Raw genomic sequence first — 223,142 nt, forward strand, 5'->3', positions numbered from 1 at the left:
TGAGCCTGCACAGTTCGCACACATGTTATGCCTGTACATGTTCGACGAACGGTGTTTTGGGAGAATCGGGACCGGTACTTCTGGAGATCAACTGGTCATGCGCGCGGGACGAGTTCGCCGTCCTTCTCGTCGTACCGTTCGCCGGTCTCGGGGCACTCCCAGCAGCCCGGCTCGCCCTCCCGCTCCACCAGCCGGACGCCGGCCCGGCCGACCCAGCCGATCCGGCGTGCGGGCACGCCCGCCACGAGTGCGAAGTCCGGCACGTCCCTGGTCACCACGGCACCCGCCGCGACCAGGGCCCACCGGCCGACGTGCACCGGCGCCACACACACCGACCGGGCCCCCAGCGACGCCCCCTCGTCCACCACCACGGCCACGGCCTCCCAGTCGCCACCGCGCTTCAGCCGGCCCGCCGGGTCCACGGAACGGGGGAAGTGGTCGTTGGTGAGCACCGCCGCCGGGCCGACGAACACCCCGTCGCCGAGCACCGCCGGTTCGTATACCAGGGCGTGGTTCTGGAGCTTCACGTGGTCGCCGATCCGCACCCCGGGGCCGACGTACGCCCCCCGGCCCACGATGCACCCGCTGCCCAGCCGGGCGTCCTCCCGGATCTGGGCCAGATCCCAGACCGTCGTGCCGTCTCCGATCGCGGCCGTCTCGTCGACCTGCGCGGTGGGCTGGATCCTGGTGTTCACCGGGTACGTCTCCTCTTGTCGTCGGTGCGGCCGGCACGGCCGGTCCCCGGGATGCCGGTCGTCATGACGAGATCTGCACCTTGCTGTGGTCGCCGAGGACGAAACGGTGGGCGGCGGGCTTGCGGGGGGAGGGGGTCACCTCGACGTTGCGGCCGATGAGCGAGGCCTCCACCCGCCGGACGCCGCTCACCGAGGAGTCGCGCAGCACGATGGAGTACTCGATCTCGCTGTCCTCGATCCGGCAGTCGCCGGCGATCGAGGTGAAGGGGCCGATGTAGGAGTCGGTGATCACGGTGTTGGCGCCGACGGCCACCGGGCCCACGATCCGGCTGCCGGTCACCTTCGCCCCGGGCTCGATCCGCACCCGCCCGATGATCTCGCTGTCGTCGTCGACGGTGCCGTCGATCCGGCGCTCCAGCGTCTCCAGCACGGAGCGGTTGACCTCGAGCATGTCGGTGACGTTCCCGGTGTCCTTCCAGTACCCGGAGATCGTCGTGGAGCGCACGTCACGTCCGGCGTCGATCAGCCACTGGATGGCGTGCGTGATCTCCAGTTCGCCGCGCCCGGAGGGCTTGATGGAGCGCACGGCCTCATGGATCGCCGGGGTGAACAGATACACGCCCACCAGGGCCAGTTCGCTCTTGGGATGCTCCGGCTTCTCCTCCAGGCCGATCACCCGCCCCGCGGCGTCGAGTTCGGCCACGCCGAACGCGGTCGGGTCCGGTACCCGCGTCAGCAGGATCTGGGCCTGGGGCCGCTCGGTGCGGAAGGCGTCCACGAGATCCGTGATGCCGCCGACGACGAAGTTGTCGCCGAGGTACATCACGAAGTCGTCGTCGCCCAGGAACTCACGGGCGATCAGCACCGCGTGGGCCAGGCCCAGCGGGGCCTCCTGCGGGATGTAGGTGACGGCGAGCCCGAACGCGGAACCGTCGCCGACCGCCTCCCGGATCTCCTCCGCCGTGTCCCCGACGATGATCCCGACCTCGGTGATGCCGGCCCCGGCGATCGCCTCCAGGCCGTAGAACAGCACCGGTTTGTTCGCGACGGGCACGAGCTGCTTCGCCGAGGTATGGGTTATGGGGCGCAAACGGGTACCTGAGCCACCAGACAACAAAAGTGCCTTCATGCATATCAGCCTACTTACAGCGGACTTGCTGACGGAGGGATTCCGGTACGGAGGATCCCGTCCGGGGTGGCTGGGCGGTCGTGCGCCGGGCGTCTCAGCCGGGCGGTCTCGACAGGTGGACCAGGATGCCGCACACCTCGTCCACGATCTCCCCGGCCTCCGTCTCGTCCCCGCAGTCGCCCAGTTCGCGTGCCGCGCCTCCGATGACGGTGGTCAGCACGCTCACCCGGACCCGGCCGGCGCGTTGCCGCTCGTCCACTTCCAGCAGCCGGGCGTTGCGCCGTACCCACGCCCGGTCCCACTGGCGGCGCAGCGTGTCGAAACCCGCCGGGCCGTCGTCCTCCGCGAAGAGCCTGCCGAGCCGCCGATTGTCCCAGGCACCCTCCAGGTAGGCCCTGGCTCCCGCCACGAAGAGGGCGACGGGGTCATCCACACCACGGCCGCGCCCGACGCTCAGCGTGGCCGCGGTCCGGCGCTCCAGTTCCTCCCGGAACTCCTCCCACAGGGCGAGGTAGAGTCCCTGTTTCCCGCCGTAGTGCTGGAAGAGGCTGCCCACCGGGATGCCGGAGCGCGCCGCGATCTCGGTCAGCCCGGCGTCGGTGTAACCGCGCTCGGTGAACACCTCGAGCGCGGCGTCCAGCAACACGCGCCGAAGCGTTCGGTCCTGCCCGGCGGACCCCTCCGGCAGCCGGTCCGCCGCGGAGGTCCCGGCGGATTCCACGATGCCGCTCACAGGCGATCTTCCCCTTCCACGGCCCCGTCGCGGATGGCGAGGGCGACCAGCAGTTCCAGGAGGTCGGCGATCCGGCGCGGATTGCGGCCGGTGCGTTCCTCGATCCGGCGCAACCGGTAGTGGGCCGTGTTGTGGTGCACTCGCAACCGTTCGGCCGCCAGCCGCAGATTCAGATCCGCCTCCGCGAAGGCCCGTATGGTGGCGGCCAGTGTGTCACCGCGTCTGCGGTCCTCCTCCAGCAGCACCCGCACGCGCGGATCGACGAGCTGGCGGGCGAGATCGTCGGCGCGCAGCGCCAGGTAGTCGAACGGGGACAGCCGCGGCAGTGCCGCCACCCCGCCCCCGTCCGGCACCAGGTCGAGTGCCGCCCGCGCCTCCTCGTATGCGCGCGGCAGCTCGGACGCGCCCCGGGCGACCGTGCTGATACCCATGGCGAGCATGGTGCCCTCCCGGGCGAGCCGTCGCTGCACGGCCTCGAAGTGGTCGCATATGTCCTGCGCGTTCATGCCGGCCCGGACCACGGGCACGGCCACCACCTCGCCGTGGCGCACGACGACCAGGGTCCGCCCCGCCCAGGGCCCGGCGACGCTGATCGACGCGCTGGTGGCATAGCCGTTCTCCGCCGACGTGAGGTCCCCGGAGCGCGTGTCGCCCACGCACACCGCCACGACCGCCATCATCGGCGAGCGTGGTCCGATGCCGTACGCCTGCGCGGCGGCGAACAGCCCGCCACGCGTCGGCGACACCCCGGCCAGCAGCTGCTCCAGGAGGTCCCGGCGCTCCCGGTCCGCGTCCGCCACCATGTGCTGCTGGTACTCGACGTACGCCTGCGCCGCATGGGTGCTGGCGAAGTCGACGTACCGCATCAGCGGGGTGACCAGGGACAGTGCGGCCTGCTGGGCCGCGGCGGACGTGCCCGCGCAGTCCAGCAGCGCGTCCCACATCACCTGCCGGCCGACCCGGAAGGCACTGATCCAGTCCTCCAGGGCGAACCCGGCGCGTGCCCGGCGCATCGCCGCCGCGCGACTGAAGACCAGGTCCTCGGGAGCGATGTCACGGTCGCCGGCCAGCGCGGCCAGCTGCATCCGGTAGTGCTCGAGCACCTGGGTCCGTACGTCCTCGAAGAACCGCTCGTCCTGCAACGCGTACGACGGGATCTCCGCGCGCATCACCTCGACGGCGGTCTCCGCCACCTCCTCGACCCGGTCGTGGACGGCGTGCAGGATCCGCCCCCGCTCCCGGCGGAGCGGTTCGGAGGGCGCGGGCTTGCCCAGGGCTGGACCGTGAGGCATGGCGCAGATGCTCGCCGTCCGGCTCGTGCTCCGTCAACAGGCGCGGCGTGAGACATCTTCCGGAACCTGTGCGCGGCGCACAGTCCGATGACGGGGAAGTTGGGTGCTCGCACCCAATGTGCGCCTGGAACGCCCCCACCTACTGTGACGCTCGCCCACCCCCCAGCACGTCGGAAGGGGCGTCACTCATGCTCGCGGTCGACGGTATCACCGTGCGCTTCGGCGGGATCACGGCACTGGACGGTGTCGCGTTCACCGTCGAGCCGGGCACCGCCGTGGGTCTCATCGGTCCGAACGGAGCCGGCAAGACCACCTTGTTCAACTGTCTCACCCGGCGCTGCGCCCCGGACGGCGGTGAGGTGCGGTTCGAGGGCGAGGACCTGCTCGCCGTCCCGCCGCACGCCGTGGCCGGCCACGGCATCGCCCGCACCTTCCAGAACCTGGGCCTGTTCACGCGGCTCACGGTCCGGGAGAACGTCATGGTCGGCGCCCACAGCCGGGGGCGCACCCGACACCTCGCCGCGGCGCTCCGGCTGCCCCGCGTCCGGCGGGAGGAGAGGGAACTGCGTGAGCAGGCGGACGACTTGCTACGGCGGCTCGGTCTGGCGGACGTCGCCGACCACCCCGCCTCCGGACTGCCGTTCGGCACACTCAAACGCGTCGAACTCGCCCGGGCGCTGGCGGCGCGGCCCCGGCTGCTGCTGCTCGACGAACCCGTCAACGGGCTCAGCCACGGCGAGGTCGGCCAATTCGCGGATCTGGTCCGGTCGGTGCGCCGGGACTTCGACCTCACGCTCGTGGTGGTCGAACACCACATGGGCTTCGTGATGGACCTCTGCGACAAGATCGTCTGCCTCGACTTCGGCCGCAGGATCGCCGAGGGCACGCCGGAGGAGATCCAGCGCGACCCGGCGGTCGTCGAGGCGTACCTGGGGGTGGCCGCATGAGCGAGCCCACCACCGACCACACCGGGACCTCGGCGGGTACGCAGCCGCACTTCCTGAGGGTCACCGGCCTGCACGCCGGATACGGCCAGGCCCGGGTGCTCCAGGGACTCGACCTCTCCGTCGCCCGCGGTGAGGTGTGCGCCATCCTCGGACCCAACGGCGCGGGCAAGACCACGACGCTGCGCGCGCTGTGCGGCATGGTCCGCGGCCGGGGCTCGGTCACCCTGAACGGCACGGAGCTGCTGGGCCGTTCGCCCGAGCAGGCCGCCCGGCTCGGCGTGGCGCACGTGCCCGAGGGCCGGGGCACCTTCAACGACCTGACCGTCGAGGAGAACCTGCGCATCGGCGCCCACCTGCGCAGCGGCCCCCGACGGGGCCGCGCCGGGCGTGCGGCCGCGGCGGCCGACCTGGAGCAGACCTACGACCGTTTCCCCAGGCTGCGCCAGCGGTCGGGTCAGGCCGCCGGCAGCCTGAGCGGCGGCGAGCAGCAGATGCTCGCGATCGGCAGGGCGCTGATGCTGCGGCCCTCGCTGCTGCTCCTGGACGAGCCGTCCCTGGGGCTCGCACCACTGGTCACGCGCGAGCTGTTCGAGATCGTCCGTGCCGTCAACGAGGAGGAGCGCACCACCGTGATCGTCGTCGAGCAGAACGCCCGGCTCGCACTGGACATCGCGCACCGCGCGCACGTCCTGGAGGCCGGCCGCCTGGTGCTGTCCGGGCCGGCCGAACGGATCCGCGAGGACGGGCAGGTCGCCGAGGTGTACCTCGGTGTCTCCGTCCACGCCCGGAAGGCCGGGTGAGCACCTTGATCGAGTTTCTCCAGCAAGTGGTGGAAGGGCTGGGCTCCGGCGCGGTGTACGCCAGCCTGGCGCTGGCCCTGGTGCTGATCCACCGGTTCACCGGAATCGTCAACTTCGCCCAGGGGGAGCTGGCCATGCTCTCGGCGTACGTCGCCTGGCAACTGGTGTCCTCCGGTACGCCGTTCTGGCTGGCGCTGCCGGTCACGCTCGCGGTGTCCTTCGCCGGCGGCATGCTGGTCGAACGGCTCGTCATCCGCCCCGTGCGGGGAGCGCCCGAGCTGACGGTGGTCATCGTCACGGTCGGCCTCTTCATCTTCGTCAACGCGCTGGCGGGCCTGATCTGGTCGTTCACCGTGAAGGACTTCCCGCAGCCCTTCCCGGACGGCGGCCCCGACCTGGCCGGCGTGCGCGTGGACTGGTCGACGCTCGGGATCATCGGTGTGGTCGCCGTCGTGATGGGCCTGCTGTACCTGTTGTTCCAGCACACCTCCGTCGGCCTGGTGATGCGGGCGGTCGCCTGCAACCCGGCCTCTGCCCGGCTGTCGGGCATCCGGGTGGGCCGGGTGCTGATGCTCGGCTGGGGGCTGGCCGCGACGGTCGGCGCGGTGTCGGGCGTGCTCGTCGCACCGGTGCTGTTCCTGGAGCCCAACATGATGGGCGCGGTGCTGATCTACGCGTTCGCCGCGGCCACCCTCGGTGGCTTCGACAGCCCCGTCGGTGCGGTCGTCGGAGGCCTGTTCGTGGGCCTGGCCGAGACGCTGACCGGGGCGTACGTGGACGTGATCGGTGAGGACCTGAAGGTGGGCGTACCACTGGTGATCATTCTGGCCGTGCTGCTGGTACGGCCACAGGGACTGTTCGGACGGGCGGCGGTGGAACGCGCATGAGCACCGTCACAGCGGCACTCGCCACCGACCCGGCCCGGCGGCTGCGGGCCGCGCTCGCCGTGCTGCTCGCGGCGGCGGCCGCCGCCGGCGCACCCTTCTACTTCGCCCCCTTCCAGGTCTTCCAGCTGACCATGGTGCTCCTGTACGCCGTGGCGCTGGCCGGGCTCAACCTGCTGGTCGGCTTCGGCGGCCAGATCTCGCTCGGGCACGGCGCCTTCTTCGCGGCGGGCGCCTACACGGCGGCGGTCATGCTCGACCGGTGGGACACCGGCCACCTGGCCACCCTGCCGGCCGCGGCCGCCGGATCCTTTCTGCTGGGCCTCGGGTTCGGAGTGCCCGCCCTGCGGCTGCGCGGGCTGTACCTGGCCCTGGTCACCCTCTCGTTCGCGGTGTTCCTGCCGCCGCTGCTCAAGCGGCTCGAACCGGTGACGGGCGGCTCCATGGGCCTGACCGTGGAGAAGCTGCAGCCGCCCGCGTGGAGCGGGCTGGCCGAGGACCAGTGGATGTACTTCGTCGTCCTCGCCGTCACCGCGGCCGCCCTGCTGCTCGCCCGCAACCTGCTGCGCTCGCGCGTCGGCCGGGCGCTGCTCGCAGTGCGCGACAACGAGAGCGCCGCCGAGGTCATGGGCGTGCGGCTGTCGCTGCACAAGACGCTCGCCTTCGCCTGGAGCGCGATGTTCGCGGGTGTCGCCGGGTGTCTGTACACCTGGGTGATCGGCTTCGTCTCGCCCGACTCCTTCGGCTTCGTGCTGTCCATCACCCTGCTGGCCGGCCTGGTGGTCGGCGGGCTCGGCTCGCTGTACGGACCCCTGCTGGGGGCGGCGTTCGTGATGTACGTGCCGAGCGTGTCCCAGGACCTGAGCGAGGCGGCGCCGGGGGTGGTGTTCGGCCTGCTGATCATCGCGGTGATGTTCGTGGCCCCGACAGGACTGGCCGGTCTGCCGAGCCGTGTCCGCGGCGCGGTCGTCCGTCGCCCGATCCGCACCCCCGCCGTCCTCGACCGACCGCACGAGCCAGGCTCCGCGCCCGACGTGGAGCCGAAGTCGCAGGCCGGACACGGGTCTTCCGCGCCCCTCACCTCCGCGGACCCAGCAGATGCCGACGTCGAACCCGTGGGCGCACCGCCCCGCACGGAAAAGGAATGAACACATGCGCATGACGACCGCTCTGCGGGCGGCCGCGGCCGCTGCCGCCGCCCTGCTCACCGCCACCGCCTGCAGCACCCAGCGAGGGCAGGACGCGCAGGACACCGCCGCCGGCGGTGCCTGCAAGGGCCAGCAGACCACCGGCATCACGGACAGCACCATCAAGCTGGGCGGGATCTACCCGCTGTCGGGACCGGCCTCCGCGTACGGCACGATCAGCAAGGGCGTGGCCGCCTACTTCAAGTACGTCAACGACAAGGGCGGCATAGACGGCCGCGAGGTGCGGTTCATCGTCCGCGACGACGGCTACCAGCCGCCCAAGGCGGTCGAGGAGGCCCGCAGACTCGTCGAGCAGGAAAAGGTCTTCGCCGTGTTCCAGACCCTGGGCACCCCGTCCACGGCGGCCGTGTGGGACTACCTCGGCAAGCAGAAGGTGCCGCAGCCCTTCGTCGCCACCGGCGCCTCCCTCTGGGGCACGGACCGCGAACATCCCTGGACCATCGGATGGCAGCCCAACTACGTGGCCGAGGCGCGGGTGTACGCCAAGTACCTCAAGGACACCAGGCCCAGGGCGAAGGTCGCGGTCCTCTACCAGAACGACGACTTCGGCAAGGACCTGCTCGGCGGCTTCGAGAAGGCCGTCGCGGGCAGCGGTGTCAAGGTGGTCGCCGAGAAGAGCTACGAGGTCACCGACCCCTCCGTGTCGGCACAGATGGCGAGCCTCGCCCGCTCGAAGGCCGACGTGCTGCTGAACGTCACCACCCCGAAGTTCGGCAGCCAGGCCCTCGCCGCCGACGCCAGGAACACCAAGTGGAACCCGCTGCACATCGTGAACAACGTGGCCTCGTCGGCCGCCGTGCTCAAGCCCGTCGGGTTCGGGAACGTCCAGGGTGTGGTCTCGGCGACGTACTTCAAGGACCCCGCCGACCCGCAGTGGGCGAACGACCCCGAGATCAGGACCTACAAGAAGGCCCTGCACGAGTACGCACCGGACGCCGACCCCGCCAACCAGTTCAACGCCTACGGCTGGGCCGTCGCCTCCAGCCTGCACAAGGCCCTGGACGCGATGAAGTGCCCGACCAGAGAAGGGCTGCGGGACGCGGTGCGCAACCTGAAGCACGTGCGGGTGGGCATGCTGCTGCCCGGGGTCACCATGTCCACGGGCCCCGGCGACGCCTTCCCGATCGAGACGATGCAGCTGATGCGGTTCAAGGGCGAGCGGTGGCAGCTGTCCGGCAAGCCGGTGGACACCCGCGAGGAGTTCGGCCCGCCGGCGAAGTGAGCCGGCGGGGGCGGTCCCGGTCGCTGCCCCGGCCTGCCGGGACCGTCTCCGCCCGCCGGCAGCCTTTCGGGGCCCGGGAGATCGAAGCAGGCCTCGGCGCGTCGTCGGTGTGGGGAACCTCACAGCCGCCGCCGTACCTACTGGTCGGTATGGTCACGGGCAAGCCGTGACAACAGGAGGCGTGATGTCCGCGACCAACCGCCAGATCCGTCTGGCAGCCCGCCCCGTGGGCGAAGTGAAACCCGAGGACTGGGAGCACTGTTCCGCTCCGCTCGCGGAACCGGGTCCGGGCCGGTTCGCGGGCCGGACGCGGGCCATCTCCCTGGACCCGGCGATGCGGGGCTGGCTGGACGACCGTCCGTCCTACCTTCCTCCGGTGGGAATCGGAGAGGTGATGCGCGCGGGATCGGTCATCGAGGTCACCGCGTCCAGCCACCCCGACTTCCAGCCCGGCGACCACGTGACAGGCGCGTTCGGCGTCCAGGAGTACGTGGTCTCCGACGGCCGGGGCGCCACGAAGATCGACACCTCTCTCGCCCCGCCCTCGACGTATCTCGGGGCGCTGGGCATGCCCGGCATGACCGCCTACTTCGGCCTGCTGGACGTGGGTGCGCTGAAGGACGGCGAGACCGTCGTGGTGTCGGGAGCGGCCGGCGCCGTCGGCAGCGTCGCGGGACAGATCGCGAAGGCCAAGGGCTGCCGGGTCGTGGGCATCGCCGGCGGGCCGGAGAAGTGCGCGCTGCTCACCGAGGAGCTGGGATTCGACGCGGCGATCGACTACCGCGCCGACGACGTCAGGAAGGCTCTGCGCGAGCACGCCCCCGACGGCATCGACGTCTACTTCGACAACGTCGGAGGGGACATCCTCGACATCGCCCTGACCCGGCTGGCGATGCACGCACGCGTCGTGATCTGCGGTGCCATCAGCCAGTACAACAACGCCACGCCGGCCAAGGGCCCCTCCAACTACCTCTCGCTCCTGGTGCGCCGAGCCCGTATGGAGGGCTTCGTCGTCTTCGACTACGCCAAGCGCTACGCGCAGGCCGCCGAGGAGATCTCCGCCTGGATCGGCGCCGGCCGCATCAAGGTCAAGGAACACGTGGTGAGGGGGACTGTGGACGACTTCCCCGAGACGCTGCAGATGCTGTTCCGCGGTGAGAACGTCGGCAAGCTCGTGCTGGAGCTGGCGTGACCGCCGCCGAGAGCGGGGCCGCCGCCCCGCAGGAGGGGCACAGCCGAGTCTCGTTGCAGGGCAAGGTGGCCATCGTCACCGGCGGTGCGAGCGGACTGGGCCGGGCCTCGGCCCTGGCACTGGCGAAGGCGGGTGCGCGCGTGGTCGTCGCCGACCTCGACGCGCAGGGCGGCCAGGAGGTGGCCGACATGATCGACGGTCACTTCCGCGCCTGTGACGTCTCCGACCTCGACGCCAACCGCGCCCTGGTGCGGTTCGCCCAGGAGCGGTACGGCGGTGTCGACATCGCCCTGCTCAACGCCGGGGTGGTGACAGGATGCGGCGTAGGCGAGGACTTCGACCCGGCGCGCTACCGCCGGGCGATGGGCGCCAACCTCGACGGCGTGGTCTTCGGCACGCACGCCGTGCTGCCCGCCCTGCGGGCCCGCGGCGGCGGATCGATCGTGGCGACGGCGTCCCTGGCGGGCCTGGCGTCGGTGCCGCTCGATCCGCTGTACGCGGCCAACAAGCACGCGGTCGTGGGACTCGCCCGCTCCCTGGGACCGGCGCTCGCGCCGGAGAACGTGCGCTTCAACGCGGTCTGCCCGGGGTTCGCCGAGTCCCACATCATCGACCATCTGCGCGGCATGCTGGCTGAGCAGGAGGTGCCGGTCATCCCGGCCGGGACCGTCGCGGACACGGTGCTGAGGATCGTCACCGGTGACGGCACGGGGGAGTGCTGGCTCGTCCAGGCCGGCCGCGACCCGGAGCCGTTCCGCTTCCGCAACGTCCCTGCCCCGGCCAAGCCCGCCGGCGTGTGAGCCGCACCCGGGGGAGGGCCCTGCGAGCGGCCGGGCCCACCCCCGTCGTGCGGACCTGAGCCGGCGGTCTCCGGTGACTGGGGGCAGTCATGAAAGCCGCGTTTCTCCACAAACTTGACTGACTCCAAAGAACGCGTACGGTCGAACCGAGAGAAGACGACCGTCCCCGAAAGAGTGCCCGCATGACCCGCACCATCGCCCGGGACCCCCGCTCGGGTGGAACCGTCCCCGACGCGGCTGCCCCCGGTTCGGAGGAGTCCGGGTCCTGGTCTCTGCCGTGGTCGCCGACCGCGTGCGGTGAGGCGAGGACCGCCGTGCGCGACGTACTGACCCGATGGAATCTCGGTGAGCTCGTGCCGGTCGCCGAACTGCTGGTGAGCGAGCTGGTGTGCAACGCGCTGCGGCACGGCGCCGGTCCGCTGCACCTCACCCTCGAGCGGGTCCCGGACCTGCGCTGTTCTGTCCGTGACGGTTCTGCCCGGCCTCCGCGGCCCACTGACGCCGGCCCCGAGGACGAGGGCGGCCGCGGACTGGCGCTTGTGGACATGCTGGCCGCGCGGTGGGGCCATGAGCGGGGACTTCCCTCAGGGAAGACCGTGTGGTTCGAGCTCTCGGCGGAGGCGGACACGCCCCGCCCGGAGGGAAGGGAAACCCCGGACGAGCGGAACTCGGTGTGGAGCGACGAGAGCGTCACGAGCGGTCCCGTCGTGCGGGGGGACGACTCGGAGGACGAGGCCGCATGACATCCGGGACGACCGGCGAGGAACCGATGGTGCTGGCCGCGACGCGGCTGCGCACCGCGGGCATGCGGGTGACCGCCCAGCGGATGGCTGTGCTGACGGCGATCTCCGAGTCCGCCGGCCACCTCGACGCCGACGCCCTGCGCGAGCGCGCCCAACGGGTCACGGGCGGGCTCTCCCTGCAGGCCACCTACAACGTGCTGCGTGCGCTCACGGACGCCGGTCTGGTGCGGTGCACCCAGATCCCCGGTCACGCGGCCCGCTACGAGATCGAGCACCACGACAATCACCACCACTTCGTGTGCCTCGGCTGCGCCGCCATCCGTGACGTCGAGTGCACGGTGGGCGCGGCGCCCTGCCTGGAACCACGGCTGCCGAAGGGGTACGACATCCGCGAGGCCGCCGTGACCTTCTGGGGGCTGTGCCCCGACTGCCGGGCCGCCACCCCGGCGCCCTGACGGCACCGCCCGCCTCCGGCTCGGCCGGACTGCTCGGGACTGGTCGCGGCCGGTGGCCGCGACGGGGTTCGAGGTGCGGCCAGGGCGCGGGCGGAAGCGCGTCACGTCGCCGGAGTCCGCTTCGAGCGGATCGAGCGCGGTGTCAGTACGCGCCACGGTCGGCAGTCGCCCGGCTGCGTGAACGAGCCGGGGCTCGTCCGCGGCCCCCGGCTCCAACGGCACGGCACAGGGGGCGACGAGACGGCCGGCGGTCGCCGAGCCCTCCGGGACGGGACGAGACCGGTCAGCCCATGGCGGAACGCCGGTGGAAGGTCGCAGCCCGGGCGGTGCCGTGGCATGGGCCGGCCAGACGCCGTCCGCTGGGCCGACCGGGGCACTCCTGGGCGGCGCCGCTGGGCCGCCTCGGCCCTCCCGCGAAGCCGTGCGGCCACGGGCCGTTCTCCGGGGCCGTAGGGACCGGTGGTCCCTCGCACCGCGGCCGGGATCAGGCTCAGCATGGAGCGTGATCCGGTCCACCAGGCGAAAGACGGGCTGTCCGATGTACCCGACCGATGGTTTCCGCGAGCTCGGCCGTCACGAGTGCATGTGCCTGCCGGCCACGGTACCCGTCGGCCGGCTCGTGCACACGCGCCAGGCCCTGCCCGCCGTCGTGCCGGTGAACTTCGGCCTCGACGACGACGGGGCGGTGCTGCTGCGCACCTCGGCGGCCTCGGAGATGGCCCGCGCGGTCGACGGCTCCGTCGTGGCCTTCGAGGCCGACGCGGTCGACGCGGACAAGCGGTCCGGGTGGAGCGTCGTCGTCACCGGACGGGCCGGGGTGGTCACGGACCCGGCCGAGGCGGAGCGCCTGGACCGGACCGGCCCGCGCTCCTGGGCGCCCTCGCCCGAGGAGATCCTCGTGCGCATCGAGCCGGAGCTGGTCACCGGCCGGGAGCTGGTCGGCGGCCGCACGATGTACGGCGTCCATCTTCCCGCCTGACGCGCGCCACACGGGCCGTGACCGCTCCCGTCCGGCACGTGGCCGGCCGCCCGTCATGGGCGTCCGGCCGTACGCCCATGACGGTGCCGGGCACCGGCCCGGGACCGGCAATCGCACGGCGTCGCGCACACCAGGGCCGTTCGGCCCTGGCTGTCCGGCCCGGACGGGGCAAGGATCCGGTGAGGGAAGCCGCCGGCACCCACGGGCGGCCACGGAGCGTGCAAAACAAACAAGGAGCGGTCAATGGCGGACGGCGAGCAGGGCAGCCCGATCCGGGTCTTCCTGCTGGACGACCACGAGGTGGTCCGGCGCGGTGTACGCGACCTGCTGAACGACGAGCCGGACATCGAGGTGATCGGCGAGGCCGGCACCGTGGAGCAGGCGCTGGTGCGGGTCCCCGCGCTGCGCCCGCAGGTGGCGGTGCTGGACATCCGGCTGCCCGACGGCGACGGCGTGAGAGTGTGCCGGGAGCTGCGCTCGCGCATGCCAGAGCTGGCCTGCCTCATGCTGACCTCGTTCGACGACGAGGAGGCGCTGCTCGACTCGATCATGGCGGGCGCCTCAGGCTACGTCCTCAAGCAGATCCAGGGCTCGGACCTGGTGTCCGCCGTGCGCACCGTGGCGGGCGGTCAGTCGCTGCTCGACCCGAGTGCCACCACCAAGCTGATGGCGCGGCTGCGCGGAGGCCCGCCGCAGCATGAGGAACCCGACGAGCTGCCCGGCCTGACCGACCGCGAACGGGAGATCCTGGCCCTCATCGGCGAGGGATTGACGAACCGTCAGATCGGCCAGCGGCTGTACCTCGCCGAGAAGACGGTGAAGAACCACATCTCGCGGCTGCTCGCCAAGCTCGGTGTGGAGCGCCGCATCCAGGCCGCCGTCATCGCCACCCAGATCCAGGACAGGCGGGGGCGGGAGGGGCGCTGAGCGCACAACGTCGGGACAGCCGGCCGAGCTGAGCCACGCCGACGCCCTGGACGAGGCCCTGCGGCCCTGGCGGCAGAAGCACCCCGGCGTCGAGGTCGTCACGGAGTCCCGCTGGATCAGTCCCTCGCTGCTGCTGCTGGAAGCCTCCCGCGACGCCTCCCTCGTCGTGGTCGGCCGGCGCGTCCGCCGCTCTGCGGTCGGCGCCCACATCGGCACCGTCGCCCACGCCGTGCTGCACCACGCCGCCGCGCCTGTCGCCGTCGTGGCGCACGACTGACGCGCGGCTCCGCCCACCGGCCGCCGCCGCACCCCCGCGAGGGTGCGGCGGCGGCCGTCGTGCCGGGTGGAGCGCCGCTCAGAGGCCGGCGGCGTGGTCGGGCACGTAGGTCTGCAGATCGCGCGGCGGACGCTCGTAGCCGGTCGACGGCGGCCTCGACGGCAGCCGCAGCACCTGCGGCGGCACCTCGCGGTAAGGAACGGACTCGAGCAGGTGGGCGATCATGTTCAGCCGCGCCCGCCGCTTGTCGTCGCTCTCCACGACGAACCACGGCGCCTCGACGATGTCCGTGTGGACCAGCATCTGGTCCTTGGCCCGGGAGTAGGCCTCCCAGCGCGTGATCGACTCCAGGTCCATCGGGGACAGCTTCCACTGCCGCAGCGGATCCTCCAGCCGGCGCCGGAAGCGCTCCTGCTGCTCGGTGTCGCTCACCGAGAACCAGTACTTGCGCAGCAGGATCCCGTCCTCCACCAGCATCCGCTCGAAGATCGGGCACTGGCGCAGGAAGAGCTGGTGCTCCTCCTTGGTGCAGAAGCCCATCACGTGCTCGACCCCGGCCCGGTTGTACCAGGACCGGTCGAACAGCACGATCTCCCCGGCGGCCGGCAGATGCTCCACGTACCGCTGGAAGTACCACTGCGTGCGCTCGCGCTCGGTCGGCTTCGGCAGCGCCGCGATCCGGGCGACCCGGGGATTGAGATGCTCGGCGACCCGCTTGATGGTGCCGCCCTTGCCCGCCGCGTCCCGGCCCTCGAAGACCACGACCAGGCGGGCGCCCTCGGCCCGCACCCACTCCTGCAGCTTCACCAACTCGGTCTGCAGGCGCAGCAGTTCCCGCTCGTACGCCTTGCGCGGCAGCTTCGCCGCCTTCTTACCGGCCATGCCGCCTCCACCACGCCCGCCGGCCCACCCGGACGCTCACGCCAGGGGCCGGACACCAGGACGCCACCGTACTTTCCGCTGGAGACCGTCCGCCACCGCTCACCGCTCCCCGGCGGCCGTCCGTCGGCGTTCGCCGTTCTCCGGCGCCCTCGCCGCCGACCGGGCCTGTGCCCGGCCCGCCCCGGATACCGGGCCCTGCTGGCCCAGGCCAGGGACCGGGTGCTCGGCCTCGCGGAGTGCGACACGGCGGGGCGGAAGGACACGGCCGAGATCTCGATCGCCGTCGGCGACACGCTGCACCACCTCGGTGTGGGCACCCTGCTCGTGGAGCACCTGGTCTCGGCGGCCCGCGCCGACGGCGTCACCGTCTTCCACGCCGACGCGCTCAGCGAGAGCCGGGAGGTGCTCCGGCTCTTCTCCGACCTGGGCCTGCGCGTCGGTGGCCTACGGTTCGACGAACGGATCAACGGCGCGGATCGCCGAGACCGTCGCCGGGGTGCTGCGCGAGGCGGGGCTCGCGGCCGAGGCACGGCCCGCCGGGTCGGTGCCGGGCGTCACCCCGTACGACGCGGTGGCGGTCGGCGGCGCACTGTACGCCGGGCGCTGGCAGAAGGACGCGCGCCGGTTCGTGCGCCGTCACCGCCGGGACCTGGCCGGGCGCCCGGTGTGGTTCTTCAGCAGCGGGCCGCTCGACCCCTCCGCCTCGGAGCGCGACATCCCGCCCGAGGCCGGGGTGCGGCGCGCCATGGACCGGGTCGACGCCAGGGAGCACATCACGTTCGGCGGCTGCCTGGAGGAGGGCGCCAAGGGCAGGATCGCCCGGATGATCCTCCGCGGCGGCAAGGGCGGCGACTTCCGGGACTTCCCCGCGGTCGAGTCGTGGGCGGCCGGGGTCGCGGCCGAGCTGACGGCCCACTGACCAACGACGGGGCACCGTGGCAGGCATGGTGACGCGGTGTCCGGGGACCATGGGCCCCGCCTCCGGCCCGGTCGGCCCTCTCGTCCGGGGCGGCCCCGTCCTACGGTGGAGGGGTGATCGCCGGATCCGACCGAGGAGAACACGTGGAGATCGTTGCGTATGGCGTCCTCGCCGACGAGGAGCCGCTGCTGGGGGAGGCGTTCGCCGGCGCGTTCGCCGGCCGTCACGAGCTGCGCTGTCTGCGGCTGTTCCTGGACCGGGTCACGGCGCCGGCCGCCATGGGCCACGAGATCGTGCTCAGCAGCGTCAACGACACCTTGGACGCCGAGGTGCTGCGCTCCCTCGCCGAGGGCGGCACCCGGATGATCGCCCAGCGCTCCACCGGGTACAACAACATCGACCTGACCGCGGCGAAGGAACTCGGGCTGACCGTGGCCCGGGTCTCGTACTACTCGCCCTACTCGGTCGCCGAGTTCGCCTGGACCCTGGCCCTGGCGGTCGACCGCCGGATCGTCCGGGCCGCCCAGCGCACCCGGGACTTCGACTTCCGGCTCGACGGACTCATGGGCCGCGACCTGCGCGGCCGCACGGCCGGGGTGGTGGGCACCGGGAAGATCGGCGCCGCGTTCGCCCGGATCGCCCACGGATTCGGCATGCGGCTGCTCGGCTGGGACATCGCCGAGAACCCCGACTGCCTCGCCCTCGGCATGGAGTACGTCTCGCGCGAGCGGCTGTTCACCGAGGCGGACCTGGTCAGCCTGCACGTCCCGCTGCTGCCCGACACGCACCACCTCGTCGACGCCAAGTCCCTGGACCTGATGAAGGACGACGCCGTCCTGGTCAACTCAAGCCGTGGCGGCCTGGTAGACACCGACGCCCTGCTGGCGACACTGCGCGCGGGTCGGCTGAACGGTGTCGGCCTCGACGTGTACGAGGAGGAGGCCGGCGTGTTCTTCCTGGACAAGTCGCTGGAGGTGATGACCGACGAGCGCCTGGCGAGGCTGATGACCTTCAGCAACGTCCTGGTCACCTCCCACCAGGCGTACTTCACCCGGGACGCCGTCGGCCAGATCGCCCGGACCACCGTGACCAACATCGAGGACTACGTCGCCGGCCGCTCCGGGGAGAACGTGCTCGTCCGTCCCGGTACGGCCTGAGACGCACCCGGCGCCGCGGGGCCCGCGACGCCGTCAGGGTCACGCCGACCGCAGCCCGGCCGATCACGCCCTGCGGGCCGGCATCCGGCGTCTGGTGGGCCAACTGCCGGACGCGCGTGCGGACTTCCGGTACGAGCGGGACGCGCGGACGGAGCCCGGGGCGCGCCCGGGCCTCATGGACCTCGACGGTCTCGGCCTGCAAGCCGACGCCGAGGTCCACCCGTGCGGCTCGCTCCCCTTCATGCGCGCGCGCCCAGCTGCTCGGCGCCGGCGTCGCCGCCCGCCGTGCCCGCTACGAGGTCTTCGGCCCCGACCTGTGGCTGGCCGACGCGGAGGACCGAGCCCCGGCGGCACGCCGCCGGTTCCGGCCCGCCTCAGTGGGCGTCGGGGCTGCCCGTCAGCTCCCGGCCGGTGACCAGCTCGGCCTCGATGCGCACGAAGACCCCGTCGTGCGTGACCACCCAGGAGCGCGGACCGGTGCTTGACAGCCGTTCGTGCTCGGCGGGCCCGGTCACCACCGTCGCGCGGCCCGTGACGACCACGCTCCACCCGGACCGGGCCCCGGCGTCGAAGTCGTCGGCCTCGAAGGCCACCACGACCCCGTCGATCGCCCGGACGAGGTCCGAGGCCGCCGAGGTGCGCAGCACGACGGCGGAGTCCGTGTCCACGGAGAAGTTGACCGGCAGCGCCGTGGGCAGCGCCCGTCGGGTGTACACGACACGGCCGACCGGCACCTCGGCCAGGAGGCGCAGGCACTCCTGCCGGTCGAGTACGCGGAAGCCGTCGGTGGGGAACATCCGTCCATGGTCCCTCCCACGGGCCGGACATCGTTAGGGCCGGACGGCCCTTGACGACGTGCCCCCGGGCCCGGACGGCGCGCGCGGCAGGGGACCGACGGGCCGGGCGCAGGGGCCGTTCGGCCCCCTGCCCCGGGGGGCCCGCACGCGGACAGTGGGATCAGATCGCCGGCGCGCACCACGCGGCCGAAGGACCCGTGGCCCGTGCCGACCACCGGCCGCACGACTGCCCGGACGAAGGGGGGGACGGCATGCTTCAGCCGGCGAGGAAGCGGAGCGAGCGGCCGGGACGGAGCGCGTCCGTGTCCGGCAGGGCGTGGCCGATGCTGGCACTGGCCGTCTACCTGCCCACCTCTCTGAGGACCGGCTACGGCCTGACCCAGGCGGACGCGGCCAACCGGGTGGCGGGGTTCGTGCTGCCGGCGGTCGCGACGCGCCCGGTGGGCGGCCGGCTGTCGGACCGCGTCGGCCCGGTGCGGGTGCTGGCCGGGGCGCCGGCCGTGGTGTTCGCCGGAGCGCTCGCCCAGTCGTTCACCCCGGCCCTGGCGCCGGCCGGCACGATCGCCTTCCTCACGCTGGCCGCGCTCGGCGCGGCCAGCGGCGCCGTGCTCGCCCTGGTCGCACTGCCGGCCACGACAAGGCCATGTACGTCTCGCTCGCCGGACCATCGTGCTGGGCCTGTCCGCCACCGTCGACGCCAACCTCGTCGGCGGGGGCTACAACTACCGCGAGACCATCTCCGTCTGGTTCCGCTCGGTCTTCTACCTGGCACCGGACGGCGACCTCATGGCCGGCGCGCCCCTGCGGTACCGACTGCGCACGACCAGCGCGCTGCCGCTGTTCGCGTTCTGGCCCTTCACCCGCCTGGTCCACTTGGCTCACCGCGCCGGTCGGCTATCTCACCCGCCCCTACATCGTCCACCGCAGCCGCGTCACCCGCCTCGGCACCCGTGCACCCCGCCGCCGCTGGGAACGCATCGACTGAGGACCCATCCCGAGGACCCAGGCCCCTGGCCCGGTACGGAAAGGAACCCCGATGTCCGTCGACACCCAGCAGGCGCCCGACCGCCTCACACAGGAGGAGCTGCGGTCACTGGACGCCCACTGGCGCGCCGCGAACTACCTGTCCGCAGGCCAGATCTACCTCATGGCCAACCCGCTGCTGTCCGAGCCGCTGCGCCCGGAGCACATCAAGCCGCGGCTGCTCGGCCACTGGGGTACCTCACCCGGCCTCAACCTGGTGCACACCCACCTCAACCGCGTCATCAAGGCCCGCGACCTGAACGCCCTGTGCGTCTGGGGCCCGGGTCACGGCGGGCCGGCCGTGCTGGCCAACTCCTGGCTGGAGGGCTCCTACTCCGAGACGTACCCCGACGTCACCCGCGACGCGGCCGGCATGGCGCGGCTCTTCAAGCAGTTCTCGTTCCCCGGCGGGGTGCCCAGCCACGTGGCCCCGGAGACACCCGGCTCGATCCACGAGGGCGGCGAACTCGGCTACGCGCTCTCCCACGCCTACGGCGCCGCGCTCGACAACCCGGACCTCGTCGTCGCCTGTGTCATCGGCGACGGCGAGGCGGAGACCGGACCACTGGCCGCCTCCTGGCACTCCAACAAGTTCCTCGACCCGGTCCACGACGGCGCCGTCCTGCCGATCCTGCACCTCAACGGCTACAAGATCGCCAACCCGACCGTGCTCGCCCGGCTCCCCGAGACCGAACTCGACGACCTGCTCAAGGGCTACGGCCACGACCCGATCCACGTCACCGGCGACGACCCGGCCGTCGTGCACCGCGCCATGGCCGCCGCCATGGACACCGCCCTGGACCGGATCGCCACCGCCCAGCGCGCCGCCCGCGAGGACGGCGCCACCGAAAGGCCCCGCTGGCCGGTGATCGTGCTGCGCACACCGAAGGGCTGGACCGGCCCGGCCGAGGTCGACGGAGTGCCCGTGGAGGGCACCTGGCGCGCCCACCAGGTCCCGCTGGCCGCCGTCCGGGACAACGCCGAGCACCTGCGGCAACTGGAGCGGTGGCTGCGCTCGTACCGGCCCGAGGAGCTCTTCGACGAGCGGGGCGCCCCGCGGCCGGAGGTCCTGGCCTGCGTGCCCGGGGGCCCCCGCCGGCTCGGCGCCACCCCGCACGCCAACGGCGGCCTGCTGGCACGCGAACTGCCGCTGCCGCCGCTGGAACGGTACGCCGTCGGCGTCGACAAGCCCGGCGCCACCCTGCACGAACCGACCCGCGTCCTCGGCGACCTGCTCGAGGACGTCATGCGGGCCACCACCGAGCGCCGCGACTTCCGCCTCGTCGGCCCTGACGAGACCGCCTCCAACCGCCTGCAGGCGGTGTACGCGGCCAGCGGCAAGGCGTGGCAGGCCGAGACCCTCGACGTGGACGAACACCTCGACCGGCACGGCCGGGTGATGGAGATCCTGTCCGAACACACCTGCCAGGGCTGGCTGGAGGGCTACCTCCTCACCGGCCGGCACGGACTGTTCTCCTGCTACGAGGCCTTCGTCCACATCGTCGACTCGATGGTCAACCAGCACATCAAGTGGCTGCGCACCGCCCGACGGCTGCCCTGGCGGGCCCCCATCGCCTCCCTCAACTACCTGCTGACCTCGCACGTGTGGCGCCAGGACCACAACGGGTTCTCGCACCAGGACCCCGGATTCGTCGACCACATCCTCAACAAGAGCCCCGAGGCGGTCCGGGTCTACTTCCCGCCGGACGCCAACACCCTGCTGTCCGTGGCCGACCACGCCCTGCGCAGCCGCGACTACGTCAACGTCATCGTCGCCGGCAAGCAGCCCTGTTTCGACTGGCTGCCGATGGAGCAGGCGAGCGTGCACTGCGCGCGCGGCGCCGGCATCTGGCAGTGGGCGGGCACCGAGGACGGATCACGGGACCCGGACGTGGTGCTGGGCTGCGCCGGCGACGTGCCGACCCAGGAGGTGCTGGCCGCCGCCCAGTTGCTGCGCCGGCACCTGCCCGAGCTGGCCGTGCGCGTGGTCAACGTGGTGGACATCGCCCGGCTGCTGCCGAAGGAGGAACACCCGCACGGGATGACCGACTTCGAGTACGACGGCCTGTTCACCCCCGACAAGCCGGTCATCTTCGCCTACCACGGTTACCCGTGGCTGATCCACCGCCTGGCCTACCGGCGCACCGGTCACCGCAACCTGCACGTGCGCGGCTACAAGGAGATCGGCACCACGACCACGCCGTTCGACATGGTGGTCGGCAACGACCTCGACCGCTACCGCCTGGTCATGGACGTCATCGACCGCGTCCCCGGACTCGCGGTGCGCGCGGCGGCCGTACGCCAGCACATGGAGGACGCCCGCCAGCGCCACCACGTGTGGGTCCGCGAGCACGGGACGGACATGCCCGAGGTGGCCGACTGGACCTGGGACGGCTGAGCGGGCCTGGCGGTCAGGGAGCCGGCGGCACGGTCCACTCGACGACCGTGCCGCTCGGCTCGTTCGCGGACAGGGTGAACGTGCCGTCCATCTCCTCCGCGCGTCGGCGCAGATTGGCCAGCCCGCTGCGCCGGGTGACCGCCGGATCGATGCCGCGGCCGTTGTCGGCCACCCGCAGCCGCAGGGCGGCGTCCGTGACCTCGACCCCGACGTCGACCGACGTGGCGTGCGCGTGCCGGGCCGCGTTGGACAGCGCCTCGCCCAGCACGGCGAGCAACTGCTCGCCCTGCTCGGCGGAGACGACGGTGTCCAGCAGCCCGGTCATGCGCAGCGCCGGGGCGAAGCCGAGCGACTCGGTGGCCCGTTCGGTGGCCGCGACGAGCTGGGCGCGCAGTCCGCTGCCGCGCCGGGCCTGGTCGCGCTCGCGCAGGGCGTAGATGGTGGAACGGATGATCTTGATGGTGTCGTCCAGGTCGTCCACCACCCGCTGGATCCGCTCACTCGCCTGCGGCCGGTCGGAGACCCGGCCCAGGGTCGACTGCAGCGAAAGCGCCCCCGCGAACAGCCGCTGGATGACCAGGTCGTGAAGGTCGCGGGCGATCCGGTCGCGGTCGTCGAGCACCACCATCCGCTCGGCGTCCCGCCGGTGCTCCGCGACGTCCAGGGCCAGCGCCGCCTGATTGCCGAACCCGGTGACCATGTCGCTCACGGCGTCGGCCAGGAAAGCGCCGCCGGGCAGGTTCGCCACCTGCAGCACCCCGCGGACGTGCTCCGGGGTGCCGAGCGGCACGAAGAAGGCGGGCCCCAGCTCCACCACCGAGGCGCTGCCGCCCTCCGCGCGCGGGTCGGCGCTCAGGGCGTCGCTGGTGATCGTCTCACCCGAGGTGAAGACCTTGGCGGCCAGTGCCGAAGGGGGCAGCACCAGGCCGCGGACCTGCTCGGCCCCCGCCCCCGAGGCCGCCTCGATGACCAGCTCACCGCGATCGCCGACCGGCACCGCGAGGGTGACCAGGGCCGCGCCGGCCACCTCCCGCACCTTCGCGGTGAAGGACTCCAGCACCGCCCCCGGTTCGGCGCCCGACAGCAGGCTGCGGGTCAGGTCGTTGCTGGCCGCCAGCCACCGCTGCCGGCGCTGCGCGTCCTCGTAGAGCCGGGCGTTGTCGATCGCCACGCCGGCCGCCGCCGCCAGGGTGCGCAGCACCGCTTCGTCGTCGCTGTCGAACTCCGCCCTGCCGCGTTTGTTCGTCAGGTACAGGTTGCCGAAGACCTGCTCGCGGATCCGGACGGGGGCACCGAGGAAGCTGCTCATCGGCGGGTGCCCGGCCGGGAAGCCCACGGACGCCGCGTGCCGGTGCAGGTCCGCGAGGCGCAGCGGCTCCGGGTGACGGATGAGCGGGCCCAGAATGCCCTCGCCGCGCGGATAGTGCCCGATCCGCGCGATGGTGTCCTCGTCCATGCCGACCGTGACGAACTGCTTGATCGTGCCCTCGTCGCCCAGCACACCGAGCGCGCCGTACTGGGCGTCGACCAGGGTGACCGCCGACTCCACGATGCGGTGCAGCACCACTTCCAGGTCCAGGTCCGAACCGACGGCCAGGACGGCCTCGAGCAGCGTGTGCACCCGGTCCCGGGCCCCCCGCACCTGCGGCACCTGGGTCTGGAGATCGTCCAGCGGCGCGTCCAGACGCAACTGCGGGGACATCCCTGACGCCTCCGTCTCACGCCCGTCCTGCGCGCGCTCGTCCACCACGGGCTCCCCTCACCGTTTCGCCGACTCACCCCCAGGATGCCCGACGGGCCGGGGCCGTTCCATGGCAGCCCGGGGCCCCGGCGGGCGGCCGCCGCGCTCAACCGAACAGGCTCGGTACGCGGATCGTCCGGACGTGCCGCCACGTGCCGCCGGGCAGCAGCATCCACTCGCCCGCTCCGCCCCGGGGAGCCCGGGTGACGCGACCGTCCTTGGCGCGCACGGCGTCGGAGCGCGCGGTCGCGCGGGACGGCAGCCGGGCGCCGCAGCGCTCGGACTCGATCCGCGGCAGGGTTCGGACACGCTTGCTCACTGTTCCTCCCGGGGTGTGTGCGGCGGACCGTGTCACCCGCCCGCGCTCCTTCGCGGGCCGCTGTGCCGTGCCGGCCGGCGGGACATCGGGGACCGCCCCCGCCTCCGGCCCCGTACGCCCCCGGGTCACACCGGCGGCGACGGAACCACCAGGACGGGGCAGCGGGCGTGGCGCAGCAGACCCTGACTGACCGAGCCCAGCATCATGCCCGTGAAACCGCCGTGCCCCCGGGTACCCACCACCAGACCCAGCGCGTGCGCCGAGGCGTCGGCGAGCGCCCGCACGGGATGCCCGGTCAGCAACTCGTGGCGCAGATCCACCTCCGGATAGCGGGCCCGGCGGCCGGCCACCGTCTCGGACAGCAACCGCCGGCACTCCTGTTGCGCCGCGTAATCGTCGAAGATCCGCAGCGGCCCCGGCTGCCAGACGTACAGTGCCCGCAACTGGGCTCCGCGCAGCGCGGCCTCCTCGAACGCCAGGTCGACGGCGACGGCGGAACGCTCGCTGCCGTCGACGCCGACGACGAAGTACGCGGGCTCCTGTGTCACGTGCTCCGGCTCGGGCACGACGACCACCGGGCAGTGCGCGTGGGCCGCCACCGGCAGGGCGACGGCCGCCGAGCCGAACACCTCCTGCGTCCGGTCCAGATGCCGCGAGCCCAGGACCACCGCCGTGGCCTCGCGGCTCTGTTCGCGCAGCACCCACACCGGGTCGCCCTCCGCGAGCAGCGGATCGACGACGGCGTCCGGGCAGCGCGCGACGACGAAGTCCACGGCGTCGTCGAGCACCTTCTTGCCGGCCCGGTGCAGGGTGTCGTTCCACTGCTCCCAGGACGACGGGACATCCGGCGCCCGGGTGCCCCTGGTCGGCACGCCCTCGACGTGCACCGGGCGCAGCGGGACCCGCCGCCGGACCGCCTCGTCGGCCGCCCAGGCCAGGGCCATCCGCCGGCCCGGGTCGGGATCGACGCCCACCACGACCGGCCGGCGGTCAGCGGCGCCCGCCATGGCGGCCTCCCGCGTCCGCGAAAGCCGGGACCGGGGGCCGGGGCAGCACGTCCATCGTCCTCGCCTCCTCGCCGCGGTGGCACGGGGGAGCACCACCGCTCCTTCCATGGAAGTCCCGGTACGGCCGGACTGCCAGTGCCAGGAGTCCCCGGTTCGCGGCGCCGGCCGCGGAAAGGGCGCCGTGCCGGAACTGTGTGGCCATCGCCGTGACCTCCTCGCGGTCGTCGGGTCTGCCGACACCATCAGTGCAGCGCGTGCGGGCCCGTCGCGCGTAAGCCGAACAGCCCTTCTTGCCGGCCCCTGGGTCATGAAGCCGCAGCGTGACGCTGCCGCGCGGCGCCGCCGAGGACGACGTCACGGCCGACTGCACCGACGGCGTGCTGGGACGTCACGCCGCTCCACCAGGGCCGTTCGGCTCTAGGCGGCGAGCACCGGAGCGCGGTGACATGGGAACCGCAGGCAACCCGACGGAGCGAGGAGGCCACCGTGAACAGGCACGAGAACTTCTCCTCGGGAGCGGAGGCCCGGCGGACCCAGCCCGGCCGTTCCCGGAGCCCCGGTGAGAGCGCCCGGCAGGACATGCTCGTCCGCTACCTGGGCGCCGTGGCCACCGCCGCGGCCCGGCACGCCGGCACCGAGGAGGCCCCGCCGGGCGAGATCTCCCAGCCGGCCTCCCGGGCCGCACCGCCCACGCCGCCCTCCGCGCCGGAGCACGGCGCCGGTCCGGCGCTGGTGCGGGACATGATGGAAGTGCCCGCCGCGTCGCTGCGGGACGACCTGCCCTACCGGGAGATCGCCCGGCTGCTCGCGCGCGAGCAGGTCGGCGCCCTCCCGGTCGTGGACGTGGAGGACCGTGTGCTGGGCGTCGTCTCGGAGTCGGATCTGCTGGCCAAGGTCGCGTTCGAGGCCTCCGGCCACCGCCCCGGACCCATCGGCGGGCTCCGCGAACGGCGCCTGCACGGCAAGGCCCGGGGCGAGACGGCCGCCGACCTGATGACCAGCCCCGCGATCACCGTGCTGCCGGGCACCACCGTCGCCGAGGCCGCCTGGCTCGCCGCGCTGTCCCGGCTGAAGCGGCTGCCGGTCGCCGACCACGAGGGCCGGCTGGTCGGCGCCGTGGGCCGGGACGCCCTGCTGCAGACCCTGATCAGGGACGACGCCGGTATCCAGACCGAGGTGGAGACGAGGATCCGGGCCGTCTGCTCCCCGCACGACCGCGGGGCGGTGGACGTGACCGTCCACGACGGCACCGTCGAACTGGCGGGACAGGTGCCACCGGCGACCGGGGCCCGGCTGCTGGCCGAGGTCGAGCGGATCGCCGACGTGGTCGAGGTGAAGAACCTCCTCCGCGCGGACTGACACCGCGCGGCGGTCACGGGCGACGGACACCGGACGCCCGGGCCCACCGGTCCGGCGGCGGGACGCACGCCCCCGAATCGGCATCCCGCGCGAACCGCCCGCTCCCCGTCCCCGGAGGTGGAGACCATGACCCGAACCATCACCGCGGGCCTCGACGGCTCGCCGGAGAGCCGGGCCGCCGTCGAGTGGGCGGCCCGCGAAGCCGCGCTGCGCCGGCTGCCGCTGAAGATCGTCAACGTCCGCCGGCCCGGCCCCGCCGAAGGCACCGACGGCATCCCGCGCGAGGCCGCCGAGGGCGTCCGGCTGCGCCACCCGGGCGTCGAGGTGGTCACCGACCAGTTCACAGCGGATCCGGCCGAGGCCCTCACCGAGGCGGCGGACGCCGCCGAGCTGATGGTGCTGGGCTCGCACGGGATCGGCACGGTCGGCGGGTTCCTGCTCGGCTCGGTCAGCCTGACCGTCATCGCCCGCGCCGAGCGCCCGGTGGTGCTGGTCCGGGCCGGTGAGCAGGCCGCCGACGAGCACCGGCCGGACCCGGCGGGCGTACCGTCGGCCGGCGCGCCCTTCCGGCCCGTCGTCCTCGGCCTCGACATCGCCGGGCCGGACGACACACTGCTGGAGTTCGCCTTCGACGCCGCAGCGTGCCGGGACACCGCCCTGCGGGTCGTGCACGGCTGGAACGAGCCGCACGGCTCCGTTCACCCCCTCCAGGGCGACGCCGGAGCGCACGCCTCGCACGCGCGCGGGCAGGCCACCGTCCTCACCGAGCTGATGCGTCCCTGGCGGCAGAAGTTCCCTGACGTCCAGGTGATCGAGGCGAGCCGGTGCGGCAGCGCCGCGCGGGTCCTCGTCGGCGCCGCCCGCGACGCCGCCCTGGTCGTCGTCGGCCGCCGGGTCCGCACCGGCCCTCTCGGCACCCGCATCGGCCACGTCACGCACGCCGTGCTGCACCACGTCGAGGCCCCCGTGGCCGTCGTCCCGCACACCTGACCCTTCACACCTGACCCTTCAGTTGAGGAGAGCCCGATGGACCTTCCGATCGTCGTCGGCGTGGACGGATCCGGGCCGAGCCTGCGGGCCGTCGACTGGGGGGCCGACGAGGCCGCCCTGCGCGGCGTGCCGCTGCGCCTGGTGTACGCCTCGCTCTGGGACCGCTACGAGGGCGCCCTGCTCGCCCAGGAGCTGGACAGACCGAAGGAGGAGGTCATGGCGCAGGACGTCGTCGGCACCGCCCGGCTGCGCGCCGAGCGCCGGCGGCCCGAAGTACCGGTCGGCACCGACGTGCTGGCCGAGGAACCGGAGGACGGGCTGGTGCGGGAGAGCACCACCGCCCTCGCGGTGGTGCTGGGCTGCCGCGGCCACGGCGGCGTGACCGAGGCGCTCCTGGGCTCCGTGAGCCTCACGGTGGCCGGGCGGGCGCACTGCCCGGTGATCGTGCTGCGCGGCAGCCACGACAACCGGGCCGGCTCGGCGCCGCGCGGCCCCGTCGTCCTCGGTGTCGGGGAGAAGCCGACGGTCTCGGCCGCCGCGCGCTTCGCGGCCGAGGAGGCGGCACTGCGCCGGATGCCCCTCGAGGCCGTACGGGCGTGGCGGCACCCCGCGCACACGGCCCCCCGGCACCCGCTGCTCGTCGGCGAACCCGCCCATTTCGAGGAGCAGCGGGCCGCCGAGTCGGTGGAGGAGGCGCTCGCGGACGTTCCGGCCGGTCTCGAAGTGACCCGCCGGGCCGCGGAGGGCCACGCCCGGGACGTCCTGGTCGCCGCCTCCCACGAGGCCGGCCTGCTCGTCGTCGGCGCCCGGCGCCGGCACAGCCCCTTCGGGCTCCATCTCGGCCGGGTCGTGCACGGCGTCCTGCACCACGCCGCCTGCCCGGTGGCCGTCGTACCCGAAGCCTCTTCTGGGCCCTGATCATCGCCCCTGGGCGTGCTGCTGCACCGCGCCCTGGCCCGGCCGGGCGGGGGCGGTGCCCCCACCGGAACCCGGCCCATGGGGCCCGCGGCCGAGCATCTCGCGCAGGACGGAGAGCCGGCGACGGTACTCCTCCTCGTCGATCTCACCGCGGGCGAAGCGCTCGGCGAGCGTCCACTCCGACGACGACCGGCTTCGTCATGACACCCCTCCGGGTAGCCGGGTGTTCCTCCCGGCACTGCCCCGGCATGCGTGGAGCCGGGGGCCGCCCGCTTCTCGCGGGCCCTGATCGCACGGTGCGCGGTTTCGCTCCGCTTCACCGTGTCTCCTTGTGGCCCTCGGCTCAACTCCAGGACACCGCCTCCCGGCCCCGATCGCCAGGGCCGCAGGTCCCCTGCCCGGAGACCGGCCGGCGGCCCCCTCGCCGGTCGCGTGGCGGCCGCCCCCGTCCCGTACGAAGCTGGAGACCCGGCCGACCGGGTCCGCCGGCCTGCACGGGCCGGACGCGGCCGGGCCGAGAGGAGACGACGTCGGTGACGATTCCCCTGGTGGTCGGCCTCGACGGCTCCGAGGCGAGTCTGGCGGCGGTGGACTGGGCCGCGGGTGAGGCGGTCCGGCACGGCGTGCCGCTGCACCTGGTGCACGTGACGACGGGGGACCGGGACGCCTCCGCCCTGATCGCCGCCGCCACCCAGCGGGTCCGGCAGTGCGCCCCCACGGTGCCGCTGACCAGCGAGGTGCTGCACGCCGACCCGGCCGGCGCCCTGGTCGGCAAGGGACACGACGCCTTCGCGCTGGTTCTCGGCTCCAGGGGACTGGGGGACCTCGACGCGATGCTCCTGGGATCGGTCGGCCTGGGCGTGGCGGCCCGGGCGCAGTGCCCGGTGGTCGTGGTGCGCGGCGCGGCCGAACACCGCCGGGCCGGGTTCGGCAGCGTCGTCGTCGGCGTCGAGAACGGGGAGGGCAGCGGCACGGCGGTGGCCTTCGCCTTCCGCGAGGCCCAGGTGCGGCACTGCGGGCTGGTGGTGGTGCACGCCTGGACCGCCCCGCTCGTCGCGCACGCCACGGCGCAGGCCCCCTCGTGGGCCCTGGAGGCCCACCGGCGCCCGCCCGCGCAGGTGCTCGACGACGCCCTGCGCGGACTGACGGAGCGCTACGGCGACGTGCCGGTGAGCCGCAGGGTGATCGAGGGGCCGGCCCGCCGGGCACTGCTCGACGCCGCGTCCGGCGCGGACCTGCTGATCGTCGGCGCTCCCCGGCGGCACGGGCACCCGGGCCTTCAACTGGGTCTGATCGGCCACGCGATGCTCCATCACGCACCGTGCCCGGTCGCGGTCGTACCCCGGACCTGACCGGGGCCGGACAGCTGAGGCGGCAGGGCCGTTCGGCCCTGTGAGCGAGGCCCGCCGCAGTCCGATCGTGGGAGGACAGGGGGAGCCGAGGAGGCGACGCCGACGTCGGAGGCGACGACCACCGACCTCTACGAGGTCACCACCCGGCGGCACCCCGCTGCTGGAGACCGTGATGGCCGGCGGGCGGCGCACCGGCGGGCGGGCCACGCTCGACGACGGCCGGGCGCGCTTCGCCGCGGATCTGGACGGGCTGCCGCCCGCCGCCCGCCGCGTCCGCGCCCCGCGCGACGGTGTCCGGGCGGCTAGCCGCACTCGCCGCCGATGTCAGGCGGCGCATCGAGGAGCGGATGTCCGCCGCCGGCCCGACGTGGGACCCACCGCCCACGGGCCACTTCGGCCGGCGGCCCACCGACCGGTATCCAGGTGAGGAGAGAAACGATGTCGCACACGGCTGACTGGAAGGTCCGCCTCCACCTCTTCGAGGACGACGAGGGGACGACGAAGGCCCATGTGGTGCTGGACACCGGCACCACGGCGCTCACCGGCGAAGGGGCGGCGCACTGCCACCCGGCGGACACGAACGTACCGGAGATCGGTGACGAACTGGCGGCGGGCCGGGCGATGGTCGACCTCGCCAAGCAGCTGCTGACCACCGCCGAACGGGACATCCAGGGTGTGGGGACACCCGGGCCGGGCCCAGGGACCCGGAAGCCGGCAGCAATCTGAGGAGAGGGCGGCGACCATGCGAGCTCACCTCGGCGACCAGCTCGTCGTCGAAAGCCCGGCGACCGGCATCGCGCGGCGCGACGGCGAGATCGTCGGCCTCCACCACGAGGACGGCACACCGCCCTACGACGTGCGCTGGTCGGACACGGAACGGGTGTCGCTGGTGTTCCCCGGGCCGGACGCGCACATCCGCCACATCGCACACGCCACGCCCCCGTCCGGGCACGAGGCCTCGGTGGTGGCCGCGGCCGCCCCGGCGTTCGCAGCCCCGGGAGCCGGCGACATCGGCCGGCGCGTGGCGGTGGAACGCCGGCGGCGGGGGCTCACCCGTGAGGAGACGGCAGGCCGCGCCCGCATGTCCCCCGACTACCTGGCCTACCTGGAGGAACATCCCGCCGACCCGACGCTCGCCACCCTCGTCAGGCTGGCCGACGCGCTCGGCACCACCGTCGCCGCGCTGCGCGGCGGGGGCGCCGACCTGCCACCCGGCCGGGGCCACGCGCTGCTCCACCCGCAACTGCGGGACCTCGGCCCGGAGGAGTGCCGTGCCCTGCTGTCCACCCACGGCGTCGGCCGTGTCGCGGTGACGGCGCCCGACGGCGGGCCCGCGGTGGTCCCGGTCACCTACGAGATCGTCGACGACGCGATCGCCTTCCGGACCACGCCGGGCTCGGTGCCCGCCGCGGCCGTGGGCACGGACGTCGCCTTCGAGGTGGACCACCTGGACGAGGCGCTCAGCCAGGGCTGGAGCGTGCTCGCCGTGGGTCCCGCGCGTGCCGTCACGGACCCGGACGCCGCACGGCGTCTCACCGGGGGCGCGTCCGGCGAGCCGTGGGCGGGCGGTGAACGGGAGATGTGGGTGTCGATCCGGCCCACCCGCCTCACCGGCCGCCGTATCAGCCCCGGCCCCTGAACGGGGATCGCGGTGGCCGGCCGACGGCGCGTGACGGCAGGGGGGGTCGCGGCAACCGGACGGAGAAGGCGATGGCGACGATGGAACTCCCGCTGGTCGTGGGCGTCGACGGCTCGGACTGCAGTCTGCTCGCGGTCGACTGGGCGGCGGCCGAGGCGGCGCGGCACGGGCTGCCGCTGCGGCTGGTCCACGCGTCCCTGTGGGAGCGCTACGAGGGCGCCCGGCCGTCCTTCGGCACCGGCCGTCCAGCCGAGGAGATCATGGCGCAGCACATCGTCGCCTCCGGCGCGGAGCGCGTACGGGCACGCGATCCGGAGGTGAAGGTGTCCGGCGAGGTGCTGCCCGCCGATCCGGTGTCCGTGCTCCTGGCGGCGGCGCCCACGGCCTCGGCCCTGGTCACCGGCGTCCGCGGGCGGGGCGAGATCGCCGGTCTGCTGCTGGGCTCGGTGAGCCTCGCGGTGGCGGCGCGCGCCGTGTGCCCGGTCGTCGTGGCCCGGGGAGCGGAACGGAACACCGCGGGGTCCCTGGGCCGGATCGTGGCCGGAGTGGCCGATTCGGCCGGCAGCGCCGGCGCTCTGCGGTTCGCCGCCCGTGAGGCGGCGGCGCGCGGCTGTGCCCTCACGGCCGTACGGGCCTGGCGCACCCCGGCCCAGCAGCCCGTGGACCACATGCTGATCGCCGACGACGCCGCCCGGTCCCGTGAGGATCGGGCCCTGGCCGGCCTCGACGAGGCGTTGCGCGACACCGAACGGGAGCATCCGGAGCTGGAGATCGAGCGCCGGCCGGCCGAGGGCCCCGCCCGGCGGGTGCTGCTGGAGGCGTCGGCCGAGGCCGATCTGATCGTCGTCGGCGCCGTGCGGCGCCAGGGTCATCTCGGTCTGCAGCTCGGCAGGATCGCCCACACCCTGCTGCACCACGCGCGGTGCCCGGTCGCCGTCGTCCCGCACAGCGTCTGAGGTCCGCCGCGAGCATCGTCCCGGTCTCCCGGGGCGAGTTCCGACGGCATGACGTGACGAGGGGGAGCCTCCCCGGTGCACGACGTCGTGGTGCCCGGCCCCCGCCGGGGACCACGACCTCATGGCGTCTCAGTCCTCGGTCCACCCGTGGTTCCTGCCGAACCGCAGCAGCCCGAGCCGGACCTGAAGGATCTGCTCCCCGGTCAGGGACGGCGCGGCGGCCAGCAGAATCTCGGTGACCTCGTGGAGGTACTCGTCCGGTGTGAGCACGTCGCACAGCGAGTCGTCGCCGTCCGGTTGCCTCGCGGCGGCCGGGAAGGGCACCGCGGCCCCGCCCCTGACCAGCGCCGGCGGCCGGCCGGCGGACGCCGCGGCCAGCTTCACCGACGAGGCCTTCAGCCCCCGGTCGCCCTCCTCGACCTCGAACTCCACCGCGAGCCCCGGACGCAACTGCTGCTCGGGAATGAGCAGATCGTTCACGTGCAGGAAGACGTCCTCGGTGCCGTCCTCCGGAGCGATGAACCCATACCCCCGGGAACCGTCGAACCGCACCACCCGACCAGCGACCATGCCACCAACCCCCAAAGAACCGGCCCCATTGCCCGGGCCGTCACCAGCGCAGAGACTAGGCCACCGCAAGCCACCGGGGCGAGCCGCGTCCGAACCCGCCCGCCCGTGCGGCCGCCGCACATGCCACCACTCATGCCGCCGTACGCACCGGGATGCGATGATCACGACGCCTCGCCCGGCTCAGGGCCCTCGCCGACGGAAGGACGACCCATGGTGGCCGAAGCGGCTCCGCACCCGGCCGACCCCGACCACGCGCGCATCCCCGTCACACCGGCAGGGGGCACGGTCGTCCTGCTCAACGGCACGTCCAGCTCGGGCAAGTCGAGCATCGCCCGGGCACTCCTGGAGGTGCTCGACGGCACCTGGTTCCACATGCCCGTCGACACCTTCCACGCCATGCGCGGCGGCCGGCCGGTCGCCGGCGCGGACCTACCGGCCGAGATCGACCGCACCGTCAAGGGCTTCCACCGCGCCGTCGCCGGGATGGCGGCGGGCGGCAACAACCTCGTCGTGGACCATCCGCTCAGCCGCCGCTGGCGGTTGCTCGACCTGCTCGGCCTCCTGGTGCCCGGCGACACCGTCCTGGTCGCGGTCCGCTGCCCCCTGCCCGAGCTGGAGCGCCGGGAACGCGATCGGGGCGACCGGCAACCGGGGCTGGCCGCCCTGCAGTACGAGCACGTCCACGCGCACGGGCCGCACGACGTCGAGGTGGACACCAGCGTCCTGTCCCCACGTGAATGCGCCCTGCGCATCGCCGGCTTCCTGCGGGACCGGCCACGTCCCACCGCCTTCGAGAGGCTCCGGGCGGCATCGCGCGACGGGGAGTGAGCGCGGACGGCGCCTAGGCGTACCGCGACGGCCGACGGGTCTCAGGCGATGGCGCGGAGCCGGCCGAGGGCCTCCTCCGTCGCCTCGTCGGCGGGCAGGAGGACGACCAGTTGCTGTGCGTCCGCCTCGAGTTCGAGCGTCTCGCGCAGCAGCCGCGGTTCGCGGCCGGCCGGGTGGCGCAGCCGCAGGACGCCGCGCGTGGTGGCACGACATGACGGTTCGCGCTGCGGACGGCCCAGGAGACGGTCCCGTACCCGGCCTGACACGCGGCGCGGGCCACCCCCCCCGGCCGGGCCGTCCGGGGGCGGCACGCCACACGGCGGCCGGAGCAAAGGGCCCGGCCGCCGCGCGCCTTTGACCGGCGGCGAATTCCTCCTGATTCCTCTCGTCATGGGATCCGGTGCGCGCGGGTACTCGGAGACGTCCGCACAGGCACGCGACAGGCGTGGAGGCATCGGAATGACCGAGCAGACCCCCTCGCAGGCCGAGGGCGAGCGGGACGACGACGTGACGACGGACGACCCGCCGCGCACCACTCCCTCGCAGGCCGAGGGCGAGCGGGACGACGACGACCGCGACGGCTCCGACGGCGGGGGGTGACGACAAGCAGGACTCGCCGGACGAGCAGCACTCACCCATGAGCGGAACCGCCGACGAGCGGAACCGGCCGAAGCGGAACCCGGATCGAGCGGAGGAGACCTGAAGGAGGAGACCCCATGGCACGCACCAGCGTCCCCGATGTGCTCGCCGCGATCAGGGGCGTCGACTTCCCCGCCGGGAAGGACCGGCTGGTGACGGCGGCCCGTGACGCGAGCGCGCCGGAAGAGGTGGTCGAGGCCCTGCGCGGCATGCCGCGCGAGCGGTACGCCGACCGCGAGGAGGTCGCAAGGTCGGTGCGGGTGGACCCCGCCCCGGACCTGGACCCCGACACCGCACAGCGGGTCGCACGGGCACGCGAGGGCGGCAGGCCCGGACTGTCCCAGCATCTGCGCGAGGAGCCGAGGACAACGATCCAGGAGGAGTTCGGCCGCTGAGCCGCGCCCCGGCCCAGCCCCGTACGCGCGCGCCGGGGCCCTTTCGTGGGCGTCCCGCCCCCGTCCGGCGGCCCCCGCCGCTCCCGTCCCGCCGGCCCTCACCGGTCGGCCGCCGCTCCTCCCCGGAATCCGCACGCATGGCCCGAATCCGAACCGGGTACGCGAGGCGGGAGCACGCCCGGGCCCGCCCCGGCCGTGTGCCCGTACCGCCGCTACCTGGGGATCTGCCATGGAGACACCCGCGCACGACGACCAACTGCCCACGCCGGCCCAGCAGGCGCTCGACGCGCTGGCCGTGAACGCCGAGGATCAGATCGCCCTGGACACCCTCGCCCACAGCGAGGTGCTCGTCCCGGTGCCGGACGAGGCGGTGGACGGGGAGGGCGCCGACGCCTCGACCGTCGCACTGCCCATCCTCGAACAGGCCGACGGTGATCCGGTCGTCCCGGTCTTCACCTCGGAGGGGATGATGGCCGAGCTGCTGCCGTTCATCTCCCGCTACCGCCTGATACCGCTCGGCGCCCTGGCCTCCCAGTGGCCCGAGGAGGACCTCTCCCTCGCCATCGACGGCAGCTCCGCCCACGGGCTGACGCTGACCTCACAGGGCGTACGCACCCTGCTGGCCCGCTGAGCGGCCCGTACACACGACGGATCCGCGGGGCACACGACGGTGCCCCGCGGTCCGCGTGGGATCATCCGGCCCGTTCGGCCAGCATCCGCTCCAGCACGGCCCGCTGGAGCGGCAGCACCTCGGCGTGCAGATCGCGGCCCCTGCTGGTCAGCGCGACCCACACCCCGCGCCGGTCCTCCGCGCACACCGAGCGCTCGACCAGGCCGTCCTTCTCCAGCCGGCCGATCAGCCGGGACAGCGCGCTCTGGCTGAGATGGACCCGTCCGACCAGGTTCTGCACCCGGCACTGGTCGCCCTGCGCGGGCGACTCGGCGGCCAGGATGTCCAGCACCTCGAAGTCGCTGGCCCCGAGCCCGTGCGGATGCAGGGCGCGGTCGATCTCGCACATCGTGCGCGCGTGCACGGTGAGGATGTCCCGCCACCGTTCCTCGAGCCGGGCATCGGCCGTCTTGACTGCCATACCCGCACCGTAGCACCGTTCCGGCCAATCGTTGAGTGTGCAACTAGTGCGGTCGCCGAGGGCCGGCGGCGGCTCAGGCGGCCGGGTCCTGAAGCAGTCCCACCAGGTTGCCGTCGGCGTCCCTGACGGACGCGATCAGCCGGCCGCCGCCGACGTCCTGCGCGTCCTGCAGCAGCTCGGCGCCGGCCGCCACCAGGGCGGCCAGCCGTTCCCGCAGATCGGTGACGTGCCAGTAGGGGACCGGCCCGGTCATGCCCTTGGCGTGCCCGTTCGGATCGAGACCGACGTCCTGCCCGGCGGCCTTGAAGCCGACGTAGTACGGCTCGTCCGCGTACGGCTCGACACCCAGCAGCGCCGCGAACAGCGGCTTGGCCTTCTCCAGGTCCTTGACGGGGTAGATGATCGTCTGCACGCCGGCGGTCATGGAACTCACTCCTCGGAGGTGACGGTGGTGGCTGTCCCGGCGGCTCCCCGCCGGTGACTCCCACGCTAGGGCGGGCGGGCCCGTCGCCGCTTCTTCGATCCTGACCGCCTGCGCCGGCGTACGGCCGGGCCCCGCCCCTTGTCCGTGCGATCCCATCGCGGCAACGGCCGTTCGGTACCGGTCAAGGGCCGACGAGTCCCGTATGGGACGTGTCCGGCTGCGCCAGAGTGGGAACATCGCGCACGAGGAGGCCGGGGACGGAGGCGGGACGGATGACGGGAACTCCCTCGGGCCGCATACGGCAGACCATCCTTGAGTGGCTCAAGGACCCGGCGGCGCACTTCCCGGCGGGGCGCCGGCCCGGCGACCGGGCCGAGACGGGCGTCACCGCGCGGGCCGTGGCCGCCAAGCTGGGCGTGCCCCGCCGGACCGCCGCCGCCCACCTCGACCTCCTGACCCGCCTGGGCCTGCTCCGTACCCGGCGGATCCGGTGCCGCACCCACTACCGGCGTGACGAGTTCCGCATAGCCGAGGTGGCCCGCATGTTCGAGAAGGGCTGGTGAAGGCGTATGACCACGGCGCTCGTCCCACTGCACTACGTCGGGCTCGGCGGCCGCGGCCCCGAGGACGTGGTGACCGACGCCGAGGGCCACGTCCTTACCGGTACGGCGGACGGCCGCGTCCTGCGGATCCGCCACCTCGCCGACCCGGGCGCGGCCCGGGTCGAGACCCTGGCCGACACCGGCGGCCGCCCGCTCGGTCTGGAGCCGCTCGCCGACGGCGGCCTGCTGGTGTGCGACGCGGAACGAGGCCTGCTCCGGGTCGACCCCGACGGCGCCGTGCGGGTCCTGGCGGACTCGGTGGCGGGGGAGCGGCTGCGGGTGTGCAGCAACGCCGTCGCGCTGGACGACGGCAGCGTGTGCTTCACCGTCTCCAGCCGCCGCTACCCCCTCGACCAGTGGATCGGCGACATCGTGGAGCACACCGGCACCGGCCGGCTGCTCCGCCTTCCGCCCGGCGGCGGCACCCCCGAGGTACTGCTGGACGGCCTCCAGTTCGCCAACGGCCTCGCCGTGAGCGGTGACGGCACCTTCCTGGTGATCGCCGAGACCGGCGCCTGCCGGCTCACCCGCTACCACCTCACCGGACCGCGCGCCGGCCGGTCCGAACACTTCGCGGACCTGCCGGGCATGCCCGACAACATGTGGCGCGAGAGCCCGGACGGCCCGGTCTGGGTGGCCCTGGCCGGGCCCCGCGTCCCGCCGCTCGATCTGCTGCATCGCACCCCGCCGGGCGCCCGCCGCGCCGCCGCCCGGGCCGCCGTTCGCGCCCCGTTCCGCCCGGGCGGCACGATCGGCGTGGTGGCGGTCGACGACCACGGCCGCACCGTGCACCACCTGAGCCGTAACCGCTCCCGCTTCCGCATGGTCACCAGCGTCTGTGTGACCGGCGGTCTGCTGGTCCTGGGCAGCTTCTGGGAGCCGGGCGTCGCCGTCTGCGCGGCTCCGGCCGCCGGGTGACCCGGCGGTACCCTGATGCCCGGCCGTGATCACCCGCCGTGGTCCGGCCGAACAGGAGATCCACGAGCATGACAGCCCCGGAAGCCGAGAGCCTCCGCGCCCGCCCCGCGCCGCGGCGGCGGTCCGAGTGGCGCACCCAGGCCCCCGTCGTGGCGGTGGTCGCCGCCGGCGGCGCCCTCGGGGCGACGGCCCGCTACGCGCTCACCCTCGCCTGGCCCACCCCACCCGGCGGTTTCCCCTGGGCGACCTTCTGGACCAACGTCACCGGCTGCGCCGTGATCGGCGTATTCATGGTGCTGGTCACCGACGTGGGGGCCGCCCACCGCCTGGTGCGCCCGTTCTTCGGCACCGGTGTGCTCGGCGGCTACACCACCTTCTCCACCTACGCCGTCGACATCCAGCGGCTGGCCGACGGCGGGCACCCGCGCACCGCTCTCGCCTGTCTCGCCGTCACCCTGTTCGCGGCCCTCGCGGCGGTGTGGGCGGCCTCGGCCGCCGCCCGTGCCCTGCTCACCAGGAGGCAGCGATGACACCCCTCACCGGGCGGGCCCTGCGGCTGACCGTGTACATCGGCGAGGACGACACATGGCGCCACAGGCCCCTCTACTCCGAGATCGTGCACCGCGCGCACGCCGCCGGGCTCGCCGGAGCCAGCGTCTTCCGGGGGGTCGAGGGTTTCGGCGCGTCCTCGCGCATCCACACCTCCCGGCTGCTGTCGCTGAGCGAGGACCTGCCCGTCGCGATCGTCGTCGTGGACACCGAGCAGCGGATCCGGGCGTTCCTGCCGCAGCTCGACGAACTGGTCGGTGAAGGGCTGGTGACCTTGGAGGACTGCGAGGTCATCCGGTACGTGGGGCGGGGCGCGGAGCCGGACGAAACGGACCCGAAGGGTAAGAGGTCGTTGTGAACTGGCTGCTGGTCGTGCTGGGGGCCATGGTCGGCGCCCCCCTGCGCTACCTCACCGACCGGGCCGTCCAGGCGAGGCACGACTCGCTCTTCCCCTGGGGCACCTTCGTGGTGAACGTCACCGGCTGTCTGGTCCTGGGTCTGCTCACCGGCGCGGCGTCCGCGGGAGCCGCAGGTCAGCACCTTCAGTTGCTGCTCGGCACCGGCCTGTGCGGGGCCCTGACGACGTACTCGACCTTCTCCTACGAGACGCTCAGGCTGACCGAGGCCGGTGCGGCCCTCTACGCTGCGGCCAACGCCACGGTGAGCGTGGTGGCCGGTCTGGCGGCGGCCTTCGCCGGGGTATGGCTCGCCGGCGCCCTGTGGGCGTAGCGACCGGTCCGCCGGACCGGGCATAGTAGGAACGTCTACAGCACTGTCGACCAACTCTTCTCAGAACTGGATCCCATGAGCGCCATCTCCGTCGGTCAGGCCGTCGTCCTCGGAGTCGTCGAGGGGGTGACCGAATTCCTCCCCGTGTCGTCGACCGGCCACCTCAAGATCGCCGAAGGGCTCATGGACATCCCCGTGGACGACAAGTCCGTCGTCGGGTTCTCCGCCGTCATCCAGGTCGGCGCCATCGCGGCCGTGCTCGTGTACTTCTTCAAGGACATCAAGCGGATCGTCTCCGCCTGGTTCCGCGGTCTGACCAAGCCCGAGGAGCGCTACCACCACGACTACAAGTTCGCCTGGTGGGTGATCGCCGCGACCATCCCGATCGTCGCGGTGGGTCTGGCCGCGAAGCCGCTGATCGAGGGCCCGCTCGCCTCGCTCTGGGTGGTCGCCGGCTCCCTGATCGTCGGGTCCGGTGTGATGTGGGCGGCCGACCAGATGGGCCGGCACAAGCGCGGTGAGGACGACACCTCCTTCAAGGACGCGATGCTGGTCGGCTGCTCGCAGATCCTCGCGCTGCTCTTCCCCGGCTTCTCCCGCTCCGGTGCCACCATGTCCACCGCGCTCATCCTCGACCTGGACCGGGTCGCGGCCACCCGGCTGTCCTTCTTCCTCGGTATCCCCGCCCTGACCGGCGCCGGCATCTACGAACTGAAGGACGCCCTCGGCGCGGGCGTGGGCGCGGCCCCGCTGGTCGTCGGCACGATCGTGTCCTTCGTGGTCGCCTACGCCTCCATCGCCTGGCTGCTGAAGTTCGTCGCCAAGCACTCCTTCAACGCCTTCGTGATCTACCGGATCGTGATCGGCGTGGCTCTCCTCGGCCTCCTCGCCACCGGCACGCTCAGCAGCTGAGCGGAGCCACCGGCCACCCCACGGGGGCGGCAGCCCGGCCCGGGCGCCGCACCCCGTGCCCGTTTCCCGGGGTCGGTCCGCCTTGACAGCGCCGTCCCGCAGGCCGCAGGATCGCTCCGTGAACCTGTCAGACAGCCAGACAGGTGGTCCCGGTCCGCGGCGCGTCAGCGCCATGGAGGCGGTCCTCGGCCACCTTCGCGGCGCCATCGAAGGCGGCAAGTACGCCGTGGGCGACAAGCTGCCCTCCGAGGCCGAGCTGTGCCGCACGCTCGAGGTCTCCCGGCCCGTGCTCCGCGAGGCGCTGCGCGCGCTGCAGACGATGGGCCTGACGGTCTCCCGGACCGGCAAGGGCACCTTCGTCGTCGCGAACTCCGTCGACGAGCCCACCTTCGGCGACTACACGGCCGGCCACCTGCTCGAGGTGCGCCGCCACATCGAGATCCCGGTCGCCGGCTACGCGGCGGCCCGCCGCACCCCGGAGAACCTGGACCGGCTCGGCCGTCTCCTCGACCGCATGGAGCGGGAGACGGACACCACCGCGTGGGTCGCGATGGACAGCCTCTTCCACCTCGCCGTGGCCGAGGCCGCGCAGAACCCGGTCTTCCGCCGGGTCATCGAGGAGATCCGCGACGCGCTGGCGCGCCAGTCGGCCTTCCTCAACGAACTGGGCGGGCGCCGCGAGCAGTCCGACCGGGAGCACCGGGTGATCCTCGAGGCGCTGGTGGACGGCAGCGAGCACGACGCCGTCCAGGCCATGAGCCACCACCTCGACCGCGTCGAGACGACCCTCACCGACATCGTGCGCGCCGGACGCCCGGACACGCCCACCGACGGCGGACCCGGCGCGTGACCCGCGGCCGGTCCCGGCCCGCCTCACCGCTCTTCGCGCCCGCCCCGCCCTTCCCGCTCCTCGCACCCGTCCCGCCCCGACCACCGATTCAGGCAGTGATGTACAGCAGTTCTCCCGCCACCGCGTCCGCGCCCGTCGTCCGTGAACCCCAGCACGTCCCCGTCGCCCACCTCGTGCGCGGCGGGGTCGTCGAGGGCGTCCACTACGGCTCGGTCGTCGTCCTCGGCGCCGACGGCCGGGTCCAGCTCCAGCTCGGCGACATCGAGGCCGCGTTCTACCCCCGCTCGGCCCTCAAACCCCTCCAGGCCGTGGCCATGCTGCGCGCCGGGCTCCCGCTGGACGGCGCGCTGCTCTCGCTCGCCGCCGCGAGCCACTCCGGCGAGCAGCGCCACCTGGACGGCACCCGGCGGATCCTGGAACTCGCCGGCCTCGCCGAGGACGACCTGCGCAACGTGCCCGACATGCCGTACGGCCCGGCCGTCCGGGACGCCTGGGTCCGCGAGGGCCACAAGCCCTCCCGCCTCGCCCAGAACTGCTCCGGCAAGCACGCGGCGATGCTGTGGACCGCGAAGCTCAACGGCTGGTCCCTGCCTGACTACCTCGACCCGGCCCACCCGCTCCAGCGGGCCGTCGCGGACACGGTCGAGGAGCTCACCGGCCAGCCGATCGCCCGGGTGACCGTGGACGGCTGCGGCGCGCCCCTGTTCTCCGTCTCGCTGCACGGCCTCGCCCGCGCCGCCGCCCGCCTGACCACCGCCGCGCCCGGCACCCCCGGGGCCCGGGTGGCCGACGCGATGCGCGAGCACGCCGAGATGGCCTCCGGCGCCGGCCGGGACGTGGCCGAGCTGATGCGGGCCGTGCCGGGCCTGCTCGCCAAGGACGGCTTCGAGGGCGTCCAGGTCGCCGCGCTCCCGGACGGCCGCGCCGTCGCCGTCAAGATCGCCGACGGTGCGAACCGGGCGCGCATACCGGTGGCCGCGGCGGCCCTGGCCCGGGCCGGCGTCGACCCCGCCCCGCTCGCCGCGTTCGCGGGCGAGCCGCTGCTCGGCGGAGGGGAGCCGGTCGGCCGGGTGCGGCCGGTACCGGCACTGGACCCGGTCCCGCTGTCCACCTGCGCCTGACCCCCCCACCCCCACCCCGTACCTCCGAAAGAGGCCGCACCCCCGATGACCGCCGCCACCCGAAGCGAGCACGACCTGCTCGGCGACCGCGACGTACCCGCCGACGCGTACTGGGGCATCCACACCCTGCGCGCGACGGAGAACTTCCCCATCACCGGCACCCCGATCTCCGCCTACCCGCACCTGATCGACGCCCTGGCCGCCGTCAAGGAGGCCGCCGCCCTCGCCAACGAGGAACTCGGCCTGCTGGAGCCCCGGAAGGCGGCCGCGATCGTCGCCGCCTGTCGGGAGATACGCGCCGGCGAACTGCACGACCAGTTCGTCGTGGACGTCATCCAGGGCGGCGCCGGCACGTCCACCAACATGAACGCCAACGAGGTCGTGGCCAACCGCGCCCTGGAACTGCTCGGCCACGGCAAGGGCCGGTACGAGCACCTGCACCCCAACGAGGACGTCAACCTCGGCCAGTCCACCAACGACGTCTACCCCACCGCCGTCAAGATCGCGACGGTGTTCGCGGTGCGCGGCCTGCTCAAGGCCATGGCCGTCCTGCAGGACGCCTTCGCGGGGAAGGCCTTCGAGTTCCGCGACGTGCTGAAGATGGGCCGCACCCAGCTCCAGGACGCCGTGCCGATGACCCTCGGCCAGGAGTTCTCGGCGTTCGCCGTGATGCTCGACGAGGACCGCAGCCGGCTCGCCGAGGCCGTGGAACTGATCCACGAGATCAACCTCGGCGCCACCGCCATCGGCACCGGCCTCAACGCCCCGGCCGGCTACGCCGAGGCCGCCCGCCGGCACCTCGCCGCCATCACCGGACTGCCCCTGGTCACCGCGGCCAACCTGGTCGAGGCCACCCAGGACTGCGGCGCCTTCGTGCAGATGTCCGGCGTGCTGAAGCGGATCGCGGTCAAGCTCTCCAAGAGCTGCAACGACCTGCGTCTGCTGTCCTCCGGCCCCCGCGCGGGCCTCGGCGAGATCAACCTGCCGCCGGTGCAGGCCGGTTCGTCGATCATGCCGGGCAAGGTCAACCCGGTCATCCCCGAGGTCGTCAACCAGGTCGCCTTCGAGGTCATCGGCAACGACGTCGCCATCACCATGGCCGCCGAGGCGGGACAGCTCCAGCTCAACGCCTTCGAGCCGCTCATCCTGCACTCCCTGTCCGAGAGCATCACCCACCTGCGCAGCGCCTGCCTGACGCTGGCCGAGCGGTGCGTCACCGGCATCACCGCCAACACCGAGCGGCTGCGCGCGGCCGTGGAGAACTCCATCGGGCTGGTCACCGCGCTCAACCCGTACATCGGCTACACGGCCGCCACCGACATCGCCAAGGAAGCCCTCGCCACCGGCCGGGGCGTGGCCGAACTCGTCCTGGAAAAGGGGCTGTTGCCCGCAGACCGGCTGGCCCGCCTGCTGCGCCCCGAGATCGTCGCGGGCAGCGGGGCGCCCGCCGCCTGACCCGAGCGGACACGCACGAAGCGCCCGGACCGGCCCGGAGGCACAATGGCGATCATGACAACGACGTCGTCCCCCGCCTTCCTGCCGGTCCTGGAGCGCATCGCGCAGGAGCTGGGCCGCACGCCCGGCCGCGGGCGCCCCGCCGACTACATCCCGGCGCTCGCGGCCTGTGATCCGCGCAGCTTCGGCATGGCCGTCGCCGAACTGGACGGCACGGTCTACGGGGTGGGGGAGTGGCGGCAGCCGTTCTCCACGCAGTCCATCACCAAGGTGTTCACCCTCGCCCTGGACCTGGCCCGCGAGGGCGACGAACTCTGGGAGCACGTCGGCCGCGAGCCCTCCGGCAACCCGTTCAACTCCCTGGTGCAGCTCGAGTACGAGAACGGCATCCCGCGCAACCCCTTCATCAACGCGGGCGCGCTGGTCGTCACCGACCGCCTGCAGACCCGTACCGGTGACGCCTCCGGCGAACTGCTCGCCTTCCTGCGCACCGAGAGCGGCAATCCCGGCCTGGACTTCGACCTGGAGGTCGCCGCCTCGGAGACCGCGCACGGCGACCGCAACGCGGCCCTCGCCCACTTCATGGCGTCGTACCACAACATCGACAACGACGTACCGGTGCTGCTCGACCAGTACTTCCGGCAGTGCTCCGTCGCCGCCTCCTGCGCCGACCTCGCCCTCGCCACCGGCTTCCTGGCCCGGCACGGCATCCGCGCCGACGGCACCCGGCTGCTCACCCGCAGCCAGGCCAAGCAGGTCAACGCGGTGATGCTCACCTGCGGTACGTACGACGCGGCCGGCGACTTCGCCTACCGGGTGGGGCTGCCCGGCAAGAGCGGTGTCGGCGGCGGGATCATCGCGGTGGTCCCGGGCCGCTGCACCCTGTGCGTGTGGAGCCCGGGGCTCGACGAGCGGGGCAACTCGGTGGCGGGGGTGGCGGCCCTGGACCGGTTCACCACGCTCACCGGTCTCTCCGTGTTCTGACCCGGACCGGCCCGCTCCGCACACGCCGGTCACGTACGGGCCGCCCGCCGGTGTGGAGAGCGTCGTCTTCCGGCCACCCGGCATTGCCACGCTGACCCGGTGCCGGCCATGCCCTTTCCCCTCGATCTCCGCCGCTGCCGGGTACTCGGCCTGGCCGGCAGCGCCTTTCTCGCGCTGGGCGGGGAGACGGCCGGTGCCCTGCCGGTGCGGGACCTGCTCGCCCCCGCCTCCGCACGGGCCGCGCTCGGCCTGGTCGGGGTCTACTGCGGGGTCGTGCTGCTCACCGCGGCCTGGGCGCTGCTCGGCCGTCTCGTACGCGGCCCGCGACCGCCCGGCGAGCGCTCCCTGCTGCTGGTGCTCGCGGTCTGGGCGGCCCCGCTGCTGCTGGCGCCCCCGCTCTTCAGCCGGGACGTCTACAGCTATCTCGCGCAGGGCGCCATGGTCGACGCCCACATGGACGTGTACGCCCACGGCCCCGCCCGGCTCGGCGGCCCGCTGGCCGAGGAGGTGGCCCCGGTGTGGCAGCACACGGCCGCCCCCTACGGCCCGGCGTTCCTCGCCCTGGCCTCCGCACTGTCCGCCCTGACCCGTGGCGAGCTGCCCGCCGGCCTGCTCGGCATGCGCCTGGTCGCCGTGCTCGGCGTGGCCCTCATGGCGGCGGCGCTGCCCCGCCTGGCCCGGCACAGCGGCGCCGACCCGGCCGCCGCGCTGTGGCTCGGCGCTCTGAACCCGCTGGTCCTGCTGCACCTGGTCGCGGGCGCCCACAACGACGCGCTCATGCTCGGCCTGCTGGGACTCGGCCTGGTCGCGGCCCTCGGCCGGTGGCCGCTCCTCGGCACGGTGCTCATCACCCTGGCCGCCCTGGTCAAGGCGCCCGCCGCGCTCGGCCTGCCCGCGGCGCTGATGCTCCAGCTCCACGCCGGCCGCGGCCCGCTGCGGGCCACGGTGACGACCGTGGCCGGCGCCGCCGCGACCACGGTCCTCGCCACCGCCGTCGCCGGCACGGGGTACGGCTGGATCGGCGCTCTGGACACCCCCGTCTCCGCCCACAACTGGGCCCTGACCAGCCTGCTCGGCCGGGCCACCGGCGCCCTGCTGGAACACCTCGGCAGCGGCCTGGCCCCGCTCGCCGTGCCCGCCTGGCATCTGCTGGGCCTGGTGGCCACCGCCGTCGCCGTGACGCTGATCTGGCTCCGGCTGCGCCCGCTGCCGGTGTACGCCCTCGGACTGAGCCTGCTCGCGGTCGCCGTGCTGGGCCCGGCCATCCGGCCCTGGTACGTGCTGTGGGGCCTGTTCCTCATAGCGGCGGCCGCGCCCAGCACCTCGGTGCGGCACCGGGGGGCCGCCCTGGCCGGTGTGCTGGCGCTCGCCGTGCTGCCGAGCGGCGGCCCGCCCGGCCCCGGCCAGCTCGCCCTCGCGGTCTGCGGCGGCGCGCTGGGCCTGGTCGTGCTGTGGCAGGCCCGGCTGGCCGCCCAGGCGCCGGCGGCGGGGCGCACGGCATGACGGGCCCCTCACTGCCGCGCACCGGCCGCGGCCGCCTGCTGCTGGTGGCGGCCCTGGCCGCCGCGGTGACGGTGTTCACGGCCACCGTGCCGCTGCTGCGGGACTTCTTCGACCTGCGGGTCTACTACGGGACCGTGCACACCTGGGCAGGGCACGGCGGCCGGATCTACGACTACCGGGTGCCGGGGACTCCGTACGGCTTCACCTATCCGCCGTTCGCCGCGCTGCTCATGCTGCCCCTCGCCGCGATGGGCCTGCACACTGCGATCGCCGCGTCCCTGCTGGTGAACCTGGCCGCGCTGGCGGTGGTCCTGGGTGTCCTGGCAGGGCCCGGCGGGCGGCGGCACGGCTGGTTCCGGTGGTCGCTGGCGCTGTGCCTGCTCGCGCTGTTCGAGCCGCTGCGGGACACCTTCAGCTTCGGGCAGGTGAACCTGGTGCTGCTGGCCCTGGTGCTCGGCGACGCCTGGCTGCTGCGGACCGGTCGGGGCCGCTGGGCGGGCGCCGGGATCGGGCTGGCCGCCGCGGTGAAGCTCACGCCCGCCCTGTTCATCGCCCTGCTGCTGCTCGCCCGGCGGTGGCGGGCGGCCGCGGTGGCGAGCTGCGTGGCCCTCGCGGCGACCGGACTGGCCGCCTCGGCGGACCCGGGCGCGTCCCGTTTCTACTGGACCGGGGCGCTGTGGGACACGAGGCGCGTCGGACGGCTCGACTACGTCTCCAACCAGTCGCTGCAGGGTGTTCTGGCCCGTCTCGGCGAGCCGGACCGCGCCCTGTGGGCCGGTACGGTGCTGCTGGTGCTGTGCGGTTGGGCGTGGCGCGCCCGCCGGGCGGTGGCGGCCGGCGACTGGCCGACGGCCTTCGCGCTCACCGGCGCGGCGGCCTGCCTGGTCAGCCCGGTCACCTGGGTGCACCACCTGGTGTGGCTGCTGCCGTCCCTCGCGGTGCTGGTGCGCGCCGGGTACCCGCGGCTCGCGGGCGCCCTGTACGCGCTGCTGTGCACCAGCGTGGTGTGGCTCTGGGTGGGGGACGCCTCCGGCCTCGGTGGTTTCCTCGGCGGCAACGCCTACACCTGGGCCACGCTGGGTCTGCTGCTGGGCCTGCCGGCCGGTCAGCCGCGGGTGTCCCGGCCGTTCTTGGCCCGCAGCGCCAGCGCCACCGCCGCCGCGCCGAGCCCGGTGAAGCCCACGACGGCCGCGGTGGGCGACCAGTCCGAGTCGTCGTCCGGCGCGGGGGCGGGCGTCGCCGCGGCGGGTGCGGCGGCCGCGGCCGCGGTGCCTCCGGGGCGCAGTGCGTCCAGCGACCCCACCGGGTCCACCCGCCCGGCCGCGGCGAAGCCCCAGTCGAGCAGCTGGCGGGCCTCCTCGTACACGGCGAAGCCGCCGCCCTCCTGAGGATTCATCACGGTCACCACGAGGGTGCGGCCGTCCCGGCGCGCCGCGGCGACGAGGGTGTTGCCCGCGTTGCTGGTGTAGCCGTTCTTGATCCCGATCAGCCCGGGGTACGGAGCCACGCCGTCCTCACCGGTCAGCAGCCGGTTGGTGTTCTCGATCTGGTACGGCCATCCGTCGCCCGGGAACTGGGACCGGGCGGTGGAGCAGTACCGGGCGAAGTCGGGGTTGCGCAGCCCGGCCCGCCCGAAGACGGCCAGGTCGTACGCCGAGGACACCTGGCCGTCGGCGTCGTAGCCGTCGGGGGAGACGACGTGGGTGTCGAGGGCGCCCAGCGAGCGTGCCTTGGCCTGCATCTTCCTGGCCGTGGCCTGCCAGCCGCCGCCCAGTGAGGCGAGCACGTGCACGGCGTCGTTGCCCGAGCTGAGGAAGACCCCGCGCCACAGGTCGGCCACCTGGTAGCTGTGCCCCTCCTCGACACCGACCAGGCTGCTGCCCTCGCCCACGTCCTCCAGTTCCCGGTAGTCGACGGTGTGCCGCATGCCGGAGGGCAGACCGGGCAGCACGGTGAGGGCGAACAGCGTCTTCATGGTGCTCGCGGGCGGCAGCTCGCGGTGCGCGTCGGCGGCGGCCAGCACCTCGCCGCTGTCGGCGTCGGCGACCAGCCAGGACAGCGCGGAGACGTCCGGGACCTCGGGGGCACCCCGGCGGAGCCTGACCTGCGTGCCGGAACGCTGGAGCAGGGACGGCTTCGGCACCGAGGCGCGTGGCCCGGGCGGTGCGGGATCCCCCGCACGGTGTGCGGTGGAGGCGGCGGCCGGTGCGAGGGCGAGGGTGCCCGCCACACACAGGGAGCAGGCCGTGACGGCGACCCGACGAGAGAATCCGGTGATCATAAGATCAACGTAGGAAGCCGGGGCGGGTCCGGCGCGCTGTCCGGGCCGGACGGCCTATGGGAGCAACCCGGATGTAGCACCCGCGGGCGCCCCGGAGCGGCTCGGCCGCGGCAGTCACGGGCGGCCCGGAGCCGTTCAGCCGGCGGGCAGGGTCGGCTGGACGCGGCGCAGGAAGGTGGCGTTGTCGGGGGTGTCCCGCATGCGCTCGAGCAGCGTCTCGAGGGCGGCCGGTCCGCCCTCGCGGGAGCGCAGGGCCCGGCGCAGGCCTCGGGTGGCCGTCAACTCCGCGGGAGTGAGCAGCAGTTCCTCGCGGCGGGTGCCGGTGGTGTCGATGTCCACGGCCGGGAAGACCCGGCGGGCGGCGGGTTCCCGGTCCAGCCGGAGCTCCATGTTGCCGGTGCTCTTCAGCTCCTCGAAGAAGTAGCCGTCGGCACGCGAGCCGGTGTCCACCAGGACGGTGGCGAGGATGGTGAGCGAGCCGCCCTCCTCGGCCTGCCGGGCGGCTCCGAAGAACCGCTTGGGGCCGAGCAGCGCGCCCGCGTCGACACCGCCGCTCAGGGTCCGGCCGCCGGCGGCGGAGGCGTTGTTGTGGGCCCGGCACAGCCGGGTCAGCGAGTCCAGCAGGACCACGACGTCCTCACCGGCCTCGACCAGCCGCTTGGCCCGCTCGACGACCAGTTCCGCCAGGGCGATGTGCTCCCTGGCCGCCCGGTCGAAGGTGGAGGCGTACACCTCGCCGTGCACCGAGCGACGCATCTCGGTGACCTCCTCGGGCCGCTCGTCCAGCAGCAGCACCATCAGCCGGCAGTCGGGGTGGTTGCCGGCGACGGCGGCGGCGAGCTGCTGCAGCAGCACGGTCTTGCCGCTCTTCGGCGGGGCCACGATCAGCCCGCGCTGCCCCTTGCCGACCGGCGCGAACAGGTCGGTGACCCGCCCGGCCAGTCCGGACGCCGGGTGCTCCAGGCGAAGCCGCTCATGGGGGTGCAGCGGAGTGAGCTCGTGGAAGTGCCGGCGGGAGCGGAGTTCTGCAGGGGCGTGCCCGTCGACCAGCGTGATGCCGGTCAGGTCGCGCTGCCCCGTGCTCTCGCCGTCCACGAGGGCGCCCTTGCGCAGGCCGTGACGGCGGATCAGCGCGGGGGAGACCTGCGGGTCGCCGGGGGAGGGCAGCAGGTTGGCGGCCCTCAGGTGCCCCTTACCGCGCGCGTCGATGTCCAGGACACCGGTGACGGGGCGGGCGACCGGGGGCTGCTGTGCGACAGGGGGGTGTTCGAGTGTGGTGGTCATGGCGGGAAGGTCCTTTCACGGACGAAGGCAGCAGAGAGGAAGGGAGAGAGGCCGCGAGCGGGAGGCGGGGCACACGAGTGCCTCCGGGCGGCGGGAACGGCACCTCGGGTACGGCACGGAAGGCCTGTTCACGAGGTGATGCCGGGAAGCCGAAGCGCCGGAGCCGGAGACCGGCGAGCTGGTCGGCGCGATGAGGGAGAACTGGCACCGGCGTCCGCGAGGGGACGAGCACGAGTGCTGTCGGCACAGTACCACCCGGCGGAGCGGTATGTCCGTGACCACGACAACACGCCTTCGCCGCGGAACATTCCCCGTGGCGCGATACCCCAGGCCAAGCCGGTCCGGTGAGCCTACGATCGTCGGCGTCACCCTCGTCGTACGACCGTCAGGAGCTGCCGGTGGAGACCACGCCCGCCATGCCCTCGCACCGTCTGGACCCCGCCGGCGGCTGCCCGCACGCCGACAACGCGCGACTGCTGGCCCGCGGTGCCGTGACCCCGGTCGAACTGCCCGGTGGCATCGAGGGCGCGGCCGTCCTCGGGCACGAGGCGCTCCGGGAGTTCCTGCAGCATCCCGGCGTGGCCAAGAACGCGCGTCATTTCACGGCGCTGCGCGAGGGTCTGATAGCCGAGGGATGGCCGTTGCTCACCTTCGCGACCGTACCGGGCATGACCACCGCGGACGGCGAGGACCACCGGCGGCTGCGCGCCCTGGTCAGTCGTGCCTTCACCCCCCGACGCACCGAGGAACTCCGGCCACGCGTCGAGCAGTTGACCGAGTCGCTGTTGGACGGACTGGCGGCGGCCGCCGTGGCGGGCGGGGGCGTCGCGGATCTGCGCCGGCGCTTCGCGCTCCCGCTGCCCATGGGCGTGATCAGCGAACTCCTCGGAGTGGACGCCGAGTTCCGGGACCGGCTGCACCACCTCAGCAGCCGGATCGTGGCCACCGACACCGAGCCCGCCGAGGCCGTCGCCGCCAACCGTGAACTCCTCGCCGTCCTCGGGGAGATCGCCGCCGCGAAGGCCACCGCCCCCGGGGACGACCTGACCAGCGCGCTCATCGCGGCCCGGGACGAGGGCGGCGACCGGCTCAGCCAGCAGGAGCTGATCGGCACGCTCGTCCTGATGATCATCGCCGGGCACGAGACCACGCTCAACCTGATCACCAACGCCGTACGCGCCCTGTGCGGCCACCGCGACCAGCTCGACCTGGTGCGCGCGGGCGGGGCGAGCTGGGCCGACGTCGTGGAGGAGACCCTGCGCTGGGACGCGCCGGTCAGCTACTTCCCGTTCCGCTACCCGGTGCGCGACCTCACCGTCGACGGCACGGTCATACCCGCCGGCATCCCGGTCCTGGCCGGCTACTCCGCCGCGGGCCGCGACCGGGCGGCGCACGGCCCGGACGCCGACCGCTTCGACGTCACCCGGCCCGCCCGTCCCGACGCCGTACGCCATCTCTCCCTCGGGCACGGCGCGCACTACTGCCTCGGCGCCCCGCTGGCCCGCCTGGAGGCGACCGTCGCCCTGGAGCGGCTGTTCACCCGCTTCCCCGGACTCGAACTCGCCGTCCCCGAGGCGGAACTGGCCCCGCACGCCGGCTTCGTCGGCAACAGCGTGCGCGCCCTTCCGGTGCGCCCGGCGCCCTGAATCACGGGACCGTCGCGCCCCCCGCCCGGTAGGGCCGGGCCGCCGGTCACCGATCCGTGCCAGATGTCCCCACACCATAACGATCCCGGACGTCGGGGGACTTGACCGCCAACCCCGCACTATCGTCACGACATGTCCACGCCCCCGCAGCCCCCGCAGCCGGCCGACCGCCCCGCGCCGCAGCCCGGACAGCCGGCCCCGCAGCCCATGGTGCCTTCGCAGCCGACGGCCTACCCCTACCCGAGCCCGCAGTCTCCAGCGCCGGGACAATTCCACGCGCAGCCCACCCTGGTGGGCGGGCCGGTCCAGCCCCAGCCGCAGCCAGGTCATCCGTACGCACAGCCACCGCAGTACGCGCCCGTGCCCGTCCCGCCGGCCGGTGGTGGCGGTGCCGGGCGGGCCGTGCTGTGGGCGGCCCTCGGAGCGGTCGTCGCCTCAGCGGCCTGGGCGGCCGGTGTGTTCCTCGTCGGAGGCACGGGCGACGACGCGGACCTGCGGGGCTACTCGGCACCCGCGAACATGTGCTCCGGCGCGGACTACTCCTCCTTCAAGGACGAGTACCCGCAGAACGACGCGTCGCCCACGCACAACTCGCTCAAGGACGATGCCCTGGACGAGAGTTACTGCAGCCTGGGCCTGAAGAAGACCGGGTCGAGCTACTCGGACGCCTACCTCACCATGCAGGTGGACCTGCACCGGAGGACCGACCCGGCGCCCGAGTTCACCGCCACGTGGAGCAACTACGGCGACAGCCACACCGGTTACGACGTCAGTCCGGTGAAGGGCATCGGCGACGAGGCCTACCTCGTCAGCCAGGACACCACCAGCGGCTCCAGCGGCTCCCGCTACGCCACGCTCGCCGTGCGCGACGGCTGGGTGACGTACACGATGAGTTACAGCGCCTATCTCAGTTCCTACGACCAGGACAAGGACCCGCCCGGGCTCACCGATGTGTCCGACTGGCTGAAGACGGACACCAGGGCGACGCTGGGGCAGCTCAAGGAGTGACGCCGGGCACCGGTCCGGGCCGCGCCGCTCACGCGGACCGGGCCTCCGCCTCACGTGCGATCGAGTCGAACCGGGCGCCCATGGCCGCGGCGAGCGCCTGGGCGCCCGAGAGCGGGCGCACCATCACCATGAGCTCGTCGATCAGCCCGTCGTCGTCGAGGTGTATGAAGTCGCAGCCGCTCAGCTCCCGGTCGCCCACCCGCGCCCGGAAGACCAGCGCGTGGTCGCGGCCGTTGGCGCCGCCGAGTTCCCGCTCGTACCGGAAGTCCTCGAAGACCTGGAAGACCCCGCGCAGGATCGCCGCGGTGATCGCCTTGCCCGGGTACGGCTTGAAGACGACGGGGCTGGTGAAGACGACGTCATCGGCCAGCAGCGCCTCGACGGCGTCCAGGTCGCCTGCCTCGACCGCCTCGCGGAACGCGCGCATCCGATCACCTCTCATAGTCAATTAATTGAATAGGTGCGGATGAGGGTAATCACCGGCTGCTAGCGTGTCCACATGTCGCTCAAGTACGCCGTCCTGGCCGCCCTGCTGGAGGGGGAGGCCTCGGGTTACGAGCTGTCGAAGGTGTTCGACGTCTCGCTCGCGAACTTCTGGCCCGCCACCCCCCAGCAGCTCTACCGGGAGCTGGAGCGCCTCGCGCAGGAGGGGCTGGTCGAGGCCCGGACGGTGCCGCAGGAACGCCGCCCCACCAAGCGGATGTTCACCCTGACCGAGACCGGCCGGAGCCGGCTGCGCGCCTTCGCCGACGAGCCGCCGAAACGGCCCACGGCCGTCCGCGACGAACTCCTCATCAAGATCCAGGCCATGGACGGCGGCGACCCCGCGGTGGCCCGGGCGCTCGTCGAGGAGCGCGGAGGCTGGGCCCGCGGCAAACTCGACCGCTACGAGCGGGTGCGCACCCGTCTCCTCGACGGGCGGACCGAGGAGGAGTACCTGCGCACGGCCGAGCGGATCGGCCCGTACCTCACCCTCATGGCGGGCATCGCCTTCGAGGAGGAGAACCTGCGCTGGTGCGAGCGCGTGCTGCGCGTCCTCGACCAGCGAGTGTCCTCGTCGTCGAGCGGCGAGTACGCCTAGGCTGAGACGATGTTCAGCCCCGAAGGCCCCAGCCCGCGTGAGCTCGCCGTACAGGCGCTGTCGTCCGTCGAGCACGGCTACGACCTGCTGGCCCCGAAGTTCGACCACACGCCGTTCCGCACACCCGACTCGGTGCTGGAACCGGTCGCCAAGGCGCTGGGGCCGCTCGGGCCGTTCGAGGACGGCCTCGACCTGTGCTGCGGCACCGGAGCCGGCACGCAACTGCTGGCGGGACTGTGCGGCCGGAGCGTCACCGGTGTCGACTTCAGTGCCGGCATGCTCGACGTCGCCCGCCGCCGCGTGCCCTCCGGCGGCCCGGACGTCGCCTGGGTGCGCGGCGACGCCCGGGCCCTGCCGTTCGGACCCGCCTTCGATCTGGTGGTCAGCTTCGGCGCGTTCGGCCACTTCCTGCCCCGCGAACTGCCGGGGCTGTTCGCCCAGGTCCACGCGGTGCTGCGGCCGGGCGGCAGCTTCGCCTTCCCCGTCTTCGCCCCACCCCGCCTCTCCAGCCCCGCGTTCTGGACGCTGCTCGGCTTCGACGTGGCGATACGGGTGCGCAACGCCCTGTGGCGGCCGCCGTTCGTCATGTACTACCGGACCTTCAGGTTCGGTCACGTCATGAGCGGGCTGACCCGCGCCGGCTTCGCGGTAGGGCTGCGGCCGCTGCCCGAGTTCGGGCGGCGCGGCGACGGCAGCCCCCGGGCCCGTCTCCTCGTGGCCCGGGCTCAGCCGGCCGCCGGCAGGGTGAACTCGTAGACCAGCGCGTCCCGTTCGGAGTCGACCACCAGGTCGGTGATCTCCAGCGGGCGCGCGTACTGGTCGTGCACCCGGCGCGTCACCCGGACCGACGAGGCGTCGCCGACCTGGGTGATGGAGTCCCGGTGGTGCAGGGTCAGCCCGGCCTTGCGCATCCAGTCGTACGCCCGGCGCAGCTGTGCCGGGGTGGCCCCGTCCGCCCGGTCGCGGTAGCGGCCCAGCTCGGCGACCTCGCTCAGCGCCACCGCCGAGAACGTCGTCACCGCCGTGCGCAGCGAGTGGCCGTCGGGCGCGGCCGACCGGTAGCGGTGCACCAGCGTGGGCCGGTGCGGGGCCAGCCCGAGTGCCTGCGCGTGTTCCGGCGACGGTGCCTCCCAGGTCACCGTCGCCCGGTCCACCGCACACGGGTCCGCGGGCCGGGCGCCGACGGGGAAGGTGAGCGAGACCGGGTCCTCGACCGGGCGGCCGGGCAGCGTGGCGTGGCTGCCCCGCCGGTCGGTGGCGACCAGGCCACCGCGGCGCAGCACCTCCAGCGCCTGCCGTACGGTCTCCCGGCTGACACCGAAGTGCCGGGCCAGGTGCCGCTCGCTGGGCAGCCGGTCACCGGGCGGGACGGTGCCGTCGTGCAGTTCGTCGAGGAGCTGCGACGCGACCCGCCAGTACAGGGGCCGGTCGTCGGTCTGCGGGGGTTCGAGCGGGGTGGTGCGGGCCATGCCGCGCCTCCTGTGGTGACAAGACGTAGCCGAACGGGCTCATTGCGCGACCACATCTAGCATTGGTCTAAACCACAAGGGAAGAGCGGTCCGGTGGTTCGGCCGAAACCCACCCGCGCGACCGGGCCTCACAGGGCGCTGTAGACCGCGTTCACCAGGGCCGTCTTCCGCGGGTCGTCCGCGATGCGCGGCCCCATCCGGTTCATCGCGTACCCGAGCGAGACCTCCGCCTCCGGATCCGCGAACCCGCAGGAACCCCCGAACCCGTCGTGTCCGAAAGCCCGCGGGTTCGGTCCGTAGGAGCCCTGCGGGCCGCTGAGCCACAGCCCGAGCCCGATCTCCGTCTCACCCTCGAATCCCGCGCCCAGCACCAGATCGCGGCAACTGCCCTGTCCCTCGCGCACCTGCTCGACCGCTCGCGGTGAGAGGATCCGCCGGCCGCCGTAGGAGCCCCGGCCGGCGAAGACGCCGTACAGGGCGGCGACCGAGCGCGCGGTACCGTGCCCGTTGGCCGCCGGGATCTCCGCCGCCCGCCACGCGGCGGTGTTCGCCTGTGCCGCGCCCACCGGCGGATTGGCGAGGGCGGCGATCGCGGCCGGCGGCAACTGGCCGAAAGCGGCGGCTCGTTCGCCGTCGTCCCGGGACCGTGCGTGGACCAGCTCGGCCGCCCGGCCGGCCTCCTTCTCCGGCAGGCCGATCGTGAAGTCCAGCCCGAGCGGCCCGGTCACCTCCTGCTCCAGGAACGCCCCGGGCCGCAGCCCCGACACCCGCCGCACCACCTCGCCGACCAGGAAGCCCCAGGTCAGCGCGTGATATCCGGACCGGGTGCCCGGCTCCCACCAGGGCTCGGTGGCCGCCAGCCGCGCGGTCGTCAGCTCCCAGTCGTAGAGCTGCTCCACGGAGTGCGGCTCCCGCAGGCCGGACAGCCCGGCGCGGTGCGACAGCAGATCCCGTACGCGTACGTCCCGCTTGCCCGCCGCCGCGAATTCCGGCCAGTACGCGGCCACCGGCCGGTCGAAGTCGAGCAGGCCCCGGTCGGCGAGCAGATGCGCGCAGAGGGCCACCGGCCCCTTGGTGGTGGACCACACGTTGACCAGCGTGTCCCGCTCCCAGGGCCGGGTACGGGCCCCGTCCGCCCAGCCGCCCCACAGGTCGGCCACCGTCTCGCCGCCGACGGTCACCGCCACGGCGGCGCCCAGTTCGCCGCGCTCCCGGAAGTTCTCCTCGAACGCCTCCCGCACCGCGGTGAAGCGCGGATCGCAGTGGCCCTGAACCTGTGCCTCGTGCGCGGACATCCAGCCTCCGTCGTCGCAGGGAACCCGGGCCGCGGCAGCACGGCCCGGCGCGCCCCCGAACGTACCGACTGGTCGGACTGGTGGGAAGAAGGCGGACAGGACCGGGCCGGCCCACCCGGGCACGCGCCCCTGTCCCGGCCCCTCCGGTCAGGCGTACGCGCGCAGCCAGCGCAGCTTGCGCTCCTCCTGGAACGGGCCGCCGCCCTCGTGGTCGTTGAAGTCGTACACCTCGATCGCCTTGTCCTCGTGCGCCCAGGCGTTGAACGCCGCGAACACGGTCGACGGCGGGCACGTCTGGTCCTCCAGGGCGGCCGAGAAGAGCGCCGGGGCCCGGCCACGGGCCGCGAAGTGCACGCCGTCGAAGTAGGAGAGCGTGCGCAGCGCGTCCTCCGCGCGGCCTCGGTGCGTCTTGAGGAACAGGCCGATCTCCCGGTAGGGGTGACGGTCCGTCAGTGTCGTCGCCCGCGGGAAGTCGCACAGGAACGGCACGTCGGGGGCGACCGCGACCAGATCGGGCAGCAGACCGCCCACGGCGAGGGAGATGCCGCCGCCCTGGCTCTCACCGATCACCACGGTCCGCGCCGGGTCGGTGAGCGGATGCGAACGGGCCGCCTCCACGGCACGCACGGCATCCGTGAACACCCGGCGGTAGTAGTAGTTCTCGGGCGCGTCGATGCCCCGCGTCATGTACCCGGGGAAGGCGGGGGCCGCGCCGACCGGGTCCGCCGTACCGCCACCGCCGCCCCAGGCGCTGCCCTGGCCGCGCGTGTCCATCACGAAGTGCGCCCGGCCCGTCGACGCCCACAGCAGGTCCTCGTGCGCCAGCCCGCGCCCGCCGCCGTAGCCGATGAACTCCACCACCAGCGGCAGCGGTTCCGAGGCGCCCGCGGGCAGCCGCAGCCAGCCCTTGACGGGATGGCCCCCGAAACCGGCGAACGTCACGTCGTACACCTGGACCGTGGACAGCCCGGTGTCCACCGGCTCGAACCGGGCGCCCAGCTCGTGCAGGCGGGCCTCCTGGAGGGTCTTGTCCCAGAAGGCGTCGAAGTCCTCCGGCGCGGTGGAGGCGCCGCGGTACTCGCGGAGTTCGTCGAGAGGGAGGTCGAACAGGGCCATCGGCAACCGCCTTTGTGAACGGAAGGACTGCGTCGGCTCACGGTACGTGGGTGGTCGGACGACTCGCCAGGCCCGCTCGGGGCACGGTCTCCGCCCGTCGACGAGGCGCGCGATCATCACGCTGGTCACCGGGGGGAAAGTGTCTGCCGCACCGGCCCGGCGAAGAGGAGCGGACGGTCCGGCTATCCATGGTGGTCGGGTCACTCACCCCGTCAGGCCCGCGGCTGGGTCCACCTCGGGCCCGTGCGCGCCCACTCCCGTTCCCACTCCTCCATCCGGTGGCGCACCGCGGCCCGGCGCTGCACGGCGTACCCGAGGAGGATCACGGCCACCGAGCCGCCGGCCGCGCACAGGCCCACCGTGACCGTGTGCTGCCAGACCGCCACGTCGTTGGGCGGCGGGGCGACGGCACGGCCCCGGGCGTCGAACCACACGGTCACCACGTCACCGGCGCGGCTCCCGGCGGGAACGCGGGCCACGGCGGTACGAGTTCCGGCGCCCGGCTCGGTCCAGCGGACCTTGGCCTGATACGGGTGCGCGCGGTCGCCCCGCACGGGGCGAGGCCGGGCGGACTCGTCGCCGATCACCGAGGCGCGCACCTGGTGCCGCTCGGTCCGCAGCGTCGCGGCGCGCGACCGCGCCTGGTCATGGGCGTACAGACCGGCCGCCACCCCGGCCAGCGGTGTGACGACGAACAGCAGGACGGCGGCGACCAGCACCGTCCAGGCCTCCATGACGTCCGACCGGCGCCGCAGCGGATTCTGCCGCCAGCGCCAGCCGCGCACCCGGGTACGCATGCCCACCTCCTCGCCGCAGCCGGAGCCGGAGGACGGCCGGGCCGGTGCCCTGGCCCGGCCGTCCTCCGTCGCCTCGCACGAAGCGTCCGCACCCGTCTGGTACCCCGTACGGCGCGCCTCGCGCACGCCGCCCACCGCGAGTTCAAGCCCTCCTGGAGCCCGGCGCACGGCACGCGCCCAGCCCGCCGCGCGAGCGCCCGGGGGGCTCAGCCGAAGCGCTCGATGCGGATCCGCTCGACCGGCTGCCCCGCCTCGACCAGCAGGCGCGAGGCGTGTTCGGCGAACCCGTTGGAGCCGCACACATAGGCCTCCCAGCCCCCTGGAGGCTGCTCGGCCAGGAGCGGCGCCACATGTGCGGCCGCCATACGACCCACCGGCATCCCCCTGGGGGCGCTCCGCGTGAACACGGCCGCCGTCTCCGCGCCCAGCTCCCCGGCGTAGATCAGCTCCTCGGGGCTGCGCGCCGACACCAGCATCCGCAGCGGCACACCCAGGCCCAGCGCCCGGTGGTGCCGGACCATCGACATCAGCGGTACGACACCGGAACCGGCCCCGAGCAGCAGCGCGGGCCGGTCGCCCGGCCAGGCGAAGAAGCCGCTCAGCGGGCCGCGCAGCTCGACCGTGTCACCGGGCCGGGCCGTGGTGTGGAACCAGCCAGAGACCTCGCCGTCCCGCACATGGTCCAGGGTCAGCTCGATGTGGCCCGAGTCGTCGGGGGCGGACGCGATCGAATAGTGGCGCTGGGCCACGTAGCCGTCGGGCGCGGTCAGCCGCAGCAGCAGGTGCTGGCCGGGCAGATGCCCCGCCCAGTCGGGCACCGCGAACCGGAAGGTGGCCGCGCGCGGCGTCTCGCGGCGGATCCCGGTCAGCGTGGCGGTCTGCCACACCGCCGCGGCCTGCTCGCTCACGGCGATGCGCCCGGGCACGGCGAAACGCGTCGCGGGAACGCGGGCCGGGGTCACTGTCTCAGTCACCGGAATACCGCTGCTCCTCCCAGGGGTTGCCCCGCTCGTGGTAGCCGTTCCCCTCCCAGAAACCGGGCTCGTCGTGGTCGAGGAGCGTGATGCCGGCGATCCACTTGGCGCTCTTCCAGAAGTAGAGGTGCGGCACAAGCAGCCGCGCCGGGCCGCCGTGCTCGGGCGCGAGCGGCTCACCGTCGTACTCCCAGGCGATCCAGGCCCGGCCGCCGGTCAGGTCGGCGAGCGGCAGGTTCGTGGAGTAGCCGGTGTGCGAGTAGGCGACCGCGTGGGTGGCGGTAGCGGCCGGCCGCACCACGTCGAGGAACGTGTCCAGCGAGACACCCCCGAAGCGCACCCCGAACTTCGACCAGCCGGTCACGCAGTGGATGTCACCCTCGTACGCCGACGCGGGCAGCGCCCGGGCCCGCTCCCAGTCCCAGGTGTGCGGCCGCTCCACCAGCCCGTCGATGCGGAAGGACCAGTCGGCGGGAGCGAGGTCCGGGGTGACCTCGGCGGACAGGACGGGCCACTCGTCGCGCGCGTCGTACTGCCCCGGTGGCAGCCCTGGATCGGTGACACGGGGGCGACCCGTGAAGCCTCGGGTGACGTTCATGCTTTCCACCGTACGCTGTCCCCGCGCGTGCTCCGTCCCAGGTCAGTGCGCCGTTTGTGACAGCCGTACGAACTCGTTGCGGCCGTGCGAACTCTTCGCGGAGCCGGGAATAGCCCTCGGCCGCTCCTCCTTGCCGCTGAGTGCCGGCCGGTGGGCCGGTGACGGTGTGACGGAAGCGAGGAAAGAGGATGTCCAAGGCGTACGTCTTCACGCGGTACGGCGGCCCGGATACCGAGGCCCTGACCGACGTGGACCGGCCGAGTCCCGGCCCGGGGCAGCTCCTGGTCGCGGTCCGCTCGGCCGGGGTTAACCCCGTCGACTGGAAACTGCGCGAGGGCCTGCGCCGCCCCGGCGACCCCGCCGAGCGCGTCTTCCCCGCGGTGTTCGGCAGCGAGGCAGCCGGCGTCGTCGAGGCGGCCGGGCCCGGAGTGACCGGGTTCGCCGTCGGCGACCCGGTGTTCGGCAACACCGTCGACGGCGGGTACGCCGAGTACGCCCTGCTGAGTGCCGGGGTGACCGCGCACAAGCCGGACGGGCTGTCGTTCACCGACGCCGCGACCCTGCCGGTCGCCGCGGCCACCGCCTACGACGGCGTCCGCCAGCTCGGCCTGCCCGAGGGCGCGACGCTGGTGGTGACCGGCGCGGGCGGCGGGGTCGGAGCCGCCGCCCTGCAGATCGCCCGCGTCTTCGGGGTGCGGGTGGTGGGCGTGGCGAGCGAGGCCAAGAAGGACTTCGTCGAGTCGCTGGGCGCCGTGCACGTGCCGAGCGGCCCGGACCTGGCCGAACGGGTGCGCGCCGCCGCACCCGACGGCGTGGACGCGGTGTACGACCTGGTGGGCGGCGAGACGCTCACCGAGGCGGCCGCCCTGCTCGTCGACCGGACGAGACTGATCACGGCCGGCGCCCCGCCCGGCACCGTCGCCGCGCTGGGCGGCTCCCGGGTCGCCCGGGCCCGCACCGCGGCCGTGCTGGACAAGGTGGCGGCGCTCGTGCTGCGCGGCGCCCTGGATCCGCACGTCACCCGCACCTTCCCGCTCGAGCGCGCGGGGGAGGCCCTGCGCGCCGTGGAGGACGGCCACGCCCGGGGGAAGGTCGTCATCGAGGTGGCTGGATGAGCGCCGAGGCCTTCGCCCGCGTCCAGGCGCCCGTCGTCGCGCACGTCCTCGACAACCCCGCCCTGGCCTCCCTGACCGGCCCGCACGCGCACTTCGCCGAGCGGCGCGGCCGGGTGCTGCGCTACCCCCTCGACGTGTCCCCGTGGCTGGCGCTGCCCGACGATCCGGACGCGGACGACTGGGCGGACCTCGCGGCGCTGGCCGGCCCCGGGGCCGAGGTGCCCCTGTCGGGTTACGTCGGGGAGGTCCCGGACGGCTGGGAGGTGACCTTCCGGTCGGAGGGCGTGCAGCTCGTGGACGACGGGCTCGCCGCCGCACCGGACCCGGAGGCGGTCCGGCTCGGCCCGCGCGACGTGCCGGAGATGCTCGACCTGGTGCGCCGCACCCGGCCGGGCCCCTTCCTGGCCCGCACCGTCGAGCTGGGCACCTACCTCGGCATCCGCCGCGAGGGCGCCCTCGTCGCGATGGCGGGGGAGCGGCTGCGCCCGCCCGGCTGGACCGAGGTCAGCGCGGTCTGCACCGACCCCGACCACCGCGGCGAGGGCCTGGCCGGCCGGCTGATCCGCGCCGTGGCGCACGGCGTGCGCGAGCGTGGCGAGACCCCGTTCCTGCACGCCAGTGCCCGCAACACGAGCGCCCTCCGGCTCTACGAGTCCCTCGGCTTCCGGCTGCGCCGCCGCACGGCGTTCCTCGCGGCCCGCGCGCCGGAGCGGCCGGCGGTTCAGGTGTCCTAGGTCCCGTCGGGGCCGGCCGTCGGGGCCGGCCCCGCGTTGTACCGCTCCAGGTACCGGGCGAAGCGGGCCAGGTCCTCCTCCGGCCACGCGGCGAGCCGCTCCCGGAAGGCCGCCCGGCGGCTGCGCGTGACCTGGGCGAGGATCTCCCGGCCGGCCTCCGTCAGGTCCAGCACCTGGACGCGGTGGTCCTCCGGGTCGGTGCGCCGCTCGATGAGGCCGGCCCGCTCCAGCGCGGTCACCTGGCGGCTCACCGTGGACTTGTCCAGGGCGTAGTGAGCGGCCAGATCGGTGGCCCGGCAGCCGCCGCTCTCCTCCAGATGCCCGAGCAACGTGTACGACACCAGTGACAGCTCGGGGTGCATGCGCCCGGCCGAGGCCCTGGCCCGGCGGGCGAAGATCGTCATCTCGCGCTGGATGGTCTCGACGGCCGTGTCCGCTGCCGCTGTCACGGAATACCTCCTCCGACGGTCTAGTTGTATAGTACAACTTGAATGGAAGTTGTATAAGCCAACCATCGAACTTGGAGGCCGCCCGCGATGAGGTCACCGGCACTGCGTCATGTGCTCACCCACCTGATCACCCCGCTGCTGATGTGCCTGGGCATGGGGCTCGCATACATGGGCGCCTTCGTCACGCCGGAGCCGAACCACCTGCCCGTCGCCGTCGTCGGCGCCGGCCCCGGGGCGAAGGTGTTCGCCCAGACCGTCAAGGACAGCGCGGGGGACCGGCTCGACGTCCGCACCGTCGCCACCCGCGCCGACGCCGAGCGCCTGCTCCGGTCCCGGGACGTCACCGCCGCCTACGTACCGGCCGCGAGGACACCCGAGCTGCTGGTCGCCACCGCCGCGTCGGACATGGGCGCGACGGCCGCCGAGAAGGTCTTCACTCCCGTCGCCGCCGAGCGGGGCGCGCCGCTGAAGGTCACCGACGTGGCCGCCCCGGTCGGCGACGACCCCACCGGGCAGGGCCTGTTCTTCCTGCTGATCGCGGTCAGCATCGGCTCCTACGCCTCGGTCGCCGCCCTGGGCGCGGCGGGCGCCGCCCTCCCCATGCGGGTGCGGGCCCTGCTCGCGCTCGGTGTCTCCGCGGTGGTCGCCGGCATCGGCGCCCTGCTCGCCGGACCGGTGTTCCACCTCGCGCACCACGATCTCGCCGGCGTGTGGGGGATGGCGTGGCTCTACTCCGCGGGCATCCTGCTCATCGGCGTCGGCCTGCACACCTTCCTCAAGCGGTGGACCACGCTGACCATGATGGTGCTGTTCGTGATGCTCAACTTCACCAGCTCGGGCGGTCTGTTCCGGCCCGAGCTCCAGAACGGCTTCTTCGGCGCCCTGCACTCCTTCTGGAACGGCGCCGGCTTCGTCGAAGGCGTCCGCAGCCTCCTCTATTTCGGCGACGACGGCCTCGGCCGCACCGTGTGGACCCTGCTGATCTGGCTGCTCGCCGGCCTCGCGGTGACCGCGCTCGCCGCCGCCTTCGAACACTCCCGGGCCCCCGAGGCGGCGATGACACCTCCCGCGGCCACACCGGCCGTTGGCCGGTCCGAGCGTGACACGGAGCGGGAGAACCAGGCTGCCGAGGAGGAGGTGGAGGAGACGGTGGGGGTGTGAGTGACGGTCATACGGCCACCGTCCGGCACGGTGGCCGTGTGCGGCGCGGCGGGTCCGGGGCGCTGGGGTAAGGTGACCGTCCGGTCGCGGAGTGTCCTCGGCCGCACTGCCATGGAGGAGGTGGGACCCATTACCGCTGTGTCAGCCCGGGTGCTCTCTCCTCGTGACAGCTTGCTGTGAGCGTGGGAGCGCCCTTCGGCTCCGGTTCTCCGAAAGGCTCTCGGCCCGCATGTCCTCCGTGCCCTCCCTGCCCCCGCTCTCTGCCTCCGCCGTCGTCTCCGCTTTGCGTGCCGCCGGGTGCGTCTTCGCCGAGGACGAGGCGGAGTTGATCCTCGGCACCGCCCGCACCCCCGCCGAACTGGCCGCGATGGTGGACCGGCGGGCCGCCGGGCTGCCACTCGAACACGTCCTCGGCTGGGCGCGGTTCCACGGTCTGCGCATCGCCGTGGATCCGGGTGTCTTCGTGCCGCGCCGCCGTACCGAGTTCCTGGTCGACCAGGCCCTGGCCCAGGCCCCGGACGCCACGGTCGTGGTCGACCTGTGCTGCGGCTCCGGCGCGCTCGGCGCGGCCCTGGCCGCCGTGCTCGGCCCCGTCGAGGTGCACGCCGCCGACATCGACCCGGCCGCCGTGCGCTGCGCCCGCCGCAACCTCGCCCCGTACGACGGCCGATCCCACGTGGGCGACCTGTTCGACGCGCTGCCGCCGGCGCTGCGGGGCCGGGTCGGCATCCTCACCGCCAACGTGCCCTACGTACCGAGCGCCGAGGTGGCGCTCCTTCCCGCGGAGGCACGCGACCACGAACCGCCGGCCGCGCTCGACGGCGGCGCGGACGGACTCGACGTCCTGCGCCGTGTCGCCGCCGGCGCCCCGGGCTGGCTGGCGCCCGGCGGCGTACTGCTGACCGAGACCAGCGAGCGGCAGGCCCCGGCGGCGCTACAGGCCTTCACCGACGCCGGCCTGACGGCCCGTACGGCCGTGTCCGAGGAGCTGTACGCGCACGTGGTGATCGGCGTACGGGAACGGTGACGCGCCCTATGGCAGCTCCTGCGCCCGGGCGATGAGCAGCGCCACGTCGTCGTGGTTGTCCGGGTGGTGCAGCGTGCGCAGGAGCAGATCGCAGGCGTCCTCCAGCGGGCGGGCCGGGTCGTCCAGCAGGGACAGCAGGAAGTCCAGGCGCTCGTCCAGCGAGTGGCACCGGGTCTCGACCAGCCCGTCGGTGTAGAACACCAGCACGTCGCCCGGCTCGAAGTCGACGGTGACGGTCGAGAACTCCACCCCGCCCACCCCCAGCGGCACCCCGGTGGGCAGGTCGAGCAGCTCCGGCGGGCGCCCCGGGCGGACCCGGGCCGGGGGCAGATGCCCGGCGTTGGCGATCCGGCACTGGCGCAGATGCGGATCGTGGACGGCGTAGACGCACGTGGCGATGGAGTGGTCCAGGGCCGAGGTCGTCTTGTCCAGGTGCTCCAGCAGCAGTGCCGGGTCGAGGCCGAGCGCCGCCAGCGTGGTGGTCGCCGTGCGCAGCCGGCCCATGGTCGCGGCCGCGCTGATGCCGCTGCCCATCACATCGCCGACCACGAGCGCGGTGCTGCCGCCGTCCAGCGGGATGACGTCGAACCAGTCGCCGCCGACCTCGCTGGTGGCGCCAGCCGGCTGGTACCGGGAGGCCACCTCCAGGCCGGTCGTCACCGGCGGCCGGCTCGGCAGCAGGCTGCGCTGCAGGGTGAGCGCGGTGTTGCGGGCGTCCTGGTACCAACGGGCGTTGTCGATGTGCACGGCGGCCCGGGCCGCCAGCTCCCGGGCCAGCACGACGTCGTCCTCGTCGAAGGGCGCCGGATTGCGGGTCCGCTTGAGATCGAGGGCGCCGAGCACCTCGCCGCGCGCGATCAGCGGCACGGCCAGATAGGAGTGCAGGCCCGCCCGGCCCAGCAGGGCGGCCGCCTCCTCCGAGCGGGCGATCCGCGGCAGGTCCTCGTCCTTCACCCGGGCCACGAGCACCACCTCGCCCGTGCGCACGCACTCGGTGACCAGCCGGTCCGGCCCGTACCGGGCGACCTGGCCGGGCGGGTCGGCGGCGCACACGCCGTCCGAACTGTCCGCCGGGCGCACCGCGAGGGCCCGGATCACCGCCCCCTCCGACGGGGCCAGCGTGCTGGACCGGCCCTCCACCACCGCGTCCAGCAGATCCACGGCGGCGATGTCGGCCAGCGCCGGCACCGAGACCTCGGCCAGCTCGCAGGCGGTGCGCTCCAGCTCCAGCGTGGTGCCGATCCGTACGGAGGCGTCGGCGATGATCGCGAGCCGGCGCCGGGCCGTCTCCGCCTCCTGCGAGGCCCGGTGCTGCTCGGTGATGTCGACCAGCGAGACGGCGACCCCGAGGACGTTGCCCATCGCGTCCTCGAGGCGGTACAGCGACTGCGACCAGGTGCGGTCCCGGTCCGGGTCGGCCGGGGTCCGGCCGACCAGCGGTGCGTCGATGAGCGGGACGCCGGTCTCCAGGACCCGGCGGGTCGCGGCCTCCAGGGCGCCGGTGTCCAGCATCGGCAGCACGTCGCGCAGCCTGCGCCCCATGTGCTCCTCGGCCGGCACCCCGTTGTTCCTGGCCAGGGCGGGGTTCACGGTGACGAACCGCAGCTCGGTGTCGAGCACGGCGAGCCCGATCGGCGACTGCTGCACCATCCGCTCGGACAGTGCCACGTCCTGCTCCAGGCGCCGCACGGTCGACTGGTCGGCGGCGAGCCCCAGCGCGTACACGTCCCCCCGGTCGTCCAGCAGCCGCATGTTGCGGAACTCCACCAGGCGGGTGCTGCCGTCCTTGCGGCGGATCGGGAAGCCGCCGGCCCAGCTCTGGCCGGTGCGCATCACGTCGGCGAACAGCTTGCCGACGAGCTGGATGTGCCGCTCGTCCACCATCAGCCGGGCGGCGTACTCGCCGAGGGCCTCCTGCGCCGAGTAGCCGAACAGCTCCTCGGCCTGCGGGCTCCACAGCACGATGCGGCCGCTGTCGTCCAGCACCACCGACGCCACGCGCAGCACGTCGAGCAGTCCGCCGGCCCGCACCGGTCCGCGCACCGGCTCGTTGCCGTCCGCCACCGGAGCCCCGGCTGCACTCATGCCTCGCACCGCCTTCGCCCGATCGCACGGTACGCCGTCCCCCGTGCCGACTCCCCTTGTTCTACCGCGCTCACACCCGACTCTCCGCGCCGTCGCACCTATCTCCACCATCTCTCAACCGGGCGGCCGACGTACGCCGAAATCACCGGGCCGCGGCGCCTGCGCAGGGGCCGTGGCCCGCGGTGGCCGAGCGGGACGGTGCCCGCGGCCGTGAGAGTTCACGCCCATGTTGCTCCATTGGCCTGTACATGACCACTCCGTCGGGCCAGACTGTCCGCCGACCGAGTGCACCCACCCCCCTCCTCCGAGGAGCCGGCCATGCCCGCGTCCCCCTCCGTCAGGCAACGTTGTCACGCAGTCCTCACCGGACTCGTCATCCTGGCCACCGCCGCAGTCGTGTCCCTTGCCGCACCCGCGCCGGCCCACGCGGCCGACACCTGGACCGAGACCGGTTCCGACCGGGCCGATCCGCTGACCGAGAGCCAGGGCCTGACCTCGGTGGAGGTCCCGGCGAACAACCCCAACCGGTACACCGGCATCGGCACCATCCCGATCGGGGTCTCCAGCCGCGGCTGGAACCACGTGGGCGACCCCGACGCCTCGTACGACGGCCACTACATCGAGCCCTACCAGCGCGACTCGGGCAACTCGAAGATGTACCGCGTGCAGGCCCCCGGCGGCGGCTGGTCGGAGTACGTCCACACGCTGAGCGCCGGCGAGGCCCTGAACAACTCCTGGGCGGCGATCTCGCCCGACGGCCAGTGGATGCTGTCGGGCGAGTGGGGAACCATGAACCGCCTGCTCGTCTTCCCGACCCCCGGCGTGAACCCGGCCACCTCGCCCTCGGCGAACCTCCCGCAGGCCTCCACCGTCAACCTCGACCACGCCGTGCGTGACGTCCAGGGCTGCGACTTCTCCGGTCCCACCACCCTGCTCTGCTCCTCCGACGACCCGGAGGGTTCCCTCTTCGGCCTCACCAAGCCGCTGCTGCGGATCGACCTGTCCGCGGCGCCGAACGGCACGGCGGACGTCACCGGCCATGTCACCGCCCTGCGCCAGTTGCCGCTGCGCAGCTCCTGCTCGGGCGGCTTCGAGGCGGAGGGCATCGACTACGACCGCCGTACCGGGGTGCTGCGCGTCATCGTCGTGTCGCCCGGCTTCTGCGTCCTCACCGACAGCAAGACGTACAAGTTCACCCGCGGCTGAGACCTGCGGGTCCTCCCGCGGCTGAGGTGTGCTCGCCCGTCCGTGGTGATTTGCTGGGGATGGACGCGGTTCGGCGGGGTACCCCGTTCCACCGCAGCGCGGCCAGGAAAGGAGCGATCATGGAGAACAAGGACCGGTCGCACCAGGAGACCGTCTCGGTGGAGATCAGCGGCTCCAAGGAGGACGCCCGTCTCGTATTCGATGCGCTGAACAGTTGTTTCGCGTCGGACCGGACCTCCGAGGAGGTTCCGAGGCAGTTCCACGAGGTCCGTCCGATGGTGTGGCTGGGCACGTACGACGTCGCGGACGCCCGTGGGCCCGGCTGTCCGCCGGTCCACCTCGACGCCTCCGTCCTCGCGGACGTCCAGGGCGGCTACTGGGCCGTGGACCGGTTCCGCACGACGCTGGACGCGATGTTCACCGTCGAGGAGACCTGCACGGCCTCCGGTGACCAGGAGCGGGACCTGCACCTGCGGCTGGAGAGCCGCTGACGGGGTCCGGCGGGACCCGACGGCGCGACACCGCGCGGCGCCCCGGACGGCGAAGAGCCGGCCGGGGCGCCGTGGTGTCCGGGTGAAGTGGCCGGGCTCACCTCTCCTCGTTTATGCAACTAGTTGCACAACGGGATGCGCTTCCTCTACAACAAGAGGCGACCGCATCCTGCACGGAGGGCCCCATGAGCCGTTACCCGCACCTGATGTCCCCGCTCGACCTGGGCTTCACCACCCTGCCCAACCGCGTGCTCATGGGCTCCATGCACGTCGGCCTGGAGGAGGCCGAGCGCGGCTTCGAGCGGATGGCGGCGTTCTACGCGGCCCGCGCCTGCGGCGGCGTGGGCCTCATCGTCACCGGCGGCATCGCGCCCAACGACGAGGGCCGGCCCTACGAGGGCGGCGCCAGGCTCACCACCGAGGCGGAGGCCGAGGAGCACCGGACCGTCACCGAGGCCGTGCACCGCGAGGGCGGCCGGATCGCCATGCAGATCCTGCACTTCGGCCGGTACGCCTATCACCGGGACCTGGTGGCCCCGAGCCCGGTGCAGGCGCCCATCAGCCCCTTCGTGCCGCGCGAGCTCAGCGACGCCGAGGTCGAGCGGACCATCGAGGACTACGCACGCGCCGCCCGCCTCGCCCGGCGGGCCGGCTACGACGGCGTCGAGATCATGGGCTCCGAGGGCTATCTGATCAACGAGTTCATCGCGGCACAGACCAACCACCGCACCGACCGCTGGGGCGGCTCGTACGAGAACCGGATGCGCTTCCCGGTCGAGATCGTCAAGCGGGTGCGCGAGGCCGTCGGCGAGGACTTCATCATCATCTACCGGCTGTCCATGCTGGACCTGGTCCCGGGCGGCTCCTCCCTCGAGGAGGTCGTCACCCTCGCCAGGGCCGTCGAGGCCGCCGGGGCGACGATCATCAACACCGGCATCGGCTGGCACGAGGCCCGCATCCCCACCATCGCCACCTCCGTGCCGCGCGGAGCCTACACCTGGGTCACCCGGAAGCTGATGGGTGAGGTGTCCGTCCCGCTGGTGACCACCAACCGCATCAACACCCCCGAGCTGGCGGAGGAGTTGCTCGCCGGCGGCTGCGCGGACATGGTCTCCGTTGCCCGCCCGATGCTCGCCGACCCCGACTTCGTCGCGAAGGCCGCCGCCGGGAAGCCGGAGGCCATCAACACCTGCATCGGCTGCAACCAGGCCTGCCTCGACCACACCTTCAGCGGGCAGATCACCTCCTGCCTGGTCAACCCGCGCGCCTGCCACGAGACCGAGCTGGTGCTCTCCCCGACCCGGCTGGCCAAGCGGGTCGCGGTCGTCGGCGCCGGACCGGCCGGACTGGCCTGCGCCGTCAGCGCCGCCGAACGCGGCCACACCGTCACCCTGTTCGACGCCGCGAGCGAGATCGGCGGCCAGCTCAACGTGGCCCGCAAGGTCCCCGGCAAGCAGGAGTTCGACGAGACGCTGCGCTACTTCCGCCACCAGCTCGACGAGCACGGCGTGGACGTACGGCTCGGCGCCTGGGTCACCTCGGCGGACCTCGACGCCTACGACGAGGTCGTGGTCGCCACCGGCGTCACCCCGCGCGTCCCCGACATCCCCGGTGCCGACCACCCCCGCGTCCTCGGCTACCTCGACGTGCTGCGGGACGGCGCCCCCGTAGGCGACCGGGTGGCCGTGCTCGGCGCCGGCGGCATCGGCTTCGACGTCGCCGAGTACCTCACCGACGGCGGCGACAAGGCGAGCGAGGACCCGAGCACGTACTTCCGCAACTGGGGCGTCGACATGGACTACCAGGCGCCCGGCGGTCTCACCGCCCCGCGGCGGCCCGCCCCGCCCCGCACCGTCCACCTCCTGCAGCGCAAGACCACCAAGGTCGGCGCCGGACTGGGCAAGACCACCGGCTGGATCCACCGCACCGAACTGAAGCACCGGGGCGTGACCATGGTCCCGGGCGTGCGCTACGACCGGATCGACGACGCCGGACTGCACATCACCGTCGGCGAGGAGAGCACGGTCCTGGAGGTCGACACGGTGGTGCTGTGCACCGGCCAGGAGCCGCGCCGCGACCTGTACGAGGAGCTGGTCGCCGCCGGCCGCAGCGCCCACCTGATAGGCGGCGCCGACGTCGCGGCCGAGCTGGACGCCAAGCGGGCCATCAAGCAGGGCACCGAGCTGGCGGCGGCGCTGTAGGGGCCCCGGCGCACGTCCCTAGGATGAGCCCATGTCACTCCCGCACGCCATCCTCACCGCCCTGCTGGAGAAGCCGTCGTCGGGCCTGGAGCTGACCCGTCGCTTCGACCGGTCGATCGGCTACTTCTGGTCCGCGACGCACCAGCAGATCTACCGCGAGCTGGGGAAGCTGGAGGGGGAGGGGTTCATCCGCGCGCTGCCGGCCGAGCAGCCGGTCCGCGGGCAGAAGAAGAGCTACGAGGTCCTGCCCGCGGGCCGCGCCGAACTGGCCCGCTGGACCGCCGAGTCCCAGGACCCCAGGCCGCACCGCGACGCCCTGTTCCTCCGGCTGCGGGCGGCCGCGGTCGTCGGAACGGTGGGCCTCGAGGCCGAGCTGGGCCGCCATCTGGATCTGCACAGGCGGCAGTTGGCCGAGTACGAGGAGATCGAGGGGCGCGACTTCCCGCCGGGCCGGGACACCCCCGAGGACCGGCTGCGCCACCTGGTCCTGCGGGCCGGCATCGACCTGGAGACCTTCTGGACCCAGTGGCTCACCCGGGCGCTGAAGGAGTTCGGCGAACTCCCCGGATCCACGGGGGAGAACGGCACGGAACCGGCGGACGGCACGCCCGCCTGAGGGGCGCGGGACCGCCGGACCGGTGCCGGTACCGCCGGGGCGCCGGACCGCCGGCTCAGAGCCGGTACGGCTTCGAACGGCGGCGCAGGAACCAGACCGTGGCGGCCACGGCGGCCGTCACCAGGGTCGCGCCGATACCCAGGGTGAGCGGGCCGTAGTCACGGGAGGCGCCGCCGACGCCGCCCTTCACCCCGCGCGAGGGTGCGGGCGTGTACGTCGACGAGATCGTGGGGGCGCTGGACGCGCTCGGCGCGGAGACGATCACGGACTGGGTGCCGGCGGTCGTGCCGTTGGAGCACATCACGACCACCGTGTACGTACCCGGGCTCACCCCCGACCAGGCCGCGGACTGGCTGACGGTGGTGCCGGAAAGGGCGACCTGCCGCCCCTGGGAGAAGTTCCCCTGGCGGCTGCTGATGAGGGAGGCGTTGCCCCAGCTGCCGTTGCTCTGGGTGCACGCACTGGTGACGACCGAGACCGTGGAACCGGTGGTGCTCACCGATATTCCGGTCGCCGCGGCCGACGGCCCGGCGAGTGAGGCCGGAAGCGCGGCGGCGGCCGCCAGGGTCAGACCGGAGCGGAGGAGAAGTCGGGAGTTGCGCATTGGCTGGCCCTCCGGCGGCACGGTTGGCGGTACGTCCCATGCGCCGCCGAGGGTCGGGAAACGTCCGTGCTGCCTCAACGGCAGCAAACGCGGCGCCGGACCCGGCCGCACCCGGACCGCGACCAGTCGGGTGACCCGTACCCCGTCCGGCGTGCCCCGGCGCGCGCTCCGGGCCGCGGCCCCCTTCCGCCCGTCAGCCGCCCGCGTTCTCGCCGAGGGTCACCGTCCGTTCGGCCGAGAAGCCGCCCCAGGTGCCGTCCGGCAGCCGCGCCCCGAGCCGCACCCGGTGCGCCTCGCCCGCCTCGCGCCCGGCGAAGAAGCTGTAGCGGGCCCGGCCACGCGGTGGATCCCCGCCCCACACCAGCGAGGTGGCCGTGGCGCCGTCGAGCTGGATCCGGTACTCGGTGACCACCCCGTCCACGGCCGGCGGATCCCAGGACAGGTCGATGTAGTACGCCCCGTCGGACCGGTGGCTGGAGGCGGTGAAGGCGGCCGGCGCGGTGTCCCGGCCGTCGTCGGTGCCCGGCGTGGTGACGCGGACCGGCGCGCTCGCGGGGGAGAGGTTGTCGGCCGCGTCCCGGGCCCGCACGGTGAAGATGTAGTGGGTGCCCGGGCGCAGCCCGGTGACCACGGTCGCGCGCTGCCCGCCGCCGACGCTGTGGATCTTCGCGCCGCCCTGCTGTATCTCGTACGACACCACGCCCCGGTCGTCCCGGGAGGCGGACCAGGACAACTGGACCGCGCGGCTGCCCACCGCCCGTCCGGCGGGCCCGTCCGGGCGGGTCGGCGCCGAGCGGTCGGCCGCCACCGCGGCCGGCGTCCGCGCCCGCACCGCCCGGCTCGGAGGCCCGAGGCGGCCGCCCGAGTCCCGGGCCCGCACGGTGAAGGCATACATGGTGGACGGCCTGAGCCTGGTGACGTCCACCATGTGCTGTGAGCCCGGCACTTCGCTGACCTTCGTATGGCCGCGATATACCTCGTAAACGCGGACCGCGGCGCCCCCCGCCACCGCGTTCCACATCACGTGCACGCTCGTGGCGCTGCCGGCCGCGGCGGTGACCCCCGTCGGAGCGCCAGGCGCCCGGCCGCCGTCGCCCTCGGCCGCCCCGCCCCAGCCGCAGGAGGCGACCAGTACGAGGACGGCGGGGACCAGCAGGAGCGGAAGAGGAACGCGTCGCACGGCTCTGCCCCCCGGGGACGGCGTCGCGGCAAAGGTCCGGACCAATATGGGCCCCGTGGGCGTGGGCTGACAAGAGGGCCGAACCGGTGGCGGCCCAAGCCCCACGCCTTTTGGCTGCTCATCAGACGAACGCGTCAACGTGCTGCTCCATCCGGACCCAAAGGAGTGTCGCACTCGCCGATTGATGCGGTTTTGGGCATGGTGTCCGGAATGTTCCCGAGGAGAGGGTCCCTCAGAGTGCGTGTCCAGACGCTGACGCTGGCCGCGGCCGGTGCCGCCCTGCTCGCCCCCACGACGCCGCCCGCGGTGGCCGTCCCGACCCGGGAGAGACCACCGGCCGCGCACGGCGAGGGCGCCGTGACCGCCGCCGACCTGCTGGGCCGGGTGCGCTCCTGCGACCGGGTCTCCCGGGGCGGATACCGCACCGACGACGCCTCGTCCGCGAAGGTGTCCGTGTGCGGCACCCGCGGAGCGGTGTTCTGGAAGGCCGATCTCGACATCGACTGCGACGGACGGCCCACCGCCCGCTGCAACCGCCGCACCGATCCGCTGTTCTCGGCCGCCACCGCCTACCAGCAGTCCGACGGCCGCCATCTCAATGCCGCGTCCCTGCCCTACATCGTGCTGCCGATCCCGAGCCGCATCTGGGACCACCGCGACTACGGCATCCGGGGCGGCTCCGTGGCGGCCGTGATCTACCGGGACCGGGTCCAGTACGCGGTCGTCGGCGACGCGGGCCCGCGCGACATGATCGGCGAGGCCTCGTACGCCACCGCCCGCGGCCTGGGCATCCTCCCCGACCCGATCCGCGGCGGCGCCGCCTCCGGCGTCACGTACATCGTCTTCAAGGACTCCCGCATCACCCCGATCGAGAGCCACCGGGCCGCGGTGGAGGCCGGCGAGCGGCTGGCCCGCCGCTTCGTCGCGCCCCACTGAGCGCGGCCCCGCCGCGCCCTGGAGCAGGGTTCCGTCCGCCGGCGGTTACCAGGGTGATCGTCCCGTGGCCCGCCGCCGGACCCGGATCTCACTCCTTCCGGTAGCTGTACGCCTCGGCCGCCGCCGCCTCGACCGCGTCCAGGTCGGCGCCCGTGGCCGCCGTGACCACCGCGGCGACCGCGCCCTCGACGAACGGGGCGTCCACCAGGCGCGCGCCGTCCGGGAGTTCGTCGCCCTCGGCGAGCAGCGCCTTCACGGTGAGCACCGCGCTGCCGAGGTCCATGAGTACGGCGACACCCGCGCCCCGGTCCACCGCGGCGGCCGCGGCCGAGATCAGCTCGGCGCTGGTGCCGAGCCCGCCGCCCTCGGTGCCGCCCGCCGGGGCGACCGGCACCGCCGTGGCCCCGCCCGCCAGACCCTTCGCCAGCTCGGCGACGGAGGCCGCGACCTCCGCGCTGTGCGACACCAGCACGATCCCCACCAGCTTCTCGTCACTCACCGCGGGCCTCCTCACCGGCCGCTTCCTCGAGCCCGGCGATCAGCAGGGCCGAGGACGTGGCGCCCGGGTCCTGGTGGCCGATGCTGCGCTCGCCGAGGTAACTGGCCCGGCCCTTGCGGGCCTGCAGCGGGGTGGTGGCCACCGCGCCCTCCTCGGCGGCCGCGCGCGCCGCGGCGAACCCGTCGCCGAGCGCGTCCACCGCCGGGACCAGCGCGTCGATCATGGTCTTGTCGCCGGGGGTCGCCTTGCCGAGCGCCATCACCCCGTCCACGCCCGCCCGGAGCGCCTCGGCCAGCTGCTCCTCGCTCACCTCGGCCGCGTCCCCGAGCGCCTTGCCGGTCCGGCGCAGCAGAGTGCCGTAGAGCGGTCCCGACGCCCCGCCGACCGTCGAGATCAGCAGCCGCCCGGCCAGGGTCAGCACGGCGCCGGGAGTGTCCGGCGTCTCCTTCTCCAGAGCGGTCATGACCGCGGTGAACCCTCGGTGCATGTTGCTGCCGTGGTCGGCGTCGCCGATGGCCGAGTCGAGGGCGGTGAGCCGGTCCGCCTCCCGGTCGACCGACGCGGCGGTCACGGTCATCCAACGGCGGAAGAAATCGGCGTCGAGCACTGGATCTCCTTGCATGGTAGGGGGGTTGGCCGCTTTGTCCGCCTCGTCACATCCCCCAGCGCAGCCCGGGGGTCTTCACCGGCGCGTCCCACAGCCGCAGCAGTTCCTCGTCGACCTGGCACAGGGTGACCGAGGCGCCCGCCATGTCGAGGGAGGTGACGTAGTTGCCGACGAGGGTGCGGGCCACGGTCACGCCCCGTTCGGTCAGCACCCGCTGCACCTCGGCGTTGAAGCCGTACAGCTCCAGCAGCGGAGTGGCGCCCATGCCGTTGACCAGGACCAGCACGGGGTTGTGCGGGGGCATGTCCTCCAGGATGGCGTGCACCGCGAAGTCGGCGATCTCCCCGGAGGTCATCATCGCCCGTCGCTCCCGGCCCGGCTCGCCGTGGATGCCGATGCCCAACTCCAGTTCGCCGTCCGGCAGATCGAAGGTGGGGCTGCCCTTGGAAGGGGTCGTACAGGCGCTGAGCGCCACTCCGAAGCTGCGCGCGTTCTCGTTCACCTGGCGCCCGATGGCCTCCACCCGCTCCAGGGGCTGCCCCTCGGCCGCGGCCGCGCCCGCGATCTTCTCCACGAACAGGGTGGCGCCGGTGCCGCGCCGCCCGGCCGTGTACAGGCTGTCCGTCACCGCCACGTCATCGTTGACCAGCACCTTCGCGACCTGGATGCCCTCGTCCTCGGCGAGCTCCGCGGCCATGTCGAAGTTGAGCACGTCACCGGTGTAGTTCTTCACGATGAACAGCACGCCGGCCCCGCTGTCGACGGCCGCCGCGGCGCGCGCCATCTGGTCGGGCACCGGCGAGGTGAACACCTCTCCCGGGCAGGCCGCCGAGAGCATGCCCGGACCGACGAAGCCGCCGTGCAGCGGCTCGTGCCCCGACCCGCCACCCGAGACGAGTGCGACCTGGCCGGCCACGGGGGCGTCCCGGCGCACGACCACCCGGTTCTCCACGTCCACGGTCAGCTCCGGATGAGCGGCAGCCATACCCCGCAGCGCATCCGCCACGACGGTCTCGGGGACGTTGATCAGCATCCTCATGGGTGCCTCCTGGCAAGCCTGGCGGGGGGCTGTCGGCCCGGTACCCGCTGGTCGTTTAGGGCGATGTGAGAGGGCTGGAGACCTTGCTACTGGAAGTATCGGCCCTTCTGCGCGGAAGGTCACGTGCGCGCACTCGCGTGCGGCGGCGCCCCTCCCGGTGGCGGCGGGGCCCGCCGCGGCGGGCGCTTCGGGACGGCCGCACGGGGAACTCGGCCTTGCGCAAGAGCCCGGAATAGGGGGCACGCCGGCCGGCGGCCGGTGCGAGGAGGTGCCGTTTCCGTGGACGACTGGGAGACCCCCGAGGACGTACGTCTCTCGCCGCGCGAGCGGCTCGCACTGCTGCAGATCGAGGCGAACCTCCGGCAGGACCGCCGGTTCGCCCACCGCATGCAGGCCGGCGCCCACCGGAGCACCCGGAGCCGGCAGGGCGTGTGGCTCCCGCTCTCCGTCCTGCTGCTGCTCACGGCGTCCGCGTTCGCGGCCGTCACGGGGGTGCGCACCTCCGCACCCGCTCCGCTGTGGTGCTTCGCCCTGCTGGGGCCGCTCACCCTGCTCCAGTCCTTCCGGCTGCTGTGCCGCGTCACCCGCCGGGCGCGGCCCGGCCGGCGGCTCACCCGGTGGCTCTGAGCATCCGCGGAGGGCCCGGGGCCCGTTACCGGGATCCACCGGAACGGCGCGGCTCCCGGAGCCCGCCGCACGGCAGACCTTGCGGCGCCGCCGCACGGCAGACCTCCCGGTGCCCGCGCTGCCCCTGGGGGACGGCGGGCACCGGGAGGTCCCGACCTGGTCGGCTGCCGTGCGGTTCTTCAGCTCTCCTTGCCCCGCCCCGACATCGCGTCCCGCAGCCGGTCCACCATGCCGGCGCCGGGCGCCAGCAGCTTGTTGGCCGGGGGCTTGTCCGGGGCCATCGGGTGCGGGCGGGTCGGCGCGGTCTTCTTCGCCTTGCGCACCTTCTCGCCGAGCTCGTCCAGCGCCTCCGGTGTACAGGCAGCCTGAAGCCGCGGGAAGAGGTTCTGCTCCTCGTCGGCCAGATGCGAGCGGATCTCGCTCATCAGCCGGGTCATGAGCGGGTCGAACCGCGCGTCGTCCGCGTCGAGGCCCTCCAGGTCCTTCATGATCTGCTCGGCCTGGGCGTGGTCCTCGAGCTCCTTGTCGGCGAGGGCGTCCCCGCCCTCGATGTGCTTGCGCACCGCCGGGTAGAGATAGGCCTCCTCGGCCACCGAGTGACGGACCAGTTCGATGGTGGCCTGGTCGGCCAGTGTCTTTCGTTCCCCGGAACCGGGGGGCAACGCCTCGATCCGGCCGAAGATCTCCTCGACCTCCCGGTGATCGGTCGTCAGTTCCTGGATGACGTTCCCGCCGTGACCCATGTCGCTACCTCCTCGGATACGCGGGGGAACCGTGCGCGGCCCGCCGCTCGTCGCCGCGCCGAGTGCCCCGCCCCGGACCCGCTACACGGCCGGCTCCCGCCGCTCAGCCCTTCGAGTGGCGCCGTGCCGCCGTCCGGCCCGCCCCGGACAGCGCCCAGGCCCACCAGTGGTCCAGGATGCGCGCGGACAGCGCACCCGCCTCGATCACCGCCGGCCACCCCAGCGCCTGTGCCTGGGCGCTCACCTTCTCGCCGCCCGCCACCGGGTCCACGGCGATCGCCGGGGTGCCGGTGCGCAGGGCGAGCACCAGGCCGTGCAGCCGGGTGGTGACCACCAGGTCGAGCCGGGAGACAGGGCCAGGAACTGCTCGGCCGTGGCGCACAGCCGCCAGTCGTCCCCGGCCAGCCGGGTGTCGGCCGGCAACCGCACGCAGTCCTTGGCGGCGAGCCGGCCGGTGAGACGCTCGTTCACACGCTCGTGCCTGCGGCGCCCGCCGTACTCGCCCTGGCCGTGTCTGAGCACCAGCCCGGCCACCGGCGGCAGCGGGCCCACCGGAGCCGTGGCGGCCAGGTCACGCCGGGCGGGCGCCGGGGTGCCGTGCCGGGGCACGATCTCGGGGAACCGGTGACCGCCGGATCCGCCGGGTCGATCGCGCTGACGTCGGCCGCCAGCCGTCGGCAGTGTGCGAACCCACGACGCAGGGCGACGACTTGCGGGCCGTGTACCGGGCCGCAGACGAAGAGGAGCGTGTCGTACGCGCGCGGGTCCGCCGTCTCCAGGGACAGCGCGCCGGCTGGAAGCCGGGGCTCCTCCACGCGGTATCGTGCCGGACGCCGGCCCGGTCCAGCGCCGCCGACGCCAGGACGTCACCGGCCGTCGCCTCGCCGTCCAGGGAACTGAACCAGCCGGTGACAAGCAGCCGCCGGGGCGGATGCCCGGGCCGCCGCAGCAGGCGCAGCAGGGCGTCGGGGCCCTCGTCGTCCATGGGCGTCTCCCCGGGCGGGCGATCATCCTGAGTCGCGAGTGCCCGTCATTCCGGACATCATGGATTTAAGGTGTGAAGCCAACTGGTACGGGAACACCGATGCCAGTGCCGTCCAGCCAGCGGCGGCCGACGAGGGCGGTCCTCCGGATCAGCGGGGACCGGGCCCCTTCCGTCTTCCATCACAGTCCCGCTCGACGAGCCGGCGACGAGGCCGGCCGGGCCGCACACACACGCGCCGAACGCCTGCTTCCACGCGGCGTTCCGGGCGCCCCGGCGAGCCGGCGACGCGGATGACGTGGACTAAGGACGAGCCCATGACTGGTGAGACCCTCGCGGTGCCCTGGCGCCGTGCCGTCGTGACCGGCGGCGCCGGCTTCCTCGGTTCCCATCTGTGCGAACGGCTGCTGGATTCGGGAGCCGAAGTCGACTGCGCCGACAACCTGGTCTGCGGCCGGCGGGCGAACGTCGCCCACCTGGAGGGCCGGCCCGGGTTCCGCTACGTGCGCTGCGACGTCAGCGCCCCCGACTGCCCCCGGCTGCTGCCGGGTCCGTACGACCTGGTCCTGCACTTCGCCTGTCCGGCGTCGCCCGCCGACTACCTCCGGCTGCCGCTGGAGACCCTGGACGCGGGCAGCCTCGGCACCCGCAACGCCCTGACGATCGCCGAGCGTGACGGCGCCCGCTTCCTGCTCGCCTCCACGTCCGAGGTGTACGGTGACCCGCTCGTGCATCCCCAGCACGAGGGCTACTGGGGCAACGTCAACCCGGTCGGCCCGCGCAGCGTGTACGACGAGTCCAAACGGTTCGCCGAGGCGCTCGTCACCGCGCACGCCGGCACCGTCGGCGCCGACGCCGGGATCGTCCGGCTGTTCAACACGTACGGACCGCGCATGCGCGCACACGACGGACGCGCCGTGCCCACCTTCATCAGCCAGGCCCTGGCCGGCGAACCGCTCACGGTGACCGGCGACGGCAGCCAGACCCGCTCGCTGTGCTACGTCGACGACACCGTCGACGGGGTGCTGCGGGTGGCGGCCAGCCGGTCGGTGCGGCCCGTCAACATCGGCGGCGCCGACGAGATCACCATGGGCGACCTCGCCCGCCGCGTGGTGGCGCTGACCGGCTCCCGCTCGCCGATCGCGTTCGTCGACCGGCCCGTCGACGACCCCGGCCGGCGCCGCCCCGACACCGCGCTCGCCCGCGAGCTGCTCGGCTGGGCCCCGCAGGTGCCCTGGGAGGAGGGCCTGAAGCAGACGATCGCCTACTTCACCGCCCTGTCCCCGGAGGAGCGCACCCTGCCTCCGCGGGAGCCCGTCCGGTCCCCGGACGGACGGACACCATCTCCGGACGAGGAGCCGGCCGCACGGACCTGACCACTCGACCGCCCCGCCCGCCGCCCAGGAGACAGCGCATGCACGTCCTTGGTATCAACGCACTCTTCCACGACCCCGCCGCCGCCCTCATGACGGACGGCAAGGTCGTGGCGGCGGCGGAGGAGGAACGGTTCTCCCGTCGCAAGCACGGCAAGCGGCCCGTCCCCTTCTCCGCCTGGGAACTGCCCGAACTCTCGGCCCGCTGGTGCCTCGAACAGGCCGGCCTGACCCCGTCCGACCTGGACGCCGTCGCCTACTCCTACGACCCCTCGCTGGCCCGCCCGGCCGAGCGGATGGGCCTGCACGACCCCTGGGACCACCTGCGCCAGGAGTACGCGCGCCGGGCTCCCTCTTTCCTCGCCGAGGCACTGCCGGGTCTGGACCCGGCCAAGGTCCGCTTCGTCCCGCACCACATCGCGCACGCGGCCTCCGCCGGACCCCTTTCGCCCTACCCGGACTGCGCCGTCCTCGTCCTGGACGGCCGCGGCGAGTGCGGCTCCCACCTGGCCGGCCGGTACACCAACCGCGAGCTGACCGTCCTCGGCACCCAGGAACTGCCAGACTCCCTGGGCCTGTTCTACGAGGACCTCACCCATCACCTCGGATTCCTGCGCAGCAGCGACGAGTTCAAGGTGATGGCACTGGCCTCCTACGGCACCCCGCGCTTCGCCGGCCGGCTGCGCGAGTACGTCGGGGCCGACGACCGGGGCGGCTTCCGGGCCCGCCCGGTGCCCTGGGCCTTGCTCGTCCCGCCGCGCGAGGCGGGTGGAGCCTGGAGCCAGGACCACGCCGACCTCGCGGCCAGCGCACAGCTCTGCCTGGAGGAGACCGTGCTCGCCCTGGCCCGCCGGCTGCGCGAGCGCACCGGCGAGGACGCCCTCGCCATGGCCGGCGGCGTCGCTCTCAACTGCGTCGCCAACACCCGGATCTGGCGGGAGAGCGGCTTCCGCCACGTGTGGGTGCAGCCCGCCGCCGGGGACGCCGGCACTGCCCTCGGCGCGGCCGCCCACGTGGCCGGCGAGAAGGACACCGTGGAGCCGATGCCGACCGCCGCCCTCGGCCGCGGCTGGAGCGACACCGAACTACGCGACTGGCTCGAGCGGGCGGCGGTGCCCTACGAGGAGCCCGCCGACATCGCCGAGACGACCGCCGGGACGCTCGCCGCCGACGGCATCGTCGCCTGGTTCCAGGGCCGCAGCGAGTACGGGCCGCGCGCCCTCGGCCACCGCTCACTGCTCGCGCACCCCGGGCACGCCGCCAACCTGGAACGGCTCAACGCCGTCAAGGGACGCGAGGAGTTCCGGCCGGTCGCGCCCATCGTCCTCGCCGAGCGCGCGGCGGAACTGTTCGACGGCCCGCTGCCCAGCCCGCACATGCTCTTCGTGCACGACGTTGCGGAAGCCTGGAAGGACCGCGTCCCGGCCGTGGTGCACGTCGACGGCACCGCCCGCATCCAGACCGTGGACCGCGCGCTGGAGCCGCTGATGGCCCGCGTGATCGACGGGTTCGAGCGGCGCACCGGCCTGCCCGTCGTGGTCAACACCAGCCTCAACACCGCCGGCCGGCCCATGGTGGACGACCCCCGGGACGCCCTGGAGTGCTTCGGCTCCGCCCCCGTCGACCTGCTGGTCCTCGGCCCGTTCGCCGTCCGCCGCGGAAAGGCCTTCGCATGAGCGCCGCTCCCGCCTACACCGTCGTCGTACCGACGATCGGCCGTCCCTGCCTCGCCGAGTGCCTGCGCGCGCTGGCCGCGGCCCAGGGCCACCCGCCGCACGAGGTGATCGTCGTCGACGACCGGCCCGCCACCGACCCCGACACCGGCCTGCCGCTGGAGGCCGCGGGCCAGCTCCTCGACCGGGTGAGGGCCCTGCACACCGGCGGAAAGGGCCCGGCCGCCGCCCGCAACGCCGGGTGGCGGACCGTCCGTACGCCCTGGACCGTCTTCCTCGACGACGACGTCCAGGTGCTGCCGGACTGGTCCCGCAGACTCGCCGACGACCTGAGGGCGGCAGGCGAGCACGTCGGCGGCATCCAGGGACGGCTGCGTGTCCCCCTGCCCCTGCACCGCCGGCCCACCGACTGGGAGCGCACCACCAAGGGCCTGGAGAACGCCGCCTGGGCCACCGCCGACATGGCGTACCGCACCGCCGCGCTCATCCAGGTCGGCGGCTTCGACGAGCGCTTCCCGCGGGCCTTCCGGGAGGACGCCGACCTCGCCCTGCGCATGGAGCGGGCCGGCTGGACCCTGCACCGCGGCACCCGCCTCACCCGGCACCCGGTCCGCCCGTCCCAGTGGTGGGCCTCGCTGCCCGCGCAGCGCGGCAACGCCGACGACGCCCTGATGAGCCGGCTGCACGGCCGAGACTGGTGGGCCCGCGCCCAGGCCCCCCGGGGACGGCTGCCGGGGCATGTCGCGGTGACCGGCGCCGCGCTCGCCTCCGCCGTCTGCGCGCTCACCGGCCGCCGCCGTACCGCCGCGCTCTGCGCGGCGCTGTGGACGCTCGGCACGGCCGAGTTCGCCCTCGCCCGGATCCGGCCCGGCCCCCGCACCGCCCGCGAGATCGCCGGGATGCTGGGCACCAGCGTGCTCATACCGCCGCTCGCGGTACGGCACTGGCTGCGCGGAGCCGTCCGTCACCGGGGTGCCGTACCTCTGGGAGGCGCCGCGTGAGCACGGACCGGCCGCCCCTCCGCGCCGTCCTGTTCGACCGCGACGGCACCCTGCTCGCGGACGTCCCGTACAACGGCGACCCCGACCGCGTCCGCCCGCTGCCCGGTGCCGTCGAGGCCGTGGCACTGGCCCGCCGTGCGGGGCTCGCCACCGCCGTGGTCAGCAACCAGTCGGGCATCGGCCGCGGACTGCTCACCCCCGGCCAGGTCCACGCCGTCAACGAGCGGGCGGACAGGCTCCTCGGCGGTGTCGGGACCTGGGTCTTCTGCCCGCACACCCCGGACGACGGCTGCGCCTGCCGCAAGCCCCGCCCGGGTCTCGTCCTCATGGCCGCCGCCCGCCTGGGTGTCCGCCCCGACCGGTGCCTGGTGATCGGCGACATCGCCGCGGACCTGCTGGCCGCCCGGGCGGCGGGCGCCCGGGGCGTCCTCGTCCCCAACGCGGCCACCGCGCCCGCCGAGGTGCGGCGCTTCGCCGCCCAGAGCGCCCCCGACGTCCTCACAGCGGTGCGCACGGCACTGGGCACCCGGGCACGCGAACAGGGTGTCCACGGCGGGAGGCGGTCCCCGTGAAGGCGCTCGTCGTCCGGCTCGACAGCTTCGGTGACGTGCTGCTCGCCGGACCCGCCGTCCGTGCCGTCGCCGCGCACCGCTCGCACGTCGCCATGCTGTGCGGCCCGCGCGGCGCCGAGGCCGCCCGGCTGCTGCCCGGCGTCGACGAGGTGCTGGTGTGGGAGGCGCCCTGGGAGGGCTTCGACCCGCCTCCGGTCGACGCCGCCGACGTGCACGCGCTGGCCGGGCGGCTGCGCGCCGCCGCCTTCGACTCCGCCCTGATCCTCACCTCCTTCCACCAGAGCCCCCTGCCGGCCGCGCTCGTGCTGCGCCTCGCGGGGATCGGGCACATCGGCGCCGACAGCGTCGACCACGCCGGCCGGCTGCTGGACGTCCGCCACCGGCGGCTGCCGGGCCGGCACGAGATCGAGGCGGCCCTGGACACCGCCGCCGCGATGGGCTTCCCGCTCCCGCCCGGCGACGACGGCCGCCCGCGGGTGCTGCCGCCGCCCGACACCGCCGCCCTGACCGGTCACGGCCCCTACGTGGTGCTGCACCCCGGCGCCACCGCCCCCGCCCGTGCCTGGAGCCCCCACCGGTGCGAGGAGGCGGTCGCGCTGCTGGCCGACGCCGGGCACCGCGTGGTCGTCACCGGCGGGCCGGACGAGACCGCGCTCACCCGCCGGGCGAGCGCGGACCTGGCCGTGGACCTCGGTGGCCGCACCACCCCACGCACCCTCGCCGGCGTGCTGCGCGCAGCCGACGTCGTGGTGAGCGCCAACACCGGCCCGGCCCACCTGGCGGCAGCGGTCGGCACCCCCGTCGTGTCGCTGTTCGCGCCCGTCGTCCCGGCCGGCCGCTGGGCGCCCTACGGCGTCCCCGTCATCCTTCTCGGCGACCAGTCGGCGCCGTGCGCGGACACCAGGGCCCTCGTCTGCCCGGTGCCCGGCCACCCCTGCCTGGACGAGGTCACCGGACAGGACGTGGTGCGCGCGGTGCACAAGCTCATCCAGGAGCGGCAGTCATGAACATCCTCGTCTGGCACGTGCACGGATCCTGGCTCACGGCCTTCGTGCGTGGCCCCCACACCTACCTGCTCCCGGTCACCGAGGACCGCGGACCCGACGGCCTGGGCCGCGCGGTGACATGGGACTGGCCCGCGACGGTGCTCGAACGGACCACCGGACAATTGCGCGACACCGACATCGACCTGATGGTGCTGCAGCGTCCGCACGAGCTCGGCCTCGCCCGGCGCTGGACCGGCCGTGTGCCGGGCGTGGACGTGCCCGCCGTGTACGTCGAGCACAACAGCCCGGACGTGTCCCCGGAACGGCAACTCCATCCGCTCGCCGGGCAGACGGAGATCCCCGTCGTCCATGTCACCCACTTCAACCGGCTGATGTGGGACAGCGGCAGGGCACCGGCCGAGGTCGTGGAGCACGGCATCGTCGACCCCGGCCACCGCTGGACCGGCACCGAGCGCCGCGCCGCCGTCGTGGTCAACGAGCCGGTGCGCAGGGGCCGCACCACCGGAACGGATTTGCTGCCCCGGTTCGCCCGCTCGGCGCCCCTGGACGTCTTCGGGATGCGCACCGAGGGCCTCGCCGGACACCTCGGCCTGTCCGCCGAGCGCTGCCGCGCCCGGGACCTGCCCCAGCACGAACTGCACCGCGCGATGGCCCGCTGCCGGCTGTACCTGCACCCGGTGCGCTGGACCTCGCTCGGCCTGTCCCTGCTGGAGGCGATGTTCCTGGGCATGCCGGTGGTGGCCCTGGACACCACCGAGGTCCGCGAGGCGGTCCCCCCGGGCGCAGGCGTGGTCTCCAACCGGCTCGACGTCCTCGAGGACGCCGTACGGACGTTCCTCGCCGAACCGGACCACGCCCGCCGCACGGGGCAGGCGGCCCGCGCCGCGGCCCTGGCCCGCTACGGAGAGCGACGCTTCCTCGACGACTGGGAGCGCCTGATCAAGGAGGTCACCCGATGAGCCGCATTCTGCCCCCGGCCGGGCGCGTCGCCATGGTCTCCGAGCACGCCAGCCCGTTGGCCGCGCTCGGCGGACCGGACGCCGGCGGCCAGAACGTGTACGTGGCGCAGGTGGCCCGGCAACTGGCCCGCAAGGGGTACCGGGTCACGGTGTACACCCGGCGGGACTCCACCGGCCTGCCGGACCGGATGACCCTCATCGACGGGGTCCAGGTGGTGCATGTGCCCGCCGGGCCGCCCGCACCCGTACCCAAGGACGAACTGCTGCCCCATATGGCCGCGTTCGGCGCATTCCTGGCCCGGCAGTGGGCCGCCGACCCACCCGACGTGGTGCACGCCCACTTCTGGATGTCGGGCCTCGCCGCCCTGACCGGAACCCGGGGCCTGGGTATCCCGGTCGTGCAGACCTACCACGCCCTCGGCACCGTCAAGAAGCGCTACCAGGGCGCCGACGACACCAGCCCGCCCGAGCGCGTCGCGATCGAGGAGGCCGTCGGCCACGAGTGCGCGCGGATCATCGCCACCTGCTCCGACGAGGTGGCCGAACTGCGGTCCATGGGCCTGCCGGAGGACCGCGTCACGGTCGTCCCCTGCGGGGTCGACCCCGACCAGTTCGCGCCGTCCGGCCGCCCCGGGATGCTGCCCGGCGTCCGCAGGCGGCTGCTCGCCGTCGGTCGGCTCGTGCCCCGCAAGGGCTTCGACCGCACCATCCGCGCCCTCGCCGGGATACCCGACGCCGAACTCCTCGTCGCCGGCGGCCCCGAGGCGGAGCTGCTGGGCACCGAGCCGGAGGCCCGGCGGCTGCACGCCATCGCCGGCGAGTACGGCGTCACCGACCGGGTGACCCTGCTCGGCGGGGTCGGCCGGACCCGGATGCCGCGCCTGATGGCGGGCGCCGACCTCGTGCTGTCCCTGCCTCGCTACGAGCCCTTCGGCATCGTCCCGCTCGAGGCCATGGCCTGCGCCACCCCGGTCGTCGCCACCGCCGTGGGCGGCCAGCTCGACACGGTCGTGGACGGCACCACTGGCGTCCACGTCCCGGCCGACGACGACCACCACCACCTCGGCGAAGTCGTCCGCGAACTCCTCGACGACCCCGACCGGCTCGCCCGCCTCGGCGCCGCCGGCCGCGAACGGGTGCTGGCCCACTACACCTGGGACCGCGTGGCCGACGGCGTGGCCGGGGTGTACGACGCCGTGTCCTCGACGCCCTCGCTCTCGGAAGTCGTCCGATGAAGGGAGCCGCCCGATGAAGACCGTCACCGACACCGCGCACTGCGACGACCTGATGAGAGCCCTGGAGACGTTCCGCGACCAGGGCGCCCTCATCGAACGCTGGGGCGCCGAACTCGCTCGGCGGCTGGGCTCAGGAGGCCGGCTGCTGGTCGCCGGCAACGGCGGCAGCGCCGCCCAGGCGCAGCACCTCACCGCCGAACTCGTGGGCCGCTACCGGGACGACCGGGCGCCGTTCTCCGCGCTCGCCCTGCACGCCGACACCTCCTCCACCACCGCGATCGCCAACGACTACGGCGTCCAGGAGGTGTTCGCCCGCCAGACCGCCGCACACGGCCGCCCCGGCGACGTGCTGATGCTGCTGTCCACCAGCGGTGCCAGCGCCAACCTGCTGGCCGCGGCCGACCGCGCCCACCGGCTCGGCATGACCGTCTGGGCGCTGACCGGCCGGGCCCCCAACCCCCTGCACCTGGCCGCCGACGACGCGCTGTGCGTTTACGCGCCGGTGGCCGCCACCGTGCAGGAACTGCACCTGGTCGCCGTGCACATGCTCTGCGAGTCGTTCGACCGGGCCGTCGAACGGGGCGAGGCGGGCGGAGGCACGGCGGACGGTCGAGGTGACGGCCGGCCCGGTGTCGACGGCCGATCGGACAGCCAAGCGCGGGGCCGGATGGACGGCGCCCGGCCGGACGGCCACGGCCGCACCGCGGGCACCCGGGCGCGGCGCGGGGAAGGAGACGCATGAACACCCCCCGTACCCCCCTGGTCGTCGTCGGGGACGCGCTGCTCGACCACGACCTGTGCGGCCGGGCCGAGCGGCTGGCCCCCGACGCGCCCGTGCCGGTGGTGCACGGCACCCGGCGCAGCTCCCGTCCGGGCGGCGCCGCCCTCGCCGCCTGCCTGGCCGCCTCCGACGGCCGCCCGGTCACCCTCGTCACCGCCCTCGGCGACGACGCGACCAGCGGCATTTTGCGGGACCTGCTGGCCGGCCGCGTCGACCTGGTCGAGGTGCCGCTGGACGGCGAACTCGGCAGCAAGACCCGCGTACTCGCCGGAGACCGGCCACTGCTCCGCCTCGACGACGGCGAGGGACGCGCCCGCGAGGCGAGCCGGGCCGCCCTGGCCGCGGTCCGCGCGGCGGACGCCGTCCTGGTCGCCGACTACGGCCGGGGCACCGCCGACGTCCTCCGGGAGGCGCTGGCCGCCGCCGCCGCGCGGGCGCCCGTGGTGTGGGACCCGCATGTGCGGGGCGGCCCGCCGGTCCCCGGCGTACGGCTGGCCACCCCCTCCGCGCAGGAGGCCCGCCTCCTCGCCCGGCGGCCGGCCGGGGACCCGGGCACCGCGCCCGGCGACGGAGGTGTACTGCGCACGGCCGCCCAGGACGCCGGCGCGCTCGCCCGGGCCTGGCGCGCGCACGCCGTCGCGGTCACCCTGGGCGAACGCGGCGCGCTGCTCTCGTACGGCGAGACCCCCCTGCTGGTGCCGGCCCCGGTTACCGCGGCGGGCGACCCCTGCGGGGCCGGGGACCGGTTCGCGGCGGCCGCCGCCGGGCTGCTCGCCGACGGCGCCTTCACCGAGGCGGCCGTCCAGGGTGCCGTGCACGCCGCCACCCGGTACGTCGCCGAGGGCGGCGCCCGCGCCGTCGCCGTGTCCGAGGCGCCCGACACCCCACCGGAGCGGCCGGCCGGCGAGGACTGCGCTGCCGCCGCCCGGCGCACCGCCGCCCGGGTACGGGCCGCGGGCGGCACCGTGGTCGCCGCGGGCGGCTGCTTCGACCTGCTGCACGCCGGCCATGTCGCCCTGCTGCAGGCCGCGCGCCGGGCCGGCGACTGCCTGATCGTCTGTGTCAACTCCGACGACTCGGTGCGCAGGCGCAAGGGCGGCGGCCGGCCCCTGGTCCCGGCGGCCGACCGGGTACGCGTGCTCAGCGCGCTGGAGTGCGTCGACGCGGTCGCCGTCTTCGCCGAGGACACACCGGAACGCGTCCTCGGCGAACTGCGCCCCCACATCTGGGCCAAGGGCGGCGACTACGCCCGCACCCGGCTGCCCGAGCAGCCGCTCGTCGAGAGCTGGGGAGGCCAGGTCCTCCTGCTGCCCTACCTCGACGGCCGCTCCACCACCGGCCTCGCCCGCCGCGCGGCCCTGGCACCCGCCCGTACCGGAGGACCCGTCCAGTGACCCGCTTCCCACACCCGCCACCCTCGGGGCCGGTCCGGTGACATCCGACTCGCGTCCCCCGACCGTACTGGTGCTGCGTGCCCTGGGACTCGGCGACCTGCTCGCCGGGGTGCCCGCGCTGCGCGCGGTCCGACGGGGCTTCCCGGGGCACCGGGTGGTCCTCGCCCTGCCGCCCGCGCTGACCGGCATCGCCCTGTCCACCGGGGCGGTCGACGAAGTCCTCCCGGCCGAGGCGCCGGGCCGGGCCGTGCCGTCCCTCGCGTACTGGCCGGGGCCGCCGCCGGACGTGGCGATCGACCTGCACGGCAACGGTCCCGAGAGCCGCGAGGCGCTGGCCGCCCTGAACCCGCGCCGGCTGCTCGCCCACGCCCTGCCGGACGGTCCGCCCTGGCAGCCGCACGTCCACGAACGGGACCGCTGGTGCGCCTTCCTGCGCGCCCACGGCATTCCGGCCGACCCCCTCGATCTGCGCCTGCCGGCCCCGTCCACGCCGTCACCGGCGCCCGGTGCGGTCGTGGTGCACCCCGGGGCCGCGTCGGGCTCGCGCCGCTGGCCGGGGGAGCGGTTCGCCGCCGTCGTACGGTGTCTGCGCGCGGCCGGACACCGGGTGGTGCTGACCGGCGGCCCCGGGGAGGACGCCCTCGTTCGGTCCGTCGCCGAGCGCGGCGGCCGGCCTGCGTCGGACGTGTTCAGCGGGGGCGTGCCCCTGGACGAGCTGTCGGCGCTGGTGGCCGGGGCGTCGCTGGTGCTCAGCGGTGACACCGGCATCGCCCACCTCGCGGTGGCCCACGGCACCCGGTCGGTCACCCTGTTCGGCCCCGTCTCCCCGAGACTGTGGGGACCACCGCCCGGCCACCGCCACCTGGCCCTGTGGAAGCCCGGCCCGCCCGGGGACCCGCACGGCCGCAACCCGGACGCCCGGCTGCTGCGCGTCCACACCAGCGAGGTCGCCGCTGCCTGCCTGCTGCAGCTCCGGGGCCGGCAGGTCCGCGCCGGAGCGTCCGGGACCCCCGGATGGGGGGTGGCGGCGCGTGTCCACTGACCGGTCCCCAGGACCCACCCGCCGGCCCGCCGCCGGACCGGACCGGAGGATCACGGTCGCCGTCATCACCCGCGACCGGCCCGGCAGTCTGCTGCGCACCCTCGACGCCCTGGCCGCGCTGCCCGAACGGCCGCCCGTGATCGTCGTCGACAACTCCCGCCACGACACCACCCGGGAGGCGGTGCACGGTCACCCGGCGGTCACCCGTCTGCTGCGGCCCGCCACCAACACCGGCGCCGTCGGCCGCAACCTGGCCGTCCGGCAAGCCAGCACCCCCTATGTCGCCTTCAGCGACGACGACTCCTGGTGGACCCCGGGCTCCCTGCGCCACGCGGCCGACCTGCTCGACGGGCACCCACGGCTCGGGCTGCTCGCAGCCCGCACCCTGGTCGGTGAGCGGGGCACCGAGGACCCGCTGAACGCCGTGCTCGCCGCCTCACCCCTGCCCAGCGAACCGGACCTGCCCGGCCGCCCGGTGCTCGGCTTCCTCGGCTGCGCCTGCGTCGTGCGCCGGGAGGCGTTCCTGGGCGCCGGCGGCTACCACCCGCTGCTCTTCTTCGGCGGGGAGGAGACGCTCCTCGCCTACGACCTCGCGGCCCGCGGCTGGGGCCTGGCCTACGAGCCCTCCCTGTGCGCCCGCCACCACCCCCAGACCGACGGCCGCGCCGGTCGCTCCAGCCTGGTCAGGCGCAACCATGTGCTCACCACCTGCCTGCGCCGGCCCTGGCCCCTCGCCCTGCGCGCCGGTGCCGACCTCACCCTGGCCGCAGTCACCGCCCGGCCCGGCGCCCGCCGCGCACTGCGCGAGACCCTCGTACGGCTGCCCGCCGCCGTCGCCGGGCGCCGGCCGCTGCCCCCGCACGTCGAACACGCCGCACGCCTGCTCGACCGGCAGCCCGCCGGAGGCGCCCGATGAGCCGGACACACCCGCAGGGGCACCCGGACGGCCGTACGACCGTGGTCCTGATCACCCACGACCGCCGCGACGAACTCCTGCGCACCCTCACCCGCCTCAGGCGGCTCCCCGAGCGGCCCGGGTGATCGTCACCGACAACGCCTCGGCAGACGGCACCGCCGAAGCCGTCGCCCGGCACTTCCCGGAGATGACCCTGCTGTGCCCCGGCCGCAACCTCGGGGCCGTCGGCCGCAACCTGGCGGTACGCCACGTCCGCACGCCTATGTCGCCTTCTGCGACGACGACTCCTGGTGGGAGCCGGGCAGCCTGCGCCGGGCCGTCGGCTGGAGGCCCGGGGACGGGGCGCCGGGCAGCACGGGAGCCCGCGACCCGGCCCCTCGGCGACACGCCCGGAGACACGTCGTTGCTTCGGGCACCGGGGGGCGGCACAGTGGTCCCCTCCCCGGTCAAGAAGCGGCTGGCCGAGCCCTCCCTCCCAGGAAGTGCCCCGCCCATGGAAAAAGGCCTGCTTCCCGCTGCCCCGCTGCTGCTCCGAGCCGTACGGGAGAGCCGCTCCGAGTCCTGCCGCGTCACTCTTCTCAAGGCGCGTGGCACGGTCGACGCGTCCAACGCCGCGGAGTTCTCCGAGGCCCTGGCGGAGCATCTGCGCCAGTCCGACCGGGCCGGCGAGCACCTCGTACTGGACATGACCGAGGTGTACCTGGCCAGTGCCGTCGCGGTGCGCTCGCTGGACCGGGCCACCGGCGGACTCGCCCTGACCGGCCGCTGCCTGCCGATCGTCCAGCCCCGGCCGCATGTGCGCGAGGCGCTGCGGCTCGCCGGTCTGCCGGGCGTCCGGGTGCACCCCACCACGGCGTCCGCCCTGGACTCCCTGCCGGCGGGCGAACCGGCGCGGCCCGGCGGCCTTCACTGACACGAATCGCCGACGGGGCCCCGCGCGGTGCGGTTGAGGGCCGGGCGGCGAGCGTGCAAGGTGGTGGTCCAAGGTCAGAAAGAGGCCTTTTGCGGATATTCGAGGCTTTGTGACGTCCTGGTGTGGTGATGCCGTGAAATCCTCCTCCGCCCGCCCGGGCGCACCGGCCCCTCTCGTCATCGAGTCGTCCGTGGTGGAGGGCCTGCCCGCCGAGGGCGCCCTGCTCCTGCGCATGTCCGGCAGTCTGAGCCCGGACGGCGCCGCGGTCTGGTCGGACGAGCTGCGCGGTCATCTGGAAGAGGCCGACCGCGCCGGACTGCGGCCGGTTCTCGACATGGCCCATGTCCAACTGGGCGGCGCCGCCGTCCTGCACGCGCTGAGCGAGACCACCCGGGTCCGCGCCGGCCGCCCCGATCTGATCATCATCCGGGCCCGCCCCGGTGTACGCGAGGCCGTGCATCTCGCCCGCCTCGACGGCGTGCTGCTGTACGCGACCCTCGACGAGGCGCTGCGGGAGCTGGCGCGGGCCACGGCCCCGGTGGAGGACCTGCCGGCCTGGCGCTCGCAGATGGCCGACCTGTGGCGTCCGTCTTACGAGGACCTGCACAAGGAGGTCCGGGCCCTGCGGGCCCGGGTGCGCACCGCCCCGGTGATCGGCATGGCGCAGGGCACGCTGATGGCCCGCTACGGCCTGCCCGACTCCGGCAGCGCCTTCCGGGTGCTGCGCGAGGCCTCGCAGCGGTTCAACGTGCCGCTGCGCGTCCTGGTGTCCGCCGTCGTGGTGGCCCGGCCCCCGGACGGCGAGGTCTGGTTCCCCGGCCGTCGCTCCCTGCCCGTGCCGCAGCTGCGGATCCTGGCCCGGGAAGGCCGGGACCCGCGCTGCCGGCGCCAGATGATCGACGCGGTGCTGCACGAAGCACTGGCCGTCGGCCGGGCCACCGCGGGGTACGTGCGGTTCGTGGACCCGGCGGTGAACGCACTGACGCTGGAGACGCACTACGGCTGTGACGAAAGGTTTCTGGACCACCTCGTCCGGGTCCTGGACGAGGGCATGGCCGACGCGATCGCCCGGATCAGGGGCCGCCGGGTGAGCGTGCCCGACGTGGCGGCGGAGCCGCTGCTGTCCGACGAGACGAGGCGCGCCCTGCTGGCCACGGACACCCGCGCCCTGCACAGCGTCCCCATCGTCTCCGCCGCCGGGTCCTGCACCGGGGTGATCACCCTGCACTGGCCCGAGACCGGTCACCTGCCGGCGGGCGCCCGGAGCGAGACCCTCGACGTGCTGGCCGCCGACACGGCGGCCTGGCTGAGCTGGTACCACCGCTCGGTGCTCCTGGACGCGCTGGAGCACCTGCACAGGCTCCTGACCCGCCGCGCGCCCTGAGGCCGAGGCGGCCCGGCGGCGCGGATCGCGGACCGCCGTCACGGGCCGCCGGGCCGCCTCGGCCGGAGTGGGCCGCGGCCACGATGTGCCTCACCCGTGGCCGCCGGTGTCACCTGATGCCTCCGGGACCGCTCACCGGCCGGACCGGAGTCCGTCGGTCCGGGACCTGTCGGGCCGGAATCCGGCGGATCGGGGACCCGTCGGGCCGGGACCCGTGGGCCGGCAACCGTTAGGCTCCGGAGCATGCGGATCTCCGTCTCCTCCGACATGGACGAACCCGTGGCCCGGTACCTCGTCGAGGAGCTGCGCCGGCGCGGCCACGAGGTGCGTGAGCACGGCGCGCTGCGTCCCGGCGCCGACCCGCAGTGGGCTGTCTGCTCCGAGGCCGCCGCCCGGGACGTCGCCGACGGCGCGGCCGATCAGGCGGTCGTGTGCTGCTGGACCGGCACCGGCGCCTCCATCGCGGCGAACAAGGTGCCGGGCGTCCGCGCGGCCCTGTGCACGGACGCCGGTACGGCGGAGGGGGCGCGGCGCTGGAACGACGCCAACGTCCTGGCGCTCGGACTGCGGCTCACCTCCGCGCCGGTGCTGCGGGAGATCCTCGACGCGTGGTTCGCGGCCGAACCCAGCCAGGACCCCGAGGACCTGCGCAACGTGGCCCGCGTCGGCCGCCTGGACGCCGCCGGGAACGGCGCCTGACGACGTGCGACGGCCCGGCGCGGGCCGGATGCGAGCAGCTCTCGTCGGGAATCGGGTGCCGGGTCGGGAATCGGGTGCCGGGCCGGGGTTCGGGGTCAGTGGGCGCCCAGCCCTCCACCGCCGAACGAGCCGCTCGATCCCTTGCTCCAGCGCGGGCGGTCCTGCGAGTCGCTGGGCCTGGAGTCGAGGTTGGTCAGCTCGTACGGTGTGAGCGGGCGACCGCCCTTGGGAGTGACGGGGACATCCTGGGATTCCCGGTTCTCCCGGATCTCGTGCACCGCGCCCTCCGGTGGCAGGTGCGGCTGCTCCTCGGGACGCGGTCGGGGAGGCTCGCGGTACTTCTCCCGGGAGTTCAACCAGAAGCCGCCGGCGAGCAGCGCCAGCACGGCGACGGCTATGACGAAGAACACGAGGCCCATCAGGCCGCTTGCCGCGGCCAGCTGCATCTGTGCGGTACTCATAGCTCAGGAATACCCCACCCAGAATGGGACGAACCGGACACCTTGCGTGGCCGTCCGTAGCGGTCGGCGACCTGTCTCCGGTTGCGCCGCCCTCCTTCGTGGCCTATGCGTTTGCCCGGCCGGGACCCGGCTACCCGCCGGGTGTGTCATCGCCTACGCAGCAGCAGCTCTACCGGTTCCTCGAGGACCGGTTCACGTGCGCCCAGGCATGCGCGGAGTGCGCCAGGGCCTGCGCGGTGCGCGCGAGCCTCCTGGACCCGGACGGCACGGAGCAGCAGGAGCGCGTACGCCGGCTGGGGATCATGTGCGCCGAAGTGTGCGACGCGACGTGCCGCACGCTCTCCGAGCAGAACGGTCAGGACGAGGACGGGATCAGAGTGCAGCTCGAATGGTGCCGCTCGGTCTGCCTCGACTGCGCCCACGCCTTCGACGAGCACCCCGGCGCAGAGTCCGCCGCTGCGGTGTGCCGTGCCTGCGCCGTGGCGTGCACGGACTTCATGGTGACGCTCGACTGAGTCGGTCCGAGCGGACTGACCCGCTCCACCGCGCGAAGCCGACGCCGACGGCCTTGCCGTGCCCGGCGCTCGCCGCGCGCGCGGTCCTCGAACTCGACATCGCGCTCAGGCACCTCGCGGCGAAACAGTGACGGCCTTTCGCGGCCGCGCCCACCGGCGCCGACGAGGACGTGGTTCTCCTGGTGGATGACCCGTACCGGCGTCAGCCCGGGGTGCTTCTGGCGGGATGACGATTCATCCGTATATGCGCACCAGGGAGTGGTCCTGAGCCGTCCCAGCAGCACCGTGGTGCCACGCCAACCGCGCACGCCTCTGGCCCGTCTTGATCATCACGTGTTACGAAGGACCATGCCTGCCAACGAGGGAACCCGGACCTACGACGCCGTCATCGTCGGCGGTGGTCACAACGGACTGGTCGCCGCCGCCTACCTGGCGCGGGCCGGGCGGTCCGTGCTGGTGCTGGAGCGGCTCGGCCACACCGGTGGGGCCGCCGTCTCGACGCGTCCGTTCGCCGGGGTGGAGGCCCGGCTGTCGCGCTACTCGTACCTGGTCAGCCTGCTGCCGCGGAAGATCGTGCGCGACCTCGGGCTCCGGTTCCAGGTGCGTGGGCGCACCATCTCCTCGTACACGCCCACCGAACGCGGCGGGCGGGCCACCGGGCTGCTCGTCGGCGGCGGGGAACGGCGCACCCGGGAGGCGTTCGCCCGGCTTACCGGCGGCGAGCAGGAGTACGCGGCCTGGCAGCGCTTCTACGGCATGACGAGCCGGGTGGCCGAGCGGGTGTTCCCCACACTCACCGAACCGCTGCCCGGCCGGGACGAACTGCGTCGGCGCGTCGACGACGAGACCGCCTGGCGGGCGCTGTTCGAGGAGCCGATCGGGGTCGCCGTCGAGGAGAACTTCACCGACGACCTGGTGCGGGGCGTGGTCCTCACCGACGCGCTCATCGGCACCTTCGCCGACGCCCACGACCCCTCACTCGCCCAGAACCGCTGCTTCCTCTACCACGTCATCGGCGGCGGCACCGGCGCCTGGGACGTGCCCGTCGGCGGCATGGGCGCCCTCACCGACGCGCTGGCGGCCGCGGCGCGCACGGCCGGCGTGGAGATCGCGACCGGACACGAGGCGGTCCGCGTCGAAAGCGACGGGAAGACCGCCGAGGTCACCTACCGCACGGCCGACGGCGAGGGGGTCGCCGTCGCCCGGCACGTCCTGGTCAACGCCTCGCCGCAGGAGCTGGCCGCACTCATGGGTGACCCGGCCCCGGAGCCGGCCGAGGGCGCCCAGCTCAAGGTCAACATGCTGCTCACCCGGCTGCCCAGGCTCCGCGACGACTCGGTCGACCCCCGTGAGGCCTTCGCCGGCACCTTCCACATCGCCGAGGGCTACCGGCAACTGGCCACCGCCCACGCCCAGGCGGCCGCCGGAGAACTCCCCGCGGCGCCGCCCTCGGAGATCTACTGCCACTCGCTGACCGACCCCAGCATCCTCGGCCCCGACCTCGCCGCACGCGGCTACCAGACCCTCACCCTCTTCGGACTGCACACCCCCGCCCGGCTGTTCGACCGGGACAACGACGCCGTCCGCGAGGAGCTGCTGAAGTCAACCCTGGCGCAGCTCGACGCCCATCTCGCCGAACCCCTCGCCGACTGCCTCGCCACCGACGCCGACGGCCGCCCCTGCATCGAGGCGAAGACCCCGCTCGACCTCGAACGGGACCTGCGCCTGCCCGGCGGCAACATCTTCCACCGCGCCCTGTCCTGGCCGTACGCCCAGGAGGGCACCGGGCGCTGGGGCGTGGAGACCGCGCACCCGGGCGTGCTGCTGTGCGGCGCCGGCGCGGTGCGCGGGGGAGGGGTGAGCGGAGTGCCGGGGCACAACGCGGCCATGGCGGTGCTGGAGTCGTAGCGCGCGAGCAGCCACGGGTTCTTGACCAGCCCGTCCGGCGGGCCGAGGATCGGCTGTCATGACGCAGGGACACGGCAGCACGGTCGACGGGGTGCTGCGGCGCAGCGCCCGGCGCACCCCGGCACGCATCGCACTGGAGTACGGCGAACGCGGCTGGACCTACGAGGAACTGGACGACGCGGTCACGCGCGCGGCGGGGCTGCTGCGCGCGGAGGGCCTGGCCCAGGGAGACCGGGTCGCCGCCTACGGGCACAACTCCGACGCCTACCTGATCGCCTTCCTGGCCTGCGCCCGCGCCGGCCTGGTCCATGTGCCGGTCAACCAGAACCTGACCGGCGACGACCTGGCGTACATCGTCGGCCAGTCGGGCAGCACCCTGGTGCTCGCCGACCCGGATCTCGCCGGCCGGCTCCCGGACGGCGTACGGGCGCTGCCCCTGCGGGACGCCAACGGCTCCCTGCTCGCCCGGCTGGCGGACGCACCGCCGTACGACGGGCCGGAGCCGCGCGCCGAGGACCTGGTGCAACTGCTGTACACCTCCGGCACCACCGCCGCGCCCAAGGGCGCGATGATGACGCACCGCGCGCTGGTGCACGAGTACCTGAGCGCGATCACCGCCCTCGACCTGAGCGCCGGCGACCGGCCCGCCCACGCGCTGCCGCTCTACCACTCGGCGCAGATGCACGTGTTCCTGCTGCCGTACCTCGCGGTCGGCGCGACCAGCGTGCTGCTGGACGCCCCGGACGGGGACCGGCTCTTCGACCTGATCGAACAGGGCCGGGTGGACAGCCTGTTCGCGCCACCGACCGTGTGGATCGGCCTGGCCAACCGGCCCGACTTCGCCACCCGTGACCTCGACGGACTGCGCAAGGCCTACTACGGCGCCTCGATCATGCCCGTCCCGGTGCTCCAGCGGCTGCGCGAACGCCTGCCGAAGCTCGCCGTCTACAACTGCTTCGGGCAGAGCGAGATCGGCCCGCTCGCCACCGTGCTGGCCCCCGACGAGCACGACGGCCGGCCCGACTCCTGCGGCCGGCCGGTGCTGTTCGTGGACGCGCGCGTGGTGGACGAACGGGGCGAGGACGTGCCCGACGGCACGCCCGGTGAGATCGTCTACCGCTCACCGCAGCTGTGCGAGGGCTACTGGGACCGGCCCGAGGAGACCGCCGAGGCCTTCCGGGACGGCTGGTTCCACTCCGGCGACCTGGCGGTGCGCGACGCGGAGGGGTACTACACGATCGTCGACCGGGTGAAGGACGTCATCAACTCCGGTGGCGTGCTGGTCGCCTCCCGTCAGGTGGAGGACGCGCTCTACACCCACGAGGCCGTTGCCGAGGCCGCGGTCGTCGGCCTGCCCGACGAACGGTGGATCGAGGCCGTCACCGCCGTCGTCGTCCCGCGCGGTGACGTGACGGAGGAGCAACTCGTCGCGCACGTACGGCAGAAGCTCGCCCCCTTCAAGGCGCCCAAACGGGTGCTGTTCGTGGACGAGCTGCCCCGCAACGCCAGCGGCAAGATCCTCAAGCGTGAACTGCGCGACCGGTTCGGCGGCGGCTCCTAGCCCTGGTGGGCCCTAGCGCGGGCGCAGGTCGACGATCCGGCGGATCTTGCCCACCGACCGCTCCAGCGAGTCCGGCTCCACGATCTCCACCCCCACGGACACACCGACCCCGTCCTTCACGGCCGCGACGATGGACCGGGCCGCCGCCTCCCGCGCCTCGGGCGTGGCGCCGGGCCGGGCCTCGGCGCGCACCGTGAGCGCGTCGAGGCGGCCCTCTCGCGTGAGGCGCAACTGGAAGTGCGGCGCCACACCGGGGGTGCGCAGCACGATCTCCTCGATCTGGGTGGGGAACAGGTTCACCCCGCGCAGGATCACCATGTCGTCGCTGCGCCCGGTGACCTTCTCCATCCGCCGGAACACCCGGGCGGTACCGGGCAGCAGCCGGGTCAGGTCCCGGGTCCGGTACCGGACGATCGGCATGGCCTCCTTGGTGAGCGAGGTGAACACGAGCTCGCCCCGCTCGCCCTCCGGCAGCACCTCGCCAGTGATCGGGTCGACGACCTCCGGATAGAACTGGTCCTCCCACACATGGAGGCCGTCCTTGGTCTCGACGCACTCCTGCGCGACCCCCGGACCCATCACCTCGGACAGCCCGTAGATGTCGACGGCGTCGATCGCGAACCGCTCCTCGATCTCCTGCCGCATCCGCTCCGTCCAGGGCTCCGCGCCGAAGACACCCACCCGCAGCGAGGTGCCGCGCGGATCCACGCCCTGCCGCTCGAACTCGTCCAGCAGCGTCAGCATGTAGGACGGGGTGACCATGATGACGCCGGGTTCCAGGTCCCGGATGAGCTGGACCTGGCGAGCCGTCATGCCGCCCGACGCCGGGATCACCGTGCAGCCCAGGCGCTCGGCACCGTAGTGGGCGCCCAGGCCGCCGGTGAACAGCCCGTACCCGTAGGCGACGTGCACGGTGTCACCGGGGCGCGCGCCCGCGGCCCGGAGGGAACGCGCGACCATGTCGGACCACACCGAGAGGTCGTTGTCCGTGTAGCCGACCACCGTGGGCAGCCCCGTGGTGCCGCTGGAGGCGTGCAGCCGGCGGACGCGCTCGCGGGGCACGGCGAACATGCCGAAGGGGTACTGCTCGCGCAGATCGGCCTTGGTGGTGAAGGGGAAGTGCGCCAGGTCGGCGAGCGAACGGCAGTCCTCCGGGCGGACGCCGGCCTTGTCGAAGGACTCGCGGTAGAACGGCACGTTCTCGTAGGCGTGCCGCAGCGAGGCGCGCAGCCGCTCGAGCTGGAGCGCGCGCAGCTCCTCGGGACCGAGCTTCTCGCCCGCGTCGAGCAGGTCCGTCGCATCCGCCATCGGGACTTCTCCCTCACCAGCCAGCCACACATTCCGGGCGACCGATCATTCGGTCGATTCGGTCGAGGCCAGTAATTCAGGCCGTCCGGCCGGCAGGCAAGAGGTGGGCCCGAATTTTTCCGGGCGGGGCCGCGCGGGGCTTGAGCACCCCGTCCGGGCAAAGGCGTTGCGGCCGGGCGGGGCGGGCCTGAATGATCACCGCATGCCGACCTTCACCGCCGCCGACGGGACCGTGCTCGCCTACCACCTCAGGGGCGAGGGCGCGCCTCTCGCCGTCCTGCCCGGCGGGCCCATGCGCGCCTCCGCCTACCTCGGCGACCTGGGCGGCCTCACCGCGCACCGAAGGCTGGCCCTGCTCGACCTGCGCGGCACCGGCGACTCCCGGGCACCGGCCGATCCGGCGACCTACCGCTGCGACCGCATGGTCGACGACGTGGAGCGGTGGCGGGCCCACCTGGGCCTGGAGCGGATGGACCTGCTCGCCCACTCGGCGGCGGGCAGCCTCGCCCTGCTGTACGCGGCCCGCCACCCCCACCGGATCCGGCGGCTGGCGCTGATCACCCCCAACCCCTCCGCCCTCGGCATGCGGGCCGCGCCCGCCGACCGGCTCGCCGCCGCCCGGCTGCGGGCGGACGAGCCGTGGTTCGGCCGGGCCTTCCCCGCCTACCAGGCATGGCTCGCGGGGGACGCCGACTTCGACGAGGTGTTCCTGCCGTTCTTCTACGGCCGCTGGGACGACACGGCCCGGGCGCACGCGGAGCCCGAGGAGGCACAGACCAACGACGCGGCGGCTGAGCACTACTTCGCCGAGGGCGCCTTCACCCCGGACGCCACCCGGGCCGCGCTCGCCGCCCTCACCGCCCCGGTCCTGATCCACGCGGGCGAGTACGACGGCGGGCCCCGCCCCGCCCTGGCCCGCCGGCTCGCCGAGGCCCTGCCCGGCGCCGAGGTGAGCGTCCAGCCCGGCGCCGGTCACTACCCCTGGCTGGACGACCCCGGGCACTTCGTCCGCCGCCTCCTCGCGTTCCTCGGGGAAGACGGTGTGCCGTCCCGGTGAGGCGACCCGAAAGTCCTCCTCACGTGGCCTGTCCGCCCAGGGAACCGGTCGCTAGGCTGGCCCGCGGACGACGAACCGGGAGGAGCAGGGACGTGGCCGAGACCATCACCCAGCAGCAGCCGCTCGTGGGCTGGGACAAGCCGGAGCTGGACCTCAGCGGGGCCGAGTGGCAGTCCAGCAGCCGAGGACTGGGCGATGTGCAGATCGCCTTCGTCGAGGGATTCATCGCGATGCGCAACAGCGACCGCCCGGAGAGCCCGTCCCTGATCTTCACGCCCGCGGAATGGGGCGCCTTCGTCTCCGGCGCGCGCGAGGGGGAGTTCGACCTCACCTGAGCCCGTCACCCACCGGGCCCGTCACCCACCGCACGCCGATCCGGGGGTGTTCCCCGCCGAATTCCGGACACGCGACCCGCAGCGCCCTGCCGGGGCCGCGGCCTACGCGAGGCTTGGCCCCAGCACGGGAAAGGTCGCGTTCCGGAGGTGGGCAAGGATGAGCACTGCGCCGGTGATCGCCGCGGTCGACGGCTCCGACGACAGCGGGCGGGCCCTGGAGTGGGCCGTGGACGCCGCACGGCGCCGCGCCGCACCGCTGCGGGTGGTGCACGTCCGGCAGTACGCCGCCTGGGGACAGGCCGACGTCCTCGTCGCCGGGCCGCCCGACGCGGAGGGCGACCCGGTGCTCGACGAGGTGCGCGCCCGGTTGCGGGACGGCAAGGACGCCCCGGCCGCCGAGTACGTCGCCGTGGAGGGCGTGCCCGGCGCGGTGCTGCCCGAACTCGGCGTCGACGCACAGCTGTTGGTGCTGGGCTCACGGGGCCGGGGCGGCTTCGCCAGCCTGCTGCTCGGCTCCAACTCGCTCGCCGCCGCACGCGACGCCGACTGCCCTGTGGTCATCGTGCCCCGGCCCGGCCGCGAGATCCCCGAAGGCGGCCCCGCCGGCCCCGGCACCCGGGTGGTCTTCGGCCTGCACGCCGACAGCCCCGACGCGGCCGGCCTGGAGTTCGCCTTCACCGAGGCCGCTCTGCTCCGGGCCCGCGTCCAGGTGATCGCCGCCTACCCGTGGCCGGCGCAGACCTGGTCCGCGCCCGGCCAGACGGTGCCGCCCCCGGTCGGCCAGGCCGCCGTCGAGCAGGAGACCCGCTCCCTCGTCGAGGGCTTCCTCGCCCCGCACCGCGAGCGGCACCCCGGCGTCGACACCGAGGTCCGGGTCCTGCCCGGTGACGCCGCCGGCCATCTCGTCACCGCGTCCGGGGACGCCGCCCTGGTCGTCGTCGGCCGCCACCGGCGGCGCCTGCTCGCGCCCGCGCGCATGATGGGCTCGGTCACCCAGGCCGTCCTGCTGCACGCGGCGTGCCCGATCGCGGTCGTCCCGCCGGCACCACCGAAGGAGTGACGCCCCCGCTGCCGCGAGCCGCCCGGTCGGTACGAAAGATCCAGGCCGGCCGGGGGAATCCGGGTCCTGTCGTGCGGGCGCCCGCACGGCGGCGGACGCGCGCGTGCACGTACCATTGCCGCATGTCGTTCCTCCGCCGCCGCAGCGCCACTCCCGCCGGACCCGAATTCGACGTGCTGGCCATGGACCCGGGCGACTGGCCGGGCAACCTCGGCGCGGGCCTGCTGCCCGCCCCCGACGGGTCCTGCCAGGGCGTCTTCCTGCGCTACGACCTCTTCGGCGGCCGCGGCCCCGCCATGATCATCGGCAATCTCCCCGAGGGCTCGCCGGCCCGCGAGGTGACCGAGGGCGAGATCCCCTTCGAGGTGGCCCAGCTGCTGCTGGCGCTGGAGAACGACGAGGAGGTCACCGTCGTCGGTACCGAGGACACCCCGGTCCTCCAGGGCGACAACCTGCTGATCGTGCGGCGCCTGAAGCTCTCCGAAGGCCGGATCTCCTGCGTTCAGTTCGACCGCAGCGACGGCGTCCTGGTGACCATCGCCGCCTGGGACCGCCCCATCACCGACGACCTGTACGCCCTGCTGAAGCCGCTCCCGGCGGAGCTTTTCCAGCAGGGCTGACGGCAGGCCCTAGCGGGTCGCCCCCGCCACGGTGACGTCCGCCGCGCGCACGAACGCCACCCGGTGCCCGTACTGGATCTCGTAGTACAGGTCCTTGCCGGTCACGACCCGGTGCGAGTCGGGGGTGAAGGTGACCGCGTAGTAGTACTCGCCGGGCACCAGGTCACCGACCGCGTACTTCTGCCCGGCCGGGATCGTGTACTTCAGCGGCACCACCGACTGCGCGGGCACCCCCGCCGGGTAGGCCTCCTTCTCCGGGTACGCCCTGCCGTACACCGGGATGCTCGCCGAGCCGTCCTTCGGGGTGACCACGAGACCCGCGGCGCGCACCGCCGTGGGCTGCTTGCGCGGGTTGTGGAACCAGGCCTTCTGCCCGAGGTACCAGATCGCCGTCCAGTCGCCCCAGCGGTCGGCGACGGCGAACCGCTGACCGGTCGAGACCCGGGACGACAGGTCGTTGACCCCGTCGGTCGGCGTCGTGCCGAGGCCGATGTCCTGGATCAGCGGGGCGCTCTCGTCGTGGTCCGAGTAGAGCCGCACCTCGCTGGAGCCGTGCGCCGCGCAGGGCTCGCCCTTGGTGGCGCAGCCGGTGTAGACTGGCTGGTTGGCGTCGTAGTCCGGGAGGATCGTCACCAGCGAGGAGTGCTTGCCGCCGGTGCGCTTGAACGGGTGGCCGAGGAGCTGGAAGTAGTGCCGCCAGTCCCAGTACGGGCCCGGGTCGGTGTGCATGCCGGGGACCGTGGCGGCCGTCGGGCCGGGCACGTTGTCGTGGCCCAGGACGTGCTGCCGGTCCAGCGGGATGCCGTAGCTGCGGGACAGGTACTTCACCAGCCGCGCCGAGGACCGGTACATCGCCTCCGTGTACCAGGCGTCCGGCGAGGTCAGGAAGCCCTCGTGCTCGATCCCGACGGACCGGGCGTTGATGTCCCAGTTGCCCGCGTGCCAGGCCACGTCCTTCGCCTTCACGTGCTGGGCGATCAGACCGTCGGTGGAGCGGATGGTGTAGTTCCAGGACACGTAGGTGGGGTCCTGGATCAGCTTCATGACCCCGTCCCAGGAGCCCTCGGTGTCATGGATGACGATGTACTTGACGCGCTGCGACGGCGGACGGTCGCCCAGGTCGTGGTTGCCGTAGTCGTTGTCGCCGAACTCCTCGTACGGCGCCGGGACCGACTCGCAGGACACCGACTTCGGGCACTCGACGTCGTCCGCCGGGGCCGTGCGCAACCCGGCCCGCTGCAACTGCTCCGTGTCCGGCTTCAGTTCGGGCTGAGCGGCGAGTGCCACCCGCAGGCCCTGGTCCGTGACGCGTTCCTCGCCGGTGCGCAGCACGTCGTAGACGTCGTTCGCGTACGCCGCAGCGGTCGCCGTGTCGTCGGCGCCGGAGAAGCGGGCCACCGCGCCGTACCAGCCGGCCGGGTCGGCGCCGAGCGGCTCGCCCAGTTCCTTCTGCGCGGCGGCGAGCAGTGCGGCACCGCCGGCGATGTTCGCCGCCGGGTCGGTGCGCAGCTCGGCCGCCGGCAGGCCGGTCAGCTCGGCGGCCCGGGGCAGCGTCCTGAGACGGGCCGGCAGTGCGGAGCCCGCGGGCACCTGGACGTCCGGGTGCAGAGCGGGGCGGGCACCGTCGCCACGCGCGTCCTCGGAGCCCTCGGCGAAGTGCTCGGCCGTGGCGAGCGCGGTGCGCGCGTCGGTGAGGTGCATGGGACCGTAACCGCCGGTCACGCTGGGCGCCCCGGCGTGCGTGTCCCAGCGGGACTGGAGGTAGGAGACCGCCAGCAGGACGCTCTGCGGTACGTGGTACTCGGCGGCCGCGGTGGCGAACGCGCTCCGCAGCTCGCCGGCGGAGGACTCGGGGGCGCTCTGGGCCGGACCCACGCCGAGCAACGGCAGCAGCAGAGCCGCGGAGGCCAGGGTGACGGCCGTGCGCCGGGGATGTCTCCGGCCGGGTGTGGACGTGGGGTCGGTGGCGGATCCTCGCAATGCGGACTCCTGTGACAGGCGGGTCATGGCGGGGCGTGCGGGGCCGAGCTTGGTCAGTGGTACCGGCTTGCCGACGATCCGTCAATGATGCCTTCGCGGAGATGATTTCCCATGTCACGGAGGTATTCGGCGAGTTTCGCCGCAGCGGTGCACGGGCCTGCGGGGCGTCAGTGGCGTACACCAGTGGGAGTGTCCGGCGGGGCGGGGACCGCGGAGTGGAAAGGCTCCGGGCGAAGGCCGTATACACGGAGGTCCGCGGTGCGCCGCCGCTTCGGGCGCCCCGCGGACCTCCGTCCCGCGTCAGCGAGTGCCGACCGCCGCGCGCACGGCCCGGCGGGCCAGCTGGCAGTCGTCGTGCAGCCGCCTGAGCAGCAGCCGCTGTTCCTCGCCGGTCGGCGCGGCGCCCGGAAGGGCCGTGCCCGGTGCCGCCGGGGGCGCCTCGTGCATCGAACGCTGCACGGCCGTCTCGTAGGTGCGGATCTCACGGGTCAGCAGGAGCATCAGGTTCACCAGGAACGCGTCCCGGGAAGCCGGCCCCGCCGACTGGGCGATCTGGCTGATCTGACGCCGTGCCACCGGTGCGTCCCCGAGCACCAGCCACAGCGTCGCCAGGTCGTACCCCGGCAGGTACCAGCCCGCGTGCTCCCAGTCCACCAGCACTGGACCGGCCGGTGAGAGAAGGATGTTGGAGAGTAACGCGTCGCCGTGGCAGAACTGGCCCATCCCCTGGCGGCCCGCCGCGTGCGCGATGCCGTGCAGCAGCTTCTGCAGATCGCCCAGATCCCGGTCGGTCAGCAGACCCAGCTCGTGGTACCGGGCCATGCGCGCCGCGTAGTCCAGCGGGGCGTCGAAGGTGCCCGCCGGGGGCCGCCAGGCGTTCAGCCGGCAGATCGCGCCGAGCGCGGCCCGGATGTCCGGCCGGGGCGGGGCCTCCACCGGATGCCGCTGGAGCGCGGCCACCCGGCCCGGCATGCGCTCGATCACCAGGGTGCCGTTGTCCGGATCCGCCGCGATCAGCCTCGGCACGCGCACGGGCGGGCGGTGCCGGACGAACGAGCGGTATGCCGCTATCTCGTGGCGGAACCGCTCTGCCCAGGCCGGTGACTGGTCCAGCAGACACTTGGCCACGGCCGTGCTGCGTCCCGTCGTCCCGACCAGGAGGACCGAGCGTCCGCTGCGGCGCAGCACCTGCACCGGGGCGAACTCCGGGCAGATCCGGTGCACCGAGGACAGCGCGGTGCGCAGTTGCGCGCCCTGCGGGCCGGAGAGGTCGAGTCTGCCGCTGAGCGGCTGGGAGCCGGGCTGCCCGGGAACGCGCCGCGGCCGGCCCGCGCCCAGTACCGGAGCCGCCGGCCGGGCCGCCGGGTCGAGGTAGGGTCCGCCGCCCGCCGGGCGGGGTCGCAGCGGCCGGGGCGGAGCGGACACGGAGGATGATGCTGCGTACATGGGAGATACAGATCCCTTCGTGTGCCTGCGGTGCCTGCCTGTACATCCGCGCTGTGTGTGCGCCCACCCGGCCCGGCCGCCCGGGCACACCCTGGGGAGTGGGCCCGCTCTGGATGGTGACGGCCGGGGCGGGGTGGCGCGTTCCTACTCGACACCCGATGCCCAGTGGCACACCATCTGGCGCACCCTGGCGAAGCCTGGCGAATAGTCGCCCGGCAACCTGCACGGGGCTACTGTCAAGTCAGCCGAGAACCTGGGGGCTTGACGTGAGCGGACAACCCAACACCCGCCTTGCGGACCTGTTCGGCCTGGCCGGCTGGTCCAAGGGAGAACTCGCGAGGCTGGTCAACAAGCAGGCGGCGGCCATGGGCCACCCCCAGCTGTCGACCGACACCTCCCGGGTGCGGCGCTGGATCGACACGGGAGAGATCCCGCGCGATCCGGTACCGCGGGTGCTGGCGGCGCTGTTCACCGAGCGTCTCGGCCGTGTCGTGACCATCGAGGACCTCGGTCTGGTACGGCACGGGCGTGCGGGAAGACGGCAGGGCGACGGGATCGAGGAACATCCCGACGGTGTGCCGTGGGCGCCCGAACGTACCGCCGCGGTCCTCACCGAATTCACGGGAATGGACCTCATGCTCAACCGACGCGGCTTGGTGGGCGCGGGTGCAGCGCTCGCCGCGGGATCCACACTCAGCAGTGCCATGCACGACTGGCTGCACACCGACCCTGCCCTGAAGGCCGACGCCCCTGTCGTCGACGACCCCCTGCACGCCGACCCCGCTGGGTACGACCGCTACGAGGCCGCCCCCATCGGGTCGCAGGAGATCGAGGAACTGGAGCGCTCCGTAGAGGTGTTCCGGGCCTGGGACGCGGCCCGTGGCGGCGGGCTCCAGCGCAAGGCGGTCGTGGGCCAGCTCAACGAGGTGGGCGGCATGCTCGCCTACCACCATCCACCCCATCTGCAGCGGCGCCTGTGGGGCGTCGCCGCCAACCTCGCCGTCCTGGCGGGCTGGATGTCGCACGACGTCGGCCTGGAGCCCACGGCCCAGAAGTACTTCGTCATCGCCGCGCACGCCGCCCGTGAGGGTGGTGACCGGCCCCGCGCCGGGGAGGCGCTGTCCCGGGCGGCCCGCCAGATGGTGCACCTCGGCCGGCCCGACGACGCGCTGGACCTGATGAAACTCGCCCAGTCCGGGGCGGGGGAGCGGCTCCAGCCGCGTACGAAGGCGATGTTCCACACCATCGAGGCCTGGGCGCAGGCGTCGATGGGCAAGGGCCAGGCGATGCGCCGTACGCTCGGCCAGGCGGAGGACCTGTTCGTCTCCGACCGGCAGGACGCGGCACAGCCGGGCTGGATGCAGACCTTCAAGGACGAGGATCTGTACGGCATGCAGGCCCTCGCCTACCGCACCCTCGCCGAGTTCGACCCGGGCGCGGCCGTGCACGCGCAGCACTACGCGGAGAAGGCCCTGGCCCTGCGGGTGGACGGCCGGGAGCGGTCGAAGATCTTCGACCATCTCTCCATGGCCTCGGCCTGCTTCATCGCCGACGACCCCGAACAGGCCGACCGCTACGCACGACTGGCCCTGATGTCGATGGGCTCGAACTCCTCCCGGCGTACATGGGACCGGTTGCGCGAGATGTACCGGCTCACCGCCGAGTACGCCGGCTACCCGAGGATCCACGAGCTGCGCGAGGAGATCGAGCTCGCCCTGCCGAAGCCGAGGAGCAGGGGCGACGGCGGCGCACCGGCATAGGGGGCGATGCGCCGCGTCAGGTCAGCCGGTCAGCCGGTCACCCTGGCCACGAGGACGCAGGCGTCGTCCTCACGCTCGGCTCCGCCGAACTCCTCGACGACCGTGCGTACACAATCCTGCGCGGTGCGCGCCGCGTCGAAGCGGGGAGCGAGGTCGAGCAGACGGTCCATGGCGCTCGTGGAGCTGTGGCCCGGTACGAGTCCGTCGGTGTGCAGCAGTACGAGGTCACCGGGTTCCAGGGTGACTTCGGCCTGCCCGTAGACGGCGCCCGTGGTGGCGCCGAGCAGGACGCCCTCCGGCGCGTTCAGCGGACTCCCCGTCCCGTCGCGGTACAGCAGCGGGGCGGGGTGTCCGGCCTGCGCCCACACCAGGGTGCGGTCCTCGGGCCGGTAGTGGCAGCAGACGGCGCTGCCGAGGGCGGGTTGGACGGTGGCGTCCAGTAACTGGTTGAGCATGGAGAGCAGTTCGCCGGGGCGGCTGCCTGCCATGGCCATACCACGCACCGCGCCGAGCAGCATCGCCATGCCGGAGGTGACCGCGACACCGTGCCCGGTGAGGTCGCCGACGCTGAGCAGGGTGGCGCCGTCGGCCAGCTCCAGCGCGTCGTACCAGTCGCCGCCGATCAGCGTGCCGGCGGCGGCGGGCAGGTGGTGTGCGGCCAGGTCGAGGGTGCGGGGCCCCTGGTGCGGGAGCCGCAGCGAGCCGCGCCAGGGCGGCAGCACGGCCTCCTGCAGCTCGACCGCGAGCCGGTGCTCGGTCTGTGCCCGGGTGCGGTGGTGTCGCAGCGAGTCGTGGCTCTCCCGCACCGTCCGCCGGTGCCGGCGCAGTTCGCTGACGTCCCGCAGCACGGCCCACATCGAGGTGGTGCCGCCGTCCGGGCCGAGTACGGGCTCGCCCATCATGTGCACCGTCCGCACCGAGCCGTCCGGCCGTACGACGCGGAACTCGCCGTCGATGGGCCGCGCGTCCACCAGGCAGTCGGTCACCATCGCGGTCAGTTTCGGCCGGTCCTCGTCCACGACCAGGGAGGGCAGCTCGTCCAGGGTGAGCGCGGGCGCGGCCGGGTCGCGGCCCAAAATCTCGTACAGCTCTCCGGACCAGCTCGCCTCGTCCGTCAGGAAGTTCCACTCCGCGCTGCCGACCCTGCTGAGCAGTGAGCCCGGCGTGGTGCCGGCCGGTGCCGGCCGGACGGCCGGAGCCTCGGCCGGTTCGGCCTCGGCGGGCACCGGGCCGTCCCGGAGCTGCGCCAAGTGCGCGTCGAGGTCGTCCAGTTGGTGCAGTGCGAGGTCGTAGAGAGCCCGCTGCCAGCGCTCCTCCGGGTCCGATCCGTCGTTCCGCGTGTCCCGCCGTACGGCGACCATGTCGCCTTTGAGCCGCCGTGTCTGCGTTATCAACGCCTCGACCGAGCCGCGCCCTGGCGGCTGGGCGGCTGAGCGGTCCGCGGAGACTGGGGACGGCATGACGCACTCCGATGGGAGGGGACGGTACGGCCAAGAAGGACGGAGGGACCGCTATGACTGTTGCACAGCCCGCGACGCCCTGTAAGGGATTCGGCAACACACGATACGGTGGTGCTTCCGGCATATGCCAGAGTCTTCCCGGAGAGTTCCTGGGGTACGTACGGCGTACGCGAACAGGGGAGCAAGTCGTAGACGAACTACGGGACTTGCGTCATGGCGAAGGGTTTCCGAGTCGCTCATCCGCGTGTTCGACGTTCTGGTGTTCCAATGCGGCGCCCGCTGTTCGACGCGCATCAATTCTGTCCGGAATTGACGTCCTGTGAAAGGCCTTCGCCGACTCCTTAATTGCATGGACCTCATCGTCGAACAGCCCGCCCACGCCCGTCTCATCACCGCCGAGGACCGGGAGCTCCCCGTGTCGGCGACCTTGCGCTACACGGCGGACGAACCACTGGCCGTCTTCGTGGACTTCCCGCCCGAGGCCACCCTGGTGGGCGACGAGGTCACCTGGACCTTCGCCCGGTCGCTGCTGGACCAGGGACTACGGGCCCCGGCGGGCCACGGCGACGTGCGGATATGGCCGTACGGCCGCACCCGGACGGTCCTGGAGTTCCACTCGCCGAGCGGCCTCGCCCTGCTGCAGTTCCCGACCTCGGCGCTGCGCCGCTTCCTGCTGAACAGCCACGCCCTGGTACCGGCCGGACAGGAGGATCTGGCGGCGGTCGTGGAGCGGGGGCTGAGCAGCCTGTTCGACGGAGTCTGAGCGTGGGGTCAGCGGCCGGCGCCGGCGTACAGGGCCGGGCGCGGCGCGAGTTCGACGGCCACCCGGCCGCCGGTCTCCAGCGCCCGGACCCCGGCCTCGGCGACGACGGAGGCCGCGTAGCCGTCCCAGACGCCCGGGCCGGTGACCTCGCCGCGCCGGGTGGCGTCCACCCACGCCTGCACCTCACGGTCGTAGGCGTCGGCGAACCGGACCAGGTAGTCCTGCGCCACCTCCTCGCCCGCGCCGCCCCGGGTGGTGACGACCATGGAGTGCTCGTCGCCGATCCGGGCGCTGCCCGTCTCGCACACGGCCTCGCAGCGCACCTGGTAGCCGAAGCCGCAGTTGACGAAGACCTCCACGTCGACCAGCGCGCCGCGCTCGGTCTCGAAGAGCACGAACTGCGGATCGGCCAGGCCCTCGGGCGCGCCCGCCGATGGGGCCGGACGCAGCACCGTCACCGCCGTCAGCTCCTGCCCGAGCAGCCAGCGGGCCGCGTCGATCTCGTGCGACACGGAGCTGTTGATCAGCATGGCGCTGGTGAAGTGACCGGGCGAGGAGACGTTGCGGTGCGTGCAGTGCAGCATCAGCGGACGGCCCAGGGTGCCCCCGTCGAGCAGCAACTTCAGCCGGCGGTACTCGGCGTCGTAGCGGCGCATGAAGCCGACCTGCGCCAGCCGGCGGCCGAGCCGGGCCTCGGCCTCGACCACCCGCAGCGCACCCGCCGGGTCCGGCACCATGGGCTTCTCGCACAGCACCGGCAGCCCTCGCCGGAAGGCCGCCAGCAGCGCCTCCTGGTGCGCGGGTCCGGGGGAGGCGATCAGCACGGCCGCGACGCCGGGCGCGTCCAGCGCGGCCACCGGATCCGTGTGCACGGTGACGCCGTCGATACCGGCGACGGCCTCCTCCGCCCGCTCGGGCTCGGGGTCGGCGACGGAGGCCACCCTGGCGCCGCTGACGACCCGGTCCAGGCGCCGTATGTGGTCGGCTCCCATGTGTCCCGCACCCAGTACGGCCACACCCAGCAGGTCACCCATGCGCGCGCTCCCTCCCGCCGACGATCACGCCGTAGCGTACGCCGCCGGGCAAGCGCTGTCCGTGGGGCGCCTCAGTAGCGCAGCACCCCCGCGATCCCGCCCGCGTCGCCCAGTGTGCCGTCGGGCACGAAGCGCACGTCCGCGCCCGTCTCCAGGCACCGCTCGACGATCTCGTCGACGATGTCGTCCCGGGCGTCCATGTCACCGGGCTCGGCCGGGACGAGGTGGCCGCCGTCGTCGCGGACGGTCGTGCGGTAGTTCTCCTCGACGGCGAGGAGCCGCACCCGGCCCTCCCGGGCGTTCTGCCACAGCTCGTCCACCCCGGCCGCGAAGTTCCGCCGGCCCCGGGCGGAGACCAGTTCCCCGACGACCAGGTCGGCGCCCTTCCAGTCCTCCTCGCGCAGCACGGGCCGCAGCGCCTGCCACACCGCTTCGGGTCCGGCGTGCGCGAGACCGCCGTGCCGTACGTGGACCGCGCTCGCGGCGACCTGGCCGACTTCGGCCAGCAGTGACAGCGCCGCGTCCTCGCCGGTGATGTACAGCCGGCGGGGCTGGTCGCGCAGGACCGTGCTCATCACGGTGTCCGCCTCGCGCAGGAAATGGCGCGTGCCCTCGTCGGTGAAGGTGCTCGGGAGGTCGCCGCGCTGCATCTCGCGCTCGGCGTCGAAGTTCTCCTGTCTGCGGATCAGCGGGAAGCCGCCGGTGCGGTCCTCGACCACCCGTTCCTCGCCGCCGCTCCACAGCGTGACGCGGTCGGCGGAGACCGACATGACCCAGAAGGGCCGCTCCGCGACCTGCGCGGAGACGAGGTTGCGGGTGAGGAAGGTGTCCGAGAGCACCACGCGCTCGGGGACGGTGCGGGACAGGGACCAGACCTGGTGTTCCCCCGGGGCGGCGAAGATCACCAAACCGTCCTCGGCATGCGCCAGATCCACTTCCGCCAGCGCGCGGTCGAGCTGGGTGACGACCTCGGCGCGCCGCTCCCGGGTGACCGAGGGGTCGGATTCCAGCCGCTTCTTTGCCTCGGCGACCACGTTGCGCAGCCGTACGGGATCCTGCCCGTTCTCGGGTTCGCGGCGGTGTGTCGGCGTCAGGACGGACACCGCCGGGTAGGGACGCGGGCGCCGCAGTTCGGCGAGGGTTGCGGGACTCAGTGCGTGCTCCATGACAGAACGATAGGGCGGTTTCACATATCCGGCACTTGGGCCGAAAGGGTGGCGTCGGGTTGCGCTGTGTGGCGGACCGGACGCGTCCGGTGAGAGGCCCTTGCGTGACGGCGGGAGCGGGCACGGGAGCCCCGCCTCGCCGTCGTCGCGGCCGGAGGGCCGCCGGGTGGCGTCCGTTCACGCCGCCGTCATCAACGCCGTTCCGGCCGAGGTGCTTGGATACGAAGCGTTTACGTGCGGTCGGCATTGCGGCCAAGCACACTTGCTATGGTGCTACTTGTCGGTAGCAACTGCTGCGGGGGGACCGCGAGGAGCCGTCGGACCACGGCGTCCTTGTGCGAAGGGTCGAGCTCGACGACCCGGCAACGAGGCCGGGTCACGGCGGGCTTTCGGGTGTGCGCGCGACGCCACCGAACTCCTTTCTCCTCGCCACCTATTCAGACAGGTGAGACTCGTCCCATGGCACGATCCCTGGTCGAATTACTGACCACGCACGCCTCGAACCACCCCGAGCGCACCGCGTACCGTCACCTCGTCACGGGTGACTGCGACGGAGAGATCCAGGAACTCACCTACCACCAACTGGCCGTACGCTCCCGTGCCGTCGCCGCCTGGCTCCAGGAGCGCGGGCTGGCCGGCTCGCGGGCCATGCTGCTGTACCCGCCCGGCCTCGAGTTCATCAGCGCGTACCTGGGCTGCCTCGCCGCCGGTGTGATCGCCGTACCGGGCGTACCCCCGCAGGGCCGCGCCAGGAACCACCGCGCGCTGACCCGGATGAAGCGCCTGATGGCGGACGCGGACGCCAAGGTGGTGCTGGGCGACCGCGGCGTGCTCGCAGCCTTCGACGGCATGGCGGAGCACCTCCCCGAGCTCGACCGGATCGCCCGCGTCGCCACCGAGGACATCCCCGACGACGCGGCCGCCGGCTGGCGCGCACCCGAACTCACTCCGGAAACCGTCGCGTTCCTCCAGTACACGTCCGGCTCGACCTCCGCGCCCCGCGGGGTCGCCGTCACCCACGGCAACCTGCTGGACAACGAGGCGGTCATCACCGAGCGCATGGGCCACACGCCCGAGGCGATGGCCGCCCACGACCACGAGATGTTCGTCAGCTGGCTGCCCGTCTACCACGACATGGGCCTCATCGGCCCGGTCCTCAACACGGTCTACCTCGGCGCCACCGCCACCCTGTTCTCACCGCTGCACTTCCTGCAGCAGCCGGCCCGCTGGCTCACCGCCGTCAGCCGTTACCGCCCGCACACCAGCGGCGGCCCCAACTTCGCCTACGAACTCGCCCTGAGGCACGCGGACCCGGAGCTCCTCGGCAGCCTCGACCTCAGCTCGTGGAAGGTCGCCTTCAACGGCGCCGAGCCGGTCCGCGCGGCCACCCTGCGCCGGTTCGCGGACACCTTCGGCGCGGCGGGCTTCCGCCGCGAGGCCCTGTACCCCTGCTACGGCCTGGCCGAGGCCACCCTGATGGTCACCGGCGGCACCGTGGGCGTCCCGCCGACCCTGCTCCCCGCGGCCGACGGGACGCCGAACGCGGGGGAGGCCGACGCGGCCGCCGTCGCCTGCGGCCGGCCCGGCCCCGGGGTCACCGTGGCGGTCGTCCACCCGGAGCACGGGGAGGAGCTGCCCGAGGGCGAGGTCGGCGAGATCTGGGTCGGCGGAGCCGGCGTCGCCAAGGGCTACTGGCGCAACGCGCTCGCCACCCGCCAGACTTTCCGGGCCGAACTCGCGGGACACGACGGCCGGTTCCTGCGCACCGGCGACCTCGGCCTCCTGCGGGACGGCGAGCTGTTCGTCACCGGCCGGCTGAAGGACCTCATCGTCATCGACGGCCGCAACCACTACCCCCAGGACCTGGAGCTGACCGCCGAACTGACCCATCCGGCGCTGCGCCCCGGCTGCACGGCCGCGTTCTCCGTGGACGCCGGGGCCGACGGCGAACGGCCCGTGATCGTCGCCGAGATCGCCCCGGACAGCGCCGGTGAGTCGGAGAAGATCACCGATGTGATCCGGGCCGCCGTCGGCGAGGCGCACGGCCTGTCGCTGCGCGACATCGTGCTGGTCCGGCCCGGCACCATCCCCAAGACGTCCAGCGGGAAGATCCAGCGCCGCGCCACCCGGGGCGCGTACCTCGGGGGCACGCTCGCCGTGGTGACCGAGCCCGCCGTGTGAGACCGCCGCCGCCGGCGCGCCCGAACCGGCGCCGGCGGCCCGGCACGCCCCGGCCGCTGCCGCACGGCCCCGGCCAGGGGCGTACGCCCCCTACTTCGCCGTACCGCGCACCCGAAGTCCGGTACGGAGCCCCGCCTGAGCCCGAGTTCACGAGGACAGCTGCCCAGATGCCTGCGAACGAGTCCCCGAAGCAGACCCCCGAGCCGTCCCTGACGACCTCCGAGGGCGTCCGGGCCTGGCTGATGTCGGCCGTCGCCGAGGCCGCCGGGACCGACCCGGGCCGCCTCGACCCGAACCGCCCACTCGCCGAACTCGGCCTCGGGTCGCGGCATCTGGTCACCCTGGCCGCCGAACTCGGCACCCTGACCGGCCGCCCCCTGGAGCCGTCCCTCGTCTTCAACCACCCCACGATCGACGCCGTCGCGGAGGCCGTCTTCGCGCCGTCCCCGGTGCGGCCGCCCACTCCGGGCGCCGTCCCCGAAAGCACGGGCCCCGATCGCTCCGGTCCCGGCGACGACGTGGCGATCATCTCCATGGCCTGCCGCTTCCCCGGCGGCGCCGAGCACCCCGAGGCCCTGTGGCGGCTGCTGGACGCCGGACGGGACGCCATCGGCGAGGTCCCGGCGGGCCGTTGGGACACCAGCGGGCTGTACGACCCCGACCCGGAGGCCACCGGCAAGGCGTACACCCTGCGGGGCGGCTTCCTCGACGGCGGCATCGACCGCTTCGACGCGGCCTTCTTCGGCATCTCACCGCGCGAGGCCGCCGCCATGGACCCCCAGCAGCGGCTGCTCCTGCAGACCTCCTGGGAGACGTTCGAACGCGCCGGCATCCTCCCGGAGTCCCTGGACGGCAGCCCCACCGGCGTCTACCTCGGCCTGTACGACAGCGGCTACCTCGCCGCCGCCTCGCTGGACCAGCTCGACGGGCACGTCGGCACCGGCTCGGCGGCCAGCGTGGCCTCCGGGCGCATCGCCTACACCCTCGGCCTGCGGGGGCCCGCGGTGACCGTGGACACCGCCTGCTCGTCCTCGCTGGTCGCCCTGCATCTGGCGGCGCGCGCCCTGGCGAGCGGGGAGTGCGACCTCGCCCTGGCCGGCGGCGCCACGCTGCTGGTCACCCCGCGCGGGCACGTCGAGTTCAGCCGGCTGCGCGGACTGTCCCCGTCCGGGCGGTGCAGCCCCTTCTCCGCCGAAGCGGACGGGGTGGTGTGGGCCGAGGGCTGCGGTCTCGTCCTGCTCAAGCGGCTCACCGACGCACGCCGGGACGGCGACCGGATCCTGGCCGTCGTCAAGGGCTCGGCGATCAACCAGGACGGCCGCAGCCAGGGCCTGTCCGCCCCCAACGGCCCCGCGCAGGAACGGGTGCTGCGGGCCGCCCTGCACGCGGCCGGGCTCGGCCCGCAGGACCTGGACCACGTGGAGGCCCACGGCACCGGTACCCGGCTCGGGGACCCCATCGAACTCAGGGCGCTGGCCAACGTGTTCGGCCCGGACCGCCCGGCCGGCCGCCCGCTCGTCATCGGCTCCCTGAAGTCGAACATCGGCCACACCCAGGCGGCCGCGGGCATCGGCGGCGTCATCAAGACCGTCCTCGCCCTGGGGCACGAGCGCATACCGGCCTCCCTGCACGCCGAGCACCCCACCGACCACATCGACTGGTCCGGCACCGGGCTGCGGGTGCCGGCCGAGGGGCTCGCCTGGCCGCGCGACGCGGACCGGGTACGCCGGGCGGGAGTCAGCGCCTTCGGCATCAGCGGCACCAACGCCCACGTGATCATCGAGGAAGCGCCGCACACCCCCGCCGCCACCGCCACGCCGGCCGACACCCCCCCGGCCGCCGCCCCCGCCGAGCTGCCCGGCCCCGCCCTCCTTCCCGTCTCCGCCCGCAGCCTCCCCTCCCTCCAGGGGCAGGCCGCCCGGCTGCTCGAAGTCCTCGAGTCCCGTCCTGAGCTGCCACTGGCCTCGGTCGCCTCGACCCTCGCCCACCACCGCACCCACTTCGAGCACCGCGCCGTGCTCCACGCACCCGACCGCGCCGGGCTTCTCGACGGCCTGCGCGCCCTCGCCGACGGCCGGCCCGACCCCGACCACGTCACCGGGCCCCAACAGGCCACTCCTGGCGGGAAGCTGGCCTTCGTCTTCCCCGGCCAGGGCAGCCAGTGGGCCGGGATGGCCCGCGACCTGCTGGACCGGGACCCCGTGTTCGCCGACGAACTCGACCGCTGCGACGCCGCCCTGCGCCCCTTCACCGACTGGTCGGTGACGGCCGTGCTGCGGGGCGACGCGGGCGCCCCGCAGCCGGAGCGCGTGGACGTCGTCCAGCCGGCCCTGTTCGCCGTGATGGTGTCCCTGGCCGCCGTGTGGCGGGCCCGGGGCGTGCTCCCCGACGCCGTGATCGGGCACAGCCAGGGCGAGGTGGCAGCGGCCTGCGTCGCCGGCGCCCTGAGCCTCAACGACGCCGCCGCCGTGGTCGCCCTGCGCAGCCAGGCCCTGACCGGCCTGGCGGGCACCGGCGGCATGGCCGTCGTCGCGCTGCCCCACACCGAAGTGGAGCCCCTGCTCGGCGACGGCGTCTCGGTCGCCGCCGTCAACAGCGGCCGGGCGACCGTGGTCGCGGGTGCCGTCGAACCGCTGGAGGCCCTGCTCACCGGCCTCGAGGCGCGCCAGGTGTTCGTCCGCCGCCTCGACGTCGACTACGCCTCGCACAGCGACCGGGTCGAGCCCGTCCGGGCGCAGATCCTCGACGAACTCGACGGCGTCGTCACCTGCCCCACGGACATCGCCTGGTACTCCACCGTCACCGCCGAACCGGTCACCGGGGAACTGGAGGCCGACCACTGGTACGCCAACCTCCGCGAAACGGTCCGCTTCGCACCCACCGTCGAGCGCATGCTCGCCGACGGCTACCGCCACTTCGTCGAACTCAGCCCCCACCCCGCCCTCCTCACCGCCCTGCGCACCCTCGGCGAGGACACCGGCCACGAACTGACGGCCGTCGGCTCACTGCGCCGCGACGAGGACGGTCCCGGCTGCCTGGACCGGGCCGCCGCGGAACTCCACGCCCACGGACGCCGGATCGACTGGCGCCGCCTGGTCCCGCACGGCACCGCCGCCGATCTGCCCACCTACGCCTGGGACTCGGCGCGCCACTGGACCGAGCCCCAGTACGGCGCCGGCGGCTCCGCCCTGTTCGACCGCGCCGCGCACCCGTTGCTCGGCGTCCAGCTCCAGTCCGCCGACGAGACCCGCTGGACCTTCCGCAACGAATGGTCCCCGGCCACCGCCGACTGGCTGCCCGACCACATCGTCTTCGGCCGCACCGTGGTCTCCGGCACCACCCTGCTCGAACTGTGCCGTGCCGCCCTCGCCGTGGCCCGCCCGGACGAGGCCGCCGACGTCACCGACCTGCTGCTGGTGGGCCCGCTCGTCCTGCCCGGATCGGGCACGGTCGAGGTCTCCGTCGAGGTCGTCACCGCGGGCCCCGTGCCGGAGGTCACCGTGCACAGCCGCCCGCGCGGCCAGGACGCCCCCGGCTGGACCCTCCACGCCACCGCCTGCGCCGCCACCTCGGCCCCGCTCACCCCGGAACGCCCGCCCGCCTGGCCGGAGTCCGCCCCAGAGGCCTGGACCGAGGGGACCTACGACCGGTTGGCCGGGCTCGGCCTCGGCTACGGGCCCACTTTCCAGGGCGTACGGTCGGCGGTCGTCACCGGCGACGGGGAGGTCCTCGCCCGGCTCTCGCTGCCCGCCGGCGCCCGCGACACCGCCGACCCGTACCCGGTGCACCCCGCGCTGCTGGACGCCGCCCTCCAGGTGACGGCCGCGCTCGGCCCGGCCGGGCAACGCGCCCTGCTGCCCGTCGCCGTGGGCCGCTGCGTCCTCCCGGCCGGCACGGTGGGCGATCTGACCGCGCGGGTGCGGCGCACCGGTGACACCGGCACCGACCTCACCCTGGACGTCACCCTGTGGGACGCCGACGGCCTCCCCGCCGGACGCCTGGAGGCAGTTCGCCTGCGCACCGCCGATCCCGCCGGCCTCGACACGGGCTCGGAGAACTCCCGGCACCTGTACGAGGTTGCGTGGACGGCGGTCGGCGAGGAGCCCGCCGACGCGCCGGACCTCACCTGGGCCGTGGCCGGCGACCCCGCCGACCCGCAGGCTGCCGCCGCCCGGCACGGCCTGCCCGGCGCCGAGGACCACGCCGACGTCGCCGTGCGCTTCTGGCCGCGCCCGGCACCGGATGCCGATCAGGTGGCCGTCGCGCATGAGACGGCCACCGGCGCCCTCGAAGAGCTGCGGCGGCTCCTCGCGCTCCCCGAGGGCCAGGCACCCGCGCGGACCGTGTGGGTGACCCGCGGCGCGATCGCCGCCGCCGACGGAGACCGGGTGCCCGCCTACGCCCAGTCGGTGCTGTGGGGCCTGGTGCGCAGCGCGCGTGCCGAACACCCGGACCTGGGGCTGACCCTGCTCGACCTGGACGACGCCGACCCCGATCCCGTCCCCGCGCTGACGGCCGCCGCGGGTCTCACCGACGAGCCCGAACTGGCGTGGCGCGATGGCGAATTGGTGGTACCCCGGCTGGTGCGCGCCCGGCCGGGGAAGGCCGGACGGGGACCGGAGCCGGGCCATGACCGGGCCGCCGCGGTGCCCACGGACGGAACCGTCCTGATCACCGGCGGACTGGGAGCCGTGGGCGGGCACATCGCCCGGCTCCTCGCCGAACGCGGCGTGCCCAGGCTGCTGCTGACGGCACACGGCGGCACCGAGGACCCGCGCGCCCAGGAGGCCGTCGACGGACTGACCGCGCTCGGCGCGCGGGCCGAGGTCGTCGCCTGCGACGTCACCCACCCGGCCGCGATCGCCGGCGTACTCGACGCGGTGGGCGAGGAGTTCCCGCTGCGCGGCGTCGTCCACTGCGCCGGAGTCCTCGACGACGGCGTGATCGGCGAACTGACCCCCGAGCGGCTGGAGCGGGTACTGCGTCCCAAGACCGACGCCGCCGCCCATCTGCACCGGCTCACCGCAGGCACCCCGCTGGACCTGTTCCTGCTGGTCTCCTCGGCCGCCGGCGTCGTGGGCAGTCCGGGCCAGGGCAACTACGCGGCCGCCAACGTCTTCCTCGACCAACTCGCCCACCACCGGCGGGCCGCGGGCCTGTCCGGCCTCTCCCTGTCCTTCGGCGCCTGGGCGGGCGAGGGCCTCGCGGCCGCCCACGCCGACCTGGACCGCATGGCCCGGCTCGGGCACCGGGCCCTCACCCCGGAGCAGGGCCGCGACCTGGTGGCGCTGGCCCTGCGCGGCGACGCCCCGCACCAGGTCGGCTGGGTCCTGGACCTGCCCCGCCTGCGCACCACGGACGCCGTGGGCACCGCCCTGTGGCGCACGCTGCTGCCCGCGCCCCGCACCGGCACCGAGGCGGGCGGCGCCCTGGCCGGCCGGCTGGCCCGGCTGCCCCGACCCGAGCGCGGCGAACGAGTCCTCGCCCTGGTCCGCGAGGAGGCGGCCCGCGCGCTCGGCCTGCGCTCCGCCGAGTCCGTACCGGCCGGCCGGCCGCTGCGCGACCTCGGCATGGACTCCGTCACCGCCGTCGAACTGCGCAACCGCCTCGCGGCCCGGCTGGGCGTACGCCTGCCGGCCACCCTGCTCTTCGACCACCCCACCGCCGACCGGCTGGCCGAGTACCTGCTGGCCCACGCGCTCGGCGACGCCACCCCTACGACGGCCCCGGCACGGGCCCGGGCGCGCCGGAGCGAACCGGCCACCGGCGAACCCATCGCCATCGTGGCCATGGCCTGCCGGCTCCCCGGCTCGGTCGGCGACCCGGAGGACCTGTGGCGGCTGGTCGCCGAAGGCCGGGACGCGGTCGGCCCGTTCCCGGCGGCACGCTGGGACGTCGACGCGCTCTACGACCCCGACCCGGACGCACCGGGCAAGTCCTACGCCCGCGAAGGCGGCTTCCTCGACGACATCGAGTCCTTCGACGCCGGCTTCTTCGGCATCACCCCGAAGGAGGCCGCCGCCATGGACCCCCAGCAGCGACTGCTGCTGGAGACGGCCTGGGAGGCGCTCGAACGGGCCGGCATCGTGCCCGCCCGGCTCACGGGCAGCACCACCGGCGTGTACGTCGGCATGTTCGGCAGCGACTACCTGGCCGGATCCCGCCTCGACCAGCTCGACGGCTACGTCGGCACCGGCTCGGCGCTCAGCGTCGCCTCCGGCCGCCTGGCGTACTCACTCGGCCTGCACGGCCCCGCGCTCACCGTGGACACGGCCTGCTCCTCCTCACTGGTCGCCACCCATCTCGCCGCCCAGGCGCTGCGCGCGGGTGAATGCGATCTGGCGCTGGCCGGCGGAGTGACCCTGATGGTGACCCCGCAGACCTTCGTGGAGTTCAGCCGGCTGCGCGGGCTCTCCCCGACCGGGCGCTGCCGCGCCTTCTCCGACGACGCCGACGGGGCGATCTGGGCCGAGGGCGCGGGCATGCTCGTCCTCAAGCGGCTCGGTGACGCGCGACGGGACGGCGACGAGGTGCTGGCCGTGCTGCGCGGCACGGCGGTGGGCCAGGACGGCCGCAGCCAGGGTCTGTCCGCGCCCAACGGACCTGCCCAGGTGCAGGTGGTCCGCCGGGCGCTGGAACGGTCCGGACTCGACCCCGCCGACATCGACTACGTCGAGGCCCACGGCACCGGGACCACCCTCGGCGACCCGATCGAGGCGAACGCCCTCGCCGAGGTCTTCGCCGGCTCCCGGCCCGAGGGCCGCCCGCTGTACCTCGGGTCGCTGAAGTCCAACATCGGCCATGTGCAGGCCGCTTCGGGCGTCGCCGGACTCATCAAGGTCGTGCAGGCCATGCGGCACCGGACCCTGCCGCCCACCCTGCACGCCGACACCCCCAGCCGGCACGTCGAGTGGGAGGACAGCGGACTGCGGCTGCTCCAGGAACCGGTGGCCTGGCCGGCTACGGGGGAGAGGCCGCGGCGGGCAGGTGTCAGCGCCTTCGGGATCAGCGGCACCAACGCCCACGTCGTCGTCGAGGAGGCCCCGGCCCGGGCCGCTGAGGAGACGGAAGTCCCGGACGGCAAACGGCTGTTCGTCCTCTCCGGGCGCAGCGAGGCCGGGCTGCGCGGACAGGCCGCCCGGCTCGCCCGGCACATCACCGCGGACACCGCCCTCCCGGACGTCGCCCACACCCTGGCCCGGCACCGCAGCCACTTCGAGTGGCGCGCGGCGGTCGTCGCGGACGGGCGGGAGGAACTGCTGTCCTCGCTCCGGGCCCTGGGCAGCGGCCGCAAGCCGGTCCCCGCGCCCCACGAGGAGCAGTCCGGCAAGGTCGCCTTCGTGTTCGCCGGGCACGGCGGCCAATGGACCGGCATGGGCCTGGAGCTGATGAACCGGTCCGAGGCCTTCCGGGCGGAGCTGACCCGGATCGACGCCGCCGTCGAACGGCACGCCGGCTGGTCGGTGCTCAACGTGCTGCGCGCACCGGAGGAGTTCTCCCCGCTCGACCGCACCGAATACCTCCAGCCGGTCCTCTTCGCCGTGAACGCGGCCCTCGCCGCCGCCTGGCGCGAACTCGGCGTCACCCCGGACGCCGTGGTGGGCCACAGCCTCGGGGAGATCGCCGCCGCCTACAGCGCGGGCGCCCTCACCCTGGACGAGGCCGTGACCGCCGTCACCGGCCGGGCACAGGCGGTGGTCCCCCATGTCGGGCACGGCGGCATGCTCGCCGTCGAGCTGCCGGCCGCCGACGTCGAGGACCTGCTGCGCCCCTACACCGGGAAGCTGTTCGTCGGAGCGGTCAACGGCCCCACGGCCACCGCCGTCTCCGGCGAGTCGGATGCGCTCACCGCGCTCCGCGCGGAACTGGCGGAACGGGGCGTCCCCACCCGGGTGCTGTCGACACCGTTCGCCTCCCACACCCCGCTCATGGAACCCCTGCGCGCGGACCTCCTCGACCGCGTCTCCGGCGTCCGCGGCACCCGCACGGCGACCCCTCTCTACTCGTCGGTACTCGCCGAACCGGTCCCCGGCGACGGCCTGGACGCCGCCTACTGGTACGCGAACCTGAGCCGGCCGGTCCGCTTCGCGGACACGATCAGGCGGATGCTGGACGACGGTTACCGCTACTTCGTCGAACTCAGCCCGCACCCCTCGCTCCTCCCGGCGATCGAGGCGGTGGCGGGCGAAGCGGGCGTCGACGCGGCCGGCGTCGGCTCGCTGCGCCGCGGCCGCGACGGACACGACGTACTCCTCGGCAGGCTGGGGGAGCTGTACACGGCCGGGCACACCCCCGACTGGACCGCGCTGCACCCGCACGGCCGCCGGGCCGACCTGCCGACGTACGCCTTCGCCCGGGAACGCCACTGGCTCGCCCCGGTCCGGTCGGGCGGCACCGCGGGCTCACCTCTCCTCGGCACCCACCTCCAGGCCAGCGACGAGCCCGGCCGCGACCTGTTCCAGGCCGAGATCGACCTGAAGGACGCCCGCTTCGCCTACCTGACCGACCATCGCGTCACCGGTGAGGTGTGGCTGCCCGGCGCCGCCCTCATCGACATGGTGCTGGAGGCCGCCACCGGCCTGGCGGCGGACGGTGACGGGGTGCGGCTGACCGACGTCCGGTTCGTCCAGCCGCTGCGGCTGGACGCCGACCGGCCCGTACGCCTGCAGTTGGTGCTGCGCCCGGCCGAGGACGGCCACCGGGACTTCACGGTCGCCTCCGCCCCGGACGGCCGCCGGCAGTGGGAACGGCACGTCACCGGCCGCATCGCCCTGGACCCTGTCGCGAAGGCCCCGGAACCCGGCCCGGCCGACGGGCCCGGGTTGACCGCGCTGCGCGAGCGGTGCACCGAGCGGGTCGACGTGAGTGCCGTCTACGCGCAACTCGCCGCCCTCGGCATCGACTACGGACCCGCCTTCCGGGGCCTGGAGGAGGGCCACCGGGACGGCGGCACGACAGCCCTCGCCCGGCTGGCCGCCCGCCCCGCCGCCGGGCACCTGCTGCACCCCGCCACCCTGGACGCCTCCTTCCACAGCGCTGCCCTGCCCGCCGCCACGCCCGCCGGCCGGGCCTTCGTCCCCGCCGGCGCCGGCCGCGTGCACCACAGCGGCGTGCGCACCACGCCCGCCTGGGTGAGCTGCGACCTGCGCTCGGTGGACGGCGACACGGCCACGCTGGATCTGCGCCTGTGGGACGAAGAGGGTCAACTCGTCCTCACCATCGACGAGTTCCGGCTCGCCGCGCTGTCCCCGCTGGACGGCGCCCTCTTCGAGACCCGCTGGCAGCCGCGCCCCGAGGCACAGGAACCGCCCGGCGAGGGCGGCTGGCTGATCCTCGCCGACGAGACCGGAACGGCGGACGAACTCACCTCCCGGCTGGACGGCCTGGTGCCGTACGCCGTCGCCCGCCGCGGCACCGAGTACGCCGTCGAGGCCCCCGGCCGCCACGTCCTCGACCCGGCCGACCCCGCCCAGCTCGCCAGGCTCCTGGACGAGGCCTTCGAGGGCGCGCCGCCCGAGCGGATCGTCCAGCTCTCCGCGCTCGACGCCCCGCCGGTCACCGACGGCGGCAGCGCGCAGGAGGCGGCCCGGCTGTGCTGCCTGACCACCCTCCACCTGGTCCGGGCCCTCACCGGCCGCGACCGGCGGCAGGGCGGGACACCGCGCCTGTTCGTCGTCGTACGCGGCAGCCAGGCCGCCGGTGACAGCACCGCCGTGACCCATCCGCAGCAGGCCCTTGCCTGGGGGTTCGCCCTCGCCGTGGCCCAGGAGCACCCGGAACTCGCCACCACCCTGATCGACCTTCCCGCCGAAGGCGGCACCGACCGGCTGTGGACCCAGCTCCGGCACGCTGACGACGAACGCCTCGTCGCGCTGCGCGACACCGGCCGGCTCGTCCCGCGGCTGGCCCGCACCCGCCCCGACGACGGCGGCCACCCCGAGCAGCCGGACGGCGTGCACCTGATCACCGGTGGCCTCGGCGGGCTCGGCCGGGTCGTCGCCGAACGGCTGGCCCGCCGGGGCGCCCGGCGGATCGCCCTGCTCGGCCGCGGGACTCCGGACGCGGCCGCCCGCGCCTGGATCGACGGCCTCGAACAGCGGGGAGTGGGCGTGCACCTGGCCCGCGCCGACGTCGCCGACCGCGACGGCCTCACGGCCGCCCTGGACGCCGTACGCCGCGAGGCCGGGCCCATCACCACCGTGGTGCACACCGCCGGTGTCCTGGACGACGCCACCCTCGCCAACCTCACCGGGGAACGCGTCCTGCGCGTCCTCGCGCCCAAGGTGCTCGGCACCGCCCTGCTCACCGAGCTCGTCCCCGAGGCTGACAACCTGGTGCTGTTCGCGTCGGTGGCGGGGCTGCTCGGTTCGGCGGGACAGAGCCCGTACTCGGCGGCCAACGCCTTCCTCGACGCCTGGGCGCATCACCTCTCCCGCACCGGCCGGCGGGCGCTCAGCCTGGACTGGGGTCCCTGGGCCGGTGTCGGCATGGTCGCCGGGTCCGGCACCCGGGCCGCCGAGACCGGCCGCTCGGGCCTGGTCGCCTTCTCCCCGCAGGACGGCGGCGAGCTGTTCGACCGGGTCCTGGCCACCGGCCGCCGCCAACTCGCGCCGATGGCACTCGACATGGAGCTGCTCGCCCTCGACCCGGACGCGGCGCGCGGCCGGCCCCTGCTCGCCGACCTGGTGACCGTCCCGGCCGCCGGAGCGGACGGCGACGACCTCGTGCGGCGGGTACTCGCGGCCGCCACCGAGGAGGAGCGAGCCGAATGGCTCGAGACCTATGTGCGGGCCCGGGTCGGCGAGGTCTCCGGCGGCGCCGTGGACGTGTTCGCCACCACCGCCCTGAAGGAACTCGGCCTGGACTCCCTCATGCTCGTCCGGCTGCGCAACGCCTTCGCCCGCGAGCTGGGCGTCGAACTTCCGGCCGCCGACGTGTTCTCCGCCGCCGACATCCGCGGCCTCGCCCGCGCCCTCCGCGAAGGGCTGCCCGAGCGCACCGCACGGGCAGAGGCCGGACAGGACGCACCGGCGCGGGAGGTCCCGGAGACCGAACTGCGGCCCGCCACCCGGGACGTCGTACGCCTCCTGCGCAGCGCCCAGCCGGACATGCCGCACGCGGCCCACGGCGTCGGCCTCGCCGTACGGCTCACCACCCCGGTCACCCAGGAGGACCTCACCGGCATCCTGGACCGGCTCGTCGCCCGGCACGCCGCCCTGCGCACGGCCGTCGTGACCGGCGCCGACGGCCGGCGTCAGCTCCGGGTGGACCGGGAGCTGCCCGCGCCGCCGCTGCGCTGGACCGACGGCCCGGACGGGGACCCCGCCGAGCGGCTGCGGCTGCTGCTGGAGCCGCCGTTCGACCTGGCGGCGCCGCCGCTGTGGCGGTTCGAGCTGGCCGACGGCGGCGCGCAGGGCCAGATCCTGGTGTTCGGCGCCCACCACGCGGTCAGCGACCTGCAGTCCCTGCTGCTGGTGGCCGCGGAGATCGACGCCGAGCTGTCCGGGACCCCGCTGGACGGCACCGTCACGAATCGGGACCTCGACCTGCTGATCGAGGCCCAGCGGGGCGGCGGCGACGGGCCCGGCGACGAGTGGCGGGCGGCCTTCCGGGGCAGCGAACGGCTCGACCTGACCCTCGCGCGTCCCCGCCCGGACACCCGCTCCTACCGGTCCGGCAGCGTCACCGTCACCGTCCCCGACGGGCTCATGCGACGCGTCGCGGACGCCGCGAGCGGCCTGGGCGTCACCCCCGCCGCCCACTGCCTCGGCACCCTCACCGTGCTGCTGGCCCGGAAGCGGGAGCGGGAGCGGTTCGTGCTCGCCGTGCCGGTGGACACCCGTATCCACGCCGACGCCTTCGGCGCGGTGGGCTTCTTCGGCGTTCCCGTGCCGTTCCCCGCGCAGGCGGCGGCGGGGGAGCGGGTCGCGGACGTACTGCTGCGCACCGACCGCCGGCTGCGGCAGATCCTGTCCAGGGGCGCCATGTTCTCCGACGTGCTCGCCACCCTCGCCCGGCAGGGCCTGCACCGGGCCAACGCGCCGCTCGTCGAGGTCTACTTCAACTACGTACGCTTCTCCGGTGAGTTGAAGCACCTTGAGGTGCTGCCCGCCGGCGTCGGGCACACCGACCTGGACCTGATGATCACCATGACCCCGGACGCGGGCACCGTCCGCCTCGACCACAACCTCGACATCCTGGACGCGGACACCGCCGCCCGGCTGGGCGAGGAGTTCCTGACGTTGCTCGCCCGGACCACCGAGGACGCGACCGGCCCGGTGCGCGAACGGCGGCCCGAGCCGCCCGCCGAGGGACCGCGCCTCGCCCTGGCCGCCACCTTCGCCCTCGGTCATCTGCCCCCGATGTGCGAGGCGGCCCTGGAGGACGAACGGGCGAGCGCCGCCGAAGCGCCCTACCACCAGGTGCTGGCCGCCCTCCAGGACCCGTCGGGCGTCCTCGCCGACCCGGCCACTGCGGTCGGCGTCGTCCTGCTGCGCGCCGCCGACCTGGAACGCTTCGGACCGGTCGACGACACCCTCCTCGCCGAACTCCGCGACGCCTACCCGGCCGCCCTGAAGTCCCTCGCCGAGCGCACCCGCAGGCCCCTCGTCGTCGGCATCCTGCCCGGCGCCAGGACCACCGAGCGGCTCCTCGACTGGGAGCGCGGGATCACCGCCGACCTGGCCGGGCTGCCGGGGATCGCGGTGCTCGGCCCCGACGAGTGGACCCGCCACCACGCCGTCGGGCAGCGCTTCGACGAGCGCACCGAGCGGCTCGCCCACCTGCCCTTCACTCCCGACTTCCAGGCCGCGGTCGCGCTGCGCCTCGCCGAGGTGGTGCGGGCCGTACGGCGGCCCGCGCCCAAGGTGATCGCCGTCGACGGCGACGAGACCCTGTGGGGCGGCGTGGCGGGCGAGACCGGTCCCGACGCGGTGGACCTCAGCGGCCCGCGCGCCCTGCTGGCCCGCAGGCTGCTGCGGTGGCGGGCGGCGGGCGCGCTGCTGGTCCTGGTCAGCAACAACGACGAGGCCACCGTCCGCGCGGTCCTCGACCGGCCCGACAGCACGCTGAAGGCCGAGCACTTCAGCGTGATCTCGGCCGCCTGGGGACCCAAGCCCGCCCGCCTCGACGAGGCCGCCCGCGGCCTGGGCCTCGGCCTGGACAGCTTCCTGTTCCTTGACGACAACCCGGCCGAGATCGCCAAGATGCGCGCCGCGCTCCCCCAGGTGCTGTCGGTGACCTGCCCGCCGGCCGGTGGACTCGAGGCGTTCCTCGACCGGTTGTGGCCCCTGGTCCCGGCCCCGGCGACCGCCGAGGACGGCCTCAGGGCCCGGTTCTACGAGGCCGAACGCGCCCGGGACGCCGTCCGCGCGGGCGCCGGGTTCGAGGAGTTCCTGGCGGGGCTCGGCCTCGAGGTCGACATCCGTGAACTCACCGAAGCGGACGTCGAACGCGGCGAACAACTCGTCCGGCGCACCAACCAGTTCACCCTGCGCGCCCGCTCCGCCGACGGCGGTGACCTCGCCCGGTGGCGCGAACGGGGCGAGGTGTGGACGGCGGCGGCCCGCGACCGGTTCGGCGACTACGGCCAGATCGCGCTCCTCGCGGTCGCCGCCGACGGCGACCGGCTCGACGTCCTCGCCTGGCCGATGAGCTGCCGTGCCCTCGGCCGCGGGGTCGAGGAACGGCTGCTCGCCTGGCTCGCCGACCGGGCCGGGGAACTGGGCTGCACCAAGGTCCGGCTCACCGCGGAGCGCACCCCGCGCAACGCGCCCGCCCGCCGGCTGCTCGCCGCACTCGGCGGCGGCGACTCGGACGACGCACGGCTGGACGTCGTCGTCACGCCCGAGCACCTGCGGGCGTTCCGCTCCTGGGACCAGCAGTGAGCGACAAGACCAAGCACAACGCGAAGGGCTCTCATGCGTGACGTGAACGAGGCGATCGCCGAGTCGATCGAGCGGGGCGGCGGCGGACTCGGCGTGTCCGAGCTGCTGGCCAGGGTGCGGGCGGCGGGCACCGGGCCCGAGCCCGCGCCGTCCCCGGCGCCGGACCTGGACGGCCTGACCGCCACGGTCGCCGCCGCGGCGGGCCGCCATGTGCCCGCCGGCCGGCTCGACCCCGACGCCGACTTCTTCGACGCCGGCGGCACCAGCGTGGGCGCGGTGGAACTCATCGCCGAACTCGAAGGCGAACTGGGCATCGAGGTCGACCTCGACGAGGTCTTCGCCGACGCCCGCCCGAGCAGCCTGGCCCGCCGCTGGCTCCCGCTGCTGGACGCCGCGCCGGCGGCGGTGACCTCCGGAGCCGGCGCGACGCCCGGCACCCCCACGGCCGCGCCGAGCCCGGAGTCCGTCGCCGCCGAGGCGCCCGGCACGGCCACGGCTGCCGCCGCGGCCGCCTGCGCAACCCCGGCCCCCGCCCCCCGCACCACGAGGACGCCCGCACCGGCGCCCGCGGACACCCCGCCGGCCCTCCCCGTACCGACGGCGGCCCCGGGCACCCTCCCCGTCCCGTCCCGCCGCACCCCGCCCGCCGTACCCGGCACCCCGCACCGCACCGACGGCGACCGCTACTCCCGCGCCCGACCGGAGGACCTGGAGCAGATACTCGCCGACCTCGCCCTCGCCGACCGGCTGCCGTTCACCGACGTACCCGAGCCGGTGCCGCCCCGCCGGATCCTGCTCACCGGTGCGACCGGCTTCCTCGGCAGCCACATGCTGCTCGACCTGCTACGGCACAGCGACGCCCATGTGTACTGCCTGGTCCGCGCGGACGACGAGGCCGCGGCCACGGCACGGCTCGGCGAACAACTGCGCGGCTACCGCCTGCCCTGGTCGTCCGAGGTCCGCCGCCGGATCACCGTGCTGCCCGGCGACATCCGCCGCCCGCGCCTCGGCCTCACCGACGAGCGGTGGCACACCCTCGCCCACGAACTCGACAGCGTCGTCGGCGTCGCGGCCGCCGTGGACTTCCTGCGCGGCTACCAGTCGCTGCGCGGCAGCAACGTCATCGGCGCGCTCACCCTCGCCGAACTCGCCGCGACCGGCCGCCCCAAACCGCTGCACCACATCTCGTCGATCGCGGTGTTCAACGAGGTGGGCATCGCCTCGATGGGCGAGGACGACCCGCTCGCCCACATCGACCGGCTCGTCTCCGGCTACGACCAGTCCAAGTGGGCCGCCGAGGTCGCCCTGCGCCGGGCCCGCGACCACGGCCTGGTCGTCACCGCGCTCCGCCCGGGCGGCATCGGCGGCCACACGAAGACCGGCGCCTACAACCCGCAGGACCTCAGCAGCGGCCTGATCTCCGCCTTCGGCCGGTTCCGCACCGTGCCGGCGTTCCGCCACCTCAACGCCGCCCCGGTGGACTGGGTCAGCCGGGTCGCCGTCGCCGCGATCTGCGAACCCGACGCGTGGGGCTTCGACTACAACCTCACCGGCGTGCCCAACACCCTCGACGACGTCGTACGGGACATGGCCTTCGGCGGCATGCACGTACGCGTCCAGGACTGGGACGAGTGGCGCACCGGCACCCTCGCCCGCCTGGAGGCCGAGCCCATACCCGAACTCGGTTTCCTCTCCAGGGTGTTGCAGAGTCCCACCGCCCTGAAGCTGTGCGAGGCAACCCTGAAGGGCCCGGCCGCCGAGGCCGCGCGCACCGACGCCCTGGTCGCCGCCCTCGGGCTCGCCCCCGCCGCCCGCTACGACGCCCGGGCCCAGCTGAAGACCTTCGAGAAACTCGCCGGCGACGGCCTCGCCCGGCTGCCGCACAAGGACGACCAGCCCTACCTCTGGTTCTCCGAGACCACCGAGGGCACCGTCGGACCGGTCGGCGCCGCCGCCTCGGCCCCCTGCTCCATGGCGCTCACCCTGTCCATCGCGAGCATGTACCAACTGGTGAAGGAGCGCCGGGTGGACGTCACCGGACAGGTGACCTGCCCCGCCCTGCACCCCGAACCGCTCACCGTGGAACGCGGCGACCTATGGGTGCGCCCCGAGGAGGGCATCCCGCAACAGCACGGCATGCGGCACCAACTCCTGCGCTACCGGCTCAAGTTGCGAGACGCGGACGGCGGCCGGTGGTGGCTCGAGGGCCGCAAGTACGCGCGCGCCCGCCGGGACCTGTGGCGGCAGACCCGGGCGCTCACCGTGGAGATCGGCCGCGAGGGCGACGCGGCGAGCCTGCTCGGCGAGGTCGTCGTACCCGCCGACTCCTACGTCCGCGACCAGATCGACGGCATCCGCGTCGACCCGCGCCTGACCGGTCAGGAGAAGCGGGCCGCCAAGCTCGCCTGGCTCGCCTGGTTCGGCCTGGAGATGGGCCGCGGCCTGGTCGCCCCGTTCGCCCGGGCCGCCGCCGACCTGCTCGACCTGCGCCGGACCCCGACCCTCACGGAGCACAACCGATGATCTTCAGGACCACCCCCGCCAAGGCGGGCCGCACGGCGCTCCGCAGAGTCCGCACCGGCGTGGCACCGCGTCCGCTGCGCCACCGTCTCGACCCGGCCCACGTCGAAGAGGTCCCGTTCCGGGCCAGCGACGGCGTCCGCCTCGGCCTGACCCGGATCGGCCCGGCCGACCCGGGCCGCCCCGCCGTACTGCTGCTGCACGGGCACACCGCCTCCGCCGACATGTTCCTGCTGCCCGAGACCCGCAACCTCGTCGACGTCCTGCTCGACGACGGCTACGAGCCCTGGCTGCTGGACTGGCGGGGCAGCGGCAGGCTGCCGTACAACGAGACCGGGGGCAGGTACACGTACGACGACGTGGCCCTGTACGACATACCCGAAGCCGTCGCCCACGTCCGTGAACGCATCGGGCACCGGCCGCTGTTCGTGGTGGCGCACTGCATCGGCTCGCTCACCCTGTCGATGAGCATGGCGGCCGGTCTCGTCCCGGGCCTGGCCGGGGTGGTGTCCCAGGGGGTGTTCCTCACGCCCAAGCTGGCCGGGCGGACCTCGCTGCGGATGTCGGTGGCGGGGGAGCTGCTGAAGACCCGGATCGACCACATCCCGGTCGACATCCGCAAGGTGGGCCTGTGGTCGAAGTACACCCCGCTGTTCGCGCTCGCCTCCCGCAAGGCGGCCTGCCCCGACCCGACCTGCCAGATCCTGCACAACTCGGCCTGGGGGACCGGCGCTTCACTCTTCGTCCACGAGAACCTCGACCCGGCCACCCACGACCGGCTCGCCGAACTCCTCGGCCCCGCCCCGCTGTGGATCCTGCCCCACCTGCGCCGGATCGAGCTGGCCCGCACCGTCGTCCGCTGGCACGACACCGACCACCGCTACCGGGCGCTCCCGCCCAACGCGCTGGACGCGGCCGGCCGCATCGACACCCCGGTGCTGCTGCTCTCGGGCAGCGAGAACGGGCTGTGGCTGGACTCGCAGAAGCTCTGCCACGAGGTGCTGTCCCGCCGGCAGCCGCAGCTCGACGTGTCGTACACCGAGATCCCCGGCTACGGCCACCTCGACCCGTTCCTGGGCCGCGGCGCCGCGCTGGACGTCTTCGGGCACATCCTGGAGTTCCTCGGCGCGCACCGCTGAGAATCATCCCCGCAGGCCGGTGACGGCGGACGTCGCCGCCGGTTACCGTACCCGTCAGTAACCGGACTCGCTCCGCACCGCACCCCAGGAGGCCCCATGCCGCAGCTCGACGTCGCCGGCGCCGTACTGACGTACGACGACGAGGGCCCCCGCGAAGGCGCGGAGGTGCCGCTGGTCTTCGTGCACGGCTGGACCGCCAACCGGCACCGCTGGGACCATCAGGTGGCGCACTTCTCGGCGGGCCGGCGGGTGATCCGGCTGGACCTGCGGGGGCACGGGGAGAGCACCGGGGCCGGGGTGCGGACGGTCGCGGAGCTGGCGACGGACGTCCTGGCGCTCCTCGACCACCTCGGGGTGGAGCGGTTCGTGCTGGTCGGCCACTCCATGGGCGGGATGATCTCCCAGACCATCGCCCTGTCCCACCCCGAGCGGGTGGAACGGATGGTGCTGGTCAACTCCATCGGGCGGATGACCTACAGCCGTGGCCGGGGACTGCTCATGGCGGCCTCCACGCTGGCGCCGTACAAGCTGTTCATCGCGGCCAACATCCAGCGGGCCTTCGCGCCGGGCCATCCGCGCGAGGAGGTCCGCGAGTACATCCGCGCCTCCGGGGAGACGCCGCGCGAGGTCGTCATGACGCTGTACGGCGCCATGCGCGCCTTCGACGTCCTCGACCGGGCCGGCGAGATCCGCACGCCCACCCTGATGGTGCACGGCTACCACGACATCCAGCTTCCCGTGCGGCAGATGCTGCGGCTGGCCAAGGCCTACCCGGACGCGGTCGTCCGCATCATCGACGCGGGCCATGAACTGCCCGTGGAGAAGCCGGCCGAACTGACCGAGGCCCTGGACCGGTTCCTTACCCCGAAGCCTTCGGAGACCGAGCGGAACGAGCGGACCCCGGAGCCCGCAAAGGCTCCGGAGCCCGAAGAGGGGACGGCACAGCCGCCGAAGCCCACGGCGCCCACGCTGCCGTAGCGCCGCCCCGGAACATCCGCGCGCCCGGAGCGGGCCTCAGCCGACGCCGAGAGCCCGGTCCGCGGCCGCCGCCGTCGGCTGCCACCACGTCGTCACCGGCTCCCACACCAGCACCTCGCCGCCGGTGCCCAGTTGGGCGGCGGTGAAGGAGCGGCCCCCCTGCGAGGCCGACGCGGCCACCGTGACCGAACCCGTCCGGCGGGCCTCGGGATCGGCCGGGTCGGCGATCGTGCGCACGGCCGCGTACGCCGTCCGGCCCGCCTTGAGCGCGTATGTGCCGCCGCCGCCCGCGGGCACCGGCAGCGCGGCCCCGTCCAGGTCGCCGAAAGTGATCGTGGGCACCCGGTCGACCACGCAGGTGTGGCCCCCGCGATTGGTCACGGTCACGCGCAGCACGGAAGGATCGACGGACGCGGCCTTCGCCCGTACGGCCAGTGCCCGTTCCGCGCAGCGGGCGGGCCCGGCCTGCCGGGCGGCCGCCTGGCTCTGAGGCGCGGCGCCCAGCAGCGCTACGGCGGCGCAGACGGCGGGTACGGCGACGGCGGCTCGGATGTGCATTTCGGGTTCCCCCTGTCGTGGTCGGTGCGGGTACGGCGGGCCGGGGCGCGCCTTGTCGGATGTGACGATCCGGGCGGCCGGGAGGTTGCGCCGCGACCGCCCCTGTCACCCGTTCGCCCCATGCCCGTCGTCACTGGGCGGTGCCGAACGTGCGGCGCCAGCCCTTCCGGTCCGCCGGACAGGAACTGCCGTCGGCCGGCAGGGAGCCGTACAGCAGGAAGTCGTCGACCTTGCGGTGCACGCACTTGGAGGACGAGTAGCCGGTGTGCCCGTCGCCCCTGTTGTCCAGCACGACGGCCGCCGTGCCGAGGCGCCGTGCCGTCTCCTCGGTCCAGCGGTACGGCGTCGCCGGGTCGCCGCGTGTGCCGACCAGCAGCATCTTCGCCGTGTCGACGTCCTTCACCCGGTCGCGGATGAAGGACGTGCCCTTGGGACGGCCGTAGCACATGAGGAGCTGGGTGAGCTTGAACCGGCCGAAGACCGGGGAGGCCTGGTCGTAGGCGGTCCGCAGGTCCTTCAGGTCCTTCGTGAGCTGTGCGTCGGTGGGCCGGTCGGGGTCGTCCGCGCAGTTGATCGCGAGCAGGGCGGCCGGCAGGTTGTCGGCCGGTACGTCGTCGGAGTTCACGAGCCCGCCGTCCCGCCTGTCCACCGCCGGCCCCTGGGCCGGTCCGGGCCGCCGGACGGGCGGGGTGAAGCCGCCGCCCGGCCAGAAGGCGCCGGCGGAGAAGCTGAGCACGCCCCGGGTGTCGCCGTCGTCGACCAGCGAGGCCAACGCCCGCTCCAGGGTGGGCCACAGCTCCTCGCTGTACAGGGCGGACCCGATGGCGCCCGCCAGGTCCTGTCCGGAGAAGGCGCCGCCGAAGTCCGTGGGCACCGGGTTCTCGTCGAGCGAGCGCACCAGGCGGACCACCTGGCTCCCGGCCATGCGCCGGTCCCGCCCGAACGGACAGGCGATGTCCGTCGTACACCAGTCCAGGAAATCGTCCAGCGCCGTCTGCAGGCCCTCGGCGCCCGCCACACCCTGTTCGGACAGAGATTCGGTCAGGGTGTCGACACCGTCCAGGGTCATCCGGCCGACCCTGTGCGGGAACTGCGCCGCGTACACCGCGCCGAGCCGCGTTCCGTAGGAGAAGCCCAGGTAGTTGAGCTTCTTGTCGCCGAGGGCCTGGCGTATGACGTCCAGGTCGCGGGCGGCGTCCACGGTGCCTATGTGCCGCAGCACCGGGCCGGAGTTCCGGGAGCACTGGTCGGCGGCCCGCCGCAACCGCTTCAGCAGGGGCTGGGGCCGGGTGATGTCGAGGTTCTGGCCCGTCGCCACCGAGGTCTGCTCGCCGCCCGCGCCGCAGCTGACGGGGGAGGACCGGCCGACGCCGCGCGGATCGAAGGTGACCACGTCGTAGCCGTTGGTCAGGCCCATGAACTGCTTGCCGCCCACCGCCAGTTCATGGACTCCGGAGCCGCCGGGGCCGCCGAAGTTCAGCAGTACCGAGCCCCGCGACCTGCCCGTGGCCCGGTAGCGGGCCAGCGCCACGTCGAGCGTGCCGGCGCCGGGGTGGGCGTAGTCGAGCGGGACGGTCACCTTCCCGCACTGCAGGTCTCCGGGCATGTCCGCGCCGTCGCAGGCCGCCCACGCCACCTTCTGCCCGTAGAAACGGGACAGGCCGGGCCGCGGCTCTTCGGCCGCCGCCGCGGGCAGCCCGGACCCGAGCAGCGTCAGGGTCAGCGCGCCGGCGCCCGCGCACTTCCGCACGGCGGGCCGGGTGGACAGCTTGGCCAGCATCGTTCGCCTCCCGGGGGGCGCACCCGACGGGGACCGGGCGGCGCCCTCGCTCACCATAAGCGGGGTCCGCGAGGGCCGCCTCCGGGCGAGCGGCGCGACTGTCGATGATCTATTCTTCGCACTTTCTGTGGCGATCGGTGACTATTCGAAACTTTACGTGCGACTCGAAAGATCATGTCGCCCAATGGGGTGAAAGACTGATACGCCATAACCCCGATGGTTCGGCTGCGTTCTATCCGGTGTGGGCGAGTGCCCGCGACGATGTCTAGAAAGCAGGGAAATCCATGAGACGGGCTACCCGAAACGGTGTGATCGCTGTCGTTGCCGCCTCAGGCGCGATGGCCGTGGCGATGCCGGTGTCCGCTGCGTTCGCGGCCGACGGGGCCTCCGCCGACGGTGCGGCGACCGGCTCGCCCGGGGTGATCTCCGGCAACACCATCCAGGTCCCGGTGCACGTCCCGCTGAACGTGTGCGGCAACACCGTGAACGTCGTGGGACTGCTCAACCCCGCGGCGGGCAACGCCTGCGAGAACGGCGGCCACGGGGACAAGAAGGACGGCTCGCACAAGGCCGGTTCCTCCTCGTCCACGGGCGGTGCCTCCGCGCACGGCACCAGCAAGGACTCGCCGGGAGTGATCTCCGGCAACACCATCCAGCTCCCCGTGCACGTGCCGGTGAACGTCACCGGCAACTCGGTGAACGTGGTGGGCGTGGGCAACCCCGCGGTGGGCAACCACTCCACCAACCACCACACGGACACGCCGGAGACCACCACGCCGGAGCCGGTCCGCACGACCCCGGTCAAGTCCCACCCGGCCCCGCGCACCCCGCAGGCCGCTCCGGAGCCCTCCGTGGCCACCCTGGCCCACACCGGCGCGGACATGACGGCGCCCGCGGTCGCCGGCAGCGCGGCTCTGCTGCTCACCGGAACGGTTCTGTACCGCCGCTTCCGGCCGAGCCGCATGCGCTGACCCCATCGGCGGTGAGGCCCCACCGGACGCCGGCCCGGTGGGGCTCACCGCTGTCCGGGCCCGAACGACGAGTGGCCGAAAGCCGGTTGGGCACCACGGCAGGGCCGGTCCCGGCATGGCGCGGGCCCGGGATGATCGGGAAGGATGCCCGGTGCGCGGCCGAGCGCCGCGCCGTACGGCAGCCCGAACCTCACGGACAGTGGAGCGCACCGATGACCTCACCGGCCCCGCAGGACCTCGTCGTCACCCAGGCCACGCTCGCCGACTGGCCGGTGATCAGCGGGTGGGCGGCGGCCGAGGGCTGGAACCCCGGGCTGTCCGACGGGCCCGCCTTCTTCGCCCAGGACGCCGACGGCTTCTTCCTCGGCCGGATCGACGGGGAGCCCGTATCGGCCATCTCCGTCGTCACCTACGGCTCCGGCTACGCCTTCCTCGGCTGCTACCTGGTCCGCCCGGACCTGCGCGGCCACGGCCACGGCCTGGCCACCTGGAAGACCGCCCTGGCCCATGCCGGGAACCGCACCGTCGGTCTCGACGGGGTTGTCGCCCAGCAGGACAACTACCGCCAGTCCGGCTTCGAACTCGCCCACCGCACCGTCCGGTTCACCGGTGTCGCGCCCGGCACCGGATCGTCTGCGGGCGTGCGCCCCGCGAGCCCCGCCGACCTGCCCGCCATCACCGCGTACGACGCCCTCTGCACGCCCGCCGAGCGCCCCCGCTTCCTCGCCGAGTGGCTCACCGGCCCCCGCCACCGTGCCTTCGTCCGCCACGACGGCGACCGGCTCACCGGCTACGGAGTGATCCGTCCCGGCCACGACACCCTGCGCATCGGGCCGCTCTTCGCCGACACCGCCGACGACGCCCGGGCGCTGTTCGCCGCCCTCACCGCCGAGGCCGCCGGCCGTGAGGTCGCCGTCGACGTGCCCGAGCCGAACACGGCCGCGATCGCACTCGTCGAGAACGCCGGCTTCAGTCCCTCGTTCGAGACGGCCCGCATGTACACCGGGCCGGTCCGCACCCACGCCAAGGAACGGGTGTTCGGCGTCACCACCCTCGAACTCGGCTGACCCGCACGTCACACGGTCCGAGCGGCACCGACCGGGACGCCACCCGGCCCGAGCGGCACCGACCGAACGCCACCCGCCCCGAGTGGTGCCCCGGCCCCGCCGGCAGCCCGGTCCGAACGGCTCAGCACCGGCCGGCGCGGGGCCCTGCCGGCACGGCAACCGGTCGGCAGGGCGTCCGGTCACGCGGCGCTCGGCCCCGGTGAGCCCCGCCTACCTGCCCCGGCCCGCGCGCCGCTCGCATCGAGTGGCACTCGGTCTCGGTGTCCCCGGCCCCCGCAGTGCCTGGTTCGCGCGGCTCGGCGCCGGTCGCGGTGGCACGCTGTCCGTGTGCCACCGGCTGACGCGGCGCCGTGCTCAGGCGGCCCCGGCCCCCGCCGCTCAGCCTCGCCCGGCGTGGAAGCGACGGTGGAGTTCGCGTACCTCGTCCGCGAGTTCGGGTACCGGGCCCTCGACCGTCACCCCCGGGGCGACCTCGTGCACCGGCAGTGGCCGTACCGGCGGTGCGGCCACCCCCAGTTCTCTCAGCCAGGCGCCGAGCTGCTCGGACGAGGCGGCGTACACGATGCGGCCGAGCCCCACCCAGGCGTGCGCGGCCGCGCACATGGGACAGTGCTCGCCCGAGGTGTAGACCGTCGCGGCCGCCCGTTCCCCGGGGGCCAGATGGGCGGCCGACCAGCGGGCCAGCTCGAACTCCGGATGCCGGGTGCGGTCCCCGGAGGCCACCCGGTTGTGGTCCTCGGCGAGCACCGTGCCGTCCGCCGCGACGAGCACCGACCCGAACGGCTCGTCCCCGGACTCCAGCGCCTCGCGCGCGAGTTCCACGCAACGGCGCAGATGGCGCAGCTCACTGTCCTTCACCATGACCTCCGGCCCTCCTCACCCGACAGCCCCAGGCGTCGCACGCTACGGGCCCCGCCGGGTCGCGGCGACCGGAAAACCCCGTTGCCCCGGAGGGAGGGCCGGTGCTGGAGTGGGGGAATGGATCTGGATCACGCCGCGGTGCTCGCCCTGTACGACCGGGACATGCGTGAGGGTGCCCGCCCCGACGGGCCCGGGACCCGGATCGAGCGGGCCGGTGCCGTGGTGCGCCAGACCGGCGACGCGCACGGCTGGAACGGGGTTCTCTGGTCCGACCTGGACGAGGCGACGGCGGACCGGGTGATCGGCGAACAGATCGCCCACTTCACCGGCCTGGGCCTGGACTTCGAGTGGAAGCTGTACGCCCACGACCGGCCGGCGGACCTCGGCGCCCGCCTCACCGAGGCCGGCTTCCGGGCCGAGCCCGAGGAGACACTGCTGGTCGGCGAGACCGGCCGACTGGCCCTGGATCGCGGAACACCCGCCGGGATCCGGGTCGTCGAGGCCACCGACGCCGCCGGCGTCGAGCTCGTCGTGAGGGTGCACGAGTCGGCCTTCGGCACCGACGGCACCCGGTTGCGCCACCGGCTGCTGGCCCGCCTGGCCGCCGACCCCGGCACGGTCGTCGCCGTGGTGGCACTCGCCGGGGACGAGCCGGTCAGCTCGGCCCGCATGGAACTGGTGCCCGGCGCCCGCTTCGCGGGCCTGTGGGGCGGCGGCACCGTGGAGGCCTGGCGGGGCCGGGGCGTCTACCGCGCCCTGGTCGCCCACCGGGCCCGCGTCGCCGCCGCCCGGGGCTGCCGCTACCTCCAGGTCGACGCCTCACCGATGAGCCGCCCGATCCTGGAACGCCTCGGCTTCCACGCGCTCAGTACCACGACGCCCTACCTGTACGAAGGCTGACCGACCTGTACCAGGGCTGACCGAACCGTACGAAGGCTGACCGCCCGCTCAGCGGTGGGCCCTGGCCCGGTCCAGCGCGGCCACGCCCACGGCCGCCAGGGCGATCTGGATGAGCCACTCGATCCAGTCGGGCCCCTTGGTGTCCGCGACCCCGATGCCGGCGGCGATCGCCGAGCCCACCAGCGCGGCCACGATGCCGACCACGATGGTCCACAGGATGCCGATGTGCTGCCGCCCGGGAACGACGAGCCGGCCCAGCACGCCGATGACGACGCCGATGACCAGCGCACTGACGATGCCCGATATCTCCATGTCGACCCCTCCGGTTCTCGCCCCGCCGATGTGCCGTCTGCCCGCTGCCGCCGGATACACGCCGGCCCGGTCATTGCCGGGACTTTCTGTTCACCGGACCTTTATGCCATGTACCTTTCAATCATTCGACGCGTGTAGAACCCTCATGCGTGCTCTACGCGCGCAGACAAGGCGCCCCCACCGCCTCTCCCCACTTTCACGGAGGTTCGCCGGATGTTCGGATCGAGGAGATCCCCCCGCTCGCTCACCACCGCGCTTGCCGGACTCGGACTGCTCGTCACCGCCGCGGCCCTGCAGTTCGGCGCCGCTTCCGCCCCCGCCCACGCGGCCACCACACACCGGATCCTGTTCGACAACGCCCACGCCGAGACGGCGGGCAACGCGGACTGGATCATCTCCACCAGCCAGCCCGACCCGCTCGGCCAGGACTCCACCCCGTCCGCGGAGACCGACTGGACCGGCGCCCTGTCCTCCTGGGGCGTGTCCCTGCAGAAGGCCGGCGGCTACAGCCTGAAGACACTGCCGTCCGGCTCCGGTCTGAGCTACGGCGGCTCGTCGACCACCGACCTGTCGAACTTCGACACCCTGGTGCTGCCCGAGCCCAACACGCTGTTCACGACCACCGAGAAGACGGCGATCATGAACTTCGTGAAGAACGGCGGCGGCCTGTTCATGGTCTCCGACCACACCGGCGCGGACCGCAACAACGACGGCCAGGACGCGGTCGAGATCTTCAACGACCTGATGACCAACAACAGTGTCGACTCCACCGACCCGTTCGGCTTCTCCATCGACTCGCTGAGCATCGGTTCCGACCACCCCTCGGCGATCAGCGACAGCACCGACCCGGTCCTGCACGGCTCGTTCGGCACGGTCAGCAAGAGTCTGATCGCCAGCGGCACGACGGCCACCCTCAAGCCCGCCGACAACGCGAGCGTCAAGGGCCTGCTCTACCGCACCGGTTACTCCGGGAACACCGGCGCCTTCTTCCTCACCAGCACCTTCGGCAGCGGCCGGGTCGCCTTCTGGGGTGACAGCTCGCCCGTCGACGACGGCACCGGCCAGTCCGGGAACACCCTGTACGACGGCTGGAACGACACCGGCGCCACCAACGCGGCCCTCGCCCTCAACGCCACGGCCTGGCTGGCCGGCTCCGGCACCACGGGAGGCGGTGGCGGCACCGGCACCTGCACCGCCGCCCAGCTGCTCGGCAACACCGGCTTCGAGTCCGGCGCCACCTCCTGGACCGCGTCAAGCGGTGTCATCAACAACGACTCCGGTGAGGCCGCCCGCACCGGCTCCTACAAGGCCTGGCTGAGCGGCTACGGCTCCGCCCACACCGACACGCTCGCGCAGACGGTGACCGTCCCGGCCGGGTGCACGACCGCCAACCTGAGCTTCTACCTCCACATCGACACCGACGAGACCACCACCTCCACGGCCTACGACACCCTGAAGGCGCAGGTCCTCAACAGCGGTGGCACGGTGCTCTCCACCCTCGCCACGTACTCGAACCTGAACGCGGCGAACGGCTACACCCAGCGCAGCTTCAGCCTCGCGGGCTACGCGGGCCAGACGGTCACGGTCAAGTTCACCGGCACCGAGGGCTCCACCCTGCAGACGTCGTTCGTCGTCGACGACACCGCGCTCAACGTGAGCTGACGCCCTCAGCGACGCCATGGGCCCGGCACCAGGTGCCGGGCCCATCGTGCTGTCTTCCGGATGGCCCAGCTCCTCAAGGTGCACGCCGCCGAGGTGTCCGCTCCCGGTGCCGCGGGCCGCGGCGCCGCCGAGCAGGCCCCGGCCGGCGGGCGGGCCTACCTCAGCCGGGTCAGCGCGCGACAGCGCACCCGGTCCGAGGCACATGAGCGAGCGCTGGCCGGGGCCCACGAGGCCGACCGGGAGCTGCGGCGGTACGCCGTCGCCGCGACCCGGCACCGGCCGCAGAGCGAGCAGCTGACCGGCCGGAGAACCCCCCAGCTGCTGAACGCCGCCTATCTCGTCGACGACGCGGAACGCGCGGGCTTCGCGGGGGCGCTGGCACGGCTCGCTGCCGACCGGACCCACCCGGGGATCGAGATCAGCGCCTCGGGACCCTGGATCCCGTACTCCTTCGCGCGGCTCGACGAGGAGTGGGACGTCATGGCGGACCCGGCAGGGGCGACCCCGGAGCACGAGGGCCGAGCATGACCGTACCGGCGAACCGCGAATCCGCCCCGGCGGCCGTGCCCTGGGAAGTGCCCGAGCCGTACGCGCCGATCGGGGTGCCCCTCGTCGACCTGCTGGACCGTGTGCTGGCGACCGGGGTCGTGATCAGTGGCGACCTGGTCCTCGCGGTCGCGGACGTGCCACTGGTCAGGATCTCGCTGTACGCCCTCCTCGCGTCGGTCGGCGACCGGGTGCCGGCGCCCTGGCCGGACAGCGGGCCGCTGTGACCGCGCCGCGCGCGCACGCCCTGGACCTGGGACCCCGAGGCGGTCGCGGGCGACCTGGCCGCGCTGGTCCTGACCGTCGTGGAGCTGCTGCGCCAGCTGATGGAGTGTCAGGCGGTGCGCCGCTTCGACGAGGGGACGCTGAGCGCCGAGCAGGAGGACCGCCTCGGGACCGCGCTGATGCTGCTGGACCGGCGGATGGACGAGCTGTGCGCGCAGCACGGCCTGAGCCGGGCCGACCTCAACCTCGACCTGGGTCCGCTCGGCCCCCTCCTGGCCGACCCCGGTCCCTGACCTCCGCCCCGCCGCCGCCCGGGACCGCCTCAGCCGGCCGGCAGCGTCCGCTCCGGGGTGTTCCAGCCGGACACCCGCACGTGCGGCGCCGAGCCGTGCAGATCGGCGGTCCGGTAGGTGGCCGTCAGTGTCACCGACTCGCCCGGCCAGAGACCCGCCTCGTTGTCCGACCACCGCACCGGCAGCACCGGCCGGCCCCGCTCGTCGACCAGATGCACGTCCGTGAACAGGGACGGCGTCCTCCCGTTCCCGGCGTGCCGCAGGGTCACCGTCGTCGTGGACGTGGTCCCGGACGACCTCGTCGCCGCCGCCGCCTCCACCGGCACCCGGGCCATCGAGGCGAGGCCCTTGAGGTCGGCGTAGCGGCTGGTCGGCGTGTAGTACCAGTCGGTGTGCGCCCAGTCGAGCGTGTCCTGCGCCGTGGAGAGCCAGTAGACGTTGCGGCTCACCTCCCGGCCGTCCTCGTCGGTCAGCGTCAGCCGGAGCAGATACGTGGAGGGCAGGCCGCTCACCGCCGCGGGCAGGGTGAGCGCGGTGCGGTGCGCGCCGTCGCCGTCCACGGACACGTCGCCGACGGACCTGTCGTACCTCTGTGTGCCGTCGGGGTCGAACAGGGTTGCCCGGGCGGTGAGCCGGCCGGCCGGGCCGTGCCGGCCGTTCACGACCACGACCGAACGGTCGTCGTAGGAGTACTGGATGTGCAGCGGCTCGTTCGCCTTCTTCGCGCCGAAGTAGGCGCCGCCCTGGTCCAGGTAACGGTCCGTCAGCTGCCAGTGCAGGGACGTCCAGCCGCTGTTGAACATCCAGTAGACCACCCCGGTGGCGGGCTTGTCCGCGTCCGTCGCGTTGCGCGCGTAGGCCTCGTACTGGGCGCGGACGTTCTCGTACTGGGCGAGCTGCGCCTTGCGGACGTAGTCGGTCAGGTCCTTCGGGGCGCCGTAGCGGCCGGCGAGGGCGGCGTCGTAGATCTTCAGCGTGCCGAAGACGGAAGAGGGGGAGCGGTGGTACTGCCGGGCACCCGGGTCCTTCCAGAGGGTGTCGAGCTCGGCCGGGGTCATCATCCGGCGCAGGGTGTCGAGGGTCGGGATGTCGGGGCCCGCGCTGGTCTCGGAGTTGAAGCCGGTGGCCCCGCCCTCGCGCTTGGCGTACCAGTAGCCGGGCGGGACCCAGTCGTACGGCCCGGTCATCTTCATCCCCGAGCGGCCGAGCTGCGGCGAGGCATTCTCGGAGGCGGCCGGGATCACCGGGTTGGGCCAGTCGGCGGCCTTGAGAGCGTCCAGGTAGTTCCGCTCGATCGTCGCGTCGGGAGCGGCGTCGCTGCCGATCAGGAAGGAGATCACGCTCGGGTGACCGCGCAGCCGGGCGGCCTCGGCGGCCATGGACGCCTTGGCGACCCGGTGGTCCGCGTCGGTCCACTTCTCGCCGGAGCCGTCCTCGTTGACGTTCCCCTCCCACTTGTCGCAGCACTCCCAGCCGGGCAGCGCGAGCAGGCCGCGGCGGTCGGCGAGGTCGAAGAACTCGTCCGGTTCGATGTGGCCCTCCAGCCGGAGGGTGTTGAGACCGAGGTCGAGGGCGTACTCGAGCCGGTCCGCCACGTAGGCGGGGTCCCAGCGCAGGAACTCGTCCGGGGACCAGCCGCCGCCCTTGATCAGCAGCTTGCGGCCGTTGATCCGGTACTGGCGGGCGCCGTCGGCGTCGAGGGGGGCCTGGACGTCACGGATGCCGAAGGTCTCGTGGGCGGTGTCCGAGGCCGTGCCGGCCACCGATGCGGTGAGGTCCAGGTCGTACAGGGGCTGCTCGCCCATGCCGGCCGGCCACCACACGCGGGGGGAGGCGAGGCGCAGACCGGGGACGTCGGCGGGGGAGAAGGTGACGGTCTTCGTCTCGTGCGGGGCGAGCGGCACGCCGCGGGTGAACGTCGTGCCGGCGACATGGCCGGTCACCTCGGCGGTGACCGCCTCGTCGGAGTCGTTGCGGGCCTGCGCCCTGACGGTGAGGTCGGCGGTGGCGAGGGTCGGCACCGCCAGCCGGGTCACCACGTGCGCGTCGCGCAGCGCCACCGGGCCGCCCCGGCGCACCAGGACGTCACGGACGATGCCCATGTTCCGGTCGGGCGGCGGCTGGAGCCAGTCGAGCCAGCCCATGGTGAGGTCGGCGTCCGGGTCGTTGGGCCGGATCCGGAACGCGACCGTGTTGGCGCCGGCCCGCACCAGCGAGGTGATGTCCAGCTCGTGACGGGTGTAGGCGCCGGTCACGTCCGCCGCCCCGGCCACCGCGTGGCCGTTGACGTAGACGTCGGCCGCCGAGACGACCCCGCTGAAGTCCAGGTGGGTGCGCCGGCCGGTGTCCTCGACGGTGAAGTCGGACCGGTACCACCAGGGAACGTCGAAGTCCTTCCGCGGGATCTTCGTCAGGTTCGTGGAGTGGAAGGGATCGGCGTACACGCCGTCGGCGAGCAGGGCGGCCAGGACCGTCGACCGGGGGCCCGCCGGATGCCAGCCCACGGCCGGGTAGCCGGGGGAGGAGACGGCCGCCGCCGGGTCGCTCACCTTCGCCGTCGACTGGATGGCGTACCCGGCGAGCGGGGTGGCGGAGCCGGCCGCGGAGGGCACGCGGGTCACCGCGGCCGGCTGCTCGTGGGGCGCCGCACGGTCCGCCGTCGTGGCCCGGGCGCTGGTGGGCAGCGCGGCGAGCAGGCTCAGGAGTACGACTGCCGTGGCCGGCCGGCGTCCGGGGGCGGGGCGAGCGAACACGGCGGTCTCCAGCCTCTTGAAGTCAGGAGCCAGTAAAGTAAGGAAACTTTACTAACCTGGCTCGAAGGAGGGCGCGGCGCGGGCCGCGTCAACGACCGTAGGCCCCGCCCGCCTTGACGACCGGCACGAACCGCTCGGCTGTCGCCCGTCCGGCGCCGTAGGGCCGCACAACTTCATCCGCCAGCCAGCCAGCCAGCCGCCAGCCCGGCCGGGCGGACCGCGGCCGCGCACGCGGTCCGCACGCCCGTCGCGTCAGGAGTCCCCATGTCCGGTAGCCCGCCACCCACAGGTGGCTTCGTCCGCCGTGTCGGTCCCTTCCAGGCCACGGCCATCAACATGAGCCAGATGTGCGGCATCGGTCCGTTCGTGACCATCCCGCTGATGGTGAGCGCGTTCGGCGGCCCCCAGGCGGTCGTCGGCTTCGTCGCGGGCGCCGTGCTGGCCCTGTGCGACGGCCTGGTCTGGGCCGAGCTGGGCGCCGCCATGCCCGGTTCGGGCGGCAGCTACCTGTACCTCCGCCAGGCCTTTTCGCACCGCACCGGCCGTCTGATGCCGTTCCTGTTCGTGTGGACGGCCATGCTCTTCATCCCGCTGATCATGTCCACCGGTGTGGTGGGCTTCGTCCAGTACCTCGGCTACCTCGCCCCCGGCCTCGGCCGGACCCCTGGCGACCTCGTCGGCCTCGGTGTCATCGCCCTTGTCGTGCTCCTGCTCTGGCGCGGCATCGAGCACATCGCCCGCATCACCGCCGTCCTGTGGACCGTGATGATCGCCTCGGTGCTCCTGGTGATCGTCGCCGCGGCCAGCGACTTCAGTCCGCACCTGGCCTTCACCTACCCGGCGCACGCCCTCGACGTCACCTCCGACCACTTCTGGCCCGGCTTCGCCGCGGGCCTGACCATCGGCATCTACGACTACCTCGGCTACAACACCACCGCCTACATGGGCGCCGAGATCAAGGACCCCGGCAGGACCCTGCCGCGCTCCATCATCTTCTCGGTCCTCGGCATCATGGCGATCTACCTGCTGCTGCAGATCGGCACCCTGGGCGTCGTCGACTGGCACCGCATGACCGACCCGCACGACATCGCCTCCACCTCCGTGGCCTCCGCCGTACTGGAGCGGACCTGGGGCAGGGGGGCCGCCGAGACCGTCACCGTGCTGATCCTCGTCACGGCCTTCGCCTCGGTCTTCACCGGTCTGCTCGGCGGCTCGCGGGTGCCCTGCGACGCCGCCCGGGACCGGGTCTTCTTCCGGCCGTACGAGAGGCTGCACGCCAGGCACCGGTTCCCGGCGCTGGGGCTCGCGACCATGGGCGGGATCACCGCGATCGGCTTCCTGATCGGCCGGCACACCGACCTCGCGACACTGATCCAACTGCTCACCACGGTCATGGTGATCGTCCAGGCGCTGGCCCAGATCGTGGCCCTCACCGTCCTGCGCAGACGCCGGCCGAACCTGCGCCGCCCCTACCGGATGTGCCTGTACCCGCTGCCCGCCGTCCTCGCCTTCACCGGCTGGTGCGTGATCTACGGGTACGCCGACGAGAACTCCCCGGGCCGCCACCCCGTGGAGTGGTCCCTGGCCTGGCTGGCCCTCGGCTGCGTCGCCTTCCTGATCTGGGCGCGGCTGGAGCGGGCGTGGCCCTTCGGGCCGAAGGAGACCCCGGAGGAGGAGCGCACGGAGGGGCACCCGGCCCTCGAGGCGAGCTGAACCCGGCGAGTTCGAGGTCACGGAAGGCATCGGGAGGCCGGTCCGCCCGGGCGGACCGGCCCCGCATTCTTCGTGTCCTTCGATTTCTTCGCCTGGTCCTCCCTCCTCGCGTCCGTACTCAGGAGTCCATCTCCCAACGGCCGGTCTCTCGGTGGCCGGCCTCTCTACATCCGTGGGGCGCTCTTCTGCGCCGTGCCGGCGCACATCAGCCCGAGGGCAAGGGCCAGCACGCCGATGACGATGTTGTTCACGATCACGCCGGCGTCCGGACCGCTGCCCACGATCCACGGAGCGATGATCATCCAGACACCCATGGCGCACATGGCCCAGCTCAGGCCGTACATCCGTGCCGGAGCCGCGGTGAAGCCCAGGGCCAGCAGCCCGATGGCGATGCCCATGATCAGGTTGTGGGTCGCGAGCGCCGGCTGGCTCGCCGTGTAGTGCAGTATCCACGGGGACGCCGCGCAGTACAGACCGAGCAGGAAGACCGGCCCGTCCACGAGCGCCACGTCGCGGCCACCGAGCACGCGGGCGTAGCGCCTGCGCATCTCGGAAATGTCGGGGTGGGTCGCCATGTCACCCCGGTGCGAGACGTCGGCCATGTCCCGCCTCCTTCGTGCCTCGCAGGCCCGGTCGCGCCCGGATGGGGCGCGCGGTGAGCGCCGCTCCTCCGCATTCTGCTCCAGTTTCCCCCTTATGTGTAGGGCCTGACCGTGCGGACCCCCGGCGGCGGCCGCGGCTCACTCCTCGCGGCCGCGGGCCCGCTTGAACCGGGTCAGGCCCTCGGAGAGGTCGACGATCGGGTCCGGGTAGTCCAGCGCCGCCCGGTCCGATCCCGCAAGCTTCCACGGCTCGTGCACCAACGGGGCGTGCAGCGGCTGAAGTTCGGGCACCCAGCGGTGCACGTACGCGCCGTCGGGGTCGTATCGCTTGCCCTGCGTGACCGGGTTGAGGACACGGTTGGGACGGGTGTCCGTGCCGGTACCCGCCATCCACTGCCAGTTGAGCTGGTTGTTGGCCACATCCCCGTCGACCAGCAGATCGAGGAAATGCCGGGCGCCCACCCGCCAGTCGACGTAGAGCGTCTTGGCCAGGAAGCTCGCGGCGAGCAGCCGGCCGCGGTTGTGCATCCAGCCCTCGTACCTGAGCTGCCGCATCGCGGCGTCGACGATCGGATAGCCGGTACGCCCCTCCCGCCACGCCTCGATGTCCTCCCGGGCCGTCCGCTCGGTGCGCCAGCGGTCGTGCTTGGTGCGGTAGTCGGCGCTGGAAGCGGCCGGCCGGGCAGCCAGCACCTGCCGGTGGAAGTCGCGCCAGGCGAGCTGCCGCACGAAGGCCTCCGCGCCCGGACCGCCCACCCCGCGGGCGCGGTGCACCAGCTCCACGGGGGAGAGCGTGCCGAAGTGCAGGTGTGGGGAGAGCCGCGAGGTCGCGTCGCCGGCCAGGTCGTCGTGCCGGTCCTCGTACCGCGCCACACCACGGCGAAGCCAGGCCGTGACCAGCCTGCGGCCCAGCACCTCCCCGCCCTCGGCCAGCCCATCGGACACGCCCGCCAGCCCCGCGCGGGAGGGAAGCTCCTCGGAACCGACGCCCCCCGGCACCCGGATCGCGCGCGGCGTGCCGAGCGGGTCGCGCAGCCCCGTCTGCGACCACTGCCGGAAGTACGGCGTGAACACCGCGAAGTGGTCCGAGGAGGCGGGCGTCACCGCGCCCGGCGTCAGCGCCGTGGTCACCGTGTCGTGGACGTGCAGGCGGCGCCCGTCGGCCTCCAGGGCCCGGCGTAGCCGCTCCTCCCGGCGGCGGGCGTAGGCGCTCACGTCGGCGGCCATGTGCACCTCGTCGGCGTCGGCCTCGGTGACCGCCTTGCACACCTCCTCGACCAGATCACCCGAGCGGAGCACCAGCCGGCCGCCCCGCTCGCGCAGGCCCGCGTCCAGATCGCGCAGGCAGTCGGCGAGGAACGCCAGCCGGTTGGGCGCCGCGTACCCGACCCGGTCCACTCCCCGGTCGCGCACGAAGAGCGGCACCACGTGCCGGGTGCCGTCCAGCGCCGCCCGCAGCGGCGGATGGTCGTGCAGGCGCAGGTCGGCGGTGAACAGGACGACCGAGACGTTCATGGTGCGGCTCCGGGGCGTCGGGCGGGAGAGCGGGCGCTGGACGGTGATTCCTTCCGGTCCACGGCGCCCCGCGGATGCGGGGCGTCAGCGCGCGGCCGCCCGTTCCCTCCGCCGGGGGAGCGGGGCGGCGCCGGCCGCGGCGCGGGCGATGTTGCGGGCCATGCCGCCGAACACCACGGCGTGGAACGGGGAGACGCCCCACCAGTAGGCCTGGCCGAGCAGCCCGTGCGGGTGGAACAGCGCGCGCTGCCGGTACCGGCAGCGCCCGGCGCCGTCGGGTTCCACCGACATCTCCAGCCAGGCCAGCCCCGGCAGCCGCATCTCGGCCCGCAGCCGCAGCAGGTGCCCCGGCTCGATCTCCTCCACCCGCCAGAAGTCCAGCGAGTCCCCGACCCGCAGCCGCTGCGCGTCCCGGCGGCCGCGGCGCAGCCCGACCCCGCCCGCCATCCGGTCCAGCCAGCCGCGCAGCGCCCAGGCGAGCGGGAAGGAGTACCAGCCGTTCTCCCCGCCCACCCCCTCGACGACCCGCCACAGCGCCTCGGGCGGGGCGTCCACAGCGCTCTCCCGGACGTCCGTGTACAGGCTGCCGCCGGCCCAGTCGGGGTCGGTGGGCAGCGGGTCGCTCGGCGCTCCCGGTACCGAGGCCGATGTCCAGCGGGTGACCACCTGGGCGTCGCGGACCCGCTGCAGGGCCAGCCGTACCGCGTCGTCGAAGGGCAGCGGCTGCCCGGGCGCGTGCGGCAGGTACGCCTCGATGTCGCGTTCGTGGCACACCACCTCGTGGCGCAGCGACTCCGCGAGCGGCCGGGCGATGGAGGCGGGCACCGGTGTGACGAGACCGACCCAGTGGCTGGACAGCGTCGGGGTGAGGACGGGCACGGGCAGGATGACCCGGCGCGGCAGCCCCGCGATCACCGCGTAGCGGACCATCATCTCCCGGTAGGTGAGTACGTCGGGGCCGCCGATGTCGAAGGTGCGGTTCACGTCCGCGGGCAGATCCGCGCTGCCGACCAGGAGGCGCAGCACGTCCCGTACGGCGATGGGCTGGATGCGGGTGTGCACCCAGCTGGGGGTGACCATGACGGGCAGCCGCTCGGTGAGATAGCGCAGCATCTCGAAGGAGGCCGAGCCGGAGCCGATGATCACGGCCGCGCGCAGCGCCGCGGTGGGCACCCCGGAGTCCATCAGGATGCGGCCGACCTCGGCACGGGACCGCAGGTGCGGGGAGAGCTCGTGCTCGGGCACGTTCTCGGGGGTGAGCCCGCCCAGGTAGACGATGCGTCGCACGCCGGCAGCCCGGGCCCGTTCGCCGAAGATCCGGGCCGCCTCGCGGTCGGTCTTCTCGAAGCCGTGACCGGTGCCGAGGGCGTGGACCAGGTAGTACGCCACGTCGACGTCCCGCATGGCCTCCGCGACGGAGTCAGCGTCGGTGACGTCCCCGCGCACCACCTCGATGTCGCCGGCCCAGGGATGGTCGCGCAGCTTGCCGGGCGAGCGGGCGAGGCAGCGGACCCGGTGGCCGGCGGCCAGCAGCTCCGGGACGAGCCGGCCGCCGATGTACCCCGTACCGCCCGTCACCAGGCAGCGCGTGCCGCCCTTCACGTCGTCGCCGTACATCCGTCTCCGCCCTTCGCGCCGCCTACCGGGGTCCTGCCGAGTTCCCCCGTCCGTCTATTCGACGCGCGGGTGCCGTACGGATGCGGGACATGACCGCGGCCGTCCCGGGCAGGCGGAGAACACGGGCCGTGAACGGTCCGGGCCGGTCCCGACGCTGGAGGTGTGAGCCGCCATGAGCGCGAAGGTGCTGGAGCGATTCCCCGCGGGAGCCCCGCGCGGATCGTGGCCCGCGGAGGAGTACGCGGCCGCGCGCCGCGCCCAGGGCGAGGCCGCCACCGTGGTGATGGACCTGAAGTCGGACGCCTTTCTCGTCGTGGTGCCGGGCCAGGACGAGGACTGACCGTCCCGTCGGACGCCACGGCCGTCCCGGCGCGGGGGCGGGGGGTTCGGCCGCAACTCCGTTTGACAGACTGCGGGTTCATGACACGAGAACCGCGGGATGTGGGGGCGTCCGTCACCCTCGGACTGCTGGCCGCCTGGGCCGTGCACGACGCCGAGGAAGTGGTCATGGTGCCGCGCTGGGTACGGACGCGGGTTCCGGAGCTGCGTGAGCGGTTCCCCGGCGTGCCGGACACGGTGTGGCGGCGTCTTGAGTCGGTGGACGGCCGCGAGTTCACGACGGCCGTCGCCGCGATGGCCGTGGTGGTCGCGGCGGCCGCCGCCGAGGGCCACCGCACCGGTGGCCGTTCCGCCGTCTACCGGACCGCGCTCGACGCCTTCGGCCTGCACGGCCTGGTGCACCTGGCGCAGGCGGCCGTGATCCGGGGGTACACGCCGGGCTCGGTGACCACGCCTCTGGTGGTCCTTCCCTTCACCCTGTGGGCCCGGAGCCGTCTGCGCCGTTCCGGCGCCCTGGGCCCCGCCCGGCCGCTCGACGCCGTACAGGGCCTGGCCTTCGCCGCGGCCGCCGCGACGGGCACCCACGCCCTGGCCCAGCGCCTCGTGCGCCGCCGCGGCTGAGCGCCGTCCCGGAACGCCCGCCCCGCCGGGGCGCCGCGTGCGAGACTCCGCCGATGACCTTCGAAACGATCACCGCGGACGCCTCCGGCACCATCCGTCTCGGCGACCTGCCCGTCCACCGCATCGGCCTCGGCGCCATGCGGCTGACGGGCAGCGCCGCCTTCCACAACGGCACCCCGAGCGAGCGGGAACGTTCCCTCGCCGTGCTGCGCAAGGCCGTCGAACTCGGTGTGAACCACATCGACACGGCGGCCTTCTACTTCTCGTCCCTGCGCTCCGCCAACGAACTGATCAACACCGCGCTGTCCCCGTACCCCGACGACCTGGTCATCGTCACCAAGGTCGGCCCCCACCGCGACGAGCAGGGCGAGTGGAGCGCCGCGGCCCGCCCCGACGAACTGCGCGGGCACGTGGAGGAGAACCTGCGCCAGCTCGGCCGGGACCACCTCGACGTCGTCAACTACCGCCGCCAGGGCGCGGAATCGATAGCCGAGCACTTCGGCGCCCTCGCCGAACTGCGGGAGGCCGGGCTGATCCGGCACCTCGGCGTCTCCAGCGTCGAACCGCGGCACCTCGCCGAGGCCCTGGAGATCGCGCCGGTGGTGTGCGTGCAGAACCGGTACGCGGTGGACCGGCCCGACCCCGTCGGCGACGAGGTGCTGCGCCTGTGCGGCGAGCACGGCATCGCCTTCGTCCCCTTCTACGCCGTCGCCGGCGCGGCCGGGGAGCACGGCGCGACCACCGCCCACGACGAGGCCGTCCTCTCCGTCGCCCGGGCGCACGGCGTGAGCCCCGCCCAGATCCGCATCGCCTGGACCCTGCACCAGGGCCCGCACGTCCTCGCCATCCCCGGCACCGGCGATCCCGCCCACCTCGTGCAGAACGTCGCCGCCGGCGCGCTGCGCCTCACCGGCGAGGAGCTCGCCCGGCTCGGTGCGGCCCGCTCCCAGACCGGCTGACCGCAGGGCACCCGCCACGCACGCGCGGCGGCCACGGCCGGGGGCGGTCCCCTGCGGCGGAGACGCCCGCACGGTGGGAACGGCACCCGGCCGACTACACTGGCGTAGCCGGTCCGGTGGACCGTGGACGAGGACGGGGTGAGGAACGATCCGATGACCGACGCCAGGGACGCGCGCAGGCCGGCCGGTGAGCTCGAAGCGAGCGTGATGGCCGCCCTCTGGGCCGCCGGCACGCCCCAGACGCCCGGCCAGGTCCAGCTCGGCCTCGGCGGCGGGCTCGCCCGTACGACGGTCACGACGATCCTGACCCGGCTGCACGACAAGGGCATCGTCGACCGGCGGCGCCAGGGGCGCGGCTACGCCTACTTCCCGGTCCAGGACGCCCAGGGCCTCACCGCCCGCCGGATGCACACCGAACTCGACCGGGACGACGACCGCGAGACCGTCCTCGCCCGCTTCGTCGCCCAGCTCAGCCCCGGCGACGAACGCATCCTGCGGGATCTGCTCGAACCCGACGGCCGATGACAGCCCTGCTCCTGCTGCCGCTGCTGCTGCCTTTCGCCCTGCCGGCCCTGGCCCGGCGGGCGCTCGACCTGCTCGCCCCGGTCGCCGCGCTGTGGGCGCTCACCGCGTGCGCGGTCGTCCTGGCGGGCTGCGCCGTGGGCGCGCTCGGCCTCTTCCTGCTGACCGGTCTGCTCAAGCTGCCGCTGTTCGCCGCGCTCGGTGAGCTGATCCACCCCCTGCGCACCGCCTCCGACCTCGTGGTCCTGCCCGCCGCCGCGGTCTCCGTCGGAGCCCTCGCGGTGTGCGCCTCGACCCTGGCCCGCTCCGTCCTGCGCCAGGCCCGCGCCTTCCGGACCGCCCGCACGGAGGCCGGGCGCGGGCCCGCCGCGGGCGACCTGTGCGTGGTGGACTCCGTCCGCCCGGACGCCTACGCGCTGCCCGGCCGCCCGCACCGCATCGTCGTCACCACCGCCATGCTGCGCTGCCTCGACGGCCCCGAGCGCGAGGCGCTGTTCGCGCACGAGCGGGCGCACAACGAGGGTGGCCACCACTACTTCCTCGCCGCCGCCGAACTCGCGGCGCACTGCCACCCCGCCCTCCGCCCGGTCCGCGACAGCATCCGGCTGGCCGCCGAGCGCGCCGCCGACGAGGCCGCCGCCGCCCGGGTCGGGGACCGCCGGCTGACCGCCCGTGCCATCGCCCGCGCCGCCCTGGCGTCCCAGGCCGACCACTCCGGGCGGCCCGCCTTCGCCGCCGCCGCGACGAGCGGCCCCGTCCCGCAGCGGGTCCGGGCCCTGCTGGCCGGCGCCCGCGCTCCCCGCCGGGCAGGCCGCCCGATCGCCGCCCTGCTCCTCGTCTGCGCCGCCGTCTCCTGTGTGGCCTCGGCGGCCGGCCTGGCCGACGTCCACCACCGGGTCGAGGTCGCCCAGGGCGATCAGAGCCCCTAACCGGACCGCCGGACCAGGGGTCTGCGAGCCCGCGTCCACCCACCTTCGCGACGGTGACTGGCGCTCGCGGGGTTTTACGTATAACCTCACCCGCCAGTCCACCCCCACCGGAAGGCCCCGATGCGACGCGTTGCCCTGGTCACCCTCGTCGTGGACGACTACGACGAGGCCATCCGCTTCTACACCGGCGCCCTCGGGTTCCGGCTGGCCGAGGACGAGCCCCGGCCGGACGGCTCCCGCTGGGTCGTCGTGGAGCCGGACGCGCGGGGCGGGGACGCGGCGGGCCACGGCACCGGCCTGCTGCTGGCCCGGGCCAAGGGCGAGCTGCAGCGCACCCGGGTGGGGGACCAGACCGGCGGCCGCGTCGGGTTCTTCCTGCACACCGACGACTTCGCCCGCGACCACGCCCGGATGACCGCCGCCGGCGTGACCTTCCTGGAGGAGCCGCGGCACGAGCCGTACGGCACGGTCGCCGTCTTCCAGGACCTGTACGGCAACCGCTGGGACCTGCTCCAGCCCGCCGGCTGACCTCTCCTCCCGCCACCCGGAACCACCTGCCCAAGGAAGAACGCCATGACCGCTACGCGCGTAGACATCGACGTCGTCCGCCGCCTGCCCAAGGCCGTCCTGCATGACCACCTCGACGGCGGCCTGCGCCCCGCCACCGTCGTGGATCTCGCCGCCGCGGTCGGCCACACCCTGCCCACCACCGACCCCGACGAACTGGCCGCCTGGTACTTCGAGGCCGCCAACTCCGGCGACCTGGTCCGGTACATAGCCACCTTCGAGCACACCCTCGCCGTCATGCAGAACCGTGAGGGCCTGCTGCGCGTCGCCGAGGAGTACGTCCTCGACCTCGCCGCCGACGGTGTCGTCTACGCCGAGGTGCGCTACGCCCCCGAGCTGAACACCAGGGGCGGGCTGACGATGAGCGAGGTCGTGGAGACGGTCCAGGAGGGCCTCGCCGCCGGCATGGCCAAGGCCGCCGCCGCAGGCACCCCGGTGCGCGTCGGCACCCTGCTCTGCGGCATGCGGATGTTCGACCGCGTCCGCGAGGCCGCCGACCTGGCCGTCGCCTACCGCGACGCCGGGGTCGTCGGCTTCGACATCGCCGGCGCCGAGGACGGCTTCCCGCCCGCCGACCATCTGGCCGCCTTCGAGCACCTGCGCCGCGAGAGCGTGCCGTTCACCATCCACGCCGGCGAGGCGCACGGCCTGCCCAGCATCCACCAGGCCCTGCAGGTGTGCGGTGCCCAGCGCATCGGCCACGGTGTGCGCATCACCGAGGACATCGTGGACGGCAAGCTCGGCCGGCTGGCCGGCTGGGTGCGCGACCGCCGGATCGCGCTGGAGATGTGCCCGACCTCCAACCTCCAGACCGGCTGCGCCACCTCGATCGCCGAGCACCCCATCACCGCGCTGAAGGACCTCGGCTTCCGGGTCACCCTCAACACCGACAACCGCCTGGTGTCGGGCACGACGATGACCCGGGAGATGTCCCTGCTGGTCGAGGAGGCCGGCTGGACGGTGGAGGACCTGCGCACGGTCACCGTGAACGCCGTCAAGAGCGCGTTCATCCCGTTCGACGAGCGCAGGGCGCTCATCGAGGACGTGGTCCTGCCGGGTTACGCGGCCGCGCTCTGAGCGAGCCCCCGCAGATAGGCGGCCTGTCCGACGTGCTGGAGATCGTCGGACAGGACGCTCACCAGGCGTGCGCCCAGCGTCACCGGCGGGTCCCAGCGCTCGTCCACGATCCGTTCCAGGTCCTTGGCGGCGAGACCGCGCAGGGCGCCCAGCGTCTGCTCGTGGACGGCGTCGTAGTACCCGGTTAGCAGTTCCGCCGATTCGACCCGCACCTTCGCGACCTTCTCGGGGCCGTGCCCGTACCCGGTGTCGTGGCGGGGCAGGCCGAGGCCGAGGCGCTTCTCCCAGCCCTGGGACAGCCAGACCTGGTCGAGGCCGAAGGCGTCGGCGACGTGGTCGTCCTGCACCCGGGTGAGGTGCCAGACGAGCCAGGCGGCGGAGTTGGCGCCGGATGCCGGTCGGAAGTGCAGCTCGTCGGGTCCCAGCCCCTCGAGGGCGGCGTGGACTTCTTCCCGGATGCGGCCGTAGCCGTCGATGAGGATGTCCTTGGCATGCATGACGTCCACCATCGCGCATCGCGCCCGCCCCCGCGTCCGCGATCGCCCGGTCGGCCGCGCCGTTGCCCGGCCGGCCGGGCCGGTCCGTCAGGGAGCCGCGCCGTCCGTCTCCAGGAGCGTGACCAGGGCGCGGGCCGCGGGGCTGGTGGCGCGCTCCGGCGGCAGCAGGGCGACGGTCTCGTACTCCGCCTCGACCGCCCCCGTCACCGGCAGCGCCGTCAGCGAGGGGCGCTTGTGCCGGAAGTGCCGAGGCACCACGGCGATGCCGAGGTTCTCGTCGACCAGGTCCAGCAGGCTGTGCACGTCGTTCACCTCCAGCGCGACCGTGCGCCGGACACCGGCCGCGGTGAAGGCGGCGTCGGTGGTGCGGCGCGGGCCCCAGTCCGGGTGGAAGTCCACGAACACCTCGCCGGCCAGGTCGTCCGGCGCGAGCACCGCGCCGGCCGCGGCGAGCCGGTGGCTCGGATGGCACAGCACCGTCATGGGCTCGCTGGTCAGCGACACCGAGCGGAGCTGGTCGGTGTCCGCCTGGGTGCGGTAGGCGAAGGCCAGGTCCAGCCGCCCGGCGGCCACCTCCTCGGCCAGCGCCCCCGAGGCCGCCTGCCGCAGCCGGATCTCCACGTCCGGGTGCCGGCGCCGGAAGGCCGCCAGCAGCCCCGCCACATGCACCCCGGCGATGCACTGCTCGGTGCCCAGCGCCAGCGTGCCGCGCAGCACGCCCTGCACCGCGGCCACCGCCTCGTGCGCCGAGCGCACCTGCGCGAGGATCCGCTCCGCCTCCACCAGCAGCGCACGCCCGGCCTCGGTGAGCGTCACCCGGCGGGTGGTCCGCACGAACAGCGGCGCCCGCAACTCCCGCTCCAGCGCCCGGATCGAAGCCGACAGGCCGGACTGGGACACCATGAGGCGCTCGGCGGCCCGGGTGAAGTGCTGGTCCTCGGCGACCGCGACGAAGTGCTGGAGATGGCGCAGTTCCATGATTGAGAAGCCTATCCGCTGAATTCCATCGGATTCTTCTGTTGGACCGCTGCCCGGTGTTCGGTGAAGAGTGGAACTGGTAGCTCTTGTGCCCACCCCTCTGGAGTCGCGTTGTACACCGCACACCCCGACCGCTACGCGGACATGCCCTACCGGCGCACCGGACGCAGCGGCCTGAAGCTCCCCGCGCTGTCGCTCGGCCTGTGGCACAACTTCGGGCCCGACCGGCCCACCGAGACCCAGCACGCCATCCTGCGCCGCGCCTTCGACCTCGGCGTCACCCACTTCGACCTCGCGAACAACTACGGGCCGCCGCCCGGTGCCGCCGAGTCCGCGCTCGGCGAGGCCCTGAAGGCCGACTTCACGCCCTACCGCGACGAACTGGTGATCTCCACCAAGGCCGGCTACCTGATGTGGCCCGGCCCGTACGGCGAATGGGGCTCGCGCAAGTACCTGCTGTCGTCGCTCGACCAGAGCCTGAAGCGCATGGGCCTGGACTACGTCGACATCTTCTACTCGCACCGCTTCGACCCGGACACTCCGCTGGAGGAGACGATGGGTGCCCTGCACACGGCGGTGCGGCAGGGCAAGGCCCTCTACGTCGGCGTCTCCAACTACTCCGCCGAGCAGACCCGCGAGGCCGCCCGGATCCTCGCCGACCTCGGCACCCCGCTCCTCGTCCACCAGCCGCGCTACTCGATGCTCGACCGGCGCCCCGAGGACGAGGGCGTGCTGGACGCCCTGGACGAACTGCAGGCCGGCTCCGTCGTCTACTCCCCGCTGGAGCAGGGCCTGCTCACCGGGCGTTACCTCGACGGCATCCCGGAGGACTCCCGGGCCGCGAGCGACAGCCCGTTCCTGAACTCGGACGCCGTCACCGAGGACCTGGTCGGCCGGCTGCGCGCCCTGAACGAGATCGCGCAGTCCCGCGGGCAGACCCTGGCCCAGATGGCCCTGGCCTGGGTGCTGCGCGGCGGCCGGGTGACCTCGGCGCTGGTCGGCGCGAGCAGCCCGCGGCAGCTCGAGGACAGCGTCGGGGCGGTGCGCAATCTCGACTTCGACGCCGGGGAACTGGCGCGCATCGACGCCGTCGTGAAGGGCTGACAACGGCGGAAGCGGCGGCCGGACCATTTGCGTCCGGCCGCCTTTCGCCGCGCCACGGCCCGCGATTTCCGCGCGGCACCGCGGCGCATTCCCGGAATTCCGAATCCGGAATTCCGTTCGACGTCGTCGCCGGTCCCGGCCTCAGGCCGCCGGCGGAACCCGGTCCAGGAAACCCAGTACCTGCCGGATGCGGCCCTCACCGTCCAGGGTGACCACGTCGAACCCGGCCACCGGGGCCGAGCCGTCCTCCTCGTTCACCAGTTCCCAGCCGAAGCGGGCGGTGTCGTGGTGTCCGTCCACCGCGCCGTGGGGGCGGAACACGAAGCCGGGGAACTGCTCGTGGACCGCCGCGATCACGGCCGCGATGCCCTCGTGACCGCGCACCTCGGCCAGCGGGTCGGTGTACCCGCCGTCCTCCGTCCAGGCCGCGGCGACCGCCTTGCGCAGCGCCTCCGGCTCGACGGCGTTCCAGGCCTCGAAGTAACGGGCGACAGCGCTCTCGTAGTTCACGGACATGGTGAATCAGCCTCCATCGAGGTCGTAACCGCTGGTCAGGAACCGGATCCGGGATTCGCCGATCCGGTGTGACCACCATGCCCGAGCGGCGCGGGGCCGGTCGATTACCTCCCGGGTAATGACAGGCCTTCCGTATACCCGGGGTCTTTCGGCCAGAGAGTGCGGTGAATATGCCAGGAGACTGGCCGGAAAGTCATGGTGACAGTGTTTCGGGAGTGGCGATACTCGAATAGCAGGGGCACTTCACCGCACAGGAGCCGCACGGAGAGCGAGGGCCGGCCGGCACACCAGCGAGGCGACGGGGGAGTGATCGTGCACGACGAATTCCTGTGCCATGTCACCGCGTACGGCGTGTGCGGCGGGCAGCGTATCGGCGTTCCGCTCGGTACCTATCGCGCGCCCACGCTGGCACTGGCCCTGTGGTGGCTGCGCGACCGGGCGTCCTGGATCGCCGAGCGGCTGGATCCGAGCCCGGGGGATCCCGCGTTCCCGGCGGCCGCGCTGGTCCCGGTCGCGGACACGGTGGCCGACGTCCCCGCCCTGCTGCGCGCCTGGTGCGCCGACGACGCCCGGCAGGCGCTGATCGCGGACGAACTGGCGGGCGGACGACTGGTGCGGATCGCCGCCAGCGACGACACCACCGAGTACGAGCTGCTCGCCGAGTCGGTGGACGCGCTGCGCATGCAGCGCACCCTCCCTGCGCTCGTCGTGCCCGTCGCCTGACACGTGCCACGGCGCCCGCCGCGGGCCGCCCACCGCTCGGCCGCCCGGGCGCACGAATGGTCGAATCGGTACAATTCTGGGCATGGCGGAGCGGCCAATCGCCCCGGCGGCACCCGAACTCGTGCTCGAGACCGACGCGGGCTCCACGGTGATGGACCCGGGCCACGACTACCACGTCGGGCGCGATCCGCTGAGCGACATCGTGTTCGACGACGACCGGGTCTCCTGGCACCACGCCGTGCTCCGCTGCGACCACGACCGCTGGACGCTGCGGGACGCGCAGAGCACCAACGGCACCTACGCCGACGGCCGGCGCATCGACGAGTGGGACGTGCGCCCCGGCAGCGTCATCCGCTTCGGCAACCCCTCCGACGGCCCCCGCGCCGTCCCCGTGGGCCCGCCCGAGCCCGCCGCGCCCGGCCCGTCCGTCGTCTCGCACCCCGAGCTCACCGGTACCTACCGGGCCCCGAGCAGCGTCCGGCCGCTGCCCGTCCGCACCATCCGCATCGGCCGGGCCGAGGAAAACGACCTCGTCGTCGACGACCTGACCGTCTCCCGTCACCACGCCGAACTCCGCGCCCACGCCGACGGCAGCTACGAGATCGCCGACCTCGGCAGCCACAACGGCACCTATCTCAACGGCGCCCCCGTCACCCAGGCCCCGGTCGGCCCCGGCGACCTCGTCGGCATCGGCCACATCACCTACTGCCTGGTCGACGACGAACTCCAGGAGTTCGTCGACACCGGTGAGGTCTCGCTCGACGTGCAGGACCTCACGGTCACCGTCGACGACGGCGGCAGGATCATCCTCGACCACGTCTCCTTCCCGGTGGGGGAGAAGTGCCTGCTGGCGGTCGTCGGACCGAGCGGCTCCGGCAAGTCCACGCTGCTCGGCGCCCTCACCGGACAGCGCCCCGCCGATCACGGCACCGTCCTGTACGACGGCCGCGACCTCTACCACGACTACGCCGAACTGTGCCGGCGCATCGGCCTGGTCCCGCAGGACGACATCCTGCACCCCCAGCTCACCGTGCGCGCCGCCCTGTCCTACGCCGCCGAGCTGCGCTTCCCCGGCGACACCGCACGGGCCGAACGGAAGGCCCGGGTGGACGAGGTGATCCGGGAGCTGGGCCTCGAGGCACGGGCCGACCAGCCCGTGCACAGCCTCTCCGGCGGCCAGCGCAAGCGGGTCAGCGTGGCCCTGGAGCTGCTGACCAAACCGTCACTGCTCTTCCTCGACGAGCCGACCTCCGGACTCGACCCCGGCATGGACCGGTCGGTGATGCACATGCTGCGCGGCCTCGCCGACGACGGCCGCACCGTCATCGTCGTCACGCACAGCGTGCTCAGCCTCGACGTCTGCGACCGCCTGCTGGTACTCGCCCCCGGTGGCCGGATCGCCTACTACGGCCGGCCCGAGGACGCCCTCGCCTTCTTCGGCTTCGAGCAGTGGCCGGAGGCCTTCGAGGCCTTCGACCGCGACCAGGACCGCGACTGGGCGGAGGAGTACCGCGACTCCCCGTTCCACCGGTACTACGTCACCGAGGCCGGCACCCAGCCCCGCCTGCCGTCCGCCGCACCGGCCGTACCCGTGCCCCCGCTCCGCCCGCGCGGCTGGGGCGCCCAGCTCCGCACCCTCGTGCGCCGCTACACCGCCGTCCTCGCCGCCGACCGCACCTTCCTGGCCGTGATGATCGCGCTGCCGTTCGTCATGGGCGCCATGGCCCGGGTCCTGGCCGGCAGCCGGCTCACCCGGGACACCGCGATGAACGCCCTGCTCATCCTGTGTGTCGGCGCCGTGCTCACCGGGGCCGCCAACGCGGTGCGCGAACTCGTCAAGGAACGCGCGGTCTACCGACGCGAACGCGCCGTCGGGCTGCCCAGATCGGCCTACCTGATGTCCAAGGTGGTGGTGCTCGGCACGGTCACGGTCGTCCAGGCCGTCGTCCTCACCCAGGTCGCCCTGCTCGGCGTCGACCTGAACGCCCCCGGCGGCCGGGGCGCCCTGCTGCCACCGCTCGCCGAGATCACCCTCGCGGTCGCACTGCTGGCCTTCACGGCGATGATGCTCGGTCTGCTGGTCTCCGCGCTGGTGCGCAAGGAGGAGGTGACGATGCCGCTGCTGGTGCTGCTCGCCATCGTCCAGGTCGTCTTCTGTGGCGCGCTGCTCCCGCTGCACGGCGTGCCCGGCCTGGAGCAACTGTCCTGGCTGGTGCCCTCCCGCTGGGCGCTCGGCGCCATGGCCGGCACGATCGGACTGGCCCGCATCGTGCCGGGCACCGTCACCGCCGACCCGCTGCTGCGGCACTCGGCCGGGATCTGGCTGCTGGATCTGGGCATGCTGCTGGTGCTCTCCGCCGTCTACGGCCTGCTGGTCGTCCCGCTGCTGCGCCGGCACGAACCCGCCGTGATGCGGAAACGGGCGGCCCGATGAGCGGACAGCGCGCCTCCGTGTTCCGGCCGACCCACGTCGTGCCGCCCGACGGCATGCCGGCCTGGGAGGCCCCGGACCCGGCCCGCCCCACGGTGGCCCTCGACCGGCTGCTGCCCGTCGAACTCGTCGAACGGCTCGGCGACTGGGCCCACATCCGCTGCTCCAACGGCTGGACCGCCTGGGTCGACGGCCGGCACCTGGTCGCCGTACCCCGGGACCCGCCCGCCGCCGAGGATCCGCCCGCCGGCACCACGGACCCGCTCCCGCTGCTGGCCCGCGCCGAACGGGCCCTGGCCGGCTACCGCGCCGCCGTCCGCGAGCTCGCGGACGGCGGCCTGGACGGACGGGCCTTCGAGGACCGCACCCGCGAGCTGCGCATCGGGATCGTGGTCGAGGGCGAGTCGATGTGGGTCTACGACCCCGAAGAGGGCCGCTGGATGTACGGCGACGGACGCAGGGTGCACACCTACACCACCGAGCGCCCGGCCTCCGCCGGCACGCCCGATCACGCCCCCACCCGGTACGCCGCCCCCGGGGATGAGCCCTGATGGCCGACCGCGCGGGCCTGTCCTCGGGACGGCCCCCGGAACTCGTCGGACGCCGGGTGGCGGGCTACCTGCTGGAGAGCGTGATCGGCCGCGGCGGCATGGCCGTCGTCTACCGCGCCCGCGACCTGCGCCTGGACCGCACCGTCGCGGTCAAGCTGCTCGCCCCGGAACTCGCCCGCAACGACACCTTCCGCAGGCGTTTCACCCACGAGTCCCGGGTGGCCGCCGCCATCGACCATCCGCACATCGTGCCCGTCTTCGAGGCCGGCGAGACGGACGGCCTGCTGTACATCGCGATGCGCTACGTCCCCGGCAGCGACCTGCGCCGTCTGCTCGACGAGCGGGGACCGCTGCCCTTCACGGACGCCCTGCGCATCGCCGCCCAGGTGGCCTCCGCGCTGGACGCCGCCCACGAACACGGCCTGGTCCACCGGGACGTGAAACCCGGGAACGTCCTGATCGCCCGCGGCACCGACAGCGACCACCCCGAGCACGTCTACCTCACCGACTTCGGGCTGACCAAGAAGTCGCTGTCCCTGACCGGGTTCACCAGCGTCGGCCAGTTCGTCGGCACCCTCGACTACGTGGCTCCGGAGCAGATCTCCGGCCGGCCCGTCGACGGTCGCTGCGACGTCTACGGCCTTGCCTGCCTCGTCCAGGAGACCCTGACCGGACGCCCGCCCTTCCAGCGCGAGGACGACATGGCCCTGCTGTGGGCCCACCAGTACGCCGAGCCGGCCCCGCCCAGCGCCGTCCGCCCCGGCCTGCCCCGAGGCGTCGACGCCGTCTTCGCCCGGGCCCTCGCCAAGAGCCCGGACGCCCGTTACCACACCTGCCTCGACTTCGTCGCCGCCCTGCGCGCCGTCCCCGCCACCACGGCACCGGACCACCCGGCGCCGGTCGAACCCGAGCCGCCCCCGAGCTGGGCCGAACCGGTCTTCCGCCGCGCCGGGTCCTAGGCAGGTCAGGTCGGGTCAGGTCAGGCCGGGCCCTCGGGGACGTCGACCCGCCCCGGCCGGTGCACCGGCCGGGCCAGCAGGGCACCCAGGAAGCCGGTGACCAGCCCCCACAGCGCGCCAAGGCTCACCGCCTGCCACAGCCGGGGCCTGAGGAACAGCTCCCCGGACAGGCCGCCGCCCAGGTCGCCGATGCCGAGCAGCGACAGGCCGTAGTGCGCCGAGATCCGGCACAGCAGACATACCGTCAGGACCGTCAGGGCCAGGGCGACGGCCAGCCGCACCGCGTGCTGCCAGGCGCGGACCCGGGCCGGGCACCGCGCCGCCATCAGGAAGGCCACCGCCGACGTCAGCACCACCTGGGCGACCAGCAGCCACCACATCCCGCTGTCCTGCTCGGTGAGCGTGCGCAGGTTCAGTGTGGCGATGCCAGGTGTGCGCAGGACGTGGTCCAGCACCTCGGGCATCGGCAGCCCGAACGGGCCGTCCACCCGGCCGTTCCAGGTGGCGCCCTGGCCGAGGGTGAGAGCGAGCCAGGCCAGGTTGGGCAGACCGAGCAGGATCACCGCGAACGTCTCGGCGGGGTGCCCGCGCGTCACCGCCGACACCAGCGCCACGACGAGGCCGACGACGACGTAGCCGAGCAGCAGCAGGACCATGGCGTGCGCGGCCGGGCGCACCGGCTCGCGCAGCCGCAGCAGCCGCCCGGGCAGCGGTGCGCCGGGCGCCACCAGCAGCGCGAGCAGGAGCACTCCGGCCAGCCACAGCAGCCCGAACAGCACCGTCAGCGGCACATCGGTGGTGAACCCGACCGTCGGCGCCCCGCCGAACAGATCGGTGAGATCGCTGAGCGTGCCGTTGCCCACGTCCACGGCGAAGGTCTGACGGGCGGCGAGGCCGAGGCCGATCAGCGCGAGCAGCCAGAGCAGCGCCAGCCGGGCGGCCCAGCCGGCCAGTTCGCCGGCCGAGGCGACCGCCCGGTGCCGCAGCGGCCGCAGGAACCCCGCGCCGATCACCAGGGCTCCGGCCAGGGTCACGGAGAGCGGCATCACGGTGAGACCGGCCCGGGTCCGCGCCAGCGGGCCCGCGTCACCGGTGAGTTCGAGGGTGCCGCCGACCGCCGTCACCACGGTCGCGACCACGACCCGGGCGAACGCGCCGTCGGGCAGCCCCGCGGCGCCGGCCGCCCACAGCCCCAGTGCCGCGAGGACGAACATCACGGCCAGTCCCGACAGCACCGTCATCACGGCCCGCACCCAGCCGTGGCGGGCCACGGGCCGTGCGGCGACGGTCACAGGGTTCACCCTTGCCAGGCTAGGCAGGGCCGGGGCGCCCCGCCCGCCGGATGAGCCGTCCGGCGTCGGCTTGCGAGCGTCGGGGGAACGGAGCACACAATCTGATATGAGCCGCGATCGCGACGGGAAGAAGTGCCCGTGAGCGTCGAACCTCCGTCCTCCGGCCGTCCGACGGGGCCACCCCCCGGCCCCCTGTCGGGCCCCTCCCAGCCACTCTCCGGCCGTCCGACCGGGCCACCCCCCGGCCCCCTGTCGGGCCCCACCCAGCCACCCTCCGGCCCGCTGCCGGGGTCCTCCCAGCCACCCGCGGGACCACCCTCACCACCGCCGGGCGGCGGCTCCGGCCCCTGGGACGGGGGAGGGGGATCCCACCGGCCGTGGTGGAAGTCCGCTCCGCGCGTGGCCGCGCTCACCGCGGCCGTGGTCGCGGTGGCCGTCCTGGCGGTGGTCCTCACACGGCCCGGCACCGGCTTTTCCGCCAAGGGCGGCGAGGTCTTCCTGCAGCCCGCGAGCCAGACCGGCCCGGACCCCTTCACGGAGTCGACCGTGCGGGAGGCGGGAGCGCCGACCTCCACACCCAGGACACCCTCACCGAACACCCCGACGGCGCCCTCCGCACCCGCCAACGCGGTGCGCGGTGTCGACGGAGGCGCCCCCGGGCTCTACAGCGGGGTCAGGAACCGCCCGAGCTGTGACGTCGAGAAGCAGATCAGGGCCCTGCGGGCCGACCCGGCGAGGAACCGCGCCTACGCCGCCGCGGCCGGCGTCCGGCCGTCCGACGTCCCCGCCCTCCTGCGGTCGCTCACCCCGGTCACACTGCGCGCCGACACCCGCGTCACCAACCACCGCTACCGCGACGGCCGCGCCACCGGCTTCCAGGCGGTCCTCCAGGCCGGCACCGCCGTCCTGGTCGACCCCCACGGAGTGCCCCGCGCCCGCTGCGCCTGCGGCAACCCCCTCACCCCGCCGGTCGCGCAGCGCGGCACCGTCCGGCTGACCGGTGACCGCTGGGCCTCCTACCGGCCCTCGGACGTCGTCGTGGTGACACCCGCCCCGGCGGCCGTCAAGGCCTTCGTGGTCTACGACCCCCAGGGCGGCGACTGGTTCCGCCGTGAGCCCGGCGACGGCACCGCCCGCCAGGACGAGCACACCGGGCCCCCGAAGGACACGCACCCCTGGGTCCCGCCGGCCGGCTGTGCGTCACCAGGGGCGACCGGCCTCCCCGGCCGGCCCTGCCCGCCGACGTCGACCCTGAACAATCCGTCGGGGTCGCCCTCGTCCTCCCCGGCTCCGTCCGGCTCGGGTTCGCGGCCGCCGTCCTCCGAGTCCCCCTCGCGGGCGCCGTCGTCCGAGTCGCCCCCGACCGAGGCACCGTCCACCGCGCCCTCGACCGAGGCACCCCCGACCGAGGCGCCGTCCTCCGGACCCCCGTCGAGGGCCCCCTCGTCCGCGCCCTCCGCACCCGGCACCGAGCCGGCCCGGACCGCGACCTCGGGGCCGCCCGCCGGGCCCCGGTCGGCGGCGTGACCGGCGGGCATGACAGGCTGTGCGCGGTGGGCGAACGCACTGGTGGACTGCCGAGCCCGGCTCTGGGTACGAGGACAGGTGCAACAGTGACCGGCCGGGCCGGGCCTTCCGAGAGAGACACGTATGACCGAGCACCTGGGCGGGGCAGTGATACCGACTGGCTTCGACGTACCCGTGGAGCCGCTGAGACGCGCGGCGCACTACACCGGCGAACCCGGATGCATCGCCGAGGCCCGGGCCTTCGCGGCCCAGTTCCTGGAGCAGCTCAGGCGCGAGTGGTGCGCCGGCGTGGACGGCCGGACCGACGGTGAACTGCTCCTCGTCGTGAGCGAGCTGGTCACCAACGCAGACCGGCACAGCAGCGGCCCGTACATCCTGGAGCTGGAGGGCACGGACGCGTCGGTCACCGTCGCGGTGTACGACAGCAGCGGGACCCTGCCCCGCCGCTATCCGAAGAACCCCGAGCGCGTCGGCCGGCACGGTCTGGAGATCGTGCACGCGGTGGCGGCCCAGGTCACCGTGGAGCGGGTACCGGTCGGGAAGCGCGTGTGCGCGCGGGTCGAACTGAAGCGGTGAACTCTCCGGCAGCCCAGGGCCGGTTCCCGCGCAGACGTGGGCCCGGGCGCCGAGCGCCCGGCCCCACGTCGTGGTGTCGTGTCAGGCGCAGCCCAGTTCGCCCAGCATCCCCTGGCGCAGCCGGGTGATGATCCGCTTGATCAGCCGGGACACGTGCATCTGGGAGCAGCCCAGCCGTTCCCCGATCTCCGCCTGGGTCGCCTCCTCGACGAACCTCATGTGGATGATCTGCCGGTCGCGGTCGCTGAGCTCGTTCATGAGCGGGGCCAGCGCGTGGAAGTCCTCGACGAGCCGCAGGCCCTCCTCCTCCACGCCGATGAAGTCGGCGAGCACGGCCTCGCCGTCCTCGGGGCCGTCCCCGGTGAGCGCGGCGTCCAGCGAGGCGGAGTTGTAGCCGTTGGAGGCGAGCTGGGCCTCGACCACCTGGCTCTCGGAGATGTTCATGAGGGTGGCCAGCTCGGCGACCGTCGGGTCCCGGTCCAGCCGGCTCGACAGCTCCTCGCGGGCCCGCGCCAGCTCGACGCGCATCTCCTGCAGCCGCCGCGGCACGTGCACCGCCCAGGTGGTGTCGCGGAAGAACCGCTTGATCTCGCCCACGATGTACGGCAGCGCGAAGGAGGTGAACTCGACCTCGCGCGCGAGCTCGAACCGGTCGATGGCCTTGATCAGGCCGATCATGCCGGTCTGGACGATGTCCTCCATGTCGTCGCCGCGGTTGCGGAAGCGGCCGGCCGCGAACCGCACCAGCGACATGTTCATCTCGATGAGGGTGTTGCGCGCGTACTGGTACTCGTGTGTGCCCTCCTCCAGCTCCGTCAGCCGGCGGAAGAACTGGCGGGACAGCTCCCGGGCGTCACGCGGCGCGATGGAAGCCGGGTCCTCGATGCCGGGCAGCGACGTCTCTGCCGCCCTCTCCTGCTCGGTCCTCTCGACGACCGCTGTCTCCGACCGGATCCCGGCGGTTTTCATTACCTCTCCCCACGTCAGTCACGGTTCGAGCCTGCCGCATCGGACTGTGGTCCGATCCCTGTGCATGTCGCGTCTCCCCCGCATACCCGTGATCCGGGTACGCATACCTGCTCAGCATGGTGCTCTCGCGGCGGGTACCCCCGGTGATCCGATGCATGCCTGCCCGGGTCCGCTCGATTTCGCGCGTGGGGGAATCGGCGCGCGGTCCGGCGGTGACGGCCGTCGAGACCCTAGGCTGAGCGGGTGACCGACCAGGTGAGCAACGAAGCCCGTGTGATCCCCCTGCGCCACGAGCCGCGCCGCCCGGACGCCGGCGGCCCGGAGCCCGTCCGCCCCGGCACGCCGGGACCGGCGCCCGCCGAGCCCCTGTGGCGCGATCTGGTCGGGGACGTGCTGCGCCGCGAACGGCAGGCCCAGGAGCGCACGCTGAAGGAGGTCGCCGACGCGGCCCGGATCTCCCTGCCCTACCTGTCCGAGATAGAACGCGGCCGCAAGGAGGCCTCCTCCGAGGTCCTCGCGGCCGCCGCCCGCGCCCTCGGACTGGGCCTCGGAGACCTCCTGTCGCGCACCGGGTCAGAGCTGGCACGCCGGACGAGCACGGCGCGCCGCACCGGGCACCGGGCGCCGTACAACGGGCTCTGCCTGGCGGCCTGACCGGGCCCCGGCCGGCCCGTCAGCCGGCCCTGCTCGCACGCAGTTGCCGGAAGAACGCCCGGACGTCGCCGACGATCAGGTCCGGCTCCTCCATGGCCGCGAAGTGCCCGCCCCGGTCGAACTCCGTCCACCGCACGATGTTGTCGGTCCGGTCCGCCTTGTGGCGCAACGGGATCTGGGGTTCGGCCGGGAACAGGGCCAGGGCCGTCGGCACCGGGGACGGTTCGGCGGGCCGGGCGGCACGGCCGGTGGCGTGCGCGCGCTCGTAGTAGATACGGGCGGACGATCCGGCCGTACCGGTCAGCCAGTACAGCATCACGTTGGTGAGCAGCCGGTCCCGGTCGACGGCCTCTTCCGGCAGCTCCTTCGAATCGGTCCACTCCCGGAACTTCTCCACGATCCAGGCGAGCTGGCCGACCGGGGAGTCCGTCAGCCCGTAGGCGACGGTGTGCGGGCGTGTCGACTGGAGCACGGCGTATCCCGTGCCCTCCCGCGACCAGTCCTCCCACCGGCTCCAGGACCTGAGGGTGTTCTCCCGCTCCCGCGGCGCGAGCGCGCCGAGCTCCTCCTCGGTGGGCGGGGTGGCCGCCTGCGCGCCGGGCAGCAGATTGAGGTGCACGCCGGTCACCCGGTCCGGGTGGGCGCGGCCCAGCTCGCGGGAGACGGCCGCGCCCCAGTCGCCGCCCTGCACGCCGAACCGCTCGTAGCCCAGCCGCCGCATCAGCTCCGCCCACGCGTCCGCCACCCTCCCCGCCTCCCAGCCCGGTTCGGAGGTGGGCCCGGACAGCCCGAAGCCGGGCAGGCTGGGCACGACGACGTGGAAGGCGTCGGCCGCGTCGCCGCCATGGGCCACCGGGTCGGCGAGCGGCCCGGCCACGTCCAGGAACTCCACGATCGAGCCCGGCCAGCCGTGGGTGAGGACCAGCGGGGTGGCGTCCGGTTCCGGGGAGCGCAGATGCGCGAAGTGGATCCGGGCGCCGTCGACGGTGGTGGTGAACTGGGGCCACTCGTTCAGCCGCGCCTCGGCGGCACGCCAGTCGTACTCGTGCCGCCAGTACCCGGCCAGCTCCCGCAGATAGCCGGCCGGGACGCCGTACTCCCAGCCGGCGTCCGGCAGTTCCGCGGGCCAGCGCGTGCGGTCGAGACGGTCGTGCAGGTCGTCGAGGTCGCTCTGCGGGACCGACAGGCGGAAGGGCCGGATGTTCCCGGCGGGCGAGGAGGTCATGATCGGGATGCTATGGCGCGGGTCCCGTTCACCCATGCGCGTCGTTCGCCGCCCCCACCGATGAGTTCCGGGCGGAGCATCGGTCGTTACAGGTGAACGCCGTTCCACGCCCCGGGAGGTACTCATGAACACAGACGGATTCACCACGTGTCTCTGGTTTGACGGCCAGGCCGAGGAGGCGGCGGAGTTCTACGTCTCCGTCTTCAAGAACTCCAGCGTCGGCCGGATCAGCCACTACCCCGAGGGCAGCCCCGGGCAGGCCGGATCGGTGATGAGCGTGGAGTTCACGGCCAACGGGCAGAAGTTCGTCGCCCTGAACGGCGGCCCCCAGTTCACGTTCAACGAGGCGATCTCGTTCCAGCTCCACTGCTCCGACCAGCAGGAGATCGACCACTACTGGACCCGGCTCACCGAGAACGGCGGCGAGGGCGGCCCCTGCGGCTGGCTCAAGGACCGCTACGGCGTCTCCTGGCAGGTCGTCTACGACCGGCTGATCGACATGATCTGCGACGCGGACACGCAGAAGGCGGAGCGAGTCACCCGCGCCATGATGAGCATGGGCAAACTGGACGCCGCCGCGCTGGACAGGGCGTACGCGGGGGAGTAGCGCCGTCGGTGTCCCGCGCCCGGCGCGCGCGCCGGGCGCGGGATGACTAGCGTTCTGTACAGGGGCGGACCGATGCGGATCAGCCGAGCGGAGAGGGCCGCGACCATGGCCGTGCAACCTGAGGGAACGCCCTGCTGGGCCGATGCGATGTTCGGCGACCTCGACGCCGCCAAGAACTTCTACGGCGAGGTCCTCGGCTGGACCTTCGGCGAGTCGTCGTCGGAGTACGGCAACTACACCCAGGCCTACGCCGACGACCAGGCGGTGGCCGCCGTGGTGCCGCCGATGCCCGGCCAGGAGGGCCAGTCGCAGTGGTGCCTGTACTTCGCCTCGCCGGACGCCGCCGCCACCGCGGAGCGGATCCGGGAGAACGGCGGAGAGGTGCTGATGGAGCCGATGCAGGTCGGCGAGTTCGGCACCATGTGCCTGGCCCGCGAGCCCAGCGGCGCCGTGTTCGGCGTCTGGCAGGCGGGCAGTCACGAGGGCTTCGACGCCACGGCGGTGCCCGGCGCCTACTGCTGGGCGGAGGTCTTCACCCGCGACCCCGAACGCACGGACGCCTTCCTGACCGCCGTCTTCCCGTACCGGGCGAAGCGGATCGCGGACGACGCGATCGACTTCCGCCTGTTCGACATCGGTGAGGACACCGTCCTCGGCCGGATGCGGATGACCGACGACTTCCCGCCCGAGGTGCCGTCGTACATCAACGTGTACTGGACCGTCGACGACTGCGACACGGCCGTGGCCCGGGCGGCCAAGCTCGGCGCCGTCCTGCACTTCGGGCCCATGACCAGCCCCTTCGGCCGGTTCGCGGCACTCAGTGATCCGCAGGGCGCCAACTTCTCGGTGATCGATGTCAAGACCACCGAGGGCGAGATGCCGCAGATCGCGGAGGACTGACCCGGACCGGGAGGGACCGGGTCCGGCGATCGCCTCGGCCGTGGCATGATCGGCCGTATGCGTGAACGTGTGGTGGCCGCGTGCGACGGGGCTTCGAAGGGAAACCCGGGACCGGCCGGATGGGCGTGGGTGGTCTCCGACGACGAGCGGACCGCAACCCGCTGGGAGTCCGGCCCGCTCGGCCGGGCCACCAACAACGTCGCCGAGCTGACCGCTCTGGAGCGGCTGCTCACCTCCGTCGACCCGGACGTGCCGCTGGAGGTCCGCATGGACTCCCAGTACGCGATGAAGGCCGTCACCACCTGGCTGCCCGGCTGGAAGCGAAACGGCTGGAAGACCGCGGCCGGCAAGCCGGTCGCCAACCAGGACCTCGTGGTGCGCATCGACGCGCTGCTCGACGGCCGGTCGGTCGAGTTCCGCTACGTCCCCGCCCACCAGGTGGACGGCGACCCGCTGAACGACTTCGCGGACCGCGCCGCCAGCCAGGCCGCCACCGTCCAGGAGGCGGCCGGCAGCGCGCTCGGCTCCCCGGAGCCCCCGCCCTCGCCCGACACACCGGTGGCCGGCGCGGCACGGAAGAAGGCACCCCGCCGCGCCGGCGGCGGGACGGCGGCCCGCTCCTCCTCCCGCACCATCAAGGCGAAGTTCCCCGGCCGCTGCCTGTGCGGCCGCTCCTACGCGGCCGGCGAGTCCATCGCCAAGAACGCGCAGGGCTGGGGCCACCCGGAGTGCCGCACCGCGGACGCCTGACCGTCCGCGCCCGTGGTCCGCGCCGGGTGTCAGCGGTCGAACGTGTAGAACCGCGTGTGGTCCAGCAGGTCCGCCGGCCGCACGTCGTTCCAGGGCCTCATCGTCTCGTTCAGATCGACGACGTCCGGCGTGCCGCCCGCCGGCACGTATCCCGAGTCCGGGTGCCGGCGCTGCCACTCGGCCCACAGCTTGTCGATGTAGGCGTGGTGCAGCCAGAACACCGGGTCGTTGGGGGAGACGCCGGTGCCCATCTGGCCGCCGACCCACACATGCACCCGGTTGTGCAGGTTGACCCCGCGCCAGCCCTCCAGGTGGTTGCGGAAGCCGTCCGAGGCGCTGTTGTACGGCGCCTTGTCGTACACCGGCATCGCCAGCACCGACTCCACCTCCGCCGGCGTCGGCAGCTCGCGCACGCCGGAGCCGAGCGAGCGGCGCAGGAACGAACGGCCGTCCACCCGGACACTGATCGGCCAGTCGCCGGTGGCGGAGGCGAACGGGCCGTCCATCACCCGACCGTCCGAGCCGCGCCCGGTACCGCCGAGGAAGTCGGGCGCCCACAGCGAGGCGCGCACCGTGCGGTCGGTGCTCCAGTCCCAGTAGGGCAGCGCCACCGAGGGGTCGACCGACTGCAGCGCCCGTTCGAAGTCGAGCAGGAACCTGCGGTGCCAGGGCAGGAAGGACGGGGAGCGGTGGCCGGTCCGCTCACCCGTGTCGGTGTCGGACATGATGAAGCCGTTGTGCGTGCGGACGAACTCGTCGTAGCGTCCGCTGCGCTTGAGTTCGAGGACGGCGCCGGTGAACCGGCGCTTCTCGTCGGCGGTCAGATCGGCCTGGTTCTTGCGTACGGTCATGTGCGTGGCGCTCCGGAGAATCCTTGCGGGGGCGGTCAGTTGGCGGGGAAGGGCAGCAGCGGGGCGCCCTGGAGCTCGTCCACCGCGGCACGGGCGGCGGCGCGCGGGGTGGGCACCGGGTCGTAGTGGCTGACCACGCTGATCCAGGTCCCGTCCGCGTTGCGCATCAGGTGCAGTTCCACGCCGTCGACGAACACGGCGTAGCCGCCGCCGTGTTCGTGGTGATGACCGCCGCCGTCCGACGGACGGCCCTGTATCCGGCGGCCCTTGTAGACCTCGTCGAAGGAGTCCGGTGCGCCGTGGTGGTGTTCGGCGGCGGGCGCGGCGGGCGCGACGAGGGTGACGGCCGAGGCCGTGGCGGCGAGGGCGGCCGCCGTGGTGAGCGCGCGGCGCCGGGTGAGTTCGGGCATGCGGATCCTCCTGCGGGGGGAGTGAGTGGTGACTCCGCATGCCTATCGGGCCCTCCGGGAGAGGGAGAAATCACCCGGAACCGGTTGGCTGTGATCCGGACAATTAACCACATGTCGTGCAAGGTTGAACGAAGATGATCTTGCTGTGGCGGTGGCTCGCCGTGCCGCGGAAGGGGGAATTCCTTGCCGGTGCGGACCGGATTCCGGTGATCCTTCCCGTCGGCGGTCCGCCCGAGTGGCGGAGGTCACCGCGCCAGACTGACGCGATCCGCAAACCCGCCCTCACGCCTGACTCCCTGCTACTCTGCGATGTCGTTCAAGCACGTTGAGTAATCGTCAGGGGTGTGCGCGTGAAGGTCGTCTGTGTCGGAGGCGGGCCCGCGGGCCTGTACCTCGCCATCCTGCTCAAGCGTCAGCACCCGTCCCACGACGTCACCGTCCATGAACGCGACCCCGAGGGCTCGACCTACGGCTGGGGCGTCACCTACTGGCGCGGACTGCTCGACCGGCTGCACGCCCACGACCCCGAGTCCGCGCGGGCGATCGAGGAGAGCTCGGTGCGCTGGAACCAGGGCGTGGCGCACATCCGCGGCCAGGTGGCCCGGCAGCCCGGCGACGAGGGGCACGGCATCGGGCGCCACCGCCTGCTCGAGATCCTCGCCGGGCGCGCCCGCTCCCTCGGCGTACGGCTGGAGTTCGCCAGTGAGGTCCCGGCCGACGCCCTGCCGGAGGCCGACCTGGTCGTGGCGGCCGACGGCGTCCACAGCGCGCTGCGCACCCGGCACGCCGGCCACTTCGGCACCCGGCTCGAAGAGGGCCGCAACCGCTATGCATGGCTCGGCACCACCAAGGTCTTCGACGCCTTCACCTTCGCCTTCGAGGAGACCGGACACGGCTGGATCTGGGCCTACGGCTACAAGTACGGCGACGACCACAGCACCTGCGTGGTGGAGTGCGCCCCGGACACCCTCGCCGGTCTCGGCCTGGACCGGGCGGACCGGGGCGAGGGGCTCGCGCTGCTGGAGAAGCTCTTCGCCGGCGTACTCGACGGCCACCCCCTCATCGACCGCTCACCGGCGGGCGGCGGCGCGCCGTGGCCGGCCTTCCGCACCCTGACCAACCGCACCTGGCACCACGGCAACCTCGTCCTGCTCGGCGACGCCGCCCACACCACCCACTACTCCATCGGCGCGGGCACCACCCTCGCCCTTGAGGACGCCATGTGCCTCGCCGGCTCCCTGCGCCGGTACGCCTCGCTGCCCCAGGCCCTGACCGCCTACGAACGGCAGCGCAGGTCCGAACTGCTTTCGGCGCAGAGCGCGGCCCGCTACAGCGCCCAGTGGTACGAGAACCTGCCGCGCTACGTCGAGCTGCCCCCGCACCGGATGTTCGCCCTGCTCGGCCAGCGCCACTCCCCGCTGCTGCCCCACGTCCCGCCGCAGCTCTACTACGGCATCGACAAGGCGGCCGGCCAACTGGAGGTGCTGCGCAGGCTCAAGCGCTGGCTGGGTCCCCGGGCGGCCCGCGCCCTGCACGCCCGGTCGGCGGCCGACCGGCGCTGAGCCGGAGACGTTGGTGAATGGCCATTCACCCGATAGGGTGAATTGTTATTCACCGATGTTTTCATGCTGCCTGCAGGAGCGCCGATGGACCAGCCAGCACCGACGTCCCAGCCCGGCACCGACGCCGCGCCGCCCCGCCTGCGGGACCGGCTCACCATCCCCGTGCTGGCCTCGGGCGGCATCCTCATGGCCGTCATGCAGACGGTCGTCGTCCCCCTGCTGCCGGATCTGCCGCGGCTCACCGGGGCGTCGGCGGCCACCGTCTCCTGGATGGTCACCGCGACCCTGCTCGCCGGAGCGGTGCTCACCCCCGTGCTCGGCCGAGCCGGCGACATGTACGGCAAGCGGCGGGTGCTCATCGGCGCGCTCGCCCTGATGACCGCCGGCTCCGTGATGTGTGCCCTGTCCTCCGACATCCGCGTGCTCATCGCGGCCCGCGCGCTCCAGGGCGCCGCCGCCTCCGTCGTCCCGCTGTCCATCAGCATCCTGCGCGACGAACTGCCGCCGGAGCGCCGCGGCTCGGCGGTGGCGCTGATGAGCTCCACCGTCGGCATCGGCGCCGCGCTCGGCCTGCCGCTGGCCGCGCTGGTCGTGCAGTACGCCGACTGGCACACGATGTTCTGGCTCACCAGCCTCCTCGGCGCGCTCGGCGTGAGTGCCACCTGGTGGGCGGTCAAGGAGTCCCCGGTGCGCGAGCCGGGCCGCTTCGACGTCCTCGGCGCGCTGGGCCTGGCCGCCGGCCTGGTGAGCCTGCTGCTGGGTGTGTCGCAGGGCGGCCAGTGGGGCTGGGGCAGCCCCCGCGTCCTCGGACTGTTCCTCGCCGCCGCCGCGGTCCTCGCCCTGTGGTGGTGGCAGCAGCTGCGCACCGAGCGGCCCCTGGTGGACCTGCGCCTGGTCACCCGGCCCCGGGTGGGCCTGTCCCACGTGGCGGCCACGCTGACCGGATTCGCCTTCTACGCCAACTCGCTGGTGACCGCCCAGCTCGTGCAGGCCCCGAAGGCGACCGGGTACGGGCTCGGCCTGTCGATCGTCGCCACCGGCCTGTGCCTGCTGCCCGGCGGCGTCACCATGCTGCTCTTCTCGCCGCTGTCCGCCCGTATCTCCGCCTCCCGCGGCCCGCGCATCACCCTCGCCCTCGGCGCCGCCGTCATCGCCTGCGGCTACGCGCTGCGCATCGCCGACAGCCGCGACCTGTGGATGATCATCCTCGGCGCCACGGTGGTGGCGACCGGCACCACTCTCGCCTACTCCGCGCTGCCGACCCTCATCCTGCGCGCCGTCCCGGCCGCCCAGACCGCCTCCGCCAACGGCGTCAACGTCCTGATGCGCACCATCGGCCAGGCCACCTCCAGCGCCGCCGTCGCCGCCGTTCTCGTCCACCACACCAGCCTCGTCGGCGGCCTTCCGGTGCCCACCCTGCACGGCTACCTGCTGGCGTTCACGATGGCAGGCGCCGTCGCCCTGGTCGCCTGCGCCGCGGCCCTGTCCATACCCGGCGACGGGCCCACCCGCGGTACGCGGCGCGCGCGCGGCGCCACCCGGGGCGCCCGCGACGAGGCGTTGGAGGGAGCATGAGTGCCGTGAGCACCCCATCCGGCCCCCGGGAAGCCGCACCCGCGTCCCGCGAAACCGATCCCGCGTCCCGCGAAACCGATCCCGCGCCCCGCGAAACCGACCCCGCGTCCCACGTAACCGCCCCCGCGCGGCGCGACGCCGAGGCCACGAGGGCGGCCATCCTCAAGGCCGCCCGGTATCTCCTGGCCCGGCACGCCCACGCCGACATCACGCTCAAGGCGGTCGCCGAACGGGCCGGGGTGAGTCCGCCGCTGATCCTGAAGTACTTCGGCAACAAGGACGCCCTCTTCGCCCGCGTGATGTCCTTCGACGCCGACGCCGACGACCTGCTCGACGCGCCCCTGGAGCAGCTGGGCCGGCACATGGTCCGGCACGTCCTGGCCAGCCAGCGCGACCGAGGCGCCGACCCCCTGGTGCGGATCGCCTTCGCCCCCCTGCACGGCGACCACGGCGAGGTGCTGCGCGCCAACTTCCGCGCCCAGGTGACCGAACGCCTCGCCGCCCGGCTCACCGGCCCCGACCGGGGGCTGCGCGCCGAACTCGCCGTCGCGGGCCTGCTCGGCCTGGGCGTGATGTACGGCGTGGCCCGCGGCCCGCACCTGCGCGGGACCGACCTCGACGCCATCGCCGACCGCTACGGCCCGCTCGTCCAGGCACAGTTGACCCCCCGGGACTGACGCCCCCGGCGGCCGCGAGGCGCCCGGCGCCGTCCGCCACCGGAACCACCCGGTCCGGCGTTGCAGGGGGACGGATGACAGACTGGACGGTATGGACGAACGCGTGATGGACAGGTCGGGACAGTGGGCGTCGGTCGTCGGACTCGGCACCTGGCAGCTCGGCGCGGACTGGGGCGAGGTCGACGACAAGGAGGCCCTGTCCGTCCTGGAGGCGGCGGCCGAGTCCGGTGTCACCTTCTTCGACACGGCCGACGTGTACGGCGACGGGCGCAGCGAGGAGACCATCGCCACCTTCCTGCGCAGCCGCCCCGACCTGCATGTGCTCGTGGCCACCAAGATGGGCCGCCGGGCCGAGCAGACTCCGGACAACTACGTCCTGGACAACTTCCGCGCCTGGAACGACCGGTCCCGCCGCAACCTCGGCGTCGACCGCGTCGACCTGGTGCAGCTCCACTGCCCGCCGACCCCCGTCTACTCCTCCGACGCGGTGTTCGACGCCCTCGACACCCTGGTGGCCGAGGAGCGCGTCGCGGCGTACGGCGTGAGCGTGGAGACCTGCGCCGAGGCGCTGGCCGCGATCGCCCGGCCGAACGTGGCGAGCGTGCAGATCATCCTCAACCCGTTCCGCATGAAGCCCCTCCTCGAGGTGCTCCCGGCGGCCCGGGAGGCGGGTGTCGGCATCATCGCGCGCGTGCCGCTCGCCTCCGGCCTGCTGTCCGGCAAGTACACCAAGGACACGGTCTTCGCCGCCGACGACCACCGCACCTACAACCGCCACGGCGAGGCCTTCGACCAGGGCGAGACCTTCTCCGGCGTCGACTACGCCACCGGCGTCGAGGCGGCCGCCGAGTTCGCCGAGCTCGCCCCCGAGGGCTTCACCCCGGCCCAGCTCGCCCTGCGCTGGATCATCGAGCAGCCCGGCGTGACCACGGTCATCCCCGGCGCCCGCAACCCGGAGCAGGCCCGCGCCAACGCGGCCGCGGCCAAGCTGCCCGCCCTGTCCGCGCGGACGCACGCCGCGATCCGCGAGCTGTACGACCGCCGCGTCAAGGAGCAGGTCGAACACCGCTGGTAGTCACGGTGATCGCCCGTTTGAACGAACGTTCACCCGGTTAAACGGATCGCATGACGCAGGAGGGGCGGCGGACGGGCCGCGACGAGACCCAGGAGGAGCGGGCCGACCGGATGTGGGGTGAACTCATCCAGGAGGTACGCGTCGCCCAGACGGGCGTGCAGATCCTGTTCGGATTCCTGCTGACCGTGGTCTTCCAGCCGAAGTACGCGACGCTGGCCCGGCCCGATCAGCTCATCTACATCGTGACCGTCGTCCTGGGCGCCTGCGCGACCGGCGCCCTCATCGGGCCGGTGTCCCTGCACCGCCTGGTCTCCGGGCGTCGGGTCAAACCGCAGGCGGTGCGCATCGCCTCCCGGCTGACCTTCGTCGGCCTCGTCCTGCTGCTCGCCACGATGACCTCCTCGCTGCTGCTGATCCTGCGGGTCGCGACGCACGACGGCTACGTCCCCTACCTGGTGTCGGCCGTGGTCGCCTGGTACCTGGTGTGCTGGTACGGGCTGCCGCTGTGGGCGCGCCGCCGGCACACCGGCCGCGACGACGACTGACCGGCTAACCGGAGGTCCGTGCCGCCAGGGCCGCCAGTTGACGGTCGTGCACCCTGCTGAGCAGCAGCAGCGACAGCACCGCCCCGATCAGCGCGCAGAACATGTCCCACTGGGTGTCCCAGACATCGCCCTGGGTGGCGAGGAACGCGTCCGCGCTGTGCCCGCCGATCTCGGCGGCCGCCCACTCCAGCAGCTCGAAGCAGGCGCTGAAGGCGAGACAGGCGCACACGGTGAGCGGGGCCAGCCAGCGGCTGCCGCGCAGCGGCGAGGTACGGACGAGCAGTTCCCGCACCAGGACGGCCGGAACGAAGCCCTGCATCAGGTGGCCGAAACGGTCGTAGGGGTTGCGGGAGAGGCCGAAGCCGTCCCGCACCCAGTCGCCCAGCGGCACCTGGGCGTACGTGTAGTGGCCGCCGACGGCGAGCACCAGCGCGTGCGCGGCGAGCAGCCCGCACAGCAGCCCGGTCAGCGGGAAGCGGCGCCGGAGAAGCACCACCAGGGGGAGCCCGGCCAGCGCCCAGAACGTCTCCAGGAACCAGGTGGTGCGGTCGCGCACGTCCCACGCCGACACGGCGAGGCCCACGGCCACCACGCCCGCGAACAGGGCGGGCGGGACACGGCGTGGCGCGGAGAGCGGGGCGGGGCGCGCTGAGGTCATGGCGGGGCTCCTTGCCGGAGGAGTCGTGGACGTCGAAGGAGCCCCATCCTGCGGCCGGCGGCTCGGCGCGGACATGAGTACGGCTACTCAGGGCGCCCGGGCCCGCGACTCAGCCGGGCGGCCTGTCCGCCCACCCGGCCGACCACCCGACCGGCCCGACCGGCCCGCCCGGGGGCCGGTCATGCCCTGTCCGGCCGCGGCTCAGCCCGTGGAGAGGATCTCCGCCAGCAGCTCGTCCACCTGGACCTCCTCCTGCCCGTGCGGGACCACTTCGCGGGTCTCGTGCAGGAACGCGGCGACCGCGGGCGCCCAGGCGTACACCACCGCGTGGTGGCGGCCGCCGTCGGCCCGGTAGTCGCCGAGGAACTCCATGCGCAGCTCCCGCCACCGTCCGGCGGAGACCGGACGCAGCCGTACGTCGCCGACGCCGACCGGACCGGTCAGCCCGTCGGAGAGCATCTCCCGGTCCAGCCGCCACCGGGCCAGCACCCGGCCGTCGTGGCCGAACGCGGCGGTGACGGCGAACGGGTCCTCGGCGTCGTAGCTCAGATGGGCGAGCACCGGACACCGGGCGGTGCCCTCCGCCTGGAGCTGCACCACCAGGGTCTTGTGCACGAAGCGGTTCACCAAGGTCCTCCGGAAGCAATCGGCGTAGGGACCTCTAGTACCCCGTACAGGCCTGAAATGCTCATCCTTCCGGCTCAATCCGGACCGCTCCCGTGTCGGCCCTCCCGCGTCAGCCGAACTCCTCGCGCAGCGCGGGCAGCAGGGTCTTCGCCGACCAGTCCAGGAACTCCGGCTGCGAGTCCCCGCCGATCTGCACGAGGGCGATCTCCCCGAACCCGGCCTCGGCGTAGGGCCGTACGGCCTCGACGAAGGCCTCCGGGTCGTCGCCGCACGGGATGGCGGAGGCGACGTCGTCAGTGGTCACGAACTGGGTCGCGGCCTCGAAGGAGTCCGGGTGCGGCAGCTCGGCGTTCACCTTCCAGCCCAGGCCGAACCAGCGGAACTGGGCGTGCGCCCGCTCGACCGCGGTGTCCCGGTCGGGGTCGTAGCACACCGGCAACTGGCCCACCCGGGGCTTGCCGGTGCCGCCGTGCCGGTCGAAGGCCTCCAGCAGCCCCTTCTTCGGCTCGGTGGCGATGACCAGGTCGGCGAGGTGCCCGGCGAGCCGGCAGGACTGCTCGCCGGAGACGGCGAGGCCGATCGGCGGCGCCTGCTCCGGCAGGTCCCACAGCCGGGCCGACTCCACGTCGTAGTGCGTGCCGTGATGGGTGACGTGGCCGCCCTCCAGCAGCGCGCGGATGATCTCCAGGGCCTCTTCCAGCATTTCGTGGCGCACGTCCACCGGGGGCCAACCGCCGCCCACCACGTGCTCGTTGAGATTCTCGCCCGCGCCCAGCCCGAGCCGGAACCTGCCCTCGGACAGCAGCTGCATCGTCGCCGCCTTCTGCGCCACCACGGCGGGGTGATAGCGGATCAGCGGGCAGGTCACGTAGGTCATCAGCGGGATCCGGGACGTGGCCTGCGCCGCGGCGCCGAGCACGCTCCACGCGTACGGGGCGTGCCCCTGGGACCGCAGCCACGGGAAGTAGTGGTCCGAGGTCACCGAGAAGTCGAAGCCCGCCTCCTCGGCCCGCACCAGGTGGTCCACCAGGTCCCGGGGTCCGGCCTGCTCGGTCATCATCGTGTATCCGATTTGCACCATACGAAGCGAGTCCCCGGGCTGCCGGAGCGAAAACGGCCCGGGCGCCGGTCAGCCGTTCGGCTCGCGGAAGGTCTGCAGGAAGGTCTTCAGCGCGATCGTGCCGTCGGAGTCGCCCCAGTCCGCGGCCGGTGTGGTGTACCGCAGCGAGAAGCCGCGCCCGCCGCCCAGGAGGAAGCCCCGCCCGAGGGTGTGCGTCCGCGCCGCGCCGGAGCCGGCCACCCATTCCAGATCGGCGGCCCGGTGCGTCCGGTACGTGAGGGCCCGCACGGTGCCGATCCGTTGGTAGCCGGGCAGCCGTGCCAGCGCCGGTTCGACCTCGTCGCGCCAGACGGCGGCCGGGTCCGGGCCGACGCGCTCGGTGTAGGTGACGGCGAGCGTGGGGGAGGAGCCGCCGGTGCCGAAGGTGACGCGGTAGGCGTGGTCGGCCGCGCGCGCGGTGGCCAGCCGCTTCCAGCCTGCCGGCAGAGCCACGGAGAAGCCCTCCGGAGCGGTGTAGCGCCGGTAGCCGGCCGGCAGGGCGGGGGAGCCGGTCGGACCGGGGCTCGCACCGGGGACCGAGCTGCCGGTGCCGGTGGGGCCGTGCGGCGGGACGGCCGTGGCGGTGGTCCTGGACGGGCCGGACGCGGTGGAGGTACCGGGCAGCAGGTGGGTCGCGGCCAGCACGGCGGCCGCGACCGTCACGACGGCCAGGGCGGTCCCGGCCACCAGCAGCCGCCTGCCGGGAGCCGGGGCGGCGTGCCGTACCGCCGCGTACGCGTCGCGCAGCCGGGGCGCGGGCGCGAGGCACCGGTCCGCGTCGGAGTCCTCGTCGAGGGCCCGGACCAGGGCGTCCCGGACGACCCCCCGGTTCAGCCGTTCGCGGGAGTTCTTGCGCAGCAGGCCCTGGACGGCCTGGGTGAGCGGGCCGGTGCGCAGCGGGGTGCGCAGGGGCAGCCGGTCCACGGCCCGCAACGTGGCGTCGGGCCGGCCGCGGTCGCGGAAGGGCGGACGTCCCTCGACCATGGTGTAGAGGATCGCGCCCAGCGCCCACAGGTCGGCGGCCGGTCCGACGCGCTCGTCGCGGGCCTGTTCCGGCGAGGCGTACGACGGCGCCGTCAGCCGCGGGGCGAGCGTCGTGCCCGTCAGCCCGAACCCGGCCACCAGGACGGGGCCGCCGTCCCGGACGAAGACCTGGCCGGGGCTCAGCTCGCCGTGGGTGATGCCCTCGTCGTGCGCCGCCTGGAGCACGTCGAGGATCTCCAGGCCCAGCCGTGCCGCCCGGACCGGATGGAAGGGGCCCTCACGGTCCAGGAGTTCGCCGAGCGGCGTGCCCTCGATCCGGTCCGTGACCGTCCACAGGGTGCCCTCCTCCACCACGGCGTCGACGACCGCGGCGACCCGGCCGGGGCACAGCAGCCGCATGATCTCGGAGGTCCTCATCACCCGGGCCGTGGCGCGCCGCACGGTGTCCGCGTCGGCGGTCTCCGGCAGTTCGGTCCGCGCCATCAGCCGGGGCTGGCCCGACGTCACGTCCTCGGCGAACCACCACAGCCGGTTCGTCTCCCGGGCGAAGACCTCGAGCAGCCGGTACCGCCCGGCGATCAGCCCGTGTGCGGAGACGTGCGCCTTGACCATGGTCATCCCTCGCTGAGACCCCTGACTCGACTTGCCCAGTGGTACGCGGGGTGCGCCGGGGTGCGTTCAAAGGATCCGCAACTCCGGCCCCGTTCCTGCCTTTTATTCAACGCGTCAACAGGGCCGGTGGATTTACGAAGACGGCGCACGGCCGGCATCGACCTGCGGTTACCGACGGTAGACGCCGGCTGTGCGGTGCGTTCCCGGGCTGTGGCGGGGTGCGCTTCCTCCGGTCGCTGCGCGTGTTCAGAGCAGCCCGAAGCGGTCCGCCCAGCCGAAGAGCTCACCGGGTGCCGCGTTGCCCCCGCACACCACGAGCCCCAGCCGGGCTCCGTCGCCGACGCGTTCCAGCACCCGCCGCGCCGCCGGGAGCAGACAGCCGGCGGCCGGTTCGGTCCACAGCTTGGCCCGGTCGGCGAGGTCCAGACAGCCCTGCACCGCCTCCCGGTCCGGGACCACCAGGACCTCCTCGACCAGCGCCGACACATGGTCGTACGTCAGCCGCGACACGGAGGGCGCGCTCAGCGTGGTGACGAGCGAGGACACCGGCATCTGCCGGGGACCGCCCGCCCTGAGCGCCCCTGACATGGCTTCGGCGCCCTCCGTCTCCACGCCCCACACCCGCACCCCCGGGCAGCGGGCGCGCAGCGCGGCCGCCACACCGGCGATCAGACCGCCGCCGCCGACGCTGACCAGGACGTCCGTCGGCCCGTCGGCGCCGGCGGCGTCCTCGGCCAGCTCGAGTCCCACGGTGCCCTGCCCGGCGATCACGACCGGATCGTCGAACGGGTGGACCAGGGTCAGCCCCTCGTCCCGCAGGTCCATCACCAGCTCGAAGGCGCTGTCCATGCCGTCGGTCAGCCGCACCGACGCGCCGGCCGCCTCGGCCAGCCCGATGGACCGCGCGGGCGCGGTGCGCGGCATGACCACGGTCGCCTTCACGTCCAGGGCCGCCGCCATCTCCGCGACCGCGATCCCGTGGTTGCCGCCGCTGACCGCCACCACGCCGGCCGCGCGCTCGGCCTCGCTCAGCGACAGCAGCTTGGCCGTCGCGCCGCGCGCCTTGAACGATCCGGTGCGCTGCAGCAGTTCGAGCTTCGCGGTGACCGGGACGCCGAGCAGGTCCGTGAGTCCGGGGCTCGGCACGGTCGGCGTCCGCACGACGTGGCCGGCGATCCGCCGTGCGGCGGCTTCGATGTCCGGGAGGCCGATCAGGCTGGTCAAGGTCGTTCACCTTCCCGGCGCGGGACTGGGAACCGCGCCGTCGGCACCCTGACCCCCGGACACGCGCCAGGTCAACTCTCAGAGGTCGCGGCCCACCAGGTGGTCCAGCAGGCCGAGCAGCTCTCCGGCGGCGCCCCCGGCCCGCGGCAGTCCGGAGACCAGCTCCTGGGCGGCGGCCGTGTGCGCGCGGGCCTCCGCCAGCGCCGCCGCCCGGCCGCCCGCCTCCTCGATCAGCGCGGCCGCCTCCCCGGCCCGCCCCGCCGGACCCAGCAGCGCGGGCAGATGACGGGCCATGGGGGAGCCGAGGGCCACCAGCACCGGGAACGTCTTCTTGCCCTCCCGCAGATCGCCGCCCACCGGCTTGCCGGTGACCTCCGGGTCGCCCCAGATGCCCAGCACGTCGTCCACGAGCTGGAAGGCGACGCCCAGATGCCGTCCGGCCCGGTCCAGCGCGGCGACGTCCGCCTCCCCGGCCCCGCCGAGCGCGGCGCCCAGCGCGGCGGCGCAGCCGAGCAGCGCGCCCGTCTTGTGCTCCGCCATCGCCCGGTACTCCCCGGGTGTCACCCGCTCGGGCCCCGCGCAGGGCCGCGCGGCGAACAGCAGGTCGTCGGCCTGCCCACGCACCAGGTCGGCCAGGGCGGCGGAGAGCAGCCGTACGCCGCCGGGACCGCCGGGCGCGGCGGCCAGCGACTCCACGGCCAGCGCGAACAGCGCGTCCCCGGCGAGTACCGCCGGCCCCGTGCCGTACGCCTTCCACACCGCGGGGCGGCGTCGGCGGGTCGCGTCGCCGTCCATGATGTCGTCGTGCAGCAGCGAGAAGGCATGCACCAGCTCCACCGCGACCGCCGCCGGTGTCCCGGCCCGCCCGTCGGCACCCGCCACCTCCGCGCCGAGCACCGCGAGCGCCTGACGCACCCCCTTGCCGCCCGGCGCGGCGGCGGGCGCGCCACCCACCTCGCACCAGCCGAAGGAGTAGGCGGCCATCTCGGCCACCCAGGGGTGCAGCCGCCCCACCGCCTCCGCCAGGGCGGGACGCACCAGCGCCCGGCAGCGGTCGAGGGTGCCCACGGCCGAGGGCGGTGCCTGCACCGCAGGGGGGAGCGCGCTCACCGTACGGCCTCCGCGTCCAGGCCGAACTCCCGCTGCGCCCGGGCCACCATCTCCCGCGCGTGCCGCAGTCCGGCGCGCTCCAGCACCCGGGCCAGCTCGGCGAGTTCGGCCGCCGTCTCGGCGCGGTCGCGGCCCAGGCGGGCCAGCGACTTGGTGAGGCCGAGCCGGGACAGCGCCTCGCCGCGCGGCTCACTCATCGCCCGGAACTCCTCCAGGGCCAGCTCGTACAGCTCCCGGGCCTCGGGGTAACGGCCGGCGCGGTAGAAGACGTTGCCGCGCATCTTGTGGTTGTAGGCGAGCGCGCTGGAGAGGTTCATCGCCCGGCAGGTGGTCTCCGCCCGCGACAGCAGCTCCAGCGCCCGCTCGGTGTCGCCGTCGCGGACCGAGACGATGTCGGCCAGGCCGCGCAGCGCCCAGGCGTGGCCGCGCCGGTCCTCGGCCCGCTCGGCTATCTCCGCCGCCTCCTCGAACAGCTCGTACGCCCGGTCGTGGTCACCGGTGTTGCGGTGCATCTGCGCGATGCCCTCCAGCGCCCACACGGTGTGCCGGGCCTCCCCGCGCCTGCGGGCCTCGGCGAGCAGCTGCTCGTGCAGCCGGCCGACCGCCTCGTAGTCGCCCTGGATGCGCCCGGTCTCCGCGAGACCCGCCAGCGAGTAGCCGCGGACCACGATGTCGCCGCCCCGCTCGCCGAGTTCGGCCGCGAGCCCCAGCAGCCGCCACGCCAGCGGGAACGCCCCGCGCTGCCGGGCCAGGGTGCCGCCGCTCCACAGTGCCCACGCCATCGCGGCCGTGTCGCCCGCCTCCCGGGCGGCGCGGTAGCTCGCCTTCCAGGCCTGGTCGGCGTCCCGCACCCGGCCGAGCCGCCGGTGCGCCTCGGCGACGGCGAGCCCGCAGCGGGCCGCCTCACCCGCCAGGCCGGACCGTTCGGCCTCGCGCAGCCGCTCGGTGCCCTCGGCCAGTACGTCGACCAGCGAGGAGTTCACGGACAGGGTGGTCAGGGCGCCCTGGTACTCCGGGGCGAAAGCCTTGCCGTACATGCATGCCCTTCTATACACGAAGTGTATACACGGTGTGTATAGCACGCCGAAAAGGTGCCCCGGCCCGCAGGCCGGGGCACGGTCTGTCGTGGGTCAAGACGCCGTTACGCGGACCGGGGTTGCCCGTGCGGCGCAGATCACGTCACGGGGCGTCAGTGCGCCTGCGCCTTCTGCGGCGTGGCCTCGCTCGGCCGCACCACGACGAACCCCTCGCCCTGGAGCATCAGTTGCACCGCCTCGCCCGAACCGCCGCGCAGCATCGAGCCGAGCGACTGCGAGCGGTGCAGCGAGGTCTGCAGGTCCGCGGTCCAGCCGACCACCGCGTCGGTGTCGACGTACACCGGGTACTGCGCCGAGACGGGTATCACCAGCGGGTTGCCCTCGCAGACCAGGCCGAGCCGGCCCTGACCGCTGAACACGCTGTTGAACAGGCCGCCGCCGGCGATGCCCGAGCCCTTCACGGTCTTGATCTCGTACGACAGCGAGGCGTCGAAGCACAGCACGTTGCGGCCGTTGACGGTGAACCGGTCACCCGGCTCGACCTCGACGATGAAACAGTTCTGCGCCTCGTGCGCGAACCACACCTCGCCCTGGCCGCGCACCGCCATGAGGGGCAGTCCCTCGCCGGTGACCGCGCGCTTGAGCATCCCGCCGACGCCCTGGCCCTTGCGCTCGAACTGGAGGCTGCCGCGGTGGGCGATCATCGCGCCCTGGCGGGCGTGCATCTCGCCGTTCACCGCGTACCTGATGCACTTGGCGTTCTCGACGGTCATGCCGGCCTCGACGGCCGGCCGCACCACGTGCTCACTGGAAAAGAGGGAACCCTTCATGCGGGGCATGGTGTCCCGGACGCACTCGTTCCGCCAAGATCACGGCACGTGCCCGTCCGGTCACCGAATCCCCCTGCCGCTCCCGGTCCTGCTACTGCCTCAGGTCCCGCTCCCCGGCGGCCGGGACGCGCAGCGCCTTGCCCGTGCCCTTCCCGGTGCTCTTTCCGCAGAACGCCGACTCCAGCGTGCCCGCCAGTGTGCCGAGCACCTTGGCGTTGTTGGAGGTGTTGACCGCGGCCGTGAGAACCCGCTTGCCGTCCTTCGAGGCGAACGCGTACGTGTAGAAGCCCTGGACGGCGCCCGTGTGCCCGTACACCGAGACGCCGCAGGACAGGTCGCGCCGGCGCAGCCCGAGTCCGTACGACGTGGTGGCGTCGACCCGGGTGAAGTGCTCCATCTCCGCGAGCCTGGCGGAGGAGAGCAGCTTGCCGCGCAGCAGCGCGGAGTAGAAGGTGTTCAGGTCCCTGGCGCTGGAGATGAGCGCGCCCGCGCTCTGCGCCCAGGACACCGTCTGGTCGGTCGCGTCGACCAGTTTCGCGCCGGCGGTGTCCGGGGTGAGGTAGCCGTGGGCGTGCCGGCCCGGGATCTTCGTGTCCGGGTGCACGTAGAACGTGTCGCGCAGCCCGAGCGGGGTGATCAGCCGCTTCTCGTAGGCGGTGCGCACGGACTCGCCGGTGAGCTTCTCGATGAGCAGGCCGGCGACGACGTAGTTGGTGTTCGAGTACGAGTAGGCGGCGCCGGGCGCGTTGGTGCGGGGCTTCTTCAGCGACAGGGTGAGCAGGTCGCGGTAGCCGAAGACCTTGTCGCGCACCGCCTCGAAGCCGGAGACGCTCTTGGCGAACATGTCGTTGCTGTAGTCGTACAGGCCGCTGCGGTGGCTCAGCACGTGCCGGACCGTGATGCGGTCGTCCGGCAGCAGCTTCGGCAGGTACCGGTCGACCGGGGCGTCCAGGTCCAGCTTGTGCTCGTCGGCCAGTTGCAGCAGGACGACGGCCGAGAACGACTTGGTGACGCTGCCGATGCGGAACCGGTCCGCGGTGCTGATGCCCTGACGGGTGCTCCGGTCGGCGAAGCCCCGGGTCACCAGGTACGAGTCGTCGCCGTCGTCGAGGCGTGCCAGCGCGCCCGGGGCGCCCTGGTCCACCGCCGAGTGCAGCGCCGCGTCCAGCCCGTCGACGTCGGGTGCGGGCAGCGCCGCCGCCCCCCGGGCGTCCGCCTCCTGGGTCGCGGCCCACGCCGGGACCGTGAGCAGCGACAGGACGGCCGCTCCGAGTGCCGCACCCCTGCCCACCCTTGCTGAGACCATCCGGATCCACTCCCGTCCTCGGGGTTCGTGATGCGACATCGGTCACATTCCGGCCTGGAACCTAGGGGATTGCGGCAACGTCTCCACAGTCGACACACAGTTGGTCATCCCGTGATCACCCTGTGGCAGGCATTTGCAAAGGATTGCCATAGAAGAGCGCGAAATAGATCATTCCGCCTTTACGTGTGCATGACTGATCCATAAGGGTTACCTCCGGGGCCCGACCAGCCCCCGTGGCGCTCAACTCCGCCACGTCTCAGGGCGGTTGGCGACGCCTACCGCCTTAGAACGAAGGAACCCTGATCAGATTGCGTAGACCGCACATACGCACCGCGGCGATCGCCGTCGCGGTGGCGACCGCTGCCACGGGTCTGGCCGGTACGGCCTTCGCGGATCCCTCCTCCGGTGGGGAGCGCTCCGCCGCGTCCACCGCCACGACCGCCACGGCGGTGGTGAAGGCGGCGCAGGCCGCGGCCTTCACCCACACCGCGGCGACGGGGGTCGCGCAGGGCGACGAACTCCACGCCCAGGACGTGCTCGTCGACCCCGAGGGCGCGCGCCACGTGCGTTTCGTCCGCACCCACGACGGGATGCCGGTGCTCGGCGGCGACCTCGTCGTCCACCTGAACCGGCAGCTGGCCTACACGGGGGTCACCAGCGCGGCCACGCACGCCGTCAAGCCCGCGGCCACCAAGCCCGAGCTGACGGCCGCCCAGGCCGCGGCCAAGGCCGCCAGCGCCGCCAAGGGGGAGGCCGGCGGCGCCGAGCTGGTGGTGGACGCCCGCGGTGGCTCCGCCGCCCTCGCCTACCAGGTCACCGTCACCGACAAGGACAGCGCCAGCACCGTCGTCGTCGACGCCGTCACGGGCAAGGTGCGCAGCAACACGCCCGTCGCCGACGAGTTCCTGTCGCCGAAGCTGCTCGCCGCGATGCGCAAGAGCGGCCAGACCGCCGACCCGGCCACCGGCGCCGGCTCCACCACCGGGTCCGGCCTGCTCGGCTCCGGCGTCTCCGGCGTCACGCACTACCCGGCGACCGCCAAGGGCACCGGCAAGACCCTCTTCGTGGGCAGCGTCGGTCTGACCACCACGGCCACCTCGCGCGGCCACTACCAGCTCAAGGACCCGAACCGGTACGGCACCGAGACGCGTGACGCCAAGGGCAAGTACACCGAGTCCTTCGGCGCGGGCACGAAGTTCACCAACACCACCAACGTGTGGGGCAACGGCAAGACCTCCAGCCGGGCCAGCGCCGCCGCCGACGCCCAGTACGGCATCACCAAGACGCTGGACTTCTACAAGAAGACCTTCAACCGCAAGGGCATAGCCAACAACTCCAAGGCCGCCCGCGGAATGGTCCACTGGGGCGACAAGGTCGCCAACGCCTTCTGGGACCCGACCTGCAACTGCATGCTCTACGGCGACGGCGACGGCCAGATGTTCAAGAAGCCGCTCGTCGTCCTCGACGTCACCGGCCACGAGCTGACCCACGGCGTGGTGGAGGCGACCGCCGACCTGCAGCCGACCTACGTCGACGCCGACGGCAACCAGTACGGCGAGCCCGGCTCGCTGAACGAGTCGCTCGCCGACATCTTCGGCTCCAACGTCGAGTTCTACGCCAACAACACCAAGGACACGCCGGACTACCTGGTCGGCGAGAAGCTGGGCCTGGACCAGAAGTTCCTGCGCCGCCTCGACCACCCCTCGCTCGACAAGCTCGAGGGCACGATCGACTACTGGTCCTCGGACACGTACTTCACCGAGGTGCACGCCGGTTCCGGTGTCTCCTCGCACGCCTACTACCTCCTCGCGGAGGGCAGCGGCACGAAGACGATCGGCGGCGTCAAGTACAACTCGCCGACCTATCACAACGCCAGCACCGTCAAGGGCATCGGCCGCACCAAGGCCACGGCCATCTTCTACCGTGCGCTGACCCGCTACATGGTCTCCACCACCGACTTCCACGGCGCGCGCGTCGCGACGCTGAAGGCGGCCAAGGACCTGTACGGCTCGACCAGCACCGAGTACAAGACGGTGAACAACGCGTGGGCCGCGGTCAACGTGACCGCCGCCAACACCCCGGCCGCCCGCCACTGACGGACGTCCGCACCCAGCACCACCGGATGCCCCGCCCCGCGCGGGGCATCCGCACGTCCGGGCGCCCCCGCCGGCCGAGGTGGCGGATCGGCGGCAGCGGCGGGACCATGACGTCCGTGGCACACGCAGACACGTTCCGGACTCCACCCGGAGCCCGGCGGGTCCGCCGGGGCGAACGAGCCCGCCCGGTGACCGGCCGGCCGGCCCGCGTCCGCCGCCTGGCCGCCGCACTGCTGCTCACCCTGGCCTGCCAGTGGGCGCCCGTGCGCGCCGCGACCGGGCCGCCCGCACCCGTCGGCCGGGCCGGCCAGGTCGTCACCTGGGCGGCGAGCGCCGACCGCCTCGGTGAGGGCGCCGCCGGCCGCGGCTACCGGCTCATCGTGCACACCAGCGTGGCCGGCAGCGCACTGCGCGTCCGCCTGTCCAACGCCTTCGGTGACCGCCCCCTGACCCTGGACAGCGTCCGCGCCGGAGTGCGCCGCACCGGCGCGTCGCTCGTGCCGGGCAGCGACCGGCCGCTCACCTTCCGCGGTTCCCGCACGGTCACCGTGCCCACCGGGACGGTCGCATGGAGCGACCCGCTGCCAGGGACGGTCCCGGCCGGGACCGACCTCGCCGTCAGCCTGCACACCCCCGACGCGGCCGGCCCGGCCACCGGGCACGCGATGGCGATGCAGACGTCCTACATCAGCCAGGGCGACCACACCGCCGAGACGAGCGGGGCCAACTGGGCGCGGCCCACCGGCTCCTGGTGGTACCTGGACGCCGTCTCCGTACGCCCCGCGGACCCCGCCACCGGAGCCGTCGTGGTGCTCGGCGACTCCCTCACCGACGGCTGGCAGTCCACCCCGGGGCTCGACCGGCGCTGGCCCGACTACCTCGCCCGGCGCCTGCGCTCGGCCCCGACGGCCGTCAAGGGCGTGGCCAACGAGGGCATGTCCGGCAACAAGGTGCTCACCGACGACGCCGGGACCGGCGCCCTGCACCGCCTCGAGCGGGACGTCCTCACCCAGCCCGGGGCGCGCACCGTCCTGCTGTTCGAGGGAGTGAACGACCTCAAGGCCCACACCGGGGTCACCGCGGCCGACCTGATCGCCGGCTACCGGACGATCGTCCGGCGGGCCCACGAGGCCGGGCTGTGCGTGGTCGGCGCGACCATCGGCCCGTTCGCGGGCTGGCCCGAGTGGGACCCGGCCGCCGAGGCCGTACGGCAGGAGGTCAATTGGTTCATCCGCTCCGGCGGGGGGTTCGACGCGGTCGCCGACTTCGACCGCGTCCTGCGCAGCCCCCAGGAGCCCCAGCGCCTGCTGTCCGCCTTCGACAACGGCGACCATCTGCATCTCGACGACGCGGGCATGGGGGCCCTGGCCGGCGCCGTCGACCCGCACACCCTCGACTGCGCGCGCTGACCCCGGCTCGGCCGCCTCACGTCCGCCGTACGGGGCTCAGCGCAGCGTGTCGGCCCAGTCGTCCGGCACCCGCCCCGCCGGGCCCGGCACCGGCTGGTCGGCCGGGTGCCCGGCCGGCGGCGCGAGTTCGGGCCCGTCGGTGTACAGCTCGCCCGTGTCGAAGTTCCAGAACCAGCCCTCGCCCGGCTCGAAGCTGCGGATCACCGGGTGCCCGGTCGCCTCGTAGTGGGCGGTGGCGTGCTTGGCGGGGGAGTCGTCGCAGCAGCCGATGTGACCGCAGGCCGCGCACCGGCGCAGATGGAACCACCACCCGCCGGCCGCGTCGCACTCCACACAACCCGCGCCGCTCGGCGGGACGCTCGGGTCGATGGCGCTCTCGCCGCTCATGCTGCCTCCTCGGGGTTCGTCAGGGCGGACTGCTCCTCCGGCGTTTCGGCGGTCAGCGGCAGCAGCACCTGGAATCGGGTGTCGCCGGGCTCCGACTCGACGCGCAGGGTGCCGTGGTGCTTGTTCACCACGATCCGCCAGGAGATGTCCAGGCCCAGCCCGGTGCCCTGGCCGACCGGCTTGGTGGTGAAGAACGGGTCGAAGATCCGGCCCTTGATCTCCGGCGGCACCCCGGGCCCGGTGTCCCGGAACTCCACCAGCACCTGCCCGCCCTCCAGCGCGGTCCGCACGGTCAGCGTGCCCTGCCCGCCGGCGCCGTTCATGGCGGACACCGCGTTGTCGATGAGGTTGGTCCACACCTGGTTCAGCTCCGCCGGGTAGCCGGGGATCTCCGGCAGCGCGGGTTCGTACTCCTTGACGACCTGGATGCGCGGACCGATCTTGCCGGACAGCATCAAAAGGGTGCTGTCGAGGAGTTCGTGCACGCCGACGACCCGGTAGGGCGCGCGGTCCAGCTGCGAGTACTGCTTGGCGGCGTCCACGAGGTGCGAGATCCGGGTGGTGGAGTCCTCGATCTCGTCCATCAACAGCTCTGTCTCGACCGTGTAGTTGAGCCAGCCGACCGCCCCGGGCAGGATCTCCGCGTCCACGGCCGCCGCGACCTGCTCCAGCCAGTCCACGTCGAGCCCGGCCTGGACGAAGGTGGGCGCGAGCTGCCAGCCGTGGTCGAGGCCGTGGTCCTCCAGCCAGTCGGTGAGGGCGTCCTCGCGGTCCGAGGCCTCCAGTGGGCTGAGTGCCGGCGCCTTGGCGACGCGCTCGGCGGTGCGCTCCTGGATCTCGATCAGGCTCGCCAACGCGTCCCGGGAGAAGGGGCCTTCGGCGATCACCGCGAGCTTGTGCCGCATCTTCGCGACCCGCTCCCGCAGCGTCGAGGTGGCCCGGACGGCGGCCGCGGCGGGATTGTTCAGCTCGTGCGTGAGCCCCGCGGACAGCGAGCCGAGCGCCAGCAGCCGTTCCCGCTGCCCGATGGCCGCCTGGGCGCTCTTCGACCCGAAGAACAGCCCCTCCAGCAGATGCGTGGCCATCGGGAACCACTCGCTCATGACCTCGGCGAAGGTGTCCGCCGGCAGGACGAAGAACCGCGTCGGTTCCGTCACCCGCATCGAGTTGTTGTACACCTGCCGCACCCGGTCACCCAGGTACGCCTGCATGGCGCCCGCGTACACCCCGCGCTGCGAGGTACGGGACACCTCCACGTCGTCGCCGCCCACCCGCCGCGAGAGCACGACCGTGCCCTCGATCATCACGTAGAAGCAGGTGGCGGGTTCGCCCTCGGTGTACACGGGGCCGGGCTCGAACATCTCCACCCGGCCCTCGCTGCACAGCCGGCCGAGCTGTTCGGGCGCCAGTTTCTCGAACAGGAACAGGGAGCCGATCTCCTGCGGGCTGCACGGCACCGGCTGCCCGCTCACGACTGCTCCAGATAGCGGTGGACGAGCATGACGGCCATGGCTCCCTCTCCGACGGCGGACGCGACCCGCTTGGCGGACTCGGCGCGGGCGTCGCCCGCCACGAACACGCCGGGGACACTGGTCTCCAGGTGGTACGGCGGACGGTCCAGCTCCCAGCCGGCCGGTGGCCGCCCGTCGGCGGTGAGGTCGGGCCCGGCCAGGATGAACCCGCGCTCGTCGCGCAGCACCGTCCCGCCCAGCCAGTCGGTCAGCGGGGCGGCGCCGATGAACACGAACATCCACTGGGCGTCGACGCGTTCGGTCTCCCCACTCGACATGTGACGTAGTGTCAGCTGATCCAGCCGGCCGGAGCCGTGCGCGGCGTCCACGACCGTGTGGCCGCGCACCGAGATGTTCGGCGCCTCGCCGATCTGCTGGATCAGGTAGTGCGACATCGACGCCGACAGATCGGGCCCGCGCACCAGCAGCGTCACCGACTTGGCGAACCGGGACAGGTACATCGCCGCCTGACCCGCCGAGTTGGCGCCGCCGACGATGTACACGTCGTGCCCCTGGCACGAGGACGCCTCGGTCAGCGCGGAGCCGTAGAACACCCCGCAGCCGGTCAGGTCGGTGCAGCCCTCGGCCTGCAGCTGCCGGTACTGCACGCCCGTCGCCAGGATGACGCTGTGCGCCGCGATCGCCGAGCCGTCCGCGAACCGCACCACGCGGGCTGCCCCGTTGATCTCCAGCCCCGTCACCTCACGCGTGGTCAGGATCTCGGCGCCGAACTTGGCCGCCTGCCGCCGCGCCCGGTCGGTCAGCTGCGCGCCGGAGACCCCGTCGGGGAAGCCCAGGTAGTTCTCGATCCGGGAGCTCTGCCCTGCCTGCCCGCCGGTCGCGGACCGTTCCACGAGCACGGTCCGCAGGCCCTCCGAGGCCCCGTACACGGCCGCGCCCAGCCCGGCCGGGCCACCGCCGATCACCACCAGGTCGTAGAAGTCGGCCGTCGGTGTCGTCGCGAGGCCCACCCGCGCGGCCAGTTCGGGCGCCTCGGGCTCGACCAGGGCCGTCCCGTCGGGGGTGATCACCAGCGGCAGCCGCCGCCCGTCCTGCCCGGCCGCGGTCAGCAGCCGCCGCCCCTCGGGCTCCTCCACCGAGTACCAGCGGTACGGCACCTGGTTGCGGGCCAGGAACTCCCGCACGTCCGAGGACCGGGCCGACCAGCGGTGCCCCACGACCTTGGTGCTGGGCACCGGCTTGTGGGCGCTGGTCCGCCAGGCCTGGAGCAGGTCGTCCAGCACCGGGTAGAGCTTCTCCTCCGGCGGGTCCCACGGTTTGAGCAGATAGTGGTCCAGATCGACGACGTTGATCGCGTCGATCGCCGCATTGGTGTCCGCGTACGCGGTCAGCAGCACCCGCCGGGCCCCCGGATACACGTCCAGGGCCTGCTCCAGGAAGTCGATGCCGTTCATCTGCGGCATCCGGTAGTCGGCCAGGATCACCGCCACCAGGTCCCCGCGCAGCTTCAGCTCGCGCAGCGCCTCCAGCGCCGACTCGCCGGACTCCGCGCGCACGATCCGGTACGACTCGCCGTAGCGCCGCCTGAGGTCGCGGGCCACGGCTCGGGAGACCCCCGGGTCGTCGTCCACGGTCAGGATGACGGTCCGCGCTGCGTCGGCGGCCTGTGCCATGCCTCTCCCACCCCGAGCGGTCGGATTCACGGGACGGCGCCGCTGGGGTCACCGCACCGATTCCCGCCCATCGTATGTTCGATCGCCCGGGTTCGCTCCGGTATACGGCAGGGACGGCCCGGGTTCGCCGGCCACTCCTTGATCTCCTCCTTCGCGGGTAGGGGATGGGCATGATCAGCACGGACTGATCGGTACGTGGGGGAGACTGGCCCCGCGGACGCGGACGACGAGGAGGCCCGAGGCGTGACACGCCCGATCACGGCAGGGGTGGACGGTACGGAGGAGAGCCTGGCCGCGCTGGACTGGGCGGCCAGGGAGGCCGTGCGCCGGGGGCTGCCGCTGCGCGTGGTGCACGCCTGGCGCTACGCCGAGACGCTCCCCACGGCCGACCGGGACACCCAGCACGGCTGGGTGTCCGATGGGGTGCGGGAGGCCGTGCGCACCGTCGCCGGCAGGGATCCTCAGCTGGAGGTGAGCGTGGACGTGCTCGAGGGCGATGTCCCGGACGCGCTGGCCGGTGCGGCCGAGCAGGCCGAGCTGCTGGTGCTGGGTTCCCGTGGGCACGGCCGGGTGATGGGCTTCCTGCTGGGTTCGGTCGGCCAGCAGGTGATCGCCGAGGCGACCCGGCCCGTGGTCCTGGTCCGCGCCGGCGACCGCCCGGCGGCGGAGGCCGCCGGGCGGGACGTCCTGGTCGGCCAGCACGGCGATGCGGAGGACAGCGCGCAGACGCTGCGGTTCGCGTTCGAGACGGCGGCCGCGCGCGGTGCCACCGTCCGCGCGGTGCGCGCCTGGACGCTGCCCCCGGTCTTCGCCTACAGCCCGGGCTCGCTTAAACTCCTGGACGAGGCGGGTGGCCTGGAGCCGTACGAGAAGCAGGCCCTGGCCGACGCGCTGCGCCCGTGGCGGGAGCGCTTCCCGCAGGTGCCGGTCGCCGAGCACGTCGAGATGGGCAGCGCCGCGCAGGTGTTGCTGTCGCTGGCCGGCCGGGCCCAGCTGATGGTCGTCGGCAGGCGGGCCCGCCGTACGGCCGTGGGCGCCCGGATCGGCTCGGTGGCGCACGGCGTGCTGCACCACGCCGAGTGTCCGGTGGCCGTGGTCCCGCACGGGTGACCTACCCGGGTGTCGTCGGCTCCAGGGTGGTGCGCGCCCTGGGCAGGACGTTGTCGATGTAGTCGGCGACGGCGGTGTCCAGGCCGATGTCGTGCTGAGCCCGTTCCGACAGGTACCAGCGGTGCTCCAGCAGCTCGTGGTAGATCTCGGCCGGGTCCATGGACCCGCGCAGCTCCAACGGCACTGCGCGCACGGTGGGCCGGAACACGTCCCGCACCCAGCGGTGGGCGAGCACCTCGGGGCGGGCGGCGAGGGGGTCACCGGGCGCGTGGTCGTCCTGGGTGGCCATCCAGCTCTCCAGGTCGTTGAGCAGCCGCCGCGCCTGGTTCTCCTCGGCGTCGAGGCCGGTGAGCCGCAGCAGCTGCCGCTGGTGGTGGCCGGCGTCGACGACCTTGGGCACGAAGGTGACCGTGTCGCCGTTCGAGGAGTGCTCGATCTGCATCTCGGCCACGTCGAAGCCGAGCTCGTTGAGCCGGCGTATCCGGCGTTCTATGTAGTGGTACTTGCCGGCCGGGTACACCGAGGTGCGGGTCAGTTCCTGCCACAGGCCGGCGTAGCGGGTGCAGATCTCGTGCCCGAACTCGACGGGGTCGACGGAGGGGTGCAGCGCCCCGGACGCCTCCAGGTCCAGCAGCTCGCCGCTGATGTTCACCCGGGCCAGGTCGAGGTCGTAGTCCCGCTGCCCGGGGCTGAGCCGGGGGTGCAGGTCGCCGGTCTCGGCGTCCACCAGGTACGCGGCGTAGGCGCCCGCGTCCCGCCGGAAGAGGGTGTTGGACAGCGAGCAGTCGCCCCAGGCGAACCCGCTCAGGTGCAGCCGTACCAGCAGCACGGCGAGGGCGTCCATCAGCCGGTGCATGGTCGCCGGGCGCATGGTGGTCTCGAACATCGAGCGGTACGGCATCGAGCCGCCCAGATGCCGGGTGATCAGCACCGGTTCCAGCGGAGCGCCGGCGCCGTCGGTGCGGCCGGTGACCACGGCGAGCGGGTCGACGGCCGGGATGCCCAGCCGGTCGAGGTCGCGCAGCAGCTCGTACTCGCGCAGTGCGGGCCGTTCGGCCAGCTCCTTGACGGCGATCACCTCGTCGCCGGCGCGGGCGTAGCGCACGACGTGCCGGGAGATGCCCCGGGGGAGGGGCACGAGGAACTCCTCGGGCCACTTCTCCAGGGGTACGTCCCAGGGCAGTTCGAGCAGGACCGCGGGATGCTCCGGGTTCGTGGCGCTGATCTGCAATGCCATGGGACGAACCCTAAGGCAGGTGCCGTCCGCTACTTGGCGTACGTCTGCCCGCATGACCTCCCCGAGGTCCCGGCGGCCGGTCGTCGGGGAACGGCCAACCGGATGCCGCGCCCGCGTTAGCGAGCGGACCGCCGGACGCGTCACCGCACCCCGTGCGGGCGGAACTGGACGCTGATCCGCGGACCCGCCGCGTGGGCGGTCTTGGGCACGCAGTGCTCCCAGGTCCGCTGGCAGGAGCCGCCCATCACGATGAGGTCGCCGTGCCCGAGCGGCCGCCGGACGGCCGAGCCGCCGCCTCCCACGGGACGCAGCAGCAGATCACGGGGAGCGCCGACGGACAGGATCGCGACCATCGTGTCCTGGCGGGCGCCGCGCCCGATCCGGTCGCCGTGCCAGGCGACGCTGTCCCGGCCGTCGCGGTAGAAGCACAGGCCGGCGGTGGTGAACGGCTCGCCCAGCTCCTCGGCGTAGCGGGTGGACAGGGCGTCCCTTGCCTCGGTGAGCACGGGGTGCGGCAGCGGGTCGTGCGCGGCGTAGAAGGCGAGCAGCCGCGGGACGGCCACCACGTTGTCGTACATCTTGCGGCGCTCCGCCCGCCAGGGGACCTCGGCCGCCAGCTCTTCGAAGAGGGTGTCCGCGCCGCTCAGCCAGCCCGGGAGTACGTCGATCCAGGCGCCGGAGCCCAGCTCGGTCCGGCGCAGCCCGTCGAGCGGGCCGAGCCGTAGCTCGTCGGTCTGGTCGAACAGGGAGCCCTGGAGGTGCGTGGCCATGGGCCCAGCGTACTCCGTAATCGAAAATATGTTCCCAGTGAAGGGTTCGTGCGCCGGCGGGCGAGCCGGCCCGGACCGGCGGGACCCTTTCGATACATCGGTGTATCGGATACATTCCCGTATCGAGAGGGAGGTCCCGCCATGACGGCCAAGGACGACACGGCCCCGCGCGTCACCAGGCGGCGGGCCAGGACCCGGGCGAACCTGCTCGACGCCGCCTTCGCGGTCTTCGCCGCCAAGGGGTTCGGCCGGGTCTCCATCGAGGAGGTCTGCGAGGCCGCCGGCTACAGCCGGGGCGCCTTCTACTCCAACTTCGCCACCCTGGACGAGTTGTTCTTCGCCCTGTACCGGGAGCGGGCCGACCTCATCGCCGGCCAGGTGGCCGACGCGCTCGCGCAGGACGGGCCCGACCTGGACGTCCCGGCCTCCGTGGACCGGGTGACCGAGGTCCTGCTGCTCGACGTGGACTGGCTGCTCGTCAAGACCGACTTCCTGGTGCACGCGGCCCGCGATCCGGCCGTCGCCCAGGCCCTCCTCGACCACCGCGCCCGGCTGCGCGAGGCCGTCGCCGACCGCCTCGGCCGGGCCCGGGGCCACACCGAACTGCCCGCCGTGCTCGGCGACGCCGACGGCGCCGCCCGCGCGGTGGTCGCGGCCTACGACGGCGTCACCACCCAGCTCCTGCTGGACAAGGACGTCGACGCCGCCCGCGGCTGGCTGAAGCAACTGCTCACCGCCCTGCTGACCGACGGCAGCGGCACCCCCGAATGAGTCGCGGACGGAAGGACACGGAGCCCATGGCCGCCATGGACGCGGACGTCATCGTCGTCGGAGCGGGCCTCGCCGGCCTGGTCGCGGCGCACGAACTCAACCGCCAGGGCCGCAGGGTCGCCCTGGTCGACCAGGAGAACGCCGCCAACCTCGGCGGCCAGGCGTTCTGGTCCTTCGGCGGGCTCTTCCTCGTCGACTCGCCCGAGCAGCGCCGACTCGGCATCAAGGACTCCCTCGACCTCGCCTGGAACGACTGGCAGGGCAGCGCGCGGTTCGACCGGCTCGCCGACGAGGACTCCTGGGCGGTGCGCTGGGCCCGCGCCTACGTCGAGTGGGCGGCCGGTGAGAAGCGCTCCTGGCTGCGCGGGCACGGCATCGAACTGCTGCCCACCGTCGGCTGGGCCGAGCGCGGCGACCTCAGGGCCGGCGGCCACGGCAACTCCGTGCCCCGCTTCCACATCGCCTGGGGCACCGGCACCGGCGTGGTCGGCCCCTTCGTCGAGTACGCCCGGCAGGCGGCCCGGGACGGACTGCTCACCTTCCACCACCGCCACCGGGTCGACGAACTGGTCATCGAGGACGGCACGGCGCGCGGAGTGCGGGGCACCGTCCTCGCCGCGGACGACTCACCGCGCGGTGCCCCCTCCGGCCGCGAGCGCGCCGGCGACTTCGAACTCACCGCCCGGGCCGTGATCGTCACCAGCGGCGGCATCGGCGCCGACCACGACATCGTCCGCCGCTACTGGCCGGAACGGCTCGGCACACCCCCCGCCGAGATGGTCACCGGCGTCCCCGCCTACGTCGACGGCCGGATGCTCGACATCAGTGCCGAAGCCGGTGTGCGCCTGGTCAACCGGGACCGCATGTGGCACTACACCGAGGGCCTGCAGAACTGGGACCCGATCTGGCCCGGCCACGGCATCCGCATCCTGCCGGGCCCGTCCTCCATCTGGCTCGACGCCCTCGGGCGCCGGCTGCCCGACCCGTGCCTGCCCGGCTACGACACCCTCGGTACGCTCGAGTACCTGCGCACCACCGAGGACATCGCCGGCCACGACCACTCCTGGTTCATCCTCACCCGGAAGATCATCGAGAAGGAGTTCGCGCTCTCCGGCTCCGAGCAGAACCCGGACATCACCGCCAAGGACCGCAAGGCCGTGCTGCGCGACCGGCTGCTGGGCAAGGGCGCCCCGGCCCCGGTGCGGGCCTTCCTGGACAAGGGCGCCGACTTCGTCACCGCGGGCACCCTGGAGCGACTGGTGGAGAAGATGAACGCCCTCACCGCCGAGCCGCTGCTGGACGCGGCCGAGGTACGCCGGCAGATCGAGGCCCGCGACCTGCAGATGGCCAACCCCTACAGCAAGGACTCCCAGGTCCAGGGCATCCGCAACGCGCGCCGCTACATCGGTGACCGGCTCGGCCGGGTCGCCTCACCGCACCGCATCCTCGACCCGGAGGCGGGCCCGCTGATCGGCGTCCGGCTGCGCGTGCTCACCCGCAAGACGCTCGGCGGCATCCAGACCGACCTCGACTCCCGGGCCCTCGGCACCGACGGCACCCCCATCGAGGGGCTGTACGCGGCGGGCGAGGTGGCGGGCTTCGGCGGCGGCGGCGTCCACGGCTACAACGCCCTGGAGGGCACCTTCCTCGGCGGCTGCCTCTTCTCGGGCCGCGCGGCGGGACGGGCGGCGGCGAAGCAGACGGGCTGAGGACGAGCCGGGCCGGAACCGCGGGGCCGCTCTCAGCCCCGCACCAGCTCCACCAGCACGGAGGCGTGGCTCTGCTCCGGTGTCTTGGACGCCGTGAGCAGTGTCACCCGGCCCTCGCGTACCGACTTCCGCAGCCCGTCGAGGAGTTCGGCGGCCTCGGGAGCGGCGAGTTCGGCCTCGTAGCGGCCGCGGAACTCCTCGAACGAGCCCTCCGGGCCGTGGAACCACTTGCGCAGCTCGTTCGACGGGGTGAGTCCCTTCGGCCACTCGTCCACCCGGGCCTCGTCCTTGGACACCCCGCGCGGCCACAATCGGTCCACCAGGACGCGCAGTCCGTCGTCCGCCTCCGGCGGTTCGTAGACACGGCGCACGCGCACGCTCACGGTGGGCCCCTCTCGGGTCGCGGACGGTACTGGGAGCGTACTGCCGCGCAGGCGGCCCACCTGGCGGCGACGCGGCGTGACTTGACCGGAAAGAGGGCGAAACCGGATCGGGTCCGCGCCTACTCTTCTGGCGAAACGATCTTTCGCCCCCCCCAGGAGGAGTGCCCGTGACGCCACCGCGCAGACAGGTCCCCAGCCGACGTACCGCAGTTCTCCGCCGCGAGGCGGTCCTCGCCACCGTCCCCGTCGCCGTGGCGGCACTGCTCGGGGCGGCCGGCCCCGCGGCGGCCGGCACGACCGGCGCCGCCGGCGCGGGCGACCCCTACTTCCCGCTCAGCGGCAACGGCGGCTACCACGTCGGCCACTACGACCTGACGCTTCGTTACGACACCGGCTCCCGGCACCTGGACGGCACGGCCGTCCTCACCGCCCGCGCCACCCAGCGGCTCACCCGCTTCGACCTGGACCTCTCGGGCCTGAAGGTCACCGGCGTCACCGTCGGCGGCCGCCGCGCGGCCTACCGCCACGACGGCCAGGAACTCGTCGTCACCCCGCCGCACACCCTGCGCGCGGGCCAGCGGTTCCGGGTCGCCGTCTCCTACCACGGCACCCCCGGCCCGGTCACCGACCCGGACGGCTCGGCGGACGGCTGGATCCCCACCGACGACGGGGCGTTCGTCGCCGGGGAGCCGCAGGGCGCGATGACCTGGTTCCCGGCGAACAACCACCCCAAGGACAAGTCGTCGTACGACTTCACGATCACGGTCCCCGAGGGACGTACCGCCGTCGCCAACGGCGTCCTGCGCGGTACGCGCACCGCGCACGGCCGCACCACCTTCCGCTGGCACCAGGCCGAGCCCATGGCCGCCTACCTGGCCACCGCCACCGTCGGCAAGTTCGAGGTCGAGCGGTACACGACCCGCGACGGTGTCCAGGTGTACAACGCCGTCGACCCGCGGGAGGCGCGCGCTGCGGCCCCCGTGCTGAAGAAGCTGCCCTCCGTGCTGAAGTGGGAGAGCAAGCTGTTCGGGCCGTACCCGTTCCGGGCCGCCGGCTCGGTCGTCGACCACGCGCCCGACGTCGGCTACGCCCTGGAGACCCAGAGTCGGCCCCTCTACGACTCGGCGCCCGACGTGAGCACCCTGGTCCACGAGAACGCCCACCAGTGGTTCGGCGACTCGGTCTCGCTGACCGCCTGGAAGGACATCTGGCTCAACGAGGGCTTCGCGACCTACGCCGAGTGGCTCTACGCGGAACAGCACGGCGGCGACAGCGCGCAGAAGGCGTTCGACGCCCTCTACGCACGTCCCGCGAGCGACCGTCTGTGGGCCTTCCCGCCCGGTGATCCGGGCAGTGGGGAGAACATCTTCGACACCCCCGTCTACGCCCGTGGCGCGATGACCCTGCACGAGCTGCGCCGGGCCGTCGGCGACCGGGACTTCTTCCGGATCCTGCGTGCCTGGGCGGCCGCGCACCGGACCGGGCACGGCACGACGGCCCAGTTCACCGGGCTCGCCGAGCGGGTGTCCGGCAAGAAGCTGGACGGCCTGTTCCACACCTGGCTGTACGAGCGGGGCAAGCCCAGCCGCTCCTAGCCGAGTTCGCACCGCCGGGGCAGGTCCGCCCCGGCGGTGCGAAGGTGGGCACCGTCCCCGGCGCCCGGCCCCGTCCCCGGCGTCGGGTTCAGCCGGAGCGTTGCCGGGAGCGGGCGCGACGCCTGAGCGCGCGGCGCTCCACCTCGGTCGTGCCGCCCCAGACACCGATGCTCTGGCCCGTGTCCAGGGCCCAGTCCAGACACTGCTCCCGTACCGGGCAGCCCTCGCACACCGCCTTCGCCTGCTGTGCCTGCACCTGCGAAGGCCCGGTGGTGCCGATCGGGAAGAAGAGGTCGGGGTCCTCGTGACGGCACGCGGCATGTTCGCGCCAGTTGTCCATCGAAGTCTCCTCGGGTCTGAGTCGTCCGTGCCAGTCGAATGCGTGCTTCCACTTCGGGTGACCGGTCGGGACGGCATGAAACAGGGAGCCGCGGGATCGGATGGCGCGGGCCGCGTCCGGGTCACTGCTCGCGCATGCCCCACGGGGAGCCGTACGCGGTCAGCAAGTTGAGGAACGGCCCGGCGGGGAAGGCCTCCGGGCCGAGCACGCCCGTGCCCGACCAGGCACCGGTGGCGAGGAGTTCGAGGGCGACGACCGGATTGACCGCCGTCTGCCACACCACCGCCTGACACCCGTACTCCGCCATGGACCACTGGTTGTCGACCACGTGATACAGGTACACCTCGCGCGGCGCCCCGTCCTTCGTGCCGCGCACCCAGGTGCCCGCGCAGGTCTTGCCGCGCATCCGCTCGCCCAGCGTCGCCGGGTCCGGCAGGCACGCGGCGACGACGTCCCGCGGTGAGACCGCGACCGGTCCGTCGGGGCCCGGCACGGTCACCGGTTCGGTGCGGTCAAGTCCCAGGCGGTGCAGGGTCTTCAGCGTCTCGACGAACTCCCGGCCCAGCCCGTACTTGAAGGTGACGCGGTCCGCGCCGACCCAGCGCGGCATCAGCAGCACCTCCTCGTGCTCCACGTTCACGCACTCCACCGGCCCGATCCCCTCGGGGAAGTCGAACACCTCGGGCTCGCTGAACGGGGCGGTGGTGAACCAGCCCCGCCCGGTCTCGTACACGACCGGCGGGTTCAGGCACTCCTCGATGGTGGTCCAGATGCTGAAGGAGGGCGCGAAGTCATAGCCGTCCACGGTGAGATCGGCGCCGTCGCGGACGCCGATCTCCTCGACGGTGTCGAAGAGTTCGACGGCGGCGTAGCGGGCGAACACGTCCGACAAACCGGGTTCCACCCCCATGCCGACCAGGGCGAGGGCGCCCGCCTTCTCCCACTCCCCGGCCAGCGCGAACTGCTCGTCGCCCAGCTTGACCCCGCACTCCTCGTACGGCCGCTCGGGGTGCGGCCGGGACAGCGACATCGCCATGTCGACATAGGTCGCGCCGGCCGCGCGTGCCGCGCGGAACAGGGGCATCACGAACCGCGGGTCGGTGGCGTTGAGCAGCACGTCGCAGCCGTGCCGGGCGAGCAGCGCGGCGACCTGGGCCTCGTCGCCCGCGTCCACCTGTTCGGCGCGGAACCGGGTCCCGGCCGCGCCGAGGGCCACGACCGCCGCCTCGGCCCGGGCGGGGTCGTAGTCGGCGACCACCATCACGTCGAGGAACGGACGCCGGGCCGCGATCCGGGTGATGGCGGTGCCGACCCCACCGGCTCCCACGAGCAGTACACGCATGACGGAAACTCCCTGCCTGACACGAACGACAACGGTCACGAACGACAACGGAACATCGGGGCAGGCGCGCCTTGCCCGGAATCCAACGCCGGACGGTGGCGTAAGGTCAATGGCGTTGGCATAAGCCGGACGGAGGCAGGAAGGAGCGATCGTGCCCAAGCCCGTCGTGCCCGAGGAGAAGCGCCGCCGGCGTCGTCCGACCCGCGGCGGCACCGTGCTGTCCGAGGAACTGATCGTCGCGACCGCGCTCCGGCTGCTGCGCGAGCACGGCAGCACCGGGCTCACCGCCCGCCGCCTCGGTCTCGCCCTGGACTGCGATCCCAGCACGCTGTACCGGTACTTCCGGGGCATGGACGAGCTGACCCTGGCCATCGGCGACGCGCTCATCGGCGAGGCGCTGGCCGGCTGGGAGCCGACCGGACGGTGGCGGGCGGACCTGCGGACGATCGGGCTGCGCATCCACGGCGTGTACGTCGCGCACCCGCAGGCGGCGCTGCTCACCGCCAACCGGGTCACCGGCCGCGCCCATGAGCTGGCCGCCGACGAGGCGGTGCTGGACGTCCTGCGCTCGGCCGGGTTCTCCCTGCCGGAGACGGTCCGCGTCTACCACGCCTTCATCGACCAGACACTGGCCTTCGCCGCCCTGGACTCCGCGTCACTGGCCCTGCCCAGCGCCTCCCAGCGCGCCGACGAGGACAAGTGGCACTCCACCTACGCCCGCCTGCCCCACGACACCCACCCCCGCATCGCCGAGGCGGCCCCGCTGCTGGCCCGGCGCATGGTCACCAGCGCCTATCCGACGGCGCTGGAGATGCTGCTGGACAGCGCGGCCGGGCGGCTCGGCGCCCAGCGGCCCTGACGCCCCGGCCCGCGCCCGCCGTCCGCCCGATCACCGGCGCAGCGCCCGGGCGGCCGTCCGCGTAACCGCCTCGGCCAGGGCCGCAAGGGCGGGGGAGTCGAGCTTCCACTGCTGCCAGTACAGGGTGACGTCCACGCTCCGGTCCGGGGCCAGCAGGACCAGGCGGCCCGCGGCCAGCAGCGGACCGGCCTGGGCCTCCGGGAGCATGCCCCAGCCCAGTCCCGCGGCGACCGCGTCGGCGAAGCCCTCGGAGGTGGGCACGTGGTGCCGCAGCGAACTCGCGGCCCCGCGGCCCAGCCGTCGGACGAAGCCGTCCTGGAAGTCGTCCTTGCGGTCGAAGACCACGACGGGGGCATCGGGCAGCAGATCCTGAAGAGGGCCGTCCAGATACCGCTCGGCGAACTCCGGCGCGGCGGCCGGCAGATAGCGCATCCGGCCCAGCGCACGGACCGAGCAGCCCGGCACCGGGTCGGGCGAGGAGGTCACCGCGGCCATCACCAGCCCCTCCCGCAGCAGCGCCGCCGTATGGGCCTCGTCCTCCCGGTGCAGCTCGAAACAGATCCCGGGCACCTGGGTGAGGGCCCGGAGGAACCAGGTCGCCAGCGAGTCCGCGTTCACCGCGACGGACACCCGCGTCGGCTCCCCGGCGCCGCTCAGCCCCAGCTCGCCGCGCGCGTCCCGCTCCAGCCGGGCCAATTGCCGGGCGAACCGCACCAGCACCGCCCCGGACTCCGTCGGCCGCACCGGCTTGGTGCGCTGGAGCAGCACCCGGCCGGTGCGCTGCTCCAGCGCCTTGACCCGCTGACTGACCGCCGACGGCGTCAGCCGCAGGGCCGCGGCCGCGGCGTCGAAGGTGCCCTCGTCCACCACGGCGAGCAGCGTCCGTACCTGCTCCAGGGGAAGCTCCGTCATCACGAGCGCTAATGCTACGTAAAAATCTTTAGCTGTACGTCCACTGATCGCTTGTCTAGCGTCGAGTGCATGAACCACGCCCTGACCGCCGCGGCCGCCGGATTCGGCACCGGGCTCTCCCTGATCGTCGCCATCGGTGCCCAGAACGCCTTCGTCCTGCGACAGGCGGTGCGCCGGGACGCCGTGCTCGCGGTGGTCGGGATCTGCGCCCTGTCCGACGCGCTGCTCATCGCGCTGGGGGTCGGCGGGGTGGGCGCGGTCGTGGTGGCCTGGCCGGGCGCGGTGCGGGCCGTAGGGATCGTGGGCGGCGCGTTCCTGCTGTGCTACGGCGCGCTCGCCGCCCGCCGCGTCCTGAGGCCCGGCGGCGGACTGCGGACGGAGGGCGAGGCGGCGGGCTCCCGGCGGCGGGCGGTGCTCACCTGCCTGGCGATGACCTGGCTCAACCCGCACGTCTACCTGGACACCGTGTTCCTGCTCGGCTCCCTCGCCGCCGACCGGGGCCCGCTGCGCTGGACCTTCGGCCTCGGCGCGGCCCTGGCCAGCCTCTGCTGGTTCGCCGCTCTCGGCTTCGGTGCCCGGCTGCTCGGTCGGCTCCTCGCCCGGCCCACCGCCTGGCGGGTCCTGGACGGCCTGGTCGCGGCCACCATGCTGGCGCTCGGCGCCACCCTGGTCCTCGACGCCTGAGGGTTCCCGACACCCGCGAACAGTGGCGGAAGACGTGGTTAGGCAGCCTCAGGAGTTCCTGCGATAGTGGGCCCTCGAATCGAAAGATGTATCGAGCAACCTCTGACGAGCGACCAGGAACCCCGTGGACACGAGCGAGAGCAGCGGTACCGAACCGAAGACCACCGGCGCCGCGGCCGGGACCACCGATGCCGGCACCCCCGCCGCGCCGGCCCCGCCCGGGCGCGGCTGGCGCCGCTGGGCGATGGACACCCGGCCGCTGCGCATCCCGGCCTTCCGGCGGCTGTGGTCGTCGACCATCGTCACCGCCGTCGGCAGCCAGCTGACCGCCGTCGCCGTGCCCAAGCAGATCTACGACATCACCCACTCCTCGGCCTGGGTCGGCTACGCGAGCATCGCCGGTCTGGTGCCCATGGTCGTGTTCGCGCTGTGGGGCGGGGCGGTCGCCGACACGGTGGACCGGCGCAAGCTGCTGCTGGTCACGAACGCCGGGATCGCCTTGACCTCGGTGCTGTTCTGGGCGCAGGCCGTCACGGGCCTGGACTCCGTCGTGGTGCTCATGCTGCTGCTCGCGCTGCAACAGGCGTTCTTCGGTCTCAACTCACCGGCCCGCAACGCCTCCATCGCCCGCCTGGTGCCGGCCGGGGAACTGCCCGCCGCGAACGCGCTCGGCTCCACCGTCATGCAGACGGGCCTGGTCGCGGGGCCGCTGCTGGCCGGTGTGCTGATCCCGGTCATCGGGCTGCCCGAGCTGTACCTGATCGACGCGCTGGCCCTGTGCGTCACCGTGTGGGCGGTGTTCCGGCTGCCCGCGCTGCCGCCGCTCGGCGAACGGCCCGCCCGGCGGGCCGGGGTGCGCGAGATCGTGGCCGGCTTCCGGTACATCTCCGGGCACAAGGTGCTGCTGTTGTCGTTCCTCGCCGACATCGTGGCCATGGTCCTCGGCATGCCCCGAGCCCTGTTCCCGCAGCTCGCCGCGGTGACCTACGCCCCCTGGGGGGCGGGCCTGGCACTCGGCGTGCTGTTCGCCGGAATCCCGGTCGGCGCGGTGCTCGGCGGACTGTTCTCCGGCGTCTTCTCGCGGGCGCGGCGGCACGGCTGGATGGTCATCGGCGCGGTCGTCGGCTGGGGCGTGGCCGTCGCCGGGTTCGGGCTGAGCGGCGACCTCTGGGTGGCCTTCGCCTTCCTCGCCGCCGCCGGTCTGGCCGACATGATCTCCATGGTGTTCCGCGGGGCCATCCTGCTCTCCGCCGCCACCGACGACATGCGCGGCCGGATGCAGGGCGTGTTCACCGTGGTGGTCGCGGGCGGTCCGCGCCTGGCCGACGTGCTGCACGGCACCGCGGGCTCGGCGTTCGGTCCCCGGGCCGCGGTGGCGGGCGGCGGAGCGCTGGTCGTGGTGGTGATGCTGGCGCTGGCCGCCGCGGTACCGGCCCTGCGCCGCTACCGGATCTGACGCGGCGGGTCACGGGGCCCGTACGGCGGCCGTCCCGGCCGGCTCACAGCGGTCCGCGCCGGCGGACCGCGTACTGGTCCATGAGCTTGCCCCGGGTGGTCTCCAGCCGGTGGGCGAGGATCTCGGCGACCGTCCGTACCAGGGACAGCCCGAGCAGGGGGTCCTCCACGCTCAGCGCGAGCACCGACGGCCCGTCGAACTCGTAGGCCCGTACGTTGCTGAAGGCCACCGCGCCGAAGTCCCACTGGTACGGCGGGAACAGCCAGGACCAGCCGAGCATGTCGCCCGCGCCCAGCGTGGCCACGGTGACCCGTTGCCGTGACGTGACCTGCTGGTCCAGATGGACCGCGCCCGAGCGGATCACCCAGAAGCGGTCGGCGGTGCCGCCCGGCTCGAAGATCCGGGAGTCCTCCGGGAAGGAGACCTCCTTGGCCAGCTCCATCAGCCGCTCACGTTGCGCCTGCGGCAGGGCGGTCAGCAGTTTTATCGCTTTGGTCATGGCGCGGGACTCCTCGCCGGCGGCGGTCGGGGTGTGTGTTCCCCAAGCCCATTTCAGCCGCTGCCGCCGTCCCGGGCACCTCGAAGGAGCGGCCCATGCCCCAGGACGTGTTTCCGGGCATGAAAAAGCCCTGGCTGGACGGGGGAGGCCAGCCAGGGCCGTACGCGGTGGTGATGGAGGACGGTTCCGGTCGACCCCGTCACCACGTATGTATGAACGATAAACCATCTTGCGGTCGTTCGGCCAATCGGAAGCGGGTCAGGTGACCTGTTTCACGCCGTTCCGTTCCGCCGGTGCCGCGCCCGGGTCGACGATCTCCTCCAGCACGCGCAGCACGGCCTCGTACGCCCCGGCCCGGACGGACGCCTCCCGCGCCCCTTCCGGATCGGTCGCCGTCAGGCTCTGTGCCCGCTCCCGCCAGGCCCGTTCCTGGCCGGCCGCCCAGTCCTTGCCCCGCCTGATCCGCCGCAGCAGTTCATCCGCGTCCACGACATCCGTCATACGGTCCGCCTACCCGCCAGGCGCCCGGTGATGACAACGACACCGACGGTGTTTGGGGGCGCCGCGAGGGGTCAGCCGAACAGGGAGGCCCGGCGATCCGGGCAGTATCAAGGGAGGGAAGGCATGCGCGAGACGTACGGGACCGACTCCCCGGCGGGACTGCGGGAGCCGTGCCGCTCACTGCCGTGCCGGCCGGCGGACGCCCGCAGAACCGTCCAGCGGGTGGTGGCCGAGCGCTGCCGGACCTGCGCCATCCCCTGCGACGAGGACGCGCTGGACGACGTCCTGCTGGTCACCTCGGAGCTCACCACCAACGCCATCCTGCACGGCGGGGGCGTCACCGGATTCGACGTCGGCGTCGACAGCGGCGGGGTGAGCGTGTCGGTCAGCGACCGCAGCGACGAGATACCGGTGGTCGAGGCGCCCGTGGACGAGCGTGGTCGCAACCGGCTGGGAGGCCGCGGCTGGCCCATCGTGTGCCTGCTGGCACGCGACGTCAGCGTGGCCGGGCTGCCCCGCGGTGGCAAGCGGATCACCGCCGTCGTACCGCTGGGCAGATAGCGGTAGGAGAAGTTCCGTTAGCGGCGTTTGCCGCGCATGCGCAGGGGCAGACGGAACCTCGTGCTTCGGACCGGAGGCGCGCGCCCGGCGGGACGAGAACGCCGCAGGCCCCTCCGGAGGCCTGGGTTCCCGTCCCGTGGCGAACCCTGACAGCACCGTTCGGGCCAGGACCGGCAACCACGGTTCGGTCCCACGCCCGAAAAATACGTTCAGGAGCGATTCCGCATGCTGACCGACGAGTCGACAAGCCCTGCCGGCACGCCCGCCGCCACCTCGACCTCGACATCCGGGCGGCGGGCCCATGACGACGCCCCCGTCACCGCGGACCTCTTCGCCCGGCTGGCGGAGCTGGAGGACGGGCCGGAGCGGGACGCCGTGCGCGACGAACTGGTGACCGCGTGGCTGCCCATGGCCCACCGGATAGCGGGCCGCTTCCGCGACCGGGGGGAGTCCGTGGAGGACCTGCGGCAGGTGGCCGCGCTCGGGCTGGTCAAGGCCATCGACCGGTTCGACCCGTCCCGGGGGGCCTTCGAGAGCTACGCGGTGCCGACCATCACCGGCGAGGTCAAGCGGCACTTCCGGGACCGCATGTGGGCCCTGCGGGTGCCCCGCCGCGTCCAGGAGCTGCGCAACCGGGTCCGTGTGGCCCGCCGTGAGCTCACCCAGACGCCCGGCAGCCCTGAGCCCACGCCCGCCGACATCGCGGCGCACACCGGCCTCACCGAGGAGGAGGTCGTCGCGGGCATGGAGGCGCTGGAAAGCTTCAGCACCCTCTCGCTGGACGCCGAACTGGCCAGCGGAGACGACGGATACAGCCTCGCCGACACGCTCGGCGCGGCGGACGGCGCGTACGACGTCGTGGTGGACCGCGAGGCCGCCAAGGAGGGCCTGCGCCGGCTGCCCGAACGGGAGCGGGCCATCCTCTACATGCGTTTCTTCGAGGACATGACGCAGAGCCGGATCGCCGACCGGCTCGGCATCTCCCAGATGCACGTCTCCCGGCTCATCAGCCGAAGCTGCGCCCGGGTGCGCGACGAGGTGCTGGGGCAGCGTCAGGGCATCCGGAAGTCCCGGTGACCACCCGGCCCGGAGCCGGCCCGCGCCGACGGGCCCGCTCCGGGTGAACGGTCACTTCACGCGGGGCTCGGGCGTGACCCCGAGCGGACGCCCCAGGCCCGACACCGCTTCGTCCAGCCGCTGCAGATGGCGCAGCACCCGGTCGGTGACCCGGCCGTAGCGCGGGCTGCGCAGGGTGCCGGGTTCCAGCAGGGACGCGATACTGGGGCCGGTCTCGATCGTCGCCGCCGACCGCGGGTCCGCCACATGCGCGGCGATCGCCTCGATGTTCCGCACGATCCGACGGCCCGCCGTGCGCAGCCGCGGATCCGCCGCTATGGACGGGTGTGTCGGCAGCAGTTCGGCCGTGGCCGCAAGGGAACGGGAGTGGTACGCGCAGGTCTCCAGCAGCGCCATGACGTACCGGGCGGTGTCGCGGCGCGAGCGCAGCGGAGTGACCGGGTGGGTCAGCGGCTGGGTGGCCGCCCGCAGGTCGGCCAGCGCCTGGTCCAGCTCGCGCGCCTTGTCGACCAGGTCGACCGGCGGTCCGCCGCTGAGCTGGTCGGCGGCGGCACGGGTGACCTCCGCCAGCTTCCCCAGGACGTCGGCGAGCAGTTCGTTGGTGCGCCGGTCGGTGTGGATCGGCAGGACCACCGCCGCCGCGATCACCCCGCAGGCCGCGCCCAGAGCGGTCTCCTCCACCCGTAGCACCAGCACCGACAGGCTGTAGGTGTTCAGCAGCGTGTACAGCAGTCCCAGCATCGCCGTGACGAAGAACGACATCAGCGTGTACGACAGGGGCGCGGTGTAGAACATCGCGAAGACGAACAGCAGCACCAGCGCGAACGCCGTCCACGTGTGGTTCCCGACCAGTGCGGCGAGCCCGATTCCGGCCACCACGCCGAACACCGTGCCGAGCAGGCGCCGGTAGCCCTTCACCAGGATCTCGCCGGTGGACGAGGTGTTGATGAAGACGATCCAGCAGGTCAGCACCGCCCAGTACCAGCGCTGACTCGACAGCAATTCGCCGCCGGCGATGGCGAGCGCGGAACCGACCGCGACCTGCACGGCGGCCCGGGTGGTGGGCCGTCCCAGCCCGGCCGGCTCCGGCTCGCCGGCCTCGTTCTCCTCACTGCCCTCGATGGCGGCGTCCTCGGCGTCCAGTTCCTCGCGGGAGCGGGCCGTCGCCGGGGTGTCGTCGGACTCGTCCTGCGGTCCGTCCAGGGCGATGCGCAGTCCGAGCACGGCCCGTCCCGCCTCACCGATGCCCCGGAACACGTCCTGCACGGCCGGTGAGGCCTTCGGCAGGTTCTCCTCCTCGCGGTAACCGAGCAGCCGGTTGCGCAGCTGCGCCAGCGCCGTCCCCGAGGCCTCGCCGGCCGGCCGCAGGACGAGCAGGCGCAGCGCCGCCAGATCCCGGCGCAGCTGTGCCGCGGCCCCGTCGCGCACCGGCAGCTCGCCGCCGGACGGCAGGGGAGCACCGGGCAGGTGCATGGTCAGGGTGTCGGTCCGTTCGGCGCTGCGCGCGGTGAGCAGCAGCAGCCCCAGCCGCTCGGCGGCGATCTCGGCGTCCGCGATCCGGCGCTGCAGCAGCCGCGCCGTCGCCTCGTCGGCGGTGCCGTCCGCCAGCCTGCCCTGGATCATCAGCGCCGTCTCGTGCAGCCGCGCGGTACGGGTGCGCAGCTCCTGGAGCACCTTGTCGACGTCGTCGGGACCGGCGTCCAGCAGCTCGAGCTGGGTGGCGAAGAGCTGGCCCAGCCGGGCGCGGAACGCGCGCCGCAGCCGGTCCAGGGTGCCCGCCGGGGTCTGCGGCAGCAGGACGAAGCGGGCCAGGGCGGCGCAGCCGAAAGCCACGGTGATCACGACGTAGAGGGCGGGCAGCGCGGCCGGGGTCGCGTGCACGAACAGTGAGAGGAAGTAGACCTGGAAGCCGACCAGGCCCAGCGCCGTGCCGCGGTCGCCGAACCTGCGGCCGTAGACCGCGCAGAAGATGAGCACGACGAAGAACAGGTCGCCCCCCACGACCCGCTGGTTGAGCAGCGCCCCCAGCGAGACCGAGGCGAGTGCCACCGGCAGGCCCAGCGCGAGGGTGACGGCCTGCTGGGGGCGCTGCTTCTCCCGGATGGCGAAGGTCGCGACCATCGCCGCGATGGCCCCCGCGACCAGTTGCGGCACCGGCACCCGCAGCACACCCAGCACCGCCAGGGTCAGGGCGATGGCGGTCACCGTGCGCAGACCCGCGGTGAGCCTGAGCAGTCCGGGATCGGACGCGGCCAGCCGGTCCCACATCCGTGCCCACCCCGACCCAACCGCTTCCCTCACGCCGCCGCGCTCTCTCCCGTGCCAGTACTTGATCTACGAACCAGCATGGCACGAGGACCTGGACTACTCGCCCCCGGCCAGTGTGTGCGCCACCAGGGCGTTGGCGTGGCCGTGGCCGAGACCGTGCTCGTCCTTCACCCAGGCGACCAGCTCCATGTGCCGGTTCAGCGGCGAGGAGCGGATCAGCTCCTGCCACTCGCCGACCGGACGGCCGTACTTCTTCTCGATCGCGGGGAAGTAGCTCGCCGGGCCCTTCACGGTCTTCTCGGTCATGCCGGTGTCCCTCCGTGTGATGTCTCCTGATCACCGCGAAAGACCGCCGACCGGCTGGAAACCGATCGGCGGTACCCGGTGATCCCGGTCACATCAGGGGCTGCCGGTGGTCTGCCCCTCCACCCTGGCGCGCACCTGCTCCGGGGTCAGATAGGAGTCCGTGTACTCGAAGTCCTTCAGCCGGGCGGCCTTGCGCGCCTGGAAGCCGGTGCGCACGAAGTCGTCACCGGCGACCGCGTTGAGCAGCCAGTTGGTCACGACCCGCGTCTTGGCGACGTTGGTGCGAAGCGCTCCGAGGTGATAGCCGCGGGCCACCGCCTGCGCCGGGACACCGCGCAGCTCGACGCCCAGCGGCTTGGACACGGCGTCCTTGCCGCCGAGGTCGACGACGAGACCCAGGTCACGGTGCACATACGGTTCGAGCGGCTGGTCGCGCAGCGCCGCGATGACGTTGTCGGCGACCTTCTTGCCCTGGCGCAGGGCGTGCTGGGCCGTGGGCGGGCAGACCGCGCCGTCGCCCTTGGCGACGTCCGGCACGGCCGCCGAGTCGCCGAGTGCGAACACCCCGTCGTGACCGGGCAGGTTCATCTCGGCGTTCACCGCGAGCCTGCCCCGGACCGTCTCCGCGCCCAGCGTGGCGATGAGCGGGCTGGCGACCACACCGGCCGTCCAGATCAGGGTGTGGGTCGGCACCACCCGGCCGTCGGTGAAGGTGACCTCCTCCGCGCCGGCCTTGTCGATCGACACTCCCAGCGAGACGTCGATGCCGCGGCGCTTGAGGATCTCCTGGGCGCTGCGGCCGAGCTTGTCGCCCAGCTCCGGCATGAGTTTCGGCGCGATGTCGATCAGATGCCACTTGATCAGGCCCGGGTCCAGCCGCGGATAGCGCTGCACGGCCGCGTGCGTGAGCCGCTGCAGACAGGCAGCGGTCTCCGTGCCCGCATAGCCGCCGCCGACCACCACGAACTGCAGCCGCGCCGCCCGCTCGGCCGGGTCGTCGCTGGCGTCCGCGAGGTCGAGCTGCGAGATGACGTGGTCCCGGATGTACGCGGCCTCGGCGAGGGTCTTCATGCCGAAGGCGTGCTCGGTGAGCCCCGGGATGTCGAAGGTGCGGGTCACGCTGCCCGGCGCCAGCACGATGTAGTCGTACCGCTCGTTGACGATCTTGTCGGTGATGGTGCGCACGACACAGACCTTCGACTTCAGGTCCACGCCGATCGCGCCGCCCGGGATGATCCGGGTGCGGTACTTCTTGCTGCGGCGCAGCGACAGGGCGATCGACTGCGGCGTGAGCACGCCGGAGGCGACCTGGGGGAGCAGTGGGAGGTAGAGCTGATAGGCGAACGGCGTCACCAGGGTGACGTCGGCCTCGTCGGGGGTGAGTTTCCGCTCCAGGCGGCGGACGCACTCGACTCCGGCGAAGCCTGCGCCAACCACCAGGATCCTGGGTCGTGTCACGGTGTCCATCCCTCTCTGCGGCTCCAGGCGGTCCGACTTGACGTCGTTCGCCTGCCCCGGATCGCTGTGACCATCTCGATCCCATCGCTACTCGGGCCGTTCCGCGAGCCGGGTGCGGCAGGCAGACGAACGCATGGGGGGCACCGGCGTGTGTCCCCGCGGAGCCGGAGTATCCGGATCCCGCACGACTACACGTCGCCACCGGGAACGGGCCCGCGGGGGCCGTCACCAGGGCAGGAACACGTGGATGTCCTTGCCCTCGTCCTGGACCACGACGCTCACCTGGTCGCACAGCGTGTGCACCAGATGCCAGCCGATGCCGCCGCCGCCCGCGTTCGGGTGGAAGGGCCGCGGCTCGGGCCGGGTGGTGCTGGTGTCGTGCATCGTCACGTGCACCCCGTCGAAGGTGCGGCGCATGTGCAGGCCGAAGGGCCCGGGCGCGTACTGGATGACGTTGGCGGCCAGCTCCGTGACCACCAGGAGGATGTCGTCCCAGTACTCCGGCGCGGCCGGCGGGGCGTTCCGCGCCAGGTCGCACAGGAACTCCTCGGCGGCGAGCCGGGCCCCCGTGACATTGCGCAGCTCGCCCGGGAAGGAGTACGTACGCTCGTACCTCTCCTCCGAGGGCGGTGTCTCATCCCAACGCGGCTCCGTCGACATCTCGCATTCCCCGGCCCCGGCGGCGGGGGCCGGGCGGCCCCTTCCGACCAGGGCGGTCGTCGTTGCTGATCACTCCACTGCTGCGGGTTCCCACAGCCGCGCCGGATATCCGCCCCCTCGCGTCCGGGCCCCGCGCGGAGCCCGGCCCCTCTCCGGCGGACCGCGCGCACCCCCTAGCGGAAGACGCTGTCCGGCTCGTCCCAGTCGGCCGGCTCCTGAGCGGACGGCCGCCGTGCCGCCCGGGACCGGGCCTCGTACATCGCGTCGATCTCGGCGGCGTAATGCCGCGCGATGGCGTCGCGACGCAGCTTCAGCGACGGCGTCAGCAGACCGTTGTCCGGGGCGAACGGTTCCGGGAGGACACGGTAGACCCTGATGGACTCGGCGCGGGACACCGTACTGTTGGCCGAGGCGACGGCCCGTGCGATCTCCTCCATGAGCGCGTTCTCCTCGCGCGCCTCACGGCCCGCCGACTCGCCCTGCAGCGCCAGCGCCGCCCGCCAGTGCGCGAGGAACTCCGGGTCCAGGGTGATCAGGGCCCCCACACAGGGCCGGTCGTCGCCCACCACCACCGCCTGGTGCACCAACGGATGCAGCCGCAGCCGCTGCTCCAGCGGTGCCGGCGCCACGCTCTTGCCGCTGCTGGTGACCAGGACGTCCTTCTTGCGGCCGGTGATCGTCAGATATCCCTCGGAGTCCAGCAGGCCGATGTCCCCGGTGGCCAGCCAGCCGCCGTACGCGGCGCCCCGGCCGCGTCCCTCGTCGCCGACATAGCCCTGGAACACCGATGGGCCGCGCACCAGGATCTCCCCGTCGTCGGCGATCTGGACCTCCGTCCCCGGCAGCGGACAGCCCACGGTCCCGGACTTCTCCCGGCCGAGCGGCTGCATGGTGATCCCGCCGGAAGTCTCCGTCAGACCGTAGCCGTCGTGGATCTGCAGGCCGATGCCCTCGTAGAACAGGGACAGCTCGCGGCTGAGTGACGAGCCGCCCGAGCTGCCGCGCGTCGCGCGCCCGCCGAGCGCCTCACGCAGCTTGCGGTACACCGTCCGCTCGTACAGGGCGTGTTGGAGGCGCAGGTCCAGTCCAGGGCCCGGTCCGCGGCCGAGCCGCCTGCGCTCCTGCGCCCCGGCGAAGTCCCGCGCGGTCTGCGCCGCCCGCTCGAACAGGGCGCCGCGGCCCGCCTCGTGGGCCGTCCGCAGGAACGTCTTGTAGAGCTTCTCGAAGACCGACGGCACCCCGTACAGATACGTCGGCCGGAAGGTGCGCAGCGCCGAGGCGAGAGCGGCCCCGGTCATCTCGGGCTCGTGCGCCATCAGCACCCCGCCGCGCAGGCACACCTGCTGGATCATGATCCCGTACACATGCGAGAAGGGCAGGAAGGCGAGCACGGACGCCTGTTCGCCCGGCGGCGCCGCGGTGTGCCCCCAGCCGGCCAGCAGGGTGTCGCAAGGGTAGGCCAGGCCGCGGTGGCTCAGCGCGCAGCCCAGCGGCCGGCCCGAGGTGCCCGAGGTGTAGGCGATGGCCGCCGTCGCGTCCGGCAGCACGATCCGGCGCAGCGAGTCCACCGTGGTCAGCGGGACCGGCGCGCCCTGCTCCGCCAGGCGGGGCAGGGCACCCGCGTCGAGCTGCCAGACGTGCCGCAGGCGCGGCAGACCCGCGCACACGGTGCCCACGGTCATCGCGCCCTGCTCGTCCTCCACCACGATCGCCACGCAGCCGGCGTCCCGCAGGATCCACTCCACCTGGTCCCGGGCGGACGTCGGATGCACCGGCACGACCTCGGCGCCGACGGTCCACAGCGCGTGGGCGAACACCGTCCACTCGTACCGGGTCCGGGCCATCAGGGCCACCCGGTGCCCGGGCGAGATCCCGGCGGCCACCAGGCCCTTGGCCAGGTCGGTCACCTCGTCCCGCAGCTCGACCGCCGTCACCTCCTCCCAGCCGCCGGGCGCCGCGTCCGAACGGCGGGCCAGGACCGGCAGGGCCGGGGTCCGTTCCGCGGTCTCGTAGACGCTGTCGGCCAGCCCGCCGGTCAGCGGGCGTGCGGCTGCTGGAGCGAGGGCGTCGTCGCGCATGCGCTGCTCCCGGGGTGTACGGAGGGTGACTCCGCCGGTCGGCTCTGTGCCGGCGGTGCTCGAATCTAGCCCAGGCAAACGGTTTCGGGACCCGGATCAGGCAAGTCGTGATCGGGTGATGATCTGGGCGTGTCCGGGGGACTCGGGAGACATGACTCATGTGAACCCAGATCCGGAGCCCGAGCGGACCACGGGGCTGGAACCCGGAGGCGGGGTCCCGCCCGGCGAGACACCGCCCGCCGAGAGCAGCATGCCCGAGGCCGGGCCCCGGGAGACGCACAATCCGACCAAGGGCTGGGCCAAGGCGCCGCTGACGCTGATCCTCGTCCTCGTCGTCCTGATCGCGGCCTTCTTCCTGATCTACGCCCTCGTCCTCATCCTCTGATCCGGCGGGCGGGCGCGGCCGGCCCGGAGGCGGGCGCCGTCAGTCCTGGGTGCGGCGCACACACTCGGTGACGACGTCCCGCAGGCTGCCGCCGCGCTCCATCAGCAGCCGCTGCTCGCGGGCGCCGTTGCCCCGGCGCAGCAGCGTCTCGACGGCCTCCTCGACACGGCCCTCGTCGTCGCTCTCCCGGAGCGCGTCCGCGGTGTGGTCCAGCAGCGCGCGCAGCACCTCGGCGGCGGGGCGGGGCCGCAGGGTTCGGGGGTCGAGCAGGTTCCCGTCCAGGCCGGACCGGGCGGCCTGCCAGGCGGCCAGCCTCAGCAGGCTCACGCTGTGGTCGGCCGGCGGCCGGCCGTCCCGCCACTCCCGCGCCGCCGTCTCCACCAGGGCGCGGACCAGCGTGGCGACGAGGACGGCGGTGTCCGCGCGCAGGCACACGTCCGCCACCCGCACCTCCACGGTCGGGTAGGCCGCGGACAGCCGGGCGTCGAAGTAGACCATCCCCTCGTCCAGGATGACCCCGGTCGCCACCATGTCCTTCACCCGGCGGTGATACCGCTCGGCCGAGCCGAACAGCTCCGTCGGCCCCGCCGACGGCCAGCGCCCCCACACCCGGCTGCGGTAGCCGGCGTAACCGGAGTCCCGGCCCTGCCAGTAGGGCGAGTTGGCGCTCAGCGCGGTCAGCGTCGACAGCCACGGCCGGATCCGGTCCAGGACCGCGACGCCCTCCTCGTCCGACTCCACCGACACATGCACATGGCAGCCGCACACCAGCTGCTCCTGGGTGGCGATGCCGTACTGCCGGGCCATCCACTCGTAGCGGTCGTTCATGCTGATCGACGGGCTGACCGGGAGCGGGGAGGCGGCGAGCGCGGTGACCGCGCAGCCGATCTCTCCGGCGTGCCGGGCCGCCTCCTTGCGGCAGCGCACGATCTCCGCGCCGAGAGCCGCCATGTCCGACTGCGGATGCGTGGCGAACTCCAGCATCTGCCCGAACAGCTCCTTCTCGAAGACGTCCTGTCCGGGATCGTCCTGAGCGGCGCGGGCGAGGACGGCGGCCGAAAGCGCCCTGGGCTCGCCGCTGTCCGGGTCGACCAGAAGGAGTTCCTCCTCCACTCCCACCGTGCGCAAGGTCGTGCCGTCCTTCCGTCCGTGCCCCCAGGGGCAGTCGCGAGTCATACGACCCCGACTGCCCCTGGGGCGGCGGTCGACACCTGCGGCTCAGTGCTCGGGGCGCAGCCAGACCGTGGCGAGCGGCGGCAGGGTGAGCCGCAGGAACCCGTCCTCGGGCTTGAGCGCCCCGGGAGCGCCGACACCGACACCGCCGCCGCCGTAGCGGACGTCGTCGGTGTTCAGCGCCTCCGACCAGGCGGGGGCCTCCTCGGGCACCCACAGCCGGTAGTCGTGCCGCACGACCGGGGAGAGGTTCGACACCGCGAGCAGCGGGGACCCGCCGGCGTCGAACCGCAGGAACGCGAAGACGTTGTCGTCGGCCGCGTCGCACAGCACCCAGCGGAAGCCGCCCGGATCGGTGTCCCGCTGCCACAGCGCGGGAGTGTCCCGGTACAGCGTGTTCAGGTCCCGGACCAGGTCCCGCACACCGTGGTGGTCACCGGCCGCGCAGTGGTCCGCGTCCAGCAGCCACCACTCGGGCCCGTGCGCCTCGGAGAACTCGCCGCCCTGCGCGAACTCCTGCCCCATGAAGAGCAGTTGCTTGCCCGGATGGGCCCACATGAAACCGAGGTAGGCACGGTGGTTGGCCCGCCGCTGCCACCAGTCGCCCGGCATCTTGGACACCAGCGCCTGCTTGCCGTGCACGACCTCGTCGTGCGAGATCGGCAGGACGTAGTTCTCGGTGTAGGCGTACACCATCGAGAAGGTCATCTCGTTGTGGTGGTACTTGCGGTGCACCGGCTCCTTCTGGATGTACTCCAGCGAGTCGTGCATCCAGCCCATGTTCCACTTCAGCCCGAAGCCGAGCCCGCCGCTGTCCGTCGGCCGGGTCACCCCGTCCCAGGCGGTGGACTCCTCGGCGATGGTCACCACCCCTGGGCAGCGCCGGTAGACGGTCGCGTTCATCTCCTGCAGGAAGGCGACCGCGTCCAGGTCCTCCCGCCCGCCGAAGACGTTCGGCGTCCACTGCCCGGAGTCGCGCGAGTAGTCCCGGTAGAGCATCGAGGCGACGGCGTCCACCCGCAGCCCGTCGATGTGGAACTCCTCGCACCAGTACACCGCGTTGGCGACCAGGAAGTTGCGCACCTCCGTACGTCCGTAGTCGAACACGAACGTGCCCCAGTCAGGATGTGTGGCGCGCCGGTCGTCCCCGGGTTCGTACAGCGGGTCCCCGTCGAAGCCGGCCAGCGCCCAGTCGTCCTTCGGGAAGTGCGCCGGCACCCAGTCCATGATCACGCCGATCCCGGCCCGGTGGCAGGCGTCCACGAAGTACCGGAAGTCGTCCGGAGTGCCGAGCCGGGCGGTCGGGGCGTAGTAGGAGGTGACCTGGTAGCCCCAGGAAGGGCCGTAGGGGTGCTCCATGACCGGCATCAGCTCGACGTGGGTGAAGCCCAGGTCCTTGACGTACACCGGGAGCTGCTCGGCCAGTTCACGATAGGTCAGGCCCTTCCGCCAGGACGGCAGATGGACCTCGTACACCGAGAAAGGCGCCTCGTGCACCGGAGTGTCGGCGCGGTGCGCCAGCCAGTCCCCGTCGCGCCACTCGTGGTGGGCGGCCGTCACGACGGAGGCCGTGTCGGGCGGTGCCTCGGTACGGCGCGCCATCGGGTCGGCCTTGAGGAACCGGTCGCCGTGCCGCGAGGTGATCTCGAACTTGTACCGCGCTCCCTCGCCGATGCCGGGCAGGAACAGCTCCCACACGCCGGACGCGCCGAGCGAGCGCATCGGGTACTGCGTGCCGTCCCAGTACGTGAACTCCCCGGCGACGCGCACACCTTGGGCGTTCGGCGCCCAGACGGTGAAGCGGGTGCCCGCCACGTCGTCGTGGGTCATGGGCTCGGCGCCGAGCGCCTGCCACAGCCGCTCGTGCCGGCCCTCGCGGATCAGATGGAGGTCCAGCTCGCCGAGCGCGGGCAGGAAGCGGTACGGGTCGTGCGTCTCCTGCTCGGCGTCGTCGTAGGCCACCCGCAGGGTGTAGGACGGGATCCCGTCGTACGGAAGTACGGCGGCGAAGAGGCCGCCGCCCTCCGAGACGAGGTCGTGGTGCTCGCCGTCGACCACGACGCGCACGGCGCGGGCGTTCGGGCGCAGCGCCCGGAACAGGACGCCGCCCGGCACCGGGTGGGCACCCAGCACGGCGTGCGGGTCGTGGTGCGCGCCGCCCAGCAGGCGGTCACGCTCCGCGGGATCGAGCGGCGGGGCCGCGGCCGCGGCGGGTCCGGCGGACTCGGGAAGCACGGTGTCGCGCAGTGCCATGACGTCAGCCTCCCCACACGGCGAGCCGCTTGATCGCCGCCATCGGTACCGGTAGCCAGTCCGGTCGGTGTCTCGCCTCGTACAGCACCTCGTAGACCGCCCTGTCCGTCTCGTGCGCGCGCAGCAGCGCGTGCTTCTTGCGTGGGTCCCAGCCGGCGCGGGCCGCGTAGCCCGCGCAGAACGCCTCCCGGCAGCGGCGCGCCCATTCGGGACGCCAGGGGCGGCGCTGCCGGGCCGCGTAGTCGAAGGAGCGCAGCATCCCGGCCACGTCCCGCACCGGGGACTGCGCGGCCCGCCGCTCGGCGAGCGGCCGGGACGGCTCCCCCTCGAAGTCGATGACGAACCAGTCGCGCCCGGCGCGCAGCACCTGCCCGAGGTGCAGATCGCCGTGGATGCGCTGGGCGGGCGGCCCGGTGTCGCAGGTGGCCAGCGCGCCGAACGCGGCACGCAGCCCGGGGATGTAGGGGCGCAGCCCCGGTACGGCGTGCGCGGCGGCGTCCAGCCGGGCGCACATCGCCTCCGCCGTACGCCCGTTCTCGCCCGGTCCGGCGGGCGGGAAGGCCTCGGCCAGTGCCAAATGCACCTCGGCCATGGCCCGGCCCAGTTCGCGGGCCTCGGCGGTGAAGTCGTCGCCGGCGGCGAGCGCGCGCAGGGCCAGCGTCCAGCCGTCGGTGGCGTCGGGCAGGAAGGGCTGCAGCACACCCAGCGTGGCCGGCCGGGGGGCGGTCGTGCTGAACCAGGCGACCGGGGCCGGCACCCGGGCGCAGCCCTGCGCGGCCAGCGCCCCGGGCACCTCCAGGTCGGGGTTGACGCCCGGCTGGATGCGGCGGAACAGCTTCAGGATGTACGCGTCGCCGTAGACGATCGAGGAGTTGGACTGCTCGGCGTCCAGCAGCCGCGGCGGCAGCCCGCCGGGCAGCTCCACGGCCGGAGCGGTCTCGAAGCGCAGCGGACCCGCCGACCCGGGGCGGCGCAGCCGCTCCAGGAGCAGATGGGCGGAGCGCGGGTCGTGCAGGGCGTCGTAGACGGCGAGTCCGGCCAGCGGTCCCTCCCCGGCCCGGCCGATGAACGCCCGCTCCAGCCGCGGGGCGACCTGCTCGCGCAGCCCGAGCAGGAGCTGGTAGCAGTCACCGGGCGGGGGAGTGCCGCCCGGCGTGGGCACCGGCGCGTGCGAGGCGTGCACCAGCAGGTGCAGGCACCCGGGGAACAGCTCGGTCACGGACAGCACCGACAGATCGGTGACGGGCCGGTCCTTGCCCGCGAACCAGCGTTGCTCGGGCAGCCAATCGCGCAGCAGCGCGCCCAGCGAGGCCAGCGGCCGGTCGGCTCCGGCCGTGGTTCTCGGCCGGAGGGTGATGGTCTTCGGCATGGTGACGCGTCCTTTCCTCGGCGCCGGGCGCTCAGCGGCGGCGGCCGATGCGGGATGCGACTCGGGTGAGCCGGAACCAGTAGAAGCCGTGGCCCGCGAGGGTCAGCAGGTAGGGCAGTTCACCGATGGCGGGGAACCGCACCCCGCCGATCAGCTCCACGGGATGCCGTCCGTCGTAGGCTCGCAGGTCGAGTTCGGTGGGCTGCGCGAACCGGGAGAAGTTGTTGACGCACAGCACCAGGTCGTCGCCGTACTCGCGCAGGAACGCCAGGACCGCCGGATTGGACGACTGCAGCTCGGTGTAGGACCCGAGCCCGAAGGCGGGGTTCTGCTTGCGGATCTCGATCATGCGGCGCGTCCAGTGGAGCAGGCTGGACGGGGAGGACATGGACGCCTCGACGTTGGTGACCTGGTAGCCGTAGACGGGGTCCATGATGGTGGGCAGGAACAGGCGCCCCGGGTCGCACAGGGAGAAGCCGGCGTTGCGGTCGGGGGTCCACTGCATGGGGGTGCGGACGGCGTCGCGGTCGCCGAGCCAGATGTTGTCGCCCATGCCGATCTCGTCGCCGTAGTACAGGATCGGGCTGCCGGGCAGGGACATCAGCAGGGCGGTGAACAGCTCGATCTGGTTGCGGTCGTTGTCGAGCAGGGGCGCGAGCCGGCGGCGGATTCCGATGTTGGCGCGCATCCGCGGGTCCTTGGCGTACTCGGCCCACATGTAGTCGCGTTCCTCGTCGGTGACCATCTCCAGGGTCAGCTCGTCGTGGTTGCGCAGGAAGATGCCCCACTGGCAGTTCGACGGGATCGCCGGGGTCTTGGCGAGGATCTCCGATACCGGGTAGCGGGACTCGCGGCGTACGGCCATGAAGATGCGCGGCATGACGGGGAAGTGGAACGCCATGTGGCACTCGTCGCCGCCGGAGGTGTAGTCGCCGAAGTAGTCGACCACGTCCTCGGGCCACTGGTTGGCCTCCGCCAGCAGCACGGTGTCCGGGTAATGGGCGTCGATCTCCTTGCGGACCCGTTTCAGGAACTGGTGCGTCGCCGGCAGGTTCTCGCAGTTGGTGCCCTCCTCCGCGTAGAGGTACGGCACCGCGTCGAGACGGTAGCCGTCGATACCCAGGTCCAGCCAGAACTTCAGGGCGGCCAGGATCTCCTCCTGGACGGCCGGATTCTCGTAGTTGAGGTCCGGCTGGTGCGAGAAGAAGCGGTGGAAGTAGTACTGGCCGCGCACCGGGTCGAAGGTCCAGTTGGAGACCTCGGTGTCGACGAAGATGATCCGGGCGTCCTCGTAGCTCTTGTCGTCGTCGGCCCACATGTAATAGTCGCCGTACGGGCCGGCGGGGTCCTTGCGGGACTCCTGGAACCACGGGTGCTGGTCGCTGGTGTGGTTCATGACGAAGTCGATGATGACGCGCATGCCGCGCTGGTGCGCCGCGTCCACGAACTCCACGAAGTCGGCGAGGTCACCGAACTCGGGGAGCACGGCGGTGTAGTCGGCGACGTCGTAACCGCCGTCTCGCAGGGGGGACTTGAAGAAGGGCGGCAGCCAGAGGCAGTCCACTCCCAGCCACTGCAGATAGTCGAGCTTGGCGGTCAGGCCCTTGAGATCGCCGATGCCGTCGCCGTCACTGTCGTGGAACGAGCGGACGAGCACCTCGTAGAAGACGGCGCGCTTGAACCACTCCGGATCCCGGTCCTTGGCGGGAGTGTCCTCGAAAGTGTCCGGCACGGGGTCATTGACAGTCATGACGCTGAGGGCCCTCCGATCTGGGGCGTCGATCGCCCGACGTGGAGCACGTGCGCCGGCGCCCGGCCGGGCGTGAGACGCACGTAGTTGGTCCTGCCCCAGTGATAGCTCTCACCTGTCAGTTCGTCGTGCACGGACAGGGCGGCGTTCCGGTCCAGGCCGAGTTGCGGCATGTCCAACGAGACCGTGGCCTCCTGGGTGTGGTGCGGGTCGAGGTTGACGACCACGATGACCGTGTCCGGGCCCGTGCTCTTGCTGTAGGCGAGCACGTTGTCGTTGTCGGTCCGATGGAAGCGGAGGTTCCGCAGACGCTGTAGCGCGGGATGCTGCCGGCGGATGGTGTTGAGCCGGGTGATGAGGGGGGCGATGGTGCGGCCCTCGCGTGCGGCGGCCGCCCAGTCGCGGGGTTTGAGCTGGTACTTCTCGGAGTCGAGGTATTCCTCGCTGCCCTCCCTGAACGGGGTGTTCTCGCAGAGTTCGTAGCCGCTGTAGATGCCCCAGGCGGGGGAGAGGGTCGCGGC

The 223,142-nt window shown here is 73.6% G+C and carries 203 protein-coding genes and 10 pseudogenes; 128 read left to right on the forward strand and 85 right to left on the reverse strand.

Features of this window, described 5'->3' with window-relative positions:
• Nucleotides 1–95: 95 nt before the first annotated feature.
• The 4 genes from ACZ6B1_RS14560 to ACZ6B1_RS14575 all read right to left on the reverse strand — a co-directional run bounded on the left by ACZ6B1_RS14560 (nt 96) and on the right by ACZ6B1_RS14575 (nt 3,849).
• The gene (locus ACZ6B1_RS14560) at nt 96–695 is read right to left on the reverse strand and encodes an acyltransferase (RefSeq protein WP_468778170.1); all 600 of its coding nucleotides are present in this window, start codon (nt 693–695) and stop codon (nt 96–98) included.
• A 61-nt stretch (nt 696–756) separates the two neighbouring features.
• The gene (locus ACZ6B1_RS14565) at nt 757–1,824 is read right to left on the reverse strand and encodes a glucose-1-phosphate thymidylyltransferase (RefSeq protein WP_468778173.1); all 1,068 of its coding nucleotides are present in this window, start codon (nt 1,822–1,824) and stop codon (nt 757–759) included.
• A 94-nt stretch (nt 1,825–1,918) separates the two neighbouring features.
• Complete coding sequence (locus ACZ6B1_RS14570; RefSeq protein WP_468778176.1) at nt 1,919–2,557, reverse strand: TetR/AcrR family transcriptional regulator; 639 nt, start codon at nt 2,555–2,557, stop codon at nt 1,919–1,921.
• Nucleotides 2,554–3,849, reverse strand: coding sequence for a PucR family transcriptional regulator (locus tag ACZ6B1_RS14575; protein WP_468778178.1), 1,296 nt, complete (start codon nt 3,847–3,849; stop codon nt 2,554–2,556). Before ACZ6B1_RS14575 ends, ACZ6B1_RS14570 begins: the two co-directional genes overlap by 4 nt.
• Nucleotides 3,850–4,037: 188 nt before the next feature.
• Between ACZ6B1_RS14575 and ACZ6B1_RS14580 the strand changes: the two genes are divergently transcribed.
• The 12 genes and pseudogenes from ACZ6B1_RS14580 to ACZ6B1_RS14635 all read left to right on the forward strand — a co-directional run.
• Entirely contained in the window at nt 4,038–4,796 is a 759-nt protein-coding gene (locus ACZ6B1_RS14580; RefSeq protein WP_468778180.1) for an ABC transporter ATP-binding protein, read from the forward strand.
• Nucleotides 4,793–5,596: an ABC transporter ATP-binding protein gene (locus tag ACZ6B1_RS14585; protein WP_468778181.1), complete on the forward strand. Its 804-nt coding sequence runs from the start codon at nt 4,793–4,795 to the stop codon at nt 5,594–5,596. Before ACZ6B1_RS14580 ends, ACZ6B1_RS14585 begins: the two co-directional genes overlap by 4 nt.
• Nucleotides 5,593–6,483, forward strand: coding sequence for a branched-chain amino acid ABC transporter permease (locus tag ACZ6B1_RS14590; RefSeq protein ID WP_468778183.1), 891 nt, complete (start codon nt 5,593–5,595; stop codon nt 6,481–6,483). Before ACZ6B1_RS14585 ends, ACZ6B1_RS14590 begins: the two co-directional genes overlap by 4 nt.
• Entirely contained in the window at nt 6,480–7,628 is a 1,149-nt protein-coding gene (locus ACZ6B1_RS14595; protein WP_468778185.1) for a branched-chain amino acid ABC transporter permease, read from the forward strand. Before ACZ6B1_RS14590 ends, ACZ6B1_RS14595 begins: the two co-directional genes overlap by 4 nt.
• A gap of 4 nt (nt 7,629–7,632) precedes the next feature.
• Nucleotides 7,633–8,910, forward strand: a complete 1,278-nt coding sequence (locus ACZ6B1_RS14600; RefSeq protein WP_468778187.1) for an ABC transporter substrate-binding protein — start codon at nt 7,633–7,635, stop codon at nt 8,908–8,910.
• 184 nt (nt 8,911–9,094) lie between these two features.
• Entirely contained in the window at nt 9,095–10,102 is a 1,008-nt protein-coding gene (locus ACZ6B1_RS14605; protein WP_468778188.1) for an NADP-dependent oxidoreductase, read from the forward strand.
• Nucleotides 10,099–10,902 carry an SDR family NAD(P)-dependent oxidoreductase gene (locus ACZ6B1_RS14610; RefSeq protein WP_468778189.1) on the forward strand — a complete coding sequence of 268 codons (804 nt, stop codon included), beginning with the start codon at nt 10,099–10,101 and terminating at the stop codon, nt 10,900–10,902. The genes ACZ6B1_RS14605 and ACZ6B1_RS14610 overlap by 4 nt, the downstream gene beginning before the upstream one ends.
• 182 nt (nt 10,903–11,084) lie before the next feature.
• Nucleotides 11,085–11,645: an ATP-binding protein gene (locus ACZ6B1_RS14615; protein WP_468778191.1), complete on the forward strand. Its 561-nt coding sequence runs from the start codon at nt 11,085–11,087 to the stop codon at nt 11,643–11,645.
• Nucleotides 11,642–12,100 (forward strand): Fur family transcriptional regulator, encoded by a 459-nt coding sequence (locus ACZ6B1_RS14620; protein WP_468778194.1) that lies wholly within the window; start codon nt 11,642–11,644, stop codon nt 12,098–12,100. The genes ACZ6B1_RS14615 and ACZ6B1_RS14620 overlap by 4 nt, the downstream gene beginning before the upstream one ends.
• Before the next feature lie 538 nt (nt 12,101–12,638).
• Nucleotides 12,639–13,079 carry a pyridoxamine 5'-phosphate oxidase family protein gene (locus ACZ6B1_RS14625; protein WP_468778196.1) on the forward strand — a complete coding sequence of 147 codons (441 nt, stop codon included), beginning with the start codon at nt 12,639–12,641 and terminating at the stop codon, nt 13,077–13,079.
• A gap of 243 nt (nt 13,080–13,322) precedes the next feature.
• Complete coding sequence (locus tag ACZ6B1_RS14630; RefSeq protein WP_468778198.1) at nt 13,323–14,006, forward strand: response regulator; 684 nt, start codon at nt 13,323–13,325, stop codon at nt 14,004–14,006.
• Between the two features lie 28 nt (nt 14,007–14,034).
• Nucleotides 14,035–14,283 (forward strand): annotated as a pseudogene (locus ACZ6B1_RS14635) (universal stress protein); the annotation flags it as partial.
• Between the two features lie 78 nt (nt 14,284–14,361).
• Here the strand turns inward: ACZ6B1_RS14635 and ppk2 are convergent.
• Nucleotides 14,362–15,165, reverse strand: a complete 804-nt coding sequence (ppk2, locus tag ACZ6B1_RS14640) for a polyphosphate kinase 2 (RefSeq protein WP_468778201.1) — start codon at nt 15,163–15,165, stop codon at nt 14,362–14,364.
• 219 nt (nt 15,166–15,384) lie between these two features.
• On the opposite strand from ppk2, the pseudogene ACZ6B1_RS14645 reads away from it, so the two are divergent.
• The 4 genes and pseudogenes from ACZ6B1_RS14645 to ACZ6B1_RS14660 form a co-directional block, all read left to right on the forward strand.
• Nucleotides 15,385–15,522 (forward strand): annotated as a pseudogene (locus ACZ6B1_RS14645) (GNAT family N-acetyltransferase); the annotation flags it as partial.
• An 82-nt stretch (nt 15,523–15,604) separates the two neighbouring features.
• Entirely contained in the window at nt 15,605–16,084 is a 480-nt protein-coding gene (locus ACZ6B1_RS14650; protein ID WP_468778204.1) for a flavodoxin domain-containing protein, read from the forward strand.
• Between the two features lie 143 nt (nt 16,085–16,227).
• Nucleotides 16,228–17,241, forward strand: a complete 1,014-nt coding sequence (locus ACZ6B1_RS14655) for a 2-hydroxyacid dehydrogenase (RefSeq protein ID WP_468778206.1) — start codon at nt 16,228–16,230, stop codon at nt 17,239–17,241.
• Nucleotides 17,242–17,281: 40 nt separating this feature from the next.
• Nucleotides 17,282–17,576, forward strand: a pseudogene (locus ACZ6B1_RS14660) (ferredoxin reductase domain-containing protein); the annotation flags it as partial.
• Between the two features lie 39 nt (nt 17,577–17,615).
• Here the strand turns inward: ACZ6B1_RS14660 and ACZ6B1_RS14665 are convergent.
• A complete protein-coding gene (locus ACZ6B1_RS14665) occupies nt 17,616–18,038 on the reverse strand; it encodes a pyridoxamine 5'-phosphate oxidase family protein (protein WP_468778209.1) in 423 nt (140 codons plus the stop codon).
• Between the two features lie 326 nt (nt 18,039–18,364).
• Here ACZ6B1_RS14665 and ACZ6B1_RS14670 point away from each other — a divergent pair.
• The 3 genes and pseudogenes from ACZ6B1_RS14670 to ACZ6B1_RS14680 all read left to right on the forward strand — a co-directional run.
• Nucleotides 18,365–18,670: pseudogene (locus ACZ6B1_RS14670) on the forward strand (MFS transporter); the annotation flags it as partial.
• A 37-nt stretch (nt 18,671–18,707) separates the two neighbouring features.
• Nucleotides 18,708–18,857: pseudogene (locus ACZ6B1_RS14675) on the forward strand (respiratory nitrate reductase subunit gamma); the annotation flags it as partial.
• A gap of 217 nt (nt 18,858–19,074) precedes the next feature.
• Nucleotides 19,075–21,459, forward strand: a complete 2,385-nt coding sequence (locus ACZ6B1_RS14680) for a phosphoketolase family protein (protein WP_468778212.1) — start codon at nt 19,075–19,077, stop codon at nt 21,457–21,459.
• Between the two features lie 13 nt (nt 21,460–21,472).
• Here ACZ6B1_RS14680 and ACZ6B1_RS14685 read toward each other — a convergent pair whose 3' ends face one another.
• The 3 genes from ACZ6B1_RS14685 to ACZ6B1_RS14695 all read right to left on the reverse strand — a co-directional run bounded on the left by ACZ6B1_RS14685 (nt 21,473) and on the right by ACZ6B1_RS14695 (nt 24,526).
• Nucleotides 21,473–23,161 (reverse strand): sensor histidine kinase, encoded by a 1,689-nt coding sequence (locus ACZ6B1_RS14685; protein WP_468778569.1) that lies wholly within the window; start codon nt 23,159–23,161, stop codon nt 21,473–21,475.
• A 145-nt stretch (nt 23,162–23,306) separates the two neighbouring features.
• The gene (locus ACZ6B1_RS14690; protein WP_468778215.1) at nt 23,307–23,519 is read right to left on the reverse strand and encodes a hypothetical protein; all 213 of its coding nucleotides are present in this window, start codon (nt 23,517–23,519) and stop codon (nt 23,307–23,309) included.
• Between the two features lie 125 nt (nt 23,520–23,644).
• Nucleotides 23,645–24,526, reverse strand: coding sequence for a universal stress protein (locus tag ACZ6B1_RS14695; protein ID WP_468778218.1), 882 nt, complete (start codon nt 24,524–24,526; stop codon nt 23,645–23,647).
• A 486-nt stretch (nt 24,527–25,012) separates the two neighbouring features.
• Between ACZ6B1_RS14695 and ACZ6B1_RS14700 the strand changes: the two genes are divergently transcribed.
• From ACZ6B1_RS14700 to ACZ6B1_RS14710, 3 genes are all read left to right on the forward strand, one after another.
• Nucleotides 25,013–25,885: a CBS domain-containing protein gene (locus tag ACZ6B1_RS14700; protein WP_468778221.1), complete on the forward strand. Its 873-nt coding sequence runs from the start codon at nt 25,013–25,015 to the stop codon at nt 25,883–25,885.
• 126 nt (nt 25,886–26,011) lie between these two features.
• On the forward strand, nt 26,012–26,875 hold the full coding sequence (locus ACZ6B1_RS14705) for a universal stress protein (protein ID WP_468778223.1): 864 nt from the start codon (nt 26,012–26,014) through the stop codon (nt 26,873–26,875).
• A gap of 36 nt (nt 26,876–26,911) precedes the next feature.
• Nucleotides 26,912–27,793 carry a universal stress protein gene (locus tag ACZ6B1_RS14710; protein WP_468778225.1) on the forward strand — a complete coding sequence of 294 codons (882 nt, stop codon included), beginning with the start codon at nt 26,912–26,914 and terminating at the stop codon, nt 27,791–27,793.
• On the opposite strand, the pseudogene ACZ6B1_RS14715 reads toward ACZ6B1_RS14710, so the two are convergent.
• Nucleotides 27,794–27,961 (reverse strand): annotated as a pseudogene (locus tag ACZ6B1_RS14715) (SHOCT domain-containing protein); the annotation flags it as partial.
• Nucleotides 27,962–28,326: 365 nt separating this feature from the next.
• On the opposite strand from ACZ6B1_RS14715, the gene ACZ6B1_RS14720 reads away from it, so the two are divergent.
• The 4 genes from ACZ6B1_RS14720 (at nt 28,327) to ACZ6B1_RS14735 (ending at nt 31,740) form a co-directional block, all read left to right on the forward strand.
• Nucleotides 28,327–29,145: a universal stress protein gene (locus tag ACZ6B1_RS14720; protein ID WP_468778227.1), complete on the forward strand. Its 819-nt coding sequence runs from the start codon at nt 28,327–28,329 to the stop codon at nt 29,143–29,145.
• 438 nt (nt 29,146–29,583) lie between these two features.
• Nucleotides 29,584–29,871 carry a DUF1876 domain-containing protein gene (locus tag ACZ6B1_RS14725; RefSeq protein WP_468778230.1) on the forward strand — a complete coding sequence of 96 codons (288 nt, stop codon included), beginning with the start codon at nt 29,584–29,586 and terminating at the stop codon, nt 29,869–29,871.
• A gap of 16 nt (nt 29,872–29,887) precedes the next feature.
• Nucleotides 29,888–30,784: a DUF1918 domain-containing protein gene (locus tag ACZ6B1_RS14730; RefSeq protein WP_468778233.1), complete on the forward strand. Its 897-nt coding sequence runs from the start codon at nt 29,888–29,890 to the stop codon at nt 30,782–30,784.
• Nucleotides 30,785–30,864: 80 nt separating this feature from the next.
• Nucleotides 30,865–31,740 (forward strand): universal stress protein, encoded by an 876-nt coding sequence (locus ACZ6B1_RS14735; RefSeq protein ID WP_468778571.1) that lies wholly within the window; start codon nt 30,865–30,867, stop codon nt 31,738–31,740.
• A gap of 129 nt (nt 31,741–31,869) precedes the next feature.
• Here the strand turns inward: ACZ6B1_RS14735 and ACZ6B1_RS14740 are convergent, their stop codons facing one another.
• On the reverse strand, nt 31,870–32,310 hold the full coding sequence (locus ACZ6B1_RS14740) for a cold-shock protein (protein ID WP_468778237.1): 441 nt from the start codon (nt 32,308–32,310) through the stop codon (nt 31,870–31,872).
• A 210-nt stretch (nt 32,311–32,520) separates the two neighbouring features.
• On the opposite strand from ACZ6B1_RS14740, the gene ACZ6B1_RS14745 reads away from it, so the two are divergent.
• Complete coding sequence (locus ACZ6B1_RS14745; protein WP_468778240.1) at nt 32,521–33,138, forward strand: chloramphenicol phosphotransferase CPT family protein; 618 nt, start codon at nt 32,521–32,523, stop codon at nt 33,136–33,138.
• A gap of 41 nt (nt 33,139–33,179) precedes the next feature.
• Here ACZ6B1_RS14745 and ACZ6B1_RS14750 read toward each other — a convergent pair.
• Nucleotides 33,180–33,367 (reverse strand): annotated as a pseudogene (locus ACZ6B1_RS14750) (helix-turn-helix domain-containing protein); the annotation flags it as partial.
• A gap of 230 nt (nt 33,368–33,597) precedes the next feature.
• Between ACZ6B1_RS14750 and ACZ6B1_RS14755 the strand changes: the two are divergent.
• The 3 genes from ACZ6B1_RS14755 to ACZ6B1_RS14765 all read left to right on the forward strand — a co-directional run bounded on the left by ACZ6B1_RS14755 (nt 33,598) and on the right by ACZ6B1_RS14765 (nt 34,803).
• Nucleotides 33,598–33,738: a hypothetical protein gene (locus tag ACZ6B1_RS14755; protein ID WP_468778243.1), complete on the forward strand. Its 141-nt coding sequence runs from the start codon at nt 33,598–33,600 to the stop codon at nt 33,736–33,738.
• Between the two features lie 116 nt (nt 33,739–33,854).
• Nucleotides 33,855–34,172: a DUF2795 domain-containing protein gene (locus ACZ6B1_RS14760; protein WP_468778245.1), complete on the forward strand. Its 318-nt coding sequence runs from the start codon at nt 33,855–33,857 to the stop codon at nt 34,170–34,172.
• Nucleotides 34,173–34,401: 229 nt separating this feature from the next.
• Entirely contained in the window at nt 34,402–34,803 is a 402-nt protein-coding gene (locus ACZ6B1_RS14765) for an SseB family protein (RefSeq protein WP_468778247.1), read from the forward strand.
• 61 nt (nt 34,804–34,864) lie between these two features.
• On the opposite strand, the gene ACZ6B1_RS14770 is transcribed toward ACZ6B1_RS14765, so the two are convergent.
• The gene (locus tag ACZ6B1_RS14770) at nt 34,865–35,263 is read right to left on the reverse strand and encodes a MarR family winged helix-turn-helix transcriptional regulator (protein WP_468778249.1); all 399 of its coding nucleotides are present in this window, start codon (nt 35,261–35,263) and stop codon (nt 34,865–34,867) included.
• A gap of 73 nt (nt 35,264–35,336) precedes the next feature.
• Nucleotides 35,337–35,687, reverse strand: coding sequence for a VOC family protein (locus ACZ6B1_RS14775; protein WP_468778251.1), 351 nt, complete (start codon nt 35,685–35,687; stop codon nt 35,337–35,339).
• 272 nt (nt 35,688–35,959) lie between these two features.
• Between ACZ6B1_RS14775 and ACZ6B1_RS14780 the strand changes: the two genes are divergently transcribed.
• From ACZ6B1_RS14780 to ACZ6B1_RS14835, 12 genes are all read left to right on the forward strand, one after another.
• Entirely contained in the window at nt 35,960–36,250 is a 291-nt protein-coding gene (locus tag ACZ6B1_RS14780) for an ArsR family transcriptional regulator (RefSeq protein ID WP_468778254.1), read from the forward strand.
• A 6-nt stretch (nt 36,251–36,256) separates the two neighbouring features.
• Nucleotides 36,257–37,207, forward strand: a complete 951-nt coding sequence (locus ACZ6B1_RS14785) for an SMP-30/gluconolactonase/LRE family protein (protein ID WP_468778257.1) — start codon at nt 36,257–36,259, stop codon at nt 37,205–37,207.
• A gap of 68 nt (nt 37,208–37,275) precedes the next feature.
• Entirely contained in the window at nt 37,276–37,737 is a 462-nt protein-coding gene (locus tag ACZ6B1_RS14790; RefSeq protein WP_468778259.1) for a fluoride efflux transporter FluC, read from the forward strand.
• Nucleotides 37,734–38,114 carry a DUF190 domain-containing protein gene (locus ACZ6B1_RS14795; protein WP_468778261.1) on the forward strand — a complete coding sequence of 127 codons (381 nt, stop codon included), beginning with the start codon at nt 37,734–37,736 and terminating at the stop codon, nt 38,112–38,114. The genes ACZ6B1_RS14790 and ACZ6B1_RS14795 overlap by 4 nt, the downstream gene beginning before the upstream one ends.
• Nucleotides 38,111–38,485: a fluoride efflux transporter CrcB gene (gene crcB / locus ACZ6B1_RS14800; protein WP_468778263.1), complete on the forward strand. Its 375-nt coding sequence runs from the start codon at nt 38,111–38,113 to the stop codon at nt 38,483–38,485. Before ACZ6B1_RS14795 ends, crcB begins: the two co-directional genes overlap by 4 nt.
• A 75-nt stretch (nt 38,486–38,560) precedes the next feature.
• Entirely contained in the window at nt 38,561–39,397 is an 837-nt protein-coding gene (locus tag ACZ6B1_RS14805; RefSeq protein WP_468778266.1) for an undecaprenyl-diphosphate phosphatase, read from the forward strand.
• Between the two features lie 118 nt (nt 39,398–39,515).
• The gene (locus ACZ6B1_RS14810) at nt 39,516–40,247 is read left to right on the forward strand and encodes a FadR/GntR family transcriptional regulator (RefSeq protein WP_468778268.1); all 732 of its coding nucleotides are present in this window, start codon (nt 39,516–39,518) and stop codon (nt 40,245–40,247) included.
• A gap of 98 nt (nt 40,248–40,345) precedes the next feature.
• Nucleotides 40,346–41,368, forward strand: a complete 1,023-nt coding sequence (locus ACZ6B1_RS14815) for an asparaginase (protein ID WP_468778269.1) — start codon at nt 40,346–40,348, stop codon at nt 41,366–41,368.
• Nucleotides 41,369–41,413: 45 nt separating this feature from the next.
• Nucleotides 41,414–42,823 (forward strand): aspartate ammonia-lyase, encoded by a 1,410-nt coding sequence (aspA, locus tag ACZ6B1_RS14820; RefSeq protein WP_468778271.1) that lies wholly within the window; start codon nt 41,414–41,416, stop codon nt 42,821–42,823.
• Nucleotides 42,824–42,868: 45 nt separating this feature from the next.
• Complete coding sequence (locus ACZ6B1_RS14825) at nt 42,869–43,807, forward strand: glutaminase (RefSeq protein ID WP_468778274.1); 939 nt, start codon at nt 42,869–42,871, stop codon at nt 43,805–43,807.
• Nucleotides 43,808–43,915: 108 nt separating this feature from the next.
• Entirely contained in the window at nt 43,916–45,310 is a 1,395-nt protein-coding gene (gene mptB, locus ACZ6B1_RS14830; RefSeq protein ID WP_468778276.1) for a polyprenol phosphomannose-dependent alpha 1,6 mannosyltransferase MptB, read from the forward strand.
• Entirely contained in the window at nt 45,307–46,698 is a 1,392-nt protein-coding gene (locus ACZ6B1_RS14835) for a glycosyltransferase 87 family protein (protein ID WP_468778279.1), read from the forward strand. The genes mptB and ACZ6B1_RS14835 overlap by 4 nt, the downstream gene beginning before the upstream one ends.
• Nucleotides 46,699–46,757: 59 nt before the next feature.
• Here the strand turns inward: ACZ6B1_RS14835 and ACZ6B1_RS14840 are convergent.
• Together ACZ6B1_RS14840 and rho are read right to left on the reverse strand one after the other, a co-directional pair.
• Nucleotides 46,758–47,591, reverse strand: a pseudogene (locus ACZ6B1_RS14840) (D-alanyl-D-alanine carboxypeptidase family protein); the annotation flags it as partial.
• Between the two features lie 135 nt (nt 47,592–47,726).
• A complete protein-coding gene (gene rho / locus ACZ6B1_RS14845; RefSeq protein WP_468778281.1) occupies nt 47,727–48,875 on the reverse strand; it encodes a transcription termination factor Rho in 1,149 nt (382 codons plus the stop codon).
• Nucleotides 48,876–49,291: 416 nt separating this feature from the next.
• Between rho and ACZ6B1_RS14850 the strand changes: the two genes are divergently transcribed.
• Complete coding sequence (locus tag ACZ6B1_RS14850) at nt 49,292–50,521, forward strand: cytochrome P450 family protein (RefSeq protein WP_468778573.1); 1,230 nt, start codon at nt 49,292–49,294, stop codon at nt 50,519–50,521.
• 132 nt (nt 50,522–50,653) lie between these two features.
• Nucleotides 50,654–51,529 (forward strand): hypothetical protein, encoded by an 876-nt coding sequence (locus ACZ6B1_RS14855; protein WP_468778283.1) that lies wholly within the window; start codon nt 50,654–50,656, stop codon nt 51,527–51,529.
• Between the two features lie 28 nt (nt 51,530–51,557).
• Here the strand turns inward: ACZ6B1_RS14855 and ACZ6B1_RS14860 are convergent, their stop codons facing one another.
• Nucleotides 51,558–51,956 (reverse strand): nuclear transport factor 2 family protein, encoded by a 399-nt coding sequence (locus ACZ6B1_RS14860; protein WP_468778286.1) that lies wholly within the window; start codon nt 51,954–51,956, stop codon nt 51,558–51,560.
• Between the two features lie 72 nt (nt 51,957–52,028).
• Between ACZ6B1_RS14860 and ACZ6B1_RS14865 the strand changes: the two genes are divergently transcribed.
• Nucleotides 52,029–52,610 carry a PadR family transcriptional regulator gene (locus tag ACZ6B1_RS14865; RefSeq protein WP_468778288.1) on the forward strand — a complete coding sequence of 194 codons (582 nt, stop codon included), beginning with the start codon at nt 52,029–52,031 and terminating at the stop codon, nt 52,608–52,610.
• A gap of 9 nt (nt 52,611–52,619) precedes the next feature.
• Nucleotides 52,620–53,366, forward strand: coding sequence for a class I SAM-dependent methyltransferase (locus ACZ6B1_RS14870; RefSeq protein WP_468778291.1), 747 nt, complete (start codon nt 52,620–52,622; stop codon nt 53,364–53,366).
• Here the strand turns inward: ACZ6B1_RS14870 and ACZ6B1_RS14875 are convergent.
• The 6 genes from ACZ6B1_RS14875 to ACZ6B1_RS14900 all read right to left on the reverse strand — a co-directional run bounded on the left by ACZ6B1_RS14875 (nt 53,336) and on the right by ACZ6B1_RS14900 (nt 58,859).
• Nucleotides 53,336–54,079 carry a GntR family transcriptional regulator gene (locus tag ACZ6B1_RS14875; protein WP_468778293.1) on the reverse strand — a complete coding sequence of 248 codons (744 nt, stop codon included), beginning with the start codon at nt 54,077–54,079 and terminating at the stop codon, nt 53,336–53,338. The genes ACZ6B1_RS14870 and ACZ6B1_RS14875 overlap by 31 nt on opposite strands.
• 128 nt (nt 54,080–54,207) lie before the next feature.
• A complete protein-coding gene (locus ACZ6B1_RS14880) occupies nt 54,208–55,374 on the reverse strand; it encodes a serine hydrolase domain-containing protein (protein WP_468778296.1) in 1,167 nt (388 codons plus the stop codon).
• A 147-nt stretch (nt 55,375–55,521) separates the two neighbouring features.
• Nucleotides 55,522–56,490, reverse strand: a complete 969-nt coding sequence (locus ACZ6B1_RS14885) for an acetylxylan esterase (protein ID WP_468778298.1) — start codon at nt 56,488–56,490, stop codon at nt 55,522–55,524.
• A 212-nt stretch (nt 56,491–56,702) separates the two neighbouring features.
• Nucleotides 56,703–57,413 carry an Rv1733c family protein gene (locus ACZ6B1_RS14890; protein ID WP_468778300.1) on the reverse strand — a complete coding sequence of 237 codons (711 nt, stop codon included), beginning with the start codon at nt 57,411–57,413 and terminating at the stop codon, nt 56,703–56,705.
• 80 nt (nt 57,414–57,493) lie between these two features.
• A complete protein-coding gene (locus ACZ6B1_RS14895; protein ID WP_468778302.1) occupies nt 57,494–58,261 on the reverse strand; it encodes a ferredoxin reductase in 768 nt (255 codons plus the stop codon).
• Entirely contained in the window at nt 58,254–58,859 is a 606-nt protein-coding gene (locus tag ACZ6B1_RS14900) for a sulfite oxidase-like oxidoreductase (RefSeq protein ID WP_468778304.1), read from the reverse strand. The genes ACZ6B1_RS14895 and ACZ6B1_RS14900 overlap by 8 nt, the downstream gene beginning before the upstream one ends.
• Before the next feature lie 188 nt (nt 58,860–59,047).
• Between ACZ6B1_RS14900 and ACZ6B1_RS14905 the strand changes: the two genes are divergently transcribed.
• Nucleotides 59,048–59,974 carry an NADP-dependent oxidoreductase gene (locus ACZ6B1_RS14905; protein ID WP_468778306.1) on the forward strand — a complete coding sequence of 309 codons (927 nt, stop codon included), beginning with the start codon at nt 59,048–59,050 and terminating at the stop codon, nt 59,972–59,974.
• Nucleotides 59,971–60,708 carry a GNAT family N-acetyltransferase gene (locus ACZ6B1_RS14910; RefSeq protein ID WP_468778308.1) on the forward strand — a complete coding sequence of 246 codons (738 nt, stop codon included), beginning with the start codon at nt 59,971–59,973 and terminating at the stop codon, nt 60,706–60,708. Before ACZ6B1_RS14905 ends, ACZ6B1_RS14910 begins: the two co-directional genes overlap by 4 nt.
• On the opposite strand, the gene ACZ6B1_RS14915 is transcribed toward ACZ6B1_RS14910, so the two are convergent.
• On the reverse strand, nt 60,705–61,112 hold the full coding sequence (locus ACZ6B1_RS14915; RefSeq protein WP_468778576.1) for a MarR family winged helix-turn-helix transcriptional regulator: 408 nt from the start codon (nt 61,110–61,112) through the stop codon (nt 60,705–60,707). The two genes, ACZ6B1_RS14910 and ACZ6B1_RS14915, sit on opposite strands and share 4 nt — an antisense overlap.
• A 132-nt stretch (nt 61,113–61,244) precedes the next feature.
• Between ACZ6B1_RS14915 and ACZ6B1_RS14920 the strand changes: the two genes are divergently transcribed.
• Complete coding sequence (locus tag ACZ6B1_RS14920) at nt 61,245–62,318, forward strand: hypothetical protein (protein WP_468778311.1); 1,074 nt, start codon at nt 61,245–61,247, stop codon at nt 62,316–62,318.
• A 229-nt stretch (nt 62,319–62,547) separates the two neighbouring features.
• Nucleotides 62,548–63,345 (forward strand): putative protein N(5)-glutamine methyltransferase, encoded by a 798-nt coding sequence (locus ACZ6B1_RS14925; protein ID WP_468778313.1) that lies wholly within the window; start codon nt 62,548–62,550, stop codon nt 63,343–63,345.
• Nucleotides 63,346–63,351: 6 nt separating this feature from the next.
• Here ACZ6B1_RS14925 and ACZ6B1_RS14930 read toward each other — a convergent pair whose 3' ends face one another.
• Nucleotides 63,352–65,430, reverse strand: coding sequence for a SpoIIE family protein phosphatase (locus ACZ6B1_RS14930; protein WP_468778316.1), 2,079 nt, complete (start codon nt 65,428–65,430; stop codon nt 63,352–63,354).
• A gap of 318 nt (nt 65,431–65,748) precedes the next feature.
• Between ACZ6B1_RS14930 and ACZ6B1_RS14935 the strand changes: the two genes are divergently transcribed.
• The 4 genes from ACZ6B1_RS14935 (at nt 65,749) to ACZ6B1_RS14950 (ending at nt 69,944) form a co-directional block, all read left to right on the forward strand.
• Nucleotides 65,749–66,636 (forward strand): hypothetical protein, encoded by an 888-nt coding sequence (locus ACZ6B1_RS14935; protein WP_468778320.1) that lies wholly within the window; start codon nt 65,749–65,751, stop codon nt 66,634–66,636.
• Nucleotides 66,637–66,755: 119 nt separating this feature from the next.
• Nucleotides 66,756–67,127 carry a hypothetical protein gene (locus ACZ6B1_RS14940; protein ID WP_468778324.1) on the forward strand — a complete coding sequence of 124 codons (372 nt, stop codon included), beginning with the start codon at nt 66,756–66,758 and terminating at the stop codon, nt 67,125–67,127.
• Between the two features lie 185 nt (nt 67,128–67,312).
• Nucleotides 67,313–69,328 carry an FAD-dependent oxidoreductase gene (locus ACZ6B1_RS14945; protein ID WP_468778328.1) on the forward strand — a complete coding sequence of 672 codons (2,016 nt, stop codon included), beginning with the start codon at nt 67,313–67,315 and terminating at the stop codon, nt 69,326–69,328.
• Nucleotides 69,329–69,359: 31 nt separating this feature from the next.
• The gene (locus ACZ6B1_RS14950) at nt 69,360–69,944 is read left to right on the forward strand and encodes a PadR family transcriptional regulator (RefSeq protein WP_468778331.1); all 585 of its coding nucleotides are present in this window, start codon (nt 69,360–69,362) and stop codon (nt 69,942–69,944) included.
• Nucleotides 69,945–69,999: 55 nt separating this feature from the next.
• Here ACZ6B1_RS14950 and ACZ6B1_RS14955 read toward each other — a convergent pair whose 3' ends face one another.
• Together ACZ6B1_RS14955 and ACZ6B1_RS14960 are read right to left on the reverse strand one after the other, a co-directional pair.
• Nucleotides 70,000–70,548, reverse strand: coding sequence for a hypothetical protein (locus tag ACZ6B1_RS14955; RefSeq protein WP_468778334.1), 549 nt, complete (start codon nt 70,546–70,548; stop codon nt 70,000–70,002).
• Between the two features lie 193 nt (nt 70,549–70,741).
• Nucleotides 70,742–71,728, reverse strand: a complete 987-nt coding sequence (locus ACZ6B1_RS14960) for a fibronectin type III domain-containing protein (RefSeq protein ID WP_468778336.1) — start codon at nt 71,726–71,728, stop codon at nt 70,742–70,744.
• A gap of 237 nt (nt 71,729–71,965) precedes the next feature.
• Here ACZ6B1_RS14960 and ACZ6B1_RS14965 point away from each other — a divergent pair, with 237 nt between their 5' ends.
• Nucleotides 71,966–72,664, forward strand: coding sequence for a glycoside hydrolase family 75 protein (locus ACZ6B1_RS14965; protein ID WP_468778337.1), 699 nt, complete (start codon nt 71,966–71,968; stop codon nt 72,662–72,664).
• Nucleotides 72,665–72,752: 88 nt separating this feature from the next.
• On the opposite strand, the gene ACZ6B1_RS14970 is transcribed toward ACZ6B1_RS14965, so the two are convergent.
• Genes ACZ6B1_RS14970 through dhaK form a run of 3 tightly spaced genes read right to left on the reverse strand, consistent with a single transcriptional unit; the run spans nt 72,753 to nt 74,809 of the window.
• The gene (locus tag ACZ6B1_RS14970; RefSeq protein WP_468778340.1) at nt 72,753–73,163 is read right to left on the reverse strand and encodes a PTS-dependent dihydroxyacetone kinase phosphotransferase subunit DhaM; all 411 of its coding nucleotides are present in this window, start codon (nt 73,161–73,163) and stop codon (nt 72,753–72,755) included.
• Nucleotides 73,156–73,770, reverse strand: coding sequence for a dihydroxyacetone kinase subunit DhaL (dhaL, locus tag ACZ6B1_RS14975; protein WP_468778342.1), 615 nt, complete (start codon nt 73,768–73,770; stop codon nt 73,156–73,158). The genes ACZ6B1_RS14970 and dhaL overlap by 8 nt, the downstream gene beginning before the upstream one ends.
• Nucleotides 73,771–73,816: 46 nt before the next feature.
• A complete protein-coding gene (gene dhaK, locus ACZ6B1_RS14980) occupies nt 73,817–74,809 on the reverse strand; it encodes a dihydroxyacetone kinase subunit DhaK (RefSeq protein WP_351660900.1) in 993 nt (330 codons plus the stop codon).
• A gap of 279 nt (nt 74,810–75,088) precedes the next feature.
• On the opposite strand from dhaK, the gene ACZ6B1_RS14985 reads away from it, so the two are divergent.
• Nucleotides 75,089–75,436, forward strand: coding sequence for a DUF3040 domain-containing protein (locus ACZ6B1_RS14985; RefSeq protein WP_468778345.1), 348 nt, complete (start codon nt 75,089–75,091; stop codon nt 75,434–75,436).
• A gap of 179 nt (nt 75,437–75,615) precedes the next feature.
• On the opposite strand, the gene ACZ6B1_RS14990 is transcribed toward ACZ6B1_RS14985, so the two are convergent.
• Nucleotides 75,616–76,179 (reverse strand): hemerythrin domain-containing protein, encoded by a 564-nt coding sequence (locus ACZ6B1_RS14990; RefSeq protein ID WP_468778347.1) that lies wholly within the window; start codon nt 76,177–76,179, stop codon nt 75,616–75,618.
• A 103-nt stretch (nt 76,180–76,282) separates the two neighbouring features.
• Nucleotides 76,283–76,561, reverse strand: coding sequence for a polysaccharide pyruvyl transferase family protein (locus ACZ6B1_RS14995; RefSeq protein ID WP_468778349.1), 279 nt, complete (start codon nt 76,559–76,561; stop codon nt 76,283–76,285).
• A gap of 917 nt (nt 76,562–77,478) precedes the next feature.
• Here ACZ6B1_RS14995 and ACZ6B1_RS15000 point away from each other — a divergent pair.
• The 15 genes and pseudogenes from ACZ6B1_RS15000 to ACZ6B1_RS15070 all read left to right on the forward strand — a co-directional run bounded on the left by ACZ6B1_RS15000 (nt 77,479) and on the right by ACZ6B1_RS15070 (nt 92,110).
• Complete coding sequence (locus ACZ6B1_RS15000; RefSeq protein ID WP_468778351.1) at nt 77,479–78,537, forward strand: NAD-dependent epimerase/dehydratase family protein; 1,059 nt, start codon at nt 77,479–77,481, stop codon at nt 78,535–78,537.
• Between the two features lie 38 nt (nt 78,538–78,575).
• Complete coding sequence (locus ACZ6B1_RS15005; RefSeq protein ID WP_468778354.1) at nt 78,576–80,210, forward strand: carbamoyltransferase family protein; 1,635 nt, start codon at nt 78,576–78,578, stop codon at nt 80,208–80,210.
• Complete coding sequence (locus ACZ6B1_RS15010) at nt 80,207–81,208, forward strand: glycosyltransferase family 2 protein (RefSeq protein WP_468778356.1); 1,002 nt, start codon at nt 80,207–80,209, stop codon at nt 81,206–81,208. The genes ACZ6B1_RS15005 and ACZ6B1_RS15010 overlap by 4 nt, the downstream gene beginning before the upstream one ends.
• Nucleotides 81,205–81,780, forward strand: coding sequence for a D-glycero-alpha-D-manno-heptose-1,7-bisphosphate 7-phosphatase (locus tag ACZ6B1_RS15015; RefSeq protein WP_468778358.1), 576 nt, complete (start codon nt 81,205–81,207; stop codon nt 81,778–81,780). Before ACZ6B1_RS15010 ends, ACZ6B1_RS15015 begins: the two co-directional genes overlap by 4 nt.
• Nucleotides 81,777–82,787: a glycosyltransferase family 9 protein gene (locus ACZ6B1_RS15020; RefSeq protein ID WP_468778360.1), complete on the forward strand. Its 1,011-nt coding sequence runs from the start codon at nt 81,777–81,779 to the stop codon at nt 82,785–82,787. The genes ACZ6B1_RS15015 and ACZ6B1_RS15020 overlap by 4 nt, the downstream gene beginning before the upstream one ends.
• On the forward strand, nt 82,784–83,746 hold the full coding sequence (locus ACZ6B1_RS15025; protein ID WP_468778363.1) for a glycosyltransferase: 963 nt from the start codon (nt 82,784–82,786) through the stop codon (nt 83,744–83,746). The genes ACZ6B1_RS15020 and ACZ6B1_RS15025 overlap by 4 nt, the downstream gene beginning before the upstream one ends.
• A complete protein-coding gene (locus tag ACZ6B1_RS15030) occupies nt 83,743–84,981 on the forward strand; it encodes a glycosyltransferase (protein ID WP_468778365.1) in 1,239 nt (412 codons plus the stop codon). The genes ACZ6B1_RS15025 and ACZ6B1_RS15030 overlap by 4 nt, the downstream gene beginning before the upstream one ends.
• A gap of 13 nt (nt 84,982–84,994) precedes the next feature.
• On the forward strand, nt 84,995–85,723 hold the full coding sequence (locus ACZ6B1_RS15035; RefSeq protein ID WP_468778368.1) for a D-sedoheptulose-7-phosphate isomerase: 729 nt from the start codon (nt 84,995–84,997) through the stop codon (nt 85,721–85,723).
• Complete coding sequence (locus ACZ6B1_RS15040) at nt 85,720–87,156, forward strand: PfkB family carbohydrate kinase (protein ID WP_468778371.1); 1,437 nt, start codon at nt 85,720–85,722, stop codon at nt 87,154–87,156. Before ACZ6B1_RS15035 ends, ACZ6B1_RS15040 begins: the two co-directional genes overlap by 4 nt.
• A gap of 37 nt (nt 87,157–87,193) precedes the next feature.
• Nucleotides 87,194–88,198 (forward strand): glycosyltransferase family 9 protein, encoded by a 1,005-nt coding sequence (locus ACZ6B1_RS15045; RefSeq protein WP_468778374.1) that lies wholly within the window; start codon nt 87,194–87,196, stop codon nt 88,196–88,198.
• The gene (locus ACZ6B1_RS15050) at nt 88,188–89,114 is read left to right on the forward strand and encodes a glycosyltransferase family 2 protein (RefSeq protein WP_468778376.1); all 927 of its coding nucleotides are present in this window, start codon (nt 88,188–88,190) and stop codon (nt 89,112–89,114) included. Before ACZ6B1_RS15045 ends, ACZ6B1_RS15050 begins: the two co-directional genes overlap by 11 nt.
• Nucleotides 89,111–89,432 (forward strand): annotated as a pseudogene (locus ACZ6B1_RS15055) (glycosyltransferase family 2 protein); the annotation flags it as partial. The gene ACZ6B1_RS15050 and the pseudogene ACZ6B1_RS15055, both read left to right, overlap by 4 nt.
• 175 nt (nt 89,433–89,607) lie before the next feature.
• Complete coding sequence (locus ACZ6B1_RS15060; RefSeq protein ID WP_468778378.1) at nt 89,608–90,027, forward strand: STAS domain-containing protein; 420 nt, start codon at nt 89,608–89,610, stop codon at nt 90,025–90,027.
• A 133-nt stretch (nt 90,028–90,160) separates the two neighbouring features.
• On the forward strand, nt 90,161–91,411 hold the full coding sequence (locus ACZ6B1_RS15065; protein WP_468778381.1) for an ANTAR domain-containing protein: 1,251 nt from the start codon (nt 90,161–90,163) through the stop codon (nt 91,409–91,411).
• A gap of 243 nt (nt 91,412–91,654) precedes the next feature.
• The gene (locus ACZ6B1_RS15070; RefSeq protein ID WP_468778383.1) at nt 91,655–92,110 is read left to right on the forward strand and encodes an RpiB/LacA/LacB family sugar-phosphate isomerase; all 456 of its coding nucleotides are present in this window, start codon (nt 91,655–91,657) and stop codon (nt 92,108–92,110) included.
• Between the two features lie 95 nt (nt 92,111–92,205).
• Here the strand turns inward: ACZ6B1_RS15070 and ACZ6B1_RS15075 are convergent, their stop codons facing one another.
• A complete protein-coding gene (locus ACZ6B1_RS15075) occupies nt 92,206–92,571 on the reverse strand; it encodes a DUF6479 family protein (RefSeq protein ID WP_468778385.1) in 366 nt (121 codons plus the stop codon).
• A gap of 143 nt (nt 92,572–92,714) precedes the next feature.
• On the opposite strand from ACZ6B1_RS15075, the gene ACZ6B1_RS15080 reads away from it, so the two are divergent.
• The 3 genes from ACZ6B1_RS15080 (at nt 92,715) to ACZ6B1_RS15090 (ending at nt 96,555) form a co-directional block, all read left to right on the forward strand.
• Nucleotides 92,715–93,086: a four-helix bundle copper-binding protein gene (locus tag ACZ6B1_RS15080; protein ID WP_468778387.1), complete on the forward strand. Its 372-nt coding sequence runs from the start codon at nt 92,715–92,717 to the stop codon at nt 93,084–93,086.
• A 348-nt stretch (nt 93,087–93,434) separates the two neighbouring features.
• Nucleotides 93,435–94,994 (forward strand): phytoene desaturase family protein, encoded by a 1,560-nt coding sequence (locus ACZ6B1_RS15085; protein ID WP_468778390.1) that lies wholly within the window; start codon nt 93,435–93,437, stop codon nt 94,992–94,994.
• Between the two features lie 58 nt (nt 94,995–95,052).
• A complete protein-coding gene (locus tag ACZ6B1_RS15090) occupies nt 95,053–96,555 on the forward strand; it encodes an acyl-CoA synthetase (protein WP_468778393.1) in 1,503 nt (500 codons plus the stop codon).
• Nucleotides 96,556–96,567: 12 nt separating this feature from the next.
• Here the strand turns inward: ACZ6B1_RS15090 and paaK are convergent, their stop codons facing one another.
• The gene (gene paaK / locus ACZ6B1_RS15095; protein WP_468778397.1) at nt 96,568–97,863 is read right to left on the reverse strand and encodes a phenylacetate--CoA ligase PaaK; all 1,296 of its coding nucleotides are present in this window, start codon (nt 97,861–97,863) and stop codon (nt 96,568–96,570) included.
• 202 nt (nt 97,864–98,065) lie between these two features.
• Between paaK and ACZ6B1_RS15100 the strand changes: the two genes are divergently transcribed.
• The 4 genes from ACZ6B1_RS15100 to ACZ6B1_RS15115 all read left to right on the forward strand — a co-directional run bounded on the left by ACZ6B1_RS15100 (nt 98,066) and on the right by ACZ6B1_RS15115 (nt 100,935).
• Nucleotides 98,066–98,920, forward strand: a complete 855-nt coding sequence (locus ACZ6B1_RS15100) for an alpha/beta fold hydrolase (RefSeq protein WP_468778399.1) — start codon at nt 98,066–98,068, stop codon at nt 98,918–98,920.
• A gap of 92 nt (nt 98,921–99,012) precedes the next feature.
• Nucleotides 99,013–99,255, forward strand: coding sequence for a DUF397 domain-containing protein (locus tag ACZ6B1_RS15105; protein ID WP_468778401.1), 243 nt, complete (start codon nt 99,013–99,015; stop codon nt 99,253–99,255).
• Nucleotides 99,256–99,412: 157 nt separating this feature from the next.
• Nucleotides 99,413–100,315 (forward strand): universal stress protein, encoded by a 903-nt coding sequence (locus ACZ6B1_RS15110; RefSeq protein WP_468778403.1) that lies wholly within the window; start codon nt 99,413–99,415, stop codon nt 100,313–100,315.
• A 122-nt stretch (nt 100,316–100,437) separates the two neighbouring features.
• Nucleotides 100,438–100,935, forward strand: coding sequence for a hypothetical protein (locus ACZ6B1_RS15115; protein ID WP_468778404.1), 498 nt, complete (start codon nt 100,438–100,440; stop codon nt 100,933–100,935).
• Nucleotides 100,936–100,944: 9 nt separating this feature from the next.
• Here ACZ6B1_RS15115 and ACZ6B1_RS15120 read toward each other — a convergent pair whose 3' ends face one another.
• Both ACZ6B1_RS15120 and ACZ6B1_RS15125 read right to left on the reverse strand, forming a co-directional pair.
• The gene (locus tag ACZ6B1_RS15120) at nt 100,945–102,915 is read right to left on the reverse strand and encodes an N-acetylmuramoyl-L-alanine amidase (RefSeq protein ID WP_468778407.1); all 1,971 of its coding nucleotides are present in this window, start codon (nt 102,913–102,915) and stop codon (nt 100,945–100,947) included.
• Between the two features lie 300 nt (nt 102,916–103,215).
• Complete coding sequence (locus tag ACZ6B1_RS15125; protein ID WP_468778410.1) at nt 103,216–104,361, reverse strand: aminoglycoside phosphotransferase family protein; 1,146 nt, start codon at nt 104,359–104,361, stop codon at nt 103,216–103,218.
• A gap of 266 nt (nt 104,362–104,627) precedes the next feature.
• Between ACZ6B1_RS15125 and ACZ6B1_RS15130 the strand changes: the two genes are divergently transcribed.
• Nucleotides 104,628–106,121, forward strand: a complete 1,494-nt coding sequence (locus tag ACZ6B1_RS15130; protein WP_468778411.1) for a DNA-binding protein NsdB — start codon at nt 104,628–104,630, stop codon at nt 106,119–106,121.
• Nucleotides 106,122–106,150: 29 nt separating this feature from the next.
• On the opposite strand, the gene ACZ6B1_RS15135 is transcribed toward ACZ6B1_RS15130, so the two are convergent.
• A complete protein-coding gene (locus ACZ6B1_RS15135) occupies nt 106,151–107,581 on the reverse strand; it encodes a PP2C family protein-serine/threonine phosphatase (protein ID WP_468778413.1) in 1,431 nt (476 codons plus the stop codon).
• A 349-nt stretch (nt 107,582–107,930) separates the two neighbouring features.
• On the opposite strand from ACZ6B1_RS15135, the gene ACZ6B1_RS15140 reads away from it, so the two are divergent.
• Nucleotides 107,931–108,344 carry an SsgA family sporulation/cell division regulator gene (locus ACZ6B1_RS15140; RefSeq protein WP_468778417.1) on the forward strand — a complete coding sequence of 138 codons (414 nt, stop codon included), beginning with the start codon at nt 107,931–107,933 and terminating at the stop codon, nt 108,342–108,344.
• 8 nt (nt 108,345–108,352) lie between these two features.
• Here ACZ6B1_RS15140 and ACZ6B1_RS15145 read toward each other — a convergent pair whose 3' ends face one another.
• Nucleotides 108,353–109,378, reverse strand: a complete 1,026-nt coding sequence (locus tag ACZ6B1_RS15145; RefSeq protein ID WP_468778419.1) for a Gfo/Idh/MocA family protein — start codon at nt 109,376–109,378, stop codon at nt 108,353–108,355.
• 71 nt (nt 109,379–109,449) lie between these two features.
• Nucleotides 109,450–110,544, reverse strand: a complete 1,095-nt coding sequence (locus ACZ6B1_RS15150; RefSeq protein ID WP_468778422.1) for a baeRF3 domain-containing protein — start codon at nt 110,542–110,544, stop codon at nt 109,450–109,452.
• 459 nt (nt 110,545–111,003) lie between these two features.
• Between ACZ6B1_RS15150 and ACZ6B1_RS15155 the strand changes: the two genes are divergently transcribed.
• The 5 genes from ACZ6B1_RS15155 to ACZ6B1_RS15175 all read left to right on the forward strand — a co-directional run bounded on the left by ACZ6B1_RS15155 (nt 111,004) and on the right by ACZ6B1_RS15175 (nt 131,248).
• Nucleotides 111,004–112,725, forward strand: a complete 1,722-nt coding sequence (locus ACZ6B1_RS15155; RefSeq protein ID WP_468778424.1) for a fatty acyl-AMP ligase — start codon at nt 111,004–111,006, stop codon at nt 112,723–112,725.
• 167 nt (nt 112,726–112,892) lie between these two features.
• On the forward strand, nt 112,893–126,611 hold the full coding sequence (locus ACZ6B1_RS15160; RefSeq protein WP_468778426.1) for an SDR family NAD(P)-dependent oxidoreductase: 13,719 nt from the start codon (nt 112,893–112,895) through the stop codon (nt 126,609–126,611).
• 33 nt (nt 126,612–126,644) lie between these two features.
• A complete protein-coding gene (locus tag ACZ6B1_RS15165) occupies nt 126,645–129,134 on the forward strand; it encodes a thioester reductase domain-containing protein (RefSeq protein WP_468778427.1) in 2,490 nt (829 codons plus the stop codon).
• Nucleotides 129,131–130,270, forward strand: coding sequence for an alpha/beta hydrolase (locus tag ACZ6B1_RS15170; protein ID WP_468778428.1), 1,140 nt, complete (start codon nt 129,131–129,133; stop codon nt 130,268–130,270). Before ACZ6B1_RS15165 ends, ACZ6B1_RS15170 begins: the two co-directional genes overlap by 4 nt.
• Before the next feature lie 96 nt (nt 130,271–130,366).
• Nucleotides 130,367–131,248 (forward strand): alpha/beta fold hydrolase, encoded by an 882-nt coding sequence (locus ACZ6B1_RS15175; RefSeq protein WP_468778429.1) that lies wholly within the window; start codon nt 130,367–130,369, stop codon nt 131,246–131,248.
• 36 nt (nt 131,249–131,284) lie between these two features.
• On the opposite strand, the gene ACZ6B1_RS15180 is transcribed toward ACZ6B1_RS15175, so the two are convergent.
• Both ACZ6B1_RS15180 and ACZ6B1_RS15185 read right to left on the reverse strand, forming a co-directional pair.
• Nucleotides 131,285–131,806, reverse strand: coding sequence for a DUF4232 domain-containing protein (locus ACZ6B1_RS15180; RefSeq protein WP_468778430.1), 522 nt, complete (start codon nt 131,804–131,806; stop codon nt 131,285–131,287).
• A gap of 130 nt (nt 131,807–131,936) precedes the next feature.
• A complete protein-coding gene (locus ACZ6B1_RS15185) occupies nt 131,937–133,586 on the reverse strand; it encodes an alpha/beta hydrolase (protein WP_468778431.1) in 1,650 nt (549 codons plus the stop codon).
• Nucleotides 133,587–133,870: 284 nt separating this feature from the next.
• Between ACZ6B1_RS15185 and ACZ6B1_RS15190 the strand changes: the two genes are divergently transcribed.
• Together ACZ6B1_RS15190 and ACZ6B1_RS15195 are read left to right on the forward strand one after the other, a co-directional pair.
• Nucleotides 133,871–134,557, forward strand: coding sequence for a chaplin (locus tag ACZ6B1_RS15190; RefSeq protein WP_468778432.1), 687 nt, complete (start codon nt 133,871–133,873; stop codon nt 134,555–134,557).
• A 212-nt stretch (nt 134,558–134,769) separates the two neighbouring features.
• Nucleotides 134,770–135,624, forward strand: a complete 855-nt coding sequence (locus ACZ6B1_RS15195) for a GNAT family N-acetyltransferase (protein ID WP_468778433.1) — start codon at nt 134,770–134,772, stop codon at nt 135,622–135,624.
• A 378-nt stretch (nt 135,625–136,002) separates the two neighbouring features.
• Here the strand turns inward: ACZ6B1_RS15195 and ACZ6B1_RS15200 are convergent, their stop codons facing one another.
• The gene (locus ACZ6B1_RS15200) at nt 136,003–136,485 is read right to left on the reverse strand and encodes a nucleoside deaminase (protein ID WP_468778434.1); all 483 of its coding nucleotides are present in this window, start codon (nt 136,483–136,485) and stop codon (nt 136,003–136,005) included.
• 123 nt (nt 136,486–136,608) lie between these two features.
• On the opposite strand from ACZ6B1_RS15200, the gene ACZ6B1_RS15205 reads away from it, so the two are divergent.
• Nucleotides 136,609–137,385: a GNAT family N-acetyltransferase gene (locus tag ACZ6B1_RS15205; RefSeq protein WP_468778578.1), complete on the forward strand. Its 777-nt coding sequence runs from the start codon at nt 136,609–136,611 to the stop codon at nt 137,383–137,385.
• 48 nt (nt 137,386–137,433) lie between these two features.
• Here the strand turns inward: ACZ6B1_RS15205 and ACZ6B1_RS15210 are convergent, their stop codons facing one another.
• A complete protein-coding gene (locus ACZ6B1_RS15210; protein ID WP_468778435.1) occupies nt 137,434–137,697 on the reverse strand; it encodes a GlsB/YeaQ/YmgE family stress response membrane protein in 264 nt (87 codons plus the stop codon).
• A 213-nt stretch (nt 137,698–137,910) separates the two neighbouring features.
• Here ACZ6B1_RS15210 and ACZ6B1_RS15215 point away from each other — a divergent pair, with 213 nt between their 5' ends.
• The 4 genes and pseudogenes from ACZ6B1_RS15215 to ACZ6B1_RS15230 all read left to right on the forward strand — a co-directional run bounded on the left by ACZ6B1_RS15215 (nt 137,911) and on the right by ACZ6B1_RS15230 (nt 140,423).
• Nucleotides 137,911–139,359, forward strand: a complete 1,449-nt coding sequence (locus tag ACZ6B1_RS15215) for a hydrolase (protein WP_468778437.1) — start codon at nt 137,911–137,913, stop codon at nt 139,357–139,359.
• Nucleotides 139,360–139,419: 60 nt separating this feature from the next.
• Complete coding sequence (locus ACZ6B1_RS15220; RefSeq protein ID WP_468778439.1) at nt 139,420–139,887, forward strand: GvpL/GvpF family gas vesicle protein; 468 nt, start codon at nt 139,420–139,422, stop codon at nt 139,885–139,887.
• Nucleotides 139,884–140,132, forward strand: a complete 249-nt coding sequence (locus tag ACZ6B1_RS15225; protein WP_468778442.1) for a gas vesicle protein — start codon at nt 139,884–139,886, stop codon at nt 140,130–140,132. Before ACZ6B1_RS15220 ends, ACZ6B1_RS15225 begins: the two co-directional genes overlap by 4 nt.
• Nucleotides 140,129–140,423 (forward strand): annotated as a pseudogene (locus ACZ6B1_RS15230) (gas vesicle protein K). Before ACZ6B1_RS15225 ends, ACZ6B1_RS15230 begins: the two are co-directional and overlap by 4 nt.
• A gap of 29 nt (nt 140,424–140,452) precedes the next feature.
• Here ACZ6B1_RS15230 and ACZ6B1_RS15235 read toward each other — a convergent pair.
• Nucleotides 140,453–143,176 (reverse strand): glycoside hydrolase family 2 protein, encoded by a 2,724-nt coding sequence (locus ACZ6B1_RS15235; protein ID WP_468778444.1) that lies wholly within the window; start codon nt 143,174–143,176, stop codon nt 140,453–140,455.
• 264 nt (nt 143,177–143,440) lie between these two features.
• On the opposite strand from ACZ6B1_RS15235, the gene ACZ6B1_RS15240 reads away from it, so the two are divergent.
• A complete protein-coding gene (locus tag ACZ6B1_RS15240) occupies nt 143,441–144,889 on the forward strand; it encodes an APC family permease (protein WP_468778446.1) in 1,449 nt (482 codons plus the stop codon).
• A gap of 164 nt (nt 144,890–145,053) precedes the next feature.
• On the opposite strand, the gene ACZ6B1_RS15245 is transcribed toward ACZ6B1_RS15240, so the two are convergent.
• The 3 genes from ACZ6B1_RS15245 to ACZ6B1_RS15255 all read right to left on the reverse strand — a co-directional run bounded on the left by ACZ6B1_RS15245 (nt 145,054) and on the right by ACZ6B1_RS15255 (nt 148,623).
• Nucleotides 145,054–145,491 carry an SPW repeat protein gene (locus tag ACZ6B1_RS15245; RefSeq protein ID WP_468778448.1) on the reverse strand — a complete coding sequence of 146 codons (438 nt, stop codon included), beginning with the start codon at nt 145,489–145,491 and terminating at the stop codon, nt 145,054–145,056.
• A 138-nt stretch (nt 145,492–145,629) separates the two neighbouring features.
• Nucleotides 145,630–147,006: a cryptochrome/photolyase family protein gene (locus ACZ6B1_RS15250; protein WP_468778450.1), complete on the reverse strand. Its 1,377-nt coding sequence runs from the start codon at nt 147,004–147,006 to the stop codon at nt 145,630–145,632.
• An 84-nt stretch (nt 147,007–147,090) separates the two neighbouring features.
• Entirely contained in the window at nt 147,091–148,623 is a 1,533-nt protein-coding gene (locus ACZ6B1_RS15255; protein WP_468778452.1) for an SDR family oxidoreductase, read from the reverse strand.
• 172 nt (nt 148,624–148,795) lie between these two features.
• Here ACZ6B1_RS15255 and ACZ6B1_RS15260 point away from each other — a divergent pair, with 172 nt between their 5' ends.
• From ACZ6B1_RS15260 to ACZ6B1_RS15290, 7 genes are all read left to right on the forward strand, one after another.
• Nucleotides 148,796–148,963, forward strand: coding sequence for a hypothetical protein (locus ACZ6B1_RS15260; RefSeq protein WP_351661080.1), 168 nt, complete (start codon nt 148,796–148,798; stop codon nt 148,961–148,963).
• 80 nt (nt 148,964–149,043) lie between these two features.
• On the forward strand, nt 149,044–149,583 hold the full coding sequence (locus ACZ6B1_RS15265; RefSeq protein ID WP_468778460.1) for an HXXEE domain-containing protein: 540 nt from the start codon (nt 149,044–149,046) through the stop codon (nt 149,581–149,583).
• Between the two features lie 53 nt (nt 149,584–149,636).
• Complete coding sequence (locus ACZ6B1_RS15270) at nt 149,637–150,542, forward strand: aldo/keto reductase (protein WP_468778462.1); 906 nt, start codon at nt 149,637–149,639, stop codon at nt 150,540–150,542.
• A 153-nt stretch (nt 150,543–150,695) separates the two neighbouring features.
• On the forward strand, nt 150,696–151,067 hold the full coding sequence (locus tag ACZ6B1_RS15275; RefSeq protein WP_468778464.1) for a BlaI/MecI/CopY family transcriptional regulator: 372 nt from the start codon (nt 150,696–150,698) through the stop codon (nt 151,065–151,067).
• Nucleotides 151,064–151,993, forward strand: coding sequence for a M48 family metalloprotease (locus ACZ6B1_RS15280; protein ID WP_468778466.1), 930 nt, complete (start codon nt 151,064–151,066; stop codon nt 151,991–151,993). The genes ACZ6B1_RS15275 and ACZ6B1_RS15280 overlap by 4 nt, the downstream gene beginning before the upstream one ends.
• Nucleotides 151,994–152,113: 120 nt before the next feature.
• A complete protein-coding gene (locus ACZ6B1_RS15285) occupies nt 152,114–152,521 on the forward strand; it encodes a VOC family protein (RefSeq protein ID WP_468778467.1) in 408 nt (135 codons plus the stop codon).
• Nucleotides 152,522–152,566: 45 nt separating this feature from the next.
• Entirely contained in the window at nt 152,567–153,637 is a 1,071-nt protein-coding gene (locus ACZ6B1_RS15290) for an adenosine deaminase (RefSeq protein ID WP_468778469.1), read from the forward strand.
• Here ACZ6B1_RS15290 and ACZ6B1_RS15295 read toward each other — a convergent pair.
• A complete protein-coding gene (locus tag ACZ6B1_RS15295; protein ID WP_468778471.1) occupies nt 153,619–154,134 on the reverse strand; it encodes a mycothiol transferase in 516 nt (171 codons plus the stop codon). The two genes, ACZ6B1_RS15290 and ACZ6B1_RS15295, sit on opposite strands and share 19 nt — an antisense overlap.
• Nucleotides 154,135–154,221: 87 nt before the next feature.
• Complete coding sequence (locus ACZ6B1_RS15300) at nt 154,222–155,112, reverse strand: LysR family transcriptional regulator (RefSeq protein WP_468778473.1); 891 nt, start codon at nt 155,110–155,112, stop codon at nt 154,222–154,224.
• Between the two features lie 111 nt (nt 155,113–155,223).
• Between ACZ6B1_RS15300 and mgrA the strand changes: the two genes are divergently transcribed.
• Nucleotides 155,224–156,216 (forward strand): L-glyceraldehyde 3-phosphate reductase, encoded by a 993-nt coding sequence (gene mgrA / locus ACZ6B1_RS15305; RefSeq protein ID WP_468778475.1) that lies wholly within the window; start codon nt 155,224–155,226, stop codon nt 156,214–156,216.
• A 141-nt stretch (nt 156,217–156,357) separates the two neighbouring features.
• On the opposite strand, the gene ACZ6B1_RS15310 is transcribed toward mgrA, so the two are convergent.
• Nucleotides 156,358–156,732, reverse strand: a complete 375-nt coding sequence (locus tag ACZ6B1_RS15310; RefSeq protein ID WP_468778477.1) for a nuclear transport factor 2 family protein — start codon at nt 156,730–156,732, stop codon at nt 156,358–156,360.
• Nucleotides 156,733–157,044: 312 nt separating this feature from the next.
• Between ACZ6B1_RS15310 and ACZ6B1_RS15315 the strand changes: the two genes are divergently transcribed.
• The 4 genes from ACZ6B1_RS15315 (at nt 157,045) to ACZ6B1_RS15330 (ending at nt 161,396) form a co-directional block, all read left to right on the forward strand.
• Complete coding sequence (locus ACZ6B1_RS15315; RefSeq protein WP_468778479.1) at nt 157,045–157,455, forward strand: hypothetical protein; 411 nt, start codon at nt 157,045–157,047, stop codon at nt 157,453–157,455.
• Between the two features lie 82 nt (nt 157,456–157,537).
• Nucleotides 157,538–159,889, forward strand: coding sequence for an FHA domain-containing protein (locus ACZ6B1_RS15320; protein ID WP_468778481.1), 2,352 nt, complete (start codon nt 157,538–157,540; stop codon nt 159,887–159,889).
• A complete protein-coding gene (locus tag ACZ6B1_RS15325; RefSeq protein WP_468778483.1) occupies nt 159,886–160,437 on the forward strand; it encodes a hypothetical protein in 552 nt (183 codons plus the stop codon). Before ACZ6B1_RS15320 ends, ACZ6B1_RS15325 begins: the two co-directional genes overlap by 4 nt.
• Complete coding sequence (locus ACZ6B1_RS15330) at nt 160,437–161,396, forward strand: serine/threonine-protein kinase (RefSeq protein WP_468778485.1); 960 nt, start codon at nt 160,437–160,439, stop codon at nt 161,394–161,396. Before ACZ6B1_RS15325 ends, ACZ6B1_RS15330 begins: the two co-directional genes overlap by 1 nt.
• Nucleotides 161,397–161,416: 20 nt before the next feature.
• Here ACZ6B1_RS15330 and ACZ6B1_RS15335 read toward each other — a convergent pair whose 3' ends face one another.
• The gene (locus tag ACZ6B1_RS15335; RefSeq protein WP_468778580.1) at nt 161,417–162,637 is read right to left on the reverse strand and encodes a streptophobe family protein; all 1,221 of its coding nucleotides are present in this window, start codon (nt 162,635–162,637) and stop codon (nt 161,417–161,419) included.
• Nucleotides 162,638–162,826: 189 nt separating this feature from the next.
• On the opposite strand from ACZ6B1_RS15335, the gene ACZ6B1_RS15340 reads away from it, so the two are divergent.
• Both ACZ6B1_RS15340 and ACZ6B1_RS15345 read left to right on the forward strand, forming a co-directional pair.
• Nucleotides 162,827–164,215 (forward strand): DUF6777 domain-containing protein, encoded by a 1,389-nt coding sequence (locus ACZ6B1_RS15340; protein ID WP_468778487.1) that lies wholly within the window; start codon nt 162,827–162,829, stop codon nt 164,213–164,215.
• A gap of 123 nt (nt 164,216–164,338) precedes the next feature.
• On the forward strand, nt 164,339–164,791 hold the full coding sequence (locus tag ACZ6B1_RS15345) for an ATP-binding protein (RefSeq protein ID WP_468778489.1): 453 nt from the start codon (nt 164,339–164,341) through the stop codon (nt 164,789–164,791).
• An 81-nt stretch (nt 164,792–164,872) separates the two neighbouring features.
• Here ACZ6B1_RS15345 and ACZ6B1_RS15350 read toward each other — a convergent pair whose 3' ends face one another.
• Complete coding sequence (locus ACZ6B1_RS15350; protein WP_468778491.1) at nt 164,873–165,760, reverse strand: RNA polymerase sigma factor SigF; 888 nt, start codon at nt 165,758–165,760, stop codon at nt 164,873–164,875.
• A 243-nt stretch (nt 165,761–166,003) separates the two neighbouring features.
• On the opposite strand from ACZ6B1_RS15350, the gene ACZ6B1_RS15355 reads away from it, so the two are divergent.
• Nucleotides 166,004–166,414, forward strand: a complete 411-nt coding sequence (locus tag ACZ6B1_RS15355; RefSeq protein WP_468778493.1) for a helix-turn-helix domain-containing protein — start codon at nt 166,004–166,006, stop codon at nt 166,412–166,414.
• A 19-nt stretch (nt 166,415–166,433) separates the two neighbouring features.
• On the opposite strand, the gene ACZ6B1_RS15360 is transcribed toward ACZ6B1_RS15355, so the two are convergent.
• Nucleotides 166,434–167,639, reverse strand: a complete 1,206-nt coding sequence (locus tag ACZ6B1_RS15360) for an epoxide hydrolase family protein (RefSeq protein ID WP_468778495.1) — start codon at nt 167,637–167,639, stop codon at nt 166,434–166,436.
• A 124-nt stretch (nt 167,640–167,763) separates the two neighbouring features.
• Here ACZ6B1_RS15360 and ACZ6B1_RS15365 point away from each other — a divergent pair, with 124 nt between their 5' ends.
• The 3 genes from ACZ6B1_RS15365 (at nt 167,764) to ACZ6B1_RS15375 (ending at nt 169,896) form a co-directional block, all read left to right on the forward strand.
• Entirely contained in the window at nt 167,764–168,246 is a 483-nt protein-coding gene (locus ACZ6B1_RS15365) for a VOC family protein (protein WP_468778497.1), read from the forward strand.
• Nucleotides 168,247–168,351: 105 nt separating this feature from the next.
• On the forward strand, nt 168,352–169,146 hold the full coding sequence (locus tag ACZ6B1_RS15370) for a VOC family protein (protein ID WP_468778498.1): 795 nt from the start codon (nt 168,352–168,354) through the stop codon (nt 169,144–169,146).
• A gap of 45 nt (nt 169,147–169,191) precedes the next feature.
• Nucleotides 169,192–169,896, forward strand: a complete 705-nt coding sequence (locus ACZ6B1_RS15375; RefSeq protein ID WP_468778499.1) for a ribonuclease H family protein — start codon at nt 169,192–169,194, stop codon at nt 169,894–169,896.
• Nucleotides 169,897–169,925: 29 nt separating this feature from the next.
• Here the strand turns inward: ACZ6B1_RS15375 and melC2 are convergent, their stop codons facing one another.
• Nucleotides 169,926–170,747, reverse strand: coding sequence for a tyrosinase MelC2 (melC2, locus tag ACZ6B1_RS15380; protein ID WP_468778500.1), 822 nt, complete (start codon nt 170,745–170,747; stop codon nt 169,926–169,928).
• A 35-nt stretch (nt 170,748–170,782) separates the two neighbouring features.
• Entirely contained in the window at nt 170,783–171,157 is a 375-nt protein-coding gene (gene melC1 / locus ACZ6B1_RS15385; RefSeq protein WP_468778501.1) for an apotyrosinase chaperone MelC1, read from the reverse strand.
• Between the two features lie 344 nt (nt 171,158–171,501).
• On the opposite strand from melC1, the gene ACZ6B1_RS15390 reads away from it, so the two are divergent.
• The 5 genes from ACZ6B1_RS15390 to ACZ6B1_RS15410 all read left to right on the forward strand — a co-directional run bounded on the left by ACZ6B1_RS15390 (nt 171,502) and on the right by ACZ6B1_RS15410 (nt 176,591).
• Entirely contained in the window at nt 171,502–172,719 is a 1,218-nt protein-coding gene (locus ACZ6B1_RS15390) for an FAD-dependent monooxygenase (RefSeq protein ID WP_468778502.1), read from the forward strand.
• An 84-nt stretch (nt 172,720–172,803) separates the two neighbouring features.
• Nucleotides 172,804–174,294 (forward strand): MFS transporter, encoded by a 1,491-nt coding sequence (locus tag ACZ6B1_RS15395; protein WP_468778503.1) that lies wholly within the window; start codon nt 172,804–172,806, stop codon nt 174,292–174,294.
• Nucleotides 174,291–174,971: a TetR/AcrR family transcriptional regulator gene (locus ACZ6B1_RS15400; protein WP_468778504.1), complete on the forward strand. Its 681-nt coding sequence runs from the start codon at nt 174,291–174,293 to the stop codon at nt 174,969–174,971. Before ACZ6B1_RS15395 ends, ACZ6B1_RS15400 begins: the two co-directional genes overlap by 4 nt.
• A 91-nt stretch (nt 174,972–175,062) precedes the next feature.
• Nucleotides 175,063–176,046: an aldo/keto reductase gene (locus tag ACZ6B1_RS15405; RefSeq protein ID WP_468778505.1), complete on the forward strand. Its 984-nt coding sequence runs from the start codon at nt 175,063–175,065 to the stop codon at nt 176,044–176,046.
• Nucleotides 176,047–176,096: 50 nt separating this feature from the next.
• On the forward strand, nt 176,097–176,591 hold the full coding sequence (locus tag ACZ6B1_RS15410) for a DUF6328 family protein (RefSeq protein WP_468778506.1): 495 nt from the start codon (nt 176,097–176,099) through the stop codon (nt 176,589–176,591).
• A gap of 4 nt (nt 176,592–176,595) precedes the next feature.
• Here ACZ6B1_RS15410 and ACZ6B1_RS15415 read toward each other — a convergent pair whose 3' ends face one another.
• From ACZ6B1_RS15415 to ACZ6B1_RS15455, 9 genes are all read right to left on the reverse strand, one after another.
• A complete protein-coding gene (locus ACZ6B1_RS15415; protein ID WP_468778507.1) occupies nt 176,596–177,249 on the reverse strand; it encodes a DUF2238 domain-containing protein in 654 nt (217 codons plus the stop codon).
• A gap of 201 nt (nt 177,250–177,450) precedes the next feature.
• On the reverse strand, nt 177,451–177,876 hold the full coding sequence (locus tag ACZ6B1_RS15420) for an SsgA family sporulation/cell division regulator (RefSeq protein ID WP_468778508.1): 426 nt from the start codon (nt 177,874–177,876) through the stop codon (nt 177,451–177,453).
• 109 nt (nt 177,877–177,985) lie between these two features.
• On the reverse strand, nt 177,986–178,957 hold the full coding sequence (locus ACZ6B1_RS15425) for an LLM class F420-dependent oxidoreductase (RefSeq protein WP_468778509.1): 972 nt from the start codon (nt 178,955–178,957) through the stop codon (nt 177,986–177,988).
• Between the two features lie 48 nt (nt 178,958–179,005).
• Entirely contained in the window at nt 179,006–180,577 is a 1,572-nt protein-coding gene (locus ACZ6B1_RS15430; protein WP_468778510.1) for a serine/threonine protein kinase, read from the reverse strand.
• Nucleotides 180,578–180,817: 240 nt separating this feature from the next.
• Entirely contained in the window at nt 180,818–181,786 is a 969-nt protein-coding gene (locus ACZ6B1_RS15435) for a threonine/serine dehydratase (RefSeq protein WP_468778582.1), read from the reverse strand.
• 87 nt (nt 181,787–181,873) lie between these two features.
• Nucleotides 181,874–182,905, reverse strand: coding sequence for a polyprenyl synthetase family protein (locus tag ACZ6B1_RS15440; protein WP_468778511.1), 1,032 nt, complete (start codon nt 182,903–182,905; stop codon nt 181,874–181,876).
• Complete coding sequence (locus tag ACZ6B1_RS15445) at nt 182,902–183,942, reverse strand: tetratricopeptide repeat protein (RefSeq protein ID WP_468778512.1); 1,041 nt, start codon at nt 183,940–183,942, stop codon at nt 182,902–182,904. Before ACZ6B1_RS15445 ends, ACZ6B1_RS15440 begins: the two co-directional genes overlap by 4 nt.
• Before the next feature lie 152 nt (nt 183,943–184,094).
• Nucleotides 184,095–184,772: an AIM24 family protein gene (locus ACZ6B1_RS15450; RefSeq protein ID WP_468778513.1), complete on the reverse strand. Its 678-nt coding sequence runs from the start codon at nt 184,770–184,772 to the stop codon at nt 184,095–184,097.
• Between the two features lie 91 nt (nt 184,773–184,863).
• Nucleotides 184,864–186,078: a serine hydrolase domain-containing protein gene (locus tag ACZ6B1_RS15455; RefSeq protein ID WP_468778514.1), complete on the reverse strand. Its 1,215-nt coding sequence runs from the start codon at nt 186,076–186,078 to the stop codon at nt 184,864–184,866.
• Between the two features lie 308 nt (nt 186,079–186,386).
• On the opposite strand from ACZ6B1_RS15455, the gene ACZ6B1_RS15460 reads away from it, so the two are divergent.
• Nucleotides 186,387–188,174: a M4 family metallopeptidase gene (locus ACZ6B1_RS15460; RefSeq protein ID WP_468778515.1), complete on the forward strand. Its 1,788-nt coding sequence runs from the start codon at nt 186,387–186,389 to the stop codon at nt 188,172–188,174.
• Between the two features lie 188 nt (nt 188,175–188,362).
• Nucleotides 188,363–189,583, forward strand: coding sequence for an SGNH/GDSL hydrolase family protein (locus ACZ6B1_RS15465; protein ID WP_468778516.1), 1,221 nt, complete (start codon nt 188,363–188,365; stop codon nt 189,581–189,583).
• A 36-nt stretch (nt 189,584–189,619) separates the two neighbouring features.
• On the opposite strand, the gene ACZ6B1_RS15470 is transcribed toward ACZ6B1_RS15465, so the two are convergent.
• Genes ACZ6B1_RS15470 through ACZ6B1_RS15480 form a run of 3 tightly spaced genes read right to left on the reverse strand, consistent with a single transcriptional unit; the run spans nt 189,620 to nt 193,115 of the window.
• A complete protein-coding gene (locus ACZ6B1_RS15470; RefSeq protein ID WP_468778517.1) occupies nt 189,620–189,970 on the reverse strand; it encodes a UBP-type zinc finger domain-containing protein in 351 nt (116 codons plus the stop codon).
• A complete protein-coding gene (locus ACZ6B1_RS15475; protein WP_468778518.1) occupies nt 189,967–191,442 on the reverse strand; it encodes an ATP-binding protein in 1,476 nt (491 codons plus the stop codon). Before ACZ6B1_RS15475 ends, ACZ6B1_RS15470 begins: the two co-directional genes overlap by 4 nt.
• Nucleotides 191,439–193,115 carry an NAD(P)/FAD-dependent oxidoreductase gene (locus tag ACZ6B1_RS15480; RefSeq protein ID WP_468778519.1) on the reverse strand — a complete coding sequence of 559 codons (1,677 nt, stop codon included), beginning with the start codon at nt 193,113–193,115 and terminating at the stop codon, nt 191,439–191,441. The genes ACZ6B1_RS15475 and ACZ6B1_RS15480 overlap by 4 nt, the downstream gene beginning before the upstream one ends.
• A 243-nt stretch (nt 193,116–193,358) precedes the next feature.
• Between ACZ6B1_RS15480 and ACZ6B1_RS15485 the strand changes: the two genes are divergently transcribed.
• Nucleotides 193,359–194,225: a universal stress protein gene (locus tag ACZ6B1_RS15485; protein WP_468778520.1), complete on the forward strand. Its 867-nt coding sequence runs from the start codon at nt 193,359–193,361 to the stop codon at nt 194,223–194,225.
• A 1-nt stretch (nt 194,226) separates the two neighbouring features.
• Here the strand turns inward: ACZ6B1_RS15485 and ACZ6B1_RS15490 are convergent, their stop codons facing one another.
• Nucleotides 194,227–195,462, reverse strand: coding sequence for a DUF4032 domain-containing protein (locus ACZ6B1_RS15490; protein ID WP_468778521.1), 1,236 nt, complete (start codon nt 195,460–195,462; stop codon nt 194,227–194,229).
• A gap of 140 nt (nt 195,463–195,602) precedes the next feature.
• Nucleotides 195,603–196,232, reverse strand: coding sequence for an alpha-ketoglutarate-dependent dioxygenase AlkB (locus ACZ6B1_RS15495; RefSeq protein ID WP_468778522.1), 630 nt, complete (start codon nt 196,230–196,232; stop codon nt 195,603–195,605).
• A 141-nt stretch (nt 196,233–196,373) separates the two neighbouring features.
• On the opposite strand from ACZ6B1_RS15495, the gene ACZ6B1_RS15500 reads away from it, so the two are divergent.
• Both ACZ6B1_RS15500 and ACZ6B1_RS15505 read left to right on the forward strand, forming a co-directional pair.
• Nucleotides 196,374–197,003 (forward strand): TetR/AcrR family transcriptional regulator, encoded by a 630-nt coding sequence (locus ACZ6B1_RS15500; RefSeq protein ID WP_468778523.1) that lies wholly within the window; start codon nt 196,374–196,376, stop codon nt 197,001–197,003.
• 35 nt (nt 197,004–197,038) lie between these two features.
• The gene (locus ACZ6B1_RS15505) at nt 197,039–198,712 is read left to right on the forward strand and encodes an FAD-binding dehydrogenase (protein WP_468778583.1); all 1,674 of its coding nucleotides are present in this window, start codon (nt 197,039–197,041) and stop codon (nt 198,710–198,712) included.
• A gap of 32 nt (nt 198,713–198,744) precedes the next feature.
• Here the strand turns inward: ACZ6B1_RS15505 and ACZ6B1_RS15510 are convergent, their stop codons facing one another.
• A complete protein-coding gene (locus ACZ6B1_RS15510; protein ID WP_468778524.1) occupies nt 198,745–199,095 on the reverse strand; it encodes a DUF488 domain-containing protein in 351 nt (116 codons plus the stop codon).
• A gap of 167 nt (nt 199,096–199,262) precedes the next feature.
• Here ACZ6B1_RS15510 and ACZ6B1_RS15515 point away from each other — a divergent pair, with 167 nt between their 5' ends.
• Nucleotides 199,263–200,690 carry a M1 family metallopeptidase gene (locus ACZ6B1_RS15515; RefSeq protein ID WP_468778525.1) on the forward strand — a complete coding sequence of 476 codons (1,428 nt, stop codon included), beginning with the start codon at nt 199,263–199,265 and terminating at the stop codon, nt 200,688–200,690.
• Nucleotides 200,691–200,778: 88 nt separating this feature from the next.
• Here the strand turns inward: ACZ6B1_RS15515 and ACZ6B1_RS15520 are convergent, their stop codons facing one another.
• Together ACZ6B1_RS15520 and ACZ6B1_RS15525 are read right to left on the reverse strand one after the other, a co-directional pair.
• Entirely contained in the window at nt 200,779–201,030 is a 252-nt protein-coding gene (locus ACZ6B1_RS15520; RefSeq protein ID WP_468778526.1) for a WhiB family transcriptional regulator, read from the reverse strand.
• A gap of 121 nt (nt 201,031–201,151) precedes the next feature.
• Entirely contained in the window at nt 201,152–202,372 is a 1,221-nt protein-coding gene (locus ACZ6B1_RS15525; RefSeq protein WP_468778527.1) for a saccharopine dehydrogenase family protein, read from the reverse strand.
• A 151-nt stretch (nt 202,373–202,523) separates the two neighbouring features.
• Here ACZ6B1_RS15525 and ACZ6B1_RS15530 point away from each other — a divergent pair, with 151 nt between their 5' ends.
• A complete protein-coding gene (locus ACZ6B1_RS15530; RefSeq protein ID WP_468778528.1) occupies nt 202,524–203,231 on the forward strand; it encodes a TetR/AcrR family transcriptional regulator in 708 nt (235 codons plus the stop codon).
• Between the two features lie 30 nt (nt 203,232–203,261).
• Here ACZ6B1_RS15530 and ACZ6B1_RS15535 read toward each other — a convergent pair whose 3' ends face one another.
• Nucleotides 203,262–204,146 (reverse strand): LysR family transcriptional regulator ArgP, encoded by an 885-nt coding sequence (locus ACZ6B1_RS15535; RefSeq protein ID WP_468778529.1) that lies wholly within the window; start codon nt 204,144–204,146, stop codon nt 203,262–203,264.
• A gap of 66 nt (nt 204,147–204,212) precedes the next feature.
• Here ACZ6B1_RS15535 and ACZ6B1_RS15540 point away from each other — a divergent pair, with 66 nt between their 5' ends.
• Nucleotides 204,213–204,827 carry a LysE/ArgO family amino acid transporter gene (locus ACZ6B1_RS15540; RefSeq protein ID WP_468778530.1) on the forward strand — a complete coding sequence of 205 codons (615 nt, stop codon included), beginning with the start codon at nt 204,213–204,215 and terminating at the stop codon, nt 204,825–204,827.
• Between the two features lie 124 nt (nt 204,828–204,951).
• Entirely contained in the window at nt 204,952–206,283 is a 1,332-nt protein-coding gene (locus ACZ6B1_RS15545; protein WP_468778531.1) for an MFS transporter, read from the forward strand.
• 43 nt (nt 206,284–206,326) lie between these two features.
• Here the strand turns inward: ACZ6B1_RS15545 and ACZ6B1_RS15550 are convergent, their stop codons facing one another.
• Both ACZ6B1_RS15550 and ACZ6B1_RS15555 read right to left on the reverse strand, forming a co-directional pair.
• The gene (locus ACZ6B1_RS15550) at nt 206,327–206,782 is read right to left on the reverse strand and encodes a cyclic nucleotide-binding domain-containing protein (protein WP_351673390.1); all 456 of its coding nucleotides are present in this window, start codon (nt 206,780–206,782) and stop codon (nt 206,327–206,329) included.
• Nucleotides 206,783–207,040: 258 nt separating this feature from the next.
• Complete coding sequence (locus ACZ6B1_RS15555) at nt 207,041–207,283, reverse strand: hypothetical protein (RefSeq protein ID WP_468778532.1); 243 nt, start codon at nt 207,281–207,283, stop codon at nt 207,041–207,043.
• A 123-nt stretch (nt 207,284–207,406) separates the two neighbouring features.
• Here ACZ6B1_RS15555 and ACZ6B1_RS15560 point away from each other — a divergent pair, with 123 nt between their 5' ends.
• Nucleotides 207,407–207,844 carry an ATP-binding protein gene (locus tag ACZ6B1_RS15560; RefSeq protein WP_468778533.1) on the forward strand — a complete coding sequence of 146 codons (438 nt, stop codon included), beginning with the start codon at nt 207,407–207,409 and terminating at the stop codon, nt 207,842–207,844.
• A 225-nt stretch (nt 207,845–208,069) separates the two neighbouring features.
• On the forward strand, nt 208,070–208,921 hold the full coding sequence (locus ACZ6B1_RS15565; protein ID WP_468778534.1) for an RNA polymerase sigma factor SigF: 852 nt from the start codon (nt 208,070–208,072) through the stop codon (nt 208,919–208,921).
• A 51-nt stretch (nt 208,922–208,972) separates the two neighbouring features.
• On the opposite strand, the gene ACZ6B1_RS15570 is transcribed toward ACZ6B1_RS15565, so the two are convergent.
• The 5 genes from ACZ6B1_RS15570 to ACZ6B1_RS15590 form a co-directional block, all read right to left on the reverse strand.
• Entirely contained in the window at nt 208,973–211,189 is a 2,217-nt protein-coding gene (locus ACZ6B1_RS15570) for an FUSC family protein (protein ID WP_468778535.1), read from the reverse strand.
• 96 nt (nt 211,190–211,285) lie between these two features.
• On the reverse strand, nt 211,286–211,495 hold the full coding sequence (locus ACZ6B1_RS15575; protein WP_468778536.1) for a DUF4287 domain-containing protein: 210 nt from the start codon (nt 211,493–211,495) through the stop codon (nt 211,286–211,288).
• Nucleotides 211,496–211,588: 93 nt separating this feature from the next.
• Nucleotides 211,589–212,962, reverse strand: a complete 1,374-nt coding sequence (locus ACZ6B1_RS15580) for an NAD(P)/FAD-dependent oxidoreductase (RefSeq protein WP_468778537.1) — start codon at nt 212,960–212,962, stop codon at nt 211,589–211,591.
• A gap of 216 nt (nt 212,963–213,178) precedes the next feature.
• Nucleotides 213,179–213,613 carry an ATP-binding protein gene (locus ACZ6B1_RS15585; protein WP_451208714.1) on the reverse strand — a complete coding sequence of 145 codons (435 nt, stop codon included), beginning with the start codon at nt 213,611–213,613 and terminating at the stop codon, nt 213,179–213,181.
• Between the two features lie 173 nt (nt 213,614–213,786).
• Nucleotides 213,787–215,691: an AMP-dependent synthetase/ligase gene (locus tag ACZ6B1_RS15590; protein ID WP_468778538.1), complete on the reverse strand. Its 1,905-nt coding sequence runs from the start codon at nt 215,689–215,691 to the stop codon at nt 213,787–213,789.
• A gap of 151 nt (nt 215,692–215,842) precedes the next feature.
• On the opposite strand from ACZ6B1_RS15590, the gene ACZ6B1_RS15595 reads away from it, so the two are divergent.
• Nucleotides 215,843–216,076, forward strand: a complete 234-nt coding sequence (locus tag ACZ6B1_RS15595) for a DUF6480 family protein (RefSeq protein ID WP_468778539.1) — start codon at nt 215,843–215,845, stop codon at nt 216,074–216,076.
• Nucleotides 216,077–216,115: 39 nt separating this feature from the next.
• On the opposite strand, the gene ACZ6B1_RS15600 is transcribed toward ACZ6B1_RS15595, so the two are convergent.
• The 5 genes from ACZ6B1_RS15600 to ACZ6B1_RS15620 form a co-directional block, all read right to left on the reverse strand.
• Nucleotides 216,116–217,204 (reverse strand): glutamate--cysteine ligase 2, encoded by a 1,089-nt coding sequence (locus ACZ6B1_RS15600; RefSeq protein ID WP_468778540.1) that lies wholly within the window; start codon nt 217,202–217,204, stop codon nt 216,116–216,118.
• Nucleotides 217,205–217,294: 90 nt separating this feature from the next.
• Nucleotides 217,295–219,502, reverse strand: a complete 2,208-nt coding sequence (gene glgB, locus ACZ6B1_RS15605; RefSeq protein ID WP_468778541.1) for a 1,4-alpha-glucan branching enzyme — start codon at nt 219,500–219,502, stop codon at nt 217,295–217,297.
• 4 nt (nt 219,503–219,506) lie between these two features.
• On the reverse strand, nt 219,507–220,871 hold the full coding sequence (locus ACZ6B1_RS15610) for a maltokinase N-terminal cap-like domain-containing protein (protein ID WP_468778542.1): 1,365 nt from the start codon (nt 220,869–220,871) through the stop codon (nt 219,507–219,509).
• 31 nt (nt 220,872–220,902) lie between these two features.
• The gene (treS, locus tag ACZ6B1_RS15615) at nt 220,903–222,621 is read right to left on the reverse strand and encodes a maltose alpha-D-glucosyltransferase (protein WP_468778543.1); all 1,719 of its coding nucleotides are present in this window, start codon (nt 222,619–222,621) and stop codon (nt 220,903–220,905) included.
• Nucleotides 222,618–223,142 (reverse strand): alpha-glucosidase C-terminal domain-containing protein (locus ACZ6B1_RS15620; RefSeq protein ID WP_468778544.1); only part of this gene is annotated, 525 nt, incomplete at its 5' end. The genes ACZ6B1_RS15620 and treS, both read right to left, overlap by 4 nt.

It is taken from the genome of Streptomyces sp. NPDC041129 (genome assembly GCF_055592265.1).

What these genes read in the sequence shown, in the direction of transcription:
- ACZ6B1_RS14665 (WP_468778209.1), bottom strand. Translation starts at nt 18,038, where the DNA reads ATGTTCCCCACCGACGGCTTCCGCGTACTCGACCGGCAGGAGTGCCTG.
- ACZ6B1_RS14850 (WP_468778573.1), top strand. Translation starts at nt 49,292, where the DNA reads ATGCCCTCGCACCGTCTGGACCCCGCCGGCGGCTGCCCGCACGCCGAC.
- ACZ6B1_RS15255 (WP_468778452.1), bottom strand. Translation starts at nt 148,623, where the DNA reads ATGTACGGCGACGACGTGAAGGGCGGCACGCGCTGCCTGGTGACGGGC.
- ACZ6B1_RS15320 (WP_468778481.1), top strand. Translation starts at nt 157,538, where the DNA reads ATGGCGGAGCGGCCAATCGCCCCGGCGGCACCCGAACTCGTGCTCGAG.
- ACZ6B1_RS15560 (WP_468778533.1), top strand. Translation starts at nt 207,407, where the DNA reads ATGCGCGAGACGTACGGGACCGACTCCCCGGCGGGACTGCGGGAGCCG.
- ACZ6B1_RS15160 (WP_468778426.1), top strand. Translation starts at nt 112,893, where the DNA reads ATGCCTGCGAACGAGTCCCCGAAGCAGACCCCCGAGCCGTCCCTGACG.
- ACZ6B1_RS15115 (WP_468778404.1), top strand. Translation starts at nt 100,438, where the DNA reads ATGTCGTTCCTCCGCCGCCGCAGCGCCACTCCCGCCGGACCCGAATTC.
- ACZ6B1_RS14730 (WP_468778233.1), top strand. Translation starts at nt 29,888, where the DNA reads ATGCGAGCTCACCTCGGCGACCAGCTCGTCGTCGAAAGCCCGGCGACC.
- ACZ6B1_RS14705 (WP_468778223.1), top strand. Translation starts at nt 26,012, where the DNA reads ATGACCCGAACCATCACCGCGGGCCTCGACGGCTCGCCGGAGAGCCGG.
- ACZ6B1_RS14735 (WP_468778571.1), top strand. Translation starts at nt 30,865, where the DNA reads ATGGAACTCCCGCTGGTCGTGGGCGTCGACGGCTCGGACTGCAGTCTG.
- ACZ6B1_RS15270 (WP_468778462.1), top strand. Translation starts at nt 149,637, where the DNA reads ATGACCTTCGAAACGATCACCGCGGACGCCTCCGGCACCATCCGTCTC.
- ACZ6B1_RS14815 (WP_468778269.1), top strand. Translation starts at nt 40,346, where the DNA reads ATGTACAGCAGTTCTCCCGCCACCGCGTCCGCGCCCGTCGTCCGTGAA.
- ACZ6B1_RS15190 (WP_468778432.1), top strand. Translation starts at nt 133,871, where the DNA reads ATGAGACGGGCTACCCGAAACGGTGTGATCGCTGTCGTTGCCGCCTCA.
- ACZ6B1_RS15215 (WP_468778437.1), top strand. Translation starts at nt 137,911, where the DNA reads ATGTTCGGATCGAGGAGATCCCCCCGCTCGCTCACCACCGCGCTTGCC.
- ACZ6B1_RS15585 (WP_451208714.1), bottom strand. Translation starts at nt 213,613, where the DNA reads ATGTCGACGGAGCCGCGTTGGGATGAGACACCGCCCTCGGAGGAGAGG.
- ACZ6B1_RS15175 (WP_468778429.1), top strand. Translation starts at nt 130,367, where the DNA reads ATGCCGCAGCTCGACGTCGCCGGCGCCGTACTGACGTACGACGACGAG.
- ACZ6B1_RS15125 (WP_468778410.1), bottom strand. Translation starts at nt 104,361, where the DNA reads ATGTACGCAGCATCATCCTCCGTGTCCGCTCCGCCCCGGCCGCTGCGA.
- ACZ6B1_RS14575 (WP_468778178.1), bottom strand. Translation starts at nt 3,849, where the DNA reads ATGCCTCACGGTCCAGCCCTGGGCAAGCCCGCGCCCTCCGAACCGCTC.
- ppk2 (WP_468778201.1), bottom strand. Translation starts at nt 15,165, where the DNA reads ATGGCCGGTAAGAAGGCGGCGAAGCTGCCGCGCAAGGCGTACGAGCGG.
- ACZ6B1_RS14945 (WP_468778328.1), top strand. Translation starts at nt 67,313, where the DNA reads ATGAGCCGTTACCCGCACCTGATGTCCCCGCTCGACCTGGGCTTCACC.
- mptB (WP_468778276.1), top strand. Translation starts at nt 43,916, where the DNA reads ATGCCCTTTCCCCTCGATCTCCGCCGCTGCCGGGTACTCGGCCTGGCC.
- ACZ6B1_RS14785 (WP_468778257.1), top strand. Translation starts at nt 36,257, where the DNA reads ATGACCACGGCGCTCGTCCCACTGCACTACGTCGGGCTCGGCGGCCGC.
- aspA (WP_468778271.1), top strand. Translation starts at nt 41,414, where the DNA reads ATGACCGCCGCCACCCGAAGCGAGCACGACCTGCTCGGCGACCGCGAC.
- ACZ6B1_RS14605 (WP_468778188.1), top strand. Translation starts at nt 9,095, where the DNA reads ATGTCCGCGACCAACCGCCAGATCCGTCTGGCAGCCCGCCCCGTGGGC.
- ACZ6B1_RS15285 (WP_468778467.1), top strand. Translation starts at nt 152,114, where the DNA reads ATGCGACGCGTTGCCCTGGTCACCCTCGTCGTGGACGACTACGACGAG.
- ACZ6B1_RS14685 (WP_468778569.1), bottom strand. Translation starts at nt 23,161, where the DNA reads ATGTCCCCGCAGTTGCGTCTGGACGCGCCGCTGGACGATCTCCAGACC.
- ACZ6B1_RS15290 (WP_468778469.1), top strand. Translation starts at nt 152,567, where the DNA reads ATGACCGCTACGCGCGTAGACATCGACGTCGTCCGCCGCCTGCCCAAG.
- ACZ6B1_RS15365 (WP_468778497.1), top strand. Translation starts at nt 167,764, where the DNA reads ATGAACACAGACGGATTCACCACGTGTCTCTGGTTTGACGGCCAGGCC.
- ACZ6B1_RS15185 (WP_468778431.1), bottom strand. Translation starts at nt 133,586, where the DNA reads ATGCTGGCCAAGCTGTCCACCCGGCCCGCCGTGCGGAAGTGCGCGGGC.
- melC1 (WP_468778501.1), bottom strand. Translation starts at nt 171,157, where the DNA reads ATGCCCGAACTCACCCGGCGCCGCGCGCTCACCACGGCGGCCGCCCTC.
- ACZ6B1_RS14765 (WP_468778247.1), top strand. Translation starts at nt 34,402, where the DNA reads ATGGAGACACCCGCGCACGACGACCAACTGCCCACGCCGGCCCAGCAG.
- ACZ6B1_RS15480 (WP_468778519.1), bottom strand. Translation starts at nt 193,115, where the DNA reads ATGGCACAGGCCGCCGACGCAGCGCGGACCGTCATCCTGACCGTGGAC.
- ACZ6B1_RS15525 (WP_468778527.1), bottom strand. Translation starts at nt 202,372, where the DNA reads ATGCGTGTACTGCTCGTGGGAGCCGGTGGGGTCGGCACCGCCATCACC.
- ACZ6B1_RS15565 (WP_468778534.1), top strand. Translation starts at nt 208,070, where the DNA reads ATGCTGACCGACGAGTCGACAAGCCCTGCCGGCACGCCCGCCGCCACC.
- ACZ6B1_RS15100 (WP_468778399.1), top strand. Translation starts at nt 98,066, where the DNA reads ATGCCGACCTTCACCGCCGCCGACGGGACCGTGCTCGCCTACCACCTC.
- ACZ6B1_RS14795 (WP_468778261.1), top strand. Translation starts at nt 37,734, where the DNA reads ATGACACCCCTCACCGGGCGGGCCCTGCGGCTGACCGTGTACATCGGC.
- ACZ6B1_RS15090 (WP_468778393.1), top strand. Translation starts at nt 95,053, where the DNA reads ATGACGCAGGGACACGGCAGCACGGTCGACGGGGTGCTGCGGCGCAGC.
- ACZ6B1_RS15425 (WP_468778509.1), bottom strand. Translation starts at nt 178,957, where the DNA reads ATGGTGCAAATCGGATACACGATGATGACCGAGCAGGCCGGACCCCGG.
- ACZ6B1_RS14710 (WP_468778225.1), top strand. Translation starts at nt 26,912, where the DNA reads ATGGACCTTCCGATCGTCGTCGGCGTGGACGGATCCGGGCCGAGCCTG.
- ACZ6B1_RS15400 (WP_468778504.1), top strand. Translation starts at nt 174,291, where the DNA reads ATGAGTGCCGTGAGCACCCCATCCGGCCCCCGGGAAGCCGCACCCGCG.
- ACZ6B1_RS14615 (WP_468778191.1), top strand. Translation starts at nt 11,085, where the DNA reads ATGACCCGCACCATCGCCCGGGACCCCCGCTCGGGTGGAACCGTCCCC.
- ACZ6B1_RS15405 (WP_468778505.1), top strand. Translation starts at nt 175,063, where the DNA reads ATGGACGAACGCGTGATGGACAGGTCGGGACAGTGGGCGTCGGTCGTC.
- ACZ6B1_RS15155 (WP_468778424.1), top strand. Translation starts at nt 111,004, where the DNA reads ATGGCACGATCCCTGGTCGAATTACTGACCACGCACGCCTCGAACCAC.
- ACZ6B1_RS14955 (WP_468778334.1), bottom strand. Translation starts at nt 70,548, where the DNA reads ATGCGCAACTCCCGACTTCTCCTCCGCTCCGGTCTGACCCTGGCGGCC.
- ACZ6B1_RS15575 (WP_468778536.1), bottom strand. Translation starts at nt 211,495, where the DNA reads ATGACCGAGAAGACCGTGAAGGGCCCGGCGAGCTACTTCCCCGCGATC.
- ACZ6B1_RS15085 (WP_468778390.1), top strand. Translation starts at nt 93,435, where the DNA reads ATGCCTGCCAACGAGGGAACCCGGACCTACGACGCCGTCATCGTCGGC.
- ACZ6B1_RS15610 (WP_468778542.1), bottom strand. Translation starts at nt 220,871, where the DNA reads ATGCCGAAGACCATCACCCTCCGGCCGAGAACCACGGCCGGAGCCGAC.
- ACZ6B1_RS15060 (WP_468778378.1), top strand. Translation starts at nt 89,608, where the DNA reads ATGGAAAAAGGCCTGCTTCCCGCTGCCCCGCTGCTGCTCCGAGCCGTA.
- ACZ6B1_RS14630 (WP_468778198.1), top strand. Translation starts at nt 13,323, where the DNA reads ATGGCGGACGGCGAGCAGGGCAGCCCGATCCGGGTCTTCCTGCTGGAC.
- ACZ6B1_RS15220 (WP_468778439.1), top strand. Translation starts at nt 139,420, where the DNA reads ATGGCCCAGCTCCTCAAGGTGCACGCCGCCGAGGTGTCCGCTCCCGGT.
- ACZ6B1_RS15470 (WP_468778517.1), bottom strand. Translation starts at nt 189,970, where the DNA reads ATGAGCGGCGAGAGCGCCATCGACCCGAGCGTCCCGCCGAGCGGCGCG.
- ACZ6B1_RS14875 (WP_468778293.1), bottom strand. Translation starts at nt 54,079, where the DNA reads ATGGCCCGCACCACCCCGCTCGAACCCCCGCAGACCGACGACCGGCCC.
- ACZ6B1_RS14940 (WP_468778324.1), top strand. Translation starts at nt 66,756, where the DNA reads ATGGAGAACAAGGACCGGTCGCACCAGGAGACCGTCTCGGTGGAGATC.
- ACZ6B1_RS15025 (WP_468778363.1), top strand. Translation starts at nt 82,784, where the DNA reads ATGAACATCCTCGTCTGGCACGTGCACGGATCCTGGCTCACGGCCTTC.
- ACZ6B1_RS15000 (WP_468778351.1), top strand. Translation starts at nt 77,479, where the DNA reads ATGACTGGTGAGACCCTCGCGGTGCCCTGGCGCCGTGCCGTCGTGACC.
- ACZ6B1_RS15580 (WP_468778537.1), bottom strand. Translation starts at nt 212,962, where the DNA reads ATGGACACCGTGACACGACCCAGGATCCTGGTGGTTGGCGCAGGCTTC.
- ACZ6B1_RS15170 (WP_468778428.1), top strand. Translation starts at nt 129,131, where the DNA reads ATGATCTTCAGGACCACCCCCGCCAAGGCGGGCCGCACGGCGCTCCGC.
- ACZ6B1_RS14870 (WP_468778291.1), top strand. Translation starts at nt 52,620, where the DNA reads ATGTTCAGCCCCGAAGGCCCCAGCCCGCGTGAGCTCGCCGTACAGGCG.
- ACZ6B1_RS15370 (WP_468778498.1), top strand. Translation starts at nt 168,352, where the DNA reads ATGGCCGTGCAACCTGAGGGAACGCCCTGCTGGGCCGATGCGATGTTC.
- ACZ6B1_RS14990 (WP_468778347.1), bottom strand. Translation starts at nt 76,179, where the DNA reads ATGGGTCACGGCGGGAACGTCATCCAGGAACTGACGACCGATCACCGG.
- ACZ6B1_RS14910 (WP_468778308.1), top strand. Translation starts at nt 59,971, where the DNA reads ATGAGCGCCGAGGCCTTCGCCCGCGTCCAGGCGCCCGTCGTCGCGCAC.
- ACZ6B1_RS15450 (WP_468778513.1), bottom strand. Translation starts at nt 184,772, where the DNA reads ATGAAGGGTTCCCTCTTTTCCAGTGAGCACGTGGTGCGGCCGGCCGTC.
- ACZ6B1_RS14620 (WP_468778194.1), top strand. Translation starts at nt 11,642, where the DNA reads ATGACATCCGGGACGACCGGCGAGGAACCGATGGTGCTGGCCGCGACG.
- ACZ6B1_RS15415 (WP_468778507.1), bottom strand. Translation starts at nt 177,249, where the DNA reads ATGACCTCAGCGCGCCCCGCCCCGCTCTCCGCGCCACGCCGTGTCCCG.
- ACZ6B1_RS15040 (WP_468778371.1), top strand. Translation starts at nt 85,720, where the DNA reads ATGAACACCCCCCGTACCCCCCTGGTCGTCGTCGGGGACGCGCTGCTC.
- paaK (WP_468778397.1), bottom strand. Translation starts at nt 97,863, where the DNA reads ATGGCGGATGCGACGGACCTGCTCGACGCGGGCGAGAAGCTCGGTCCC.
- ACZ6B1_RS14740 (WP_468778237.1), bottom strand. Translation starts at nt 32,310, where the DNA reads ATGGTCGCTGGTCGGGTGGTGCGGTTCGACGGTTCCCGGGGGTATGGG.
- ACZ6B1_RS14695 (WP_468778218.1), bottom strand. Translation starts at nt 24,526, where the DNA reads ATGGCGGGCGCCGCTGACCGCCGGCCGGTCGTGGTGGGCGTCGATCCC.
- ACZ6B1_RS14825 (WP_468778274.1), top strand. Translation starts at nt 42,869, where the DNA reads ATGGCGATCATGACAACGACGTCGTCCCCCGCCTTCCTGCCGGTCCTG.
- ACZ6B1_RS15225 (WP_468778442.1), top strand. Translation starts at nt 139,884, where the DNA reads ATGACCGTACCGGCGAACCGCGAATCCGCCCCGGCGGCCGTGCCCTGG.
- ACZ6B1_RS15145 (WP_468778419.1), bottom strand. Translation starts at nt 109,378, where the DNA reads ATGGGTGACCTGCTGGGTGTGGCCGTACTGGGTGCGGGACACATGGGA.
- ACZ6B1_RS14885 (WP_468778298.1), bottom strand. Translation starts at nt 56,490, where the DNA reads ATGGCCCTGTTCGACCTCCCTCTCGACGAACTCCGCGAGTACCGCGGC.
- ACZ6B1_RS14790 (WP_468778259.1), top strand. Translation starts at nt 37,276, where the DNA reads ATGACAGCCCCGGAAGCCGAGAGCCTCCGCGCCCGCCCCGCGCCGCGG.
- ACZ6B1_RS15595 (WP_468778539.1), top strand. Translation starts at nt 215,843, where the DNA reads ATGACTCATGTGAACCCAGATCCGGAGCCCGAGCGGACCACGGGGCTG.
- ACZ6B1_RS14725 (WP_468778230.1), top strand. Translation starts at nt 29,584, where the DNA reads ATGTCGCACACGGCTGACTGGAAGGTCCGCCTCCACCTCTTCGAGGAC.
- ACZ6B1_RS14880 (WP_468778296.1), bottom strand. Translation starts at nt 55,374, where the DNA reads ATGTCCGCGCACGAGGCACAGGTTCAGGGCCACTGCGATCCGCGCTTC.
- ACZ6B1_RS15275 (WP_468778464.1), top strand. Translation starts at nt 150,696, where the DNA reads ATGACCGACGCCAGGGACGCGCGCAGGCCGGCCGGTGAGCTCGAAGCG.
- ACZ6B1_RS15075 (WP_468778385.1), bottom strand. Translation starts at nt 92,571, where the DNA reads ATGAGTACCGCACAGATGCAGCTGGCCGCGGCAAGCGGCCTGATGGGC.
- ACZ6B1_RS14925 (WP_468778313.1), top strand. Translation starts at nt 62,548, where the DNA reads ATGTCCTCCGTGCCCTCCCTGCCCCCGCTCTCTGCCTCCGCCGTCGTC.
- ACZ6B1_RS15070 (WP_468778383.1), top strand. Translation starts at nt 91,655, where the DNA reads ATGCGGATCTCCGTCTCCTCCGACATGGACGAACCCGTGGCCCGGTAC.
- ACZ6B1_RS14930 (WP_468778316.1), bottom strand. Translation starts at nt 65,430, where the DNA reads ATGAGTGCAGCCGGGGCTCCGGTGGCGGACGGCAACGAGCCGGTGCGC.
- ACZ6B1_RS15500 (WP_468778523.1), top strand. Translation starts at nt 196,374, where the DNA reads ATGACGGCCAAGGACGACACGGCCCCGCGCGTCACCAGGCGGCGGGCC.
- ACZ6B1_RS15430 (WP_468778510.1), bottom strand. Translation starts at nt 180,577, where the DNA reads ATGACCATGGTCAAGGCGCACGTCTCCGCACACGGGCTGATCGCCGGG.
- ACZ6B1_RS14915 (WP_468778576.1), bottom strand. Translation starts at nt 61,112, where the DNA reads ATGACGATCTTCGCCCGCCGGGCCAGGGCCTCGGCCGGGCGCATGCAC.
- ACZ6B1_RS14680 (WP_468778212.1), top strand. Translation starts at nt 19,075, where the DNA reads ATGTCCGTCGACACCCAGCAGGCGCCCGACCGCCTCACACAGGAGGAG.
- ACZ6B1_RS15140 (WP_468778417.1), top strand. Translation starts at nt 107,931, where the DNA reads ATGGACCTCATCGTCGAACAGCCCGCCCACGCCCGTCTCATCACCGCC.
- ACZ6B1_RS15150 (WP_468778422.1), bottom strand. Translation starts at nt 110,544, where the DNA reads ATGGAGCACGCACTGAGTCCCGCAACCCTCGCCGAACTGCGGCGCCCG.
- ACZ6B1_RS15590 (WP_468778538.1), bottom strand. Translation starts at nt 215,691, where the DNA reads ATGCGCGACGACGCCCTCGCTCCAGCAGCCGCACGCCCGCTGACCGGC.
- ACZ6B1_RS14585 (WP_468778181.1), top strand. Translation starts at nt 4,793, where the DNA reads ATGAGCGAGCCCACCACCGACCACACCGGGACCTCGGCGGGTACGCAG.
- ACZ6B1_RS14580 (WP_468778180.1), top strand. Translation starts at nt 4,038, where the DNA reads ATGCTCGCGGTCGACGGTATCACCGTGCGCTTCGGCGGGATCACGGCA.
- ACZ6B1_RS14625 (WP_468778196.1), top strand. Translation starts at nt 12,639, where the DNA reads ATGTACCCGACCGATGGTTTCCGCGAGCTCGGCCGTCACGAGTGCATG.
- ACZ6B1_RS15165 (WP_468778427.1), top strand. Translation starts at nt 126,645, where the DNA reads ATGCGTGACGTGAACGAGGCGATCGCCGAGTCGATCGAGCGGGGCGGC.
- dhaK (WP_351660900.1), bottom strand. Translation starts at nt 74,809, where the DNA reads ATGAGGATGCTGATCAACGTCCCCGAGACCGTCGTGGCGGATGCGCTG.
- ACZ6B1_RS14760 (WP_468778245.1), top strand. Translation starts at nt 33,855, where the DNA reads ATGGCACGCACCAGCGTCCCCGATGTGCTCGCCGCGATCAGGGGCGTC.
- ACZ6B1_RS15520 (WP_468778526.1), bottom strand. Translation starts at nt 201,030, where the DNA reads ATGGACAACTGGCGCGAACATGCCGCGTGCCGTCACGAGGACCCCGAC.
- ACZ6B1_RS15350 (WP_468778491.1), bottom strand. Translation starts at nt 165,760, where the DNA reads ATGAAAACCGCCGGGATCCGGTCGGAGACAGCGGTCGTCGAGAGGACC.
- ACZ6B1_RS15300 (WP_468778473.1), bottom strand. Translation starts at nt 155,112, where the DNA reads ATGGAACTGCGCCATCTCCAGCACTTCGTCGCGGTCGCCGAGGACCAG.
- ACZ6B1_RS15250 (WP_468778450.1), bottom strand. Translation starts at nt 147,006, where the DNA reads ATGAACGTCTCGGTCGTCCTGTTCACCGCCGACCTGCGCCTGCACGAC.
- ACZ6B1_RS14780 (WP_468778254.1), top strand. Translation starts at nt 35,960, where the DNA reads ATGACGGGAACTCCCTCGGGCCGCATACGGCAGACCATCCTTGAGTGG.
- ACZ6B1_RS15135 (WP_468778413.1), bottom strand. Translation starts at nt 107,581, where the DNA reads ATGCCGTCCCCAGTCTCCGCGGACCGCTCAGCCGCCCAGCCGCCAGGG.
- ACZ6B1_RS15180 (WP_468778430.1), bottom strand. Translation starts at nt 131,806, where the DNA reads ATGCACATCCGAGCCGCCGTCGCCGTACCCGCCGTCTGCGCCGCCGTA.
- ACZ6B1_RS15245 (WP_468778448.1), bottom strand. Translation starts at nt 145,491, where the DNA reads ATGGCCGACGTCTCGCACCGGGGTGACATGGCGACCCACCCCGACATT.
- ACZ6B1_RS14805 (WP_468778266.1), top strand. Translation starts at nt 38,561, where the DNA reads ATGAGCGCCATCTCCGTCGGTCAGGCCGTCGTCCTCGGAGTCGTCGAG.
- ACZ6B1_RS14905 (WP_468778306.1), top strand. Translation starts at nt 59,048, where the DNA reads ATGTCCAAGGCGTACGTCTTCACGCGGTACGGCGGCCCGGATACCGAG.
- ACZ6B1_RS14745 (WP_468778240.1), top strand. Translation starts at nt 32,521, where the DNA reads ATGGTGGCCGAAGCGGCTCCGCACCCGGCCGACCCCGACCACGCGCGC.
- ACZ6B1_RS14855 (WP_468778283.1), top strand. Translation starts at nt 50,654, where the DNA reads ATGTCCACGCCCCCGCAGCCCCCGCAGCCGGCCGACCGCCCCGCGCCG.
- ACZ6B1_RS14600 (WP_468778187.1), top strand. Translation starts at nt 7,633, where the DNA reads ATGCGCATGACGACCGCTCTGCGGGCGGCCGCGGCCGCTGCCGCCGCC.
- ACZ6B1_RS14775 (WP_468778251.1), bottom strand. Translation starts at nt 35,687, where the DNA reads ATGACCGCCGGCGTGCAGACGATCATCTACCCCGTCAAGGACCTGGAG.
- ACZ6B1_RS15330 (WP_468778485.1), top strand. Translation starts at nt 160,437, where the DNA reads ATGGCCGACCGCGCGGGCCTGTCCTCGGGACGGCCCCCGGAACTCGTC.
- melC2 (WP_468778500.1), bottom strand. Translation starts at nt 170,747, where the DNA reads ATGACCGTACGCAAGAACCAGGCCGATCTGACCGCCGACGAGAAGCGC.
- ACZ6B1_RS15280 (WP_468778466.1), top strand. Translation starts at nt 151,064, where the DNA reads ATGACAGCCCTGCTCCTGCTGCCGCTGCTGCTGCCTTTCGCCCTGCCG.
- ACZ6B1_RS15210 (WP_468778435.1), bottom strand. Translation starts at nt 137,697, where the DNA reads ATGGAGATATCGGGCATCGTCAGTGCGCTGGTCATCGGCGTCGTCATC.
- ACZ6B1_RS14755 (WP_468778243.1), top strand. Translation starts at nt 33,598, where the DNA reads ATGACCGAGCAGACCCCCTCGCAGGCCGAGGGCGAGCGGGACGACGAC.
- ACZ6B1_RS15310 (WP_468778477.1), bottom strand. Translation starts at nt 156,732, where the DNA reads ATGTCCGTGAACTACGAGAGCGCTGTCGCCCGTTACTTCGAGGCCTGG.
- ACZ6B1_RS15550 (WP_351673390.1), bottom strand. Translation starts at nt 206,782, where the DNA reads ATGACCAAAGCGATAAAACTGCTGACCGCCCTGCCGCAGGCGCAACGT.
- ACZ6B1_RS15360 (WP_468778495.1), bottom strand. Translation starts at nt 167,639, where the DNA reads ATGACCTCCTCGCCCGCCGGGAACATCCGGCCCTTCCGCCTGTCGGTC.
- ACZ6B1_RS15030 (WP_468778365.1), top strand. Translation starts at nt 83,743, where the DNA reads ATGAGCCGCATTCTGCCCCCGGCCGGGCGCGTCGCCATGGTCTCCGAG.
- ACZ6B1_RS15495 (WP_468778522.1), bottom strand. Translation starts at nt 196,232, where the DNA reads ATGGCCACGCACCTCCAGGGCTCCCTGTTCGACCAGACCGACGAGCTA.
- ACZ6B1_RS14595 (WP_468778185.1), top strand. Translation starts at nt 6,480, where the DNA reads ATGAGCACCGTCACAGCGGCACTCGCCACCGACCCGGCCCGGCGGCTG.
- ACZ6B1_RS14900 (WP_468778304.1), bottom strand. Translation starts at nt 58,859, where the DNA reads ATGAACGTCACCCGAGGCTTCACGGGTCGCCCCCGTGTCACCGATCCA.
- ACZ6B1_RS14920 (WP_468778311.1), top strand. Translation starts at nt 61,245, where the DNA reads ATGAGGTCACCGGCACTGCGTCATGTGCTCACCCACCTGATCACCCCG.
- ACZ6B1_RS15505 (WP_468778583.1), top strand. Translation starts at nt 197,039, where the DNA reads ATGGACGCGGACGTCATCGTCGTCGGAGCGGGCCTCGCCGGCCTGGTC.
- ACZ6B1_RS14950 (WP_468778331.1), top strand. Translation starts at nt 69,360, where the DNA reads ATGTCACTCCCGCACGCCATCCTCACCGCCCTGCTGGAGAAGCCGTCG.
- ACZ6B1_RS15570 (WP_468778535.1), bottom strand. Translation starts at nt 211,189, where the DNA reads ATGTGGGACCGGCTGGCCGCGTCCGATCCCGGACTGCTCAGGCTCACC.
- ACZ6B1_RS15110 (WP_468778403.1), top strand. Translation starts at nt 99,413, where the DNA reads ATGAGCACTGCGCCGGTGATCGCCGCGGTCGACGGCTCCGACGACAGC.
- ACZ6B1_RS15410 (WP_468778506.1), top strand. Translation starts at nt 176,097, where the DNA reads ATGACGCAGGAGGGGCGGCGGACGGGCCGCGACGAGACCCAGGAGGAG.
- ACZ6B1_RS15265 (WP_468778460.1), top strand. Translation starts at nt 149,044, where the DNA reads ATGACACGAGAACCGCGGGATGTGGGGGCGTCCGTCACCCTCGGACTG.
- rho (WP_468778281.1), bottom strand. Translation starts at nt 48,875, where the DNA reads ATGACCACCACACTCGAACACCCCCCTGTCGCACAGCAGCCCCCGGTC.
- ACZ6B1_RS15195 (WP_468778433.1), top strand. Translation starts at nt 134,770, where the DNA reads ATGACCTCACCGGCCCCGCAGGACCTCGTCGTCACCCAGGCCACGCTC.
- ACZ6B1_RS14860 (WP_468778286.1), bottom strand. Translation starts at nt 51,956, where the DNA reads ATGCGCGCGTTCCGCGAGGCGGTCGAGGCAGGCGACCTGGACGCCGTC.
- ACZ6B1_RS15200 (WP_468778434.1), bottom strand. Translation starts at nt 136,485, where the DNA reads ATGGTGAAGGACAGTGAGCTGCGCCATCTGCGCCGTTGCGTGGAACTC.
- ACZ6B1_RS15395 (WP_468778503.1), top strand. Translation starts at nt 172,804, where the DNA reads ATGGACCAGCCAGCACCGACGTCCCAGCCCGGCACCGACGCCGCGCCG.
- ACZ6B1_RS15260 (WP_351661080.1), top strand. Translation starts at nt 148,796, where the DNA reads ATGAGCGCGAAGGTGCTGGAGCGATTCCCCGCGGGAGCCCCGCGCGGA.
- ACZ6B1_RS15295 (WP_468778471.1), bottom strand. Translation starts at nt 154,134, where the DNA reads ATGCATGCCAAGGACATCCTCATCGACGGCTACGGCCGCATCCGGGAA.
- ACZ6B1_RS15335 (WP_468778580.1), bottom strand. Translation starts at nt 162,637, where the DNA reads ATGACGGTGCTGTCGGGACTGGCCGTGATGTTCGTCCTCGCGGCACTG.
- ACZ6B1_RS14770 (WP_468778249.1), bottom strand. Translation starts at nt 35,263, where the DNA reads ATGGCAGTCAAGACGGCCGATGCCCGGCTCGAGGAACGGTGGCGGGAC.
- ACZ6B1_RS15445 (WP_468778512.1), bottom strand. Translation starts at nt 183,942, where the DNA reads ATGTACGGCAAGGCTTTCGCCCCGGAGTACCAGGGCGCCCTGACCACC.
- ACZ6B1_RS15240 (WP_468778446.1), top strand. Translation starts at nt 143,441, where the DNA reads ATGTCCGGTAGCCCGCCACCCACAGGTGGCTTCGTCCGCCGTGTCGGT.
- ACZ6B1_RS15005 (WP_468778354.1), top strand. Translation starts at nt 78,576, where the DNA reads ATGCACGTCCTTGGTATCAACGCACTCTTCCACGACCCCGCCGCCGCC.
- ACZ6B1_RS15035 (WP_468778368.1), top strand. Translation starts at nt 84,995, where the DNA reads ATGAAGACCGTCACCGACACCGCGCACTGCGACGACCTGATGAGAGCC.
- ACZ6B1_RS15345 (WP_468778489.1), top strand. Translation starts at nt 164,339, where the DNA reads ATGACCGAGCACCTGGGCGGGGCAGTGATACCGACTGGCTTCGACGTA.
- ACZ6B1_RS15555 (WP_468778532.1), bottom strand. Translation starts at nt 207,283, where the DNA reads ATGACGGATGTCGTGGACGCGGATGAACTGCTGCGGCGGATCAGGCGG.
- treS (WP_468778543.1), bottom strand. Translation starts at nt 222,621, where the DNA reads ATGACTGTCAATGACCCCGTGCCGGACACTTTCGAGGACACTCCCGCC.
- glgB (WP_468778541.1), bottom strand. Translation starts at nt 219,502, where the DNA reads ATGGCACTGCGCGACACCGTGCTTCCCGAGTCCGCCGGACCCGCCGCG.
- ACZ6B1_RS15375 (WP_468778499.1), top strand. Translation starts at nt 169,192, where the DNA reads ATGATCGGCCGTATGCGTGAACGTGTGGTGGCCGCGTGCGACGGGGCT.
- ACZ6B1_RS14565 (WP_468778173.1), bottom strand. Translation starts at nt 1,824, where the DNA reads ATGAAGGCACTTTTGTTGTCTGGTGGCTCAGGTACCCGTTTGCGCCCC.
- ACZ6B1_RS15325 (WP_468778483.1), top strand. Translation starts at nt 159,886, where the DNA reads ATGAGCGGACAGCGCGCCTCCGTGTTCCGGCCGACCCACGTCGTGCCG.
- ACZ6B1_RS15490 (WP_468778521.1), bottom strand. Translation starts at nt 195,462, where the DNA reads ATGGCATTGCAGATCAGCGCCACGAACCCGGAGCATCCCGCGGTCCTG.
- ACZ6B1_RS15540 (WP_468778530.1), top strand. Translation starts at nt 204,213, where the DNA reads ATGAACCACGCCCTGACCGCCGCGGCCGCCGGATTCGGCACCGGGCTC.
- ACZ6B1_RS14935 (WP_468778320.1), top strand. Translation starts at nt 65,749, where the DNA reads ATGCCCGCGTCCCCCTCCGTCAGGCAACGTTGTCACGCAGTCCTCACC.
- ACZ6B1_RS14835 (WP_468778279.1), top strand. Translation starts at nt 45,307, where the DNA reads ATGACGGGCCCCTCACTGCCGCGCACCGGCCGCGGCCGCCTGCTGCTG.
- ACZ6B1_RS14865 (WP_468778288.1), top strand. Translation starts at nt 52,029, where the DNA reads ATGTCGCTCAAGTACGCCGTCCTGGCCGCCCTGCTGGAGGGGGAGGCC.
- ACZ6B1_RS15455 (WP_468778514.1), bottom strand. Translation starts at nt 186,078, where the DNA reads ATGGTCTCAGCAAGGGTGGGCAGGGGTGCGGCACTCGGAGCGGCCGTC.
- ACZ6B1_RS15010 (WP_468778356.1), top strand. Translation starts at nt 80,207, where the DNA reads ATGAGCGCCGCTCCCGCCTACACCGTCGTCGTACCGACGATCGGCCGT.